This window comes from Citricoccus muralis (genome assembly GCF_029637705.1).
In the GTDB taxonomy this organism is placed as follows: domain Bacteria; phylum Actinomycetota; class Actinomycetes; order Actinomycetales; family Micrococcaceae; genus CmP2.
This window is the reverse complement of sequence record NZ_CP121252.1, coordinates 918,491-1,149,176: the sequence shown is the minus strand read 5'-3', so window position 1 is coordinate 1,149,176 and position 230,686 is coordinate 918,491. Positions and strand designations below refer to the sequence as shown.

Here is a 230,686-nt window from a genome sequence, read left to right as displayed (position 1 = left end):
GGCATTCTGCAGGTCGCCAAACAGCCAGGGGCGGCCCTGGCAGCCACGGCCGATGACTACGCCGTTGACCCCGGTGTGCTCCACCATGGCGATCGCGTGCTCGGCGGACCAGATGTCGCCATTGCCCAGCACGGGCACCTCGGCGGGGAGGCTTTCGCGCAGCCGGGCGATGGAGTCCCAGTTGGCCTGGCCGGAGTAGTGCTGCTGCATGGTGCGACCGTGCAGGGCGACGGCGGCGACCCCAAGATCGACGGCGCGCCGTCCGGCCTCGAGGTAAGTGAGGTGGTCCTCGTCGATGCCGCGGCGCATTTTCACGGTGACCGGAATGTTCTTCTTCGAGGCTTCGCGCACGGTGGCGGCGACGATGGACGCGAAGAGATCAATTTTCCAAGGCAGGGCGGAGCCGCCGCCGTTCTTGGTGACCTTCGGGACCGGGCATCCGAAGTTCAGATCGATGTGGTCGGCGTGGTCTTCTTCAACCAGCATCCGCACCGCGTCACGGGTGGTCACCGGGTCCACCGAGTAAACCTGCACTGAACGCGGGGTCTCGTCCGGGTCGTGGTGAATGATGCGCATCGATTCCGGGTTGCGCTCCACCAGCGCGCGAGCGGTGACCATCTCGGAGACGTAGAGGCCTCCCCCGTATTCGCGGCACAGGCGGCGGAAAGCGGTGTTGGTGATGCCGGCCATCGGAGCCAGCACCACGGGTACATCAATGGTGAGCGGGCCGAGCTGCAGTGGGGGCAGTGAGATGGTGGACGAGCGGGCCGGCGGATGCGGGGAGCCCTCATCAGAGGGTGCACCGATCACCCGGTTACGGGCGTGCCGGACACCGGGTGCGGGAGTCTGGGATGGCGCAGCGGGCGCCGGGTTCTGGGAAAGAGCAGTCATACTACCTTTGATTATCCCAGAAACCCGGCGCGTCTCCTACCTGCGTGGTTCTGCTTGTGGACCCAGGCTCAGCCGAAGCGGATCTCTACGCGCCGGTTCGCGGCGTAGGACCCCGGATCGTCCTCGGACTCCGTCTCTGCCGGCTGGGTGTCGCCGAATCCTTCGACCTCCAGTTCCAGGTCCGGGCGGGCTTCGGCCAGGGCATCGGCGACCGCTTGGGCGCGGTTTTCTGAGAGTCCCTGGTTGTCCACCTCGTGGCCCTCGGGCATGGGGCGAGAATCGGTGTGTCCGTGAACCTGCACGCTAGCGCCGTCGGGAACCTCCTCGGCGAGCTCCGCGATCCGCTTTTCCGCCGCATCGGAGAGGTCCCAGAGCATGGCGGAGAACAGGATGTCGGCTTCCAGCACGATCACGTCTTCTTCGTCGGATTCTGCGGAACCGAGGGAGATGACTGACTCCTCCACAGCGAATTGGGTGATGGAATCATCCACGCTGAACTCGGTGATCGATTCGGAGATGATCTTGTCGGTCACCTCCCAGTCGACGTCGGGCATGGCGGCCTCGGAGTCGTCGGTGGTGGCGGCGAGCGCGAACGGTGCCGAGGTGAGGGTCAGTCCGATCACCATGACGGCACTGGCGAGGCCCGCTGTCGCGGTGCGTGGTAGCTGGTGGTGGCGGCGCATCAGTTCTCCTCCTCCGTCGTCTCCTCTGTGGATGCCGACTCAGACGAAGATCCGGACGACTCTCCCTCGCGCTCGATCTGCACGTCCTCGAATTCTGGGGCCGCGGAGACGGCAACGTTGATCGTGTCGATGTCGTCCTGCGGCGCGGCGAAGGTGGCTTGGTAGACCTGGGTGTCTCCGGAGTTCAGCCGGGTCACGAGGTGACTCGAATTCCACACATCCCCCGATTCCCACTCCGGTCCGGCACGCAGAATGTCGTACCGCTTCAGGTTCTCGCGGTCGAACAGCGCCGGGGCGACGGCAGAGTGATCACTGCTGTGCAACTGCCACAAGTTGTAAGAATTGCCGCCCTCGAATTCCGGGGTGTAGGTCAGGGTCAGTTCCATGGTCTCGCCGCGCACCTTCAGGCTGTGGAACCCGACGGTGATGGTGCCATCGATGTCGTCGTTGGGGATGTCATAGGTGACGGTCTCGACGGCGTCATCAGCGGTGATCTGCGTGTTGGGGACGCTGTTGTTGCTGTTCTCGTTGTTCTCGCCGTCGGAGGCGTTGGCGTCAGTGCCCTCGTCTGGCGCCGCGTCATCGGTGGTCTCCTCGGTGACGGCGGCCTGTTCGGTCGCGTCGTCCCCCTCGGTGAATCCGGCGTTGGAGTCATCGGTGGAGCAGGCGCTCAGGGCCAGGGCTCCGGTGAGGAGCAGGGCCGACAGCGTGGTGCGGGTGGAGGTACGTGCGGTCATGTTGGTGTTCTCCTTCGTCTGAAACGTCTCAGTTGTCTTCGACATCGATGTCGGTCTTGGGTTCGTGATCCGCAGGCGTGACGGTGATAACGACGCGGCGATTGAGCTGACGCCCCTCATCCGTGTCGTTGGAAGCCCGTGGGTAATCTTCACCGAGTCCTTCCGCGGTGATGGCCGATTCAGGTACGTCGGTATTGCTGACCAGCCAGTCCACCACAGCTTCGGCGCGCTGTTCCGCGAGGTCCTGGTTGTCGTCGTAGACGCTGGTGGCCAGGTTATCGGTGTGGCCCTCCACCGTGATCGACACGCCTTCACCCTGCTCGGCAATTTCCTCGGCGATGGCGGACAGCTCGGTCTCGGCGCCGGAGCGCAGCTCGTGGGCATCACTGTCGAAGAGGACATCGCCTTCGGTGGTGAAGTACACCTCGCCGTCACGCTCGGCCGTATCCGTGCCATCGGTCCCCTCCAGGATCTTCCCGGAGAGGGTCTCCCCGGGCATCGAGGCGCCTGACACGGACAGACCGGCGACGCTGTAGCCGTTGAGCCCGTATCCAGGGATCCGGCCGGCATCGGTGTTGCTGGCGCTCTCGGTCAGCGTCCGGCGAGGCTCCGCCCCCTGGGACAGGGTCTTCCGGGTGATCGTTTCACGCGACACCGCGGGAACCACGCGACCGGCCACGGCGTCGTCCTCATCGAGCTGGCATTTCTCGTCGGCGCGAACACCCTCTGTTTCCACCGCCTCGACGGTCATGGGCTCCTGGACGAGCGCCTCGTGGGTGTCACCGCCGGAGAGTTCGCCAGCGGGGATCTGACGCTCGGGAACCGTGTACCCGGGAATGTAGGAGCCAGAGATCTCCACGGAGGGCAAGCACCCTCCGGGGGCGTCGTATTCGATAACGCAGCCGCCCTGCCCCACACGCTCCGGCACGACGGCGGCGGGAGCACCCGGGATCTCGATGTCGCCTTTATCGGTTTCCACGGTTTGCGGTGGGACCGCTTCGGCGGTCTCATCCTCCGGGAACACCTCGTCTTCCAACCACGTGACGGTGGCGGTGTCCGAGTGTTCGGCCTCTTCGCAGACGTCGAACTTCGTGAGGACCCCAGCCAAGCTCAGCGTGGCGGCCCGGTGTCGGGGCGAGGTGGTGGCGAACATCATCAGCTCCTCTTTCAGGTATCGGCGTGTTCTGCTGTGGCGTGCTGTGGTCTATGGTCATGTGCGTTCATTCATGAGTCGTCGTAACAGGCCAGAAAGTTGCACGGTTCCGAAGAATTTTTTCGCACGGCCGCCGCGGCTGGGTCATTCGACGACGCGCACAGGATGTCGACTCTCGAGTTCTTGACCGTCCGGACCTTGAGCGCGCAGCACCACCACGGTGGTTCCCGGTGAGGTGGCGGTGACCACCACCTCGGGCTCATTGGTGCGGTAGGTGCCGCTGGGCAAGGTCCACACCCAGCTCTCCACCCCGGTGGTGTCGGCAGTGAAGGTGGCGGTCTCCCCGACGGTCACTTCCGAGGGACCGGAAATGGAGATGGAGGCGTCATCCACCGCGGAGACTGGTTCGTCGTCGCCGAGACTCATACCGAACATCGCGCCGATCACTACCGCCACGATGGCGATGGCTGAGCCCAGCCCGAGTAACAATCCCCAACGCCGGGTCGGGGCCGGCTCGTCGGTGGGTACGGCCTGGATCACGGTGGGTTCAGGTTCGGGTTGCGGCGCCAGGGCGTCTTCGAGCTCGTTGAGCCAGGCCATGATGGTCTGCGGACGGCGCGCGGGCTTGGCCTGCATGCCGTGACGCAGGAATCGAGTAAACGCCGAGGGTAGGTGGGATCCTTCGCTGATCCAGGCCAGGAGTGCGGTGGCTGCCCAAATATCGGCGCGAGTATCCACGACGCCGGGACCGGCTTGTTCCGGGGGCCGGAAACCGGAGGTGCCGCCGGAGACGGTCAGCCCGGAGTTCAGCGCCAGGTCCTTGCACATCCCCAGATCGGCCAACAGTAGGCGTTCGTCCGGCGCCACGGTTTTCGGTGCGCGAGGCGGTAATCCAACCGAAGCATCCCCCGGACGGACGGAGGGGTTCTCGGGGGTGCTGGAGGTGAGCAGCAGATTCCACGGGCTCAAATCCCGGTGCACCAAATGCGCTCGGTGCACCCCATCCAGGCCGGCGGCCAGGGGGCGAGCCACGGCGAGCAGGTCTTCGGCCTCCGCCGTCCAGCCGGTGGCGCGCAGCTGGTCTACCCGCTCGGCGAGACTACCCCGGTCGGCATGTTCGAGCACCAGGTATGGCTGTTGACGCGGGGATTCACCAATGTCGTACACGGAGACCACATGCGGGCCGACCACTTTGCGCAAACTACGGCCTTCCCCGATGAACCGCTCACGCACCTCTGGGTTCAGCGAGTGGTTTTCGGCCAGGAGCTTCACCACGACGGTGTCTTCCAACAGCGAGTCCACCGCCCGGTGCACGGTCGCAAAAGATCCAACACCGATGACCTCTTCGAGGCGGTAGCGGTCCAGCCCCGCCGTCATGCGCTCACTCCGTCGGCTCCGTCGCCTCTTAGCCCGGCAGCCACCAGTGCGCGTCCGCGGTTGATCTGTGCCTTGACGGTACCCACAGGTCGATCCAGCTGTTTGGCGATCTCGTTGTACGGCAGGCCTTCGAGATCTCGCAGCACCACGGGCTCTCGGTACAGATCCGGCAGTGCGTCGAGGGCTTGTTGCACGGTGGCCCGGGTGGCGATCATCGAGCTCATCCGGGCGGCCGGGCCCAGGTCCTCGGTGAGCGGGGCGGTAGAGCGCTGCCGCCGCAGATGATCCACCACCCGACGACGCACGATGCTGTGCACCCAGGTGGTGACCTTGGACTGCCCGGTATAGGAGCTCAGCGAACCGGCGATCGAGATCAGTGCTTCCTGACTGACATCGTCGACCGCGCCCTGGTCCAGCAACGCGCCACTGGCGTAACGGCGCACCACCCCGGTGGCGTCGAGGGTTTCCAGGAACGTTTCGGCCGCCAGCGGCTGATCAGGATAGTCGCGGGCGTGGCGGGCGAGCACGGCAAGCGCCTCATCGACGGCACCGGCCTCACCGGATTCCAGGGCCTCGCGACTCCATCGCCGGACCGCATCGACGTCGTGGTCATACAGCGCACGATCGAGTGCCTCCAAGCGCCCCTCCACACCGGGTCGGTGGCGGATCCTCTGCGGCAGGATCCGCCGTCGTCAACTTCCAGTGGAAGTGTAGCCAGGATTCCGCGCCGACGGGATGATTCAGCCGCGGGTGACGGGCCGTCGGCCCGCGAGGCTCGCCTCGATCAGCGACATGCCCACTGATTCCGATCCCTCTTCCACCTCGGCGCCACGATCATGGCGACGACGCTGGATCACCCCGGCGGCAACCGTGACGGACAGAGCACCGAGACACCACAGCAGCAGCACGACCACGGCGTGGCCGACACCGTAGCCGCCGCCCGCAATCAACGAGCGGACTGCGTTGACCGCATGAGTCATGGGCAGCCAGGAGTGCACGGCCTGGAAGAAGGGTGCCGCCGTCTGCACCGGATAGGTGGCCCCGGCCGCGGCCAGCTGCAGCACCAGCAGGATCAGCCCGACGAATCTGCCCGGGCTGCCCAGCAGTGCGACCAGCGCCTGGTTGAAGGTGACGAAGGTGAGGCTGATCAGCAGCATCATCCCCAGTAGACCCGCTGGCTGGGCGGGGGCGATGTCGAGTCCCCAACGCAGCATCGACCAAACCAGCAGCGCCTGCAGCACCCCCATCGCCACGCCGGGCAGCAGGCTGACGGGACCGATGAGCCAGGAGCGCATGCGGGAGTAGATGGCCCGAGCCCGCAGCGCGGGGAACATCAGGTAGAAGCTCAGCCCGCCGATCCACAGGGCCAGCGGCACAAAGTACGCAGCCATGCCGTAGCCGAGCGCGGGTACCTCGTTGGCCCGGGACATCGACGCCGTCACTGGGTCCGCGGCCACCCCGGAGAGATGCGCGGCGTCGGCATCACCGTACATCGGGATCTCCTCCGCCCCGGAGACCAGCCCGTCCTCGAGCTGGTCGGCTCCGGTGGACAGCTGCCCCAGCCCGGTGTTGAGTTCCGCGGCGCCACCCTCGGCCGTGCCGAGGGACTCCGCCAGGGTAGCGCTGCCCTCGGCCAGGCGCTGGGCACCGGCATCGAGCTGACCGACGCCCTCGGAGAGATCGCCGGCCCCCTGGGCCAGGGTGGAGGTGTTGGCGGCGAGCTCGGAGGCACCGTCGGCCAGTCGGGTCGAGGCCGTATCCGCTGAGGCCGCGCCGGAGCGCAGCTCGGAGGTGCCTTGGGCGAGCGCGGATGCTCCCGAGCGCAGCTGTGCTGTGCCGTCAGCGAGCTGCGACGACCCGTCGTCGGCGGCGGCGATGGCATCGGTCAGCGTGGTCAGGCGCTGGCTGACCGGCTCGACCAGCTCGTCCAGGTTCGCCGAACCAGTGGTCAGCGACTCTATGCCGTCGCGCACCTCGTCGACGCCGGAGGAGATCGTTGCGGCGCTCTGGCGCACCTGGTCGGAGGCGTCCCGCGCCCCGGCGAGTCCGGTTCCGGAGGTCTCGGTGCCGAGCAGTTCACCGACGCCAGCATCGACGTCATTCAATCCCCCGGCCAGCTGCTGCGCGCCGGAGAGCACCTCGTCCCGTTGTGCCTCAGAGAGGGTGTCCCAGTTCTGCAGCCCGGCCACCACCTCATCGGCTGAGGCCGCCAATGTGGAGGTTTGACTCTTGACCCCCTGCGCCGCTGAGGTCGCGGCGTCGATGCGCTCTGCGGCGTCGGCACTGCTCGAGGTCACCACGTCCGCACTCTCACGGATCTGCTCATGACCGTCGACCAGCTCGCTGCCGGCGTCCGCAAACCCCTGCGCTTCCTCGACGAACGCATCGAGGGTATCGGGCAGCCCGGACACCGAGGAGTTAATCTCGCTGAGCCCAGAAGACAACTGCTGGGCGGCATCATCGGCCTCGACCATGCCACTGGCGAGGGTCTGTGCGCCGTCGTCGGCGTCCTGGACACCATCGGAGAGCGTGGAGAGTCCTCCGGAGAGCTGCTGCGCTCCACTGCTGAGGGTGTGGGCGCCCTCATCCAGTGCGGCGCTGCCGGTGGCCAGCTGCGCTGCGCCGTCGTGGGCACTGCTGGCTCCGGTGGCCAGCTCGGCAGCCCCGGAGGCCAGAGAGGACGCGCCCGAGCCGAGCTCGTTGAGGCCGACCACCAGCTCGGCCGAGCCTCCTTCGGCGTCGGAGGCGCCGTCGGCGAGCTCGGTGGCACCATCGGCGGCGTCGGACACCTGACCGTGGATCGTGGTGAATCCGACGTAGATGTTCTCCAGATACTCCTCGGAGACCTGAGAGCGCACCGTGTCAGCCACCACCCGCCCCACACTGTTGGCCATGTTGCCGGCGATGACGTTGGTGCCGTCGTTGGCGGTGATCTCCAGCTTCGATGACAGGGCATCCCGTGGGTCGTCCGCCCCGAGCGAGGCCGCCGCCGCGGAGAAGTCCTCAGGGATGGTCAGCACGACGTAGATGTCCGCCTCCTCCAGCGCCCGTGCGGCGTCGTCGGCGCTCATCTGGGTCCAGTCGAAGTTCTGCGACTCCTCGGAGTCCAGCAGCTCCTGGGTGAGGTCCTCGCCGAGCGTCAGCGTGGTGGCGTCCTGGTCCTGCCCGCTCGTCCCGGCGGCGCTCGGCTGGGTAGCGGGAGCATCCAGGTTCACGATGGCGGCCGGAATCTGGTCCAGCCGGTCCATGGGATCCTCGTTGGCCCAGGTCAGCGCGCCAGCATAGATCAGCGGAACCAGGGAGATCCCGGTAAGCACCACAACGGTCTTGATCCAGACGGACGCGGGAATGGAACGGATTCTCTCCAGCATCATCGGCTCTCCCTTACGGCTGGTTCGGCAACGTCCAGATCGACGCCGGCGGTGTCCACCAGCAAGGTGGCCAGGACTGTCATTTCCTGTTGCACGGCCTCGTCCAGCTGCTGCGGGGTCAGTTCTGCCCAGCGGCGGGACTGCAGCCAGGTACGCGCCTGCCAGACCGTTCCGGCCGCCAAAAACTCCGCACGCTGTCGTGGAGTCACCGGTCCGGGCCGGCGCTGCAGCTCCTCCGCGAGCGGCGAATGGCACAGCAGCCGGTCGGCGATCAGTCTGGTCACCTCTCTGCTCAGCAGCTCCGGTGAAGCCTCGAGCGCCGTCAGGTAGTAGGGACTGTCAGAGATCAGCTCGGTCAGCAGCCGAGAGAACGTGTGCGTCATGAACTCGGACCACGATGCGTCGCTGCGCTGCTGCACAGCCCGTTCAAGCATGGCGGTCATCCGCGTCATGGCCGAGGCGCGTAGCAGCTCCGCGACATCCGCAAACTGTTTGTAGAAGGTCGGTCGAGATACCCCGGCCCGACGCACGACGTCGGTCACGGACATCGACTCCAGACCGACCCCCTCAGCAATGAGACCGTCGACAGCACGAATCATCGCGTCCCGGGAGCGCCGCAGTCGAACGTCCACGATAGCGTCCATCGTCGTCGGACTCGTGGCCGCCTCATTCAGACCATCATGATCCGGCATCGCGCTCACACTCATCCCCGCCTTCTTTACACCTGTCAGTCATTTACAGGTGTAAACGATACACGCCGGTCGACGGTGCGCCAAATCGCCCCCACCCGCCTCGCTCGCAATGAAACGAACACATTCAGGGGTCTGACGACGGTGGTTCTCACCGCGTACGACGTCGAAACGGCGGGGTGCTAGAACACGTCGGTCTTCGGACCTCCCGCTGGATAGAGGCTCCGTGCACAACGCACCGAGGAATACGCTGATCATCATGAATGCCGTAAAGCACGTGCAGATGACCTTCGACTGCGAAGCGCCCGGCCAGGTAGCGGGGTTTGGGAAGGCCGCGCTCCAGGCTGAAGCAACCCGTCTTGAAGCACTGGGGGCACGTCGCCTTCGCTTTTGGCCAGCAGACGACGAAAACGAATCCTGTGTTGTCATGCAAGACATCGAAGGCAACGAATTCTGCCGTGAACGACAGAAACGCCTCACCGTCGCGCCCGACGGGAATACTCTTCAGTTTTGAAGGGTTGCGCTGAGTATGACTGAGACGACCAAAAAACTCGGCTTCCTGAATTTCGGACACTGGAAGCACGCGCCGGGCTCCCGCTCCCCCGACGCCGCCGCCACGCTGCACGATCAGATCGAGATGACGGTCGCCGCCGAAGAGGTCGGACTCGACGGCGCCTGGATCCGCTCCCATCATTTCCAGGACATGCTCTCTGCGCCGTTCCCCACCCTGGCGGCGATGGCGGCCCGGACCTCCACCATTCATCTAGGCACCGGCGTCATCGACCTGCGCTACGAGAATCCCCTGTACTTCGCCGAAGAAGCTGCGACGACCGATCTGATCGCCGGGGGCCGACTCGAGCTCGGCGTGTCCCGAGGCTCACCGGAGGCCGCCCGCGACGGCCAGCACCAGTTCGGTTACGACCTGGAACCCGGACAGACCTGGAACCAGGTGGCTCAGCAACGTGGTCAGCGGATTCGCGAGGCACTGTCCGGCGCCCCGGTGGCCCATGCCGACCCTTCCTCCGGCTGGGCGCCGCACGGGGCCGAGCGCCTGAACGTGCAACCGCAGGCCCCCGGGCTGCTGAATCGACTCTGGTGGGGATCCGGTTCCACCTCGTCCGGCATCGTCGCCGGTCAACAGGGCTACAATCTGCTCTCCTCCACGCTGCTGTTGCAGGATGACGGCCGCCCGTTCCACGTCCAGCAGGCCGACCAGATCGCCCGCTACCTCGAGGCATACACCGAATCCGGGCTGACGACCGGCGGCGCCACCGCGGTCACGCGCTCGATGTTCCCGATCCGCTCGGCCGAGGATGAGATGCGATTCAGTCGACGTCGTGAACTCTCCGACTCCGCCGGATACCTGGACGGCAGCCCGGCCCGTTCCGGACCTACCTACACCGGGACGGTGGAACAGCTGGCCGAGATGCTCAGCCAAGACGAGGCGGTGCAGGCCGCCGACTGGGTACTCTTCGCCAATCCGAATCAGCTCGGCGTCGAGTTTAACCGTCATCTCTTCGAGGGCTGGGTTGAAGTGTTCCGCTTGCTGGGCTGGAAGTAGAGCCCAACCACGTCGCTCACCCGAGATCTTTATCGTGTCCTATCGAACGGGAAGAATCACGGTATCCACATCTCTCGTGAACGGAAGGACACCCCATGAAGGGCGGAGGAGGCGGCAGCGGGTGCTTCGCCATCATCGTGGTGATGGTGCTACTCGGGCTCATCATTCAATACTGGTACATCATTCAATACTGGTACATCGTGCTCGGAGTGATCGTCCTCGGGTTGGCCATCTGGGGGTTCATCTCTTGGATGGCCGCGGCCCAGGCGCAACAAGTCAACCGCGAACGGTGGGCTGCGTTGGATCACCGCTTCCAAGCCCTCTGCACCCACGTCGAGCGGCACGAATCAGACCCGCAGCAAGCGCTGACCACCCCGGGCTGGCTCGATTCTTCTAGTCCACTGGTGCGCTCCTACGCCACTGCTGTCGCCCGAGCCCAGGATCGGCGTGCGGCACTGCTCTTCGGCCCCCGCAGGTCGCCCGACCCCGTCCCCAGCACGTGGACGCCATCACGGGTATCCGACGAGCAGCTCTCCTCTTTTGAGGACATCATTCAAGACCTTGCGGCCACCTTTGAGGAGATCGACCAGGCACTGCGGCTCAGTGGCTGGGCGCATCACGATCACGAGAATGCACCCCACCCGCAGTTCCTCCTGGACCACCGTTGGGGCGAACCCGCTCTCCTGCCTGCCCGGGTGGTGCTCGACGGCGAGCACAGCTCCGAGAATGTGCGCCGTTTCATCGAGGAGGTCTTCCCGATCACCCGCACCGATGCCCTGCAAGCCCTGCGGGCCCGGGGTGTCGGACCGGTCCGAGGTAAGGAACTCACCGACCTACTGATGCCCCATGTCACCGAGGATGCCGACGGTTTCCTCTGGCCACGCTGGGTCGACGTCGATTCTTGGGGCGTGCACCGCACCTTTGGACCGGAAGCAGATCTCAGCGTCTTCGACACCTCTCCGGTCGAGATCGCCAACGCCATCTGGGTGATGCTCGACGGCGAGTCCATGACGGAAAAGGACATCACCGAGCAGTTGAAGGAGCACCTCGAGCTCACCGACTATCCGAACGGCTTACCCACCAGCCGTCGCGGCGAGTCCCCCAGCCGGCGCACCGCCCACTGGGACCGGCTGGTCGCCCACGCTGTGCACACCGGAATGCTGACCGGTCGGCTACAGCGCCGCATTGACGGCACCATCGGACGGGGCCGAAGTAGCTGGCCAGGCACTTACCGGAACAACGCCACCTAACACGGCCTTGATAACCTGAGACAAACATCTGCACACCCACGGCACCGCCGTGAGAGAAGGGACGGCACAGGAGAGCATGGAACTCTGGCTCATCCCGCTTCTCATCTCCCTCGCCATACTCCTCGGATGGGGGTCGGTCACCTCGATGAACCGCAGAAAGCTCACGGATCGGCAGCAGCGCTGGCGCGCCCTCGACCAGCGTTTCGACCGGGTCACCGTGGACTCCACTCAGGTCGAAACCGACCCGCACCGGGCGCTGGCCGCCCCCGGCTGGCTGGACAGGTCCAATCCCCTGGTCCGCGGTTTCTCCAGCACCCTGAAACGCGCCCAGCAGCGTCGCGCCGAACTGGAACGAAACACCCCGGCCGCCACCGCCGGCCAGCAGAAAAAAATACAGAAAGCGCTCGAAGCTCCCGCCGACTCTGCGTCCCGGCTCGCGCCCTCAGAGACCGACCTTGAACGCTATGAGCTGGTGGTCGAGCAGCTCGAAGACGCCTACACCGAGACGGACCGCGCCGTGCGGATGACCGGGTGGACCCGCCCCGGTGACCACCGACTGCCCCACGCCCAGTTCATGCTGGACCACCGCTGGGGTCGGCCCGCCGTCTTCCCGCCGGTGCCGGCCCTGGATGACGTCTCGGGCGTTCCCGCCCTGAAGTCCTTTCTGGACGCGATCTTCCCGGTCCACCGCGACGCCGTCATACAGGCGGTCAAGCAGCGCGGCGGGTACACCGCCGGAAAACGAGCCGAAAAAGCACTCGAGCAGCTGATCGTCACCCGACGCTACCGCGCCGACCAGCACGGCATCCTCTGGCCCGCCGCCATCACGGTGGAGCACTGGGGCACCTTCCGCACCTTCGGCCGCAGCGCAGACCTTGCACTCCACGAAGCACCGGCCATCGAGGTGGCGAACGCGGCCTGGGTGATTCTCGACGACGAACGCGGGCTCACCGAAGACGAACTGCTCGAGCAACTCAAGCAGCGCATGGACATCACCTCCCGCGGCGCCGCGACCTGGACGCAGGGACTCAACGACGGTCTGAACAAGTCCATCCACCGAGGCATCGAGAGCCTGCCCGAAGGCATGCAAAAGATCCTGGGCGATTCCGTCCCGCAGAATCTCTTCGGTGGCTCGGGGCGCCGCAAAGTGGAGCACCAGCTACAGGATGGCATTCGCGAGGGTTTGGTCTCGGGGCGCCTACAGCGTCAGGCCAACGGGCGCATCGTACGGCTGCGCACCGACTGGCCCTCCACCTACCGCTGAGCCGGTCGGCGAGCAGCCGTCAGAGCCGCTCAATAATGGTGACGTTGGCCTGACCGCCGCCTTCACACATCGTCTGCAGTCCGAATCGTCCGCCGATGGACTCCAGGGTGTGCAACAGCGTGGTCATCAGCCGCGCACCGGTAGCACCGATCGGATGCCCCAACGCGATCGCTCCCCCTTGGGGGTTGACCTTCTGCGGGTCCGGCTGCAGCTCCTGCTGCCACGCCAGCACCACCGCGGCGAAGGCCTCATTGATCTCTATCGTGTCAAAGTCGTCGATCGACATCCCCGTCTTTTCTAGGGCGTACCGGGTGGCCCGGATCGGGGCGGTCAGCATGGCCACCGGGTCGTCGCCGCGTGCCGAAATATGGTGAATCCGGGCGCGAGCCCTCAACCCATGTTCCTCAACCGCCCGCTCCGACGCGATGGCGAGCACCGCGGCCCCGTCGGAAATCTGCGACGCCGAGGCCGCCGTATGCACTCCGCCGGGTCGGATCGGCTCCAGTTGCGACATCTTCTCCGGGTTCGGTTCGCGCGGACCTTCATCGTCGCGGAGCTCGCCGACCGGCACGATCTCGTCACGGAACACCCCCGCCGCCTGCGCAGCCAAGGCACGACGGTGCGATTCCATCGCGAAGGCCTCGGCTTGATCGCGGGTGATGCCCCAGCGCTCCGCAATAATCTCCACACCGCGGAACTGCGAAATCTCCTGGTCACCGTAGCGTTCGTCCCACGATGTTGACCCAGTGAAAGGGGTGGGGAATCCCTGATCTTTCATGATGACGTTGGCCGCGCCCAGGGGCACCGTGGACATGGCCTGCACGCCGCCGGCCACCACCAGATCCGCGGTCCCAGACATCACCGCCTGCGCCGCATAGTGCACCGCCTGCTGGCCGGATCCGCACTGCCGATCAATGGTGGTGCCGGGCACCCCCTCAGACCCACCCGCGGCGAGCCAGGCGTTGCGTGCGATGTCGAAGGACTGCGGGCCGATCTGATCGATGCAGCCCAGAATCACCTCGTCGTAGTCGTCGGTGTGGACGCCGAGACGCTCGATCAGCGCCCGGATCGGAGTCGCTGCCAAATCCAGCGGATGAACCTGGGAGAGGCCGCCCTTGCGGCGACCCACCGGGGTCCGCACCGCTTCGACGATGTACGCTGCCTGGCTCATAGCGACTCCTTCAGTGAAAAGAAGTGGAAAGTAGTGAAAGGTGGACTGTGATCCACACTACTCCGCGTCACTAGTTTCGCGCGATGCCTCGTCGGGCGGGGCGTTTCTCGTCATTTAGGTGCAGGATTCTCAACGTGTCATTCCGTGAGGCGATCATGGAATCAGAGTTTGCTCACCATCACTCGCTCACCTACTCACACGCCAAATTTTCGCCACGTGGAGGCATCATGTTCTGTCGTCGTGGGGCACTCGCGGCCCTCTCTATCGGCTTTATCGCACTCACCGCCTGCTCGTCTGATGCAGCGGACGAGACCACTCCAGCAAACGCCCCGTCCGTCGAGACCGTTCAGGAACCGGAAACACCTTCTCCCACCCCACCGGCCCGTAACGACCGCGGGGACCTGATCAAGGAGATTGGCGAACCCGCTGGGGTGGGAAATATCGACGCTGAGTCGCCCACGATTTCCTTCACCGTCGACAGCGTTGAAGAAACGGAATGCACCGACCCCCTCTGGACGCCCGATGATTTAGCAGCAGAAGGCAACAGGCTCATTGCCGTAGACATCACAGCCATCACGCAGCCTGCTTCGGGAGAGCATCAGGATTCGTGGGATGAGCTTTACGGTGAAATCGACCTGACCAATGAATGGATCTCGTTTGGCGCCGATGGTCAGCGGATGAACGACGCACAAAGCTTTGCCACCATGATGTGCCTGTCGTCGTCCGAACAGCTCCCCAGCCAGATCGGCCCTGGAGAATCGGTGCAGGGCGTGGTCGTGCTGGAGGTATCCGACCGGGCCGGTGAGATCGCATTCCGCCCCTGGTGGCTCGACGGTGGCTGGACCTGGAGCTATGACCTGGACGGGCCGGAAGGCCTCGGCGCCTGAATTTCGTCATCCGGTGACGGCACAGGATGCGCGTCATCCTGGGCCACGGCTTTGGCAACGACGACGGCGATGCCGGTGGTGATCGGGATCGCCAGCACCAGCCCGATCGAGCCGATCAGAATCCGCACCACCTCTTCGACCATCTCCCCCGAGGTCAAGGTCTCCAGCAGGGACCGGTCGTACAGCGAAATCACCATCAGCGCCGGCATCGCCGCCCCCGCGTAGGCGAACGCGATGGTGTACACGGTGGAGGCGATGTGGTCACGACCGATGCGCATCCCCGCGGCAAACAGCTCGCGTGAAGACGTCCTCGGGTTCGCCGCCTGGAGCTCCCACACCGCCGAAGACTGGGTGATGGTCACATCGTTGAGCACCCCGAGTCCGGCAATCAGCAGGCCGCACAGCACGATGCCCGACAGCCGAACCTCCGGCACCACGGACGCCAGAATATAGGAGTATTCCTCCCCCAGGCCCACGAGATAGGCAGCTTCGGTCCCCCACAGGGCCAGCAGCGCGGTCAACCCCAGCCCGAGCAGGGTGCCGAGCAGCGCCGTCGTCGTACGTAACGAGAAACCGTGGGCAAAGTAGAGCACCACCACCATGATCAGGCAGCAACCCACCAGGCCTACCCAAAGCGGCGGTCCACCCTCCAGCAGAGCCGGAATCATGAATCCGAAGATAACGCCGAAGGATAGCACCAGCCCGATGATCGAGCGCAGGCCCCGCCACCGAGCCACCGCCAACACGACGAGCGCGTAGAGTCCGGCCAGCAACGCCACCGGCACGGTGCGCTGGAAGTCGACGAACACCGCTTCCTCGTACCCGTCGATCTCGGAGAGCCCGTTCAGGATAATCACGCGCAGCCGGTCGCCGGGTTCCACGTCCATAGAGGCGGTGATGTCCGGAGGAATTTCGACATAGGCCTGCTCGTGGCTGTCCGCGGGCAGATCCGCGCTGTCGTCCACATCGACGACGGCGTAGATGCAGGACAGCTCCGTGCCGTCGGGCATCTGGGTGGTGGTGCCCTGGGAGGTATCCAGCACTCCGGTCTGGCCGGTGCAGTCCCGGGGCAGCGTGTCGGTGACGGTGGAGTTGACCATGCTGAATCCCTCGGCGGTGCCGTACGGATTATCCAGCGAGAGCTCCTGGTAAGACCCGGAGGGCCAGAGCACGAACATCGCCCCGATGAGCAGCACGGTCAGCGGGGCCAGAATGGCGGTGAGCGCCACGGTGACCCGACGCCGGGACGATCGACTCCCGCCGAGCAGCCAGTCGGCTGAGGGGCCGGCGGGCAACCCGTGCCCGTGGCCCTCGTGACCCTGCTGTTCCGGCGCCTCAGGCATCGGTGGCGAGGATCCTCGTGGTGAGCGTTTCCCGGGCGTGACCAGTATGAATCAGTCCGTCGATGATCGGCAGCAGCGGGACCATCGACTCATCCACTTCCAGCTCCACCGGGTGCTGCGTGGTGAGCATGGCCAGCAAACCGGCCAGGGCGAACTGCGCCTCGGTCTCGGAAAGGTCCGGGTTCCAGCCCAGCAGCACCTCAGTGATGTGTTCGTCGTCGCGCATCGCCGAGTAGGACACCGCAAAGGAGAGAATCCGCCCCCCGGCGGCCTGGGGCCTGTCACGCAGCACCACCGCACCGCCGGCACCGGTCTCGGGCGCGAGCAGGAGTTGCTGGATTCGACCCAGGCTCACCTGCGCCGGATCCCACTCGTGGGTGGCCTCGTAGAAACGCTGCACCATGCCGGTCAGCTCCACCGAACCGGTGGCCAGGTCCTGCAATTGGAGCCCGTCCTCGGTGAATTCGGGCACGGCCAGAGACCCGGGACCCACCACCACGCGCCGCGAGGTCTGGATGGGGGCGAAACCCTGAGCGGTGAGGAAGCCCTCTGTACCCGGGGACGGCTCGGCGAACCTCGTTTTCAGCGCGGACGGAACATCGACCGACGTCGCGCCGATCTCCTCGCGCAGTGCGGTCAGCAGCGTAGTGGCGATCCCACGACGGCGTTCCGACGCGGCAGTCTCCGCATAGAACCAGAGCCGCTGAGGGTGCACCGCCGAGGCCGACACGACGGCGGCAGCCACCGGCACCCCGGCGTCCTCGGCCACTAGACAGCGGGTGAAAGGGGTGTCCGATGCCGCCCGCAACAGCGCCCGGTCCTGATGCTGCTGCGGGTTCTCGGCGTCGCCGAAAATTTCCAACAAGCGCAGGTCGTCGCCGTCCTGCCACGGGCGCAGCGTGATGCTCATCGGCTCAGGCGCTCCGCCAGCCAGCTCCGCACCTGGGTCAGCCCCACGCGCTCCTGGTTCATGGTGTCGCGCTCACGAATCGTCACCGCTTGGTCTTCCAGGGTGTCGAAGTCGACGGTGATGCAGAACGGCGTGCCGATCTCGTCCTGGCGGCGGTAGCGGCGTCCGATTGCACCCGACTCGTCGTAGTCGATATTCCAGTTCTTGCGCAGTTCGGCGGCCAGGTTCTGGGCGGTCGGCGCCAGCTCTTCCTTCTTGGACAGCGGCAGCACAGCGGCCTTCACCGGAGCCAGGCGCGGATCCAGCTTCAGCACGGTACGCACGTCGACGCCGCCCTTGGTGTTGGGCGCCTCGTCCTCGGCGTAGGCATCCACCAAAAACGCCATCATGGAGCGGGTCAGACCGAAGCTGGGCTCGATGACGTACGGGGTGTAGCGTTCCCCGGAGCCCTGGTCGAAGTACTGCATCTTCGTGCCCGAGTGCTGAGTGTGCTGACCCAAGTCGTAGTCGGTGCGGTTGGCGATACCCATCAGCTCGCCCCATTCGGAGCCCTGGAACCCGAACTTATACTCCAGGTCGATGGTGCCGTCGGAGTAGTGGGCGCGCTCGTCGGCGGGGACGTCGAACTTGCGCAGGTGGTCCGGGTTGATGCCCAGGTCCACAAACCAGTTCCAGCAGTCTTCCACCCAGGTGTCGAAGTGGGTGCCGGCCTCGTCCGGGTGCACGAAGTACTCGATCTCCATCTGCTCGAATTCTCGGGTGCGGAAGATGAAGTTACCCGGGGTGATCTCGTTGCGGAACGCCTTACCAATCTGGCCGATGCCGAACGGCGGCTTCTTGCGGGCGGCGTTGACCACGTTGAGGAAGTTTACGAAGATGCCCTGGGCGGTTTCCGGGCGCATGTAGTGCAGGCCCTCTTCGTTATCCACGGGGCCCAGGTAGGTCTTGACAAGCCCGGAGAACAGCTGCGGTTCGGTCCACTGGCCTCGGGTGCCGCAGTCGGGGCAGACGACATCGTCCATGGTCTCCGGCCAGCTGCCCTTCTTCGCCTGGTAGGCCTCCTGCAGGTGGTCCTGACGGTGGCGGCGGTGGCAGGAGGTGCACTCGATCAGCGGGTCGGTGAAGGTCTCCACGTGACCGGAGGCCTTCCACACATCGCGCGGCAGAATGATGGAAGAATCCAGCCCCACCATGTCTGCGCGGGAGCGGACAAAAGTGTTCCACCACTGCTGCTTGATGTTTTCCTTCAGCTCCACACCTAAGGGCCCATAATCCCAGGCCGAGCGCGAACCGCCGTAGATTTCACCGGCCTGGAACACGAATCCCCGGCGCTTGGCCAGAGAGATCACCTGGTCGAGAGTGGACGGTGCAGCCATAGGTCTATCACTTCCGTGGGGTCGAAGGTGGGGTGACGGCGGAGTCGACGTCACCGCCCCAGTCTACGTGGCCGCACCGGTTTTGCTCATCTCGATCCGGAGGCGGCGTGCCTGCGACAATGGGACCATGAGCGATGAAACGCAACCGGTCCAGATCCGCGATGACATGATCCGCCTGGGCCAGGCCCTGAAGCTGGCGAATGTGGTGGAAGATGGCGTGCATGCCCGGCACGTGATCGAGCACGGTGAGGTCTCCGTGAACGACGAAGTGGAGACCCGCCGCGGGCGCCAGCTGCACCCCGGCGATGTGATCGTCTTCGGTGAGGAACGTCTCCTGATCACCCACGACGACGAAGACTGACCGGCCGACCACGAAACAACAGCAGCAGGGGCCGCCGGAGGATGAACTCCGGCGGCCCCTGCTGTGCTCCGGTGGAGCGGGTGCGTCAGCGAGCCGGTCTTACTCCGCTCAGTGGGCGCTGCGGCGGCGCACCAGGAACAGGGTGACGCCGGTGCCAAGGATCAGCAGCGCGCCGAGGGCCAGACCGGTGATTTCCGCACCGGTGGCGGCCAGAGCGCCGCCGCGATCCTTGCCGGCAGTCTTTGCGTCGCTGGTGTTGTCTGCACCGTCCGTGTTGTCGGCGCCACCGGCGTTGTCGGTGTTGTCGGTGTTGTCATCCGAACCAACCGAACCACCGCCGGAACCGCCCGAGCCGCCGGTGCTCGGGGTCGGGGTGGCAGTGACGTCGCCTGTCCCACTGCCACCGGTGTTGTCGGCGTCGTCGGTGGAACCCACCAGCTCGACGGTGCGGGTCACGACGGTGCCAGTGGTGGCATCGGTGAAGCGCAGCACGTGGGTGCCGGCGCTCAGCTGTGCCTCGGCCAGGTTCAGCGAAACGGCAGCCGAAGCGGAGTCGGCATCCACCGCCACAGTGCCCAACAACTGGTAGGTGTCATCCGCCAGCGGCTCGTGAGCATCGTCACCGGGGTAGGCGGCGATCTCGGCGGTCAGTTGGCCGGCGTCGGGGGCGGCGAACGACTGCACGCCCAGATCGGCCAAGGTCAGGCTCAGTTCGCCGTCGACGGAAATTTCATCAGCCAGCTCGGTCAGCTGCACGGCCTGCTTGTTGTAGCGCGGGCCGACCTCGCCGCCGAGACCGTCCTGCACGTAGTTGTGGAACGCGTCGGTGTCGATCAGTCCGGTGTCGCGGTGGTTATGACCGTTGGCCAGGGCGCGAAAGTTGTCGCCACCGGCCGCCAGGAAGGACGGCAGAGCGACGGTGAACACGTCCTCGTCGAGCACCGGAACGTCGTTGACCCAGATCTGGTCGATGTTCGATCCGCGAGTGTCGTGGCCCACGGTGTCGTCCCCGGAGGTGCGCACCTCGGTGGTGTAGGTGTAGCGCACGTTCTCCGACAGGCCCAACTGCAGGAACGGACGGCCCGGGACTTCACCGGAGGCCGAAGTCTGCCACTGCTGCTCCAAGGTCTCGCGCAGTTGCGCACCAGTGATGTCCACCAAGAACAGGGTGTTAGCAAACGGGTTCACACCCACGGCCTGAGCCACGGTGAGTGTGGCCGGAACCTGAAGCGACTGGTCGCCGCGCAGACCGCCCGGGAACTCGTCACGCAGACCACCGGGGTTGACGATGCCGAAGTCAACCTCGCCGGCGCCGGTTTCGGTCTCGTTCGCAGCGTACAGCCAGGCGTCGGCCACCAGGTGACCCATGGTGGACTCCAGGTCGCGCTGGTCGAAGTTCATCCCGCCCTCGCCCTCGCGGATGCCGGTGGTCACGTAATCCTGAATGGTGCCCATCTCGACGCTGCCCACCTCATCGGCCACAGCCTCGGCGTCGTCGATAATAGAGCTGAGCTCGGCCAGCATCGGGTTCGCGGCAATCTCCGCCTCGAACTGGGCGTACTCGTCGTCGCTCTCGGGCACCACGGAGGCAATGTTCTCGGCCGTGTAGCCGAGGACCTCGCCGTCGGCGGAGATCTCCAGGTCGACGGTGCCGAGATGGTCGGCGTACTCACCGGACTGCATCACTGGGCGGGTACGCTCCGCGTCACCGGGGACCGGGGCGTCGATGATGTACTCCTGGTGGGTGTGACCGGTGAAGATGACGTCCACGGCGGCGTGAGTGTCGGTGACGATCGGGGCGTTGAGCGGATCAGCCTGGCTCACTCCCTCGTGGTAAGCGGCGACGATGATGTCGGCTTCACCGTTGGCGTCGTCGCCATCCGAAAGGGCCTCAGCGTAGCGGTTCACATGCTCCACGGGATCCGCGAACGTCAGATCGGCAATGCCGGCGGGGCTGACCAGTGTGGTGGTCTCAGGGGTGACGGCCCCGATGACGGCGACGGTGTGACCGGATTCGGTCTCCAGCAGCGTGTAGGGCTCGTAGGCCGGTTCGCCGTCGGCTTCCAGCACGTTGGCGCCCAACTGCGGGAACGCGGAGCGCTCCACGATGCGGGTGTCCAGGTCTTCGCGGCCCTGATCGAACTCGTGGTTACCCAGGGCGGAGGCCTGAAGGCCCAGCACGTTCAGGAAGTCCAAGGTCGGGTTGTCGTCGCTGGCGGAGGAAACGAACAGGGTGCCGCCCACGTTGTCACCGGCGGAGACCAGCAGCGAGTTCGGGTTGGCCTCGCGCTCGGCCTCGATGTTCTTCGCCATCGCCAGACCGTCGTCGTTGAGTCGACCGTGGAAATCGTTGAAGTTCAGCAGGGTCAGCGTGGCGGTTTCGCCGGCTGCATCGTCAGGGGTGCCGGGCTGTTCGGTGGTATCGGCCAGCGCGGTGGCCGGAGTGACGACCAGCGCCAGCACCATCAGCGGGGCGGCAGCGCCCGCGCGGTGACGGAATGAAGACATGGGTGGGCTCCTTCACGGTGAGTCAATGACTCGCTCACCCTAGGGAGCCATCATGGCCGGAAGGTGAACCGGTGATGACGCGTCCCTGACCGCTGGACTTACTCTGCGGCGTGGGGGCTCTGCTCGAGAAACCGGGCGACGTCCTGAATTTCGTTGGGGTGGATGCCATGCCCGACGCCGGAATACTGTTCCGCGGTGAGCTCTACATGGTCGCTGAGCCAGCTGCGGGCGTAGTCCACCTGCTCGACCGGGATGATGGGATCCTGCGGGTCCCGGCCCCAGAACACCTTCGGACGGGCAACAGCGACCTCGTCGTCGTGAAACAACGAGCGCAGGGCATCATCCACGGGGTAGCGGATAGCGGGGCTGTCGGGGTCAATATTGATGACGAAACCGGAGAGTCCCACGATGCGGTCATATGCGGTGGGTTCCATGCGTAGCAGCGAGGTAGCCATCACCATGCCCATGGAGAATCCGAGGAGACTGACGGAACGGAACTGCGAGCGCTGTGCGGCCACCCATGACTGCAGGTCCACCGTGGCTTGGTGCACGAGTGCGGGGTCGGATCCCATGTCTTGAGCGAGCGGGAACCAGGTGTACCCCTGCACGACGCCGCCGAATTCCATGGCCATCGGGGCGCGCACCGAGGCGACCGTGTAGCGCTGCGGAAGGTACTGGGACAGCGGGAACAGATCGTGTTCGTTGGCGCCGTAGCCGTGGAGGAATACGAGGAGATCGGTGCCCTCGCGTTCGTGTTCGGGTCGGGACCAGCGCACGGTGGGGTTCCAGGATTCAGCCATACTCACCAGTGTAAAGGCCGGGCGCCTGCCGGCTTGGCCCGGCGCATGGCCTCTCCCACCGATTCCCCGGCCGACTCCACCGAGGCTGTCCCGAACGACCCGCCCGCAGATCAGCGTCACCATCGACCTGCACCCCATGGTCCACCAGGCATCGCTGGCCGATCGTGGGGTTACTCGAAAGTTGGCAAGACGACAGATAATGACAGAATGGAAAGATGAATGCTCTTCTCACTCCACACCCGTGGCGCCGGTACGTCGCCATCGGAGACTCTTTCACCGAGGGCATCGGCGACCCCCAACCCCTCGACGATCATCCCGAATACCACCGAGGCTGGGCCGACCGCGTGGCCGAGGAACTGGCCCGAACCGTACCCGCCGATCAGGACTTCTCGTACGCCAACCTCGCTATCCGCGGCCGGCTGCTGGGCCAGATTCGCGACGAGCAAGTGGAACCGGCACTCGCACTACAGCCCGACCTGATCTCCATCTGCGCCGGCGGAAACGACGTGCTACGCCCCTCCGGTGATCCCGATGTCATCGCCACCGAGCTGGATGCGGTGGTCGAGCGCCTGACGGGCAGTGGCGCCACCGTCGTCGTGTTCAACGGCCCCGATATCCGAGACACCCCGGTGATGGGGCGGATTCGTGGCAAAGTGGCCATCTACAATGAAAACGTGCGGGCGGTGGCGGCCCGGCACGACGCCGTCGTCGCCGATATGTGGGCACTGCGTGAGCTGACGCGACCGGAGATGTGGGCCGAGGACCGGCTGCATTTTTCGGCCACCGGTCATCACACCATCGCTTCCATGGTTCTCGACACCCTGAACGTGCCGCACCAGCTTTCCCCGTTGGAGCCGAAACCCCCGGTAGAACGAACCTGGCGTCAGGCACGTACCGCCGACGCGATCTGGGCGAAGGACCACCTGTTGCCGTGGGTGCTGCGACGATTGCGCGGCCAATCTTCCGGCGACCACACGACGGCGAAGCGCCCGACGGCGGCACCCATGTTCGGTGCCCCGATGCCTCAGGGCAGCGACCCGCACGAAGAGCCGTCCGACGATCACGGCGAGTCCGCTCGCTGACGTCCCGTGACGCTACACGAGCCGCGACAATTACAGGCTCAGGGTCTCGACCAGTTCGTCAAAAAGCTGCTCCAGGTCTGTGAGGAACCCGTCGTGACCGATCGGTGAGTCGATCATGTACACCCGAACGTCCCCGGGCAGCTGCGCGGCCAGCTGATCCGACTGTTCCGGTAGGTAGAGCCGGTCCGACGTCACCGCTGCGATGAACGGCGTCGCCGTCACCCGGCTCAACGCTGCCGCTTCTCCCCCGCGGTTGCGGCCGACGTCGTGTGACATCAGCGCTTCCGTGAGCGCAAGGTAGCTGTTCGCGTCGAACCGCTTGGCCAAGCTGATCGCCTTGTAATCCAGGTACGACTCGACCTGGTAGCGGCCGTTGCGACGGGTCGGCGAACCGAAAGGGTCCTCCCCGGGCTGGGCCGCGCGGCCGAACCGCGCCTCCAGCTCCGCTTCCGACCGGTAGGTGATATGCGCGATACGACGGGCGATCCCCAGACCACCGGAGGGAACTTGGTCGGCGTCGTAGTAGTCACCGCCGTGGAAGTTCGGATCCAACCGGATGGCCTCCACCTGCGCCTGAGCGAAAGCGATCTGTTCGGCGGTGGAGTGCGCACCGGCAGCGAACACCCCGAAACCACGCACCCGGTCCGGATAGGTGGCGGCCCATTCCAGAGCCCGGGCGCCGCCCATCGAACCGCCCAGCACGGCATGCCAGACCCGGATTCCAAGGGCATCCGCCAGTCGGGCCTCGGCGTGCACGGCGTCGCGGATGGTGACAAACGGGAAGCGCGACCCCCAGGCCCGACCGTCATCGTCGAGACTCGAAGGACCGGTGGAACCGTCGCAACCGCCGAGCATGTTCGCCGACACCACGAACCACTTTTCGGTGTCGATGGGGCGGCCCGGACCGACCAGGCCCTCCCACCAGCCGGGTTCGTCCGAGGCGTCGGAGGCGGCAACATGGGAATTACCGGTGAGCGCGTGCTCGATCAGGATGGCATTGCTACCGTCACTGTTGAGCTCGCCCCAGGTCTCATAGGCCAGCCGGATCTGCGGGAGCCGGCCGCCGGTCTCGAAATCGAAGCGGCCGAGATCGGCGTAGCGGAGTCCGCCCGGCAGGTCTAGTGCCACCACACTGTTGTCAGCGGTGTTGGTGGTGCTGCTGGTGTCACTGCCGGGCATCGGGTCCACTCCGATGGTCATGTGTTCCTGCTTCTTTCGCCGTCTGGTCTGGGATATTGGTCACTCTCGATTCGGGCCCTCAGGCCCTACCGGACGCGGTAAATCCGGCCTCGAGATCGGCCAGAATATCGTCAACATGCTCCAGCCCCACCGAGAGTCGCACCAGCCCCGGGCCCACCCCGGCGGCGCGCCGCTCATCCTCGGTGAGCTGAGAATGGGTGGTGGACGCCGGGTGAATCACCAGCGAACGGGTGTCGCCGACGTTCGCCACGTGCTGGTGGAGCTGCAGCGCCTCCACGAAAGCCTGCCCGGCTGCCACTCCGCCGTCGATCTCGAATGCCACCACGGAACCGGCACCCCGCAACAGTTGCGATGCCCGCTCGTGCCACCGGCTCGACGGCAGACCGGCGTAGGCGACCGAATGCACCTGGGGGTGAGCCTCAAGATATTCGGCAACCCGTTGGGCGTTGGCGACATGACGTTCCATACGCAGGCTGAGCGTCTCCAATCCGAGGTTGAGAATAAACGCGTTGAACGGGCTGGCCGACGTGCCCAGGTCACGCAGCAGCTGCGTGCGGATCTTCAGGATGTACGCGACGTTGGCACCCAGTGCGCCGTCGGCCCCGAAATCACGACCGAACACGATGCCGTTGTAGGACTCATCCGGTTCATTGAAACCGGGGAACCGTTCCGGATCGGCGGTCCAGTCGAAGTTGCCGGAGTCCACAATCACGCCGCCCAGGGCGGCTGCGTGCCCGCCCAGGAACTTGGTGGCCGAATGCACGACGACGTCGGCCCCGTGGTCAAAGGGTCGCACCAGGTACGGGGTGGTCAGGGTGGAGTCGACGATGAGCGGCACCCCGGCGTCGTGCGCCACCTGAGCCACCCCGGCAATGTCGAGCACATCGGCGCGCGGATTGCCCAATACCTCACCGAACAGCGCCTTCGTCGTCGGCTGAACGGCCGAACGCCACTCGTTCAAATCGTCCGGATCCTGCACGAACGTGGTGGTGATACCCAGTCGGGTCAGGGTGTGTTTGAACAGGTTCTGGGTGCCGCCGTACAGCGAAGCCGAAACCACAATATGGTCCCCGGCCCCGGCCACGTTGAGGATCGCCAGGGTAGTGGCCGACTGCCCCGAGGAGAGCAATACCGCGCCCACCCCACCCTCGAGCGCGGCGATCTTGTTCTCGACGGAGTCGGTGGTCGGGTTGGTCAGGCGCGTGTAGATGGGGCCGAGCTCCTGCAGGGCGAAACGTCCCGCGGCAGATTCGGTGGACGGGAAGCTGAACGACGTCGTCTGGTAGATCGGCAGCTGGGTGGCTCCCGTGGTGGGATCGTTGGTGATCCCGGCGTGGATCTGCTGGGTCTCGAACGACCAGTCTGCTGAAGCGGACATGATGGCGGCTCCTGTTCTGTCAGGGCCATCACCATCGCCGCTCCGAGGCCGAAGAGGCGGCCGGCGATGGCCCGCGCTTGCGGTCGAGGGGTTCCTCGATCGCCTGGTCCTCACCCGGGGCACCCCACCGCGGTTGGAGGGTTGCCGATCAGCTAGCCGGGGCTTGTCGCTGACACTCGTGACCTGGATGTCATTGTGCCAGAATGCACCGCCGGTTTCATCTCGCCGGCGGTCACGGGCGAGACGCGGCGTCATCTGCAGGGGCGGGTTCGGGGTTGATACCGTATTTCCGACAAACCCGACAAACCCGGCAAACCCGACGACGCGCGGGGCACCGGGGTCGGTGACAGTGCTGAAGGAAAGAGGGGCGGGGAACCGATCATGACGAACACACCCGCCGCGCACCAACCCGCCGATTCCTGGGAGATCCCATGGGAACGGATCGTTCAGGGGCTGCCCGCGGCCCGCCTGGTGCCGCAACTGACTGGGCTGGCCGGATGTGAGTTGGCCGAGCAGGCTGAGCTCACCGCGCCAGGAACAGACTCCGGTGCCGGAACGGCGGGCATCCGAGTCGTGATTTCCGCGCCGCCCGGTAGCGGCAAGACCACGGTGGTGCCACCGGCGCTGGCTGCAGTGTCGGCGGGCCGCGTCGTCGTCACGCAACCGCGCCGGATGGCCGCCCGAGCTGCCGCGCGTCGTCTCGTCTCACTCAGCGGTGCGCAGTTGGGCCGCGAGGTCGGCTACACGGTGCGCGGGGACCGACACGTTTCGGCTGCCACGCGGGTGGAGTTCGTGACGACCGGGGTGCTGCTGCGTCGGCTGATCGCGGACCCGGAAGCCAGCGGAATCGGCGCCATCGTGCTCGACGAGGTCCACGAGCGTCACCTTGACACCGATCTGACCTTCGCCTTGGTGGAACAGCTGGGTCAGCTGCGCCCGGACCTGCATGTGGTGGTGATGTCGGCAACCCTCGACGTCGGACACTGGGCGGAGTTGCTGGGTGCACGGGTGCTTGAGGTGGCCACCGAACCGCATCCGCTGCAGGAGATCTGGGCACCCTGGGGAACGCAGGCGCAGCGCAGTCTGGATGCCCGCGGGGTCGCACCCGGTTTTCTGGATCATGTGGCCGACGTCGTCGTCGAGTATCAGCATCTGCACCAGTTCCCGCGTACCCCCGTTGGTCCCGATCGCCCCGGTGACACCCTGGTGTTTTTGCCCGGCGCCCGTGAGATCGACCGGGTGGCGGCCCGGCTGGGTAGCGACCCGCGCCTGGCGCCCGATACCGCGGTGCTGCCTCTGCTGGGGTCGATGCCGGCCCGGGAACAGGACCGGATTCTGGCCCGCAGTACCGACACTGCCTCACAGTTTCCCCGGCGCATCGTGTTGGCCACCAATGTGGCGGAATCGGCGCTGACCGTGCCCGGGGTGCGGCTGGTGGTGGACGCCGGTCTGGATCGGGCCCTGCGGGAGGATTCCCGGCGCGGGGTATCCGGGCTGATCACCCTCGGCGCGTCCAAATCCGCCATGGTGCAGCGCGGTGGGCGTGCGGCCCGCGAGGCGCCCGGCACGGTGGTGCGCTGTCTGAGCGAGGCCGAATACGCGGCACGGCCGGCCCACACTGCGCCCGAAATCCGCACCGCAGGACGCAACGAGCTCGGCCGGGCACTACTCGACGTCGCCTGTTGGGGAGCCCCGCGCGGTGCTGGCCTGCGGCTGCCGGACCCGTTTCCGACGGCGGCCGCCGATCGAGCCGAGCAGCGCCTGCAGGAACTGGGCGCGGTCCACGACGACGGCACCCCGACGGAGCTGGGTGCGCGGATGTCCCGACTGCCGGTGGACCCCCATCTGGGCCGGGCCCTGCTCGACGGGGCAGAGCTGTGGGACGCCCGGGTGGCGGCCGAGGCAGTGGCCACCCTGGCCGCGGACACGCGTGCACCGGGGGCCGATCTGATGGCGCGCTACCGGCAGCTGCGCTCGGATCCGGGCTGGCGTCATGACGTCGATCGGCTGGCCCGGGCCGCGGTGGTGGCGGAGGACCGCGCCCCGCAGTCGCAGGGACACGACGACGCCAGAGGGCCTCTCGACCAGCATCACCTTCACCACGACGCACTCGGTCTGATCACCGCGCTGGCCTACCCGCAGCAGATCGCCCGACGCCGGGACGCCGAATACCTGCTCGCGTCCGGCACCGCGGCCCGGTTGCCGGCGTCGTCGTCGCTGATCGGGGCCGAATGGATTGCGGTGGCCGAGCTGAGCCTGCACGGCGACCATGCGGTGATTCGCGCCGCCGTCGAGCTGGATCCCGAGCACGCTGAGTTAGCAGCGGGCCCTCTGCTCGTGGACGAGACAGTGGCCCGCTTCGACGCCGCCTCCGATACTCACCGCCGGGTCACCGCCCGCCGAATCCGCCGTCTGGGCGCCATCGAACTCAGTTCCACCCCGGTGCCGCCACAGCCCGAACACGCCCGATCCGCCGTCGTCGCCGAATGGCGCGAGACCGGGGTGCTCGCCCTGATGCAGCGCGCCGGAGCATCGGTGACGACCCTGCGGAATCGGCTGGGCTTCCTGCATCGCGTGTACGGCGCCCCCTGGCCCGAGGTGACCGACGCCGCACTCACCGCCACCGTGGAGGACTGGCTCGGCCCGGAAATCGACCAGCTCGCCGCCGGTGCCGCCGAACGCTCACTGGACCTCCATTCCGCGCTGCGCCGGCTGCTCCCCTGGCCCGAGGCCGCCCGGTTCGACGAGCTCGCCCCGCTCCGGCTGACGGTGCCCTCGGGCTCGCAGATCACCCTGGACTGGCCGGCCCCCGAAGACCACCCCTCTCAGAACAATCCCGACGCCGACACGCCGGCCCCACCGGTTCTCGCGGTGAAACTGCAGGAGTGCTTCGGCTGGCGCACCGGGCCCACCGTGGCCGAGGGCCGGGTTCCCGTGCTGTTGCACCTGCTCTCCCCTGCCGGACGACCCCTGGCGGTCACCTCGGATCTGAACTCATTTTGGGAGAATGCCTATCCGGCCGTGCGAGCGGAAAACCGTGCCCGCTACGCCAAACATCCCTGGCCGGAAGACCCGTGGACCGCCGTCGCCACCTCGCGCACGAACAGTGCGATGCGGAGAATACCTCCTAGTTGACGCCCGTTAAACGCTGAGCCTGGACTCATGAGACCCGCCCCACTGGACGTGGCACGATGAGATCATGATGCGTTTAGACCATGTTTCCTACGCTGTCGGACCCGAGGGGCTGGACGCCACCGTGGAGCGCATCAGCTCCGCGCTGGGGATCGACCGCGTCAAGGGCGGGGTACATCCGCGTTTCGGCACCCGCAACGCCCTGTTCCCGATGACCAACCGGCAGTACTTGGAGATCGTTGAGGTCCTCGACCATCCCGCGGCTGATTCGGCGCCGTTCGGTCAGGCCGTGCGCGCCCGCAAGGAAATGGGCGGCGGCTGGATGGGCTGGGTCGTCGCCGTCGACGATTTGGCACCGTTTGAGGAGCGCCTGGGCCGCGGCGCCGTGCCCGCACAGCGGAAGTTCCCGGATGGTCGCGAGCTGACCTGGCGGCAGATCGGCATCAAGGGCCTCATTGCGGACCCGCAGCTGCCCTACATTCTGCGCTGGGACGACGGCACCGAGGATCTGCATCCTTCCCAGGCGGCTGCACCGGAAGGCTCCATCGAGCAGATCACCATCGGCGGTTCCCGGGATCGGGTACGCGACTGGCTGGGTCTGGATCAGCCCGAGAAGTCGGTGCAGGATGTGGACGTGGAATTCGTGGCGCCGTCGGGTACCCCGGGCATCATGGAGGTCACCTTCACCACGCCGCGCGGCAGCGTCACGCTCTAACCACTGGCCTGTTCCGGTTGGCCACCGGCCTGTTCCGGTTCCAGCGGGCTAGCCGCCGAACCAGCCCAGCCGCGCCAGCAGCGGGTACCCGGCGAATCCGGCGATGTCGAGCAGCGCGTGGGCGTACACGAACGGCATCACCCGGCCGTAGCGCAGATACACGACGGCGAACACCACCCCCATGATCAGGTTGCCGACGCCGGGACCGATCCCCTGGTACAAGTGGTACGAGGCGCGCACCAGAGCCGACACCGCCACCGCGGCCACCAGCCCCGCCGCTGGCCCGGGTCGGAAGGCGCCCGTCATCGTCGTGTGGAAGGTCTTCGGCCTCGCAGTCGGGGTGCCCCGCAGCTGTTGTAGGTATCCGATCCGGTCCAGCAACCACGCCAGCACGATCACTTCCTCGAGCAGACTGTGCCGCAGCGCCGAGAGCACCAGCACGGGCGTGGTCCACCAGTATTCGTTCATCGCTGATCCGACCAGCGCGGTGGTCAGCCCGAGCGTGCGGCCGAGCGCGTACACCCCGAGCGTGCCCGCCCCCATCACCACGAACAGGGTGACGCCCAGCCCGGCGTCCGTCCAGAACCGCCGAAAATCCAACCCAAAAGTGCGGAACGGATTGCGCCCGTAGATCCACACCAGGTGACACACCAGCAGCACCGGCACCAGCGAAAACCCGATGGAGAGCAGCTGGCGGATCAGGTCAAACAGTTCCTCGTTCGCCAGCGAAGGGTTCAGGGTGGTGGTCTGATCCCTCAGCGGGGCCGTCATCGCTTTCTGCATCAGATCGACGACGGCGTACACCCCGGAACGGCCCAGTGACAGGGCAAGCACAATGATGATCTCCCACCACACCACCGCACGCGAGGGGTAGCGGAGGGTGTCGGCCGGGTGCGGGGCGGATTCGGTGGCGGTCACGTCCCCAGTCTAGGTCTGTGCGCGATACGGTGGTGCCATGGTCAGATGCGCCACGACGGCGGAAGCCGCGCTCGCTGCCCGTGCCTCCCACTGTGCGCAGGCCCAGTTCGACCGACCCGCCCCGGGGCTCGACGTCGATTGGTCCCGCAGCCTGGTGGAGGAGGGCGGCCAACACCATCTAGTACTGATCCCCGGCACGGAGACGGAGATCAACACCGGGACGGAGACGAGAATCGGGACGAACACTGCACCCGGTACTCCCACGGTGGTGGCGCGCATGTCTCGCACCGCCGACGCCGCCGCCCAGCTGACCCGCACCACCGAACTATTGCGCGCCCTGCACGCCCTGAATCTGCCCTGGGAGCTCCCGCTCCCTCTGGCCGGACCGGTGTTCGCGGATACCGGCACAGATTTCGGCACCGACCCTTCTGATTCACACCGCGCCGCCGTCGTCGTGCAGCGTTACGTTCCCGGTCAGGCCCACCCGCCGCACTGTGGTCGCCCCGAGGATTTGCGTGAGATCTGCCGGGTTCTTGCCGCTGTCGACACCACCTCGCTTCACCCTCATGTGGCGCAGCCCTTCGCCTTTCGCGGTCCCTGGACGCCGCCCAAGATCGCCGCCTTGGTCTTGTTGCCGCAGCGCCTGGAGCAGCGTGATTCCTCGGTACCCTGGCCCGATTTCTTCCCGGCCTGTACCCGGCACACGTTCGAGGACACTGCGCGCAGGATCATCCGCACGGTGCACGAGTGGACGGAGCTCCCGGTGGTCGCACCCTCTCTGGTCCATGGGGATCTGGCCGGGCACAATATGCGCTGGCTGCCGATTCCGGGGGAAGACCGGTGGCGGCTGAATGGGATTCTCGACTGGGACTTGGCCTGCCTTTGGGATCCTGCCCTGAATCCGGCGTATCTGAGCCTGTGGCACGGTGAGGAGAAGTTGGGGCAGCTGTGTCTCGACGACGACGAACACCACCGGGCCCGGGTGTGGTTGGCCGCGATGGCGCTGGAGTCGCTCTATGACGCCGGACTCAGGCTGGAGCAGATCGCGCCGAAAAAGTGGAGGCGCCTGCTGAACCGCGCCCTGCCCCGGCTGGAGCGCGCGGCCGAACTACTCGGCTAAGCTCAACCGATGCATCACCCGGCCACCCGATGCATTGCTCGGCGCAGGGCGGACGCTTTGAGGTCGACCTCGTCGGCTTCGGTCTCCGGGTCCGAATCCAGCACGATCGCGCCGCCGGCCCCGATGGTCCACCTCCCACCCGAACGCACGGCGGTGCGGATCACAATCGAGAGTTCCACCGCGCCGTCGGCACTGAAGAACCCCAGCGCACCGGAGTACACCCCGCGCGCGGCGGCTTCGAGTTCGTGGAGAATCTGCACGCTGCGCACCTTGGGCGCCCCGGTCATCGACCCACCCGGGAACAGCGCACGCACGACGTCGACGGCGTCCACCCCGGGTTCGGCCACCGCCTCAATAGTGCTCACCAACTGGTGCACAGAGGCGTAGGTTTCCACGGCCATCAGCTCGGTGACCTCCACGGATCCCGGCACGCTCACCCGCCCCAGGTCGTTGCGCAGCAGGTCCACGATCATCAGGTTTTCCGCGAACGTCTTCGGGTCCGTGCGCAAAAATTCCATCTGAGCGGCGTCCTCGTCGGGGGTGTCCCCGCGGGGTGCGGTGCCCTTGATCGGCTTGGTCGAGTACACCGCGTTCCGCCCGCGCAGCAGCCGCTCTGGAGACGCCGAAACGACGGCGAGCTCTGCATCCGCCTCGATCAATCCCGCATACGGGGTGGGGTGATGCTCGATCAGGTCCTCGAACAAATCGGCCGGATCGATCCCCGCGCTCGCCTGCACGTCGGCGGTGAAGGTGTTGGTCAGGCACAGCTCATAGGATTCCCCGGCCACCAGCGCGTCTTGGCAGCGCCGGATCTTGTCGAGGTATTCGGGTCGGTCGTCGCGCCAGGCACCCGGAATCAACGGCGCTGTTCCTGGGTCTGTTTCCGGCTCCGTTCCGGGGGTGTGTGGCAGCTGAGGTCCAGGTTCCGTTCCCAGGACGTCCAGCACCCGGCGCTGGTACTCACCGAGTTCTTCCTGCGCCTGGGCGGGATCGGTGCTGGCCACGCACACCGTCAGCACACGGTCTCGATGGTCGACGACGACGAACCGCTCCGGCCACACCCACCACGATGCCGGCGGTGCTGGCTGCTCTGCCGGTGCTTTCGGTCCGGCTTCCGGGTCCGATCCGACTGGAGGCTGAGGTACCTCAACGCCCAGCAACCGCATGCCCAGTTCATAGCCAAACCAGCCCACCGCTCCGCCGCGGAACGGCAGATCCTCGGCCCCCACCGTATGCCGGATGGCCCGTAGACCTTCCTGTAGCCTCACCATGGGGTCAGCACTGGCGGGCAGCACAGCCATGTCGGCAATATCAGACAACTCGACCCGTTCGATCCGACCCCGCCCGGAGGCGTCGCCCAGCATCGACCACCGCGCCTGATCCGCATCGGGCAACGCGGAATCCAACCAGAACGAGCCGTGACCGCGCTCGAGCACCCCGCGGTACACCGCCCGGGATGCTTGCCGCGCGCTCAGTCCGAAGTCGTCGAGCTCCCAGCGCGCGGTGGCCACATGTAGGGTGGATCCGGACCGTTGCTCCACGGCGTCCAAGAATCGCTCCAGCACCAGTGCGCCGTGCTCACACGCCACCGATTCGGGATGGAACTGCACCCCGTACCAGGGCGCTCCCTCTATTTCGAACCCCTGAATCACACCGTCCTCACTGCGGGCGGTCACGTGCAGTCGAGGGTCCGGGTTCTTCCCCGGTTCAATGGCCAGCGAGTGGTACCGGGTCACGGTGGCGCCCTGGGGCATCCCGGCGAAAATCCCGGTGTCGGTGTGCTGGATCGGTGAGAGCCACCCGTGGCGCGGCCGCGGTGCCGCGACCACCTCGTAGCCAAACCGGCGGGCCAGCCCCTGGTGCCCCAGGCACACGCCCAGCATCGGCAGCGCGTCACATTCAGAACCACCAGAACCAGCCAGACCACCCCGCTCCAATACGGCGTCGATGAGGGCGCCAGAAGCAGCAAAATAGTCAGGGTCATCCGGGTGTCCGGGGCCGGGCGAAATCACCACCCCGGCCACCTCCCCGGAAGCCAACAGCTCCAGGGCGGTTTCGCCGTCGTCGGCGCTTACCACACGTACCTCGCGATCGGTGCGCTCGCGCAAGAGCTGCACCAGGTTAAACGTGTAGGAATCGCGGTTGTCGAGAACCAGGATCACACCGGCCGCCACCAGGTCTCGGCGATGTGCTGCCACAAGATGAGTCGGTCGTCGTCCACCCGCATCCGTGCCCCGTTGAGCTGGGTGACCGGGGTGATGCCGTGCAGGGCGTTGAGGTACCAGAGTTCCTGCACCACCGCGGTGTCGATCCCCTCGGGGCAGCGCACCACTCGGGTGAAGGGTACGCCGGGCCGACCTGATTCGGCCTCGCCCACCAACAGTCCCACGGTGGTCGAGTCCAGCACCCGCTCGGACGTGCACACATGCAGGTCGGCACCGTTCCACCCGACCACGGCACCGTTGGCCGCTTCCAGCAAGCGCCCGGCCTCGGTCACATACAGGGCGTCATCGGCCCCATGGGTCACCACGGCGTGACGGTCTTCGGCGGTGATCACGGGGTCCGCCCCTTTGAGTTGGGGGAAACGACGACGATCGGCTACCGCGCTCAGTCGGGTGTGGGCGCGCAACGGTGGGGCCGGCCGCACCTGAACGCTCAGCTCCACCCGTGCGTCCTCCGCGCGTCGGGCTTCCACCAGCGGGAACCACGATCCTTCGCGCGGCACGGTCGCGAGCAGCTCATCCCAGACGGCATCGGCCGAAGGGGGTGGTGTCATGTTGGGGAAAGCGGTCTCGACGGCGCGCTGGAATCGCCGGCGGTGGCGGTCCAGGGCGCGGGCGTGTCCGTCGCGGATCAGCAGGGAGTCGATCACCCGGTCCGCTGACGAGGCGTGGTCCTGCGGGTGAGAAGTCATACCTCCACTCTACCCACCCGGGAAACAGCGAGGCCTCCCGTGATGCAAGGGACTGAACAAGCATCAGGGGAGGCCTCACGAAGCGGAAACCGCTCCGAAATCTACGCAGCCACCGGGTTACCAGCGCGTCGCGACGTTGAAAAACCTACCAGAGCCGAGCCTCCCGATTCGAGCGTTTTCTCCGCCGCCCTTGGGCCGCCTCGCGCCCCAGTCCGTCACATTTTTCCCGCCCCGGCCTCCTCGAATCCGCAACTTCGGCATCCTGACGCAGATGAACAACACGTGAACTCATCCGGCACAAGAAGTGACTTTTGAGTAGCCGACCATTGAATATGACGAACTATGACGCGCCAGCCATCAAGGACACCCGCACCAGACATTCCACGCACTCTATATCGCGCGAATAGCACACGCACCCTCACCTGACCAGCGCATTTTTTCGAACGTATCGACCCCGAATTTGACGCTTAACAATGTTTACGCGGTACGACACACTTTTTCATCATCAACCGCGTGGAGAGCATTCGCACCCGAGACCCAGCTCGTGAACGCCGACTCGCGCTTTCCTCGTCGTTGATGTCCATTGTCTGAGCGAAAGAGGGACCGATGGCCTCGCACTCCGAGAAACCTATGAAACACTGGTCACCCCGAGAGGCCTGGCGTGGCCTGTACAAGCCGGTCTTCATTCCGGCGGTGCTCGTCATCACCGCCGCCTTGATCTGGGCTACCTGGTATGGAGCGACCTACGGCGACGACGCCGCGGAAGCGTTCGTGGCGCTACGCGACGCGATCGGTTCCTCGGTGGGCTGGTGGTACGTGCTCATCGCCACCGGGTTCGTCGTGTTCGCCATCTGGGCCGGAGTGTCCAAAGCCGGACAGATCAAACTGGGTCGCGACGACGAACAGCCCGAATTTTCACGGCTGACCTGGTTCGCGATGCTCTTCTCTGCCGGCATGGGCATCGGCCTGGTGTTTTGGGGCGTGGCCGAACCGATGAATCACATGATGAGCCCTCCTGACATGGCCGGCGTCGAGCCCGGGACCGCCGAAGCGGCAGCCACCGCCATCGGACAGACCTTCTACCACTGGGGGCTGCATGCCTGGGCGATCTACGTCGTCGTCGGGCTCGGCCTGGCCTACATGACCTTCCGCCGAGGTCGCCCACTGGCACTGCGCTGGCTGCTCGAGCCGATTTTCGGGCGCAAGCTCATCGAGTCCTGGGTGGGTCACGTCATCGACGTCGTCGCCATTGTCGGCACCCTCTTCGGTGTGGCCACGTCCCTGGGCCAGGGTGTGCTGCAGATCGAGGCGGGCCTGGAGTTCCTCGGCTGGGTCGAGTCCTCCCCCGCATTCCTGATCACCCTGGTCGCCTGCATTACCGCGCTGGCCACCCTCTCGGTCATCTCCGGGCTCTACGCCGGACTGAAGTGGCTGTCCAATATCAACATGATGTTCGCCGCGGTCCTCGCGCTCTTCGTCTTACTGGCCGGGCCCACACTTTTCTTGTTGCAGTCACTGGTCCAGAACACCGGTGAGTACGCGATGGCACTGCCCCAGCTGATGTTCGCCTCCGGCGCCGGCGCCGAAGACGGCTGGACCGTGGGCTGGACCATCTACTACTGGGGCTGGTGGATGAGCTGGGCACCATTCGTCGGGATGTTCATCGCGCGGATTTCCCGCGGCCGCACCATCCGCGAATTCGTGGCCGGGGTACTGCTGGCACCGACGATTATCGGGATGATCTGGTTTACCATTTTCGGCAGCACGGGCATGTACCGTCAGCTCAGTCAGGGCGACATGGTCGACGCCGAGGGCGCCGTGAACACCAACACGAGCCTGTTCCACTTACTCGAAACCCTGCCCTGGTCCACCATCAGCTCGGTGCTGGCGATCATCGTCATCGTGTTGTTCTTCGTCACCTCGTCGGACTCCGGATCGCTGGTGGTCGATATCCTCTCCTACGGCGGTAAGACCGAGACGCACCGGATCACCCGGCTGTTCTGGTCGCTGATGGAGGGTATCGTCGCCACGGTGTTGTTGGTGGTCGGCGGCTCCGCAGCACTGACCGTGCTTCAGGTGAGTTCGATTGCCGCCGCACTGCCCCTATCGATCGTGATGGTGCTGGCCGTGGTGGCGATGATTCGGATGTTCCGCTACGAAACGGCGACCATGCCGAAGTACATCCGCATCCGCCAGCAGCCCTCCAAGGCCGCACTGGTCGATACCGCTCGTGAGGTGGCCGGTCGTGCCGATGGGCCGGACCTGGAGCGCAGCCTCCGGGACATCCTCACCACCCAGGCGCGCTCGTTCCGACACAATTTCTCCTCCGCCTCGGCCACCCTGGGCGGACTCACCCACACCGCCGGTCGTCCTCAGGCACCAGTGCAGTACGAAACCGATGAGCTGGTGCTGGCCATGCACGAAGTACCAGCCCACGCCACCACGGTAAACCCGGAGACCGGCACGCTGAACTGGGTGGAACCGGCTACCTTCAAGGATCCGATCAGCGAGGAAGCCTTCGATACTCCGGAGTATTCCGAATCCGCGACGGGCTGGGAGCACGAGTCCGAGCAGCTCTTCGATGAGGTGCTGGGCCGCGAGCCCAAGTCAGGTCCAGCGGTGGGTGACGGCAGCTAGGGCGAGCATGCGCTGGGCCACCTCGGCGAAGCTTTCCGGCGGCAGGCTGTGGGTCGGACCGGTCACGGTCAGCGTGGCCTCCACCCGCCCGTCATGCAGTCGCAGCGGGACCGCCACCGCGGTGATGTGCTGTTCCCACTCTTCGTTCGAGGCGGCCCAGCCCTGGGCACGCACCGTCTCCAGTTCGGCACGCAGCGCCTCCGGGTCGGTGATGGTGCGCTCGGTGTGCGGCTCGAGCACATCGGACAGTGCTGCCTCGGCGGCGACCTCGTCGTGCGCCAGCAGCACCTTGCCGGAACTGGTGGCGTGACCGGGGGTGCGCAGCCCCACGTAATGCCGCGGCGCCAGCAGTCCGCCACCCACCGCCTGAGAGACATTGACGGCGAACACCTCATCGAGGATCGCCACATTGGCAGTAAGTTTCAGTGCCGCGGAGACCTCGTCACAGAGTTTCTGCGCGGTGTCGGAGAGGTCCATGCGACGGGTCACCGCCGAGGCAAACCGCACCAGCGCGAATCCCAGACTGTAGGCGCCCGAGCTCGAGCTCTTTTCCACCAGCCCATGATCGGCCAGTGAGGAAAGAATGCGCGACGCCGTGGACTTGTGCACGTCCAACCGCTCGGCGATGGCCCCCACCGTAGAGGGTCCCTGTGTGAGCGCCTCCATGATCTCGACCGCCCGGTCTACCGACTGGATTCCCATCATGCACCCCATTTTCTGCCCGAGAAACTCTTGACGTGACCTCAGTAACTCCGATTGAATAGTTGCACTATATGAATTAGTTGCACAATATGCAACACTCCGGGATCGCACTGCAGGAGGCATCATGCCGGAAACCACCCCCGCCGACCCGTCGGCTCGCATCGTCGTCATCGGCGCCGGCGTCGTTGGCGCCGCCCTGGCCGATGAGCTCATCACCCGTGGCGCCCAGAACGTCACCCTGGTGGATCAGGGACCGCTCTATCACACAGGTGGATCGTCATCGCACGCCCCCGGCTTCGTCTTCCAGACCAGCCCCTCACGCACCATGTGTCAGCTCGCGCAACGCACCATGAACAAGCTCGACGGGCTCGAGCTGGACGGCAAGCCGCTGTCCGCTCGAGTCGGCGGGCTGGAACTGGCCAGCACCCCGGGGCAGCTTCAGGAAATCAAGCGTCGCTACGGATTCGCCCGCGCCTGGGGCGTGCCCGCGGAGCTACTGACCCCCGAGCAGACCGTGGAGCTGTGGCCCGGCCTCGACGTCACCCAGATTCTCGGCGCATTGCACACCCCCACCGACGGCGTGGTCTACTCGGCCCGCGCAGTGGAGTTCCAGGCTCGCCGCGCCGAAGCCGGCGGTGCCACCGTGATGGGGCTGACCCGCGTGGTCGAGGTCGAGACCGAGGACGGCCGCGTCACCGGTGTGCTGGTCGAGGACGCCACCACGGGTGAAGATCGGCGCACGATACCGGCGGATATCGTCGTCGCCGCCGGTGGCATCTGGGGTCACCCCCTGGCCAAGCTGGGCGGGATGCGCCTGCCCATGCACCCCATGGAGCATGGCTTTGCCTGGACCGCGCCTGTGCCGGAGCTACCCGGCGCCGCCCCCGACGGCACGCCACTGGCCGACAATGAGCCGGGCCGGCCCATCATCCGGCACCAGGGCTCAGGGCTGTACTTCCGCGAGTTCGGCAACCGCATCGGCATCGGGGCCTACGAGCACCGCCCGATCCCGTTGGCCCCGGAGGATTTGACGGACACCCCCGAATTGCTGTCCACCGGACAGGAACCGGCCAAACGTGCTTTCACCCAGGAGGACTTCGAGTTCTGCCGGGCGGAAACAGCTCGCTTCTTCCCCGCTATCAAGGACCTCCCGCTGGAGGACGAGTTCAACGGTGTTTTCTCGTTCACTCCCGACGGCGGGCCCATGCTCGGCCCCTCTTCCACCGTGGAGGGGTTCTGGGCAGCCCAGGCCATCTGGGTTACCCAATCCGCCGGCTGCGCCGAGGTGGTGGCTGAGTGGATCCTCACCGGCCACCCCGGCATCGACACCCACGGTCTAGACCTCAACCGCTTCGATCCCGACCTGCTCAGCGATGAGTGGATCCGCGGCAAGGCGTCCGAGAGCTATGACGAGGTCTACGACGTCCACTTCCCACACCAAGACACCACCATCACTCGTGGCCTGAAGACCAGCCCGTTCCACACCCGCATCCAGGACGCCGGCGGCGTGTTCAGCGAGGCCAACGGCTGGGAGCGCGCCCTGTGGCATCAGCAGAACGCTTCCCTCTTCAGCGACCCGGAGTTCCTCTCCCGCGCACCCAAGGCGTTCGGTGCGTCAGCGCAGGCCCCGTCGGCGCTCGATGATGCTGCCGTCAGCAATGACATCGACGCTCCTGTGCCGGTCGCGGTTCCTCGACGTGACGCCTGGGATCAGGTGAACTGGTCCCCCATCGCCGCGGCCGAGGCCTGGGCGACCCGCAACCGCGTGGCGATGTACGACATGTCGTCGCTGACGCGCTACCGGGTGAAGGGTGCTGGCGCCACGGCCTGGCTCGAAGGCCTGACCAGCAACAAAATCGGCAAGACCGTCGGTGCGGTCACCTATGCGTTGATGCTCGACCAGCGCGGTGGCATCCTCTCCGATGTCACTGTGGCCCGTCTCGACGACGAAGAGTACTTCATCGGCGCCAACGGTCCGCTGGATTTGGACCGGCTCACCGGGCTGCTACCCGCTTCCGGCACCGTGCATATCGAGGACATCACCACCAGCACCTGCTGCATCGGACTGTGGGGCCCACACGCCCGCGACGTCCTGGAACCACTCACCGAGGGCGACGTCAGCCACGAGGGTCTGAAGTACTTTCGCTCGGCCAAGATTCGAGTGGCCGGCGTTCCGGTGCTGGCGCTGCGCGTCAGCTACGTGGGCGAACTCGGCTGGGAGCTCTACACACAGGCAGCTCACGGTCTGCGGCTCTGGGACCAGATCGCAGCCGCCGGCGCCCCCTACGGCATCATCCCCGCCGGACGAGCCGCGTTCAGCAGCCTGCGCCTGGAGAAGGGCTACCGTTCCTTCGGTACGGACATGACTCGCGAGGACACCCCGGAGGATGCCGGACTCGGATTCGCCGTCCGCATGGAGAAGGAAGGCGGCTTCATCGGCCAGGATGCCCTACGCGAGCGGTCCACGAACGGACGCCGCCTGGTCGCATTCGGGGCTCGCCTCGACGCCGGTCGCCCGGAGGCCGGAGCCGCGGTGCTGGCGGCGGACACCGATAAGGTGATCGGTTGGGTGACCAGCGCCGATTTCGGCTACGTCACCGGGCAGGTCATCGGTCTTGCCTGGGTGCCCGCGGAATATGCAGAGGTCGGCACCGCCCTCTCCATCCTGCGCTTCGGCACGGAAATCCAGGCCGAGGTGCTGGCTGAGCCGGTCTACGACTCAAGCATGGCGCGCATCCGCCGCTAAGCGAGTCGCCTGGCACCTTGCCCTGAAGGGGCTTCCCTCGTGAACACCACGAGGGAAGCCCCTTTTTCGTCCGTTCTGCGTGTTTCGTGTACTTCCTGCACGTCTTGTGTCCCCTCGGCCCTGGACGATGCTTCGATGGGCGGTGTGCCCCCGACACACAAACGCGCTCCCTTCGAAAAATGAAGGGAGCGCGTTTGGCGAATTTGATTTAGGCGTCGATCACCAGGTCCGTGGTCGCCGTCGAGCAGCAGGGCAGGAACTTGCCGGCATCGATCTCACGGGCACGAATGCCGCCCTGGTGGTTCATGTCCACTTCCCCGGAGACCTTGACTATCTTGCACGAACCGCACATGCCGTCCATGCAGTTGGAACCGATCCGGATCCCGGCCTGCTTCGCCGCGCCCAGAATCGGCTCGTTCCGGTTAATCCGCACCTTGAGCCGCGTGCGCAGAAACGACATCACCAGCTCGCCTTCGCCCACCGTCTGGAAAGCGTCGGGGTCGGTGTCCTCCGGTGCCTCGGACACCACCGGCGCGGCGGAGGCTTCCTCCGCCGTCGCCGAGAGCGTGCTGGTCTCGACACTCAAGATCTCGGTCTCTTCGATGGGCTCGCCGAGACCGCCCGAATCGTAGTCCGGACCATAAAGATCCACCGGCTCCGCGTTCGGCGCGTAATAGCCTTCCCCGGTGGCGGCGACGTCCTCGGCGATCTCACCGGCGAGCGCGACTTCCTCCACGTACTCCTGGAGCGCGTCTTTGCCGCCGGAGAAGAACTCCACGTGGATCGAGGTCTCATCGACGCCGACCTTGCGCAGCAGATCTTCTGCCACCGTCAGATACCCTTCGGGACCACAGGCATACACCTGGCGCCCGTTGGCGTCCGGGGCGACCTCATTGATCATCTCCGCGGTCAGGCGACCGACCATGCCTTCCCAGTTTCCCGGAATACTGCGATCCCCCAGCGAGTAGTAGACACGGATGCGCCAGTCCACCGAGGAGATGTATTCCAGCTCGCGGGAGAACGCGAAAGCGCCCGGTTCGGCCCCGTGATACAGCACGATGACGTCGGCGCTGCCGGGCAGCGAGTGGATCGTCCGGACCATCGACATGATGGGGGTGATCCCCGAGCCGGCCGCCAAAAACAGGTAGCGGGCGCGGCGATCGGCGTCCGGCAGGTGGAACGCGCCCACCGGTCCGAGCATGTCGAGAATCATCCCCGGGCGCACATGATCGTGCACCCAGGGTGAGACCTCGCCATCGGCTTCGCGTTTGACAGTGATGGCGAAGGTCCACGGTTCCGTCGGTGCGCTCGACAGCGAATAGCTGCGGTCCACTGGTTCGGTGTGCTCACCATGCACCGGAAACGCAATATTCAGGTACTGCCCGGAACGAAACGCCAGCGGCGCCCCGTCCAGTCGGCGGAACACCAGGGTCAGCATGTCGCCCACTTCGGCGACCGCTTCCACACATTCGGCTTGGAACTCCTGCGGGTGCCATGGACCCAAGGCCCGCGCGGCTCCGGCCGGTTCCGCCGAGGCCTGGAGCACCCGGTTCCAGGGCATCTCCAGGCCGCGGATGTGGATATTCTCAGAGATGGGTGTGTAGGTGCTCACCGTCGCTGTCATGCGAGGTGCTCCTTCATGCGCTGCACGTACCAGTTGATGAATGCCTCGACCTGGTATTCGCTCTTCATGTACGGTCCGGGCTCGTAGGCGGGGCTGGACGCGCCGCGCTGGCACAGCTCCACGAAGTCCTTGTCCTGAATATTCGTCTGCTTCCAGGTGTGGGTGAGCTCGTCCAGGTCGTAGTCGACCCCCTCGACGGCGTCATCGGCCACCAGCCAGGTGGTGCGCACCAAGGTCTGCCCCGGGCTCACCGGAAAGGCGGAGAAGGTGATGATGTGGTCCCCGAGGAAGTGGAACCAGCTGTTCGGCTGCAGGTGCATCGAGCACCGCCCCAGCCGGAAGTCACGCAGATCGCCCAACAGTTTCTTGGACAGACGACGCCCCGATGCGGAGAAGGATTCGCCGTCGCCATCGAGGGGCTCACGGGAGATGCGGAAGCCCTGAACGCGGGTGTCCAGCTCTTCGATGACCTCGTAGGGCAGACCGTAACGTTCGCAACGCCAGCGCAGGTCCGATTCGGCGGTCAGGTTCCGCTGCCAGACGTCGGCCAGGTGGGTGGGCACGGTCTCTTCGGTCAGTCCCCAGGTCGGGAACAGCGAGCAGGCCAGCTCCGGGTGCCCATCACAGTGGTAGCACTCGCGGTTGTTTTCCATGACCAGCTTCCAGTTGCCCTCTTCGATGAGTTGCTGCTGGTAGGCGACCTTGGTCTTGGAGATCTCGTGGGGGCCGAGGTAGGGCTCGAAGATCTTGGCAACTTCGTCGAAATCCTCTGGTGGTTCGGCGGCCATGCTGACGAAGATCAGGCCTGCGACGACGCGGGAGTGGGCGCGCTTGAGCGCGAAGCATCCCTTGTTGAAGTCCACTTCGCCTGGTGCGGAGGCGTGGACCAGATTGCCCTCTTGGTCGTAGGTCCAGGAGTGGTAGCCGCAGACCATGTTGCCGGTGGTGCCCGAGCTCTCGGTGAGCACCCGGGCGCCGCGGTGGCGGCAGACGTTGTGCAGCACGTTCACGCCGCCCTCGTCATTGTGGAGCACGATCAGCGAGTACGGGCCGAAGTCGACGGTGATGTAATCCCCGGGCTCGGGCACCTCGGCCAGCGAGCCGGCGAACACCCAGTGCTTCCCGAAAATGCCCTCCATATCGGCGGCGAAAATATCCCGGTCGGTATAGAAGGGCGCGTCAAGGGAGTATCCGAGACGGCGCTGCTCGAACAGCGCGAGGATCTCGTCAAGACGCTCTTCGCTCATCGACCCGGTCAGGCGACCACGGGTGGCTGGTTTATTCACGGTAGACGTCATGGGTGACTCCCATCTGAAGGGCCGGTGCAAGCGTGCCAGTCGGGCTACGAGCATCGCGGAATGGGTGCGATGATCAACCATCGTATGGATCGCCAATACGTCAGCACCAGCGCAAATTCTTCACCGTTATCGTGCGCCTTTTTTGCACGATTTCCGCGGTGTTTCAACGGTGTTGCGAGTTGATGCGGATCCAGGGGCACCCCGAGTAAAAACCAGCCGATTTCGCACGACTGTGACGCTTGACACGCGCGATGCTCGGGGAAAGACTCATCGTGCATCCACCCTTGTCGACACCACGACGAGGCACCATCGATCAGAGGAGCACACGGTGAGCAACCGCGCAGTCAGCTACATCAAGCCCGGGGTCGTCGACGTCATCGATACCCCCTATCCGGAGTTCGAGCTGAAGGACGGTCCTGGCGTCAACCCGGCTAACGTCGGTCGGCAGGTTCATCACGGCGTCATCCTGCGCACCGTTGCCACCAATATTTGTGGTTCGGATCAGCACATGGTCCGCGGTCGCACCACCGCACCGGAGGGACTGGTGCTGGGCCATGAGATCACCGGCGAGGTGGTCGAGGTGGGACGCGACGTCGAGTTCATCAAGGTCGGCGATTTAGTGTCCGTCCCGTTCAACATTGCCTGCGGCCGCTGCCGCAACTGCAAGGAGGGCCAGACCGGCATCTGCCTGAATGTGAACCCGGATCGCCCCGGATCTGCCTATGGGTACGTGGATATGGGTGGCTGGGTCGGCGGCCAGGCCGAGTACGTGTTGGTGCCCTACGCGGACTGGAACGTGCTGAAGTTCCCCGACCGCGATCAGGCCATGGAGAAGATCCTGGACCTGACGATGCTTTCGGATATTTTCCCTACCGGATTCCACGGCGCGGTCGGCGCCGGGGTCACCGTGGGTTCCACCGTCTACGTGGCCGGCGCCGGACCGGTCGGCCTGGCCGCCGCCACCTCGGCACAGCTGCTCGGTGCCTCCGTCGTGATCGTCGGTGACCTCAACAAGGACCGGTTGGCGCAGGCGCGCAGCTTCGGCTGCGAGACAGTCGATGTGTCCCTGGGCGACCCTGGCGGTCGGATCGAGCAGATTCTCGGGGTACCGGAAGTCGACTGCGGCATCGACGCCGTCGGGTTCGAAGCCCGCGGCCACGGCTCAGACGCCCAGACCGAGCAACCGGCCACCGTGCTGAACTCGCTCATGGAGATCACCCGCGCCGGCGGTAGCCTGGGTATTCCTGGACTCTATGTGACCGGTGACCCCGGTGCCGAAGATGAAGCCGCTCGCCAGGGCTCGCTGTCCATGCGGTTCGGCCTCGGCTTCGCCAAATCGCACACCTTCGTCACCGGCCAGTGCCCGGTGATGAAGTATCACCGCGGCCTCATGCACGCCATCCTCTCGGACAAGGTCAGCATCGCCAAGAACGTCAAGGCCACCCCCATCTCGCTCGACGAGGCACCACAGGGTTATGCCCAGTTCGACGAGGGCGCGGCCCGGAAGTTCGTGATCGATCCGCACGGGCTGATCCCGCGCAGCTAACCCCGACCTCATCCCGGATACATCCCGCCGGGGCACCCCTCATTCGACAGCCGAATCCTGGTAGCACGCTGCTTTAGCTTGCAGTGTCTCCAGCGCCTCGACGAACAGTGCGTGAGAGCGGGTGCCCCGGCGGAGCACTGCCAGAATGCGTCGATGCGGGGCCGACTCCGGCGCCAGGCGCACCCGCACCGCATCGGAATCCGGGCTCAACCGCATCAACCGCGGAATGAACGCCACGCCCAGCCCGTGGCCGACGAGCGCCTCCTGAGATCCCCAGTCGGAGACCTGGTGCACCACCTGCGGTATCACGCCAGTGGCGGTAAATCCGGTGACGAACAGCGCCCGGTACGGCGTACCGGGGCGATCCGTAATCCAGGACTCCCCCGCCAGCTCTTTCAGCTCAATGAAGTCGCGCCCAGCGAGACGGTGGTCGCGCGGCAGCAGCACATCCAACGGGTCATCGACCAGGGTGATCTGCTCCAGACGCTGATCATTGACCTGCGGAGTGGCCTGCATGGCCACCACGACGGCGACGTCGAGCCGATCGGCCACCAGCAGCTCCAGGCACCGTTGCGGATCCGCCTCCACGATGTGGACGTCCAACGTCGAATACTTCGCCTTCAGATCCGCCGCCGTCGGTGACAGCAGTGAACCGGTGGCGGTTGAGAATCCGCCCAGACGCAACAGGGTCGGCACGGCCTCGGCGCTGCGCTCGCGTAGTTCGGCGTGGATCCCTTCCCAGAGCGCCACCAACTCATCGGCTCGCTCCACGAGTGCCGCACCGGCTGGGGTGAGCCTCAGCCCGCGCCCGTCCTTTTCCACCAGGCGCACCCCGAGTAAGCGCTGGTATTCGCGTAGCTGCGTGGACACCGCCGAGGGCGAATAACCCAGCGCATCCGCAGTGGCGCCGAGCGTGCCGGCAACGGCGAAGGTGCGCAGCACCACGAGACGATGATCGAGCATTGGATTCCCCTCCGTGACGACCCCTCAAACGACACAACTCCATCATCGGCCCCACAGGTCAGAAAGTGCACTTGCCACGAGCGTGAGCTAGCTCATACTATATTAATTAGAGCTGATATATCAGAATGTGTCTAGTGATACATTCACAGCGTTCTCAGGAGGCCCGCACCATGTCAACCCCGCTTCGCTCCGCATCCCCGGCGTCATCGTCCACGTCCAGCAATGAGTTCGTCCTGACGTTCTCGTGCCCCCAGCGTCCAGGGATCGTCCACTCCCTCACCGGCGCCCTCGTCGAGCATGACGGCGACATCATTGAACTCAAGCAGTTCGACGACCCGCGGGCGAACCACTATTTCCTGCGTCTGCATTTCTCGGTAGCCGATGCCTCCGTGGCCGGCGCCGACGGTCCCTTGCGGGCAGAACTCGCCCAGTTGGCCGAGTCCTACGGCGCCGCATGGAGCCTCACCGCCCATGGCGCCCCGCAGCGGGTGCTCATCATGGTCTCGAAGTTCGGCCACTGCCTCAACGACCTGCTGTACCGCGCCCGGGTGGGCGAACTGCCGGTGGAGATTGGCGCCGTCGTCTCCAACCACCCAGACCACCGCGGGCTGGTTGAATGGCACGGCATCCCCTTCTTCCACGTCCCGGTGACCCCCGCAACCAAACCCGACGCCGAGGCGAAACTGCTGGAGCTGGTGGACCGGTTCGATATCGACCTGGTCATTCTCGCCCGCTACATGCAGATCCTCTCGGATGAGCTGACCACCGCCCTGACCGGCCGTGCCATCAACATCCACCACTCGTTCCTGCCCTCGTTCAAGGGCGCGAAGCCCTACCACCAGGCCTATGATCGCGGCGTGAAGACCGTGGGCGCGACCGCCCACTACGTAAACGACGAGCTGGACGAGGGGCCGATCATCGCCCAGCAGGTGCTCCAGGTGGATCACACCTACGGGCCCGAGGATCTGGTGGCAGTCGGTCGCGATACCGAGTGCAAGGCACTGGCCAACGCGGTGAAGTGGCACTGCGAGCGCCGCGTGTTCCTCAGCGGGAACCGCACGGTAGTGCTGACCTGAACGGGTCCATACTGGCTGCCTGTGATCAGGGTCTCGTCAAAGTCGAGGATCATCAGTAACGTGGACCTATGGATGCATCGAAGACTCTTGGCTCATTCGACCACATCACCCACGACGATCTGAAAGCCATGGCGGCGGCCACGGGACCGGTAGTCTCGCTCTTCGCTCCCACCGCCCCGGCACACCACCAACCCCAGGACACGGGCATCCGCCTGAAGTCTCTGACCACCTCCGCTGTGCGAGCGTTCCTTGAGCAGGGCACCGATGAGGCTACTGCCAAACGCATTGTGGCCCCGCTCGAGGCGCTCGCCACCGACGGCGCGTTTTTGCGCAGCCAATCCGAAAGCATTGCGGCGTTCGCGGCCGACGGCGTGCACTTCGTCTACCGACTGGGACTGCCGCTGGACGAGCACGTCGCCGTCAACGACCACTTCGTGTTGCGCCCGATCGCCTCGGCGCTCACACAATCGCACGCGTTCTACGTGCTGGCGCTGTCGCGCAACAAGGTGCGCCTGTTCAATGCCACCGAAGACACCATCCACCCGATCGACCTTGGTGACACAGTCCCCAGTAGTATCGACGACGTCATCGATCCCGAAGAGCGGCAGAAGCACCTGCAGCATCGTTCCACCGGCGGCGGCAAGGCGATGTTCCACGGTCACGGCTCAGGCGACGAGATCGACCAGATCGACAAGGAAAAATTCGTCAAGGCGGTCGGCGACGGCCTGGGCACACTCCTCGGCAAGGCCCGTAGCCAACCCATGGTGCTGGCCGCGGTGAGTGAGGCACATCCGTTGATGAAACGGCTCAGTGCCTACCCGGTGCTACTCGACGATTTCATCTCCGGCAATCACGACGCCACCGGGCCCGCCGAACTCCACGCTGCCGCCTGGAAGATCGCCCGCGCCTGGTTCGAGAAGAACGACGACGCTGCCTACGACCGGTTTGCGGCCGCGCACGGCACCGGCAACGGCATCGCCCAGCCCGACGAGATCAGGGAAGCCGCCCAACAGGGCCGGGTAGACACGCTGTTCATCAACCCCTCGTTGGGTGCCTCCGAGGGCAACGGCGACGTCGACCGGGCGATCCTGGACACCCTGAATAGTTCCGGCAACCTCGTCATCATCTCTGACGGCCGCATTGAGAACGTCGGGGCACTGCTGAGGTTCTAACGCGGTTCGGTGAACCGTAACCGCAGACGCGCTGCGCCGAGCTGTCCCTAGACGGCTCGGCGCAGTTGGTCTGCTCCCAGCATCTTGCGCCGCACCAGCGAGGAGAGTTGCTCAGCCAGGAAAACCACCACCAGGATCATGATGATGATCGTGAACGCGGTGTCGAACTGGCGCAGGTTGAATGCCGGCGTGAGTTCCATACCGATGCCGCCGGCCCCCACCATTCCCAGGATGGTGGCACCGCGGATGGACTTCTCCACGCAATACAGGCTCGTCGCGGTGAATGAGGCAAACGACGCTGGCAGCACAGCCGACACCACGACGGCGACGCCGCTGGCACCGGTGGAGCGCAGCGCATCAATCGGGCCACGCTCTACCTCTTCGATGCGTTCGGCGAAGAACCGCCCGGCAAAGCCCAGCACGTCCACGGCGATCGCCAGGATCCCGGCTAGCGGCCCCAGACCCACTGCCATCACGAAGATCAGCGCCCACACCAGATCGGGCACCGAGCGCAGTACAGTGAGCACGAAACGCACCGCGAATCCCAACGCCGGGAATGGGGTGGTGTTCTGTGCGGCCAGCAAGGCAGCAGGAATGCTGAGGATCACGCCGATACCGGTGCCGATGATCGCGATCTCCAGCGTCTCCAGCATGGCCTCGGCCAGGTTCGGGAACCGCTCAATATTCGGCGGGAATGCCCCGGTGATGAACCCCCAGATGTTCTCCGGCCCCTGAGCTATGCGTGACCCAGAGATATCCATCCTCCGAATTCCGTTGACAGCGAGCCCGAGCAGTAGCAATCCGATCAGTAGCGATGTCCACTTCGGCCAGCGCCAGCGAGGCGGCATCTCCGCGGTAGGATCCGCCCGGGCGCCCGCCCGCTCGGTCGCGCTCGGGGTGATCTGGACGGTCATGGTCGGACTCCTTGGGCATGGTCGGCGTCGTCGTCGCTGGTGTAAAGCCCCTCCAGCTCGGCGTCGGCCACCAGATTCATTCTCGTATCCAACTCGATGCGACCATCCCGCAGGGCCACCACACGGTCGCCATAAGCGCGAGCCAGTTCAAGCTGGTGCAGGGTACAAATCAGGGTGATGCCGTGCTCGGCGACGATCTGCCAGAGCATATCCATCACCACACGTCCGGCGCGGGGATCCAGGGCCGCCACCGGCTCATCAGCCAGCACCAGTTCAGGACGCTGCATGAGCATCCGGGCGATCGCTACGCGCTGCTGTTGGCCACCGGAGAGCTGCTCGGCGCGGCGCCCGGCCACATCAGCCAGACCCACCCGTTCCAGGGCGGCCATGGCCTCATCGCGCTCCTCGGCACGGGCAGTAGCGGCGAACCAGTTGCGTGGCGCCCGCACCCGCCCCAAAGACCCGTGAATCACGTTGGTCAGAACGGAGAGTTCACGCACCAGATTGATCTTCTGGTGCACCACCCCCACCCGGCGGCGCAGGCGGGTGATCTCCGACGTCGACGCCGTCGTCACCTCGGTGCCCAGCACCCGGGCGGTCCCGGCGGTAGGTGCCACGAGCCGGGTCAGGCATTTCTGCAAGGTGGATTTTCCGGAGCCGTTGGCACCGAGCAGCACGACGGTCTCCCCCGCGCGCACCGAAAGGTCGATGCCGTCCAGTGCGCGCATTCCGTGGGGAAACTCTTTGCTCAGCCCGGCGAGGTGGACCACGGTGGATCCCAGGTCGTCAGACTGAGGCATTACTGCTCGTCCTCGTCCGGCAGGTCGGCGTACTGGGAGAATCCTGCCGCTTCAAAAGCACGACGGGTCGGATCGTAGTCGGAGTCGGCAGCCTCCACGAACTCGGACTCGAGGTACTTGTCGTTCTCACCAGTCTGCACGATGGCCTCCAGCAGCACATCCTGGTTCTCCACGAGGGCGTCCTGCAGATACCCTGCACAGTCTTCACCCAGGCCGGTGCGAGCGATGAACAGGTCGTTCGGCAGGTCCGGGCCCTCTTCGAGCACCTCGACGGCGTCCTCCCCCATCATCTCCTGGATGGTCTCCAGATCGGAGATGCCGGTTCCCAGTGCGTCGCCGTCGCCGGTAGCGAAAGCTTCGATGTGGGTGTCGGAAAGCGGCACGACATCGACGTCACCGACGTTCGGGTCCAGTCCGGCGGTCACGAGCATCTCCAGGGGACCCAGGTGGCCGGAGGTGGAGCCGACTTCTTTGGTGATCAAGGTGCCGCCCTCCAGGTCCTCTACGGATTCCAGGTCGGAGTCGGCGCGCTTGAAGATAGCGGCCTTGTAGTTCTCGCGGGTCACCCCGGCCAGCGGCAGAGCGTCGGCTTCTTCCTTGAGCACCACGTACTCGGCGGGGCCGGTGAGCAACACGTCGAGATCGTCATACTGCAGGGCGGTGGCAGCAGCCGTACGGGACGCCATGGGCTCGAATTCGACCTCGAGACCGGTGACCTCCTCCAGAGCCACGCGGAAGTCTTCAAATTCCAGCACCAGGGTTTCCAGACCCTCGACGCCGGTGTCGGAGAAGCGCAGGGGTTCGAACTCGGAGCAGACGGCGGCGGCGCTGTCGGCACCAGCTTGATCGGTCATCCCTTCTGCGTCCTCGGAGGAGGAGGCGTCGCCTCCACAGGCGGTGAGCAGCAGGGCCGCGGCAGCGGCGGAGGAGACAGCAAGCAGTCGTCGTGACATCGGTAAGACCTCTTCAAGGTGAGTTTCAGGTGTGAGTGATGGTTCGGTGAACGCACCACCACCTCCACCCTCACGAAGCCACCTTGCCGCCAGGTAAACCCGGACTAAACGAAACTGCGTGCGGATCTCAACGCGGTATGAAATCTGCCCTAACGTACGGCAAAGCCCGGCGGAGCCGATGCTCCGCCGGGCTGTACTCGCGGCAATGAGTGCTGATCAGGAGACGCCGAGCTTCTCCATCACAATTTCGCGCACGCGTCCGGCGTCGGCCTGGCCGCGGGTCGCTTTCATTACGGGGCCGATGAGAGCGCCGATGGCCTGGACCTTGCCGGCCTTGACCTTCTCGACCACGTCCGGGTTATCCGCCATGGCGGCTTCAATCGCCTCGGTGAGGGCGCCGTCGTCGGACACGACCGCCAGGGAACGGGCTTCCACGATCTGCTGAGGAGTGCCCTCGCCGTCGGCCACGTGGCCGAGGACCTGCTTGGCGATTTTGTCGTTGATGGTCTTGGATGAGATCAGCTCTTCGATCTCGACAACATGGCCCGGGGTGACGCCGAGCTCAGCGATCTCCTTCTCGGCCAGGTTCGCCAGACGGGCGATCTCGCCCATCCACCATTTCCTGGCCGCACCGGCGGTGGTGCCGGCGTCAACCGTGGCAGCGATCTCGGTGAGTACGCCGGCATTGACGACATCGCGGAATTCCTCATCGGAGAAACCCCACTCGGCTTTGAGCCGCTTGTTGCGCACCGCCGGCAGCTCCGGCAGGTCGGCGCGGACGCGCTCGACCCACTCGCGGTCGATGTGCAGCGGCACCAGGTCTGGCTCCGGGAAGTAGCGGTAGTCGTCGGCGTCGGTCTTCGGACGACCCGAGGTGGTGGTGCGGGTGTCCTCATGCCAGTGCCGGGTCTCCTGTGTGATGGATTCACCGCTGGCCAGCAGGGCGGCCTGGCGCTGGATCTCGAAGGTCACCGCGTGAGCCACCGCGCGGGTGGAGTTGACGTTTTTCGTCTCGGTGCGGGTACCGAATTTTTCTGCGCCCTTGGGCATCAGTGAGACGTTGGCGTCGCAGCGCACGTTGCCGCGCTCCATGCGGGCATCGGAGATGTCGAGCGCCTTGACGATGTCGCGGATGGCGGTAACGTAGGCGCGCGCCAGTTCGGGCGCGCGTTCACCGGCGCCGACAATCGGCTTAGTGACGATCTCGATCAGCGGGACCCCGGCCCGGTTGTAGTCCACCAGCGAGGAGGCGGCGCCCTGGATACGACCGGTGCCGCCCTGGTGGGTCAGCTTGCCGGCGTCTTCCTCCATGTGGGCGCGCTCAATCTCCACGCGGAAGACCTCGCCGTCTTCCAGTTCCAGGTCGAGATAGCCCTCGAAGGCGATGGGCTCGTCATACTGGGAGGTCTGGAAGTTCTTCGGGGTGTCCGGGTAGAAGTAGTTCTTCCGGGCGAAACGGCAGGACTCAGCGATCTGGCAGTTCAGAGCCAGGCCGAGGCGGATGGCGTACTCCACCGCGGTGCCGTTGACGACCGGAAGCACACCGGGAAGACCCAGGTCGACCTCGGTGACGTTGGTGTTCGGCTCATCACCGAAGGCGTTGGGCGCCGAGGAGAACATCTTGGTGGCGGTGTTCAGCTCGACGTGCACTTCGAAGCCCAGAACCGGGTCGAATTGCGCCATGGCGTCGTCGTAGCTCATGATCTCGGTGGTCATCAGTGCTGGCCTCCTGCGATGGTCAGTGCGGCGGCGGGCACCTCGGGCGCCTGCGTGTGAATCGGGGAACCCAACTGGTCGGTGACCAGTGCTTCCAGGGCGCCGGCCACCCGGTACATGCGGGCGTCTTCAGTGGCGGGTGCCATGAACTGCACACCGACGGGGAGTCCGTCGACCACACCGGAGGGCACCGCGATGCCGGGCACACCGGCCAGGTTGGCGGGGATGGTGGTGACGTCGTTGAGATACAGGGTCACGGGGTCGTCAATCTGCTCGCCGAAACGGAAAGGCAGTCGCGGCGAAGCCGGGGAGACCAGCACATCGACCTGCTCGAAGGCGGCTGCAAAGTCCTGCTGTACCAGGGTGCGGACCTTCTGTGCGGAGCCGTAGTAGGCGTCGTAGTAGCCTGCGGAGAGGGCGTAGGTGCCCAGGATGATCCGCCGCTTGACCTCGTCACCGAAACCGGCGGCGCGGGTGGCGGACATGACCTGCTCGATGGTGCCCCCGCCCTCAGGAACGACGCGCTGGCCGTAGCGCACGCCGTCGAACTTGGCGAGGTTGGAGGAGACTTCCGAGGGCATGATCAGGTAGTAAGCGCCCAAGGCGTAGCGGAAATGCGGGCAGGAGACCTCGACGATCTCGGCACCGGCAGCGCGCAGGGTATCGAGGTTGTCCTTGAAGATCCGCTGCACGGATTCCTGGTAGCCCTCCCCCTGCAGTTCGGCGATGACGCCGACGCGCAGCCCGGTGAGGTCACGGCTCTCAGCAGCCTCCAGCAGCCCGGTGAGGTCCTGTGGCAGCGAGGTGGAATCTTTGGGGTCATGCCCGCCGATGAGCTCCTGGAGCGCGGCCGTATCGGCGACGGTGCGCGCGGCCGGACCGATCTGGTCCAGGGAGGAGGCCATAGCGATCAGCCCGTACCGGGAGACCGCACCGTAGGTGGGCTTCGCGCCCACGGTGCCCGTGTAGGCGCCGGGTTCGCGGATAGAGCCGCCGGTGTCGGAACCCAGAGCCAGCGGGGCCATGTAGGCAGAGACGGCGGCAGCCGAGCCACCACCGGAGCCGCCGGGCACCCGCTCGGGGTCCCAGGGGTTACGGGTGTTGCCGTAGGCGGAGTATTCGGTGGAGCCGCCCATGGCGAACTCATCGAGGTTGGTCTTGCCCAGAATCGGCAGCTTCGCAGCCCGGATCTTCTCCACTACGGTGGCGTCGTAGGGGCTCATCCAGCCCTCGAGCATTTTGGAAGCCGCGGTGGTGGGCTGCCCGGTGGTGACGATGTTGTCCTTCACCGCGATGGGCACACCGGCCAGCGGGTGCAGCGCCTCGGCTTCGGCACCTCCGGCGGTGCGGATCGCATCCACCTCGGCGGCGGTGGCCAGGGCTTCGTCCGCGGAGACGTGAAGAAACGCGTGCACCCCGGTGGGGGCGCCGTCGTCGCCGATCACGCCGTCTACTTCGGCGATGCGGTCGAGGTGAGCCTGAGTGAGCTGCACCGAGGTGATCTCACCGGAGCGCAGCTTCTCGGCCATCTGCAGGGCCGTGAGTCGAATCAGATCTGACATCTCGATCACTCTCCATCCAGGATTGCAGGAACCTTGAACTGGCCGTTTTCGGCGTCGGGCGCCATGGCCAGCGCCTGCTCCTGGGTGAGCAGCCCCCGCGGAACGTCGTCGCGGAATACATTGGTCAGCGGCATCGGGTGCGAGGTGGGCTCGACGTCGTCACCGGCTACCTGCGACACGGCAGCCACCGAGTCGAGGATGACGGCGAGCTCGCCGGAGAGCTGATCCAGCTCGGCCTCGCTCATGTCGATGCGAGCCAGCTGTGCCAAATGCACCACGTTCTCGCGAGTGATCTCAGACATACGACTCCTTCAAGTCAAACGGCAGGGAGAATTCTCATCGGCGTCCAGTCTAGTCGCGCGGCGCGAGCGGATGCACGAACGCGAGGAACGTCTCGTCGCGTTCGCCCGGTTCCAGCCAGCCGCGCTCCCCCAGCGACCAGTCACGGTCGGGCCAGCGTTCAAATCCACAGGCGCGGTAGAGCTGGTGAGCATCGGTCATCGAGGCCATGGTGGTGATGACGATGGCGGAGCAGCCCAGTGCCCGGGCGTGGTTTTCGGCAGTGGCCACCAGAGCGCGGCCAACCCCGCGGCGCTGGAACGCGGGCGCAACACCCAGCATCCGGAATTCAAACTCGCCAGGGTGTGCGACTTCGGCCATGTCCATCTCCCCGGTGAGCAACACGGTGGAACCGGCCACCGCGCCGTCAAGCTCGGCCACGACGAGGCGCCCCGGACCCTGGGCTCGGGCGGGAACGTCCAGGAGTTGGGCGACGTAGTCGTCGTCGGCGGGGATGTGCCCGGCTTCCACATAGGAGGCGTAGGTCAGGGCGGCGATGGCCTCAAAATCGCCTTCGGCGGCGTCCCTTACGGTGACGCCGCCGAAGCGCAGATCCAGTGGCTGGTGACTGGTCTGATGGTTCATTCCGCCAGGTTACTCCACCGTGGCGTCGTTCGCGGAAGCGTACTCCTCTGCGGTGAGCAGCGGGCCCACCTCGGACACCTCCACGGTGAATAGCCAACCGGAGCCGTAAGGTTCCTCGTTGATAGAGGCAGGGTTGTCGACGGCGTCATCGTTGATGGACGCGACGGTGCCGGTGACCGGGGAATACAGATCCGAGACGGACTTGGTGGACTCGATCTCGCCGCAGGTCTCGCCCGCGGTCACGGTGTCACCCACTTCGGGCAGGTCGACGTAGACAATTTCGCCGAGCTGATCGGTGGCCACCGCAGTGACGCCGACCTTCACGGTGCCTTCGGTGGCGTCCACCCACTCATGTTCGGCGGAGTAGTGCAGGGATGAAGGAACAACGGGCATAGTGATTCTCCTCACAAATGATGCTGGTGATTAACGAGTGTAGAAGGGGAGCTGAACCACGCGGAACGGGTGGGCCTTGCCCCGGATGTCCACGGTGAGCTCGGTGTCGGGCTCGACACCGGCGGCCGCCTCGGTGGAGACGTAACCGAGGGCGATCGGGTACCCCAGAGTGGGCGAGGGCAACCCGGAGGTTACCTCGCCGGCGGACTCACCGTTGATCAGGATCGCACTGCCCGGACGGGCCGCGCGCCGCTCCAGGCCTTGGAGTCCGATGAGACGCCACGCGCTGGGTTGCTCGCGTAGCGGCTCGAGCGCCGACCGACCCGGGAAGTCCTCGGTTTTCTTGAAGGACACCACGGGTCCCAGTCCGGCGTCGAAGGGGGTGCGGTCGCGGCTGAGCTCGTTGCCGTACAGCGGCATGCCGGCTTCCAGGCGCAGCGAGTCGCGCGCGGCCAGCCCACACGGGATGAGCTGATCGGCTTCACCGACGGCGAGCAGCGCATCCCACAGCTGAGACGGCACGGCCTCGGCGTCGGCGCCAGCCTCGGTAGCCCGCGGGTGGGCCGGGTCGAGGATGAGTTCGAATCCATCCTCACCGGTGTAGCCGGTGCGGGCCACCAGCACGGGGAAGGTGACGTCGGAGGGTTCGCCGGCCGCATTCACGGAGACGGCGAGGTCCAGCTCGATGGCGGCGTAATAGCGCAGCTCGGCCAGGGCCTGATGGTCCGCCTCGGAGGTGAGCAACCGGGCAACGATCTGCTCGGCGGCCGGGCCCTGCACCGCCAGCAGCGAGGTGCGGGCGGTGGCGTCGTCGAGGGTAACGTCGAAGTTCCCGGAATCCACGAGTACGCGCTGCAGCTCGGCGGTGACAGCCTCAGCGTTGCCGGCATTAGGAACCACCAGGTAGCGGTCCTCGGCCAGGCGGTAGACGATGAGGTCGTCGATGATGCCGCCGTCCTCGTCGAGCATCAGCGAATACTTGGCCTTGCCGACCTTGATGACGGCGAGGTTGCCGGCCAGCACCGAGTTCAGCCCGGTAGCGGCGTCGGGTCCGGTCACCCACACTTCACCCATGTGGGAGAGGTCGAAGAGCCCGGCTGCGGTGCGCACGGCTTCGTGCTCGGCAAGCTCGGAGGCGTAACGCAGCGGCATGTCCCAGCCACCGAAGTCGGTGAAGCGAGCGCCCGCGGCTTCGTGGGCGGCGTGCAGCGCGGTGCGGCGCAGTTCGGTCGTCATGGTCAGTTCTCCTCGTCTTCGGCGGGGACAGTCTCGAAGGCTTCCGGCGGCGGGCAGGCACACACCAGGTTGCGGTCGCCTGCAGCTTGGTTCACGCGTCCGACCGGGGCGAAGTACTTGTCCTGGCGCAGGCTGGCCACCGGGAAGGCGCCCTGCTCGCGGGTGTAAGGGCGGTCCCAGTCGCTGGTGATCACCGCGGCCGCGGTGTGCGGGGCGCGGCGCAGCGGGGACTCTTCCATGGCGTGGGCGCCGTCGATGACCTGCTGGATCTCGTCGCGGATCACGGCCATGGCCTCGATGAAGCGCTCAATCTCGGCCAGGTCCTCAGACTCGGTGGGCTCCACCATCAACGTGCCGGCCACCGGGAACGCCATGGTGGGGGCGTGGAATCCGAAGTCGATGAGGCGCTTGGCGACGTCGTCCACGGTGACGCCGGACTGCGCGGAGAGCTCCCGCAGGTCCAGGATGCACTCATGGGCGACCAGCCCGGCCGCACCGGTGTAGAGGATCGGGAAGTGCTCGGAGAGCCGGCGCGCCAGGTAGTTGGCATTCAGGATGGCGGTGCCGGTGGCCTTGGTCAGGCCTTCCCCACCCATGAGCGCAATGTAGGCCCAGGAGATCGGCAGCACGCCCGCCGAACCAAACACGGTGGCGGTCACGGGGGCACCCAGGCGGGTGGCGGCGTCGTCCTGACCGGTGGCGTCACCGGGCAGGTACGGCAACAGGTGCTCGCCTACGCCGATCGGACCCACGCCCGGGCCACCGCCGCCGTGCGGGATGCAGAAGGTCTTGTGCAGGTTCAGGTGGGACACATCACCACCGAACTCACCGGGCTGGGCCAGCCCGACCAGGGCGTTGAGGTTCGCACCGTCGATGTACACCTGGCCGCCGGCGGCATGGATCTTGTCGCACACCTGGCGCACATCACCCTCGTACACGCCGTGCGTAGAGGGGTAGGTGATCATGATCGCGGCCAACTCCGCACCGTGCTTGTCGATCTTCGCGTCGAGATCCTCAGCGTCGATGGTGCCGTCTTCGGCGGTTTTGACGACGACGACGGACATCCCGGCCAACACAGCCGAGGCAGCATTGGTGCCGTGGGCCGAAGCCGGGATCAGGCAGATGGTGCGCTGGCGGTCGCCGTTGGCGTCGTGGTAGCGGCGGATCGCCAGCAGACCGGCGTATTCGCCCTGGGAGCCGGCGTTGGGCTGCACCGAGATCCCGGCGTAACCGGTGATGGCCACCAGCTTGGCTTCCAGATCGTCGATCAGCTCGCGCCAGCCCTGCGCCTGGGATGCCGGAACGTAGGGGTGGATAGACGCGAACTCGGGCCAGGTGATGGATTCCATCTCCACGGCGGAGTTCAGCTTCATGGTGCACGAGCCCAGCGGGATCATGGTGCGGTCCAGGGCGAGGTCACGGTCCGAGAGGGTGCGCAGGTAGCGCATCATCTGGGTCTCGGAGGTGATGGAGTGGAAGATCGGGTGGGTGAGATAGTCCGAGGTGCGACGCAGCGCCTCCGGAATCGCGGAAGACTCGCCGTCGAACTCCCCTGCCGTCAGCTCCACACCGAAGACGTCGGCCAGCGTGGACAGGTGCGCCTCGGTGGTGGTTTCGTCCGCGGAGATGCCGATGCGGTCGGCGGCGAAGCGGCGCACGTTGATGCCGGCGGCTTCGGCGTCGTCGAAGACCTGCTGCGCGGAGGTCTCATCCTTCAGCTCGACGACGATCGTGTCAAAGAAGCTCTGCGAGGCCAGCGTGTATCCGCCCGTGGTCAGCGTGGCGGCCAGCCGGCTGACCTGCCGGTGGGCGTGCTGTGCGATCCGTTTCAGGCCGGAGGGGCCGTGGTACACGGCGTAGAGTCCAGCGCAGATGGCCAGCAGTGCCTGGGCGGTGCAGATGTTGGAGGTGGCCTTCTCGCGGCGGATGTGCTGCTCGCGTGTCTGCAGAGCCAGGCGATAAGCCGGACGGCCCACGTCATCGGTGGAGACACCCACCAGGCGACCGGGCATGGAGCGCTCCAGGCCCTTGGACACAGCCATGTAGGCGGCGTGCGGGCCACCATAGAACAGCGGCACACCGAAGCGCTGGGTGGAGCCCACCGCAATATCGGCGCCCTGCTCCCCCGGTGCCTGAATCAGGGTCAGGGCCAGCAGGTCGGCGATCACGGTGATCATGCCGCCGAGTTCCTTCACCTGGGCGAAGAGTGCGGTGTGGTCCACCAGGGAGCCGTCATTGGCGGGCTGCTGGACGACGATGCCGCACAGTCCCACCTCGTTGATCTCGGTCAGCAGCTCGTCGCTGAGCCCGACAGACAGATCGACCACGCGGGTCTGGGCTTCCACCGCCCGGGAGCGGGTCTCGATGACGGCGAGGTTCTGTGGGAACGTGTTGGCGTCCACCAGGATCAGCCCATCGGCCTTGCGCTTGTTGGCGCGGCGCATCATCAGCACGGCTTCGGCAGCGGCGGAGGCTTCATCGAGCAGGGAGGCGTTGGCGATGGGCAGGGCGGTCAGGTCCATCACCATGGTCTGGAAGTTCAGCAGGGCTTCGAGGCGCCCCTGGGAGATTTCGGGCTGGTACGGAGTGTACGCCGTGTACCACGCCGGGTTTTCCACCACATTGCGACGGATCACGGCGGGCGTGACGGTGTCGTAGAAGCCCTGCCCGATCATCTGGGTGCGCTGGATGTTGCGGGAGGCCATCCGGCGCAGCTCGCCGAGCACCTCGGTCTCATTCGCAGCAGGCAGGTCCAGGGGTGTGCTCTGGCGGATGGACTTCGGAATGGCGGTGTCGATGAGCGCCTCGAGGCTGTCGTAGCCAAGGGTCTGCAACATCACGGTCGCGTCATCGGGAGTGGGACCGATATGGCGGTCGGTGAACGGGGCCGAAGGCACGGTCTGAGTCATGATCGAAACTCTCCAGGGATCTGTCGGATCGGTTGCAACGGTGCGTACGACGGCGAGGCCACGCCGTCTCAGCGAGTCACTGATCCTCCCCACCCTGTTGAATAACCTGAGAGTTTGACCGGATCGCGTGTTTACGCAGGACCGGCTTGCACCGTCGGTGAGTCGTGTCCGTTTCCGAACGCAACTGCTTTTCAGAGGTGCCTCGTGATGGCGGTACGGAGACCTGAGAGTTTCCCGGGGAGGGGTTGCTCCTTCGGTGCCCGCCCCTGGTGTGGTGCGGAGCTCTCCCACCATCCGTCAGCGGCGCGGTTGTCGAATGTGACGTTCGACAACCCCTTCCAGAGTACCCGAAATCCGGATGCGTGGTCTCTCAGACGTGCGGATGACCGAGTGCGTGCGGCATCTCGGACAACGGACGACCAATGTCCCCGGCGATCATCCAATCGGGAGTCTCGCTCGATTCCGGCCACTGAGGGCGGCGTACGGGCACACCGGCTTCTTCAGCAATGAGTGCCCCGGCCGCCCAGTCATACTCCTGCGTCCCGTACTCGGCATAAGCGTCCAAGGTGCCGTCGGCCACCATGCACAGATCCAGCGCCGCCGAGCCGATCCGGCGCAAGTCTCCGAATTCTGCCAGCAACTCCGAGAGGACCCCGATCTGGAAGCGGCGCCGTTCCGCGTCGTAGCCGAATCCGCTGGCCAGCAGTCGACCGGACCGTCCCAGAATCGGCCCGCTCAAAAGCTGCGGCTTTGCCGGGTGGCTGGCAATGCCCACCATCTCGTCGGCTCCGGGGACCTCGGCCACACTGTAGGCTCCGTTTCCGCGGGAGGCGTACCAGATCCGTCCCAGGGCTGGTGCGACGACGGCGCCGGCCAGCCAGTCCCCGTCCGGTCCAGCAACGGCCACGGACGTGCAATAGTGCGGGACTCCCCGAATGAAGTTCGTGGTCCCGTCCAGGGGGTCGATCGACCATCGATAACCGGTCGGATTCTCCGGACGCGTCGAGCCGTATTCCTCGCCGTAGATTTCGTCGTTCGGCCGGTATCCGGTAATAACCCTACGCACGCTCTCTTCGGCCTGGCGGTCAAAATCCGTCACCCAGTCCGAGCCCGACGACTTGGTCTCCGCGCCCAGGTCAGATTTCTGCAGGGGCAGCACCGTACGCGGTCGGGACGCAAGCACGTCGGCCCCTGCGCGCGCCGCGGCCCGCGCCACCGTCAGCAGCGTGGACAGTGCCGGTGTGTTGGCAGTTGGGGCGTCGGAAGACGAAGTCATGGCTGAGTTCCTCCAGAACAGGGCGAAAACGGGCAGGATGTGCAATGTAGCCATCCACTTCGTGGCTCAGTCTACTGATCTCAAGGCATCCAGTTCGGAGTGACCGTTGAGCGCAGATAGCTGGTGTACCAGCGAATGCCTAGACTGAAGGTATTCTGACGTCATCAAACGCTCTGGGGAGGCTTAGCATGGACGGCGAGATGGAGTTCATAAGCGACGGCGACGGTGTCGCCGTTTTCGGAGATGCTCACGAGATTGACCTGTTCCTCAAAGCGGCTGGCGTGGAGTCGAAGGAAATCAAACTTCCCCCGTCGTCGAACGCCTACCTGAAGACAGGTTCCGGCGTGGCACAAGCTGGTTCTGAGGCTGCTGCGAATTCTGGCCGGTGGATCAAGCTCACCAAAGATTCCTCACAGAGTCTGAAACTCGGCACTGCGATGAAAGGCTCCTCAGACGGACTCAGTCGAGCCATCGTGACCGGAGACAAGGGCAAGATCACGAATATTCTCGAATACGTGAATCCCAGTTCCGCAGGATCTATCCTCACCAACCCGGCGATTCTTTCTGGGGCCGCAGGAATCATGGCGCAGTGTGCCATGCAACAAACGATGGACGAGATCACCGACTATCTACAGACCATCGACGAGAAGGTTGACGATATTCTGCGGGCTCAGAAGGACGCCCAGATTTCTCAACTGATCGGTGTCGGCTCGACCGTGGACAGTGTCATGACGCAGCGCGAACACACGAATCGTGTGTCGGATGTCATGTGGTCCAAGGTCCAAGGTGCTTCAGAGACGGTTGCATCGGTCCAGGGATATGCGTTGCGCCAACTCGATGCTTTAGCCGAGAAGCTAGAAAAGAAACAACACCGCGTCGGTGAATTAGCGGATGTCGCAAGTACAGCGACCGGTTCCGTTGAAGAATGGCTGGCCATTCTTGCTCGTTGCTTTCAGCTCTACGGTGCCCTAGCCATCTTGGAACTAGACCGAGTCATGGATGCTGAACCGGCAGAGCTTGAAAGCTACCGCAAGGGACTCAAAGCCGCACGGGATCGACGTCGCACACAGATCGCTGGCACCACCGGCAAGTTGCTCGCCCGAATCGACGCGGTTGCGAAGTCAGCGAACGACAAGACCTTATTGCGTCCGTTCAAAGCCGGTGGCGCCGTTCGTTCCAGCAACGAGGTCGCAACTGACATCATCATCTTTAACGAACGCATCGGAATCGATTCATCCCGCGACGACATCGCGGCGAAGCGATGGGTGGCAGCCGTCGCCGAGGCACGTGACAAGACCTTCGAAACAGGTAGCGAGGGCGTTGATGCCGTTCGTCGCTTCGGAGTCAGAACCGTCGGGAGTGCGAAGGCGGCAAAAGGTCGCTTGAATCGAGGCATCTCAGACCGGATCGCACAACGTCTGTCGGACAAAGAAGACGGGAAATCAACCGATCTGGATTTAGAGCCCGGGCAGTAAGCAACGCAGTTGTCGCAGTTCTTGCGACAACTCGCGAGTGCGCTTCAAAGCGTTGCAGTCGTTGAGAAACTGAACTTGTAAGAAATCCTGACAGGTTGCTTCGCTCACAACCGTCTATACCGACCCTTCGTCCACTCCACTAGGACCGTTCTTCAGCAACGCGGTGAAACCGTCTTCGTCGAGCACGGTGAGTCCCAGCGATTCTGCTTTGTCGAGTTTGGAACCGGCGTTCTCGCCAGCGACCACGAAGTCGGTCTTCTTCGACACCGACCCCGAGGCTTTACCGCCGCGGGAGATGATCGCTTCCTTCGCCGAGTCGCGGGTGTAGTTCTGCAGCGACCCCGTGACCACGACGGTCAGTCCCTCGAGCGTCTTTGCGACGGATTCATCCATCTCGTCTTCCATCCGGACCCCGGCCGCGGCCCAGCGCTCAACGGTGGTGCGATTGACCTCGTCACGGAACCATTCGGACACGGCGTCGGCGATCGTCGGTCCCACGCCGTCGACGTCGGACAGTCGCTGGCGGCCGTTCTCCTCATCCAGGGCGGTGGCTTGCAGCTGCGGCAGGGAGCCGAAGGCACCGGCGAGCGCGCGGGCGGCGGTGGGGCCCACGTGGCGAATGGACAGTGCCACCAGCACGCGCCACAGCGGTTGGGACTTGGCCTTCTCCAACTCGTCGAAGAGCTTCACCGTATTGGCGGTGGGCTTTGAAGGGGTCTTAGCGGTGGCCTTGGTGTAGAAGTACGGCACCAGCTCCCATTTTCCGGTGCCCTGGCCTTTGCTGCGCTTCTCCCGCCAGACGCGCACTTCCGCGAGGCGCTGCTTGAGCTCCTCGTCGCCGTCAGCGGCCAGGTCGAAGAGCTGCGCATCGGCGGTGATGACGCCCTCACCAGCGGGCTGGACGTGTCCATGATTCTCGGCCGGGTCCTCCCCCGGGCCGTTAGTGAGCCAGGTAGCGGCTTCCTCCCCCAGCGCCTCGATGTCGAAGGCGCCGCGGGATCCTGCGTGCTCGATGCGCCCGGTGAGCTGCGCCGGGCAGCGGTGGGCGTTGAGGCAGCGAAGGTCGACGTCGCCTTCTTTGGCTGGCGCCAACGGTTCACCACATGACGGACAGTGGGTGGGCATCACGAAGTCGCGCAGCTCGCCGTCGCGTTCATGCTGTTCGCGCAGGGGCAGCACCGGTCCCACGATTTCGGGGATGACGTCTCCGGCTTTGCGCAGCACAACGGTGTCGCCGATCTTGACGTTCTTAGCCCGCACCACGTCCTGGTTGTGCAGAGTGGCCATCGAGACCGTGGACCCGGCCACCAGCACGGGTTCCATCACGGCGTAAGGCGTCACTCGCCCGGTCCGTCCGACGTTGACCTTGATGTCGAGCAGCCGGGTGTGCACTTCTTCCGGCGGGTACTTGTAGGCGACCGCCCAGCGCGGGGTGCGGGAGGTGTGACCGAGCTGGGCCTGGAGGCCGAAATCGTCGACCTTGATGACGATGCCGTCGATCTCGTGGATCAGGTCGTGGCGCTGCTCTCCGCGCTCGGCAATGAAGTCCAAGAGCTTGGCCAGTGGCGCTGAGGATTCCGGCTCGATGTCGGTGTCGCCGGGCACCAACACGCTGTAGGGGCTGGTGGGCAGCCCCCAGGCGGCCAGCTGTTCGTACGCCTCGTGTTGAGAGCCGACACTCAGCCCCTGCTGAGCGCCAATGCCGTGGACGAACATGGTGAGCGGTCGCTGAGCGGTTTGCTCCGGGTCCTTCTGTCGCAGGGAGCCAGCCGCAGCATTGCGCGGATTGGCGAAGGGCGGCAACCCGGCTTCGGCGCGCTGGGCGTTGAAGTCGCGGAAGTCCTGGGTGCGCATGAAAATCTCGCCGCGCACTTCCACCTCGGCGGGGATGTCATCCCCGGTGAGGGTGGTGGGGATGTCTTCGATGGTGAGCACGTTGTGGGTGACGTCTTCACCGGTGACGCCGTCTCCACGGGTGGCGGCGCGCACGAGTTCACCGTCGCGGTAGAGGAGATTGATCGCGAGCCCGTCGATTTTGACTTCGGCCAACCAACTGGGCTTCACGCCAGGGCGGATCTGCTGCAGGGAACCAGCGGCACGATGGAACCAGGTGCGCAGCTCGTCCAGGGAGAAGACGTCCTCCAGCGAGTACATCCGAGCCAAGTGCTCCACGGGGGCGAACGCGGACGACACATCGCCGCCGACTTCTTGGGTGGGCGAATCGTTGGAGACGATCTCCGGGTGCAGCGCCTCGAGGTCTTCAAGACGGCGGAAGAGGTTGTCGAATTCGGCGTCGGAAATCTCCGGGGCGTCATTCTGGTAGTACGCGGTGCGATGGTGGCGGACCTCTTCCATCAGCTGCTCGTAATTTTCGCGCAACTGCTGGTCGGGAATGTCCTGCTCGCGGGGTGTGGAGATCGACTCGTTCGTGTTCTCGGTGCTCACCCGTCCCAGCTTAGCGCGGATGTCTCGACAGTGATCCGCGGCAAAGTCGCGTCATCCTCGTCGATCGTGGTCTACTGAACCACGACCTCGCACCACCACCGCCAGGAGTCCACCATGTCCTCCCCGGACCAACCCGCACAGACTGCGCAGGAGACCGCTACCGCAGCGGCGCGCTGGAACCGTTTCGACAGCGGCTGGACCATCAGCTTGTTTGGCACGGCGGTGGGGGCCGGCATCCTGTTCCTCCCGATGAACGCTGGGCTGGGAGGGTTCTGGCCGCTGTTGGTGGCGACCCTGCTGATCGGTCCGATGACGTATTTCTCCCACCGCGGGCTGTCACGGATGGTGGTGGCCTCGCCGAATCCGGATCAGGACATTACCGGGGTGGTCCGCGATTATTTCGGCGAGAATGCCGGACGTCTGGTCACCGTGTTGTACTTTTTGGCCATCTACCCGATTGTGTTGATCTACGGGGTCGGGATCACCAACACGGTGGACTCGCTGATGGTGAATCAGCTGGGGATGGAGCCGTGGCCACGCTGGCTGTTGGCGGCCGTGCTGGTGCTGGCCATGTCCGTCGTCATGCTGGCCGGGCAGCGGGTGATGCTGGTGGTCACCCAGTGGATCGTCTACCCGCTGATCGTGGTGCTCTTCGCCGTCACCCTGCTGTTGATCCCCTCCTGGAGCTTCGATGGGTTCGGGGCGTTCCCGGCGATCGGAGATTTCTCCATGGCGCTATGGCTGATGCTTCCGGTCCTGATCTTCTCGTTCAACCATTCCCCGGCCATCTCGCAATTCTCGGTGGCACTGCGGTCCCGCTACGGTCACGCCGCCGCTGACAAAGCATCCTCCATTCTGAGGGTGACCGCGGTGATGCTGGTGCTGTTCACCATGGGGTTCGTGTGGTGGTGCGTGCTGGCGCTGGGTCCAGATGGCTTGCAGGCGGCGAAAGACGCCAACATCCCGGTGCTCTCTCATCTGGCCAATGAGATGGGCATCCCGCTGATCGCGTGGTTGGGTCCTGCGGTGGCCATCACTGCTATCGCTTCCTCGTTCTTCGGTCACTGGCTAGGTGCGGCCGAAGGCGCTGCGGGCGTCGTGACCACCATGGTGGATCGCGGCGGCAGGTTCACGGAACGCGGCGTGCGCATCGGGGTGAGCGTGTTCTTGATCGTCACGACCTGGCTGGCCGGGGTGCTGAATCCCAGCATCCTCTCGCTCATCGAATCACTCGCCGGGCCGGTCATTGCAGCGGTGCTGTATCTGATGCCGATGTACGCCATTCACAAGGTGCCCGCGCTGGAGCGTTTCCGCGGTGCGGCGTCGAACGTGTTTGTGGTGGTCGCCGGAATCGTGGCGGTGGGCGGGATCCTGCTCAGCTTCTTCAGCTGAGAATCTCGACGATGATCACGGTGATGTTATCGCGGCCGCCGGCCTCGTTGGCCTGATCCACCAGGTCGTGAGCGATCGCGTCGAGGTCGTCACTGGAGGATATGGCCCAGGCGAGGTCGTCGTCGGAGACTTCGTTGGTCAGCCCATCCGAGCACAGCAGGAACCGATCACCGGGTTCGGGACGTAGCACGGCCACGTCGGCGGCGATGTGGGGGCTGGTGCCCACGGCCCGGGTGATCACGTTGCGATCGGGGTGGGTCCGGGCTTCTTCGGCGGTGATGATGCCGCGGTTGACGAGTTCCTGCACCGCAGAGTGATCCTCGGTGATCTGCACCATCTGATCCGCGGCAGCCTGGTACCAGTAGGCGCGGGAGTCACCGATATTGGCGACGGCGAGCGCGTGCTCTCCGGCGGGGTCGTCGTGCCGGATGCCCGCCAGCATGGTCAGGGTGGTCCCGGCTCGACCTTGTCCGGCTACCAGCACCGAGGTGTTGGCAGATCCGATCATCGAGCGCAGCGCCTCCAGGTCCATGTGCTGGGGTGGGTCGGCCGCGATCATGTCTTGGCGCATTTCGCGCAGCGCCTGCACGCAGCTGCTGGAGGCTACTTCCCCGGCGTCGTGTCCGCCCATGCCGTCGGCCACAGCGAAGAGGTCGTCCATGACGAGCAGGGAGTCTTCGTTGAGCTCGCGACGCAGGCCCACATCGGTGGCAGCACCGGCGCGATACCGATAATTCTGCGAGGTCATCAGTCGACCTGCAACCCTTCACCGGAGCCACGCAGCAGCATGGAGGGACGGATCTCTCCGAATCCGCGCACGCTGCGCGGGGGCTGCGGGATGAGCAGATAGCGCTCGTCTTGGCTCAGGGTGTTTGCGGTCAGCTGGTCTACTAGAACGGTGCCGGGGTCGGCGATGGAGGTCAGCCGTGCGGCAAGGTTCACGGTGGGTCCGTAAATATCGCCGAGCCGGGAGAGTACTCGCCCCCAGACCAGCGACACTCGAGCGGACGGCAGCACTGGGTCTTCGGACATGGACTTGGCCAGGGCCAGGGAGATTTCGGCGCCGGCTTCGGGGGTCTCCGCGTTGAAGAGCACTTCGTCGCCCACGGTCTTCACCAGGCGGCCGCCGCCGACCGAGATGATCTCGGCGCACTTGGACTCGAAACGCTGCACCATCTGGGCCAGGGTGCGCTCGGACATCTGGCGCGACAGGGAGGTGTAGGAGACCATATCGGCGAATCCGACGGCGCGGGCCAGGGGCAGCGGGGCGTCGTCTTCGGTACCGTCGCGCCCGGCTTCGGAGGCATCCAGGCCAGCCTGGACACGCACCGTCAGTCGCTGCAGTGCGGCATTGAGCTGGCGCCGGTAAGAGTAGGTGAGCACTTCCTCCATGGTCTCCATGACCTGGGGAATCAGCTTCACTACCTCCCGGCGGGCCTCCGGGTCGCTGAAACGCTGGGAGCTGATCTTGTCTTCGACCAGCGCCTCGATCTGCCAGACCACCATGCGGTCGGTCATCTGTCCGATGGAGCGGGCCACCGAAATGGCAGTTTCCTCATTGAGGACGTCGCGGCGCACCAGGTCGATCACGCCGGACATGGCGTCAACGTCCTGATCGGTGAACACGCGCTCGTGCTCGCCGACGTTCGGGAAGCCCAGTGCGCGCCAGAGTTTGCGGGCCGAGACCAGGGAGACGCCAAGCCGGTTGGCCAGGTCGCGGCGGGTCAGCAGGCGCGGGCCGCCGATGAGCTCCTCGTCCAGCACTCGGATGGCCTGAGTCCAGGTGGCCGGGTCCTCGGCCTGAGCCAGTTCTTCAGCGACCTTGCGAATGTCGGCGGGCTGAGGATCGACGTCGGGTGAGCTCGCCCCGGGTGGGGTGGTCGGCACCACGGGCAGCGGAGCCGTCGGATGCGGGTCGCGCGGCACGGCTACGTCGTCTGCGTCGTCGTGTGACTCGGTCATCGTCTCACCCCCGGATCAGAGCTGTGGTCGTGGAAATTTTGATACGAAGCGGGGCCGTTCGGCGCGACTCCCGGGTAACCATATCCGTAGCGGGCCCGCACGGAGTAGAGCTCAGCTTCGACCAGCTGGGTGAATCGTTGAATTTCGGGGAGGTTGCGCAGCGTCCACACGTGGCCGGAATAGGACCACAGTTGCAGGTCCCCACGGCGAGCCCACCGTTGGCGCCGGCTCTGGCGCATCTGCACGCGCTCGATCGCTTCCAGGGTCAGCCAGCGACGTTGTACCCTCAGCCATCCGATACGCTGCGACACTCGTAGCGTGGTCAGGTAAGTGACCCGGGTCAGCCAACGCCACAGCGGGCGCACGGCACCGAAGAACAGCAGCAGCCCCAGCACAACATAACCGGTGATCTGCCAGGCACCGCGGTAATCACTCACCCAAAACGGCAGGTCAGGACGGGAGAGGTACCCCTGCCAGATGCCCGCGGCCAAACAGAGCACGATTAACCAGATGGCCGGCTTCAACAGCCCGCGTGCATGCGTCCGGGTGCGCACCCGGACCTGCTCGCCCGGCTGCAGACGATGCGCCATGGTCACTCCCCTGCCCTGTGCCCTTTATTCTGGTCATACATATTGGTCTTGTGCGCGGCGCCCTCCACTCGCTCCGACACTACTGGCGGATGCTGCGGCCGGAGGTGGACCACGTCGGCAGCTGAGACCTCGTAGGTCTCACCCGTCACTATCTTTCCACGAATTCCGGCCCTTTCGTCGATGGTCGCCGAGGATTTCGACGCGTTGTCGAATTCGGGGGCACTCACCTGCTCGACCTCGATCAGCAACGTCCCCGACTCCCCCAAACCGGAAGCGGTCCCCACCAGCGTCACGCCACCGGGCAACTCGGCGCGCACGCGCTGGCCCAGCGTGTGCATCACCGGACGTACCCGTGCCACCGGGTTGGGGCTGCGAGCGAGATGATCGACGGCGTCCAGCACGGTGCCACGTAAGGTTTCAGCCAGGCGCGGCGAGTCCGGCAGCTCGCCCGGTGCCGTCCAGTCGCTGAGCGCCACAGCCAGTTCGCTAGGGCGGTGGCCCGCGCTGAAATCCCGGTTCAGTCCGATCCCCAGCACCACCCCGCTGGCATCAGGGGTGACCTGGGCGAGAATGCCTGCGAGCTTGCGCCCGGTGCCGTCATCGTCGTAAATCATCACGTCATTAGGCCATTTCACGGAGGCGGGCACACCCCAGCCGCGCACCACCTCCACCACGGCGGCGGCAACACTCAAGGTGATCCAGGGCCAGCGCTGCGCCGGCAGCGGTGGGTCTAGGCGGGAGGGACGCAGCAGGGTGGACACGGCCACCGATTGGCCGGGTTGGGCCTCCCAGATCCGCCCGTTGCGCCCTCGGCCTGCGCGCTGATCATCCGTACCGGCGGCCGCGCCATGATCCAGGTCGGTGCTGTGGTCCAGGACGACGTCCTGTGTTGAGGAGACATGGTCGATCCAGGTGAGTCCGGTGCGGGAGGGCATCATTTCTCCAGCCTAGCGAGGCTTGCTCCACGAAGCCTGACTCGACGCGAGCGGACGAAATCTGGAGGTTTCCTACAACTGCGACCCAGCAGACTGGCAGTAGACTGAGTGATCGTTAGTACGAACCGTCTAAATCCGTGCGTGCACGGAATGGAGTTGATGTGAGTAGCGACAGTAGCCGGCAGGATCTCGACGCCACCCCGGACCTGACCACCACAGCGGGCAAGCTGGAGGATCTCTACCGTCGGCGCGAGGCCGCCGAGGTTCCCGCCGGTCAGGCCGCCGTGGACCGGCAGCATGACCGCGGCAAGAACACCGCCCGCGAGCGCATCGCGATGCTCCTCGATGAGGGCTCCTTCGTGGAGTTCGACCAGTTGGCCGTGCACCGTTCCACCGCCTTCGGCATGGACGCCAAGCACCCTCTGGGCGACGGTGTGGTTTCCGGGTACGGCACCATCGACGGCCGCCTCGTCGCCATCTACTCTCAGGACTTCACCGTGTTCGGCGGCTCGCTGTCCAAGGTCAACGGCGAGAAGATCGTCAAAGTCCAGGAGTTCGCCGCCCGCAACGGCTGCCCGGTGATTGGCATCAACGACGGCGGCGGCGCCCGCATCCAGGAGGGCGTGGCCTCGTTGGCGATGTTCGCCGACATTTTCCGCAACAACGTGATGGCCTCCGGAGTCGTCCCTCAGATCTCGATCATCATGGGACCTTGTGCCGGCGGTGCTGCATATTCACCGGCTCTGACCGACTTCGTCATCATGGTGGATCAGACCTCCCACATGTTCATCACCGGGCCAGACGTGATCAAGACCGTCACCGGTGAAGATGTCGACATGGAGACCCTGGGCGGGGCAACCTCCCACAACTCCACCACCGGTACTGCTTCGTACCTGGCAGCCTCCGAAATGGACGCCTTCGAGTACGTGCGCGATCTGCTGGAGTTCCTGCCCTCCAATAACCTCTCTGACCCGCCCGTCGACGACTTTGTCGAAGAGCTCGACATCACGGTCGATGACCTGGAGCTGGACCGCATCGTGCCCGATTCGGCGAACCAGCCCTACGACATGCTCACCATCATCGAGATGATCGTCGACGACGGCCACTTCATGCAGACCCAGGAGCTCTACGCCCCCAATGCGGTGTGCGGGCTGGGCCGGGTCGAGGGCCGCACCGTGGGAGTCGTGGCGAACCAGCCCATGCAGTTTGCCGGCACCTTGGACATCGCGGCCTCAGAGAAGGCCGCGCGCTTCGTCCGGTTCTGCGACGCCTTCAATATCCCGATCCTCACCCTCGTCGATGTGCCGGGGTTCCTGCCCGGCACCGACCAGGAGTTCAACGGGATCATCCGCCGCGGCGCCAAACTCATTTATGCCTACGCCGAGGCCACTGTCCCGAAAATCACCGTCATCACCCGCAAGGCCTATGGCGGCGCCTACATCGTGATGGGCTCGAAGAAGCTCGGCGCCGACGTGAACCTGGCCTGGCCCACCGCCCAGATCGGTGTGATGGGTGCCCAGGGTGCCGTGAACATCCTTTACCGGCGCGAGCTCAAAGCAGTCGGTGAGGACGGCGGCGATGTCGAAGCCCGACGCGCCCAGATCGTCGAAGATTACGAAGCAGAGCTGCTCAACCCCTACCAGGCAGCCGAGCTGGGCTACATCGACCAGGTGATCGCCCCTTCGGAAACCCGCACCCAGGTGGTCCGGGCCCTGCGCGCCACCCGAAACAAGCGTGAATCGCGCCCGGCCCGCAAGCACGGAAACATCCCGCTGTGATGTCTGCCCCGTCCACCGAAGCCGAGTCCACCGGGATCCGCATCACCGGGTCCCGACTCACCGAAGAAGAGACCGCCGCACTCCTGTTGGTGGTGCAGTCGCTGCAGTCCGCGGCTCATACTTCGACGGAGGACGACGCCGATCCTTCAGCACAGGCCAGCCGACGCCGCCGGATGTCCACCTGGGCCGGTTCCGAGGTGCGCACCTGGCGCTCCGCTGCCGGGCTGCGCTGAGACTTACGGCGTTGCGGGTTTACCGATCGCCCCTCCGGGCGCCTCCGCGGTGGTATCACCGGCGGTGCGCGAGCTGAGCCGCCGCGACAGCTTCGTGGCCACCCATCCGAGCAGGAAGTTGAGCAGGATGAACAGGATCGCGGCCACCGTGATGGACTGCAAAATATTGCCGTAGCCGGAGCCCAGCTGACGGGCGTAGCGCAGCAGCTCGGAGAAGCCGATCAGGTATCCCAGTGCCGAGTCTTTCAGGATGATGACGAACTGAGAGATCAACGACGGCAACATCGCGATCACCGCTTGCGGCACTTCCACGGTGCGCAGCGACAGGGTATTGGTCATACCAACCGCCATCGCCGCCTCACGCTGGCCGCGCGGCAGGGACTTCACACCGGAGCGCACGAGCTCGGCAATCACCGAGCCGTTGTACAGCGTCAGGGCGGTAATCACGGAAAAGTACGGAGCATTCCGCGGATCGATGAGTCCCGTGGGGGCAATGATCTGCGAGTAAAACGATAAGAAGAACACCATCAGGATCAACACGGGCACGGCGCGGAAGAATTCCACGATCACCGTGGCGAACCCACGGATCGGTGCATACGGGGCCAGCCGCAGGAAGCCAAAGGCCAGGCCGAAAATCAGCGAGGTCACCACCGCAATAGCCGCGGCCTGCAGCGTGAACTGCAGACCCAGCAGCAAGTAGTTGGTCCAGGCGTTGCCGTTGATGGCGTTGAGCCACAGGTGCGGGCGTAGTTGACCTTGGTCCCACAGGCGCCACAGCACCAGAGCGATCAGCGCGGCGACGACGATGACCGCGACGATGTTCGTGATCAGAATCCGCCGGCGGGCTTTAGGGCCCGGGGCGTCGAAGAGAACGGTCTGCTGGCTCAATTCTGCACCGCCAATCGATTGGACAGCCAGGTGGTGAGCAACCCGATCGGGATCACGATCAGGCAGAACCCGATGGCGATCGTCAGGAAGATGTAGATCATCAGGTTCGGGTTGGATTCGATCATCGCCCGCATCACCGCCGAAATATCGGTGACGGAGGCGGCGACGGCGACCGTGGTGTTCTTGGTCAGCGCGATCAGGGTGTTTCCGATCGGGGTGATGGCCCCACGCAGCGCCTGCGGCAGGATCACCAGGCGAGCCGCGGGAAGGAAACTCAGCCCGATAGACCGGGCTGCTTCAGCTTGTCCGAGCGGGACGGTGTTCACCCCGGAACGGATCGCCTCACAGAAGAAGGGCGCGTGGTAGATCGTCAGGCTGATCGTGGCCAGGATGAAGAAGTTGAGGTTGAAATCGGAGGAGAACTGGATGCTCAGCTGCCCCCAGACCACCAGGATGCCGATCACCATAATGGCGGTCAGCGGGGTGTTGCGCACCACGTTCACGTAGGCGGTGCCGATCCACTGCAGGGAAGGAACCGGGGAGATACGGAACAGGGCCAGGATGACACCGAGGATGAACGCGGCGATTGCTGAGAAGAACGCCAGCCGAATGTTCGTCCAGAAGCCCTCCATGATGGGGTAGGTCTCAAACAGACTGAGGAACCCGTCCACGACGGTTCACCTCCTCTTCACAGGGTCTCGAGGCGCGGGCAAGGATGATGGGTGCGAGCCAGCACCCGCGGCGGCGACGATTCTTGCCGCCGCCACGGGTCACTGCAGCTCACTAGCTGAAGGCGATCAGGAGCAGGACTGCAGCTCGATGTCCGTGTTCAGCTCTTCGTTGGCTTCGTATTCAACACCCTCGGTATTCGCCGCCAGCAGGTCATTGATCGTGCCGTTGTCGAACAGGGTCTGGATCGCGGCGTTGACCTCCTCGCACACCTCCGTTGACTCCGGGGGCAGACCCACACCGTAGAGCTCTTCGGTGAAGGGGTTGCCGACCACCTTGAACTCACCGGCGTACTCATCGGTGGCGGCCAGGCCGGCCAGGATGATGTCGTCGGTGGTCACAGCGTCGACCTGACCGGACTGCAGGTAGGTGAGACACTCGGCGTAGCCGTTCTGCTCCACCAGGTTCACGTCATCGGCGTAGCGTTCCTGTACGTTCTGTGCCGGGGTCGAGCCGGTCACTGAGCAGAGATTACGACCGTTGAGGTCATCCGGGCCGTTGATTTCGGTGTCGTCGGCGCGGACCAGGATGTCCTGACCGGCCACGAAGTACGGTCCGGCGAAATCGACGCGCTCGGCACGCTCGTCGGTGATCGAGTAGGTCGCGAAGATCATGTCGACCTGGCCGTTTTCCAGCAGGTTCTCACGCTGCGGGGTCTCGGCTTCGGCCCATTCGATGTCAGATTCTTCGTAGCCCATCTCGGACAGCACGGCTTTGGCGACGTCGACGTCGAAGCCGGTGGGATCGTTGTTTCCTTCGCGGAAGCCCAGACCGGGCTGGTCGTACTTGATGCCGACAGTGATCGAGCCGGCGCCGCCGTTCTCGCCGCCTTCATCGGAATCTTCGGTCTGAGCGGGAGAACAGCCCACGAGGGCGAGTGCGGCCACGGCTGCCATGGCGAGGGTGGTCTTCAAGGGAGTGCGCATCGTATGCCTTTCGATTGCGTGGGTGATGAATGAGCGGTTGCTCGGTGTGTGAGTCAGTGAGCCAGAATCTTGCCGAGGAAGTCCTTGGCGCGATCGGTCTTCGGGTTCGTGAAGAAATCTTCCGGAGTGGTGTCTTCGAGGATTTTGCCGTCGGCCATGAAGATCAGTCGGTCGCCGGCTTTGCGCGCGAAGCCCATCTCGTGGGTGACGACGACCATGGTCATCCCGCCCTTAGCCAGGTCGACCATCACGTCAAGCACTTCTTGGACCATTTCCGGGTCCAGTGCGGAGGTCGGCTCGTCGAAGAGCAACACTTTGGGCTTCATGGCCAAGGCGCGGGCGATCGCGACGCGCTGCTGCTGACCACCGGAGAGCTGGGCTGGCATTTTCTTGGCCTGGTGGCCCACTCCGACGCGGTCGAGTAGCTCCATAGCTTCTATTTCGGCCTGCTTCTTCTTCACACCGCGGACTTTGATGGGTCCGAGGGTGACGTTCTCCAGGATCGACTTGTGCGAGAACAAGTTGAAGGACTGGAACACCATGCCCACATCGGCGCGCAGTCGGGCGAGTTCTTTGCCTTCTTCGGGTAGGGCCTTACCGTCGACTTCGATGGTGCCGCCGGGATCGATGGTCTCCAGGCGGTTGATGGTGCGGCACAGCGTGGACTTGCCGGAGCCAGAGGGGCCGATGACAATAGCAACCTGGCCTTGCGGAATGTCGAGGTTGATATCTGTCAGCGCAGCGAAGCTGCCGAAGTGCTTATTTACTTCGTGCAGACGCACCAGGGGCGACGCGTTGGGCGGTGTGTTCTGGGTGTGCTCTTGGGCGGAAGAAACACTCATCATGCCCCCAGTCCTTAACAAGGTCGATTATCTGCAGAGACGCGGCTCACGCGCCCCTGTGGTACACATCACTTTTACCCTAAACGTCACACCAGCACCATGTCCAGGTGACTCCAAGGTTCGTGGATCAGTCTGCACGACCGATGTTTCCGCGAGGCTACGTCGCCGGGTCGGTGCTGTTTCCGGTGCTGTTTCCGGTGCTGTTTCCGTTGTTGTTTCGGCTGCGGGCTCGGCTGCTGGCTCGGTCCCCGCTTCGGTGAACTACTGACATGCGACGGTCTTGGATATCGACCCGTAGGATGTGACCATGACCGAGAATCACACCGAGGCACAGCACGGATCTGCTTCCCCTCGCCCCCTGTCAGACATTGATCATCGCGCGAACCGTTACTTCGCCAACTTGCTGGAATTGGACCCCGTTGCCGCGACCGAGCTGGGCCGCCCCGGCCACGAGACCGAGTACCCGGACTACTCGCCAGCCGGAACCGAGGCTGTGGATCGGGTCAATGCGGAACTGCTGGCCGACCTGGATCTGATCACCCCGGTGGACTCGGTCGATTTGGTCACTTTGGCCGCCCTGCGTGAACGCGTTGGACTGGCCCGTGAAATTCACGCCACCGGCCGCACCGAACTCAACAACATCGCCTCCCCGGCTCAGGGGATCCGCATGGTGTTCGACATGATGCCGGATGAGACCGAAGAGCACTGGCAGCACTTGGCCGGCCGTCTAGCCAACCTCCCCAGCGCCCTGGTCGGCTACCAGGAATCGCTGCGTTCTTCGGCGAGACAAGGCCAGATCGCTGCAGTGCGCCAGGTCGACATCGTGATCGAGCAGTCCGAAGCCCACGGCGCCGACGGTGGCTTCTTCCCCACCCTGGTGCAGCGCGCCGCGGCCAACAGCAACGTCAATGAGGCTCTGTGCGCCGAGGTGGAGAAACATGCCGAGGCCGCAGCGCAGGCCTACCGCGATTTCGCCGAGTTCCTGCGCGCCGAGCTGCGCCCCGAGGCCCCCACCGAGGACGCCGTGGGCATCGAAGCGTATCGTCTCGCCTCCCGCGATTTCCTTGGCGCCACCGTGGATCTCGAGGACACCTACGCCTGGGGCATCGAGGAGCTGTCCCGCATCGTCGCCGAACAGGAGCAGGTCGCCCAGCAGATCTCCCCCGGCGCCACCATTGAGGAAGCCAAGAAGCTACTCAACGAGGACCCGGCCCGTCAGTTGCACGGCACCGAGGCGTTGCGTGAGTGGATGCAGCAGCGTTCGGACGAGGCGCTGGCCGCCATGAAGCAGTACTTTGAGATCCCGGCGGAGATCGACCGGATCGAGTGCATGATCGCACCCACGCAGGAAGGCGGCATCTACTACACCGGCCCGTCCGAGGATTTCTCGCGCCCGGGGCGGATGTGGTGGTCGGTGCCGGCCGGTGAGGATTCTTTCACCACCTGGGCCGAAACCACCACGGTGTATCACGAGGGCGTTCCGGGCCACCATCTGCAGGTGGGCACCTCGATGACCGCGGCCGACGAGCTCAACGACTGGCGCCGCAACGGCTGCTGGACTTCCGGACACGGCGAGGGCTGGGCCCTGTACGCGGAGCGGCTGATGGACGAGTTCGGTTACCTCTCCGATGCCGGCGACCGCCTGGGCATGCTGGATATGCAGCGCATGCGCGCCGCACGCGTCGTCTTCGACATCGGCGTGCACTGCGGGTTCACCCCGCCAGAGGAAGTCGGCGAGGCACACTGGACCCCGGAGAACGGCTACGCCTTCTTGAGCCGCCACCTGGACATCTCCGAAGGCCAGCGGAAATTCGAGTTCACCCGCTACCTGGGCTGGCCCGGCCAGGCGCCCTCCTACAAGGTCGGTCAGCGCATCTGGGAACAGATCCGCGCCGAGCACCAGCAGCGCGCCGCGCAGAACGGCGTCGAGTTCGATCTGAAGGCGTTCCACACCCGGGCGCTGCGCTTGGGCTCAATGGGACTCGACACCCTGCGCGAGGCCCTGGCATGAGTCGTCCGTTCCGCCTGGTGCTGGCCTCGGCGTCGTCAGCCCGGGCCGAGGTGCTGCACCGGGCCGGGATCCCGTTCATGACCATGGTCTCCGACGTCGACGAAGAGGCGGTGGCCGCAGAATTAGGCTCGCCGGATCCAGAGACACTGGCCGGCGAGCTCGCCCGGGCGAAGGCCCTCGACGTCGTCGCCACGCTCCTGACCGACGTGGATGACGCACCCGAGGATCACACCGGAGATCACGCAGGCACCGCAGCAACACCCGCGCAGAACGAGCCCGCCCTGCTGGTGCTGGGCTGCGATTCGGTGTTCGAGTTCGACGGCGAAGCCCACGGCAAACCCGGCACCGCCGACGTGGCGCTGGAACGCTGGAGGGCCCAGGCCGGCGGCACCGGCACCCTGCACACCGGGCATACCGTGATCGAGATTCCCGATGCCGAGGGCGCACTGCCGGACCCGACCCGGCAGCGCCGACGCACGGTCTCGGCCCAGGTGAGTTTCGCCGATGCCAGTGAGGCAGAGATCCAGGACTACGTGGCCACCGGGGAACCGTTGGGTTGCGCCGGTGGCTTCACCCTGGAGGCCCGCGGGGCCGCCCTGGTGCGCCGGGTGGAGGGTGATCCGAATGCGGTGCTGGGCCTGTCCGTGCTGGCCCTGCGCGAAATGCTCAACGAGCTGGGATACTCGCTTACTTCCGTCTGGGCGGACTAACCGCGCCCTGACAGCGGGTCAACTGTAGGATTCCTACAAGAGATGGACCGATTCGGGCATGTTCCGCGCGTCATCCTGTAGGAATCCCACGTCTGGTGGCATACCCTTTTCAGGGTGACCCACCGAGCCCAGCGGGGTGCCCAGCGGCTCCGGGGAGGTCACCGAAGACCCCGATGCTGCCCCGTTGGCGGCAACCGAGCACGTTCAAGGAGCCGACCTGCATGACCGCCACCACCGGTGAGCCGATGAATCTCCGCCCGTTTTCGCGGGTGCTGATCGCCAACCGAGGCGAGATCGCGGTCCGGGTCATCCGCGCCGCTCACGATGAGGGTCTGGAGGCGGTAGCGGTGTACGCCGACGCCGACCGCGATGCCCTGCATGTGCGTTTGGCCGACGATGCCTACGCCCTGGGCGGGGTGACCGCCACCGATTCGTACCTCGTGGTGGACAAGATCCTGAAGGCCGCCCGCGATTCCGGTGCCGACGCCGTGCACCCCGGCTACGGGTTCCTTTCCGAAAACGCTGATTTCGCTCAGGCGGTACTCGATGCCGGGCTGGTGTGGATCGGCCCGCCGCCATCGGCCATCTCACAGCTGGGTGACAAGGTCTCGGCCCGGCACCTGGCCCAGCAGGTCGGTGCTCCCCTGGCTCCGGGCACCCCCGATCCGGTGACCAGCGCGGATGAAGTGCTGGCTTTCGCCGACGAATTCGGACTCCCCCTGGCCATCAAAGCCGCTCATGGTGGCGGTGGTCGCGGCATTAAGGTGGCACGCGAGCGTGCCGAGATTCCGGAACTCTACGAATCGGCCGTGCGCGAGGCCACCGCGGCGTTCGGACGCGGCGAGTGCTTTGTGGAGCGCTTCCTGGATGCACCGCGCCATGTGGAAACCCAGTGCCTGGCCGACGCTGCGGGCAACGTCGTCGTCGTCTCCACCCGCGACTGCTCCCTGCAGCGGCGCAACCAAAAGCTCGTGGAGGAAGCACCTGCCCCGTTCCTGACCACCGAGCAGAACGAGCGCCTTTATTCGTCCTCCGTGGAGCTGCTGCGTGCCGCCGGTTACATCGGCGCCGGCACCTGCGAGTTCTTGGTGGGCCAGGACGGCACCATCTCCTTCCTCGAGGTCAACACGCGCCTGCAGGTAGAGCACCCGGTCTCCGAGGAAGTCACCGGGCTGGACCTGGTGCGCGAACAGTTCCGCATCGCCCGCGGTGAGACCCTGGGCTACGACCACCCCGAGGTGCGCGGACACTCCTTCGAGTTCCGCCTCAACGGCGAGGACCCGGGTCGCAACTTCATGCCCGCACCGGGCACCCTGACCAGTTTCCGCCTGCCGGGTGGCCCCGGCGTACGCGTGGACACCGGCGTCGAGGAGGGCGAGACCATTTCCGGCGCCTTCGACTCGATGGTGGCCAAGCTCATCGTCACCGGCGCTGACCGCGAGCAGGCGTTGCGTCGATCCCGGCGCGCCCTGGCCGAGATGCAGATCGCAGGCATGGCCACCGTGCTGCCATTCCACCGCGCCGTGGTCACCGATCCTGCTTTTGCGCCCGAGGTGCACGGCTCGGACGAGCCCTTCAGCGTGCACACTCGCTGGATCGAAACCGAATTCGCCACCGAGCTGGCCCCCTACGCGGGTCCTGTTGGCGGCGCCGAGGCCGCGGGTGGCGCTGAGTCCGACGACGACGAACGCCGCACTGTGACCGTGGAGGTCAACGGTAAGCGCGTCGAGGTGTCTTTGCCCGGCGGCTACGGTGCAGTACCATCAATCTCCGGTGGTGCGGCCTCAAAACCAGGGTCGCGCCGTCGCCGTTCCCGCAGTTCAGCCCGAGGCGCCACCGCGTCCGGGGCCAGCGGGGACACGCTGACCTCGCCGATGCAGGGCACCATCGTCAAGGTGGCCGCCCACGTGGGTGACACCGTGGCCGAAGGAGACCTGATTGTGGTGCTCGAGGCCATGAAGATGGAACAGCCACTGACGGCCCACAAAGCGGGCACCATCACGGAGCTCGCCGCCGACGCCGGTGCCACAGTCACCGCCGGCGCCGTCATCGCCGTCATCGCCGACTAAATTAATCACACCTGTTCAGGAGAAACCTGCATGTCCGCAGACACCACCACCGTCGAGGGCTCCCGCCCCGACGACGGCACCGCCGAACTCGGAGTGCCCCGCCGCCGCGTCGTGATCGCCTCACTGGTCGGCACCTCGATTGAGTTTTACGACTTCTACATTTACGCCACAGCCGCCGTGTCGGTCTTCCCGCTGATCTTCTTCGCGGGCGCAGCCGATGGCAACGAATCCACCGCACTGCTGGCCTCGATGGCGACGTTCGGTGCCGCCTTCGTGGCACGGCCGCTGGGATCCATCATCTTCGGTCACTTCGGCGACGTCATCGGGCGCAAGGTCACCCTGATCGGCTCGCTGCTGACCATGGGCATCGCCACCTTCCTCATTGGCTGCCTGCCCACCTACTTCCAAATCGGGCTGTGGGCGCCGGTCATGCTCACCATCCTGCGCTTCTGCCAGGGCCTGGGCTTGGGTGGCGAATGGTCCGGTGCGGCGCTGCTCGCCACCGAAACCGCGAAGGAAGGCAAGCGCGCCTGGGCCGCCATGTGGCCCCAGCTGGGTGCGCCCATCGGCTTCATGCTGGCCAACGGGTTGTTCCTGATTCTGGTGGTGGCGTTCGGTTACAACTCCGTGGAGCACGGCGCCGACCACGTGTTTATCGACTGGGTGTGGCGCCTGCCGTTCTTGCTGTCCGCCGTCATGGTGGCTGTGGGAATGTGGGTGCGCGTCCGACTCGAGGAAACCCCGGTCTTCCAGCGCGCCATCGACAATGACCAGCGGGTGAAAGCCCCCATTAGCGAGGTCTTCAAGCGCAACTGGTGGGAGCTGATTCTCGGCACCTTCATCATGTACGCCACCTACGTGCTGTTCTACCTGATGACCACTTGGATCCTCTCCTACGCCATCGGTCGCCGCGAAAGCGGTGGCCTGGGCGAGTCCTACAACGAGTTCCTGGTGCTGCAACTAATCGGCATCCTCTTCTTCGCCGCCTTCGTACCCGTCTCGGGCCTGTTGGCGGACCGCTTCGGACGACGTCCCACCCTGATCGTGATTTCCGCGCTGATCGTGGTGTTCGGCCTGACCTTCGGCTGGTGGCTCTCCCCCGAGAACATGATCACCGATGACGGTATTTCGGCCGTGCGCATGGTCGCGTTCCTCATGGTCGGCATGGCGTTGATGGGTCTGACCTTCGGGCCCATGTCTGCGGTGTTGCCGGAGCTGTTCCCGACGAACACCCGCTACACCGGATCCGGCGTCGCCTACAACGTTTCCTCGATTCTGGGTGCCGCGCTGACCCCGTTCATCGCCGCGTGGCTGGTGCAGAGCTTCGACGTGTCCTACGTGGGGTACTACCTCTCCGCTGCGGCCGTGCTGACCACGCTCGCACTGATCCTGGCCCCGGAAACCAAGACCCGTAACCTTGACGAGGTCACCATTCGCTGATCTGGACTGGTCTGATCTGGATGGATCTGACAACGACCGGGCGGTGCTGATCGCTGTCCCTTCACTGGAGGGCAGCGACCAGCACCGCCCGCAGTTGTTCCAGCTGCTGTTGCAGGCGCTCCCGGGACGTCTCACCGATGCCCAACACGACGCCGGACATGGCGGGCTGCGCCGAGGTCCCCCGGCTCCAGTAATCCCCCAGCCCCTGCACGCCGAGCCCGGCTGCCCGTGCCGCGCTGATGACGCGGGCCTCTTGGGCTGCGTCGTCGAGTGTCAACACCGCGTGCAGCCCCCCGGCCATCGGCAGCACGGTGACCGAAGACGGCATGGAGGCATCCTCGAAAACCTGGAGCACCACATCACGACGACGCCGGTACTCCCTGCGCATCCGTGCGGTGTGGCGGCGCAGTCCGCCCTGGGCCATGAACGTGCTCATCGCATCCTGCACAATTCCCGACACCGGGGTGCCCGCCTGCGCCGTCAACGACGTCACCGCCTGACGCACATCCGTCGGAACCACCACATACCCCAACCCCAGCCCGGGGGTGACCAGTTTCGCGAAGGAGCCCAGGGTGGCCACCCGTCCGGTGGTGTCGGAGGCGGCCAGGGAGGGCAGTGGGTCACCCACATAGCGCAGTTCGGAATCGTAGTCGTCCTCCACCACCAAGGCGTTGTTGTGCTGGGCCCAGCGGATCAGGTCACGACGGCGCCCGGCCGACATGGATGATCCCAGCGGATACTGGTGTGACGGGGTGACGATCACCATCGCGGGGGCGTGGGCGCCGGTGGGAAGCGCGTCCACCCGCAGTCCGTCGTCGTCCACAGGCAGGGGCAGTACGCGGTGCCCCATGGAGGCGGGGACCTGGTGCAGCGAGGGATAACCAGGGTCCTCCACGGCGACCGTCAGCGGCCCCGAGTGACGAGCGCTGGCCGCCGTGATCAGCAGGCGCAGCCCATCACGGGCACCCGCGGTCACCACCAGCGCTTCAGGATCGACCGCCATGGCCCGCACGGAACGCAGGTGCTCGGCAATCTGCCGCCGCAGCGTCATTGACCCAGAGCCCACGTATCCGAGGCTGGGCTGGGCCGCGGCGGCACGCCAGGCCGCCCGCCAGGCGGTGGAGGTCAGCACCGAAACGTCGGGGCGCCCGGGGCGCAGCGGCGCCGCACGAGTGGTCTCCATCGGTGATTCCCTGCGGACGTCCCGGTGCCACGCCCGCGCGGACTCTGTCAGCTCCGTGGTGGTCGGTTCACGCCCCGAAGCAGGTGCAGGTGCCGGCGCCAGACGCGGATGCACCACGGTGCCGCCGGGGGTGGATTGCAGATAGCCTTCCTCGCCCAGCTGCTCATAGGCCGCACTCACCGAACCGCGGGACACCCCGAGTTCCTGGGCCAGCGCCCGGGTGGAGGGCATCCGGTCCCCGGGGCGCAGCCGATCGGCGTGAATCAGGGCACGGACCTGCTCGGCCAGCTGGCGCGGCAAACCGGGTGCGGTGCGGTCGATGCTCAGCGGCAGCTCGAACGACGGGGCAAAGCGGGCCACCGGGCCTCCTCGGGCAGACAAACTGGTCCACAAAAACTATCAGAATCTGGCCCTATCTTTGGTCCACACACTCGGACCACAATGGGACCCATGACTGAAACCATCACCACTGATCAGACCGACCACACCAACCGGAACCACCAGAACACCCCGGATGATGCCGCCCAGCTGGGCCGCGGCCTCGCCGAAATGCTCAAGGGCGGCGTCATTATGGACGTCGTCACCGCAGAACAGGCTCGCATTGCTGAGGACGCCGGCGCCGTCGCCGTCATGGCATTGGAGCGCGTTCCCGCCGACATTCGCGCCGAGGGCGGAGTGGCCCGCATGTCGGACCCGGACCTCATCGAGTCCATCATCAACGCGGTGTCCATCCCGGTGATGGCCAAGGCACGCATCGGCCACTTCGTGGAGGCACAGATCCTGGAATCCCTTTCCGTCGACTTCATCGATGAGTCCGAGGTGCTCTCGCCCGCCGACTACGTGCACCACATCAACAAGACCCGGTTCCGCGTACCGTTCGTGTGCGGCGCCACCAACCTGGGTGAGGCGCTGCGCCGCATTGGCGAGGGCGCGGCCATGATCCGATCCAAGGGCGAGGCGGGCACCGGAGACGTCTCCGAGGCCACCCGTCACATCCGCACCATCACCTCCGAAATCGCCCAGCTCCAAGCCACCGCCCTGCGCGATCCCGACGCCCTCTACGTGGCGGCGAAGGAACTGGCGGCCCCGCTGCATCTGGTGCAGGAGGTGGCGCGCACCGGCAAGCTGCCCGTGGTGCTGTTCACCGCCGGCGGTGTCGCCACGCCCGCCGACGCCGCGATGATGATGCAGCTCGGCGCCGACGGCGTGTTCGTGGGCTCGGGCATCTTCAAGTCCGGTGACCCCGCCGCCCGCGCTGCTGCCATTGTGAAGGCCACGGCTCAGTTCGACGACGCCGACGCCATCACGGAAGCGTCCCGCGGTCTGGGCGAGGCCATGGTCGGGATCAATGTGGCGGATCTGCCGGCTCCGCATCGTTTGGCCGAGCGCGGTTGGTGAACCGGATCGGCGTCCTCGCCCTGCAAGGCGGAGTGATCGAGCACCGGCGCATGCTGGAGTCACTCGGTGCGACGACCGTGGCGATCCGCGGGCCGAAGGATCTGCCCGGTGGACCGGGCGCGCAGCAGCCGCAGTTGGACGGACTGGTGATCCCCGGCGGGGAGTCCACCGCCCTGTCTCGGCTGATCGACATCGTGGGGCTGCGCGCCCCGCTGCGAAGCCTGATCGCGTCCGGGCTGCCGGTGCTCGGCACGTGCGCGGGCATGGTGCTGTTGGCCGACGACGTCGAGAATCCGGCGGCGGGACTGGTGCCGCTGGGCGGACTGGCGGTCCAGGTGCGCCGCAATGCCTTCGGTCCGCAACTGGATTCGATGCGCGCCGTCGTTGAGTGGACCCCGTCCCCTACCGATGACGCACAGCAAACGGGTCCGGTGCCACAGCGGGTGACGGCGTCGTTTATTCGCGCCCCCGAGGTGGTGCAACACGCCGCACACGTGCAGGTCATCTCCCGGCTACGCGACGGCGGCCGGGTGATCGGGGTGCGCCAGGGGCACCTCACCGCTGTCGCGTTCCACCCAGAACTCACCGGCGACACGACGGTGCACCGGGATTTTCTGCACCAGGTCGCCCGCCCCTCCCAGGTCAGCCGCGAACGTGCAGGCGTCGAGCCGCCTCGGCCACCGATCCCGACAGCGACGGGTACACGGTGAAGGTGTTCGCCAGGTCATCCACGTGCAGTTTGTGGGTGACGGCGAGCGCCAGCGCGTAGATCAGCTCGGAGGCACGCGGGGCGACGATGACGCCGCCCACCACCGTGCCGGAACCCTTGCGGGCGAAGATCTTGACGAATCCCTCGGAGACGTCGGCCATCTTGGCGCGCGGGTTGGTGGTCAGATCCATCTTGATCTCATCCACCTGGTACTGGTCGCTGCGAGCCTGCGCGTCGGTCAGTCCCACGGTGGCAATCTCCGGTGAGGTGAAAATATTCGAAGCCACCAGGTGGTGCTTGATCGGCTGCACAGCGTCACCCATCAGGTGCGCCACCGCGACACGTCCCTGCATGGCGGCCACGGAGGCCAGCGCGAACACACCGGTGCAGTCGCCGGCCGCGTAGATCCCGGGCACCGAGGTCCGCGAGACGGAGTCGGTGGCAATGTGACCGGATTCGGTAAGCTGCACGCCGACTTCTTCTAGCCCGATGTTCTGCGTGTTCGGGACTCCGCCGACGGCGAGCAGGCAGTGGCTGCCCTCGAGGATCTCCCCGGTGGACAGTTCCACCTGCACCCCGTTCTCGGTGCGGGTCACCGCATTGGCGCGGGTGCGGGAGACGACGTTGACGCCGTTGCGGGTGAACACGTCCTCCAGCACGCGGGCGGCGTCGGGGTCCTCGTTCGGCAGCACCTGATCGCGCGAGGACACCAGGGAAACCTTCGCGCCCAGCAGGTTGTATGCGGAGGCGAACTCAGCACCGGTCACGCCGGAGCCGACCACGATCATGTGCTCGGGCAACTCGGTGAGGTTATAGACCTGTTTCCAGTTGAAGATCCGCTGCCCGTCGGGCATGGCGGTGGGCAGTTCACGCGGTGAGGCGCCGGTGGCCAGCAGGATCGCGTCCGAGGTGACGGTTTCGGTGCCCTCGGGTGTGGTCACGGCGACGGTCTTGTCCGACGTGAGCTTCGCCTCGCCGATGATGATCTTGACGCCGCGGCGCTCCAAGGCGGTACGAATATCCCGCGACTGGTCGGAAGCCAGCTGGAGCAGGCGCCGATCGATCGCCTGGATGTCGGTCTGGATGGCCTCGGTGTCCAGCTTGACGCCCAGCGCGGGGGCTTTCATCACGCGACGGCGAGAGTCGGCCGTGGCGATGAGGGTCTTGGAGGGCACGACGTCGGTGAGCACCGCAGCGCCACCGAGTCCGGCGCGTTCCACCACGGTGACGGTGGCACCGAGTTTGGCCGCCACCAGGGCAGCTTCGTAACCGCCCGGCCCGCCGCCGACGATGGTGAGAGAGGGACGCTGAACATTTTCGAGAGGACTCACGTCACCATTGTCCTGGCGGGGTGGCCTAAATCCAAAACCCACCGCCGGTGAGTAGGGTGGTGTGCGTGAGTGATGAACGCTTTGTGACCGGCAACCACCCCGGATTCCCCCAGGCCCGCGAGGCCGCTCAAGCCCTGCGCGACTCCACCGGCGTGGACCGCCACCGCATCGCCGTCGTGCTGGGATCGGGGTGGGGCCAGGCCGCCGACCGCCTCGGCGAGACCGTGGCCACCGTGCCCACCGCCGAGTTGCCTGGATTCAACGCTCCGTCGGTACCCGGCCACCGGCCCACCCTGCGCTCGGTGCGGTTGCCCGATGGCTCTCACGCGCTGGTATTCGGTTCACGCACCCACTACTACGAATCCCGCGACGTCGACGCCGTGGCGCACACCGTGCGCACCGCTGCTGCGGCGGGGGCCGAGACCGTGGTACTGACGAACGGCTGCGGCGGCATCAACCCGGCACTCACCCCAGGCACCCCGGTGCTGATCAGCGACCACGTCAACCTGACCGGCGACACCCCGCTGCGCGGCCCCGAGTTCGTGGACATGACGGACCTGTACTCGCCGCGGATCCGTCGGATCGCCCGCGATGTGGACCCCGAGCTGACCGAGGGCGTCTACGTGCAGTTCGCTGGCCCCCAGTATGAAACACCGGCAGAGGTGCGCTACGCCCGGACCATCGGCGGGGACCTGGTGGGCATGTCCACCGCGCTCGACGCCGTGGCCGCCCGGCACGCGGGACTGGAGGTGTTTGGGATCTCGCTGGTCACCAACCTGGCCGCCGGGGTGTCGGATCAGCCGCTCTCCCACACCGAGGTACTGCAGGCCGGCACCGAGGCGGGTCCGCGCATTGCGGCTCTGCTCGCCGAGATCATCCATCGAATCTGAGCCGATGACTCCCGATTTCGCTGCGCCGACCGACCCGGCACTGGTCCACGCTGCCCGCGCTTGGATGGACATCGACCCGAACCCCGAGCACGCGCGCATCCTGGAGGACGAGATCTCCCGCGGCGACGGCGAAGCACTGCGCGAGCGGTTCGCGGGCACTCTGAGCTTCGGCACCGCCGGGCTGCGCGCTGAGCTCGGCCCGGGTCCGCGCCGGATGAATCGCGTGGTGGTGCGCCGCACGGCCGCTGGCATCGCCGATTATCTCCTCGCCGCCCTGAACACGCCTCCGCACACATCCCCGCACGCCCGCGAGCACACTCCCCCACGGATCGTGATCGGTTACGACGCCCGCCACGGTTCGGCGGATTTTGCCGAAGACTCGGCCGCCGTCGTCACCGCCGCCGGGTGCGAAGCATTGCTGTTCCCGGGGCCGCTGCCCACCCCGGTGCTGGCCGCCGCGGTCCGCCGCTTGGACGCCGACGCGGGCATCATGGTTACCGCCAGCCACAACCCGCCGCGGGACAACGGCTACAAGGTGTATCTGGGCGCCCGGATGACCGACGAGCACGGTCGCGGCGTGCAGATCACCGCCCCCTCCGATGCCGAGATCACGGCCCATATTGCCCGCCATGCCGCGACGATGCCGGAGCTGGCCGCCTCGGGCTGGACGGTGCTCGACGACGCCGTCGTCACCGACTACCTCCACGAGGTCCTCACCGCGCTGCCCTTGAACGCGCCGACCACCGACCGCGCCGGACTGCGTCTGGTGTCCACCGCCCTGCACGGGGTCGGCGGTGCGGTGCTCGCCGAGGCCCTGCAGCGGGCCGGATTCACCGACCATCACGTCGTCGTCGAGCAACAACAGCCCGACCCGGATTTCCCCACCGTGGCCTTCCCGAACCCCGAGGAGCCCGGCGCCATGGACGCAGCCCTCGAGCTGGCCGCGCACCTGGGCGCCGATCTGATCATCGCCCATGACCCCGACGCCGACCGACTCGCCGTCGGTATCCCCGATTCCGCCACCAGCACTCCCGAGCACCGCAGATACCGGATGCTCACTGGCGACGAAGTCGGGCTACTGCTCGGCCATCGGTTGCTGCCGGAACTACAGCGCACCCACACCACCGCGGCGTCATCGATCGTTTCCTCCAGCATGCTCGAGCGGCTACTTACCGGCACCGACGTCGAACACCACCGCACCCTCACCGGGTTCAAATGGATCGCCCGCACACCGGCCCTGGGTTACGGCTACGAGGAGGCGCTCGGGTACTGCGTGGCGCCCGAGGTGGTCCGCGACAAGGACGGTATCGCCGCGGCCCTGCTCATCGCCGACACCGCCGCCGCACTCGCCGCCCGGGGCAGCACACTGGGCGAGGAACTGGACGGACTCCAAGCCCAGGTCGGCCCCACCGCCACCGGGCAGATCTCCCTGCGGGTCACCGATCTGAGCCAGCTCGGCACCCTGATGACCCGACTGCGCGCTACCGCCCCCGCCACGCTCGCCGGCGCCCCGGTGCTCGACGTCATCGATTTCCTGCCGGACACCGACGCTCTCACGTTTCAGCTCGACGGCGCCCGGGTGATGGTGCGGCCCTCGGGCACCGAGCCAAAACTGAAGTGCTACCTGGAGGCCGTGGCCGGCACCGTCCCGGACGCCCACCACCGGCTCCAGGAACTCACCGCCGCGGTGCGCGAGATGATCGACGACGCCGGTAGGCTGGAAGCATGACTGCGCCCTCCGCGAGCCTCGCCTCCGTGATCGACCACACCCTGCTCGCCCCCACTGCCCTGCGCGAAGACATCCTGCGTCTGTGTGCCGAAGCCGACCAGGTCTCCGCGGCCAGCGTCTGTGTGAACCCGATCTGGGTAGCGACCGCCTCCGCCGCACTGCAGGATTCCACGGTACCGGTCTGCGCCGTTGTCGGTTTCCCCTTCGGCTCCACCCCCTCCGAGGTCAAAGCCGCCGAAGCCTCGGCTGCCGTGGCAGACGGTGCCACCGAGATCGACATGGTCATCCACCACGCCTCCGCCGTCGCCGGTGATCAGGCCGCACTCATGGCCGATATCTCCGCCGTGGTGCAGGCCGCCGGGGAAAACGTCGTCGTGAAGGTCATTCTGGAAACCGGCGCACTCGACGACGACGCCATCGTGCTGGCCTGCCAGGCCGCCGAGGCCGCGGGCGCGCATTTCGTAAAAACCTCCACAGGTTTTGTCGGCACCGGCGCCACGGTCGAAGCCGTGGCACTGATGCGCCACACCGTCGGTGATCGCCTCGGGGTGAAAGCGTCCGGCGGTATTCGCAACCGTGCCACCGCCCTGGCCATGCTCGATGCCGGCGCCACACGTCTGGGAGCCTCCTCCACTCTTGCTATCCTGGAAGAAGACTCCGAGTCAGACTCATCTGACGCTCACTCACCGAAGGGAACGAGGTAGACCGTGATTCGTGACGGAAAGGCCATCAACCACTCCGCTGAAGGCGGCTTCTGGGGCAACATCCTGGTGACCCTGGTGCTGTTCCTGGTGTTCTGCGGATCCCTGTTCGCCATGGGTTACTGGGACCTGGGCGCGGCCTGGGGCAACGCCTGGGCACCCGGCCTGATCGCTCTGGGCCTGGCCGTGGTCACCTTTATCGTTCCGAAGAACCTGCTCGGCCGCGGTGACACCCTCGAGAAGAACGACATCCACCGCGTCCAGACCGCCCCGGCCTCCACCCACCACTGAGGTAACCGGGTCGTTCACACGATTTTCTGAACCTGCCCCATCCCTCACCGCTGAATGACACCACAGCCCCCATCGACTTCCCCGCGGACCGGATCCACCGCCCGCAATACCGGGGTCGATGTGTTGCGAATCGTCTCCATCGTGGCGGTGGTGGTGGGGCATGTTTACGCCTCCGATCTGGAGTGGCGGCGCTACCTGGAGATCTGGCGCATGCCGCTGTTCTTCTTCCTCTCCGGGTTCTTCTTCACCCGCGGGCGCACGTTCGCCTTTGAAGCCCGACAACGGTGGCGCACCCTGGCGGTACCCTACCTGGCGTGGGGCGTGCTGATGAGCCTCGCCGCCTGGCGCTGGAACTCCGATGATCCTGCCCAGTTCTGGGAGCTCATGGCGCGCGGCTGGTACGGCGGCTCCTGGCAGGACCCGCCGTGGTGGGCGTTCTGGTTCATTTCGGTGCTGTTTTTCACCACCCTGTTGCGCCGCTGGCTGGAGCGCTATCCCAGCTGGGTGGCTTGGGCCGTGTCGATGGTCGGCCTGGGTCTGGCGCAGATCACCGGCGGTGACGATTACCCGGCCGGCCCCATGGGGCTCTTGCCGTTGGGCATCGGTCTTGCCCTACCGTGCATGTTCTACATTCTGTGCGGGGAGTTCCTCCGCTACGAGGTCTTAGCCCGCTATGCATCGATTCCGGGGACCCGTCTGGAACATCACGACGGCGCCCGCCGGCTCGGCCCGCACCAGCTGGCCAGCCTCGGTATCGTGCTCGTACTTCTCGGCGGACTCGCCGTCGCCGCCGGAATCCCCTCACACAACATCAAATTCTCTGGCTTCGGACTGTTCCTGATCACCCCGATCGTGGGCGTCGTGATGGCCACCGGCATGCTGTTGATATTCGGCACCTGGGTGAACATGGCGCTCGGCTGGGCCCGCCCCGCGGTCAACGCGTTGGTGCGCACCGGCACCGTGGTCGTGTTGGCCCACGGCTACATCATCATCAAGCTGGCCCAGTTCAATGTGGATGAGAACTTCTCGCGATTCGCCCTGACCGTGCTGATTTCCTGGGCGCTGGGCCTGCTCATCAACGCCACTCCCCTGTCGCCGCTGCTCTCGGGAGTACCCGCCCCCGAATGGTGGAAACGACGTCGCGCCGCGGCCGCTTCCTCGTCCGGTGATGCCGCCTCAGGTTCTGCGCCGACGTCCTAGCCAGCCTGCAGCTGACGTCGCACTGCCGCACGCAGCGGGATCGCCGCCGCAACCCTGTACGAGTACGAGGTCGACACCCATCTGTTCATCGACGACTCCACGGAGGATTACCACCCCGACGTCGCCGACACCGTGGCCGAACGCCTCCTAGACACGCTCCGGGGTCTCTAAACGTCCTGCGGAACCTCTCAGCCGACGCGCTCAGGACGACGACGCGACCGGCTCCGGGGCGAAAATCCGTTGCAAGAGTTCCTGTGCCCAGGCGAGCAGTTCGCCGTCGACCAGGTCCTTGCCCATCACCCCGGCAGTTTTGGGCCGCGGCACCAGGATGGCTTTCAGCGCTGGCTTCACGGAGGCGCCCGGGTACATCCGGGCCAGGCGCATCTCGCGCGATTCCGGCAGTTCTGCCGGACCGAACTTCACGTTCTTTCCCAGCAGCATCACTTCGTGCACCCCGAGCGCGCGTGCCTGGTTGCGGAAGCGGGCCACGGCCACGAGGTGCTGGGCGGGTTCGGGCAGCTCTCCGTACCGGTCGGTCCATTCCTCCACCACGGCATCCACTTCGGCGTCGTCCTTGGCCTGGGCCAGGTTCCGGTAGGCTTCCAGACGCAACCGCTCCCCCGGCACGAAGTCGTGCGGCAGATGCGCGTTCACCGGTAGCTCCACCTTCACCTCGGCGGCCCCGGTCTCCTCTTCGCCCTTGAAGTCGGCCACGGCCTCACCCACCATGCGTAGGTACAGATCGAAACCCACCCCGGCAATGTGCCCGGATTGCTCTCCGCCCAGCAGGTTGCCCGCCCCGCGGATCTCCAGATCCTTCATGGCCAGCTGCATCCCGGACCCCAGCTCGTTGTGCTCGGCCACCGCTTTCAGCCGTTCCAGCGCGGTCTCCCCCAACGGCCGCTCCGGGTTGTACAGGAAGTAGGCGTACGCCCGGTCGCGGCCACGTCCCACGCGTCCACGCAGCTGATGCAACTGGGAGAGCCCGTAGTTGTTCGCGTTCTCGATGATCAGGGTGTTCGCGTTGGCGATGTCCAGCCCGGTTTCGATGATGGTGGTGGAGACCAGCACGTCAAAGCGCTTCTCCCAGAAATCCACCATGATCTGCTCCAGCCGCGACTCCGACATCTTGCCGTGCGCCACCTCGACCCGGGCCTCGGGCACCAGCTCGCGAATGCGCGCGGCCACCGAATCGATCGACGACACCCGGTTGTGCACGTAGAACACCTGGCCCTCGCGCATCAGCTCACGTCGCACCGCGGCGGTCACCTGCTGATCGGTGTACCCGCCCACATAGGTCAGCACCGGGTGCCGTTCCTCCGGCGGGGTGGCCAGGGTAGAGGTCTCACGAATCCCGGTCAGCGACATCTCCAGGGTGCGCGGAATCGGGGTGGCCGACATCGCCAGCACATCCACATTGGTGCGCATCTTCTTCAGCGCCTCTTTATGTTCGACGCCGAAACGCTGTTCCTCATCGACGACGACGAGACCGAGATCTTTGAATTCGATCTCCGAGGAGAGCAGACGGTGGGTGCCGATCACGACGTCGACTGTGCCGTCGGCCAGGCCCTGCAGGATCTCGCGGGACTCCTTGGCGTTCTGGAACCGAGAGAGGGTCTTGACCCGCACCGGGAATCCGGCGAAGCGCTCGGTGAAGGTGCTGGTGTGCTGGCGGGCCAGCAGCGTCGTCGGCACCAACACCGCCACCTGTTTGCCGTCCTGCACCGCTTTAAAGGCAGCACGAACCGCCACTTCGGTCTTGCCGAAGCCGACGTCGCCGGACACCAACCGGTCCATCGGCACCTCGGACTCCATGTCCTTCTTGACCTCATTCACCGTGGTCAGCTGGTCCGGGGTCTCGATGAACGGGAAGGACTCCTCCAGCTCGGATTGCCACGGGGTGTCAGTGCCGAAGGCATGCCCGCGGGACGCCATCCGCGCGGAATACAGCTGAATGAGCTCCCCGGCGATCTGGCGGGTGGCCTTGCGCGCCTTGGATTTCGTGGCGGCCCAGTCCGAACCACCCATTTTCGACAGGCTCGGCGCCTCTCCCCCCACGTACTGGGAGACCTGGTCAAGCTGATCTGTGGGCACGAACAGGCGGTCTTTCGGCCCACCGCGCTTCGAGGCGGCGTATTCGAGCACCAGGTACTCGCGGTAGCCTTCCCCGCCGGCCGACACCGAGCCGGCTACCTTTCGGCGCTGCAGCTCCACAAACCGGGCGATGCCGTGCTGGGCATGCACCACATAGTCGCCCTCTTGCAGAGCCAGCGGATCAACAGCATTGCGCCGCTTTCGAGCGAGGGAGCGCTTGGCCCCGCGCTCGGCGCTGACGTGGTTGCGGCCGAACAGGTCCTGCTCGGTGACGACGCCGAAGCGCCCGTCGGGATAGGTGAAGCCGCGTCCGGTGACGGCCGTGATCAGCAGCACCTGAGAGGCCGGCAATCCTGAGCCCGTCTCCAGCCGGTCCACCAGCGAGGCGGTGATCCCGGCCTCGAGCATCATCTCCGCGATGCGCCGGGCGGATCCGGTGCCGTCGGTGGCCACCACCACGCACCACTGCTGTTCCATGCGCTGACGCACCAGGTCGATCATCGGCTGCACGTCGCCGGTGAACTGTATCGGGGCCCGGAAGCCGGTGGTCAGCGAGTCGACTTCGGGCAACAGCTCCGTATCGGTCTCCAGGGAGCTCAGCTGCCACCAACCCTGATCCCGCAGATGCGCCAGGGCGCGCGCCTCCGCCAGGCTGGCGAAACCGCCGGCCTGCTGCTGGTGGTCAATCGGCACGGACCCACCACCGGCTGCCGAGGCCCAGGCCGCCTCCAGAAATTCTTCGTTGGTGCGCAGCAGATCATCAGCACGATGCCGCACTCTCTCGGGTTCGACGACGACGCTGAGCGAGCCCGCCGGTAACAGGTCCAACAACGGCACCATCTCGGCCACCAGTGGGGCCAGCGATTCCATGCCCTCCACGGCGATGCCCTCGGCCATCCGCTCCAGCATGTCCACGGATCCGGGCATCTGTGCCTGCAGCGCACGCGCTTTGTCCCGTACCTCAGGCGTCAGCAGCAGCTCCCGGCACGGCGGGGCGAACAGCCGGGTGGGGGTGGCGGACCCGTCGTCGGAGGTGTCGGTGAGCGAGCGCTGATCGGCCACCGAGAAGTACCGCATCTGCTCAATCTCATCGCCGAAGAACTCGATGCGCAGCGGGTGCGGCTCGGTGGGCGGAAAGACATCCAACAGCCCACCGCGCACGGCGAACTCTCCGCGGCGGGACACCATGTCCACGCGAGAGTACGCAGCATCGGAAAGCCGGGCGACGACGTCATCGAAGTCGTGTTCTTCCCCCACGGCCACGCTCACCGGCTGCAGGTCCCCCAGTCCGGTCACCAGCGGCTGCAGCACCGAGCGCACCGGGGCGGTGATCACCCGCAACGGGGGCTGGCCGTCGGCCTCGGGGTGCGCCAGACGTCGTAGCACGGCCAGTCGGTGACCCACCGTATCCGAGCGTGGGGACAGCCGTTCGTGGGGTAGGGTCTCCCAGGACGGGAAATGCGCGACCGCCGAGGGGTCCATCCACGCGCCCAGCGTGGTGGTGAGGTCCTCGGCTTCGCGTGCGGTGGCGGTGATGAGTAGGACCACCGGATGTTCCCCGGCAGCACTCTCCAGCGCATCAGCGAGCAGGGCAGCGACGGCGGGGCGGGCCCCATCGGGCAACGCCAGCGCCAGGTCAGCGGTACGATCCGACCGCCCGGCGCCCGCCCGGGCGGCCGACACCGCCGTATCCCGACTCAACAAGGACAACAGGGGTGCCAGGGGTGATGGGGCTGAGCTCACACAGATTCCTTTGCCTTCACGATGACGCGGCCTCCAGCATATCGACTCTGCGCCGCCTGGCAGAACCGGATTCGATGTCGCGTCCCGTAGACTCTTTCCGAGTAACCCACCGCACGGCGCGGGGCGCGCACCCGTCCCCGCGAGAACAGGAGCCCTTGCCATGGCTTTCACTGAATCCACCGAGCTTCCCTTCCCCGTGGAAGAGGTTTTCGCCGTCCTCACCGACGAGGCCTTCAACCGCTCGGTCTCCGAGTCGCTCGGCGGCGAGCTGACGGAGTTTTCGGCCACCCCTCAGGGCGGCGACGGCGCCACCCTCGTGTCGATGACCCGCACCGTTCCTGCGGCCAAGCTGCCGGAGATGGCGAAGCGGTTCGTCAAGGGCCAGATTTCAGTGCAGCAACAGGATCAGTGGTCGACGGCGTCGGCTGAAGGCGCCCGTACCGCGAGCATGACCGTCACCGTTCCGGCCGGCAAGGTCACCGCGGATGTCACCCAGGTGCTGGAGCCCACGGAGAAAGGCACCCGCATCACCGTCTCTGGTTCGGTGACCTGCGGCATTCCGTTCGCGGGGGCAAAGATCGCCCAGTTCGCGGAGCCTCAGGTAGGCCGCGTGGTGAATCGTCAGGCCCGCGAAGTCAAAGCGTGGATCCAGTCCCGCTGATCAGTGGAAGCGGTTCTGGGCCGCTGCCATACCGTCTTCGATGAGGGATTCGACGGCGTCAGCGCAGCGGTCCAGGTGCAGCGGAAGTTCCTTGCGCTCGGTCGTGCCGAAAGGCCGCAATACATAGTCGGCCACATCCATGCGTCCCGGGGGGCGGCCGATGCCGGCGCGCACACGCACATAGTCTCGGGTACCCAGGGATTGGCTGATGGATTTCAGCCCGTTATGCCCTCCTTCACCACCGCCGCGTTTCAGGCGGATAGTGTCGAAGTCGATGTCGAGTTCGTCGTGGACGACGATGAGATGCTCCGGGGTCAGGGAGAAGAAGCGCACCAGCGCGCTGACCGGTTTCCCGGAGAGGTTCATGTAGCTGGCGGGTTTGGCCAGGACGATTTTGGGCGCCCCGGGGCGCAGCCGGGTTTCGACGACGGCGGCGCCGGCCTTGTGGCGGCTCCAGCGCTCCCCGTGACGGGAGGCGAGCTCGTCAACCACCATGTGGCCGATATTGTGCCGGGTTCCCGCGTATTGATCACCGGGGTTGCCCAACCCCACCACCAGCCAGGGGCCGGTGGTGGGGTTGGACTCCGCGGTGGTGTTCACTGCTGGCTAGCCGCAGATCACTCGCTGTCGGACTCGGCCGACTCGCCGGACTCTTCGCCTTCAGCAGCCTTGCCCTCGGCAGCCTCTTCGCCTTCAGCGGCGTCCTCGGTCTCTTCACCAAGATCCTGCTCGACAACCTCGTTGACGGTGACGATGACGTGATCCTCTTCCAGGAGCACCTCGCCTTCGCCGTCGACAACGACGTCGGTGGTGTGCAGGTGCTGGCCGGGTTCGCGTCCCTCGACGGAGACGGTGACGCGCTCAGGCAGCTTCAGTGCATCGGCTTCGACCGGCACGGTGACTTCCTCAAGGTTGTGAATCGCGCCCGGCGCGACCTCGCCTTCGACCTCAACGTAGACGTCGACGGTGACCTTCTCGCCCTTGCGCACGATGAGCAGGTCGATGTGGTCGATGGTGTCCTTCAGCGGATCACGCTGGACGTCCTTCGGCAGGGCCATCGTCTCTTCGCCGCCATTGACCAGGGTCAGCAGGGCGTTGGGGTTACGCACGGCGAGGAAGGTTTCCTGGCCGGGCATCAGGATGTGCTTCGGCTCGGTGCCGTGGCCGTAGATCACGGCGGGAATCTTGCCTTCGCGACGGGCGCGGCGGGATGCACCCTTACCGAAGTCGTCGCGGGTCTCCACCTGCAGTTTGATGCGGTCGCTCATAGTTGTCCTCCTGTGGTTTTGGTTCCAGGCAGGAAAGTCAGGACAGGCCAGGATCCGCGATGCGTTTCGCTGGCAGCCTCGTCGATCACGGAGCGTGACGCTCCCTCGCCTGGGCAACAGCGACTATTTTAGCACTTCCGCTCAGGCGTTGCCGTCGAAGAGACTCGTCACGGAGCCGTCCTCGAAGACCTCCTTGATGGCACGGGCGATCAGCGGGGCGATCGACAGTACGGTGAGGTTATTGAAACGCTTGCCGGCCGGGATCGGCAGGGTGTTGGTGACGACGACCTCGCGGGCCCCGCATTCGGCCAGGCGCTGGGCGGCCGGGTCGGAGAACACCGCGTGAGTCGCGGCGATGATGACGTCCTTGGCGCCGGCTTCCTTGAGCACGCGCACGGCTCCGGCAATCGTGCCGCCGGTGTCGATCATGTCGTCGATGAGCACGCAGGTGCGGCCTTCGACCTGACCGACGACGGTCTTGGACTCGGCCTGGTTCGGAACGGTCAGGTCACGCGACTTGTGCACGAACGCCAGTGGCACGCCACCGAGACGGTCCGCCCACTGCTCGGCCACGCGCACGCGCCCGGTGTCCGGGGAGACCACGGTGACGTCGGAGTTGCCCACCCGACCGCGGATGTAGTCGGCCAGCAGCGGAATGGCGAAGAGGTGGTCCACCGGTCCGTCGAAGAAGCCCTGAATCTGGGCGGTGTGCAGGTCCACGCTCATCACGCGGTCAGCACCGGTGGCCTTGTACAGATCGGCCACCATGCGGGCAGAGATCGGCTCACGGCCGCGACCTTTCTTGTCCTGGCGGGCGTAAGGGTAGAACGGGGACACCACGGTAATCCGGCGAGCGGAGGCGCGCTTGGCGGCGTCGATGAGCAGCAACTGCTCCATCAGCCAGTTGTTCAGCGGGGCCGGGTGCGACTGCAGGATAAAGACGTCCTTGCCGCGCACGGATTCCCCGGGGCGCACGTAGATCTCACCGTTGGCGAAGTCGTAGGCGCTCAGCGGCAGTAGCTCGGTGCCCAGCGCCTCGGCGATCTCCTCCGCCAACTCGGGGTGCGCACGTCCGGAGGCGATGACCAGCTTCTTGTTGACGTGATGGCTGAGTTCGCTCATCGGGTTCTCCTCAGTGACGGTGGTTCGGTGCGGCGGTTGAGATCAGGAGGTGGGAGCGGCAGGGCCGGCAGCCTCAGCAGCAGCGGTACCGGGGCGGTTTTCGCGCACCCAGTTTTCCATGTTGCGCTGCTGGGCAACGGTCAGGGCCAGTGCCCCGGCCGGAACGTTCTTGCGGACCACGGCTCCAGCGCCGGTGTAGGCGCCGTCGCCGATTTCTACGGGTGCGGTGAACACCGTGTTGGAGCCGGTGCGCACATGGGAGCCGATCACGGTGCGGTGCTTGTTCACGCCATCGTAGTTAGCGGTGATGTTGCCGCAGCCAATGTTGGTGTACTCCCCGATTTCGGCGTCGCCGGCGTAGCCGAGGTGCGAGAGCTTGGAGCCGCGCCCGATGGTGACCTTCTTGGTCTCGTAGAACGCGCCGATCTTGCCCTCCTCGCCCAGTACGGTGCCCGGGCGCAGATACGTGAAAGGGCCGACGGTGGCGTCGTCACCAATGACCGAATCGGTGGCGTCGGTGCGCTTGACGGTGGCGCCGGCACCGACGGTCACATCGGTGAGGGTGGTGTCGGGGCCGATCACGGAGCCCACGCCCACGGTGGTGGCACCGTGTAGCTGAGTGCCGGGCTTGAGCACGACGTCGGGGCTCAGGCTGACCTGGACGTCGATCCAGGTGGAGGCCGGGTCGATGATGGTCACCCCGGCGCGCATCCAGTGATCGGTGAGGCGGTTGTTCAGTTCGCGACCCAGTTCGGCCAGCTGGCGGCGATCGTTCGCGCCCTCAACCTCCCACTGGTCGGCCGTCATCAGGGACGCGACCCGGCCGCCTTCGGCGCGGGCCAGGCCGAGCACGTCAGTGAGGTACTTCTCGCCCTGAACGTTGTCGGTGGACACCTGTGCCAGGGTGCGGCGCAGCACGCGAGCGTCAAACGCATAGATACCGGAGTTCACCTCGGTCAGCGCCAGCACGGAAGCATCGCCGGTGTCCTGCTGAATCTTCAGCGCGTCCTTATGCTCCACGATCCGTTCCACCAACCCGGCGTCGTCGCGCACAATGCGACCGTAGCCGGTGGGGTCGGGCAACGAGGCGGTGAGCACGGTGACCGCGTTGGCGTCACGCTGGTGCGTGGAGACCAGCTCGGTGAGCGTCTCGGACGTGAGCAACGGAACATCACCATAGGTGACGACGACGGTGCCATCCAGGTCCTCGGGAAGCGCGTCCAGCCCCTGCTCGACGGCGCGGCCGGTGCCCGGGATGTCATCTTGGTCGGCAATAACCAGGTCCGGAACCAGTTCGGTCAGATGGGCGGCCACCCGGTCGCGCTCGTGGCGCACCACGGCCACCAGGTGCTGAGGGTTCAAGGTCTGCGCTGCGGCCAGTGCGTGTCCAACCAGGGACCGACCCCCAATAGGATGCAACACTTTAGGGGTGGTGGATTTCATCCGGGTGCCCTGACCAGCGGCCAGAACGATGACTGCCGAGGGGGCAGAGGTCTCCGTGGGGTATACGGACTCGGTCACAGACGGTCACTTCCTTGATCCGGTACTGCATGACGTTCCGCCCATAGGATTCGAACCTATACTGCACAGCTCCAAAGGCTGGCGTGCTGCCGTTACACCAGGGCGGACCGTGCCGTCGCCTCCGACGGCACCCGCCTATTGTTCCATATCTGCGAGGTCGATTCACGCTGGGGAAGAACCGAGCTCTTCTTCCAGATCGGCGGCGATCGACATCGTCACCTGCTCGTACAGCAGTCGACCCTTGTCTGCGGTGGCACCGGTGGGCGCGGAGAGACACCCGGTAACGGGGGTACGCTCGGCCACCACGGGCAACCGGTCGAAGCGCGGCAGCTCGGCGGCCGGGTGATCCACCGCCCGGTCCAGGTCCACCAGTTCGGGCTGCAGGTGCAGCATCAGCGCGGTCTCCAGCACCCCGCCGTGCTCAATATCCCAGCCCGGGAAACCGTCGGGGTACACCTCGGCCAGCGTTTGTTCGGTGACATAGTCCCAATAGGAGAGCAACAGGACCGCGGGCGCGCCGGCCTTCGACGTCGTGAATCCTCCCTCGCGCAGGGCCAGATCAATGCCCTCGTAGAGAAACTGGTAATTCTCATAGTGCCCATTGAGCAGCACCAGTCGGGTGACCCCCTGGCGCAGATAGGAGCTCACGATGCTGCGGGTGATGCCGATCATAGTGGCGGCATCCAGCGAGATCGTGCCGGGCAGATGGTCTCCCCCGCCGGATTTCTGCTGGGACTTGTAGCCGTAGTTCATGGGGGCGGCGACCTTGGCACCCGTGCGCTCGGCCACGCCGCGGGCCATGTGGCCGGACAGAATTTCGTCGGAAGCCATCGGCAGGTGCGGCCCGTGCTGCTCGAAAGCACCCACCGGCACGATCACGGTAGCCCCGGGCTGCTGCAACCACTGCCCGTACTGGTGGGCGTCCAGGTAACGAAGGTCGACGGTGCTCATAGAGATCTCCTCACGGTTCGTGATGCTCTTCACAGCGTACTGCCTTTGCAACAGAAACAACAGTGGTGCACTGAACGCAACTATGACAACAGCGACTTAAGATACGCGTTGCCGTATCTTAAGTTATGTCTACACTGATCTCATGCGTTATGTCTTGGGACGTTCTCACTCGCCCCTCTCATCCCGTTCTTCTCGATTTTCGGCTCGGCTGACTGATCGACATCGTCGACACCGCGGCCTGCTGGCCGTTGGTGCGGGTGCAGCACTGGTGCTCACCGCCTGCTCCTCGGAGGCCTCCCCCGGCGGGTCTGGAGGCGCAGACGATGCTGCGGTCGAGGGCGCGCTGAACGTCTACGCCACCACCGGGTATCTGGCGGATGCGGTGTCCGTGATCGCCCCGGACGCCGAAGTCACGACCATGGTCGGCCCCGGCGGCGATCCGCACACCTACCAGCCCTCCACCCAGGACATCCAAACCCTTCAGAACGCGGATCTGGTGCTCTGGAACGGGCTGCACCTCGAAGCCCAGATGGAGGGCCAGCTGCGCAGCCTGGGTGATGCTCAGGTCGCCGTCGGCGAGGAGATCGACGCGGAGTTGCTGCTGCCGTGGCCGGATGCCGACGAGGAGGGCGAGCCGATGCGCGACCCGCACATCTGGAACAGCCCCGAAGCGTGGTCGCAAGCAGTGGAAGTGATCGCCGAGACCTTCAGCGAGCACGACCCGGAGCGCGCGGACGACTACCAGCAGCGCGCCGAGGGCTACCTCTCCGAGATTCAGGCGGCCGCAGACGAAGCGGCAGACGCCACCGCCTCGATCCCGGCGCCGCGGATTCTGGTGACTGGCCACGACGCGTTCAACTACTACGGCGACACCTACGACCTCGAGGTGCACGCCACCGATTTCATCTCCTCCGATGCCGCGCTCAGCGCCGGGGAGCTCTCGGAGCTGGCCGATCTGATCGCCGAGCACGAGGTGCCGGTCATCTTCTACGACAACCAGGCCAGCCCGCAGGCCATCACCTCCCTGCGTGAGGCGGTGCAGTCTCGGGGGTGGGACGTGGCCGTCTCGGAGGAGGAGCTGTTCGCAGATTCCCTCGGCGCGGGGGACAATGTCAACACCTATCTGAAGGTGTTCCGTCACAACACCGAGGCCATCGTGAACGCATTGGGAGACGAGCACAGTGCCGACTAAGCACAGTAGCAACGGCGACATCGCCTGCAGCACCCGCCACCTGAGCGTCGCCTACCGCGATGAGGCGGTGGTGCGGGCCGTTGATCTCGACATTCCCGCCGGCGTGGTGATGGGAGTGGTCGGCCCCAACGGCGCGGGCAAATCCACCCTGATCTCCGCCATGCTGGGACTCGTCCGACCGCTGACCGGTTCGGTGCGATTTTTCGGCGAACCCCTGAACCGGGTGCGCTCCCGAGTGGGCTACATGCCGCAGTCGACGTCGGTGGATTGGGATTTCCCCACCACCGTGTTCGACGTCGTGCTGATGGGCACCTATGGACAGCTGGGCTGGTTCCGCCGCCCCGGACGCACCCAGCGCGAGGCGGCGCACTCCGCCCTGGAGCAGACCGGGATCACGAACCTGGCGGACCGTCAGATCGGCCAGCTCTCCGGCGGACAGCGTCAGCGGGTGTTCCTGGCCCGCACGCTGGCCCAGAATCCGGACTTGTTCTTCATGGACGAGCCGTTCCAGGGGGTGGATGCACGCAGCCAGCAGGCCATTGTCGATGTGCTGCATACTCTGCGAGACCAGGGCAAGACCGTGGTGATGGTCCACCATGATCTAGCTACCGTGCCGGAATACTGCGATCAGGTCACCCTGCTGAATCGCTCGGTGGTGGCTTCCGGTCCCGTTGATATCGCGTTCTCCCCTGAATCGATCCGCGCCACGTATGACCCTGCCGTTCAGCTCCCTGGAGCCACCGGATGAGTCTGCTCGAATTCTGGTCCGATCACACCTACCGCGTGGTGTTCCTCGGAACCGCGGTCATTGGCGTCGTCGCCGGATGCCTCGGCGCGTTCGCGTACCTGCGCAAACAGTCGCTGATGTCGGATGTCATCTCGCACGCGGCGTTTCCCGGAACCCTGGTTGCCTTCCTCGCCGCCGTGTTGGTGCTCGGCGTCGATGGACGGAATATGGGGCTACTGGTGATGGGCGCCATGGTGGTGGGCGCGGCCGCCGTCGGGTTCGCGCACCTGATCACTGCGATCTCCCCGATCCGGGTGGACACCGCGATGGCGATCTCCCTGACTCTATTCTTCGGTGCTGGAATGCTGATGATGCGCGTCATCTCCAATTCGGGTCTGGTGGGTATCGGCGGTATCCAGGACTATCTGTTCGGCAACGCCTCGGTCATGACCCGGGCCGATCTGACCACCTCCTGGGTGGTGGGCGGTATCGCGCTGGTCGTGCTGGCGCTGTGCTGGAAGGAATTCGCGCTACGTAGCTTCGATCCCCACCACGCCGAGGTGCTCGGATTCCGCGGGAAGGTCATCGACGCGGTGATGTTCACCTCCGTGGTGGTGGCCACCGTGATCGGCGTCAAGGCGGTGGGCCTGGTGCTGATGGTCGCGTTCGTGGTCACTCCCCCGGCTGCCGCTCGCCAATGGACCCGGAAACTGGGGCCGATGGTGGTGCTGTCCGGGATCTTCGGGGGGCTGGGATCCAGCCTGGGTGCTTATCTCTCCATCGCGATCGGCGATGTGCCCACCGGACCGGTGATCGTGCTGGTGCTGTTCGCCGTCTTCGTCGTCTCCCTGCTCTGCTCCCCGCAACGCAGTGTGGTGGCTGCCGCGATGCGTCGGGTACGCGCGCGGCGTCGACTGCGCGCCGAGCTGCTGGCCGAGAACCGTGAGCAGGTGCGCGCATGAGCTTCCTGATCGGCGTGATCCTGTTGGCGGTTGGCACAGCGCTCGCCTGTGCGTTGCTCGGGGCCTTCGTGGTGCTGCGGCGGAATTCGATGCTGGTGGATGCGATCGGCCACGCAGTGTTCCCCGGCATCGTTGTCGGCTACTGGTTCACCCAGGACCTGAGCTCGCCCTGGTTGTTGCTGGCGGCAGCACTGTCGGGGTTGATCGTGGTGCTGGGTTCCGAACTCCTTGAGCGCACCGGGCTGGTGGCTGGTGATGCTCCGCAGGGGCTGATCTTCCCTGCGCTCTTCTCGATCGGCATCCTGATGGTTTCGACGCATTTCTCGAACTTGCACTTGGACACTCACACCGTGTTGGTGGGAGACCTGAACCTGGCCGCCTTCGATCAGCTGGTGATCGGCGGCACCGTGCTTGGGCCCACGCATCTGTATGTGATGCTGGGCGTGCTGGCACTGGACGTCGCCTTTATCGCGCTGTGCTATCCAGCGCTGAAACTGACGACGTTCAACCAGTCCTACGCCGCCAGCCTCGGGCTGCGCACCGTGGCACTGAACACGACCCTGATGTTCCTGGTGGCGCTGACCGTGACCGCTGCCTTCTACGCGGTGGGAGCGATTCTGGTGCTCGCCCTGATCGTGGTGCCCGCGGCTACCGCCGCGCTGCTGGCGCACCGGATGTCCACGATGATCGCCTTGACGCTCGGCTTCGCCGCGGGCGGTTCTTTCCTCGGATTCTGGCTCGCGTACGTGCTCAATGCCGCCACCAGTGCCGGTATTGCAGTCTTTTTGGGGCTCATGTTCACGGCGGTGCTACTTGTGAGGCACCTGCTCGGAGCTCAACGACGGCGCCAGGCCGGATACCAGCTGATCCGAGAGTCTGCTGCTCAGGCAGTCCAGCGTTCAGAGGTCCACACCCCATGACCTACAGCCTTCGTTTCGGCCCCAATGTGTCGCGCATCCCCCTCACGCCCAACGCCGAACTGTACACCCTGCAATCAGGCCCGTTTCGGGAGGAAAATGCGGAAAGTTGCCTCCCTCACTCACTGGTTGAGGTTCCGCGAGAGTGTGCCGTGGCCTGCAACGACATCGCCTTCAGCGACCAGCACTATGTCGACGACGAGCTCGAAGCGGTTCTGAAGCGCCTCTTTGAGAAGTCAGGACCGCTGGTCAGTGAGCACCTGCCATCCAGAATAAATCTCGACGTGGACTACGACATGTAGGGAGAGTGCCCCCGAGCCAGTTCACCACGGGGGTGGTGCAGTCCAGAGTTAGACCGGCACCGTCCAGACCGAGTCGGTGGCGGCCTGTCCCAATGGGAGGGTCACCCCGGAGTCGACGAGCAGAATCTGGCGGGACCCGGAGAACGGTTGAGCCTCGCGTGCCTCAACGACTGCGCCGATCTGGACTCCCTGGGCGGCGAAAAACTGCAGCAGCTCCGGGTCATCGTCTGAGATCCGCTCGATCCGGGCGCGCTGACCCAGCGGCAGGTCGGTGAGCACCTCGGCGGCCACGTGGTCAATGCTGCCGTCGGCGGCCGGGATCGGATCACCATGCGGGTCGCGGCTGGGATGTCCCAAGTGCTCGTCGATACGCTCGATCATCAGGTCGGAGACGGCATGTTCTAAGCTCTCGGCCTCGTCGTGCACCTCATCCCACTGGTAGCCCAGCACGGTCACGAGGAACGTCTCGATCAGGCGGTGGCGCCGCACCATGGCCAGCGCCAGCAGGTCCCCGGCCGGGGTCAGACGCAGCTGCCCGTAGCGTTCGTATTCGACGAGGCCCTGCTCGGCGAGCTTGCGCATCGCATCCGACGCCGAAGACAGGGTGACGCCGGCCCGCCCGGCGATCAGGGACGGGGTGACTGGCTCATCCGACCACTCGCACAGCGTCCAGATGGATTTCAGATAATTCTGGGTGCTGGTCGATAGCTCTGAGACCGATCGTCCTGCAAATTCTGGCATGGCTCCACCCTATCCCAGCGCCCGGGGCGGACTCAGCGACTCACGTCCACCACGGTACGACCGCGCACTCCCCCGGCAAGAATGCGTTCTGAGGCGTCGATCATCTCGCTCAGTCCGATCGTCTCCGTGAGCGAATCCAGTACGGCGACGTCGAGTTCCTCGGCCAGGCGGTCCCAGGCCCGCTGGCGTAATGCCAGGGGTGCGTCCACCGAGTTGGCACCCAGCAGCCGTACCCCGCGCAGGATGAACGGCAGCACCGTGGTGGGCAAATCCGGTCCGGCCGCCAGCCCACAGCAGGCCACTGCTCCGCCGTAGCGGGTCTGGGCCAGGGCGTTGCCCAGCGTGGTCGAGCCCACGGAATCCACGGCACCGGCCCAGCGTTGGGACTGCAGCGGTTTCTCGGTAGGCGAGGTGTCCGAGAGTTCGTCGCGGTGGATGATCTCGGTGGCGCCGAGGGAGCGCAGGAAGTCCCCTTCAGAATCCACCCGTCCAGTGGAGGCGGTCACCTGGAATCCGCGTCCGGCTAACAGAGACACCGCCACAGAACCCACACCACCGGCTGCACCGGTGACCAGGATCGGACCGTGTTCGGGCACCATGCCGGCGTCCTCAAGGGCCAGCACACACAGCATGGCGGTGAATCCAGCGGTGCCGATCGCCGCGGCGTGTTTTGCGGTGAACGCCTCCGGCACCCGCACGACTGCTTCCGCGGGCACCCGGGTTGCCTCGGCGTAGCCACCGTGACGGGACTCGCCGGCCCCGGCGCCGTTGAGCACCACGGTGTCGCCGACGGAAAGCCCGGTAGCGCCCGGATCACGCACGGTACCCACCGCGTCGATGCCGGGGACCAGAGGCCAGCTGCGCACGATGCCACGGCCGGACAACGCCATGCCGTCCTTGAAATTCAGGGAGGACCAGTCGACGTCGATCACCGCGTCGGTATCGGCGGCGCCGGGGGCCTCCGCGCCGAGGATGGTCTGGTCGTCGAGGTCGTCGGAGAGCACGGGTGCGGCACCCTTCTCCGGAATCAGCAGGGCACGCATGGTTCCCCTTTCAGTGGGTCGATTTTTCGTCACCTTCAGCCTACGGAGCGAACCCGTGCCGACACTAGGGGCGGCGGACCAGCCGAATCTCGCTCAACCCTGCCCACTCGCCGTCAAGCGACTCTCGCGCGCCGTCTGGGGTGAAACCATGGTCGCGGTAGAAGTTGAGGGTTGTCTGGTCCTGTTCGATCACCCACACCAGCGCCTCACGGCCCTGCAACACCGTTTCCAAGAGCAGCGCGCGCAGCCCCGGAGCCCCAGCCCCGGGCGCCGCGGGTGCATCGTGTTTCTGGAGCACGTAGAGCATCCCCATCTCGATGCCCACGCCAGCGTCGGCGTCCTCGGGCAGGGTCGGGGTGGCACCAGCGATGCCGATGATCTGGGGGCCGAAGGTGCCCTCCAGTTCGGCCACGTGGAACTCGGCTCCGGCGTCAATGCCGCGCTGCCACCAGGCAATGTCCTCATCAAGGCGGGCCTCGGCGCGGCGGAAAAACTCCTCGTCGCGTAGGTCCGCGTAGACCTCACGCCAGCAGGCGAGCTTCAGTTCTTGCGCGGCAGGAATGTCATCGCGGGTGGCCTTCCGAATGCGAGCGGTCGTCACGGGGTGCTCCTTCGAGAATGGTTCAGGTGCTCTATCGTGGCAGCTACAGCAGCGAGGAGAGGAACTCCTGGGTGCGCGGGTGTTGCGGGTTCTCGATCACCGTGGCGGGTTCACCGGATTCCACGACGACGCCGCCGTCCATGAACACCACCGTATCGGCAACCTCTCGTGCGAAGCCCATTTCGTGGGTGACCACCAGCATGGTCATCCCGTCTTCGGCCAGCTGCTTCATCACGCGCAGCACCTCGCCCACCAGCTCCGGATCCAGAGCGGACGTGGGCTCGTCGAAGAGCATCAGTTTCGGTTCCATCGCCACGGCCCGGGCGATTGCCACCCGCTGCTGCTGCCCGCCGGAGAGCTGGTTCGGGTAAGAGCCGGCTTTGTCGGCCAGACCGACCTGCTCGAGCAGCCGATGGGCGCGGGCCTTGGCCTCGCGCGGAGTGATGCCAGCCACGTGGATCGGGGCCTCGATGATGTTCTCCAGCACCGTGCGGTGCGGGAACAGGTTGAACTGCTGGAACACCATGCCGATCCCCGCGCGCTGCCGGGCGGCTTCCTTCTCGGAAATTTCGTACAACACGCCGTTGCGCTCCCGGTATCCGATCAGATCGCCGTCGACGTAGAGCCGTCCGGCGGTGATCTTCTCCAGGTGGTTCACGCAGCGCAGCAGGGTGGACTTGCCAGATCCAGAGGGCCCGATCAGACAGGTCACGGTGCCAGGGGCGATCTGCAGGTCAATCCCCTTCAGCACGGGAACCGCACCGTAGCTCTTGTGCAGGTCCCGGGCGTCTACCATCAGGTTCGTCATCTCAGTTCCCCTTTCGGTAGGGCTGGTTATCCGCCACGGTCATGTTCGCCGGGATCGACCCCTCGGCGTCGGCCAGCGCCGCCAGCTGGCGGCCGGTGAGTTCGCGGGTGACACCGCGGTCGTAGTGCTTCTCCAGGTAGTGCTGACCGACCATGAGCACCGAGGTGACGGCGAGGTACCAGGTGGCAGCCACCAGCAGCATGGGGACCGGGTCGAACAGCGCATTGGCGATGTCCATGGAGCGTCCGTAGAGCTCCAAGGAGTAAGGCACGGCGACGACGAGCGAGGTGGTCTTCAGCATCGAGATGACCTCATTGCCAGTGGGCGGGATGATGATCTTCATCGCCTGCGGTAGCACGGTGCGGCGCATCGTCAGCGACCAACTCATGCCGAGCGCTTTGGAGGCTTCCATCTGCCCGGTAGGCACCGCCTGAATACCGGAACGCACGATTTCTGCCATGTACGCGGCTTCATTCAGGGCCAGCCCGATGACGGCGAGGAAGAACATATTGCTCAGCAGCGCCTGCAGGTCGATTTCGGTGAAGCCAAGGTTCAGCGATTGGTACAGCGAGCCCATCAGCCCCCAAAACACCAGCTGTACGTAGACGGGAGTGCCGCGGAATACCCAGAGGTACACCCAGGCGACGGCGCGCAACACCGGGTTCGGTGACATGCGCATCACGGCCAGCACCACCCCGAGCACCACGCCGATCAGCATCGACAGCACCGTCAGCGCCAGGGTGTGTAGCGCAGCAGTGGCGATGCGGGTGTCCAGCAGGTACTGCCGGTACACATCCCAGCCGTAGTTATCGTTGTTCAGCGCACCGATGATGAACCAGGCGGCCAGTGCCAACACCACGGCGGCAGCGATCCACCGTCCGGGGTGGCGCAGCGGCTTGGCTTGGATGGGCGCAGCAGACGGGCGTGCAGTGTCGGTCGGGGTCATGATGAACTCTCCCTGGTTGCAGGGGTGCGGTCGGCGGATGAGTAGGGCTCTTCGTTGATGAGTGCCTGGTCGATCAGGCCCTCATCGATATTCCATTGGCCCAGCACCTCGGCGTAGGTGCCGGTGTCGATGAGATGCTGCATGGCGGCAGCGAGCGCCTCGGTGAGCTCGGAATCCTTCGGTACGGCGAACCCGTAGGGCGCGGCCTGGAACATCTCCCCGGTGGCCATGATCTTCCCGTCGGCGCGCTCGGCCGCCCAGGCCGTGATCGGTGAGTCGGCGGAGAAGGCATCAGCCCGGCCCAGCACTAACGCGGTGGCCGCGGTATCCGAGGTGTCGTAGGACAGAATCTCGATCCCGGGGCGGCCGGCTTCCCGGCACGCCTCGGATTTCGGACGCAGGTCATCGGTCTCGGAGACAGTGTTTCGCTGGACTGCCACGGTAAGCCCGCAGGCGTCGTCTGGATCGATCGTTCCGTGCTCGGAATCGGTGGCCTGGGCCCACTGAATACCGGCGTAGAGGGAGTTCACGAAGTCGAAGTTGGTGCGGCGCTCCTCAGTATCGGTGAAACCGGAACCACCGATGTCGATGGTGCCTGAGGACACCGCCGGCAGGATCATCGCGAAATCCTGCTCAACGGGGCGCAGTTCGAGCCCCATCGCCCCGGCGAGCGCCGTGGCCAAGTCGATTTCCAGGCCGACGATCTCGCCGTGGGAGTCCTTGAACTCGAAGGGCGCAAAGGGCGGGTTGGTGCCCATGGTCAGGTAGCCGCGCTCGGCGATATCCTCGGGAACGAGTGCCGCCACGTCGGCCGATTCCTCGACCTCCACGGGCTGCCAGCCCTCAGGATGACCCTGCTCTTCATTGGTCACGCAGCCGCTGAGCACACATGCGCCCACGAGGGCCACAGCGCTCAGCCGCACGGCGCGCGCCACGGGGCGAAGGGAAGAAAGCATGAGGAGCAGTCTACCGCTGTCGGTCTCGCCCCGAGGCGCACTGGCCGCGCGACAGGACGAATCAGCCAATTGCTTCGTTGGCCAGCGCTTCCAGCTCTTGAGCCACCCAGGGCAGGCTCAGTGGGCTTTGCATGCGTAGCGCCCAGGCCACGACGGCGAAGGTGGAACCCGCTTCGGGTTCCAATACCGCGCAGCGTCCCTCCTTCACCGCAGGCACCGCCTGGAACAGCGGGTTGTCGAGGAACCAGTCTGCACTCTCTTCCGCAGGGCTCAGGGTCACCAACAGCACATCGGCATCAATGTTCCCGATGAGCTCATCACTGACAGTGTCTTTATCCGGGGAAATTCTGCGCGCTGGCGGGTAGCTCGCAGCCGAGCTCAGTCAGCACGGCACCGCCGAGCACACGGCACCGGCCGTCCGTGATGCACTGAGACAGTCGGACATGATCCGGCATGGTGTGGTGATCCTCGTCGACCCACTGAATCTGCGCCATCCGGAACTCGCGGCAAACACCGACTTCACCGCCCTGCACCACCCAGAGTCCTTCGGGGTGGCGATCATGCAGTCTCCCTCATGCTGGTACGCCCATCGGGACCAGACAGAGGGTGATCTGGTGGGCACGAAGCCGGTTCCCGTGCTGATCCAAGAGTTTCTCGACGCCAAAGAAACCGTACTGGACCAGCTCCGGCTCTACCAAGAGTGCGGCATGTGGGAGTTCGGCCCGCCGCCGGCGCGCGTCTGGCAAGTCCTGGGCAACCGGTGGCTGAACCAGGTACTCACACTGCGTGGCGCTGACACCGTCTACCGGGAATTCGCGGGCGGTTACGACGCCGCTTGGTGGCTCGGCACCTGGGCTGACGCCCTGATCTGAGCGTTCCCTCCGGCAGAATCCTGACGCTGGTCGGTTCGGTTCAGCTATGTTCAGCGTCCAGGAACCGGAGAATTTCGGCGGTCACCTCGTCGGCCCGCTCGGAGAAGAATCCGTGCCGGGTACCCGCCCAAAGACGTAGCTGCGCTCCGGGGATCCGGCCCGCGATACGTTCGGCGTTGACCACCGGCGCCATCTCGTCGTCGGTGCCGTGCAGCACCAGGGTGGGCGCCGTGATCTCCGGTAGCACCTCCCAGGCGTCGTGCAGGTCGCTGACTTTCAGGTGTGCCGCGCGTTCCGGTCCCGTCATGCTCGCATCCCCTAGCAGCGTGCTCGACTCCGGTGTCCCGCCCCAGGCCGGGGTGTAGAACAGCTCGAAAAGCATCTGCAACCGCGTGGCAGCATCGGCGCGACCGAGCCGGGCCCGCAGCTCATTGCTGCGCTCCACCGCATGCTCGCCGCCGGGCGTGGTGCAGGCCAGAAGCAATGCGCTCACCCTCGCCGGCTCCCGGGCTGCCAAGAACTGAGCGATCCGCCCGCCCATGGACGTTCCGTAGACAACAGCCTGATCGGCACCCACATGATCGAGCACGGCCCGCGCGTCGTCGGCGAAACTGCGGGTGGTCCACGGCCCGATCTCACCACGGCTCTCGCCCGTACCGCGATAGTCGAAGGTCACGGTGCGGAACCGGTCGTGGAACCGCTCCCGCAGCCCGTTCCACCATCGGTGCGAATTCGCCTGCCCGGGAAGCAGCAGCAGCGTCGGACCATCGTCCGGGCCGTCCTGTTGCACCGCGAGAGCGAAACCATCAAGTGTGGTTAGAGTGGTGTTCAGTGTCATGAAAGCAGGGTCTCCTGTGGATCATCCAGGGGTGCTTTCGCACTGTATCGCACGACCACCGGTGAAGGAGCCTCCATCATGGAACCCGCCTCGGATCAGCAAATTCCAGCGTGGCTTGAGTCGCTGAATATGTCCCGCGTCAAGTAGTTGGCAGGATTTCCTTGGTTTTGAATGTCGGGGTGGTGGGGTCGGCCAGGCCCAGGTGCACCTCCTTGGGCCGGTTCCATGAGATGGCCTCGTGGGGCCGGAGCTCGTTGTACTCGATCCGGTAGTCCTCGGCCCGCTCGGCGAGCACGATCGCGTCGTCAATCTCGTCCAGGTAGAGCCGTTCGTACTTCAGCGTGCCGAAGCCGCGTTCACGGGACCCGTTCTGCCCCGGGGTCTTCACTCGGGTGCGCACGTGGTGTAGCTCGGGGTGGGCGGCGATGAAGGACTCGAAGCGGAAGGACCGGAACGGCCCGCCGTTGTCCGTCACGATGGTCACCACGGGCAACAGCTCACCGGTCTCGGGATCGACCGGGCAGGCCTCGACCAGCGGGTGACCGAACATGGCCTCGTAGTCGGCCAGGGCCAACTCGATCGCGTCGATCGCGTCGTGCTGGTTCCCGGTGGGCGAAACGTGGAAGGGGTGCTCGTACTTGGACCAGTAGTCCCGGCACCCGGCCAGCCGCCAGGTCCCTCCGGTGGTGGTCTCGAACTCGCTGAAGTCCAGCTGCCAGACTTGGTTCGGGCCTGAGGGCTCGGTGGCGAACGCGGCCTTGCGCCGCTCGGCCAGCTTCCGTCGCTCCCGTTGGTACTGCGCGGGCAGAATCAGCCCCTCGTCGCGCAGGATTCGCAGCACGGTCGCCTCGGAAACCACATGCCCGTCGTGGCGGACCATTGCCCAGATCTTCCGATGCCCCCACGCCGGATGGGCCAGCGCGTGCTTGACCACCAGTTCCCTGGCGGCCTGCCGTGCCGGTTGCGGCCACGGTCCCTTCACCGCCGTCCCGGTGCGGGCCTTGGCCTGCCAGCGGCGCCAGGTCCGCTCGGGCATGTCGAAGAGCTGGCAGAACCTCGCGGTCGACATGCCCGCTTCCACGCGGATCACCTCGAGGTCCTCGAAGGGCCCAGCCGGCCCTCCGCGGACTTCTTCCACACCCTGGCCTCCAGGTGTGCCTCGCCCAAGGCCTGGGTCAGCTCGGCGACCTCGGCCTCCAGCTGTTCCTCTCGGGAGGATGGTCCGGACCTGCCGGCCACCAGGGCGGTCTTGCCGGCTTCCAGGAACTCGGCCTTCCACCGTCCGATGGACTGCTCACTGACTTTCTCCTTGCGTGCCGCTTCGGCGATGGACATCTCGCCGGCCAGCACGCTCAGCACTATCCGGGTCTTCTTCTCCGCCGGAATCGAGGGTGGTCTACCCATGTCTGACTCTCCTTCAGGACCTACATAACGGCCCTGCCACTAAGTCTGACGCGCGACAAATATTCCGGGCATTGCCGACCTCCATGTTCACTTCATGCCCGACAATGTGTTGCGAAAGGTGTGGCAGTTCTTTGACGCCGTGGATCGCCCTGGAGTCCCTCCGTGGTCCATCACCTACCGCACCGACGAAGCTGAACGGGTGCGTACCCTGCGCGACATCGGGGTAAAGCACTTCGGCACCCTTAATTACGCCCACCGGAGGGGAATGGCAGCCTGGCTGAACGACTATTCCACCCGTTTCGCAGCAGAGCACCCCGAATCCATCCACTCAGCCACCTTCTTCCCGGAGCCCGAGGTCGTCGAGGTGGTGGAACAAGCGTTGGACGACGGCGCACGACTGTTCAAGGTCCATATACAGGTCGGCGGCTTCTCGCCGGTAGACCCACTGCTCGACCCTGTGTGGCAGCATCTCGAAAAGCGGGGTACCCCGGTGGTCATCCACTGCGGCCACGGGCCGAACCGCGGCCGGTTCACCGGTGTGGAACCGGTGCAGGAGCTGCTCCAACGGCATCCGGAACTAACACTGGTGATCGCCCACGCCGGACTGCCAGACTACGCATCATTTTTCGATTTGGTCCGCCAGTACCCGAACGTGCACTTGGACACCACGATGGTGGGCACCGACTACATGGAGTCGATCGCTCCGCTGCCGACCGATTTCCCGGACCACATCGCCGCCATTGCCGATCGGATCGTGCTCGGCACGGATTTCCCGAACATCCCCTACCCCTATGCGCACCAGCTCCAGGTCATCAACCGGTGGGGACTAGGGCGGGAGGCGCTCGCCGACCTTCTCTGGCACACCCCGCGCCAACTGGTCGGGCTCGGGGACTCGGAGCCCTCAGGTACCAGGACGTGAAAGTCGGGTGAAGGTCCGGTCGTGATACACCATCGGATCCGCGCTCTCACCGGACACAATCTCTAGGACCTCCGCAGCCACCAGGGTCGAGGACCCCACCGGCACCTGCTGAAGAGTGCGACAGCGCAGTGCCGCTCGCACGCCCGGCAGATACGGCTCTCCGGTATCCAGCACGGTCCATCCTTGCTCAGGGGTAAAACGCTCGCCGCCGGTGACGCTGAAGTGCTGAGCAATGTCCTGATGTCGGTGGTCCAGCAGGTGTACCAGGTAACTGTTGCTGCGGATGATGGCACCGGCGCTACCCGTCGCCCGGGTGACCGAGAACGACAGCGCGAGCGGATCCACACTCACCGAGGCCACGCTGGAGGCGGTGAGGCCGACTGGTCCATCCGGTGTGGCCGCAGTGATGAGCGCAATACCGGCCGGATGCTCACGGAAGGCGTTCTTGAAAGCGGTCAAGACGTCGACCTTCGCCTCGACAGGGCGGCTCATGCGTACTCTCCTTGTGGGGGCAGTGCGGAGATCAACGCATGATCCTTGGGAATCACGCCCATCTTCGCCGCACCACCCGGCGACCCTAAATCCGAGAAGAACTCCACATTGGCACCGTAGTAATCCTCCCACTCCTCAGGAAGATCATCCTCATAATAGATCGCCTCCACCGGGCACACCGGCTCACAGGCACCACAATCCACACACTCATCCGGGTGGATATACAGCATCCGCTCACCCTCATAAATGCAATCCACCGGGCACTCATCAATACACGCCCGATCCTTCACATCCACACACGGCAGAGCAATCACATACGTCACGAGACGGGACCTCCAGGGAGAAAGAACGACTACCCACACTGTAGAACCTCAAGTATGGTTGAGGTCAAAGCCCGGAAGGTATGCAAGGTGTCACAACAGGCAGACGACGCTACTGAACTATCAACGATCGACCACCACCCCGACGAGCTGATGACCGTCGGGGAAATGAGCAAGCGCACCGGAGTTGCCGTCTCCGCGCTGCACTACTACGAGCGCATGGGTCTCATCACTTCATTCCGCACCGCCGGAAATCAACGCCGCTTCCCGCGGCACATGCTGCGTCGCGTCGCGCTAGTCTCCGTGGCCAAGCGGCTCGGCATTCCCCTGTCGGATCTGCAGGAAGCCTTCGCCGACGTCCCGCTCACGGGGACCCCGAGCCACGAAGACTGGCAAAAAGCATCACGGCGCTGGAAACGCGTGCTGGAGCAACGTCGCCAGGGCATCGAACGTCTCGAGAAGGAACTCACCGGCTGCATCGGTTGCGGTTGCCTGTCCATGAAAGCGTGCACACTGCTCAATCCCGACGACGAGCTCGGCGATACCGGAGCGGGTGCTCGCCGCGTCCCCTTGGAGTGACGTCGCGTTTAGCAAGACGCCGCCCCACCCGTCAATTCGTGACGCCGGCACGGGCGAGAGAATCCGGCATTGATCGATGAGTGCCCGTACTTTACGCGCCCCAAGGATGTGTGACCGTCCTAGTTGCCAGGCGGGATAGGGCGGCACTTAGGCTTGCCACATTCCACCACCCACACGGTCCGACCGACGAGTCGCAGACTCCGGAATGAGGGCGACAGATCACCATGAGCCACGACTTCACACTGACCATCAGCAGGATTCCCTTCGACGAGGACTATCGTCCCGCCGAGGGCACCCGACTGACCACGAACTTCGCGAATTTGGCGCGCGGTGAACACCGTCAGCAGAACATGCGCAACACCCTGCAGATGATCAATTCCCGCTTCAACCACCTGGCGAACTGGGACAACCCCACCGGCGACAGGTACACATTGGAGATCGAGATCGTCACCATCGACATTGACGTGGATGGTCAGGGCAAGACGTTCCCGGCGATCGAGCTGCTGCAGACCACCATCGTGGATCATCACACCCAGCAACGCATCGCCGGCGTCACCGGGAACAGCCTGTCGTCCTATGTCCGCGACTACGACTTCAGCGTGCGCCTTCCCGCCTACAACATCAATACCGAACGGCGGGAGGTTCCGGAGGACTTCGGTCTCCTCCACGGAGAGTTGTTCAAGTTCGTAATCGACTCGGATACTTACCGCGAGGCGTTCGCCAAGCCACCGGTGATCTGTCTCAGCGTCTCCACCAGCAAAACCTACCGGCGCACCACCAACGTTCACCCGATTCTGGGCGTGGAGTACCTCCACGATGACGACTCGCTGACGGACCAGTATTTCAACCGCATGGGGCTCCAGGCGCGCTACTTCATGCCCACCGGCAGCGTGGCTCCCTTGGCCTTCTATGCAGGCGAAGGTTTACTCACGGACTACACCAACCTTGAGTTGATCAGCGTGGTCAGCGCCATGGAGTCGTTCCAGAAGATTTACCGCCCGGAGATCTACAACGCGAACTCGCCCGCGGGTGCGCACTTTCAACCGAGCCTGGAGAACCCGGACTGCTCGTTCACCCAGATCGAATACGACCGCCGTGAGCGCAGTCAGCTGGCTCAGCGCCAAGGACTCTTCACCCAAAAGCACTTCATCGAACCCTACAAACCCGTTCTGGAACGTTGGACCGCCGATCGCGGGCAGCGTGCCGTCGCGAGACAAGGTTGATCGCCATGAATTCTCTATTGCCCACCTCCACCGCCGGCAGCCTACCGAAGCCAAGTTGGTTGGCCGAACCAGGCCAGCTCTGGTCGGCCTGGCGATGGCAGGATGACGAACTGCTCGAAAGCAAGCGTGACGCCCTGCGCCTGTCCCTGCACGAACAAGAATCCGCGGGCATCGACCTGGTCAGCGACGGCGAACAGACCCGCCAGCATTTCGTCACCACCTTCATCGAGCACCTGGACGGCGTCGACTTTGAGACCCGGCAGACTGTGCGCATCCGCGACCGCTACGATGCCAGCGTCCCCACCGTGGTCGGTGCGGTGTCCCGCGAGAAGCCGGTGTTCGTCGAGGACGCCGCCTTCGCCCGCCAGCACACAGACCGTCAACTTAAGTGGGCGCTCCCCGGGCCCATGACGATGATCGACACGCTGTACGACAGCTACTACGGCAGCCGCGAGAAACTGGCCTGGGAGTTTGCCGGCATCCTGAATCAGGAAGCCAAAGAACTCGAAGCTGCCGGCGTCGACATCGTCCAATTCGACGAGCCGGCGTTCAATGTGTTCTTCGATGAGGTCAACGACTGGGGCGTCGCCGCTCTGGAGCGCGCCGTGGAGGGTCTGCGCTGCGAGACGGCGGTGCACATCTGTTACGGCTACGGCATCGAAGCGAATATCGAGTGGAAGAAGACCCTGGGCTCAGCATGGCTGCAGTACGAGCGGTTCTTCCCGCTCCTGCAGCGCTCAAGTCTCGACATCGTTTCGTTGGAGTGCCAACACTCCCGGGTGCCGATGGATCTAATCGAGCTGATCCGAGGCAAGAAGGTGATGGTGGGTGCGATCGACGTCGCCACCAACGAGGTCGAAACACCTGAAGAAGTCGCCGACGTGCTCAGAAATGCCCTGCGCTTCGTCGACGCCGACAAGCTCTACCCGTCGACCAACTGCGGAATGGCACCGCTCTCCCGCGAGGTCGCCCGGGGCAAGCTCAACGCCCTCAGCGCCGGCGCCGCTCTCGTCCGCGAGGAAATCCTGACCCCAGCGATCTAGGGATGGTGGGTGTCAGAACGCGAGTCCGAGCACCAGCGCGATGATGCCCAGCGCCGGTATCGCGCCCTGTTTGAGGACTGCGGAGGCCATCGTGCGGTTGGACAGCAGCAACACCAGAGCCGCCGCGACCATGGATCCGGCACCAGTGAACACCAGAGTCGCTCCGATCGCGGTCTGTCCGGCTGTCATGAAAATGGTCCCGAGGAATACGGCGATGGCCAGGAAAAGGTTATAGAAGCCCTGGTTGTACGCCAACGCCTTGGTGACTTCCACCTGGTCAGCGGTGTGGCCGAATGTGGCCTGCGCACGACGACCGCTCCAGGCCAGGGACTCCAGCACAAAAATGTAGACGTGAACGAGTGCGGCAAGTCCGGTGAGGATGAGCCCGGCAATCACCATGAGGGGTTCCTTTCAACAGGCGCCACGACGAACGCGACGCTGGTGTACTGATCTGAACAATACACACGCGGTTTCGCCGGTAGACGTCCTCGCGCAGCACCAACCCTGGTTGCGTCTTAGCCGCGCTCTTAGACTTCAGCTATGACTTTCGCGCATGTTGGCACACTCGGTGTGAAGCCCGGTCATCGCGACGACGTCGTCGCCCTCATCTCCCGTCCCCATCTCGGTAACGACGACATCGGTTGTCTGCTCTACGAAGTCGGCGTCAACGACGATGAACCCGACACCGTGTTCGTGATGGAACTGTGGGCCGACGAAAATTAGCTGGAAAAGCCGGATAAGTCGGTTTAGCCCGCCAGCTCAGACAGCTCCAGCCAGCGTTCCTCTAGCTCTTCTTGTTGCCGGTTGAGCGCGCCGAGTTCTGCGGTGAGCTTTCCCAGTCCCTCAAAGTCCGACTGGTCGTGTTCGGCCATCGAGACGTGGTGCGATTGGATCTGATCGCCGAGTTTCTCCAATTTTCGCTCGATCGCTTGGATCTCCTTCTGCGCTGCCCGAAGCTCAGCACCAGTTGGCCCGGAGGCCTTGGTGGCCGATGGTGCGGAAGCGGTCGAGGGGTTTCCTGACGGAGCCGCGGTACCACCGCTTTCCTGCGCGTCTCGCAACCGCAGATACTCATCCACACCGCCGGGCACGTGCCGGAGTCGGCCGCCAAGAATCGCGTACTGCTGGTCGGTGACGCGCTCCAGGAGGTACCGGTCGTGGGATACCACCAGCAGCGTGCCCGGCCAGGAGTCCAGGACATCCTCCATGGCGGCGAGCATATCGGCGTCGACGTCGTTGGTGGGCTCATCGAGAATCAGCACATTGGGTTCGCTCAACAGCACCATCAGCAGTTGCAGCCGCCGTTTCTGTCCGCCGGATAGGGAGGCGACGTGGCTGGAGAGGTGTTCTCGGGCGAAGCCCAGCCGTTCCAGCAGCTGCGCCGGAGTCAGCTCCTTGCCGTCCACGTTGAAGCTGGTTTTCGTGCGGGCCAATACTTCGCGCACTCGGTCGTTCTGGATGTCGTCGAGTTGAGAGAACTGCTGGTCCAGGATGCCCAACTGGACGGTCTTGCCGCGCTTGACGCGCCCGGAGGTCTGTTGCACGGTGCCGGCAATCACGCCCAACAGGGTGGATTTGCCCGCGCCGTTGGCGCCGAGGATACCGGTGCGCTCCCCCGGTGCGATGCGCCAGGTGACGTTGTTCAAAATGGTGCGATCGCCGAAGGATACGGAGACGTCCTCGAGGTCCACGACGTCTTTACCCAGCCGTGAGACGGCGAGCGCCTGCAGTGAGATCTTGTCGCGCACCGGCGGGACATCCTCGATGAGCTGGTTCGCAGCATCGATACGGAACTTCGGCTTCGAGGTACGGGCCGGGGCACCGCGACGTAGCCACGCCAGTTCCTTGCGCATCAGGTTCTGGCGCTTCTGCTCGGTGGCCGCGTTGATGCGATCGCGTTCGACCCGCTGCAACACGTAGGCCGCGTAGCCGCCTTCAAAGGGCTCCACGATCCCGTCATGGACTTCCCAGGTGTCGGTGCAGACCTCATCCAGGAACCAACGGTCGTGGGTGATCACCAGCAGTCCACCGGCGTTTTTCGGCCAGCGGTTCTTCACATGCTCGGCCAGCCAGGCAATGCCCTCGACGTCGAGGTGGTTAGTGGGTTCGTCGAGGGCCAACAGGTCCCAGTCGCCGATCAGCAGTGCGGCCAGAGCCACACGACGTCGCTGGCCGCCGGAGAGTTCGCCGATCCGAGCCTCCCAGTCCAGGTCGGCGACCAGCCCGGCGATGATGTCGCGGATGCGGGAGTCCCCCGCCCATTCGTGCTCGGCCATGTCCCCGACGATGGAGGCTCGCACGGTGGCATCGGCGTCGAGGTCATCGCGCTGGGTGAGCACCCCGAATCGCACTCCCCCGCGCTTGGTGACGCGCCCCGACTGATACTCGACGGTGCCAGCCAGCATGCCCAGCAGGCTCGACTTGCCGTCGCCGTTGCGGCCGACAATGCCGATGCGGTCGCCTTCATTGATCCCGACCGTCACCGATTCGAAGACGGTTTTCGTGGGGTAGTCCAGGTGCAGCGCCTCAGCGCCCAGTAAATGTGCCATCCCCTCCAGGATAGTGAACCTCAGCGCAGCCGCGCGCCCTGGACCGGACCGTGCATGGGAATCGCGGCAATGCCGGTGCGTTCTGCGATGCGCCCGGCCAGGTGGACCGCGTCTTCGGCGTCGCGGGTGATAAACACCGTGGCCGGGCCCGATCCCGAGACCATCCCGCACAGTGCGCCTTCATCCATCCCCAGGTCCAGCAGACTGTTGACCTCGGGCACGAGCACAAGCACCGGTGCTTGTAGGTCGTTGTGCATCATCAGGGACAGCACCTCGGCATCGCCGCGGGATAGCGACTGCATGAGTTCGGTGTCGATGCCCAGTTCCTCGCGTGCATTGACGGATTCGGTGCCGCGCAGATAGTCGAGCAGTTCGTACACTTCCTCAGAGGTTATCGTGACGGAGGCGGGCACAATGACCCCGTGCAGAGTGCAGCGGGTGAGGATCGGTGAGAGGGATTGCTCCGGGCCGACCGAGACGGCAGCACCACCCATAATGGCCAGCGGCACGTCGTCGTCGAGGCGGGCTCCCAGATCGGCGAGTTCTTGGCGCGATACCCCAGCTTCCCAGAGGGCAGCACAGGCCACCAGTACGGCGGCGGCGTTGGCGGCCTGTCCTCCGAGACCTCCCGAGAGCGGGATCTTGAGGGTGAGTTCGAGATCGACGCCGATATGTTCCGGGTCCAGTCCCAGGTGCTCGCGCAGTAGATGGGCGGCCCGCCACACGATGTTGGATTCGCCGAGTTCCAGGTCTTCATGGTCCACAGCAACGGCGGAGTCATCGTTGACGGTGACCATGATCTCGCCATCGTCACGTCGCGTGGCGGTGACGTCGTTTCCCAAGCTGATAGCCATGGCGACACCGGCGGTCTCGTGACGACCGTCTTCCTGCATCGCCCCGACCTGCAGGGTCAGGGTGACGCGGCCCGGCGCGAAAGCGGTGACGTGTCCGAAGAACCGGGCTGACCTGGTCGCCGTGCTCATCACGACGTTTCTTCTGTGATGTCCGGGGAGGGGCGGTGCTCGGCAATGGCGGCGTAGTCCTCGATCGTGAGCACTTCACCGCGGGCACGCGGGTCCACGCCGGCGGCCACCAGTGCGTGCTCGGCCGCCTGCGGTGACCCCGCCCAGGATGCCAGCGCGGCGCGCACCGTTTTGCGTCGCTGGGAGAAGGCCGCATCGATCACCGCAAACACCTCGTCACGAGTCGCTGTGGTGTGTGGTGGCTCGCGGTGGGTGAATCGCACCAGTCCAGAGCGGATTTTCGGCGCGGGCCAGAAGACGTTCATGCCCACCACGCCTGCTTTCTCGGCCTGGGCGTACCAGGCGAGTTTCACGGAGGGCACCCCGTAGATCTTGTTGCCGGGGCCGGCGCTGAGTCGATCGGCCACCTCGTCTTGGACCATCACGAGTCCACTGGTCAGGGTGGGCACCTCAGCGAGCAAGTGTAGTAGCACCGGCACCGCCACGTTGTAGGGCAGGTTCGCCACGAGTGAGGTGGGCCCGGTGGTCGCAGCTGCGGGCCGAGCCCTAGCCAGGTCGGCCTCGGTGACGTGCATGGCGTCGTCCGTGATGAGGCTGAATCGGTCTTCGGAACCGGGACGAAACTCGGAGACGGTGCGCGGCAGCCGGGCGGCCGGAGTCGGATCGATTTCGATGGCGGTCACCGCTTCCGCGGCGTCGAGCAGCCCCAGGGTGAGTGAGCCCAGTCCCGGCCCGACTTCGAGCACGTGGGATCCTCCACCTAAGCGGGCCGAGGCCACGATACGGCGGATGGTGTTGGGATCGATGACGTAGTTCTGCCCAAGTGTTTTGGTGGGGCGCAGGCCCACTTCTGCGGCAATCCGACGGATATCGGTGGCAGACAGCAGGGAATCATCGGTCTCAGTCACGGAGTCCATCCTACGTGGTTGAACTCGACCCGGCGGATGTTATCCCCCGCCCTGCTGTGAGTGTTTAACGAGCAAAGGACCCGCTTTTCAGCGGGTCCTTCGCTCTAGGGTGCTCTAGGAGGGGATCAGCGCAGTCCCAGCTGGCTCGAGCAGTGCGGCCACTGGCCCCAGCCGGCAGCGGCCTGCAGCTTGGTGGCCACGGCGATCTGCTCGGCAGGAGTTGCCTGGTGCGGCAGCGGCGCGTACTGGGTGCCGCCCATTGCGGCCCAGGTATTGGGGTTGAACTGCAGGCCGCCGTAGTAGCCGTTGCCGGTGTTGATCGACCAGTTGCCACCGGACTCACACTGAGCCAGGCGCTGCCAGACACCGGAGGTCGGAGCGGAGGCTTGCGAGGCGCTGGAGGACTCGGAGGAAGACGAAGAAGAATCAGCGGAGGAGGAGGAGGAGGAGGAGGAGGAGGAGGAGGAGGAGGAGGAGGAGGAGGAGGAGGAGGAGGAGGAGGACTGCTGCGGCTCCGGCTCCTTGGTGCCCACGGAAACAACCTCGGTGACCGGTTCGGTGGTCACCGTGGCGGAGATCTCTTCGCGCTCGGTCTCTACGCCGTCGACGGTGGTCACCTCGAAGGTCACCTCTTCTTCGCCGTCCTTGCCCTCGGTCTTGACCTTGGTCTTGCCCTTCTCCAGGCTGGAGTCGTCTTCCTCAGTGGAGTCGTGCTCCACGGTGCGGGTCTCGGTGACCTCGGACTTCTCGACGACCTTCACCGTGATCTTGGCGCCGTCGGTCAGGGCGGAATCCAGTGCTGGCTCGACGAGGTCGTTGGCTCCGACGGTCACGCCGCCCTGCTCCAGTGCTTCTTCCACCGTGGTGGCGGTGGAGACGAACTGCTCGGTGGCGTCACCGCGCTGCGCGGTCACGGCCTTCGGCAGGTCCACCTGGGTGCTACCCAAGGGGGCCACCGCCGAGGCCAGCTCAATGTCGAGTGCTTCCGCGTTCTGCGCCGAGCCGTCGGTCGGCTGCGCTTCCGCGGTGCCGGTGCCGTTGGCCTGGGTGAAGACGAAGACGGCGAGACCGCCGACGACGAGCGCCATTGCCGCTACCTGGGCGAAAATCTTCGACAGGCGGGAGTTGAGCATACGTGCCATGAATCAAGTCCAAATCGTTGCGAATGAGGGTTGTCCGAGCCTGTGCAGACCGGAACCACTCATCAGACGATAACGGAACGATAACGAAGATCTCAAATTGATTACGAATATTGTGAGCGAACACTCAGGAAGCGTCGAAGGCTCCATAGACACGCAGGGTGTTCTCCAGCACCGTCTGTGCCATGGCTTCCTCGCTGATACCACGCACGGAAGCCAACGTACGCAGGGTCAGAGGCGTCAGGTACGGGGCATTGGGACGTCCGCGATACGGATGCGGGGTGAGGAAAGGGGCATCCGTCTCCACCAGCATCAGTTCGGGACGCGCGATCCGGGCGGCTTCACGCAGCGCGTCGTTAGCCTTGAAACTCACCGGGCCGGCGAAGGACATCATCCAGCCGCGGTCATTGCAGATCCGGGCCAGGGAAGCATCCCCGGAGAAGCAATGGAAGACCACGTGGCGTGGTAGTTGGTCGGCCTGGTCCAGAATTTCGACGACGTCGTCGTGGGCATCGCGATCGTGAATCTGCAGGGCCTTGTCCAGCCGGACTGCCATATCGAGGTGACGGCGGAACGAGTATTTTTGCGCATCGATGCCGTCGGGTCCGGTACGGAAGTAATCCAGCCCGGTCTCCCCCACCGCGCGGATACGCGGATGGTTGGCCAGCGTGAAAATCTCATCCAGCGCGTCGTCCAGTTCACCGCGCTGGGCCATCCGGGCCGCGTCGTTGGGGTGAATGGCGACCGCTCCGAGTAGCCGGTGCTCAGCCTCGACTGCTTCCACGGTGAAACGCGCGGCTTCCAGGTTGCAACCCACTTGGATGGCTCCGATGACGCCCACCTGTTCGGCGGCGTCCATGGCCTGGTGCACGTTGACCTCGACCAGACCATCTCTGAAATCCAGGTGAGTGTGGTTGTCGATGATGGGACCGACCAGTGGCTGTGGCGCTGGCGGATATTCCAGACGACGACTGCGTCCGGTTTTCTCTTCCCGGCTCGAACGCTGGTGCAGTGCGGTGGGGCCTGAGGTGTTCGCGGGCTCCGGATCCTCTGTAGGACGGTACGCGGCGGGCACCTGGTCGATCGACTCGTTGGTCATGAATCCACTGTAATCAGGCTCAGAGGTTCGCGCGCAACACGTCTTCGAAGTGTCGGACGTGTTCTGCCGACAGCTCCGCTGCACGGTCCGCATCCCCAGACAGCACCGCGTCGAGCAGGTCCAGGTGTTCCTGGACATGCTGTTCCACGTCCGGCACCCGGTCTAGCACCGCACACCACATGCGTGTCACCAAATGCAGCAGGCGGAGCAGGGTCTGCTCCAGCAGCGCTTCACCGGTGGCGGCGTACAACACGCGGTGGGTGTGCAGGTCGAGATGGATCAGCTCGCGCGGGGTGAGCTTGTCGTGATCGGCGGCGCGCAATTCGAGCAGTTGGTCCCGCAGTCGCTGCAGGGCTTCGCGCTGCTCACCGCCGTGGAGTTCGGCGCCGCGCCGCGTGGCCAGGGGGTCCAACACGGCACGCATATCGGATATCACCGACAGGTCCGTCAAGGTCAGCGGCGCAGCGAAGGTGCCACGTCGCGGGTAGGTGACGATCAGCTGGTCGCGCTCCAGAATCTTCAACGCTTCCCGCAGTGGAGTTCGTCCGCATCCCAGCTCGACGGCGAGCGCCTGCTCTTTAATGACATCTCCCGGAGCGATCTCGAGGAGCACTAGACGATCAAGGAGGTTGGCATAGGCTTGTTCGGCGAGGGTACCTGCGGGGCCGTCCACACGCTGCAGGGTCATTTTCGCCCCTTTCTGCGTTGAATGCTAATGGGCTCCTTAGATGGTACCTGGTGGTATATCAGTTGCGCCGCCCAATCTGGATGACACTTCCGCCGCCGCCGCGCGGCAACGCTCCAGCAGCTCGGCACAGCGGGCTTCATCAACACGATAGGCCGGGGCGGCAATGAGCAGTCCAGCCACCGGATCCCCACGATGATCCACCACCACGGCACACACCCCAACCTCGTCGTCGAAGGTTCTGCGGAAGTTAACGGCGTAGCCGGTGGCGCGGACCTCCTCCAGCTCGGCTTCGTACTCGTCGATCAGCTCGGGCCAGATAGAGGGCTCCGGCCCATCGCCGATCAGCGCACCGCTGGTACAGAGCTTCCGCGCCAACCCGGGTTCCTGGTAGGCCAGCAGAACCATCACGCTGGCCGAGTGCATGGTGGCATAGCGGGTGCCCATGCTGGAGGTGTGCTTGACCCGTTGCGGACCCGCCACCTGCTCCACCGTCACCGCAGCTGAGCCGTCCCACACCATCAGCGCGGCCGTCTCGGCTGTCACCGCGGAAAGTTCGGTCAGGACAGGGTAGGCGAGCCGGCGCACATCCAGGGAGGCCAGTAGCGGACCGGCGATGCCGATCAGCCCGAGTCCCAGCCGGTATTTGCGTGAACTGGGAACCCTCTCGACCAGCTGCTCGCCTTCAAGGGTGGCCAGCAGCCGCGACACGGTGGATTTATGCACCCCGACCCTCTCGGCGATTTCGGTCACGCCCTGTTCCGGTGCTTCGGTGGTGAAGCACCGCAGCACATTGATCAGGTTCAGGACGGGCGAGGAGGTGCGCTCGGAGTCAGCGTCAGCGGTGGATGACATGGTGGCATTTTTCCATGAAAGTTCGATGGGTGCCGAGAGCCGCGGTGCGACCGGCTCGTCGTTCGGTCGCACCGCGGCTCCGCGCCCTCCCCAGATGGATCAGTTCATCGTCCGATCTGCGGTGATCAGGCGTCGATGATGTTGTGCTCCGGGCCGAACCCGAATCCGGTGATGTTTTCGGCACCGTCTTCGCCGACCACCAGGATGTCGTGCTCGCGGTAGCCGCCGGCACCGGGCTCCCCCTCAGCCACGGTAATCATCGGCTCCATGGAGACCACCATGCCCGGCTCCAGTACGGTGTCGATGTCCTCGCGCAGTTCCAGGCCGGCTTCGCGCCCGTAGTAGTGCGAGAGCACACCGAAGGAGTGGCCGTAACCAAAGGTACGGTTCGGCAACAGTCCGTAGCCGATGTAGATCTCGTTGAGCTCGGCGGCAATATCCTTGCAGACCGCACCGGGCTTGATGAGTTCCAGTCCCCGACGGTGCACCTCGACGTTGACGTTCCACAGCTCAAGGCTGCGCTCGTCAGGCTGACCGAGGAACAGCGTACGCTCCAGAGCCGTGTAGTAGCCCGAGGTCATCGGGAAGCAGTTCAGCGAGAGGATGTCGCCGCGCTGCAGCTTGCGGGTGGTGGCCCAGTTGTGGGCACCATCCGTGTTGATACCGGACTGGAACCACACCCAGGTGTCGCGGACCTCGCGATGTGGGAAGGTCTTAGCGATCTCGTGGGTCATGGCCTCGGTACCGATCAGAGCCACTTCGTACTCGGTGATGCCCTCGCGAATGGCCTCCTTGATGGCCTCGCCACCCAGGTCGCCGATGCGGGCACCGTGCTTGATGACCTCAATCTCTTCGGCGGATTTGATCATGCGCTGACGCATGGCTGCCTGGGAAACATCCACCAGCTCGGCGTCCGGGAACGCGTCCTGGATCCGGGCCCGGGTCATCACGGGCAGGAAGTCATCTTCGACGCCGATGCGGGATGCAGTCACGCCGTCCCGGCGCAAGGCTTCCTGCAGGCCGTAGAAGAAGTTGTCCCGCTGCCAGTCGGTGTAGACGATGTTCTCGCCATAGCTGGTGCGCCACGGCATGCCAGCGTCAATGTTCGCGGTCACGGTGGTCGAGTTCTCCGCGGTGACCACCAGCCCATAATTGCGGCCGAAGGTGGTGTACAGGAAATCAGAATAGTACTTGATGCCGTGGTAGCTGTTGAGGATCACGGCGTCGAGACCCTTCTCCTCCATGATGGCGCGCAGCCCGCTCAGGCGGCGCTCGAATTCGGCGTCAGAGAAGGTCAGCGGCTGCTTCTGCCCGTTGTGCAGGGTCTTCAGGCGCTCGAGTTCGGCAACGGAGGCGGCGTTGTTAGGGGTCATGTCAGTGCTCCTTAGTATGTGCTGGTTGGTTCGGTTGAGTCGGTTAGTGTTTTCCGTCCCGGTAGGCGTCCAGCGGAATGCCATCAGCATCCACGTTGTCGTCCTCGCTGAGCGGACGGGGGTCATTGATGGTTTTCTCCAGACGGCGGATCTCCTTGTTCCGGGCCCGCAGTCGTCGGATGAAATTGGCGATCATCAGCAGGATGATGATCGAGAACGGGAAGCCGCCGATGATGGTGCCGGTCTGCACCGTATCCACGGCATTGGTTCCGCCGATGAAGAGCAAGAGGATGGCCACGGTGGCGATACTGATCACCAGCACCACGCGGAACCAGGGCCCAGATTTCTTCGGCGCGGAAACGAAATCGGCCAGGGCGTAAGTACCGGAGTCCAGCGAGGTGATGAAGTAGGTCGCCACGAGAATGGTCGCGACTACCAGCAACAGGGTGCCGATCAGCGGGATGCGCTCCAGGGTGAGGAACAGTCCGGTGGAATTGTCTTCGCCCACGGCCGCGGCGATCATGCCGCCGGTCTCTTCGTCATAGTGGGTGGAGGCCGAGCCAATGATGCCGACCCACACCATCACGATCAGTGTGGGAACCACGGTGACACCGATGACGAACTCGCGGATGGTGCGGCCCCGGGAGATGCGGGCGATGAATCCTGCTACGAAGGGCGAGAAGGCGATCACCCAGCACCAGATGAACACGGTCCACCAACCCATCCAGGAGTCGGACCAGCTTTCCATGCCGGTTCCGGCCAGGCCGGCCTCCGTCCAGAAGCTCATCGCCGCGAAATTTTGGAAGAACGTACCGAAGGTCTGGGTCACGTTGGACAGGATGTAGACAGTGGGGCCGCAGATGAACACGCCGACGACCAGCACGATGGAGAGCACCGAGTTGGCCTCCGAGAGCCGTTTCATACCGCGGTTCACACCCACGAAGGCGGATATAGCGGTGAGCAGCCCGAAGCCGAGAATCACCATCAGCCACATCGTCGATGAGGTGCTCAGTCCGGTGAAGCTGGCGATACCCGAGGAGAACTGCATGACCGCGAAGCCGAAGGAGGTGCCGAGTCCGAGCACGGTGGCCATAATGGCGATGAGCTCGACCACCACACCGCCGGGACGCTGCAGTTTCTTGGGGAGCATGTCGACCGTGGCTTCACGGAACGTGAGCGTCTTACCCAGGTTGTGGTGGGAGTACGCCAAGCACAGCGCGACCACACAGTACATGGCCCACGCGGTGAACCCCCAGTGGAAGTAGGTCCAGACGATCCCCGGTTCACCATGAGAATCCGTGGCGGGAATCAACGGCGCTTCATTGACCAGCAGCATCGGCTCGGCCACAGACCAGAAGATCAGCCCAATGCCCTGCCCGCAAGCGAAGAGCATCGAGTACCAGGCGAAGTTGCCGTGCTCGGGTTTGGCGTCGGGGCCGCCGAGGCGGACCTTGCCGAAGCGGGAGAACCCAGCCCAGGCGCAGACGAGCACCGCAACGAGGGAATACAGCACGAACAGCCAAGCGAATCCGCTGGTGACGAAAGTGCGGCCGATCTCGATGACGCCGGACGCGCCGTCCTGGTTGGTCAGGACGAGCACGATGACGAGAATGATCAGAGTCGGCGGCGCCGTCATAATGATCACCCGATCGAGTGCGGGAATGACCCTGCCACGGAAGCGCGGAAGACTCACTTTTCGCTCGCGCGCGGGGCGACGTGTCGGATGCTCTGTGTCGAACTGGCCTTGTTGCTGAGTCATCAAGGCTCCCTTTCTTCAGTGCTCCGAATGAAGCAGCCATACGTTGCGTTGCGCGCAACCTTGTTGCAATGAATAATGGCAGTGAGTCACATCACAGTCAAGAGGTCTGCGGGCAATATTTCGGGAACGTTTCGGATACGCCCATTCACTTGACAAGAGTGATACTCGTCATAAACACTCTGATATATCAGTTTCAATCACCGTGCATATCTGGTGATTAACGTTCCGCGGTCGACCGGGCCGCACCGTTCCGAAGGGGGCCGATTTGTCCACCACCCAGCAGATCCCACACGAGCTCACCGCTCAGATCAGCTCCATTGATCCCGACGTCGCCTCGCTCATCGATTCGGAGCTCGGCCGTCAGCGAGATGGACTGGAGATGATAGCGTCTGAGAATCACACCGCCCTGGCCGTGATGCAGGCTCAAGGGTCGGTGCTGACCAACAAGTACGCCGAGGGCTACCCCGGTCGGCGCTACTACGGTGGCTGCGAGTTCGTCGATGAGATCGAGCAGCTGGCCATCGACCGCGTGAAGGCACTGTTCGGCGCTGAACATGCCAACGTCCAGCCGCACTCGGGCGCCCAGGCCAACTCCGCGGCCATGTCGGCACTGCTGAAGCCCGGCGACACCATCCTGGGTCTGAACCTGGCCCACGGCGGTCACCTCACCCACGGCATGAAGCTGAACTTCTCCGGAAAGCTCTACAACGTAGCTGCTTACGGTGTGGATGAAGAGACTCACCAGATCGATATGGACACCGTGGCCGAGGCCGCCCGAGAGCACCGACCGCAGCTGATCATCGCCGGCTGGTCCGCCTACCCGCGCCAGCTCGACTTCGCCCGCTTCCGCGAGATCGCCGACGAGGTTGGGGCTTACCTGATGGTGGACATGGCCCACTTCGCAGGCCTCGTAGCCACCGGTTTGCACCCGAGCCCGGTCCCCCACGCCCACGTGGTCACCTCCACCACACACAAGACCCTGGCGGGTCCGCGCGGCGGCATCATCCTGACCAACGACGCCGATTTGGCCAAGAAGTTCAACTCCTCAGTTTTCCCTGGTCAGCAGGGTGGCCCGCTCGAGCACGTCATTGCGGGCAAGGCCGTGGCCTTCAAGATCGCTTCCGAGGCCGGCTTCCGCGAGCGTCAGGAACGCACCCTGCGCGGGTCGGCGATCCTGGCCGAGCGGCTCAGTGCTGAGGACGTCAGCTCTCGCGGCATCTCGGTGCTGACCGGTGGCACCGATGTGCACCTGGTGCTGGTGGATCTGCGCAATTCCTCCCTGGACGGCAAGCAAGGCGAAGACCTGCTGGCCGCCGTCGACATCACCATCAACCGCAACGCCGTGCCCTTCGACCCGCGTCCGCCGATGGTGACCTCCGGCCTGCGCATCGGCACCCCGGCGCTCGCCTCCCGCGGTTTCGACGACGACGCCTTCCGCGAGGTCGCCGACATCATCGCCCAGACCCTGATCGCCGGCACCGAGTCCAACGGTGAAGACGGCGCCGCCGAGGAGTCCCTGGCCGGTCTTCGCGAGCGCGTGGCAGCCCTGGCTGAGCGTTTCCCCCTGTACCCCGACCTGACTCCGATGGGAGCCTGATCATGGCAAATCACCTGCCCGAGCACCCAGATTTCCTCTGGCGCAACCCCGACCCCAAGTCCAGCTATGACGTCGTCATCGTCGGCGGCGGCGGCCACGGCTTGGCCACCGCCTACTACCTGGCCAAGCACCACGGCATCACCAATGTGGCGGTGCTGGAGCGAGGCTGGCTGGCCGGGGGCAACATGGCCCGCAACACCACCATCATCCGCTCGAACTACCTGTGGGATGAGTCGGCCGCGATTTACGAGAAGTCGCTCAAGCTGTGGGAAGGTCTGCCCGAAGAGCTCGAGTACGACTTCCTGTTCTCCCAGCGCGGCGTGATGAACCTGGCCCACACCCTGCAGGATGTGCGCGAGGCCCAGCGCCGCGTGAACGCCAACCGGCTCAACGGCGTCGACGCTGAATTCCTGGACCCCCAGCAGGTCAAGGAGGTGTGCCCCATCATCAACATCACGGACAACATCCGTTACCCCGTAATGGGCGCCACCTACCAGCCGCGCGCCGGTATTGCCAAGCACGACCACGTGGCCTGGGCCCTGGCCCGCAAGGCCGACGAGATGGGCGTGGACCTGATCCAGAACTGCGAAGTCACCGGGTTCTACAAGGACGGCGACCGCGTGATCGGTGTCGAGACCACCCGCGGGCGTATCAACGCCGGCAAGGTCGGTCTGGCCGCGGCCGGGCACTCCTCGGTGCTGGCGGAGCTGGCCGGATTCCGGCTGCCCATCCAGTCGCACCCGCTGCAGGCACTGGTGTCCGAGCTGTTCGAGCCGGTCCACCCCACCGTGGTGATGTCAAATCACGTGCACGTCTACGTCTCGCAGGCCCACAAGGGCGAGCTGGTCATGGGCGCGGGTATCGACTCTTACAACGGCTACGGCCAGCGCGGATCGTTCCACGTCATCGAAGAGCAGATGGCTGCCGCCGTGGAGCTGTTCCCGATCTTCGCCCGTGCGCACTTGCTGCGCACCTGGGGCGGCATCGTGGACACCACCCTAGATGCGTCGCCGATCATCTCCAACACCCCCATCGATGATCTCTACGTGAACTGTGGCTGGGGTACCGGCGGATTCAAGGGCACTCCTGCCTCGGGATTCACTTTCGCCCACACCATCGCCACCGGTGAAGCGCACCCGCTGAACGCACCGTTCAGCCTGGATCGCTTCGAGACCGGCCACCTCATCGACGAGCACGGCGCCGCCGCCGTGGCCCACTGACCCGCGGATTCGCGACTTCCAAGGAGCTGCACTGCCATGATGCTGATCAATTGCCCGCACTGCGGGCCACGCGACGAAGTGGAATTCCACTACGGCGGACAGGCGCACGTCGCCTACCCCGAAGACCCGCACGCGCTGAACGACCGGGAATGGGCCGAGTACCTGTTCTACCGGGATAACCCCAAGGGACGGTTCGAGGAGCGCTGGCAGCACTCCATCGGCTGCCGGAAATGGTTCAACGCCGTCCGCGACACCCACACCTATGAGTTCCTGGCCACCTACGGTGCCAACGACACTGCCCCGGCGCCGGCACCGGCGACCGTCGAAGGGAGAATGTGATGAGCTCCTCCATCTCATCGACACGACTGAGCGACACCACCATCAGCGCGCTCGGCATCGGTCACGGGCTGTTGCGCCCTGACGTCGCCGAGTTCACCATCACCGTGGACGGCGTCGATTACCCGGCCCGAGCCGGCGACACCGTGGCCTCCGCACTGGTGGCCGGCGGACGTCTGGACTGCGGATCCTCGCACTACGAGTCCCGCTCCCGCGGCATCCTGGCCGCCGGTGTGGAAGAGTCCAACGCGCTGTTACATGTGGCCGCCCGCTCCGATGGCGGCGTGGCCGAGTCCATGTTGCCCGCCACTACCGTGGCTGCGGTGGATGGCCTGAGTGCCGAGTACCTGCCCACTCTGGGTCGCCTGGATCCGGGAGACGACACCTCGGTGTACGACCACAAGTACGTTCACACCGATGTGCTCGTGATCGGCGCCGGTCCGGCGGGGGTGTCGGCCGCTCGTGAGGCCGCCGTCGCCGGGGCCCGCACTCTGCTGCTCGACGAACAGCCGATCCCCGGTGGTTCGCTGCTGTCCTCCCGCGGTGAGACCGTGGACGGCGAACCGGCGGTGGCCTGGGCCCGATCGACGGTGGCCGGCCTCACCTCCGACGCCGAGGACTTTACCTATCTGCCGCGCACCACCGCGTTCGGGTCCTACGACTCCAACTACGTGATCGCCGTGCAGAAGCGCACCGACCACCTGGCACCGGCCGAGCGCCCCGGGGTATCGCGTCAGCGCATCTGGCACATCCGTGCCGCCCAGGTCGTACTCGCCACCGGTGCTCATGAACGCCCGATCGTCTTCGCCGACAACGACCGTCCCGGCATCATGCTGGCTTCGGCCGTGCGCAGCTATCTGAACCGTTGGGCTGCAGTGGCGGGTCAGAATCCAGTGGTGTTCACTACCAACGATTCCGCCTACGCACTCGTCGAGGACCTGGCCGCCGCCGGAGTCCAGGTCGCCGCCGTCGTGGATGCCCGCCCCGAACTCAGCGATACCGCCCGTGCGGTGCTGGAGGCCAACGGGGTCCGCGGTATCCCGGGTTCGGCCGTCATCGGCACCGAAGGCGAGGGCCCGCAGGACCGGGTCAGCGCAGTCACCGTCTCCGCCATCATCGACACCGGTGAACTGACGGGAGATACCGAGCGCATCGAGACCGACCTGCTCGCCGTCTCGGGTGGCTTCTCGCCGGTGGTGCACCTGCACTCACAGCGTCAGGGTGCGCTGCGTTGGGCCGACCATGTGGAGGCTTTCGTGCCCGGTGGTGTGGTCCGCGACCAGCAGACCGCCGGCGCGCTGAACGGCTCCTACCAGTTGGCCGAGGCCCTCGCCGAGGGCGCGACCGCCGGTCGCGGCGCCGCCCAGGCCCTGGGCCGCACCGCCTCGCTGACCATCTCCACCACGGAGCCGTCCAGCACCGGAACCTTCCGGCCGTTGTGGTTGGTGCCCGCCCCCGAGGGCCAGCCCTCCGAGTGGCACACCCACTTCGTGGATTTCCAGCGCGACCAGACCGTGGCCAGCATCGTGCGTGCCACCGGTGCAGGCATGCGCGCGGTGGAGCACGTCAAGCGTTACACCTCGATCTCCACCGCGAATGACCAGGGCAAGACCTCCGGGGTCAACGCCATGGGCATCATCGGTCACCTCATCGGCGTCACCGATCCGGCGAAGCTGGGCACCACCACCTACCGTGCGCCCTACACGCCGGTGCCGTTCGCGGCCCTGGCCGGGCGTCGTCGTGGAGACCTCTTCGATGCGGCCCGCCGCACCTCCATCCACCCTTGGCATGTGGAGCACGGTGCCTTGTTTGAGGACGTCGGACAATGGAAGCGCCCCTGGTACTACCCGCAGGACGGCGAAGACATGGACGCGGCTGTCCTGCGCGAGTGTGCAGCCACCCGCGAATCCGTGGGCTTCATGGACGCCTCCACCCTGGGCAAGATCGAGATCCGCGGCACCGACGCCGGTGAGTTCCTCAACCGGATCTACACCAACGGCTTCGCCAAGCTCAAGGTCGGCATGGGCCGCTACGGGCTGATGTGCAAGCCCGACGGCATGATCTTCGACGACGGCGTCACCCTGCGCATCGCCGATGACCGTTATCTGATGACCACCACCACCGGTGGCGCGGCGACCGTGCTGGACTGGCTCGAGGAGTGGCACCAGACCGAGTGGCCGGACCTCGACGTCGTCTTCACCTCTGTCACCGAGCAGTGGTCCACCATCGCGGTGGTGGGACCGAAGTCCCGGGCCGTACTGGAGAAGGTCGCCCCCGACCTGGATGTCTCCGCCGAGGCATTCCCGTTCATGGCGTTCCGGGAAACCACCCTGTCCAACGGAGTGCCGGCCCGCGTAGCCCGCATCTCCTTCTCCGGAGAGCTGGCGTTCGAGATCAACGTGGAGACCTTCTACGGGCTGAGCACCTGGGAGCTGGTGGCCGAGGCTGGGGAGGAGTTCAACATCACCCCCTATGGCACCGAGACCATGCACGTACTGCGCGCCGAAAAGGGCTTCATCATTGTTGGTCAGGACACCGACGGCACCGTCACCCCGCAGGATGCGGGCATGGACTGGATCGTCTCGAAGCTGAAGGACTTCGTGGGCAAGCGCTCCTACTCGCGCATCGACACCGCCCGCGAAGACCGCAAGCACCTGGTCGGCGTGCTGCCGGTGGACGGCACCACCCGACTGCCGGAAGGCGCCCAACTGGTCGCGGCCGGCTCCCCGGTCACCGCAACGGACGGGCCGGTGCCCATGCTCGGCCACGTCACCTCGTCCTACCTCTCCGCCGCCCTGGGCCGCCCCTTCGGCTTGGCCCTGGTGGAGAACGGCCGCAACCGCATCGGTGAGATCGTCATCGCCCCGCTGAGTTCCGACCCGAACGATGCGGTCGAGGTAGAGATCACCTCACCGGTTTTCTACGACCCAGAAGGAGCACGCCGAGATGGCTGAGAACACCCTGAACCACCTGCGCCGCACCCCGGCGTCCCATCTGGCTGACGAGATGTCCCAAGCCGAAGTCACCGGCGATCGTGGGGTGGCGCTCTCCGAGCTGTCCTTCCCCGTGCAGATGGTGATCCGTGCCCAGCCGGGCTCCCCGTCGGCCACCGCCGTCGAGCAGGCGCTCGGTGTGGCTTTGCCGACCGCGCACGGCCAGGTCACCGGCGACCCGCACGGCGCCCACATCATCTGGCTCTCCCCCGACGAGTTCAGTTATATGGACGTCTCCCGTGAACAGTCCCCCGGAGCCGACGCCGAAGCGGCAGCAAGCCTGGAGGGCCTGCCTGGCCAGGTCATCGACGTCTCGGCCAACCGCGCCGTCCTCGAGCTCACCGGGCCCTCGGCCCGGGCGGTACTCGAGAAGGGTTGTGCAGTTGATCTGCACGATTCCGGTTGCCCCACCGGCACCGGCGTCTCCACCCAGATCGGCACCGTCCCGGTGGTGTTGCATCGGGTCGACGCGGAACGATTCCGCATCTACCCGCGCGCCTCGTTCACGGACTACCTCGTCCGCTGGCTGATCGATGGAATGCTGGAATTCAACTACCAGGAAGTTGGCGAGGAACTGCTATGACGCTAAGCGTGCTGGACCTGTTCTCCATTGGGATCGGACCGTCGTCGTCGCACACGGTCGGACCCATGCGAGCGGCGAGACTTTTCGTTGACGAACTGCGTGACCGCGGGCTCGTAGCTCAGGTCCAGCGCGTCAAAGCAGAGCTCTACGGTTCCCTCTCGGCCACTGGTGTGGGTCACGGCTCCGACCATGCGGTGATCCTCGGTTTGCTGGGCCTACAGCCCGAATCCATCGACACCGACACCGCGCAGGGCACCGTAGAGCAGGTCATCTACTCCCGCGAGCTCAACCTTGGCGGCGAGAAGGTGCTGGCATTCCGCCGGGACAAAGACCTGATCCTGCACATGCGCAAATCGCTGCCCGGACACCCCAACGGGATGCGCATTACCGCTTACGATGAGGCGAAAGTGGAACTCCACAGCCGCGAGTACTACTCGGTGGGTGGCGGATTCGTCGTCACCGCCGAAGAGCTCGCAGCAGCAGACGGCGACGAGCGCACCACCGGAGGCTCCGGCGTCGAAGAACCCTACCCGTTTACCACGGCCGATGAGTTGCTAGAGATCTGCGAGCGCGAAAAATTGTCCATCGCGCAAGTGATGTTGGCCAATGAGCTGGCCCAACACACCGAAGATGACCTTCGTTCCCAGATCCTGGGCATTTGGTCGGTGATGCAGGAATGCGTTGAGAACGGCTGCACGCGCGAGGAGACCATTCTTCCCGGTGGTCTCAAGGTGCGCCGGCGTGCTCCCGAGTTGCGCCGACGGCTACGCGAGCAGGAGGAGCTAGGGGTCACCAAGGATGCACTGTGGGCACTGGAGTGGGTGAACCTCTATGCGCTGGCCGTCAACGAGGAGAACGCCTCCGGTGGGCGCATCGTGACCGCTCCAACTAATGGGGCGGCCGGCATCATCCCGGCCGTGCTGCACTACTACACGCGTTTCGTGCACGACGGCGAGGTGGGGTCGGCCGAGCAGGATGACGCGGTGGTCGAGTATTTCCTCACCGCCGGTGCGATCGGCAAGCTGTACAAGCTCAACGCGTCGATCTCTGGCGCCGATGTGGGCTGCCAAGGCGAGGTTGGCTCCGCCTGTTCCATGGCAGCCGGCGCGCTGTGCGCCGTGCTCGGCGGCAGCCCGCGTCAGGTCGAAAACGCAGCAGAAATCGGTCTGGAGCACAACCTGGGACTCACCTGCGACCCCGTGGGCGGGTTGGTTCAGGTGCCCTGCATCGAGCGCAACGCGATCGCCTCGGTGAAAGCCATCAACGGCGCCCGATTGTCCATGCACGGCGACGGCGAACACCGCGTCACCTTGGATCAGGCGATCAAGACCATGCGCGACACCGGCAAGGATATGAAATCCAAGTACAAGGAGACCTCACGCGGCGGACTCGCCGTCAACGTCGTGGAGTGCTGACACCCTGACTTTGGTCAGATTTCGCAGGTTCACCTAATGAATCTCGAACGGCCCCGACTCGCTGCTGCGAGTCGGGGCCTTAAATGTGGAGATACAAGCACAACTCATTGACCCCGATCAAGAAGACCCCCGAGAACATGATCAACCCAGCTTCAATGCCTCCCCCGCTGAGGAGCAGTACCACGCCGCCCAGAAACAGCGGGTAGCTCAAGGTTGTCAACAAGACGGATCGGTTTCCTCGATTCTCCTGTTTCATTGCCGCCATCAGGCGCGGCTCAGCGCATCCTTGAGAGCAGTCAAGATCAAGGCAACCGAGGCGGGGTTGGCGTTCGGTCCCATGAGGCCGATACGCCACACGGAATCAGCGAACTGGCCGACACCGGCACCGATCTCCAGGTTGTATTCCTGCAAGAGGAAGCTACGCACCGAGGCCGAATCAACACCCTCGGGGACCCTGACGGAGGTCAGCTGGGGCAGACGATGCCCCTCCGCGGCGAACAGTTCTAGCCCCATCTCCTGGAGCCCGGCCTGCAGGCTGGCGCCGGCTTGTTCGTGGCGGGACTGCACCTTCTCGAGCCCCTCGCCGAGGATCCGGTCGATACCGGCTTCCAGGGAGGCGACCATCGCCACCGGTGCGGTGTGGTGGTAGGCGCGCTTGCCGCCAGAGGCACTGGATGCATAACCACCGAGCAGACCGAGATCCAAGTACCATGACTGGGGCTTCTCGACCCGACGCTCAAAGGCACGATCCGAGAACGTGAACGGCGCCAAACCGGGAGCGACACCGATGCACTTCTGGGTGCCCGCGTAAGCCACATCGACGCCCCAGGCGTCAGCTTCGACCTTCATGCCGCCGATCGACGTCACAGCATCCATGATCAGCAGTGCCTCACCCTTGTTGGCGCCGATGGCCGACAGGTCCGAGCGCACACCGGTGGAGGTCTCGGCATGCACAGCAGCAATCACGGTGGGATTCGGGTGGGCCTCCAACACCCGCTGAGTATCCACCGGGGTGCCGTAGTCGTGATCCACCCGAACCACCTCGGCCCCGCAGCGGGCCGCCACGTCGCACATCCGCTCACCGAAGAGGCCGTTGACCGCGATCACCGCGACGTCACCGTCCTGCAGCGTGTTCACGAACGCGGCCTCCATGCCGGCAGAACCTGTGGCACTCAACGGCATGGTGCGCTCGTTCTGCGTGCCCCACAGTGTGCGCAGTCCGGCGTTGACCCGATCCATGCGCGCGATGAACTCTGGGTCCAAATGGCCCAGCAGGGGCAGACCCAGGGCGGCGGTGGCCTCTGGGTACGGGTTCGTCGGGCCAGGGCCGAACAGGTGACGATACAGAGCTGGTGCGGTCATGTGTCCTCTTTCCTCGCACGCGCTGGTGCTCATTTTCCTCAATAATGACGTCTACTCTGATGCAGAGTATCCCGTGACGTCGGCAACATCCATGGTCAACGCACAGGAGCCCCGATCTTCACGACCAGGGCTCCAGAGGAAGGCTAACGATCAGTCAGCCACTGAGTGCGTTACTGCGCAGCGTAGGGGTCGGCGATGCCGATGTACTGCACGGTGGTGTACTCTTCGATGCCCTCGGCGCCGCCTTCACGGCCCAGACCGGACTGCTTGACGCCACCGAACGGTGCGGAAGCATTCGAGATGACACCGGCGTTGAAGCCGACCAGACCGAACTCGATCTGCTCGGAAACGCGGAACAGCTTGTTGACGTCGCGGGTGTAGATGTAGGAGGCCAGACCATACTCGGAGGCGTTGGCCAGCTCGATGGCCTCTTCCTCGCTGGAGAAGGTGATGACCGGAGCCACCGGACCGAAGATCTCCTGGCCCAGGATCGGGCTGCCGCTGGACACCTTCAGCACGGTGGGCTGGTAGAAGTAGCCATCGCCTTCCACCGGGGCGCCGCCGGTGACGACATCAGCACCGGCATCCACGGCTTCTGTGACCAGGGCGTGAACGTCGTCGCGAGCGCCACCATCGATGATCGGTCCCACGGTGGACTCCGGATCGGTTCCGCGCAGCGGCTTGAGTGCCTTCATGGCATCGGCGAACTTCTGGGTGAATTCCTCGGCCACGGCCTCGTGCACCAGGAAGCGGTTGGCTGCGGTGCAGGCCTCGCCCATGTTGCGCATCTTCGCTGCCATTGCGCCCTGCACAGCAGCATCCAGGTCGGCGTCCTCGAAGACCAGGAACGGGGCGTTGCCGCCGAGCTCCATCGAGGTGCGCAGCACGTTCTCGGCGGCGTCCTTCATCAGGCGCACACCCACCGGGGTGGATCCGGTGAAGGACACCTTGCGCAGGCGACGGTCCTTCATCAGCGGGCCGGAGATCGAGGATGCAGAGGTACCCGAGACCACGTTCAGCACGCCAGCCGGCAGTCCGGCTTCCATCATAGTCTGCGCGAACAGCTGGGACGTCAGAGGAGTCAGCTTGGCCGGCTTCAGCACCATGGTGCATCCGGCAGCAACAGCCGGGGCGACCTTGCGGGTGGCCATCGCCAGCGGGAAGTTCCAGGGGGTGATCAGCAGGGAGGGACCCACGGGCTTGTGGGTGACGATCATCTTGTTCTTACCCTCGGGCGAGGTGAAGTAGCGGCCGTAGTGGCGCACGGTCTCTTCGGAGAACCAGCGCAGGAATTCGGCACCGTAGGCGACTTCGCCGCGAGCCTCGGCCAGGGGCTTGCCCATCTCGAGGGTCATCAGCAGGGCGAAGTCCTCGGCGCGCTCGGTGACCAGATCGAAAGCACGGCGCAGAATCTCGGCGCGATCACGCGGGGCCGACAGGGCCCACTCACGCTGCACGGCGTCTGCCGCGTCCAGTGCAGCGAGCGCGTCTTCGCTGGTGGCGTCCTGCAGCGACGTCAGCACCTTGCCGGTGGCCGGGTCGTGGACGTCGAAGGTCTTGCCGGAGGAGGCGTCACGCCATTCTCCGTTGATGAGCAGTCCGGTGGGAACCGAAGCCAACAGTTCCTGTTCACGCTGTGCCGTCACGGTCATCGCTACCTCTTTCATTCGTTCACGCTCGGTGTGCCCTACAGCGTAGTGCTGGGGTTGCTCCAAGCCGCGGAGACGGAGTGACGCCGAACCTGACGTCGTGCTTCCAGACTAGGGGGTCCGGGTGAGCTTGCGCACGTGTGTCTGTTTTTGTCGTTGTTGCCGTTGTTAATCATGGCGCTCATGCCGGTTAAGCATGGCGCTCATGCCTCGCGACGGGCCAACACTGCGTTGTACAGATCGCGGGTGGCCACCCCTGGGGCAGCGGCGGCGACCTCTTTGACCACGGATTTCAGTTTCTCCCCCGCAGACACCCGTTCTTCCACCACGCTGACCAGGGTCTCGAGGTCCGGGGTGGTCTGATCGGGCTGGTGTCCCTGGACCACGATGACGATCTCGCCACGCACCGTTCCGGCTCCCGCCCACTCGGCGAGGCCAGCGAGGTGGCCGCGCACGACTTCCTCGTGCAGTTTGGTCAATTCTCGGCAGACACACGCTGGACGGTCCGGACCGAAGACCTCGCTCATGGCCTGCAGGGTGGCCGCCAGCCGGTGCGGCGATTCGAAAAACACCAGGGTGCGGGAGTCTTCGGCGACCTCGCTGAGCCAACGGCGCCGCTCCCCGTCCTTGCGCGGAACGAATCCGTCGAAAGCGAAGCGGTCGCTCGGCAGCCCGGAAAGGGCCAACGCAGTGGTCACCGCAGATGGGCCTGGTGCGCAGGTGACGTCCACCCCGGCGGCCACGGCGGCTTGGACCAGCCGGAACCCCGGATCGGAGACTAACGGCATGCCGGCGTCGGAGACCATGACCACGGTGGCACCTTCGGCGGCCAGACGGACCAGCTCCGGGGCGGAGTGGGCTTCGTTGTGTTCATGGTGGGCCACCGTGCGTCCCCGGATGGGGGTGCCTAAGGCCCGGGCCAACTGGGCGAGAGTGCGCGTGTCTTCGGCCGCCACGACGTCAGCGGTGCTCAACAACTCGCGCAGTCGGGCCGATGCATCGCCGATGTTACCCAACGGCGTCGCCGCCAAAATGATGCTGCCCATGTAGTCCTCAAATCGTCACGTACGATGGTGTGCGTGCATCGCCGCCCCGCCTCCGTCGCCCCATCCTGGGTGTCGTCAGCGTCGCAAGCGTACACCGACACCGTACTGCGAGCGCGCCTGATCGGCGAACGCCTTCCGCTGGGGGCGGCGGCCTGGATCGTTCCCGCCCTCGTCACCTTCCTCGCCGCGATTCTGCGCTTCACCGCGCTGGATCATCCGCACCGGCTCATTTTCGATGAGACCTACTACGTCAAGGACGGCTGGAGTCTCTGGCAACACGGCTACGAGGTCGGTTGGGAAGAAGACTCCGACGAAGCATTCGCCAACGGGGAGATCGCCGCCAAAGACGAAGCCTCCTATGTGGTGCACCCCCCGCTAGGTAAGTGGCTGATCGGTGCCGGGGTGGCCTTGATGGGACCGGAATCTGGCACTGGGTGGCGCCTGGGATCCGCGGTGGTGGGCACGCTCTCGGTGCTGCTGGTGGCGTTGATCGCCCAGCATATGTTCCGTTCGGTGGCCCTGGGCGGGATTGCTGGACTGCTGCTCGCAGTGGACGGGCATCACCTGGTGATGTCACGCACCGGACTGCTGGACATTTTCCTCTCATTCTTCATTCTTGCGGCGTTCGGGGCCATGATTCTGGACCGGGATGCGGGCCGAAAACGCCTGGCCCGGCTCATTGCGGGTCGGGCGCAGGACTCCCCCGAGCAGCTGAGACGGTATCTGCAGTGGGGTCCGTGGCTGGGCTGGCGTCCGTGGCGGATGCTCGCAGGGGTGCTGCTGGGAGCCGCCTGCTCGGTGAAACTGTCGGGTCTGGCGTTTGTTGCTGTGTTCGGGCTGATGATCGTGTGCTGGGACATCAGCGCGCGCCGGGTGGCCGGAATCCGCCGCTGGTTCGTGGCCGGTGTGGTGCGCGACGGGCTGTATGCGTTCGTGTGTGTCGTCGTGGTGGGGGGCATCACCTACCTGATCACCTGGTCGGGCTGGATTCTCACCTCCGGTGGTTTCTACCGCAATTGGGGTGCAGAGCATCCGGCCAGCGGGCTGGAAGCGCTGGTGCCCGACTGGTTCCGGAGCCTGGTGCACTATCACTCCCAATCCACCGAGTTCCACACGGACCTGTCGTCGGGCCATAACTACGCCTCGAACCCGTGGACATGGCCGTTTATGGGCCGGCCAGTCTCGTTCCACTATGTCGGCACCGACAAGGGCGAGCTGGGGTGCGCCACCGAGGGCGGCTGTTCCGAAGCGATTCTGGACCTGGCCAATCCGCTGCTGTGGTGGTCTGGCCTGTTGGCCATGCTGGTGATGGTGTTCCTGTGGCTGGGCAAGCGCGACTGGCGGGCCGGTGCCATTCTCGGCGTTTACGTGGCCGGCCAGCTCGTGTGGACGCTGTGGCCGGAACGCACCATGTTCTTCTTCTACACCATCGCCTACACCCCGTTCCTGGTGTTAGCCGTGACCATGTGCCTGGGACTGATCCTGCGCCGGGGCGCCATCGACACCGCGGACGGACTGCGACCGCGCCGGCGCAGTCTGATCATCGTGCTCGGATTCGTACTGGCGGTAGTTCTGTTGTCGGCGTACTTCATGCCGCTGTGGACCGGCCAGCAGATCCCGTACGATTCCTGGCGGATGCGCATGTGGTTCGACTCCTGGATCTAGGCTCTCGACCTCGGCACCCGATACCATCGACCAGGTTGCTCCTGACAATTCATTTTTCTTGGGAAGGCTCTCGTGCTGGAAACCTCCACCGCGCCGACGGCGACTCTGCCAGACGATTCGAATCTGACTGACTTGGCCCTGGCTGTCGCACAGCAGACCCCCGAGGCACCCGTGTACGCGGTGCCCAACGGCACCGGCGGTTGGCTGGATGTGTCCTACCAGGCGTTCTTTGATCGGGTGCGGGCGCTGGCCAAGGGGCTGGCGCACCACGGTGTGGCCCCCGGGGATCTGGTGGCGCTGATGGCACCCACCAGTTACGAGTGGGCACTGATTGACCAGGCGATCTGGTTCGCCGGCGCCGTATCGGTGCCGATCTACGAGACCTCCTCCCCGGCTCAGGTCCGGCACATTCTCTCGGATTCCGGCGCCCGCCTGGTGTTCACCGGCGGCGAGAAGCAACACCGCTCCGTGGCGCGAGCCCTGGACGAGACCGAGGGCGTGGATGCCAGCGCGTTCACCGTGTTTTCCATGGACGACGCCGCCCTGGTGCGCTTGGCCCACGATGGAGCTCACCTGGCCGACGAGGTGATCGAGGAGGCACGCAGCACTCCGGTGCTCGATGACACCGCCACCCTGGTGTACACCTCGGGCACCACCGGTCAGCCCAAGGGCGCGAAAATCACCCACCGCAATCTGGCCGAAGGTGCGGTGAACATCCTGACCTTCGCCCAGGACATCATCGGCGGCGGCGAACAGCGCACCGTGATGTTCCTGCCGCTGGCCCACGTGCTCGCCCACGCGGTGCAGTACATCTGCCTGGTGGGGCGGATCCAGATCGCCCATACCTCGGACCTGTCTCGGCTCACCGAGCACATGGCCAGCTTCCACCCCACCTGGCTGCTGCTGGTGCCCCGCCTGCTGGAAAAAGTCGAGGCCGGCATTCTCGCCAACGCCCGCGACTCCGGCAAGGAACGCATCGTCACCGTGGCCCGCGACACCGCCATCGCCTATTCACGTGCCATCGAAGCCGAGCAGCGCGGCGAAGGCAAGGGCCCCGGAGCCGCACTGAAGGCCAAGCACGCACTGTTCAACCGCCTCGTGTACCCGAAGGTACGGGCCCTGATGGGTGGGCAGGCACGCTTCGCCGTCTCCGGGGCTTCCCCGTTGAACCCGGATTTGGCGCATTTCTTCCGCGGCATGGGGATCAATATCCAGGAGGGCTACGGGCTGACCGAATCCACCGCCCCGGCCACTCTGAATATCCCCGGGCACACCCGCTTGGGGTCGGTGGGTTTGCCGGTGCCGGGCACCACGGTCAAGATCGCCGAGGACGGCGAAATCTGGCTGCGCGGCATCGTCATCTGCGATGGCTACCTCAACCGTCCCGAAGCCAGCGCCGAGGCGTTCAGCGCGGACGGTTTCTTCAAGACCGGTGACCTGGGCCGCCTGGATGATGACGGCTACCTGTACGTGACCGGGCGGAAGAAGGAGCTCATCGTCACCGCGGGCGGCAAGAACGTGGTGCCCACTCCCCTGGAGGAATCCATCCGCACCGCGCCACTGGTCTCTCAAGTGGTAGTGGTCGGTGACGATCGTCCCTTCATCGGCGCGCTCGTCGCCCTCGACCCCGAAGCCGTGGATCGGTGGGCCGCCGAGCACTCACGCTCCCCCATGAGCCTGGCAGAAGCCGCCGAGGATGAGGGCATCATCGCGGAAGTGCAGCGGTTCGTGGACCTGGCCAACGAGCAGGTGTCCCGGGCCGAGTCCGTGCGGAAATTCCTGATTCTGGACCGCGAGCTCACCGAGGCTTCGGGTCACGTAACCCCGTCACAGAAGCTCCAGCGCCACCGGGTGATCGAGGACCATCCGGAGGAGATCGAGCGGCTCTACCAGCGCTGACTCAGCGGGCTGATTCGCTCGACCAGTAGTTTTTGCGGGTGATCAGCTGGATTTGGTCCTGTTTGGAGTCCTCGCGACGACGGCGCGTGGGCCAGGTGAAGACCAGGGTCACGATCGCGGTGATCAGGGTCAGTGCTGCCACGGCGATTCCTGCGTCGATCCAGAATTGGTTCGGGTAGAGCCGGATCAGGGTGTCAGAAGCGTAGAACGTCCAGGTGCCATCGGCGAAGAACAGCGAGTGGAACCCGGCAAAGAATGCTTCCCAACCCAGGACGGCTACCACGGCGAGGCCGATCGTGGCCACGATGAGCCAGACGGCGCCTGCGAACAGGCCGCGGCGGATGCCACCCTTGCGGGTGCGGGCCAGGATGATCATGAAGGCCAGGCAGGCCAGCCCCAGCACGATCCCGGCGAGCATAGTGATCAGCATGACGATCTTGACGTCGTGCATGTGCGAGACCTCTTCGGCCGTGAACAGGCTCTGGCCCTCACCGGAGGTCAGCTCCGAGAGATAACGGGAGTTCGACAGGTTGAACAGGTAGTCCAGCCCGTAGGAGCCGTAGACGGTGCGGTCCTCGGTGCTGAAGCCGAAATCGTCCGAGGGGAACCCAGGGCGGCGGTATTCCAGCCACAGGAACATCGGTGAGGCCACCAGGCGGATCGCGGCGATCAGCAGCACGATGGGCGCGAAAATCGCCAACAGCACCTGCAAAACCCGAGAAACAGTGCGCGGCGATTCCAACGCCTCGTCCCGGGCCATGGCGCGGGCCTCGGCCTCGCGGCGGGTGCGTCGATCCGTCTCGGCGTGGCCCATTCCGGCCGAGGCTGGCACGGCTGCCACCCCGGTGAACGGGTCGACCGGTTCAGCCTCGGTGGCGGTCTTGTGGAGGACCCGGGTGTCCCCGGTGTCTCCAGCACCTGTGGGGTCTCCGGTTTTCTGGTCCGCGCTGAGGTCGGGCAGCGGCACCGTGTAGTTGTGCTCGGCCGCAGGGGAATCCGCCGTCGGCTCCTGATCCGAGATCACCTCGGTGTGCTGGTGGTCATCGGCCTCGCCGATCACCTCGGTGTGCTGGGGCTCCTCCGACGTGAGGTCGGTGGTCTCAGCATCGCCGATGACCTCCGTGTGCTGGGCGTCGTCCGGCTGGGCATCGTCCGGCTGGGCGTCGTGCTCGTGGTCCAGCTCGGTTTGACGGGCGATCGGGGTGGTTTCGGCGTCGGCATCGGAGTCCTGCAGGAATCGCGGGGTCTCCGTGGTGGGCGCCTCGGTGGTGGATTCGGCATCGGCGTCGGCGGTGTTCTCCGGCTCGTCGTCGATGAACGCGCTGTAATCCAGACCGGATTCGAAATCCTCGGATGTGGCTTTCGGGTCCTGCTGTTCAGGGTCCTGAGTCGTCATCTCTACCTCGTTTCCGAGCCGTACAAGCCCGCCTCATGGTGGTTCTCCTCCGAGCGTACTGCCCCGGAGGAGTTCTGTGAGGAGTGACCCACCGATGTGCGGCGCATCGGCGACCGCGGATCAGGCGGTAAGCTGATGGGCTCCAGAGTCGGTGCGGGAGAGGTCTCCGGTGACGCCGTCGCGCACCGCACGGCGCCCGAGCAGCAGGGTGTACACCCAGTACCCGGCCAGCACGGCGGCACCGATACCCAGGCGCACCGGATCGGGCCAGTCGGCGGGAGTGACGAAAGCCTCCACCAGGGCGGAGACGAACAGTACGCCCACGAGACCGATGGCGACGGTGATCAGCGAGCGCCCGGCGGAACCCACCGAGGCCATGCGCGTTTGGCGGCCGGGAGCCACCAGGGCCCAGAAAATCTGCAGTCCAGCGGCACCGGCGATGAAAATGGCGGTGAGCTCCATGAACCCGTGCGGCAGGATGAACAAGAAGAAAGTGTCCAGCTCATCATGGGCCGCCATCACCCCGGCGGACATGCCGATGCTTTGGGCATTGGTGTAGAGCACGTAGGGCACGAAGAACCCGGTGATCCCGAACGCTACTTCCTGGGCGGCGATCCAGGCGTTGTTGGTCCACACCAGGGAGGCGAAGGAGCCGGCCGGATTTTCCGAGTAGTACTGAACGAAGTCCTCTTGGACGAAGGCTTCTTGTTCTTCGGGGGTCATCAGCGAGGCCAGCACCTCCGGGGAGGTGGCTACCCAGGTGGCGTAGGCGGTACCCACCGCGCAGAACAGCACCCCGAGGATCACCGTCATCCAGCGGATCCGATAGAACGCAGCCGGGAGCTGCCGCGAGACGAATTCTCGCACCACCGAGCCGGGATTTTCGGTGGCGGAGGTGAGCCGGGTGCGGGCCGCGGCGACCACCAGGGAGAGGCCACTGGCGTGGGGGCCGTCGGGGTCTTGGGCCTGGACCACGGAGAGGTGGGTGGAAGCCCGGCCGTAGAGCTCCACCAGCTCATCAATCTCCGCTGAGCTGAGGCGCCGGCGCTTGGACAGGGTGCGCAGACGGTCCCAGTCTTGCTGGTTCACGGCGGTGAAGGCGTCAAGATCCACCCTGACAGGCTACCGGGTAAGGTGGTGCCCGGACAGTACCGAAGCGTCAGGGGTGCCCCATATGAGTTCAGCCACCGTTATCACTGGTGAGGCGGTCGTCCTGCAGCTGCGCCCGGCCACGATCATTCAGCGCGCGGCCGCCACCCTCATCGACGGCGTGGCGCTGGCGCTCCTGACCGTGGGGCTGATCTGGGCTTTGGCGCAGTTCGATGTGACGCTAGACCAGGCCGCGGGACAAGCGGCGGTGATCGTCGCGATGGTCTTTCTGCTGGTGCTGGTGCCCTTCACCGTGGAGACGCTCACCCGGGGCCGCTCCCTGGGCAAGTGGGCATTGGGATTACGTGCGGTACGGGATGACGGCGGCGGGGTGCGCGCCCGCCACGTGCTGGCCCGGGTGCTCACCGGGGTCTTTGAGGTGTGGATGACCGCGGGCTCGGTTGCGGTGATCGCTTCGATGATGAACGAGCGCGGCAAGCGCCTCGGCGACATGGTGGCCGGGACCTACCTGATCACCCAGCGGCTACCGAAGCCGCCTCCCCCACTGCCGGACGTCCCGGCCCCGCTGCGCCAGTGGGCTTCTACGGCCGACGTCGGCCGGTTGCCGGATTCCTTGGCGGTGGCTATTACTCGGTTCTTGCGGCAGGCCGAGAGGATGCTGCCCGAGGCCCGCCAGCGCACCGCCTGGAACCTCACCCAGCAGGTGGCACCCTATGTGGCGCCGGGTCCCGGTGCCCAGGTTCCGCCCGAGGCGTTTCTGCACGCGGTGGTCGCCGAACGCAGAAACCGGGACTACGCGATCCTGCAGGCCCGTCGTGAGGCCATGCAAGAACGCGCGTCCCGGTTGGTGCGCAGTCGCTCCTTTTAGTAGCGGTAGTGGTCCGGCTTGTACGGTCCGGCCACGTCCACACCCAGGTATTCGGCCTGGGACTTCGACAGCTCGGTGAGTCCCACACCCAGGGCGTCCAGGTGCAGGCGGGCCACCTTTTCGTCGAGCACCTTGGGCAGGGTGTACACCTGGTTCTCGTAGGTGCGCCCGGTCAGTGCACCGGCGGCGTTGTGCTGGTTGAACAGCTCAATCTGGCCCATCACCTGGTTGGTGAACGATGCGGACATCACGAACGAGGGGTGCCCGGTGGCGTTGCCCAGGTTCAGCAGCCGACCTTCGGAGAGCACGATGATCGAGCGCTCGGCCTCGGTTCCGGCGTCGAGCGTCCACTCGTGCACCTGCGGCTTGATCTCGGTCTTCACCACGCCCGGGATCCTGCCCAGTCCTGCCATGTCGATCTCGTTGTCGAAGTGGCCGACGTTGCCGATGATGGCCTTGTTTTTCATCTTGACCATGTCCTCGGCCATGATGATGTCTTTGCCGCCGGTGGTAGTGATGAAGAGATCACCGGTGCCGATCACCTCATCGAGACGGGCCACCTGGTAGCCGTCCATCGCGGCCTGCAGCGCACAGATGGGGTCAATTTCGGTGACGACGACGCGGGCACCCTGGCCACGCAGCGCCTCGGCCGCACCCTTGCCCACGTCACCGTAGCCACACACGACAGCAACCTTGCCGCCGATCAAGACATCGGTACCGCGGTTGATGCCATCGGGCAGGGAATGGCGGATGCCGTACTTGTTGTCGAATTTCGACTTGGTGACGGCGTCGTTGACATTGATCGCGGGGAACAGCAGCCCACCGGTCTGGGCCAGCTGGTAGAGGCGCAGCACACCGGTGGTGGTTTCCTCGGTGACGCCGCGGATCTGCTCAGCAATGCGGGTGAACTTCTGGCCATCGGCCTGCAGGGAAGCGCGCAGGCGGGCCAGGATGATCCGGAACTCCTCCGGGTCCTCGTCGGTGGCCGACGGCACGGCCCCGGCGCCCTCGAATTCCACGCCCTTGTGTAGCAGCAGGGTGGCGTCGCCGCCGTCGTCGAGAATCATGTTGGGGCCCAGCTCGGGGTCCTCATCGGCGCCGGGCCAGCTCAGGATCTGTTCGGCGGTCCACCAGTATTCCGGCAGTGACTCGTTCTTCCAGGCGAACACCGGAACACCCTGCGGGTTCTCGGGGGTGCCCTCGCCCACGACAATCGCGGCAGCGGCCTCGTCCTGGGTGGAGAAGATGTTGCAGGACGCCCAGCGCACGGTGGCGCCCAGGGCGGTGAGGGTCTCAATGAGCACCGCGGTCTGCACGGTCATGTGCAGAGAACCGGCGATGCGCGCCCCGGCCAGCGGCTGAGATTCGGCGTACTCTTCGCGCAGGGCCATCAGCCCGGGCATCTCGTGCTCGGCCAGGCGGATCTGGTGGCGTCCGGCCTCGGCGAGGGTGATGTCGCGGATGGTGAAGTCGAACTCGGCGCCGGGCACGGTGGTCCGGTTCGAGAAGGCAGGGTCGGTACCGGGGCCGGCGGTGGTGGGCACGGCGAGGTCAGGGGTTTCTGCGGGATTCTGCGTCATGCTCTCCAGCCTAGACCGTCACGCGGCCGCGCGCAGAGGCTCGAGTCATGATTCGACTCAGCGCAGGATCCTCAAACTGGGCCGGGTCTCACCGCTGACGGGGCGCGGATCGACGACGTCGGAATCCGCCACGGGCTGAACGCTGCGATCCACCCGGTGGGCCGAGGTATCGGGGGTGACGTCGTCCAGCGGGTCGGACGTCGAGACCTGTTCTTCCGGAGTTTCTTTGACCGCATCGGCTAGGGCCAGCAGGTCATCCGGATCTGCAGCGGGAGGGGCCTGCAGGTCCTCGAGGGAGACCAGGCGCAGCAGCTCCCAGCCCACCGGGGCCGTCATGGTGCGGCAGTGCCGCTGACACAGGTCGTAGGCGTGGGGTTCGGCCCGTTGCGACATGGGCCCGAGCACCACCGCCGAGTCGGCATAGTTGTACGTCAACGTGGCCACGGCGGCACCGCGGCAGCCGGTCTTGGTGCAATAACGATTCGTTCCCACAGCACGTCACTCTACCGGCTGTGCTGGCACGTACCGGAGAGCACACGCGGTCCCGGCGTCTCTTCCGAGGTGCCGCGATTCCGGCCTAGACTGGAGTGCATGTTCACCTCCGTCACCATCACCGCCGCCGAGGGCGCGGAAACCCCGGTGACGGGAGGTTCGCGACGTCGCCGGAACCGGCACGGGCGCGGACTGCGCGGGCCGTTGCATCCGCAGTCGCTGCCCCGGTACAGCAGCCGCCACTTACGGTTTGGGGAGACCCTGGCCAACGCCATTGACCGGCTGGCGGAGGTGGTGGGCGAGGACGTGCATCAGGTGAGCTTCCGATACACGATGATCCCGTTGCATTTGGAGCGCCGGTTGCAGGTGTTTCAGGGCGGCGGCGCCGAGGCGGTGGGCGATCTGCTCTCCGACGTCGAACACGGCGCAACGGACATTCCGACGATCACGGTGCACCGGATGGCTATTGAGTCCAGGGTGTCGACCCGGGGCGCGGATCCGCACGCCGATCACGATGAGCTGGCCACCGCCATGATCGAAGAACTGACGTACCGGGCGCTGGTGCGGGCCTGGTCGCGGTGGACCGGGATTCCGGTGGAGGAGATTGACCCTTCCGCGGCTCAGTAGCCCACACGGACCGGAACGCCGGTGCCGTTGGCGGCGGCCGGGGTGACCGGGTAGCCGGAGAGGCCGGTGGCGCCGTCGGACACGATCACACCGGCGAACAGCCCGGTGTCGGTGGTGGAGATGCGCACCCCGGCCGGGGCATCGACGTCGTCGAGATCCAGGGTAACGCTGTCACCTTCGGCGACTTCTTGTTGTTGGGTCTCCCCCAGGCTCCCGGATTCATCGACGAGCTGATACTCGATGGTGCCGGCGGCCGAGCCGTACACCACTAACTGCGAGGTGCCGTGGGAGGGCAGGGATACCAACTGGTCGAAGGCGAGCTCGGAGGTCGAGGGGGTCAGGGCCATGTCCACGGATTCTTCCGCGGCACCGCTGACCGAACGGGCGGTCGCGATCACCGGAGCGTCCGCCTCCACGACGATCGTGTATTCGCCGGCGGGCAGGTTGGAGAGGTCAACGCTGCCGGTGCCATTGGCAGCGAGTTCCACCACGGAGCCGCTACCCAGGGAGGCTGGACCGTCCGGTCCGAGGGCGGTGACTTCGGCGGTGGTGGCCGAGCCGGTGGCGGCGATCTGCACGGCCGGGGCGACGTCGACGTCGTCTTGACTGTTCAATTCCTCCAGGGCGTCCGCACCCGGCGAGCTCACCCCGGGGACGACCTGGCGCTGGGAGGCATCGGCGTTGGGGGTGATGATGTCGACCCCGCCGGGCATGACGCCGAAGAGCCGGTGCTGCTGGATGCTGGCGGAGACCGCACCGCCGGAGGAGCGGACTTCCACGGCCAGGTTTTCTTCGTTGGGGGCGAGCCCGCCCAGCACGAAGGAGCGGGTCTGGTCGGGGCCGAGGACGAGCCCGGAAGTGCCCGGGGAGTCGATGATCCCCTCGGCCCCGAAGAGGCGCAGGTCCACGGTGGCGGCAGAGGCCGAGGGATTGGTGAGCACCAGGATGGCGGTGGAACCCAAGGTGGTGGTGGCGCCGGTGAGGCGCTGCTGGTGGCTGGGAACGGTGCAGGCGGAGACGTCGAGACCAGTGAGGTCACCGTCACTTGCCGAATAGGCGGCAATGGCGGAGCCGAGCCCGGCTTGACCGCCGAGGGGTTCGACGGTGACCACGCTGGGCAGCCCTTGTTCGCCGCCGGGGGCGCCGACCCGGTGGGCCCCGGCGTCACGCACGGCCACGCCGTCGGCACCCGAGGTGGCGGGAGCGCCCTGCTGGATGTCATCAGGTTGGGAGGTGGTGAGTTCCTCACCGGAGGCGGCGGCCGCTTCGGGCCCGCCGTGGGCATCGCCTGCCGTGGTGGCCGGGCGCAGTGTGGAGCCGGGCAATCGGCCGGCCAGGTCGGAGAACAGGCTGACGGTGGCCTCGGTGGAGGCATCGGAGGACAGCGGGGAGAAGTCGACGTCGGTGGCCTCGTCCGCGCCCGAGGGCAGCCGAGGTGCGGCCGGGCACACGTACTGGGCGGTGGCGGCGGACAGTGCCGCGGGGGCAGCGCCGGTGTTGAGCGCGGCCGGCGTGGCGGGCAGCACGGTGGTGCCGTAGGCCACACCGCCCACCAGCAGCAGGGCGCCCACGCCGCCCAGGGTGGGCAGGGCCCAGCCGCGGCGCCGTTCGGAGCGGCCGTAGGCTTCCAGCACGGCGTCGCGGCGCACGGCCCGTTTGCGCGCGCCGCGGCCCAGCTGGGCCTGTTCGTCACTGCCGGGGGTCATCGCTGTGCCGTCCAATCCGCGTCGTCGTCGGTGCTGTCTTCCAGGGGGTCCACGGCGGAGTCGCCGGCGTCCAGCGGCCGGTCCTGGGTGCGGGAGGCGGTGCGGCGGGTCGGCGAGGGGATCGCCAGCAGCAGGGCGATCAGCAGCAGCACCCCGGGCACCACCCAGTACCAGCGCGGCACGGGGGCGTCGTAGTGAATCTCCAGCTCGCCGGTCTCGGCGGGTAGCACGAACGCCTGGTTCCAGCCTTCGGGGGCTTCCGTGGCTTCCAGCGCCTGGCCGTTGTAGGTCGCGCTCCACCGGTCGTGGGCGCGTTCGGCAAGCACCACGCGGCGCTCGGTGGACTCCTCTTCGGCGGCGGGCACTTCGGCGTGGAAGCGGCCGTGTTCGCTGGGGATCAGGGCCAGGGTGGTTCCGCCGTCGTCTTGCACTGCGGCGCGGGCCACGGCGAATCCGCGGGCTTCGGTGTCGGATTCCGAGCCGGTGTCGTCGCTGAGGACCGGTGCGCCATTGTCGCTGGCGGGTTCCACGCGCCACAGCCAGCCGTGCTCGGTCAGGCCGACGGGGGTGAGCCCGGGGACAGCGTCAAGATTAGCGGCGGTGGTCTGGTCCACGCCGTCGGGGTCGCGCAGCACCACGAAGGCCGCGCCGATGCTGGTCAGCTGGCTGCGAGGGTCATTGGTGGTACCGGCCACGAGCTCGGCGGCCAGGGTGCGCAGCGCTTCATCGGCTGGATCAGTTTCCGCGCTCTCAGGGGTGAAAATCCCACCGGTCAGCGTGCGGGTCACCACGCCACCGGACGAACGGTTCAAAGCCTCGCCGGCACCGGCTACCGCGGCCGCGGTCACCCCTTCTCCGGAGCGGGAAATGATCAGGGTGCGGGTGGAGAGCTCGCTCAGCGCTTGGTCGGCCGCGGTGGCGGGGACCTGCCGGATCGAGGTCGGGTAAATGAGGCTGGAGGCGGTCAACGCGGAGAGCTCCGGATCGGATTCCCCGGTGGTGGCACGGGCTTCGAGGGCCGCGCGCTGGCGGTCCTGGGATTCTGCCCCGGTCAAGCGCGGCACCAGCCACACGGTGGCCGATACGGCCACCGCACCCACCATGGCGAGGGCGACGGCGGGCACGGCTACCCGCTGCAATCGGTGCACCAGGTCGAATCCAGCGACGGCAGCGATCATCAGCCCCAGCCACACCACGGAGACGGCGGGGCCGGTGAACAGGGTGACGGGGGCGCCGAGGGAGTCAACGGAGACCGTGATCTGGGTGGCAACCCAGGCCGTGGCCAAGCCCACCGCGGTGACAATCAGCCCGACCCGGGCGGTCGTACCAGCGGGGCGTAGCGAGAAGACACCGAGCACGGCGAGGATCAGCAGCGGGCCGGCGATCACCAGGGCGATCACCAGCGCCCAGGGGAATCCGGGCACCAGTGAGTCGAGGCCGGGCACGGCAAGTAGTCCGGCGTCGGCGGTGAATTCCGTGGGGAAGCCGAGCAGCTGTTGCCAACCGGGAGCGGCGGTGAAGCTCAGCGGCACGCCGGGGTCGGCCAGCACGGCGCGCAGGTTGTTCCAGTGGGTGACCACCGCGGGGGCAAACAGAGCCAGGGTGAGCGCTGGGGTCCACCACAAGGCGCGGCCCCGGGAGCGCATTACCGCGGCGAGAATCAGCACACTCAGCACCGCGGGCACCAGCAGCGATGGCGCAGCAGCGGTGATCAGGGCGAGCAACAGTGCGGTCCAGCCAGAGCCGGTCCAGGAGATGACCCCTCGGGTTCCGGGCCCGGTGGGGGCGTCGCTGTGCAGCGAACCTGGGTCACGACGGCGCGGCGCGGCCGAACCGGTGGCGCGCATGAGGGACAGCACCAGCCACGGCAGCAGCAAGTGCACCAGAATCGCGCCGATCCGGCCCTGCCCGATGCTAATGAGCAGGGTGGGAGCCAGGCCCCAGGCCAGGGCGACCGCGAAGCGGGCGGCACGGGACCGGGCGATCGCTCCGGCAGCGGTCCAGGCACCTGCGGCGGCCAGCGGCAGCGTCAGAATCATCAGCACCACCACGGAAACCGAGGCGGAGCCGGTCAGTCCCAGCAGCACCAGCACCAGTCCGAAGGGTCCGGGCTGAGCGGCAAAGCCAACCCCGGATTCGGACCAGCCGGACACCGCGGTCTCCCACAGGTCGCGTAGCGAACCGTCCAGAGGAGCCAGGCTTCCGCCGGCCACGGCTTCGGCGCCGAGCAGGTTGCGCAGGCCCAGCACGGCCACCGCACCGAGCAGCAGCAGGGCGGTGACCAGGCCGATGCCCACCCAGTTGCGTTCCGGGGTGGCCAGGGCGGTGAAATCATCGTGACCGCCGGTGGGTTCTGAATCCAGGTGGGTGGAGCCGGTGCCGGCGCCGATCACCTCATCGGGTTCGGACACGTCAATCACGGAACGGCGGTAGGCCCGCACCTGAGCCCGGCGCGGGCGTAGGTCACGGATGCTGGCGGCGCGTACTGCCGACAGCGTCTGCGTGGACCGCGCCCGACGGCGGGATCCCAACAGCGCGAAGGGTCGGGTGGCGCCCTGCAGGGTGCCACCGAGCCGGGCCATCCCGGCCCCGGGCTCCTTAATCAGTAGCGACCAGGCCAGCGAACCCACCGCGGACAGCATCATCCACAGCCACAACAGCGGCAGGGTCATCCGGGCGCGAGAGTGTTTCAGCCGCATCCAAGCGGCGGCCTCATGACGTTCGCGGCGGGAGGCTTGTAGCCCTTCACCGTGGCCGCCGTGGCGGACCACCGCCCGGGGTACCACCACCACACGGTGACCAGCCAGTCGGGTGCGCAGGCACAAATCCAGGGCTGCCGCCGGGCCGGGGGTGGCCGGGTCCACGCCGTCGAGCTCGCGCCACACGTCCTCGCGCACCAACATGCCCGGAGCGGACACGGAGAGCACGTCGGTGCGGTCGTCATACTGACCCTGGTCCAGCTCGCCGGGTTCGATCATGCTCACTGCGTGGCCGGTGTGGGTCATGGTCACCCCGACGTCGAGCAGGTGACGAGGGCGGGCGCGTTCGACCTGCTTGGCGCCGGCCAGCGCCACTGAGGGAGAGACCTCCACGGCGCGCAACACCGCCTGCAGGGCGTGCGGTTCGGCGACGGCGTCGTCGTGCAGGAACCAGATCCACCGGTCGTCCGAGGTGGAGCTCCCCCCTGACTTCTCTGAGGACTCCCCCGGTTCAGCGGGCTCCATGACGGCGGAGAGCTCGTCCGCCAAGGACCGCCCCGGGGTGCGGGGACGTTCCACATGGTGCCAGTCCAGATCGGCGTCGGTCAGCTCACGGGTCGACTCAGCTACGACAGCTGGATCAATCGTCCCGGAGGTGGTCACGATGATCACGCGGTCCGGAACCCGGTGCTGTTGCGTGATGGAACGGACGGCGTCGATCAGCGTTTCCGGTCGACGATCGACCGTCACCACGGCGGTGACGTGCTGGACGGCCGAGCGGGTCACAGTACTCAGGATGACTTCTTGCGCAGGCGGCGGCGCTCACGCTCGGAGAGCCCACCCCAGATGCCGAAGCGTTCGTCGTTGGCCAGGGCGTATTCGAGGCATTCGGAGCGTACAGTGCACGCCGAGCAGACCTTCTTGGCGTCGCGGGTGGAGCCTCCCTTTTCGGGGAAGAACGCCTCGGGGTCGGTCTGGGCGCAGAGCGCATCGGCCTGCCAGGCCAGTTCGCCCTCGTCTTCGGGGTGACCAAAACCGGGAATGCCCAGCCAGGTACCGGCATCCGGTGCCGACTGCGGGGCCGGGGCGTCGCCGGGGTGCAAGGCGGTCACGGTGGCCAGGTCCGCGCCAGTGGAACCGGTCTCGGCGAGAGCATCGGTGCTCTCCAGAGCCTCGTGAGCCGCCAGGAAGGCGGTGGCCTGGTCGTCTAGGGTGACGTCGGCATGATCCGCCGCCTGGGGGTCGGCGGGGTCAATGAACCAGTCAGAGGGTACGCCACGTGTCGGACGCTGCGTGGTGGGCTCGACATCGCGTCGAGATGAGTCCAGCCGTTGTGCGTTCTCCATCAGTTCCTCTCTACGGTTCGCAGGCTCTCAGGAGAGCCGTCTCGCCACCTTCGTGCGGCGGCGAGCTAGTCCGTGCGTCAGCCCTGGGTTCAGCCCAGCACGAGGCAGGCGGTCCGACTGGATTTCCGTCGGTCGCACACGTCATGCTGATGAAGTACACCTGGGAAGCGCAACGGCCCAATACGGACCATTACTTCATCATTGATCACGTCTAATTACACCGTTGTAACTCCTCTGGGTCAAGCTCAGTTCGACGCTGCAACCGACCGCTGGCATCACGCAGCCGGGCGTGTCGAACCCTCAGCTGCCCACGTGCTATCTGCCCGCCAACTCACCGCTATCAAGCCGAGGTCACCATGGTTTCCCTCTCGTCGTCCGGCCCGTCGATCGCCCGCCCGGGCGCGGACCTGATCGCCCACGTCGGGGGCTCGGCCCGTCCCGCACTGATTCAGTACCACCAGGACGGGTCGCGCACCGAACTCTCGGGACGAGTGTTAGTGAATTGGGCAGCGAAAACGGCGAACCTGTTAGAGCATCATGGCATCGATACCGCCGGGCTGGCGGTGCTCGATCTACCCGTGCACTGGCTCACCCTGGCCGCCTCCCTAGGAATCTCCTGGGATTTTGATGAGATTCGGTGTTTTGGTGACGGCGACGACGCTGTTCAGGACGCCGCGTTGATCGTCACCACCGCACCCGAACGGTGGGCAGAGCACTCCGGTGAGCTGATCGTGGTGACCTCACTGACCGGAGCGTCCGGGTCGTCTGGGGCGCAGTTGCCCAGCCATGCCATTGATTTCGACGACGAGGTGGCCTCCCAGGCGGACCAGCATGTGGGAATAGCGCCGGATCTGATCACCGGCACCGAAGGTGCCTCGCTCCGGCTAGCAGCAGCCTCGCCGGCGAGCGCCTGGGCTTTTGAGGGTGGGCTGATTCTTGCGGAGCGCGGCACCCACCTCACCGAGGATCTCCTCGCTGCGGTGCATGAGCAGTGGTCGCGACGGTGCCCGGTCATCATGGTAGAGGTGACCGACGCTGCAGAAGATACCGGGGGCGCCGGGGGTGAGACGCTCGCCCCGGAACGGGTGGAGCATCTGCGCGAGGTCGAGCGGCTCGGCGACTCAGCGGGCTGAGTCGAACCCTTCCGACGGCGCCGAACGCTGGTCGGTGTTTGGCTCAGAATTTTCATCGGCGGCGGGCACGGCCGGAAACTGGCCGGTAAGGAACCCGCGATCGTGGGCGAATGCCGGGTCGGACTCCATGGTCTCGGAGAACACCCAGAACCGATAAGCGAAAAAGCGGAACACGGTGCCGAAGAACAGGCCCACCACGTTGCCGGCAATGAACAGCCCCGAGGTGGAGGTCACCCCGAGCAGATACTGAGCAATGAACACGCAGCCGGCCTGAATCCCCAGGCCAATGGCGTTCATGACCAAGAACAGCACCAGCTCGCGACCGACATTGGACTGACGACGGTGCCGGAAGGTCCAGAAACGGTTGGCGATCCACGAGAAGATCGTCGCCACCACACCGGCCACAATCTTGGCCTTCACGTTGGAGCCTTCCATCGGCCCGTGCATGAGCCACACGAACACCGCGGAATCGATCACGAACGCGACCGCGCCGACCGTGCCGAATTTGGCGACTTCTCGCCACAGCATACGAATCAGCCCGAGAAGGCGCTGCCAAAGGTCACTGAACATAGGGGGTGTGAGCTCCTGGTCTGGACAAAGTTCCCGGCCACTCTAATGCGGACTCCTGCTGAAAACCTGAAAGCCCCTGCCCGTGGCGCCGCGTCGGTGCCCCCTGGGAAGAAGCACGTTCGAAGGGACAGACACGTCAGCCTCTCCTTGAGTATGTACCCTAAGAGGGTGACTTTTCCTCTCGTAGGCGTCGTCGGCGGCGGCCAATTGGCCCGCATGCTGGCCCCCGCCGCCATTGAACTCGGTATCCATCTCCACGTCCTCGCAGAGTCCGAGGACGTGTCTGCGACCAGTGCCGCCCGCTACACGGTGGGCGATTATCGCGACCTGGACACGCTGATGCGCTTCGCCGCGACTGTGGATGTCCTCACATTCGATCACGAGCACGTTCCCACCGAGCACCTGCGCACCCTCGAGGACTCTGGTGTCGCGGTCCGCCCGGGACCCGAGGCCCTACAGTACGCCCAGGATAAGCTCAAAATGCGAAGCATTGCCGATGAGCTCGGATTGCCGAACCCTGTTTGGGCAGCAGTGGATTCCGTGGAAGCTCTGGTGAGCTTCGGCGAGGAGCACGGCTGGCCCGTGGTGCTCAAGACTCCCCGCGGCGGCTACGACGGCAAGGGCGTGCGCGTGGTGCGCACCCCAGAGGAGGCAGCCGAAACCACCGAGTGGTTCGAGCTCGATTTCCCGGCCCTCCTCGTGGAGCAGCTGGTCCCGTTCTCGCGCGAACTCTCCGCCCAGGTGGCTCGCCGCCCCTCGGGTGAGGTCGCGATCTACCCGATCGTGGAGTCACTGCAGACCGACAGCGTCTGTGATGTCGTCACCGCCCCGGCCCCCGGCCTAGATCCCGAGGTGGCCGCAGCAGCGGCGGAGGCAGCCTCCACCCTGGCCGAGCGTCTCGGCGTGGTGGGCATGCTCGCCGTCGAACTCTTCGAGACCCCGGGAACCGGCCCAGGCTTCCTGATCAACGAGCTGGCGATGCGCCCGCACAATTCCGGACATTGGTCCATGGATGGCGCAGTGACCGGACAGTTTGAGCAGCATTTGCGCGCCGTACTGGATCTCCCCCTGGGCTCCACTCAGCCCCTGGGCGCCTACACGGTCATGAAGAACTACCTGGGCGGGGCCAATCAAGACCTCTATTCGGCATTCGACCGGGCCATGAGCGAATATCCGAGCGCCAAGATCCACGCCTACGGAAAGTCCGTGCGACCCGGACGCAAGGTAGGTCACATCAATGTGATCGCCGCCACGGAACAGGATCTGAACCAGGCTCGCGCAATCGCCGAGGGGGCAGCCTCGGTGATTCGTGACGGAGTCCCGAGCGCCGACAGCGCCCGCTGACCCCCTCCCCGTTCCGGACTTCCCTCCTTTCCCTCTTTCCTTCGACCCGGTACCAGCTAGCCAGGAGACTGCCAGACGATGACCCAACAGAGCACCAGCCTCGATTCCGCTGCAGCAGAATCCACCACCGCACCGCAGGTGGGGATTGTGATGGGGTCCGATTCTGATTGGCCCGTCATGCAGGCTGCCGCCGAGGCGCTCGAGGAATTCGGTATCACCTACGAAGCCGATGTGGTCTCCGCGCACCGGATGCCCCACGAGATGATCGCCTACGGAACCCGCGCCCATGAACGCGGCCTGCAGGTCATCATCGCCGGGGCCGGGGGTGCAGCCCATCTTCCGGGCATGCTAGCCTCCACCACGCCGTTGCCGGTGATCGGCGTCCCGGTTCCGCTGAAAACGTTGGACGGCATGGACTCGCTGCTCTCCATCGTCCAGATGCCCGCCGGGGTTCCCGTGGCCACTGTTTCCATCGGCGGGGCGCGCAACGCCGGACTGCTCGCAGCACGCATCCTCGGTTCGGGTTCTGGCCCAGAAGCCGAGCGCATCCGCGCCCACATGATCAGCTTCGCCGCCGAGCTCAAAGACATGGCTTCCGCGAAAGGAACCCGACTGCGTGAGACACTGCAGGGTAACCCTGGATACCGTCCCACCGAGGCCTGATCTCCCAATACTCCATGGCTAAAACTCTTTCGCGCCGAGACCTCGCCGCCTTCCGTCAACGCCGGTTCGACCGGTTCCGCCCCGACGGCGCCTCCGTCGATCCTTTGAAAAATCCGCAGGGGGCCACCGCACCGGAGCGCAGCAAGCGCTCCTTCTTGTTGCTGGCACTGACCCTGCTCATTCCAGGAAGTGCGCAGGCCCTGGCCGGAGACCGTTCCCTGGGGCGCTTTGCCATGGGCGTGACCGTCTCCCTCTGGACGCTGCTCATCCTGGTGATTCTCGGGGCCTTGTTCGCCCGCGACATGATGGTGGTCCTGGCTAGCTACCCCACCGCACAGTTCCTGGCCGTGATCTTACTGGCCGTTCTCGCGGTGGGCTGGGCCATCCTGTGGATCGACACGTTTCGGCTCATCCGCTTCCGACTGCTGGCTCCCGGGCTGAAACCGATCGTCGCCTTCACCACGGTCATCCTGATGGTGCTGACCTCCGGGTCACTGGCCTACGGGTCGGTCATGCTGAATTCCTCGCGGACCTCCCTGTCCACCATTTTCGCCGATAGCCCGCCCATTGACCCGGTCAACGGCCGTTACAACTTCTTGGTGATGGGCGGCGATGCGGGTGAGGGGCGCCAAGGCCTGCGGCCCGACTCGATTTCCGTGGCCTCGGTGAACGCCGACACCGGCAAGATCATCCTGTTCTCGATTCCTCGCAACTTCCAGAACACCCAGTTCTCCGATGACTCCCCTCTGTGGTCGGTCTACCCCAACGGTTACGACTGCGGGGATCAGTGCATCATCAACTCGCTCTACGTCGACGTCGTCAATGACCACAGCGATCTCTATCCCGGTGCTGAGGATCCCGGAGCGGAAGCGATGATGGACGCCGCCAGCGGGATCCTCGGGATCGACGTGCAGGCGTACGTGTTGCTCGATATGGAGGGCTTCGCTCAGCTGATCGACTCCATGGGTGGCGTCACCGTGACCACCGGCGGTTGGACTACCCACCGCGGCAACCGTCCCGACGGCGAATGGGGCAACGCCTGGTGGGGACCGGGCACCTACGAATTCGACGGCAAAGACGCCCTGGCCTTCGCCCGATCGCGACACTGGTCGTCCGACTACTCCCGCATCCGCCGACAGCAGTGCATCCAGCAGGCCATGCTCTCCCAGTTCAACCTGCCCACCCTATTGACCCGATTCGAAGGAATTCTCGACGCCGGTGAGCAGATTGTGGAAACCGACCTGCCGCAGCAGCAGCTGGGCACTTTCCTGTCTCTGGGAGCCAAGTCGCAGCAGGTTCCCATGGACCGATTGACCATCGGCGCCCCGGACTTCGGGGACCAGGGCGAACGCTTCTCCACCTACCCCGATTTCGATGAGATCCACTCCCGCGTCTCAGACATGCTCGCTGCCGATGACACCCCGTTGGGTGGCAGCACCCCCGCCGGTGTGAACATCGCGCCGTTGCTCACCCATTTTGCTCAGGTGCGCATGGACGTCGAGGGCGATGAGGCCACCGGCTCCGAACGTGGCTCGGCCGCCTCGCAGGATCCCGCCGATTGGCCGGAGCCTCCAACGCAGGCCGACGGCACCGAGATCACCGAGGAATACCTGATGTGGGCCGAGGACACGTATCAAGAAGCCCTGCTCGAGGACGCTTCCTCGACCAACCAGTATTGCCACCCCGGATAGGTCGTGCAGCACAGATGACCTCTCTCACTCCCCCGTCCGTTCACGGTGAGGCACTCGCCGAGCTATACCTGCTCGACGGGCCAGTGCGTGACTACGCCTGGGGCTCCGCCGAGCTACTGGCCGAATTGCAGGGCCGTGACGCTTCCGGTGAGCCCGAGGCTGAACTCTGGCTGGGTTCCCACCCCGGTGCTCCCTCCGTGGTGCATCACCTGGGTGCCTCCGTCCCGTTGAATACCCTGCTGGCCGCCGCACCGGCGGAGGCCCTGGGCGGCTGCTTAGCCGCCGGAATCGACGCCTCCGGTGACCCGCATTCCCCGCAGCTCCCCTTCCTGGTGAAGCTGCTGGCTGCGGCCGCTCCCCTGTCGATTCAGGCTCACCCCACCGTTACCCAGGCCCAACAGGGCTGGGACGCGGAGAACGCTCGTGGCACCGCCCTGGATTCACCCGAGCGCTGCTACAAGGACCGCAACCATAAGCCCGAGATGCTGATCGCGATCACCGAGTTCTCTGCGCTGTGTGGGTTCCGGGACCCGCGCGATACAGCGGGCACCTTCCGCCGCCTGGGCAAGCTCCAGGAACTCTCGGCGGACGTGCTGACGGCGGTCACCGAATTTTCTCAACGGCTGGAGGCTGGGGATCTCTCCGGGGTCTTCACCGCCCTACTGGACCCCGAGGGCCCCTGGGCCGACGACACCGACAACCGCACCTTTGCCACCCGACTGCTGACCGCACTGTGTCACCCGGACAATACAGACCTGGTGGCCACCGATGCCTCGCTGAGCACCGCCGTAGAGATCGCCGCACATCATCCCGATGACCCCGGCGTGTTGGTGTCCATGCTGATGAACAGGGTGAATCTGTCCCCGGGCGAAGCCATCTTCCTCGGTGCCGGAGTGGTCCACGCTTATCTCTCCGGGCTCGGCCTGGAAACCATGGCCTCCTCCGATAACGTGCTACGCGGCGGGCTCACCCCGAAGCACATCAACGTCACCGAGCTGCAGCGGGTGGTCGATTTCACGCCGACCACGGATCCGCGCGTGCACCCAGCATCCCGCGGGGAATCCGAGGACGGTGCCCGCGTCGAAACATTCCCGGTCCCGGTGAACGACTTCATCGTCACCGGTATCCACCTTGCGTCTCAGTCCACGTTTCACCTGCACGACGCCGGACCGCGGATCCTGGTGTGCACCGCCGGTGAGGTCCGTCTGGAGGCCAGCGAGCAGTCTCTCGATCTGACCCCCGGTCAGGCCGCCTTCGCGCCCGCGAGCACCAGAGCGCTCGCCCTGGCAGACCGCAGCGCCGGCAGCGCGGGCAGCACTCAAAAGCCCCACAACGCAGAACACCCGACGACGGCGTTCGTCATCGGGTGTCCCAGCGCGTCTCGCTGACGCGACTCAGTCCTGAGTCTGGATCAGCGCTCCGGCAGCCACTCCGGCCACTTCTCGGTGCGGTGCTCGGCTTCCACCGTGCGCACGGTGCCCGACTTGGAGCGCATCACGATCGACTGGGTGACAATCCGGTCGTTGTAGTAGCGCACACCACGCAACAGGTCGCCGTCGGTGATGCCGGTGGCGGCAAAGTAGCAGTTGTCGGAACGCACGAGGTCATTCGTCGTCAGTACCTGGTCCAGGTCCAGCCCGGCGTCAATAGCCTTCTGCTTCTCGTCGTCGTCCGTGGGCGCCAATCGACCCTGGATCATGCCGCCGGTGGCCTTCAGTGCACAGGCGGTCACGACACCCTCGGGAGTGCCACCGGTGCCCAGCAGCATGTCAACGTCGGTGTTGTGGCGAGCTGCGGCGATGCCTCCAGCCACGTCGCCGTCCATGATGAACTTCACGCGGGCGCCGGCCTCGCGGATCTCACGCACCAGGCCCTCGTGACGCGGGCGGTCCAGCACGCAGATGTTCAGCTGGGAAACCGGCTTGTTCAGCGCCTTACCCAGCAAATGAATGTTCTGTTTGACCGGCAGGCGCAGGTCCACCATTTCGGCGGCCTCCGGGCCCACGACCATCTTTTCCATGTAGAACACCGATGAGGCATCAAACATGGTGCCGCGCTCGGCCACTGCGAACACGGACAGCGCGTTGTTGTAGCCCAGGGCAGTCAGGCGGGTTCCATCGATGGGATCCACCGCGACGTCCACCTCAGCTCCGGTGCCGTCGCCCACGTTCTCACCGTTGAACAGCATGGGGGCTTCGTCCTTCTCGCCCTCGCCGATCACAACCACACCGTTCATCCGCACGGTGTCCATGAACTTACGCATCGCATCCACGGCGGCACCATCGGCGCGGTTCTTATCGCCGTAACCTACCCAGTGGCCTCCAGCGATGGCCGCCGCCTCTGTCACACGCACCAGCTCCATTGCCAGGTTCCGGTCGGGCTTCAAGGAGTCGTTGAGGTCGTTCTGCGGCTGTCCATCGGCTTTCGCCATGATCTGTACTCCGTATCGTTGGTGAGCGGCACTGCTACTCTTCACATCCTACTGGGAGCCAGAGCGGCCGCGACGAAGTGGCAGAATAGAGTCCGTGACTCAACCCGTCGATGCCGCCCCGAAGCCTCAGTACACGCGCAAACAAGGTGAGCGCATGTACCAGAACGTCAAGGCCATGGCGTTCTCGGTGCTCGCCACGGTCGCCATTGTCGCCCTCGTGGTCATGCTCAACCCGCTTCGCGATCGCGACGCCGACCCCGGCATCGACGTTCCGGCCATCGCCGCCGAAGCCAGCAGCGTCGCCGACTTCACCGCTCTGGCCCCGGAGATTCCCGAAGATTGGTACGCCAGCTATGCCCGCTGGAACGGGTCGCCCTCCGACGGCGTACCCAACTGGCAGGTCGGCTATGTCACCCCCGATGAAGAATTCGTTGGCTTCGTCCAGTCCTCAGATGCCAACAGCACCTGGGTGGGGCAGCAGGTTCACGGCGCCGCGGAATCCGGCCTCATCGAGCTGAGCGGACACGACTTCAGCGTGCACCGGGCCGACAACGGACACACCTATTTGGTCACCGAACTGGCCCATGAGGAGGCTGCTGGTTCCGAGGCATCCGACATCGATTCCGTGACCCTGGTGGTCTCGGGATCCGGCTCCGATGAGCAGATCACCACCCTCACCAAAGCGGTGTTGGAGAACGACAACGAAAGCAGGTCCTGATGCCCGCAACCCCCACCCGTGCCTGGCAGATCCTGGCCCAAGGCAATGAGCGCTTCGTCTCGGGCACCACGCTGCACCCGAACCAGAATGCCGCCCGCCGCGCCTCGTTGACCGGTGAACAGAACCCGTTGGCCGTGATTTTCGGTTGTTCCGACTCCCGGCTGGCCGCCGAGATCATTTTCGACGTCGGCTTGGGTGATGTCTTCGTGGTCCGCACCGCCGGGCAGGTCATCGACGACGCCGTGCTCGGTTCCCTGGAATACTCGGTCGACATCCTCAACATCCCGCTGATCATCGTGCTCGGCCATGACTCCTGCGGAGCGGTCACCGCCGCCGTGGATTCCTATGCTTCCGGTGCCATGCCGCCCGGTTTCATCCGCTCCCTGGTCGAGCGGATCACCCCCTCGGTGCTCGCGGCACGCCAGCAAGGCGTGACCGACGTCGACGGCACCGTGGCCGAACACACCGACCAAACCGTGCACCGGCTCGTGGAGACCTCCCGTTCCCTGGCCGACGCCGTCGAAGACGGACGCACCGCTGTTCTCGGACTGACCTACTCCCTGGCCAACGGCACCGTCGAAGTGGGCGCGGCCGTCGGCGACATCGACACGCGACGATAGATACACCCTGACCCCGACAATTAGGATGAGCACTATGACTGAATCGCAACCGCAGTACCGTATCGAGCACGACACCATGGGCGAAGTTCAGGTCCCGATCGACGCCCTGTACCGGGCCCAGACCCAGCGCGCCGTCGAGAACTTCCCGATCTCCGGCAAGACCCTGGAGCCGGCACACATCCACGCCCTGGCCGAGGTGAAGAAGGCCGCCGCTCGGGCCAACGCCGAACTCGAGGTGATTACCCAGGAGCGCGCCGACGCCATCGTCGCTGCCGCTGATGAGGTCATCTCCGGCGCTCACGACGACCACTACCCGATCGACGTGTTCCAGACCGGATCCGGCACCTCCTCCAACATGAACACCAACGAGGTGCTCGCCACCCTGGCCACCCGCGCACTCAAGGAGGCCGGCTCCGAGAACGAGGTCCACCCCAACGACCACGTCAACGCCTCTCAGTCTTCCAACGACGTGTTCCCCACCTCCGTGCACCTGGCCGTCACCGGCGCACTGATCAACGACCTGAAGCCCGCTCTGGACTACCTGGCCGTCTCCCTCGAAAAGAAGGCCGAAGAATTCGCCGGTGTGGTGAAGTCCGGCCGTACCCACCTGATGGACGCCACCCCGGTCACCCTGGGCCAGGAGTTCGGCGGCTACGCCGCGCAGGTCCGCTACGGCATCGAGCGCATTGACTCGTCACTGCCGCGCGTCGCCGAGGTTCCGCTGGGCGGCACCGCCGTGGGCACCGGCATCAACACCCCGAAGGGCTTCTCCGCCCGCGTGATCGAGCTGCTCGCCGAGCAGACCGGGCTACCCATCACCGAGGCCCGCGACCACTTCGAGGCCCAGGCCAACCGCGACGGTCTCGTCGAGGCCTCCGGCCAGCTGCGCAACATCGCCTACTCGATCATGAAGATCAATAACGACCTGCGTTGGATGGGCTCCGGCCCGAATACCGGCCTCGGCGAAATCGCGATCCCCGACCTGCAGCCCGGCTCCTCCATCATGCCCGGTAAGGTGAACCCGGTGATCTGCGAAGCCGCAATCATGGTCTGCGCCCAGGTCATCGGCAACGACACCACCGTGGCCTTGTCCTCCACCAACGGCGCCTTCGAGCTCAACGTCGGCATCCCGGTCATGGCCGCCAACCTCCTCGAGTCCATTCGCCTGCTCGCCAACACCTCCCGGGTGATGGCCGACAAGATGATCGACGGCATCACCGCCAATGAGGAGCGCTGCTCCTTCCTGGCTGGCGCATCGCCCTCGATCGTGACCCCGCTGAACAAGGTCATCGGCTACGAGGCCGCCGCCAAGATCGCCAAGCACTCGGTCAACAACAAGATGACCGTGCGCGAAGCTGTTATCGATCTCGGCTACGTGGAGCGCGGTGAGGTCACCGAGGCTCAGCTTGACGCCGCCCTGGACACCATGTCCATGACCCGTCCAGCCGAGTAAGCTCGCGCCACACGACGACGCGTATCGGCCCGCCGCTGGTCCCCTCCCGGGGAGTCAGCGGCGGGCCGTTCGCATCCCCGGGGGCACGACGAGTTCTCTAGCCGGCATCCATGAGCATCAGCGGCACCAACGCCCCGACCATCATCGAGGGCCCGAAGGCAATCTGCGTGGATCGCGTCGCCCGGCGCACCGCCACCAACATCAGGGCCACCAGTCCCCCGATCAGGAAACCAAAGACGACCGCAGCCAGCAGGCCATCCCAACTCAGCCAGCCCGTGTACACGCCCAGCCCGGCGGCAAGCTTCACATCCCCCATGCCCATCCCGCCGCGGGTGGCCAGATGCAACACGAACAGCACCGCGGCGTAGACCAGTCCGGCCAGCACCATTCGCAGCGCTCGCCCCGCCAGCTCTGAGCCATCGGTGGCCAGCAACGTGGCCGTACCGAGGGTCACCACACCGCCGACCACCAGCAGCAGGGTCCACCGGTTGGGCAGCCGGTGCTCGCGAACATCACTGACCCACAGCGGCACCGCGCACACAGCAAACCACACCAGACCGACGGCGGCGCACAGGCTCGCGATCACGTCAGCGGGGTGCCCGGAGTCGATGGCGTCGCCGAACGCACGCCAAACAAGCAGAAGCATGCTCCCATGCTAGGCGGTACCGCACCACGGTGGGCCGTGCCGTCGCTAGGCTGTGGATGACGACGTGACACCCTTGACGGAGGATCCCCGATGAACGCTCGCACCGATGCCGACGCCGGAACCGTGGCGCCGCGTCCCTGGCCGGAACGACTACTGCGCAGCGTCATCCCGGTAGCGTTGCCCGTGGCGCTGATGTGGCTGATTCACCTGGTCAGCGCCCTGCTCGGCGCCACTGTGTACGATGTCGGACTGCGCCCGCGCAGCACGGAAGGTCTGATCGGCATTCTCACCATGCCGCTGCTGCACCTGGATTTCGCTCACCTGATCAGCAACTCGGGAACCTGGCTGGTCCTGGGCACCGCCATCGCCTGGCTCACCCGCCGTTACGCAATCATCACCGCGGGTATCTGGCTGCTCTCGGGCACCCTGACCTGGTTGCTGGCCCGCGATGCGGTACACATCGGTGCCTCGGGCGTGACGTACGGTTATGCCGCGTTTCTGGTGGTCTACGGGCTGCAAGCACGCCGGTTCTGGGCCATCGTCGTGGCGTTCGTCGTCGTCGCCAATTACGTCTCGATGCTCACCGGGTTCCTGCCCCAGCCCGGACTGTCGTGGGATGGGCACCTTGCCGGAGCCACCGCCGGAGTGATCATGGCTTTGATCTGGACTAACCGGGCACGCCGTGATCGACGGGCACGCCGCGAACTGAGTTATCCACCGCCGTCAGATGACCCTGGAACACCATTCCGATGATCAGTAGACTGAATCGCGGAGGTTGAGACTCCATGGTTCCCTCCCCCAATAGCGGAACTGTGGCCGGAGTGATCGTGGCTCGTGCTCATCCCCCTCCAGTGCGAGCGGATATCACTCAGTGGGGGCCGCCACCACGCCGTGACGGTCCCCACTCTTTCCCTCCCCCGGTGGTCAGTGGGTGCGGTCCTCGAGCAGGTCCGTCACCAGCGCGGCGATCGGCGAGCGCTCCGAACGGGTCAGGGTGATGTGCCCGAACAGCGGATGCCCCTTCAGCTTCTCCACCACCGCGGCCACACCATCATGACGTCCCACCCGCAGGTTGTCTCGCTGAGCGACGTCGTGGGTGAGCACCACCTTGGAGTTCTGGCCGATGCGGGAGAGCACCGTGAGCAGCACGTTCTTTTCCAGTGACTGAGCCTCATCCACCACGACCCAGGCGTCGTGGAGGGAGCGACCCCGAATATGGGTCAGCGGCAGCACCTCAAGCAGGTCTCGATCAACGATCTCCTCCATCACGGCGGTGGAGACCAGAGCAGTGAGCGTGTCATACACCGCCTGCCCCCAGGGGCCCATCTTCTCCGACTCGGTGCCCGGCAGATAGCCCAGATCCTGCCCACCGACGGCGTAGAGCGGACGGAACACGATGATCTTCCGATGTTCCTGGCGCTCCAGGACGGCCTCCAGGCCGGCGGCCAGCGCGAGTGCCGATTTACCGGTGCCAGCACGACCGCCCAGGGAAACAATCCCCACGGTGGGGTCCAGCAGCAGTTCCATGGCCAGGCGCTGTTCGGCCGAGCGGCCGTGCACACCGAAAGCGTCCTGGTCGCCGCGCACCAGCTGCACTTTGTCCTCGCCCACCACGCGGCCCAGAGCGGAGGAGCCAGCGCTGGACAGCACCAGTCCGGTGTTCACCGGGGCCGGCTCGTTCGGGTCGGCATCGGCGTCCGTGCCCGCGCCCGTGTTGGGAACGAGTTCGTTCCAGGGCAACTCCTGGCCTTGGTAGAGCTGGTCGATCGCTTCATCGGCGACGTCGATGCGCCGGATGCCGGTCCAGCCGGTGTCTTTGACGAATTCATTGCGGTATTCATCCGCGGCTAAGCCCAGGGCAGAGGCTTTCACCCGCATGGGCAGGTCCTTGGAGACCACGGTGACGTCTTCGCCTTCATCGGAGAGAGACTTCGCGACCGCGAGGATGCGAGTGTCGTTGTCCGCATTGCGGAACCCGTGCGGCAGCACCTCCACCGAAATGTGGTTCAGTTCCACGCGCAGCGCCCCGCCCTCATCACCGATCGGCACCGGTTCGGACAATGATCCGTGGGTGATGCGCAGATCATCGAGCAGGCGCAGCGCGGTGCGTGCGAAGAATCCCAGCTCCGGGTCGTGCCGTTTGTGTTCCAGCTCCATGATCACCACCAGGGGCAGCACCACACGGTGCTCCGCGAACCGGGTCATGGCTCGGGGATCGGACAGCAGGACCGAAGTATCCAGCACGTAGGTTCGCACTCATCGTCTCCTTCGACAGGAATCGGAAGAGGACCAGCCCTGACGGCCAGGGTGGACGCTGCGGCTGTGTCCTTCTGACAATCCTCACGCTAGAAGGTGTGGACGTCCAGAGCTGCGGAGCGGGGTAAAAAATGAGGTGAACTTCGATGAACGCTTGGTTACGAGCCGAAGCGCCGGTGCCGGGAGGCGAAATCTCGTAGCGCCCGCATGAAGTCCACGCGCCGGAAATCGGGCCAGAGGGCCTCGCAGAAGTAGAACTCTGAATAGGCGGACTGCCACATCAGGAATCCGGAGAGTCGCTGTTCACCGGATGTACGAATCACCAGGTCTGGGTCGGGCTGTCCGCGGGTATACAGCTTGTCGGAGATCGCCTCCACCGACAACATTGCGGCCACCTCGGACAGGCTCTTTCCCGCTTGCTCGGCGTCGTCGAGGAGCTCACCGACGGCGTCCACGATTTCCTGACGGCCCCCGTAGCCGACAGCCACATTGACGTGGAGCCCTTCGACTTGCGCGGTCTCCTCCCCCAGTCGACTGACCTGTTCGGCCAGTTCGGAGGGTAGCAGCGACGGTGAACCGACCGGGTGGATCCGGAGCCGGTGACCGTTATCCAGGCCGCGCTCGAGACGATCGAGGGTGTCGGAGATGATCCCAATCAGCTGGGTCAATTCCGCGGCGGGCCGGTTCAGGTTCTCGGTGGAGAGCAGGTAGAGGGTGACCATGCGGATCCCCATCTCGTCGCACCAGCCCAGGAACTCCAGGATCTTGTCGGCCCCGGCCTGGTGGCCGCGCGCCGTCGTCTCGCCGGCAGCTTTGGCCCAACGCCGGTTGCCGTCCAACACGACCCCGATGTGCTGTGGCAGATCCGCGCCGTCCAGCTCTGCCTGGAGCCGTCGCTCGTAGAACCGATACAGCAACTGGGTGAGCACGATCCAGGTCTCCTTCTGCTCCGGTGCGACCGCCGACGATGTGGTCGTGTGGCCTTCCAGGACTACGGTAGCGGATACACAGTGGCCCGAAAGCAACGCCACGTAGAATGGGCACATGACGATGACTCAGCCCCGTCCTCCACGCGTCCCTCGTCCGCGACGCTGGCGCATCGATCGGATTACCGACGTCACGCATCCCGAGTTCAAGCCTAAGATGCGTGGCTTCATCCATCTCGCGACCGCCCCCCTGGCTTTGGCTGCGGGGATCGTCCTCGTTGCCTTAGCCCCGACGGCAACGCTGTCCTGGGCATCGGCGGTGTATGCGGTGACCGGGCTGCTGCTCTTCTCCGTCTCTGCGACCTATCACCTGGTGCAGTGGACGCCGAAGGTGGCACGCACGCTGAAGCGGCTGGACCACACCAACATCATGCTCGTGATCGCCGGCACCTACACCCCGTTGTCGCTAGCGCTACTGGAAACCCGCGAGGCGACGATCCTGCTCACCTTGGTGTGGATCGGCGCGGTAGCCGGGGTGATCTTCCGGCTGGTCTGGACCGATGCCCCTCGCTGGCTGTACACGCCGATTTACGTGGCACTCGGCCTGGCGGCAGTGCTGTATCTGGGCGAGTTCTTCCAGGCGAATCTGGTGGCCGCGATCATGACCTGCGCGGGCGGCGCCTGCTACATCGTCGGCGCGGTGTTTTACGCGTTGAAACGGCCGAACATCAGCCTCGAATGGTTCGGCTTTCACGAACTCTTCCATGCCTTTACGGTGGGCGGGTTCGTCTGTCACTACATCGCGATCATGTTCGCGGTGCTGTCCTAGCCCGTACGGCGCTAGATACTCCTTTTAGAAGTCGCGTCCGGAATCCGGTGACTTCGGTTCAGGGGTAGGGCTGTCCAGGTAGCCCGGGTACTTCTTCCGGTACAGCTCGGTTTTGTCGGGAGAGAGCTCGCCGTCGTCCTCGGGGCGCTGGCGCTTTTCCTCGCTGAGGTAGCCCTGGTAGCGCTCGACGAGCATGTCTTCGGCCGTTTCCGAACGCAACTTCACCTTGCGGATCGAGCGGATCATCAGATTCAGTACCAGAATCGCAAACGTGACCATCAGTGCGGTCAGCAGGAACCCTTCAATGCCCGGGGAAATCTCGCTTTCGTCGAGTCCGGGACGCAGGGTCGGCTCTTCAACGCCGGGGCTCGGCTCAACGGCTGCTTCGAAAAAGAACATGATGCTCCAGTCTACGCCGACGCTAGCTACCGTGACGCTCGTCTGACCGAAGTCCGGCGAACAAGTCCGTTTCGGGCAACTTCGTCTCCACCCGGGAGTCGATCAGCACGTAATCCTCCCACGGCCAGGTGGTGCGGATTAGGTCATTGGGCGCCATGAAGAAGTGCCCTTCGGGATCAATCTGGGTGCGGTGAGCACGCAACGCGGCGTCGCGGTTTTCCAAGAAATCTGCAACATGAATCTGGGTGGTCACCTCATGCTTGGTCAACCGGAAACCACCGGAGGAATCGTCATCGTTCTCGAGCATGCGCTGGTACCAGGCAATACGGTCGGCGTAGGGAGAATCTTCGCCGCTCTCGATAAACGCCTGGTGCAGTGCCCGGTACTTGTCGGGGTTGAAAGCCCGATCGTAGTAGAGCTTCGAAATCTCCCAGGGCTCACCAATGCCTGGGTACTTTTCCGGGTCTCCAGCATCTTGGTAGGCCGCCACCGTGATCTCGTGAGAGCGGATGTGGTCGGGGTGCGGGTAACCGCCGATCTCGTCGTACGAGATGATCACATGCGGCCGGAAAGAGCGAATCAACCGAACCAGAGGTGCCGCCGTCTGCTCCAGGGGCAGGGTGGCGAAGGTTCCGAACGGCAGCTCGGGCAACGGGTCGCCTTCAGGTAGCCCGGAATCCACGAAGCCCAGCCACCGGTGCTCGATGCCCAGGGCAGCTCCGGCCTCCTCCATCTCTGCGCGGCGCACGGAGGTCAAGTCACGGTGCAGGCGGATGTCGTCGCCGTAGTGCGGGTTCAGCAGGCTTCCGGCTTCACCACCGGTGCAGGTCGCCACCATGACCTCGGCCCCGGCGGCCGAATAAGCCGCCATCATCGCCGCCCCCTTGGACGATTCGTCATCGGGGTGGGCGTGCACGGCGAGCAGGCGCAACCCGGACGATTCCGGAACTTTGGAGGCCTCGTCCACGGCATGGGACTGCGCCGGCGGCAGGGTGCCGTAGTTCCGCTGCCCCACAGGAACGCCGAATTCCTGGTGGTCCGAGGCGTCGTTGAGGCCCGGCTGATCAGGGTTCTGATTCTCCACAGCTGTGTCCGTACTCCTGTCATGGACGAATAAGCGGCGCCGCACTCGGGCTAGTATGGAGGCCTATGGATCAGCAGCCTCAGCCCGCAGGTCATGTCACCGAAGACAGCTTAGCGAATCGATATGGTCGTGCCCAAAGCACCTCCAACCCCCGCGCCCGCCGCCGGGGCATCATTATTGCTGTCGTGGCGCTGATCGCGGCCGTACTCGTCACCGTGTGGATCGCCTATTCGGCCACCGCGGATCGGCTCTCCTGGAAAGACGTCGGCTACAGCATCGCCTCCGATCAAGAGGCTTCCGTGACCTTCCAGTTGACCAAGGAGCCCGAAGCCACCGTCACCTGTTCGGTGCAGATTCTGGCCGAAAACTACGCAGTGGTGGGCTTCGACACCGTCACCATCGGACCTGAGCCCGAGGACGAGTCGCGACTGCCATCCGATATGACCCGCTACTACGAGGCACCGCTGCGCACCGACGGGCTCGGCGTCAGCGGCGTCGTGGACACCTGCTGGTACGCCGGCGAGGGCCCCAGCAATATCCAGTACATCAACACCGGGGACTGAGCCCCCACCTGGGCGATTTCGCTGACAGCGCAGGTCCTCGCCTACCCCGACTCCTCGGCCCTCACGGGGCTCGACTGTTAGACTGTGGGTCAACAGTTCCCTGCCCCGCCATGGGTTTCGCGCCGGTGATCATCATTCTCACCCTGCGCTCGCCCGACGGCGGGGCTCGTTCTATGACGTGAAAGATGACCGTTACGAAGGAGGCCGCATGGCCATGAGCAACAACGATTCGACCCCCTGGTTGACCCAAGAAGCCTATGACCGACTGAGCAAGGAGCTGGAGTACGCCTCCGGTCCCGGACGCCAGGAAATCATCGATCGTATAGAACAGGCTCGCGATGAAGGCGATCTGAAGGAGAACGGCGGCTACCACGCTGCACGCGAGGAGCAGTCCAAGAACGAGGGCCGCATCCTCGAGCTCAAGCACCTTCTCGAGCATGCCCGCGTCGGCGACGCCCCGGCAGACGACGGCATCGTTGAGCCCGGCATGGTGGTCACCGCCGTAGTGGCTGGCAACGAAATGACGTTCCTGTTCGGCAATCGCGAGATCGCCGCCGATGGCGAAAAGCTCGAGGTCTACTCGGAGCGCTCACCGCTGGGCGAGGCAATCCACGGTTCCAAGGCTGGCGACACCGTCTCCTACACCGCGCCGAACGGCAAGGAAATCAAGGTCGAGCTGAAGAACGTCACGCCGTACAAGGCCTGATTTTCGTCCGATCCGTCACGGCGGGGACCTCACCACAAGGTGAGGTCCCCGCCGTTTTGCATTGGGGGTGCTCAGCACTGCTCACTAGCGCCTCGCGCTTGCTAGGCTGAACGATGTGTTGACTGTAGAAAAGCTCTTCCTGGCCACCCTGAAGCATCGCGACGCCCTCAGCCCGGTGTCCGGACTGCTCGATCAGGCACTCGTCGCCGCCGCGATCACCGATCTACATGAGACTGGTGCGGTGAAGTTCGGCCCATGGGACCGCGCTGAGCCCGGACAGCAGGATGACCCGAAGGTATCCGTCGTTCTGGCCGACCATTCGGATCTCGGCCCGCTCCAACCCACCCTGGATGCGCTGGATCCCTACACCGACCAGCAGTTGTCGTCCTTGGTTGGTCGTTCCAAGCTCAACCCGGTGCCTGCCGTCGGCAGGGACCTGGCAGACCGCGACGCGGTACTGGAGCACACGAAGAAGATCGGTGCCTCCACGTTCGAAGAGCAGGGAGATGCCGCCGACGAGGTCCGCTCGCGTCTCGCCACCATTCTGTCGGGCGGGGGTTCAGCCGAGGCCTCGGACCGTTTCGTGCTCGGCGTCTTGGAAGCGCTCAACGCCGCCGCCGTCGTGCTCGGCAACGAGCCCGGCCTGGAAGCCTGGACCACCGCCGAATTCTCGTCCCGAATCAACGACACGGTGGGACATCTGCCCGGTGTCTACGTGATTCGTAAGAAGGCCGATTCGATTCCGAACCTGTTCAGCAAGTCTCGTCTCGCCTGAACGAGAAGATCGCAAGATCACGACGCGCTGAGTCAGCCTCACCGAGCCGATCGAGTGCACCCTCCGTGCCACGAGAGATGGGCAGTTCGCTCGCCTCAGTCTTGCCGTCGGCTCCCGTCAGCTCCTGATCGAGCATAGCGCTGACAGCTGGTTGGGCGACGGCGCCGACATCGTCACGGCCTATGTTGACCTCTCCGCGGGCACGGTGACGACCGATCCGCAACGCTAAACGCGTCTAGCTGAGCTGGAGTACCTGGCGCGCGCAGGTACGGTCCGGTCAGACTAGTTCTGTTTGATCGGTTGGTATCCGGCCGCACGCAACCGACCGAGCACTTCCTCGGAGTGATCGCGACCGCGGGTCTCCATGTCGATCGTGATGTGCACGTCCCCCAGGCCCAGGGTGTCGCCGATACGGGAGTGATCCACACGAGTGACGTTGGCTTCGGTCTCCGCGATGATGCGCGAAATCGTCATCAGCTCTCCGGGACGGTCACGCAGTGCGATTCGTACGGTCAGGAAACGCCCTGCAGCCGCCAGACCGGACTGGATGACTTTGAGCATCAGCATCGGGTCGATATTGCCGCCCGAGAGCACGGCCACGGTGGAAGTCGAGGAGATACCCAGTTCGTCCAGCTTGCCGGCCAACAACGCGGCCACGCCAACAGCTCCTGCGGGTTCCACCACCATCTTGGAGCGCTCCAGCAGGAACACCAGAGCGTTGGCGATCTCCTCTTCGGTGACCGTCACCACGCCGTCGACAAGTTCCTTGATGATCTGGAAGGGGATCTGCCCCGGCCGACCCACGGCGATGCCGTCGGCAATCGTGGAGACATTGGATAATGGAACGACGGCATCGGCGGCTAGGGAGGGCGGGTACGCTGCCGCGTTAGCCGCCTGAACGCCGATGATGTTGATGGTGCGGCCCTGTCGGCGCGCCATTTCCTTCACGGCCACAGCCACACCGGCCAGGAGACCACCGCCGCCAATGCCCATCACGATGGTGTCGACGTCGGGCTGCTGCTCGAGGATCTCCAAGCCGATGGTGCCCTGACCGGCCACCACGTGCGGGTTGTCGAAAGGGTGGATGAACACCGCCCCCGAGTCCTCGGCATAGCGCTGGGCCTCAGCCAGCGCCTCATCGACGTTGTTGCCGTGGAGCCTCACGACGGCCCCGTGGTCCTGGGTAGCCTGCAGTTTGGGCAGGGCTACGCCCTGGGGCATGAAGATGGTGGCCTTGATGCCGAGGCGTTTGGCGGCCAGGGCCACACCCTGAGCGTGGTTACCAGCGGAGGCAGCCACCACGCCGCGTGCCCGCTCTTCTTCCGTGAGCGAGGCCATATGCACGTAGGCGCCACGGACCTTGAAGGAACCGGCACGCTGCAGGTTCTCGCATTTCAGGTGCACGGTGGCGCCGACAGAGCGACCGAGGGCTCGTGAGTGATCCATGGGCGTGGATAACACCACACCCTCCAGCGCCGCTCGAGCGGCTTCAATCTGCTCGAACTGCACGGGCAGATGGCTGATCACGGAATCTTCGGTCACGAGCGCTCCTTGGAGGATGGATGGGATGACGTGTCGCCGGTGACGTCGGTACCGGCGTCGTCGGTGTTCGTCTCAGCGTCTGTGGTTGAGTCCGAGCGCTGACCGCGCTTACGGACTTGGCGTAGTTGCGGCAACAGCCGGTCTTCCAGGGCCGCGGCTCGTTCTTTGAACGTGGTCTCTGTGCTGTTCTCACCCGTGTCGTTTCTTTCCCAGGGACGAGACGACACGTAACGGACCGCGGAGTTGGCGAAAGCCAACACGGGTACCGCGAAGACGGCTCCGACGAGGCCCAGCACGGAGGTACCGGCGGCCACGGCGAGGAAGACGGCGAGCGGGTGCAGGCTGACGGCTTTGCCCATCACCAGCGGCTGCAGCACGTTGGATTCCAGCTGTTGCACGGCCAGCACGACCAACAGCATCAGCAGCGCGTTGACGAGCCCATTGGCCACCAGAGCGAGCAGGACGGCGACCGCACCGGTGAGCACGGCACCGACGATCGGGATGAAGGAACCCAGGAAGACCAACACACCCAGCGGCATCGCCAGCGGCACCCCGAGGAGGTATGCACCGAAACCGATACCGACCGCATCGACGAAGGCGACGAAAATTTGGATGCGCACGTACGAGCCGAGCGAGGTCCAACCGGCGCGACCGGCACCGTCGATGGCCCGGCGGTGCCGGCGTGGGACGAAATTCAGGAGGAACAGCCAGATCCGGTTGCCGTCGAGCAGGAAGAACACGAGGGCGAACAGGGCCATCACCATTCCGGCGGCGATGTTGCCCGCCGTCGTACCAAAACCGAGGGCCCCTGAGAGGATCGCCTGGGAGTTGTTCCGTGCCGCGTTGAAGAGGTCGTCGAGGACCGAGGTCCACTGGTCGGTGGTGATTCCGAGGGTCTGCACCCAGGCGATCAGCCCGTTGACGCCTTCCACCACACGTCCGCTCATGTCGGAGAAAACGACGACCAGTTGCTGGCCGGCCAGGGTGATCAGTCCGACCACGATGCCGATCAGCATCAGGATGCACAGCAGCGCGGACACCACCGCAGGGATCTTGCATCGGATCAAGAACATGTGGATGGGGTGCAACAGAGTGGCCAAGAGAGCGGCAATGAGCAGCGGGATCACCAGGATCGACACGTGGGAGAACAGCCAGACCGCGGCTCCCGCCATGATCAGCACGAGCAACACCCGCCACGACCAGGCGGCCGCTACGGTGAGCCCGTAGGGCACATCAGCGGCGACCCTTGATTTCACCTCGTCGTCGGTGAGAGGCGCCTCGTCATCAACGTAGACACGACCGCCATCGGCGGCTGGCTCTCCCGCAGTGTTCATCTCAGACTCTTCTCTCGTGCCGTATCGTCACGGCGTCCGTGGATCCTCACTAAGGTTATTCCCTTACGGGAAGAGAACGAAACACCACCGGGCGGCACCGTCATACAGTGCCGCCCGGTGGAGATGCCCCGAAGGGCTTCTGCAAAGGTCAGTCGTTTCCGCGCAGAATCGCGATCAGACGCAGGATCTCAATGTAAAGCCAGATCAGGGTGACTGTCAGACCGAATGCTGCCGACCAAGAGTACTTGCGCGGTGCACCGTTCTTGACGCCCTCGTCCACGGCGGTGAAGTCGATCACCAGCGAGTAAGCAGCCAGTCCGATGGCCAGCAGGCCGATGGCAACGCCCAGGAAGCCGGAGCGCAGACCGAAGGGCTCATCCAGCACACCGAACATGCTCAGGCCCAGGTTTACCAGCGAGAACAGACCGTAACCGATGATCAGGACCATGAAGATCTTCATGCCCTTCGGGGTGGCGCGCACCTTGCCGGACATGAACAGTGCCAGGGTCACGGCGAACACGCACAGGGTGCCCAGCAGCGCCTGCGTGGCCACACCCGGCCACTGCATCTCGAAGACCCGGGACAGTCCTCCCAGGAACAGACCCTGCGCGACGGCGTAAGCCAAGATCAGAGCGGGCGAAGGTTCGCGCTTGAAGGCGTTGACCAAACCGAGGATGAGTCCGACGATGGCGCCGCCGAACATGAGGATCGGGTTGGCGGTGATCCAACCAACAGCAGCGCCGGCGATGACCAGCAGCAGGGTGCCGGTGGTGCGGAGGATGACGTCATTGTAGGTCATCCGGCCGGTGTCGGCGGCGGTGGCAGCAGGTTCGTTGTACATCTGCTGCAGCTGATCTGCGGTCAGGGTAGGTCCGCCACGCGAGGTGTCCACGGCATGACCGCCGCGCATCTGAGACTGGAAGTTGTTCGAATTGAACACGGGGTTGGCCATGCGCCATCTCCTCTAGGTCGGTGCACGATCGTACTGATCATGAGTATACCGGCTTGTCGGCCTGGGGCGCGCGAGATCACATCTGCCTCGTTCAGAGCTTAACCACCATCACTCTGAGCCTGACGGAGTCGTGTCGCTCAAACTGTATCCACGGTTTGTAAACTGGGGCGGTGACTTCAGAGAAGCCGACCACTGATGAGACAGAGCAGCAGGCCACCGCGCTCCCACTCCGGATGTTGCACGACAGGATCTTGGTGCACCAAGACAAGGAATCGGCCGAACGCCGCTCCTCCGCCGGAATCCTGATTCCTGCCACGGCCCAGATGGGACACCGCCTGAGTTGGGCCACGGTTGTTGCTGTGGGTCCGGCAGTGCGTCACGTCGAGCTGGGTGATCGCGTGCTCTTCGACCCAGAAGAGCGGCATGAGGTGGAACTTAACGCTCGCGCCTACGTCTTGCTCCGCGAACGCGACCTGCATGCGGTCGCCGAGCCGGAAGACAGTTCCGACGCCTCAGGCATGTATCTCTAGCTATTCGGTTGTAGTATCCCCTTCGTCATCGAGGTCGAAACCGCAGCGCCAGCACGCCCGATGAGCGCTAGGTTGAGCCGAATTCTCCTCGTTGAAAGCCCCGCATTCTGGGCAAACGTGCGAGAGCCAGCAGACCGGGTCTCCCATGTATCCTCCTCCCCTGCCGACTTTCATTGATGACGATCATCACCTATCGCGCGGAGCGGATCAATCGGCTGGATAAGATGACGCCATGGTTCTGCGTCGTGTCGTCCAGCTGCTGGTCGGCTTGTTTTTCTATGGGGTCGGTCTGGCCATGCTGGTTCGCAGCATGCTGGGCGCCGCGCCGTGGGATGTCCTCACTCTCGGGGTGAGCAACCATGTTCCACTAAGTTTTGGGATGGTCATCATCCTCGTCAGCGTGGTGGTGTTGCTGTGCTGGATTCCGTTGCGGGAGCGGCCCGGCCTGGGCACGGTACTCAACGCGCTGCTCGTGGGACCGGCTGCGGATTTCGCACTGCTGATGATTCCAGAGGTGTCCGCACTCTGGGTGCGAGTGCTGTTGATGATCGCCGGGGTGACGATGGTCGGATTGGCCACCGGACTCTACATCGGCGCGCGGTTTGGTCCAGGTCCTCGGGACGGGCTCATGACCGGCCTGCACCGCGTCACCGGAAAGCCCATCTGGGTGGTCCGCACGGGATTAGAAATCATCGTGGTCACCTTGGGCTGGCTGCTCGGCGGCGTCTTCGGGATCGGAACCGTCGTCTTCGCATTGGCCATCGGCCCGCTCTGCCAGTTTTTCATCCCACTCTTCGATGTCGAACCACGTCACCGGCCCGATCCCGAACCCGCGGAAGCCTCCGCTGTGAATGTGCGTGGTCGGGCGCGATGACGCCTGAGATGACGCGCGCCTTGACCGGCGTCGTCGTTCTGCTCGCCGTCACGGTGCTGGTGCTCCACGTCGTCGACGTCGCACACCGTTGCTGCCGTGCTGCGGGGTACTTTGCAACTGGCCGCGATCAGCGTGGTGTTGTCCGGTGTGATCAGCCATGCTGGCTGGGTGGTGGTCGCTTTGACAGTGATGTTCTTGGTCGCGGTCATCACGAGCACACGAAGTCTTGGATCACTGGGATGAAGTTGAGGGGTGGCTGTCCCTGGGCGCCACGCCCCGACAAGCCACGCTCGATATCGCTCAAGGTGCCATCCGTGAGGGGCTGATTCCGTCCACGGATCAAACCAAGACCACGGGCTTGGTGACGTTGCCGGGGGGCGTTCGTTGGTGCGATTTTCGGCGGTGCCTCCCCGTTGAGGTCGGACTATTTCAGATCGTCGAGCTCGCTGGCATTATGGCGGCGGAGAAATTCCTGAAGCACCACCGCGTGGTTGACTTGTTCGTCTTTCGCCCCAAATAACAGGGTCACCCGATCATGGGTGTGGACCAGTTCGATCAGCCGTTGCAGCTCTTCTTGATGTACATCGTCGCTGAGCTCGTGCTCGTACTTCTGCGAAAATTCGTCAAAACGCTCGGGGTCGTGATTCCACCAGGCACGTAGCTCCGGGCTGGGCGCGACCTGCTTCATCCACGAATCTAGTTCTGCGCGCTCTTTGCTCACACCTCGCGGCCAGAGCCGATCCACCAAGACGCGGATTCCGTCGGTGGGATCAGCGTCGTCGTAGATCCGCTTGACCACGATTTTCGGAGCGCTCATGCTGGCAGGCTACGTCTGAAGCACCATCACTGGCAATTAATCGGCTGGGCACCAAGCCCGCACCGACATTGTTGAGTGCCCCCGGTGGGACTCGAACCCACAACACGGCGATTTTAAGTCGCCTGCCTCTGCCAATTGGGCTACGGGGGCGGGAATGCCTCCGGTCCGGCACCCGCAACGGGTGCCGGACCGGAGCGAACGAACCTTACTTGCTGGTGAGCTGCTTCGCTTGCTTGGCGAAACGGCCCAGTGCCGGCTCGCCGCCAGCGGCCTCCAGGAAGGCGTTGCGCGGGGTCTCCAGGTTTTTGACCTGGGTGGTGTCCACGCCCCAGATCAGTTCTTGGATCCAGCCAGACACCACGCGGGACTTGCGCTCAAGCATCGGCAGCGCCATAGCGTGGTAACCACGGTGCGCCAGCCAGGCCGGGATGCCCTTGAGCTGCACGCCCAGCGGGTTACCCACCCCCTTGCCGACCCCCATGCCAGCAACGGTGCCCAAGGACTTGTGGTAGTACTCTTCCACGGCGCCCTCGCCGAACCGGACGGCCAGCAGGTTGGCCACGAGTTGCTTAGCCTGACGGCCAGCGTGCTGGGCGTTGGGGACGCACATGCCGCCGGGGCCGTCACCGGTGAGGTCGGGCACGGCACAGACGTCGCCACAGCCCCAGGCGCCTTCGAGGACGCCCCCGGCGCCGTCGGCAATCTGTAGAGTCGGGGTGACCTCGATGCGGCCGCGCTCTTCCACCGGGAAGTCGGTCTGACGGGCCAGACCGGAAGCTGCCACACCGGCAGTCCAGACGAGGGTGTCGGCGAAAAAGGTGCCGGCGTCGGACTTGTCGGTCATGTTGATCAGCTTCAGCTCGTTGTCCACGGCAGAGCTCAGCGAGGTGTTCAGCAGCACCTCGATACCGCGGGATTCCAGGTGAGCCACGACCTCGGTGGCCTGCTCGGCGCTAACCTCGGGCATGATGCGGCCCATGGCCTCGACCAGCACGATGCGGGCATCGGACTGGGCCAGGCGGGTGTTCTTGGAGATGGCGGTGCGGATGAGCTCCTCCATCTCGGCGATGGTCTCCACGCCGGCGAAGCCGCCGCCGACGAGCACGAAGGTCAGGGCGCGGGCGCGCTGGGCAGGATCGGTCATCAGGGCTGCGGTTTCGATGCGCTCCAGGATCTGGTTGCGCAGGGCAAGGGCTTCCTCGATGGTCTTGAGACCGATGCCAGCTTCGGCCAGGCCCTCGATCGGGAAGGTGCGGGTGTTCGCACCGGCGGTCATCACGACGTCCTGGTACGGAATCTCGAACTCGGCGCCGTCTTCACCTTCAACGGTGGCAGTGCGGTTCTCGTGGGAAACGCGGGTGACCTTGCCTTGCACGACTTCGGCGTGCTTGAGGTGGGTGCGCAGGTCAACCACAGCGTGGCGGGCCTCGATGTGACCGCCAACGACCTCCGGAAGGAAGGGCTGGTAGGTCATGTAGGGACGTGGGTCGACGACGGTGACGACACCGCCGCGATCCTTGACGAGCTTCTGGAGCTTGCGGGCCACGGTCAGGCCGGCGTAACCGCCGCCGACAATAAGGACGCGAGGCTTGGGAGACAAGTGCGGAGTGTTAGCCATGACTCCCATCGTAGGCGCTCAACGCGGGCTTGTGAATTTTTTCACGAAGTCACGAAGTTGTCCGCCGCGAGCGCAGCAACAAGACGAGCGCAACGACCGCCAGAACCAGGGCGAGTCCCCCGGCGCTGAAGAGCACGGCGGGCTGGATGCCGGCGCGCGGATCGGTGACGTCAGCGGCCACAGGTACCTCGGTGGGCACCGAGGTGTCGGGGCTGGCCGAGGGCGGCACTGGGGAGTTGCTGGTTTCGGGCGGTTCGACTTCGGCTCGGCGGTGAACCCGGATCCATTCGGAGATGGAGTCCATCGGGTTGCGATCCACGGTGGCCACATCAGCGTTGACTGCGGCGGCGGCATCGATGATGCCGTGACCGTAGACGGGGTCGATGCCGGCGTCTCCGGCGTCGTGTGCCGTTTCCAGAATCCGGTGGATGACCTGGTGCGCGGGCATGTCCGGATACTCGGAGCGGATCAGCGCGGCCAGGCCCGCTACGATGGGGGCCGCACCCGAGGTGCCGGCCCAGCGGCGGTACCCGCCGTCAGGCAGGGCGCCCACGAGCGGGTCGGCCGGCGCGGCCACGCCGATGGTAATGCCTTCGGTCGAGGAGTCCCAGCTGGCCGCGCCGTTTTGATCGAGCCCGGCCACGGTGAGCACGCCCGGGATGGTGGCGGGAGCACCCACGGTCATGGTGCCGGAGCCGCGGTTACCGGCGGCCGCGACCACGACGACGTCGTTCTCTTCGGCGTAGAGGAATGCTTCGTCCCAGCTCAGCGGCCAGTCCTGAGCCGAGGAGGACAGGGAGATGTTGATGACATCGGCGCCGTTATCAACCGCCCACTTCACGGCCTGCGGGATCTGTTCTTCCGGGGTGGGTGCGGCCGGGTCATCACCGAGGTAGACGGAGACAGAGAGCAGCTGCGCGGCCGGGGCCACACCAAGGATGCCATGGTCGCCGGGGCCGGGATCGGGCACGTCGCGCGGGGTCGGGCTGGGCGAGGGTGACTCATCGGCGTCGTCGTCCGAGTCTTCGTCCTCGTCTTCGGCTTCTTCTTCGGCGCGGGCGAGCTCTTCGTTGAATTCTTCGGCCTTGGCGATCTCTTCGAGGTTGTTGCCGTGCCCGGCGATCAGTGAGGCCACCATGGTGCCGTGATCGGGATCAACGCCCAGGGGCTGAGTGCCGTCGGAGGCGCCGAGCGTGGAGACATCGGTGCCGCCGGCAAATTGTTCGGTGAGGTCCGGGTGGGAGGAATCGACGCCGGTGTCGATGACGGCAATGGTGATGCCCTCGCCCTCGGTGGTCTCCCACGCCTCGGTAAATCCATACTCCTCCAGCCAGTACTGGTCATCGCGCCACTGATCCGCGTGGGCGGTGGCCGCAAGTCCACCAGCCAGGAGCAGGCCGGTGAGCGCGACGGCGCCGGTACGGACGACGAGTCGGGGGCGGGGCGGAGTACGAGTGGGTTTAACGGTCATGAGCGCTCCCCCAGCAGGCTCAGGGCGGTGCCGTCGAGAATGTCGTGTTCGGAGGCCACAGCCACGCCGATGCGGCCCTCGGTGACCTGTTGCATCCGGTGCAGGATGCGGGTCCAGATCAGTGATCCGGCGCCGATCACGTCGACACGGCCCGGGTGCATGAAGGGCAGGGCGGCGCGTTGGTCGCGGGTGGAGGTGAGCAGGGTGCCGGCGGCGGCGTCGATGGTGGGCAGGTCCACCACAGCACCGTGCAGGGCGTCGGGGTCGTAGGTGTTCAGACCGAGGGCGGCTGCGGTGACGGTGGTGACGGTGCCGGCGACACCCACCACGGCGTCGACGCTGCTGAGATCCAGGTGGGCGGCAACCTCGTCCAGTACGGTGTCGATATCGTGCTGGGCGGCGTCGATTTCGGCCACACTCGGCGGATCGCTGTGCAGGTGGCGCTCGGTGAAGCGTACGCACCCCATATCCTTGGAGACGGCGGCGAGCACGTCGGACCGCCCCAGTTCGGTGAGGCTCAAGGTACCGAGCACGAACTCGGTGGAGCCGCCGCCGAGATCCACCACGAGCACCCGCACTGTGTCGTGGCCGCGGCCGAGCCGCTGGCGCAGTTCTACGGGCAGCGCTCCGGCGGCGCCGGCGAAACTGAGCCCGGCTTCTTCCAGTCCGTCGACCACATCGGGGTCCACACCCAGGCGTGCCCGGACGCCAGCGGCGAAGGCGTCCCGGTTGCTGACGTCGCGGGAGGCGGAGGTGGCTACGAAGCGCACGCGTTCGGGGCTCAGCGTGTCGGTGCCGAGCAGGCGACGGATCACCACGGCGTAGTCATCGAGCGCGTCAAAGGTGCGCTGCAGGGCAGCCTCGGAGAATTCACCGGCGGCGTCCACGCCCTCGCCGAGACGGACCACGCGCATTTCGCGGTGCAGCTGAACCAGCCCGGTGCCGTCGGGGGCGGGCCGGGCGATGAGCAGGCGGATGGAATTGGTGCCGCAGTCGATGGCGGCGACTTCTTCGCCCGTGGGCCGGTGCTCGTCAGTCATCGTTGCCCTCCGACTGCTGGATGGGGTTGCTGATTCCTTGGGCTTCCAACCGGCGCACGTGCCGGGACAGGTCGCGGGTGGGCACGTCGGCGTCCGCATCCCAGGCGCCAGCACACTGGCAGCGCTGCGGGGAGAATTCGGCGTCGATCAGAGCCAGGGCTTCATCACCGAGCCGGTTCACGCCTGGTCCCGCGGCCAGGGCGTGCCCGACCAGCACGTGAAGGCATTTCACCCGCTCGGGCATGCCGCCGGCAGAAATTCCGTCAATTTCGGGCACCGGGCCAGTTCCGGCACGCTCCCCCACGTCGCGGCGAGCCTCAAGGTAGGCCTCGTGAGCGGCGCGGTGGGCACTCGCCAACTCTTCATCGCCTTCCAACCGCTGGCTGAACTCGGCCATTACCCCGGCCGCCTCGAGCCGGGACACGGCGGCGGTGGCCAGGGGGTGGGTGAGGTAAAAAGTGGTGGGGAACGGGATGCCGTTGGACAGCCGCGGTGCGGTGGTGGCCACGAGCGGGTTTCCGCACACGCAGCGCGCGCCAATCTCGACGACGTCGCGCACGGGGCGACCCAGCTGCAACGAGAGGGTGTCGAGGTCGGTCTGAGTGGGGATACGTTCGGTGGTGCTCACGAAAGAACACTCTAACGGTGTGCCGAGACGATCAGCGATTCCCAGAGGTCATACGCCCAGGCCGGTTCTTCGGGTTCGGCTGTCACTTCGACGATGTCCTCGTTCTGTTCGGCTTCCGTCTGGCCGCCGACAACCATGTATTTCTTCTCCCCTGGCATCACCATATTGAACCGTTCGCGCGCCTGCTGCTGGACGTAGGCGGAGTCCTCCCAGCGCTCCAGCTGGCGGGTGAGCTCGCGCTGTTGCTCCGACTGTAACTCCAGGTCGGCGCGGATTTCGCTGATCTCAGCTTGTTGCGTGAGGAACACGCGCAAAGTGGGGGCCACCACGATGGCGGAAATGAACAGCACCAGCACCAGCACGACGGCGTGGCCGGAGAAACTGCGGGCCGGCTTCACCACGCGGGGGCCGGAGTCTCGGGAATTCTTGTGACCGGTGGGGCGCGGACGGGCGGTGGCGGCGGCCCGGGCGCGGTTCAGCACCTGCTTGCGCTCCTGAGTGCGCTTGGCAGCGACCTTCTCGGCGGTGGAGTTCCAGGCTTCAGAAGCGCGCTTGGAGGCTCCGCTCGCGACCCGGCTGAGGCGATCCGTGACGTGGGAGGCCACGGGTGTCTGCGAGTGGTTTTTCGCGGCGTCGTCGGTGTCTTGCACCGTTTCGGCTGGTAATTCCGGTGCTTCTGCGGTGCTTGACGTCTCGGGGGTGTCCGGTTTCGGGTGCGCGCGCTCGGCTGAACGGGGCACGCGGGGTCGACGCGGTGGCATGGCACCTCCTCACCGGGGAAGCAGTATTCGCGGTCGGTCGCGGATACCAGAGGGGACACTGTGGTTCCCAGGGTAGCGAGGCAGGGTGCCCTGACGGGGTCACCGCGCCGTCGTGTCTCGAACTCTCAGCCTCTCGGCTCCTGTATCGAAGAGCACACGGGGTGCCGGACAACGTATCGTCCGGCACCCCGCGCGTGACTGGCCCGAATCATCATTCAGGACCAGCGCAGCTCATCAGCCCTGGTAGCGGGGGAAGGCGGAACGGCCGGCGTACACAGCAGCGTCAGCGAGCTCCTCCTCGATACGCAGCAGCTGATTGTACTTGGCTACGCGGTCGGAGCGGGCCGGGGCACCGGTCTTGATCTGGCCCGCGTTGGTGGCGACGGCCAGGTCGGCGATGAAGGTGTCCTCGGTCTCGCCGGAGCGGTGGGAGATCATGCAGTGGAACATGTGGCGCTGGGCCAAGGAGATCGAGTCGAAGGTTTCGGTCAGCGAACCGATCTGGTTGACCTTCACCAGCAGTGCGTTGCCAGAGGCCTCGTCGATACCGCGCTGCAGTCGCTCACGGTTGGTCACGAACAGGTCGTCACCCACCAGCTGCACCTTGTCGCCCAGGGCGGCGGTGAGCTTGGCCCAGCCGTCCCAGTCGTTCTCATCCAGCGGATCCTCGATGGACACCAGCGGGTAGTTCTCCACCAGCTCGGTGTAGTAGGCGATCATGTCCTCGGCGGTGCGCTTCTCGCCCTCGAAGGTGTACTTGCCCTTTTCACAGAACTCGGAGGAGGCGACGTCGAGAGCCAGCGCCACGTCCTTGCCCGGGGTGTAGCCGGCTTTCTTGATGGCGGTGGTGATCAGGTCCAGAGCGTCGCGGTTCGACGGCAGGGACGGGGCGAAGCCGCCCTCATCGCCCAGGCCGGTGCCGAGTTCCTTCTCCTGGAGCACCTTCTTCAGGGTGTGGTAGATTTCCGCGCCCCAGCGCAGTGCCTCGGAGAACGAGGGGGCGCCGATGGGAGCGATCATGAATTCCTGGATGTCGACGTTGGAGTCGGCGTGGGCGCCACCGTTGAGGATGTTCATCATCGGCACAGGCAACACGTGGGCGTTCGGGCCACCCAGGTACTTGAACAGCGGCAGGTCTGAGGCGGCGGCGGCGGCGTTGGCCACGGCCAGGGACACACCCAGGATGGCGTTGGCGCCCAGCTTGCCCTTGTTCTCAGAACCGTCGAGATCCAGCATCAGCTGGTCGATTTCGCGCTGGTCGGTGGCGTCGACACCGTAGAGCTCATCGGCGATCTCGTCATTCACGGACTGCACAGCCTTCAGCACCCCCTTGCCCAGGTAGCGCTTCTTGTCGCCATCGCGGCGCTCAACGGCTTCAAACTCGCCGGTGGAGGCGCCGGAGGGGACGGCGGCGCGGCCCACGGAGCCATCAGCCAGCAGCACCTCGACCTCAACGGTCGGGTTGCCGCGGGAATCCAGGATCTCTCGGCCGATGATCGCTTCGATCACGGGGGGAAATGTCATGATTCAGTCTCCTTGAAGGACGACGACGTGGAAGAGGCGATGCATGCCTCGGCCACCAGCTTACCGAGTCCAGCGGCGTGCGACGTAGCGTGAAAGCACGAGCCCACCCACCAGTCCACCGGCCAGTGGACCAGGAAGCCAGGGGAATGATCCCAGCCAATCCATGGGTTGGTCACCGGTGAGCATGAGGTTTAGGCCCACCCAGCCCGTCCCAGACAACAGCAAGCACACGACAACGATGGAAATTCTTGTCATCGCGCGAGTGGCCCAGCGATGCATCCACCGCGCAAGAACACACACAATAACTGACGCGCCAGCCCCCACCACGAGGCCAAAAGGTAAGGCGAACATTAAGACCAGCGCAGACCAGCTGACGGTGTCCACGACCTCGTAGTCAACGAAAATGTTGGCGAACACCAGATGGCCAAGTGCGAAGAGCACCGCCATGACAGCGCCGACACCGACCCCGAGGACGAGTAAGCTCCACCCAGAGAAGGCTGACTCCTCTCCATAGCGGCCAGCAAGATCGGGGACCGAGCTTCCTGCCGTTGTCATCGTCAGAAGCTGCTTTCGCGTCGGCCCCGCAGGTGCGCGCGCAGGGCGCGCTCCGGGTCGAGACCGCGAGCGCGCGCCGCCTGAACGAGGGCAAACAGGTCTTCACCGAGCTGTTCTTCATCGGTCAGGTCCACGGACAGTGGACCGACGTGTGGAGCAGGTAACGGATTAACGGGCTGGCGCCCGGCCCGGTCCACGGCCTTGGCCGCAGCGGCGAGCGCAGGCAGCGCGGCCGGTAGGTCGAAGACGGAGGTGACAGCACGGTCGCCTTCACGGCCCTCCGGGTGGTCCGCCCGTTCGGATTTTTTGATCCGCTCCCAGTTCTTCTCGACGTCGTCGATGGTGACCGCGCCGAGCTCGGATGCATCCAGCAGCTCACCTTCGGGGGTGAAGACGTGGGGGTTACGGCGGATCATTTTCTCGGTGATCGCCTCGGCCACGGTGTCCAGGGTGAACCCGCTGGCTTCGGTCCCGGATAGTTCTTCGGCGACCGCGGAGTGCAGCACCACTTGGAACAGCACGTCACCGAACTCCTTGCGGAGCGTGTCGTAGCCTGTGCGCTGAACCTCCGGTGCCGCATCCACTGCGGGCAGGGCCTCGATGGCCTCGACCGTTTCGTGGGCCTCCTCGATGAGGTACTCGGCCAGCTGGGCGTGGGTGAGTTCCCGGGTCCAGGGGCACCACCGCCGCAACTGCCGGGTCACCCACATCAGGTGGTCAACGGCACCGGGGGTCTCGCTCATGCTCGTTCGTCGGCTTCCTCGGCCTCGTCGAAATCCATGTCGACCAGGCGCAGTCCGGTGGATCCGGGTTGGTTGGCCTCGGCCTCGGCGACCGAGGACCAGGTATCCAGCAGGTACTCCAGCAACTCGTAGCGGGAGTCGTGATCCAGGAATGCCCCCTTGGCTGCATTGATCTGAAACTGCAGCAGGTCGGACAGCGAGTAGTCGTAGGTTTCGGCGAGCAGGTACAGCTCATCGGTCAGTGACACCCCGGAGACCAGGCGGTTGTCCGGGTTCACGGTGACGGTGAAACCCAACTGCACCAGCATGTCGATGGGGTGATGCTCCAGCACCGGGGTGGAGTCGTCTTCCGGGGCCGCCACCGCGCCGGTCTGCAGGTTCGAGGATGGGCAGATTTCCAAGGGGATCTCCCGGTCCAGCACCCAGGTGGCCAGGTGGCCGAGGTCGACGACGAGATCAGAGGCGTCACCGGTCTCGTCGTCGGCGGCGGTGACGGTGAGGTCGTCGGCGATGCGCACCCCATGGCCCAGGCGCAGAGCGCGCCCGTTCACCAGCGCGTCACGGATGGAGTCCAGGCCCTCGGATTCCCCGGCGTGCACGGTCACCGGGAAGCCCTGTTCGGCCAGCCAAGTGAAGGCCTCGGCGAAGCGCGAGGGCGGGAACCCGGATTCCGGTCCGGCGATGTCGAAGCCGACCACGCCTCGGTCGCGATGCCGCACAGCCAGTTCGGCGATTTCCTGCGAGCGGTCGTTCTGCCGCATGGCGGTGACCAGCTGGCCGACCTGGATACGGTGACCGCGCTCTGCGGCCTCTTCCACGCCGGCGTCGAGTCCGGCCTGCACCGCTTCCACGGCCTCGTCTAGGCTGAGCCCGGCTTCGGTGTGCTGTTCGGGAGCCCAGCGGATTTCGGCGTAGACGACTCCGTCTTCCACCAGGTCTTCGACGAATTCGCGGGCGACACGGGTGAGCGCCGACGCGGTCTGCATCACGGCGGTGGTGTGGGCGAACGTCTCGAGGTACTGCTCCAGGGTGCCGGCGTTGGCCGCTTCGGCGAACCACTCGGCGAGGGATTCGGTTGCGGGATCCACCGGCAGCGCGTGGCCGATCTCAGCGGCCAACTCGGCCACCGTATCGGGGCGCAGCCCGCCGTCGAGGTGGTCGTGCAGACTCACTTTCGGCAGGGCTGCGAGGTCTAGTTCCAGAGGGGTTGGCGGTTCGGGAGCGAAGGCAGTTTCAGTGCTGTTCTGAGTCACTCTTGGAGTCTACGGGAGCGGACTCCTCGCGGGCCACGGCTCGCGCCAGCACACGCTTGATCACGAAGTCGAGCCCGAAGCCGATGATGACGGCGATCACCAGGGCCAGGGCGATCTGCAGCAGGGTGTTTTCGAACCAGCCGGCGGTGAACCGACCGATGAGAATCGAATATGCGGCCCAGATCGCCGCGGAGACGACGTCGAGGGCTGTGAAACGCCACCAGGGGTACCGGCTGGCTCCAGCGGTGAAGTTTACGGCGACGCGGCCACCCGGAATGTGACGCGCCGTCGTAATGACCAGGGCCCCGCGGGTGGCCAGCGACTTTCGGGCCGCACCCACCGCACGGCGCACGGAGCGGGTGCGCATCCAGCGGAAGCGGCTCACTCCCACGCTGCGTCCGATCCAATACGCCACCTGGTCGCCACCGACCGCGCCCACCCAGCCGAGCAGGAAGAGCACGCCCAGATTCACGTCGATGTGGCCGGCCGACAGCGAGGCCAGGGCGACGATCACGGATTCCGAGGGCACCACGGGGAAGAACCCGTCGATGAAGCAGAGCAAGAAGACGGCCCAGGGCATCCACCAGGCGGTGGCCGCAGCGAGCACGGCGTCTTCAATGAACTGGAACACGGCGACAGTGTATCGGTTGAGGCGTTGGTCGCGCGCCTACAGGGCGGCCAGGATCAGGGGTCGGGATGCGGCGGAGTCCTCCGCACCGATGCTGACCGCCGAGCGCAGCGCCTCTTCGGCGCGGTCGAATCGCTCCGGGGTGTCCGTGCACAGGGTGAACAGCGGGTCCCCGGCGCACACCGTCTCCCCCGGTTTGGCGTGCAGGCGTACCCCGGCGGCTGCTTGTACCGGGTCTTCTTTGCGGGCGCGTCCCGCACCGAGGCGCCAGGCGGCCACGCCGACGTCGAGGGCGTCCAGCCGGGTCAGCATGCCGGAGGTGTCGGCGCGCACGGTGTGGGTGTGTTTCGGTGCCGGCAGGGCGGCGTCCGGGTCCCCACCCTGGGCACGCACCATGGCCCGCCAGGTGTCCATCGCGGTGCCATCGGCCAGCGCCCGGGCCGGGTCGGCGTCGGGTCGGCCGGCGGCGTCCAGCATGCGACGGGCCAGGGCCACGGTGAGTTCGATGACGTCGTCGGGTCCTCCCCCGGCGAGCACCTCCACCGATTCTTCGACCTCCATGGCGTTGCCCACGGTCAGCCCCAGCGGGGTGGACATGTCGGTAATCAAGGCAGACGTCGCCACCCCGGCATCCGTGCCCAGGCGCACCATGGTTTCGGCGAGCGCCCGGGCGTCGTCGAACGTCTTCATGAAGGCGCCGGTCCCACATTTCACATCCAGCACGAGCGAGTCCGTGCCCTCGGCGATCTTTTTGGACATGATCGACGAAGCGATCAGCGGGATGGATTCCACGGTTCCGGTGACATCACGCAGGGCATAGAGCCTCCGGTCAGCCGGGGCCAGCTGCGTGCTCGGGGCACAGATCACCGCGCCGACCTCGCGCAACTGTTGCACAATCTCCTCGGTGGTCAGCTCCACCCGAAAGCCGGGGATGGATTCGAGCTTGTCCAGGGTGCCGCCCGTATGGCCCAGCCCGCGCCCGGAGAGCTGCGGCACCGCTACCCCGAAGGAAGCGACCACCGCGGCCAGGGGCAGGGTGATCTTGTCGCCCACGCCGCCGGTGGAGTGTTTATCGGCGGTGGGCGCCGACACCGCGGAGAAGTCCATGCGGGTGCCCGAGTCGATCATGGCTTGCGTCCAGGCGGAGAGTTCCTCCGGGTTCAGCCCACGGAACACGATGGCCATGGCCAGCGCCGACATCTGCTCCTCGGCCACCACGCCGCGCAGGTAGGCCTCGAAGAGCCAGGTGACCCGATCGGCAGAAAGCGCTCCGCCGTCACGTTTGGTGGTGATCAGTTCGACGGCGTCAAAGGGCTCGGTTCCGCTCATCGGGGCGGCTCCTCTCGGGCTCAGGTCTGCAGGGTTCAGGTGCTCAGATGCTGGGGTCCGAAGGCGTACGGTAGCAGGGCCTCGATGCTCAGCGGCCCCTCGTTGGTGAGCACCAGCAACGCGGCGCCAGGCTCGGACGGGCGGAATTCGTAGAGTAACTGACGGCACCGCCCGCAGGGGGTAATCAGCTGCTGATCGGCGTCCAGACACACGACTGCGTGCAGTTCCGGGCGTATTCCCGAGGCGCGGCCGGGCACAAGAGTCAACTGGGATACCAGGGAGCATTCGGCGCACAGGGTGAGGCCATAGGAGGCGTTCTCCACATTCACCCCGGTGAGCACTTCGCCGGTGCCCGTGAGCCCGGCGGCAGCCACCGGATACCCGGAGTAGGGAGCATACGCCCGGTCCAGCACCCGGGCCGCCGCGTCCTGCAGCGCGCCCCAGTCCACGGTGCTGTCCGCCGTGCCTTCCGTCGCAAGGTCAGGCACTACTGCACTCCGGCCAGGGCTCGCAGCGCGGCCGCGGTGAAGATCCGCATGCCCACGCCAATCGCGCGCTCATCGGGAACATAGTCGCCCTGGTGCAGGTCGTAAATGCGCCCGCCGGGAGTGCGGGTACCCAGGCGCAGCATGGAGCCGGGCACCTGCTGGGTCATCCAGGCGAAATCTTCCCCGCCCATCGACTGCGGGGTCAGGGTAATGGCACGCGAGCCAATCTCGAATCGGGTGGCGTCCTCAATGAGGTCCGTCTCCGCCTCGGTGTTGACCACTGGCGGCACGCCGCGCACGTGGTCCAGTTCGACGTCCACACCATAGGGCGCGGCCACCTGTTTGACGACGTCGTCGAGCATCCGTCCGGCTGTTTCCCAAGCCTCGGCATCCAAGCAGCGCAGGGTGCCCGCCAGGTATCCGGTATTCGGGATCGCGTTCGGAGCGTGTCCGGCGTTAATCTCGCCCCACACCACCTGAGCGGCCGAGCGCACATCAATCAACCGGCCGAGTACGGCCGGCACCTGGGCGGCGATCTGGGCCAGGGCGTACACCAGGTCCTCGGTGAGCTGGGGTCGCGATGTATGGCCACCGCGGCCGTGCAACCGAATCCGGATCGTGTCCGCGGCAGAGGTAATAGCACCGATACGGGTACCAATGGTCCCGACGTCAAAGCGCGGCTCGCAGTGCGCGGCCAAAATCCGGGGTACTCCCTCGAGCACGCCCTGCTTAATCACCGACAGTGATCCGCCGGGCAGCTGTTCCTCGGCAGGCTGGAAGATGATCCGCACCCGCCCGGCCAGGCTCACCCGGCTCACATCCACCCCGGCCTCGCCCGCGGTGCCGGTCACCAGTCGGTGCAGCGCCAGCGAGGTGCCGAGCATGACGGCGGTGTGCATGTCGTGACCGCAGGCGTGAGCCACCCCCGGATTCACCGAGGCGTAGTCGAGTCCGGTGAGTTCCTGCAGCGGCAGCGCATCAATATCGGCGCGCAGCGCCAGCACGATCGGCCCGGAGCCGATGTCCACAAACAGTCCGGTGTCCTCGAGCTTCTCCGGTTGCAACCCGGCCGCGCGCAGCACGGTGAGCAGGCGTTCGGTGGTGCGGTACTCGTGATAGGAGAGCTCCGGGTGCTGATGGAGGTCACGGCGAACGGTGATGACGTCGTCCACCAGCTGCTCAATCAGCGGTGTCACCCGCGGCAGTCCAGGGTCATCTAAGACCGGACGCGGTGCCGTGGTGGGCTCGGTGTCGGAATCCATTCCCTTACCTTATCCACTGTGCGCGCCCCACCGTGTCACCAGCACGCCTCGTACGACTCAAGGCGTCACAGCACGTCGTTGTCGCCGTGCGCCTTCAGTGACTCCACGGCTTTCTTCACGGACTGTGCATGTTCGGTAGTGGTCACGAGCAGCGCGTCCCCGGTATCGACCACCACCACGTTTTCGACGCCGATCAGCGCGATCACCCGCGAGGTATCGGTGACGACGACGCCGGAGGCCTGGTCCGAGTACACGCGCGGGGTCTCCCCGATCACGGTGATCCCTGAACTGTCAGTAGCCGGGTTCAGCCGAGCAATCGCCGCGAAGTCGCCCACATCGTCCCAGGTGAAATCCCCCGGAATGACCGCCACATCGCCAGCATCGGCGGCCGGTTCCGCCACCGCATAATCAATAGCCGTCTTCGGCAGGTCGGGCCACACCCGAGCTATGACCGCGTCTCGTTCCTCGGTGTCCCAGACCTCAGCAATCTCGGTCACCCCGGCGTAGAGCTCCGGCTCGGTGGCCTTCAGGTGCTTGAGCATCAGGGCGACCGGCGCCACGAACATGCCAGCGTTCCAGAGGTACTCGCCACTGTCTACATAACTGCGGGCGCGCTTCTCGTCGGGCTTCTCCACGAAGGAATCCACCTCGTGCGCGCTCGGGGCACCCTCGACCTCCAGGGCCCGCCCCTGGTGGATGTAGCCAAACCCGGTGGCCGGGTAGGTGGGCTTGATACCGATGGTGACGATCTTGCCGTCGCCGCCACTGGCAGCGGTGGCCACCGCCTCGCGAACGGCCTGCTGGAATACCGGCACCGGGCCGATCACCTGGTCTGCGGCGAACGATCCCATAATGGTCTCCGGGTCGCGCTGGTACAGGATCGCCGCGGCAAGACCAATGGCAGCGGCCGAGTCCTTGGGTTCGGGTTCCAAAACCAGGTCCCTGGAATCCAGATCGGGTAATTGTTCCTGCACCGCATCCCGGTGAGCCTGCCCTGTGACAACCATCACTTGCGATCCGGCCAAATCTTCCAACCGATCAAAGGTCGCACGGATCAGCGTCTGCCCCGAACCGGTGAGGTCATGGAGGAACTTCGGAGCGGCTGCACGAGAGAGGGGCCACAACCGTGTTCCCACTCCTCCGGCCGGAATCACGGCGTAAAACCGGTCGAGTCCGGGGGTGGCGGACACGGGTACTGACATGGCCTCGGATGCCTCTGATCTGTTCACGTCCACCAGCTTAGGCGAGCACGCCGGAGCATTCGGGTCAACACGTTGACGTAATTTCCGCAACACCCTCTCGAGGGACTACCCTTGATCAGAAGGAGTGCAATTCGCACCGGCGTTCCTCTTGCAGATTCTCCACCTGTCTGCAGACGCCATTGCATCCTTTTTGGGGAGGTACAAAAGTGTCAACTGCGACAACCGCGCAGTCCCCCGCCTCGACGTCGAAGTCAGGCCGCGGGACACTTTATCGCGGCAAACAGGGAATGTGGTCCTGGGTGGCCCATCGCATCACCGGCGTGGTGATTTTCCTGTTCCTATTGGTCCACGTTCTCGATACCGCTTTGGTGCGCGTGTCGCCCGAGGCCTATGACGCTGTCATCGGCGTCTACAAGAACCCGCTGATGGCTGTCGGCGAGACCGGACTCGTGGGTGCGATCATCTTCCACGCGTTCAACGGCCTGCGCATCATCCTGGTCGACTTCTGGAAGGGCGGCACGAAACACCACAAGGGACTGCTGTGGGGCGTCCTTGTTCTGTGGATCGTCGTCTTTGCCGGATTCACTATCCGTCACCTGATGCTTGCCTTTGGAGGTCACTGAGCCATGAGCGCCACTGCAGAAGCAACCAATATCGCAGCACCGCGTTCGGGTCGGATCGACCCGAAGTACACGCGTAGCAAAGGCAAGTCCGGCAACTTTGAGATGCTGGCTTGGCTGTTCATGCGCCTGTCCGGCGTACTCCTCGTCGTGCTGATTTTCGTGCACCTCTTCTCGAACCTGATGGTCGGCGAGGGCATCAACGGCATCGACTTCGGTCTCGTGGCCGGCAAGTGGGCCTCCCCCATCTGGCAGATCTGGGACCTGGCCATGCTGTGGCTGGCGATGCTGCACGGCACCAACGGCGTACGCACCATCATCGACGACTACACCGAGTCGGACAAGGTCCGTTTCTGGCTGAAGATCGTCCTGTACGCCGCGTCCACCGCCATCATCATGCTGGGCACCCTGGTGATCTTCACCTTCGAGCCGTGCATGGTCGACTCCACCGGTCAGCTCCTGGATCGTAGCCCGTCATTCTGCTTCGACCAGGCCGCTTTCAACTAAGCGCTGACTGAGACCACAGACCCGAACCGACGCACACGCGCTTGAGTATTCGACTCATCACCGCACCGATCAGCTCTCACCGCTGAAGCGCATACGTCAGAAAGAAAGAATCGCACCAGATGCAAGTACATAAGTACGATGTCGTGATCATCGGGGCCGGTGGCGCCGGTATGCGCGCAGCCATCGAAGCGGGCCAGCGTGCTCGCACCGCCGTGCTCACCAAGCTCTACCCGACCCGTTCACACACCGGTGCCGCTCAGGGTGGCATGTGTGCCGCCCTGGCCAATGTCGAAGAAGACAACTGGGAATGGCACACCTTCGACACCGTCAAGGGCGGCGACTACCTCGTCGACCAGGACGCAGCCGAGGTCATGGCCAAGGAAGCCATCGACGCCGTGCTGGACCTGGAAAAGATGGGCCTGCCGTTCAACCGCACCCCCGAGGGCAAGATCGACCAGCGCCGCTTCGGCGGTCACACCCGCGATCACGGTAAGGCGCCGGTCCGCCGCGCTTGCTACGCCGCTGACCGCACCGGGCACATGATCCTGCAGACGCTCTACCAGAACTGCGTGAAGCACAACGTCGAGTTCTACAACGAGTTCTACGCTCTCGACCTGCTCATGGTCGACGAGGAAGCAACCCGCGAGGACGGCACCACCTACACGCAGAAGCGCGTGGCCGGTGTGGTCTCCTACGAGCTGGCCACCGGCGAGATTCACATCTTCCAGGCTAAGTCGGTTGTTTTCGCCACCGGCGGTGCCGGCAAGGTGTACAAAACCACCTCCAACGCCCACACCCTCACCGGTGACGGCATGGCCATCGCCTACCGTGCGGGCCTGCCGCTGGAGGACATGGAGTTCGTGCAGTTCCACCCGACCGGCCTGGCCGGACTGGGCATCCTCCTTTCCGAGGCCGCCCGTGGTGAAGGTGGCATTCTACGTAACTCCGAGGGTGAGCGTTTCATGGAACGTTACGCCCCCACCATTAAGGACTTGGCACCGCGTGACATCGTGGCCCGTTCCATGGCGGAGGAAGTCCGACAGGGCCGTGGTTGTGGCCCGAACAAGGACTACGTGCTGCTCGACCTGACGCACCTGGAGCCGGCGCACATCGACGCCAAGCTCCCGGACATCACCGAGTTCGCCCGCACCTACCTGGGCGTGGAGCCGTACACGGAGCCGGTGCCGGTCTTCCCGACCTGCCACTACTTCATGGGCGGTATCCCCACCAATATCAAGGGTGAAGTCCTCCAGGACAACGACACCGTCGTCCCCGGCCTGTACGCCGCGGGCGAGGTGGCCTGCGTGTCCGTGCACGGTTCCAACCGTCTCGGTACCAACTCTCTGCTCGACATCAACGTGTTCGGCCGGCGCGCCGGCATCTACTCGGCGGAATACGCCAAGGATGCTGACTTCGTGGAGCTGCCGGAGAACGGTGAGAACTTCATCGTCTCGGAGATCGAGAACCTGCGCGACGCCAGCGGCAACGAGAAGATCGCCGACCTGCGCGCCCGCCTGCAAGAAGTCATGGACGCCGACATGCAGGTGTTCCGCACCGAGGAGTCCATCCGCCGCGCTCTCGAAGAGATCGAGTCCCTGCGCGAGCGGTACAAGAATGTCGCCGTCCAGGATAAGGGCAAGCGCTTCAACCTCGACCTGCTCGAGGGCCTGGAGTTGGGCTACCTGCTCGACATCGCCGAGGCGATGACGCTGGCCGCCCTGGGCCGCAAGGAATCCCGCGGTGGTCACTACCGCGAGGACTACCCGGACCGCGATGACGAAAACTTCATGAAGCACACCATGATCTACCGCGATGAGAACGCGGAGATGGAAGGTGTCAAGGGAATCCGATTCGATACCAAGCCTGTCATCATGACCCGCTACGAGCCGATGGAGCGTAAGTACTAATGACTGCAACCTATGCCGAACCAGCCGAGCCGGCGTCCAAGATCGACCTGGGCAACGAGGCCGGCGGCGCCGGTGAAGTTCCTAGCTTCACCGTCACCGTTCAGGTACGCCGTTACCTGCCCGAGTCCTCCGAGGAGTCCTACTGGGACACTTGGGAGCTCACCATGTACGGCACCGACCGTGTGCTGGACGCCCTGCACAAGATCAAGTGGGAGCACGACGGCACCCTGTCGTTCCGCCGTTCCTGCGCCCACGGTATCTGCGGCTCCGACGCCATGCGTATTAACGGTCGTAACCGCCTGGCCTGCAAGACGCTGCTGAAGGACCTGGACCTGTCCAAGCCCATCACCGTCGAGCCGATCAAGGGTCTGCCCGTGGAGAAGGACCTGATCGTGGACATGGAGCCCTTCTTCCAGTCCTACCGCGAGATCATGCCCTTCCTGGTGTCCAACGGCCACGAGCCGACCCGTGAGCGCTACCAGTCCGCTGAGGACCGTGAGCGCTACGACGACACCACCAAGTGCATCCTGTGCGCCGCCTGCACCTCCTCGTGCCCGGTGTTCTGGACCGACGGCCAGTACTTCGGTCCGGCCGCCATCGTCAACGCTCACCGTTTCATCTTCGATTCGCGTGACGACGCGGGCGACCTGCGCCTGGAGATCCTCAACGACAAGGAAGGCGTGTGGCGCTGCCGCACCACCTTCAACTGCACCGAGGCATGCCCCCGTGGCATCCAGGTGACCAAGGCCATCGCCGAGGTCAAGCAGGCCGTGCTCGCCCGTTCCTTCTGATCGGCGTACCAGGCATCACGCAACAGGGGCCGTGGTCCGGATTCGTTCCGGACCACGGCCCCTGTCGTTTGTCGACGACTGGTGGTCGACGATATCTGGCTCTTCGCATTTAAGGGGGTAGCAGGGGTCTGAATCCACCGGCTTCGAGAAGACTTCTGGCGATGTAGTTCCTCAGATTCCTGAATCCTAGGGCTGTTCCACGTAAGTGCTCGAGTCGACCATTGATCGCCTCAGTAGGTCCATTGCTGGTGCCAGGACGATCAAAATACGCCAGAACATCAACCGCACGTCTTTTCAAAGTACGCCCCAGCTTCCGGATCTCTGTCAACGGCGCTGGTACACCGGCACTGATGTCGGCGATGAGTTTCTTCATCAACTCCCCACGCTGGCCCGGCTCGGGGTGGCGGTAGGCGGCGATCATGCGTTGATAGACACCCCAAGTGGCTTCCACCTGGACATGACGCTCATCAGCGAACACCGCATCAAGCCGGTCACGTTGCTTCTCCGTGAGCAGGACTTCTCCAGTGTGCAGAACCCGGCGAACACCATAAAGCGGATCCCCGGAACGACCACGCCGGCCCATGATGACACGCTGGACCCTGCGCCGGCACTCATCCAAGGCATGCCCGGCGAGTTGCACAACATGGAACGGGTCCATCACCGCACTCGCGTGGGGTACTTCCTCCGCAGCGGCGGTCTTGAACCCTGAGAACCCATCCATCGCGATCGCCTCAACGCGCTTCCGCCAGGCCTCGGGGCGGCCGGCCAGCCAGGACTTGAAGACTTGTTTCGAGCGTCCCTCGATCATGTCTAGCAACCGGGCTGGTCCGGTACCAGAACGGATCGGTGTCAGATCAATGATCACGGTGACGTACTTGTCTCCGTACCGGGTATGGCGCCAGACGTGTTCATCGACCCCGATAGTGCTCACATCCTGGAACCGGGCCGGATCATCAATCAATAGTCGTTTGCCTTCTGCCAGGATCGCGTTGTTCGCGGTATGCCAGGACACGCCCAGCCCTGCAGCAGCTCGAGAGATGGAGAGGTGATCGATCACGATCGCTTCCAATGCCCACCGGGTCCCTCGGTGGGAGAGTTTTGATCGTGGGATCGCTGCCTGGCTCAGATCTTCACGCCACTGATGCCCGCAATGCAGGCACTGCCAGCGACGGACCCGGACCAACAGTGTCGTGGGTCGGTGCCCGAAGGGCTCATGAGCCAGACGCCGAGAGATCGTTCCACGAGAGATCGCTTCAGCCCCGCACTGTTGGCACCACGGGTCAGGATCAACCCGTCGACATTCCAGCACGGCCCTGCCTCGGGTCAGGTGCTGGCCGGTGGCTTCGAGGCCGAGTTCGTTGAGTCGGCAAAATTTCGTCAGGTCAGGGGTTGAGAACTTATGCTGGGACATGTCGAGGTCTTTCGGATGGACGGTGTAGGAACTTCCATCATCGGAAGGCCTCGACCTTTATCCACGGACCGCCACGCCCAACCTCGAGCTCAACGCTGATCTACCCCCTCAAATGCGAAGAGCCCGATATCTCGTCGACGACCGCCTAGAAGACCCGGCGTGCCTGCTGCAGGTCCTTAGCGGACACGTAAGCGGGGGCGCCGGCGAACACCTGGGCACGGTCCTCAGACTCCTCCCAGGCCTTCTCGGCGGCCGCGAACTCTTCCGGGGTGCCCGCGTAGCTGACGAACCAGGTCAGCTGGGTGCCCTCTGGGTTGACCCAGCCCTGTTCGACGATGAAGCCGCGAGCCTCACGGGCCGGGATGACCTGACGAGTGAGGAACTCGATGAACTGGTCGATCAGGCCGGGATCCGTAGTGTAACGGCGCATCCAGGTGGTTTTGGTGGTGGTCTCGCTCAACGCGGTGCTCCCTTAGTTTGTGCGCGCCGGAGTCCCCGGTCGCGTCTTTGCTGATGTTCTCACCACGATAGCAACGAGCCCCGCCCGGGCAGTCGTCAGAGCCGGGCGGGGCTCGCAGTTCACGTGGTCAGCGCGGGACTGACCGGGGGCACGCGATCAGGCGCGTGCCTGTGGTGGGGTGGCGAAGTACTCGCGTACCGGTGCGCTGAAGGCCTTCACCAGCCAGAGGATGCTCACGAGCATCCAGATCACCGACACTACGGTGGAGGCGATCATCAGCGGCGACGAGACGGCGTAGTCGAGCCCGCCGCTAATCACCCCGAAGACGGTGTAGAGCAGACCGATGATTGCGAAGACGATACCGAGAATCCGCCCCCAGTTCTTGGCCAGGCTGACTCCGATGATGACCACGGTGTACATGATCAGCCCGACGACGCTGATCCCGATCACCGTGATCACGCCGATCATCATCGAAGCGTCCAGGAACTCCTCGATCTGGGCCTCCGTCAGCCCACCGGCGTCGCGCAGCTGCTGGGCGATGAGCTCCTCGTCCATCCCGGCGATGACGCCGATGATCGACGAGATGACATAGAGCACGGCGGAGATGATGGTCAGATTGCGGAGCGTCGCCAACGCCTTCGGCCGTTGCAGGGGCGCACCGTACTGACCCGCGGGCTGATACGCGGCGGTGTTGTACTTGTTACCCGGCTGCTGGCCACCATACTGGCTCTGCGGGTCCTGCTGCGGGGGCTGGGGGAATTCATTCGACATCTGAGTGTCTCCTCTGTTTTATCGGACGGTGGTGAGTGTCTTCCGGTGCCTTATTCGTAGCGCAAGGCTTCGATGGGGTCTTTCTTCGAGGCCCGTCGCGCCGGCAGGGTCCCGGCGAGGAACGCGATGGCGATAATCAGCGCCACGATGAGCAGCAGCTGCACGGGTTCGATGGCGAAGAGCGTCAACCCAGCGACCCCGGATAGCGGCCCGTTGACCAGGACGGCATTGCCGACCACCCCGATCAGCACGCCGAACCCGACACCGATCAGCGACCCCATCACACCAATCAGCACGGCTTCCATCGAGAACAGTCCGAAGACCTTCCCGTTGGACATGCCCAGCGCCTTCATCAGGCCGATTTCGCGGGTACGTTCCTGCACCGACATCAGCAGGGTGTTGACGATGCCAAACGACGCTGCCACCAGCGCGATGAGCGCGAAACCGTTGAGCACCCAGGTCACCGTGTTGATGATGCCCTGGATCATGCCCAGCTGGTCCTCCACCGTCATGCCGATGTACTCAGCTTCGAGCAGATCGGCTTTGACCTGGTCTTCGTTGGTTTCGATGTCATCGACGACGGCGATCGCTTGGATGTAGCTCTCGGGGACGTCGACGTCGAGCCCGGAGTTCTGCACCTCGTACAGCTCATCGTTGAGTGCCTGAGACGGCGTGGGGTTCGCACCGACACCGGAGAGCATTTGCTCGGAGACCCCGGAAATCTCAGCTTCCACCGTCTGCGGCTGCTGGGCCATGTCGGTCAGCCCGATCTGCACGGTCTCTCCGATCACGTCCTCGGCGTTGGCCTCATCGTCCACGCCGAGGGCGGAGAGCCAGGTGTCGGGCACGATGATCTGCAGCTCATCGGAGTCTGGGGCGGAGCCGGCGAGCAGCTCCATGCCGTTAGTGTCCGAGGGGTAGCCCAGCTGGTCCAGAGCGTACTTGGTGCCATCCGGGACCTCGATGAAGTCCGCGGAGACGAAGACCAGCGGGTTGACCTCGACGATATTGTCGATTTCGGAGATCGCCTCGATGTCGTCATCATTCAACGACGTCATCCCCCATTGATCCCCGGAGGACGCTGCAGACTCCTCGTATTCCACGGGCTCTCCAGATCCGGCCATCGGATTGGATTGCTGCTGGCCGGACATCACGTAAATCTGGTTGGTGTCACCCACGCCTTCGACGATCTGGTCGACATATTTGTTGATGCCAGCGCCGAGCCCCGAGGTCAGGGTGAGGGTGAAAGCGCCTACCACGATGGCGACGACCGTGAGGAAGGTGCGCAGCTTCGAGCGCATCGTGTTCCCCAGTGCGGAGGTGATGACGTCGGTGGTTTTCACTGTTGCCCCTCCTCGATGATCGCGTGGCGGCCGGTGGCGGGTCCGGTGGAGACTGGGGTGACACGCTCTTCGACGATTTCGCCGTCCTGCATGATCAGCTGGCGCTGGCATTTAGCGGCGAGGTCGTCGTCGTGGGTCACCACCACGAGGGTGATGCCCTGGTCGCGGTGCAGGCCGAAAAGAATGTTTTCCACGATCTCCGAGGTGGCGGAGTCGAGGTTGCCAGTGGGCTCGTCGGCGAACAGTACGGAGGGGTTGTTGACCAGGGCTCGTGCAATGCACACGCGCTGCTTTTGGCCACCGGAAAGGTCCGTGGCTTTGTTCTTGGCCTTGTCGGCCATGTCCAGCTTCTCGAGCACTTCCATGCCACGGCGCTTGCGCTCGGCGGAGGACACCCCGGCGATCTTCAGCGGCAGGATCACGTTCTCCAGCACCGTCTGGTTGGAGTTGAGGAAGAACTGCTGGAAGACGAATCCGAAGTCGGCGTTGCGGACCTGGGAGACCTCTTTGGGCTTCAGGTTCGATACGGGGCGGCCGTTCATGGCCACCACGCCGTCGGTGGGCCGGTCCAGCAGCGCCAACAAGTGCATCAGCGTGGATTTACCGGAGCCGGATTTACCGACGATCGCCACGGATTCGCCGCGCTGGATCTGGAAGGTCAGGCCTTTGAGCGCGTCGAAACGCGACTGGCCGGTTCCGTAGATCTTGATGAGATTCTCGGTCTCCACCAAGGGTTCGGTCGACGGCGCGGGGCCATCAACCGGAGTGGGCGCCACATGAGACATGTTGGTTGCTCTCTCCTGGAAAGTGTGAAAAAACTACTTCTTCAGCATGCCATTCCAGCGGCGGAGGCACATCCACCCACAGGCGGAGATCATGTCATGAGCGAACAATGACGATGTGCACGCCCGCCCATGACACCTTGTCACATGGCTTGGATTGAGGCCGCGGGAGCCGGCGGCAGGAAACCAACCTTGGCGAAGACATCCGCCAGCACCGGAGCCGCCACCGAGCGGGCCTTGGCGGCGCCGCGGGCGAGCAGACGGTCCAGCTCGGCCGGGTCGTCCAGCAGCTCCAGGGCGCGAGTGCGCACTGGCTCCAGCGCGGCCGTGGCAGCCTCGGCTAGGTCCACCTTGAGATGGCCATACATCTTGCCTTGGTAGTCCTGTTCCAGCTGCTCAATCGAGGTGCCGGTCAGAGCGGAGAAAATGGTCAGCAGGTTGGAGACTCCCGGTTTGTTCTCCTTGTCGAAGACAATCTCGGTGCCGGTATCGGTGACCGCGGACTTGATGCGTTTGGCAATGACCTTCGGCTCGTCCAAGATGTTGATCAGCCCGTTGGGCGACTCGGCTGATTTGGACATTTTCGACGTCGGGTTCTGCAGGTCGTAGATGCGCGCACCGGTCTCGGGGTAGAACCCGGTGGGGACCACGAAGGTCTCGCCATAACGGGAGTTGAACCGCTGGGCGAGGTTGCGGGTGAGCTCCACGTGCTGACGCTGGTCATCACCCACCGGAACGCCCTGCGGCTGGTACAGCAGAATATCGGCGGCCATCAGCATCGGGTAGGCCAGCAACCCCACACCGGCGGCGTCGGCTCCCTGCTTGGCGGATTTGTCCTTGAACTGGGTCATCCGCATGGCCTCGCCCATGCCAGTCATGCAGGTCAGCACCCAGGCCAACTGGGCGTGTTCGGGAACATGGGACTGTACGAACAGCACGGAGCGCTCGGCGTCAATCCCCCCGGCGATGAACTGTGCCGCGGCCACCCGTGTGCGCTGCGCGACCGAGGCGGGATCCTGGGGGGTGGTGATCGCGTGCAGGTCCGGGATGAAGTAGAACGCGTCGAAGTCGTCCTGCACCTTCGTCCAGTTCACTAGCGCGCCCAGGTAGTTTCCCAGGTGCAGCGAGTCGGCGGAGGGCTGCATGCCGGAGAGCACCCGGTGCCGGTCGGAGACACCCGTCAGGTGGGCGGTGGCGGAGAGATCCGTGGCCAGCACATCGGCGGGGCTGAGGCGCTGCAGGGACGAGGAAGTATCGGTCATGATGTCTTTCGCGAAGGATGAGCGGAGGCGGGTCAGAATTGGAAGTCGACGACGAGCGGGGCGTGATCGGAGAACCGGGTGCCCCAGCTGGGCGCACGGTCGACCACGGATTTGGTGGCCAGCGCGGCCAGCTCTGGGGTGGCCATCTGGTAGTCGATGCGCCATCCGGTGTCGTTATCGAAAGCCTGACCACGCATGGACCACCAGGTATAGGGCCCGGGCACGTCTCCGGCCAGCGAGCGCGCGACATCGACGTAGCCCAATTCCTCGCCGAAGAACAGGTCAAAGTAGGCGCGCTCCTCGGGCAGAAATCCCGACTTCTTGACGTTGCCCTTCCAGTTCTTGATGTCGTTCTGGGTGTGCCCAACGTTCAGGTCGCCGGTGACCAGTACGTGGTTTCCCGTCGCGCGCAGTTCACCCAGGCGCCGGATCATTTCGTCCAGGAACCGGTACTTGTCGATCTGTTTCGGGGTGTCGGCCTCACCGGAGTGCACGTAGGCGGAGACGACCGTCAGCACCTTGCCGTCGGGAGCGTTCACATCGGCTTCGACCCAGCGGCCGGCCTCGCTGAAGTAAGAGTCAGCATCATTCAGGTGGGCCCGGGTATCGATCAAGGGGAAACGGGAGGCGATAGCCACTCCGGCGCGGCCCTTGGCCGCAGCAACGGCGTCGTGCACGTGCGCTTCGTCCCACTCTTTTGCGGTGATCTCGTCGATGAGAGTGCGGGTAATGTCGGCGGGTGCGCGGACTTCCTGCAGGGTCATCAGATCCACGCCACGGCCGGCAAACCAGTCGGTCATGCCTTTGCGGTGTGAGGCACGGATGCCGTTGACGTTGATCGTGGCGATACGCAGCGCACCATCGGCTTTGGGATCGTGGGCGTTCGCGTGGATCACGGGTTCTGCGGGGGTTTCAGTCTGCGTCGATTCACTCACCCTGACAGCATACGTGGTCTGCCATCCCCGCTCCGTGGTGTGTCCGCCACACCCGAGGTGCCTTAGTTGATGACGTCGCCGGAGATCGGCGGTTCGCTGTCGTTGTTCCGTTGCTGCGCACGATCGGGGTTGATCATGTCGCGCGCATTGGAGGAGGTCATGGCGATGGTTTCCAGGGCGCGTTCGATCATCTGTTGGTCGGCCTCGGCACCCTTGCGGAGTTCCTCATTGACGACGCGGGTCTGTACCTCGACGATCTTGAAGGAGTGGTCCAGCTTGGAGTCGCGCATCGGATCACCTGCGGGCTGTGCTGAGGCGGTGTCGGCGCGCTGGGCGTTCTGTTGGGCTGCGAAGGTGGCTTGGGCGTTCTTGACCTGATTGTTCACCGCGCGGGCACCGCGGCGCACGAAGAGCACGACGGCGGTGGCGAGGATCAACCAGCCGGCGGAGATGGCGACGACCAGCCAGCCGATGATGTGGTTCTGATTGGCGGCAAAAACGATCGCCACCAACAGCACTGTGATCATCACGGCGAAGGTGATTTTCGAGCCCAGGCCGGCGGCGGCGCGGGAAGCGGGCGAGGAGGACGAAGCGGATTCCACGGACTGCATGGTGTCCAGTATCGCCCATCAGCGGGGTCGGGAACGAATTCTGAGCCTCCGCTCCGCCCAGGGCTGATCAAGGATCGGAGGGATGCAGCACGTGGGCGGGTAGCGCCTGGGCGATCTCCATCATCACCGCGGCCGGGCGAGACAGCCGGGCGCGGGCATTGCAGACCATCACCACATCCAGACTGCGCACCCGCGGGTGTAGCCGGCGCACTTCCAGCGGTTGCCCGGTATAGGTGCGGTCCCCCGCCGGACGCTGAGTCAGAATGGCGTATCCCAGCCCCGCCCCCACCATGGACCGGCTCACTTCGAAGTCGGTGGTGCGGTAGGCGATGGTGGGGGTGATGCCTTCAGCGGTGAACAACAAGAAGGTATTCTCCCGGCTCGGCGAAATATCCAGCATGATCATGGGCTCAGAGGCCAACTGGCGCAGGGATACGGTCGCTTGCTCGGTCAACGGGTGATTCTGCGGTAGCACCGCGTGCGGAGTGAATCTTCCTAGCGGCACCGTCCGAAGCCCCGCCGGAAGGTTCAAATCGTACGCCACCGCCAGGTCCAGATCCCCGGAAAGCACCCGCTGGCACATCTGCTCTTGGGATCCCGTGGAAAATTCGACTTCAACGCCGGGATGCTTCCCAGCTACTTCGGCCAGCAGGGGCGTCAGCACCGTGGGGCCGAGCGAAACATAAGATCCGATGGACAGTCGCCCGTGAACATCCCCCTGGGAACCGCGCGTGGACTGCTCGATCTCCTCCGACAGTGACATCAGCGTGCGCGCTTCCTCGGCCACATGCACTCCGGTCGGCGTCAGGGTCACCCCATGCGCTTTGCGCCGAATCGTGAGCGTGGAATCCAGCGCCCGCTCCAGCTCATTCAAGGCGCCGGTCACCGCCGACGCCGAGAGCCCCAGCTGACGGGCAGCCTGTGCAATGGACCCGGTTTCCGCCACCGAGAGCAGCGCCTCCATCTGCCGCAGCGTGAATCGTGGCATGCGCACCTTCCTCTGCTCACACGGCGAACACCTCAGGAAAACCGTGGTTGGTGTTATCTAAATACCAGTTTACGTGCGGTGTGAGTCGGAACACAATGGAAGACAGTCCTGACCACAGCGCCGACAAGAGCGCGTCACCCCCAAGGAATCTGTATGTCTGTCGAGACTCCGCAATACAGCCGCTCCTCCAATCAAAAAAGAGTCGCTGCCGCCACGCTGATCGGCACCACCATCGAGTGGTACGACTTCTTCATTTACGCAACGATGGCCGGTCTGGTCTTTGCGCAGCTGTTCTTCGAACCGGCCGGACCGTCGATCGGCCTACTCATCTCCTTTGCCTCCGTGGGTATCTCCTTCTTGTTCCGCCCACTCGGCGCTTTCCTCGCAGGCCACTACGGCGACAAACTGGGACGCCGCTTCATTCTGATGGTTACCCTGATCGGCATGGGTGTGGCCACCACGCTCATCGGCCTGCTTCCCACCTACGAGACGCTGGGCATCGTCGCGCCGATCCTGCTACTGGTGTTGCGCATCGTGCAGGGCATCTCCGCCGGCGGCGAATGGGGCGGAGCGGTCCTGATGGCAGTCGAGCACGCACCGGCCAAGCGCCGTGGCTTGGCCGGCTGCGTGCCGCAGCTCGGCGTGCCGCTGGGCATGCTGATGGCCACCGGCATCACTGCCCTGATGACCGGCGTCATCGCTCCCGGTGATGCGTTCCTGGAGTGGGGCTGGCGCGTTCCGTTCCTGCTGTCGATCGTGCTGATCGTGGTGGGTTATGTGGTGCGTATTGCCGTCGATGAGTCCCCCGTGTTCCAGGAGATGGCGGAAAAGAAGGAGCAGGCGAAGGTCCCGATCGTGGAGCTGTTCCGACGCTACTGGTACCTCGTCATCATTGCCGCACTCATCTTCTCGGGCAACAATGCCGTGGGCTACATGTCCACCGGCGGATTCCTGCCGGCCTACGCCACCACCGACACCATCGGCTTCGATCGCACCGAGATCCTGGTGGCCATGAGCTTCGCTTCGGCGGTGTGGTTCCTCTCCACCCTAGCGTCGGGTCCACTGTCGGACAAGATCGGTCGACGTCGCACCTACATCATCGGTTACATCTGGCTGATCCCCTCGGTGTTCCTGCTCTTCATCCTGATCAACACCGGGTCCCTGGCCATGGTGTACCTGGCGATGCTGCTGGTCTGCATCGGTACGGGCCTGACCTACGGGCCGCAGGCGGCTTTGTATTCGGAACTGTTCCCGGCCTCGGTGCGGTTCTCCGGAGTGTCCATCTCCTACGCCCTCGGCGCGGTCATCGGCGGTGCCTTCGCACCGACCATCGCCCAGGCGCTGCTGGACGCCACCGGCACTTCCATGGCGATCTCGATCTACCTGTGCGTGATGGTGGTGCTCGGTTTGGTGGCTGTCACCCTGGTCCGCGATCGCAAGGGTATTGACCTGTCGATCAACAATGAGCAGGAGCAATCCACCGGGATGACGGTGTTCGAGCCAGCGCAGACCTTCACGGTCCCGGCCCAGCATGGCTCCGCCGCGACGGACTCGTCACGACAGCACATCGGGGCCTGACCTCCGCCTCCCTGATCCCCTATACCTGTACCAGGGCGCCCTCACCGCTACGGTGAGGGCGCCCTGGTCGTCAGCGCAGGAACAGCGCACGCAATCGGTGCGTGGTGAACCAGATGCCCACGGTGATCATCACCGCGAAATAGCCCAGGTGGATGAACGTCACACCGCTGAAGGCACCGACGGAGAGCTGACGCATCAGCTCGACGGCGTGCCAGAGTGGCAGTGCCTGAATAAAGCCCTGAATCACGGCCGGATAGACGCTCAGTGGAAAAAACGTGGCCGAGAACAGGAACATCGGCATCATGACGATCCAGATCCAGTCCATCTGTTGGAAGGTACGCATATAACTGGTGATGGCCATACCCAGCGAGGCGAACGCGAAGGCCACCAACAGTGCGGCTGGCACGAGCAACAACGACCACCAGCTCGTGAGGTAGCCCAATACGGCCATCACCATCATGAAGGCCGTGGAATAGATCCCTCCGCGCAGCAGCGCCATACCGATCTCCCCCATCGCCACGTCGAGCGGGCCCACCGAAGTTGTCAGCATCGTACGGTAGAGCTTGGCGTGACGCAGCTTGAAGAACACGTTCCAGGTCGAATCGTAAATGGCACCGTTCATTGCCGAGACCGCCAACAGTGCCGGTGCGATAAACGCACCGTATTCCATCGGTCCAGCGGGTCCTTGCACCACACCAACGAGTGCCCCGAGGCCCAGCCCCAGGGAGAGCAGATAGAGCACCGGCTCAAAGAACCCGGAGATAAAAATGCCCCAATTACTCGTCTTCAGCGCCCGGAATCCACGTTCCATCACGGCCCGGATGTTGCCGGCATACATCGCAGAAAAGGCGCCCTGACGTACTTCAATGGCGGGCATGTCAGGGACCGTGCCGATGTAGGCATCTTGGGCGGCACGGGCAGCTTTCGCGGAGCGCTTCGTCAACTCACGCGACGAAATGGAGAATCGGTCACTGCCTCCGAGCCGGCTCTCGAAGACGCGCGCCACAGCCATCCAGCCCAGCGCGCACAACACGAGCAGATACCCCACGTGCACGGCGGTGAGCCAGCCCGGGTTGTCCATCCCGTAGGTGAGGATGCGCCCCAATTGCGCGGCGTGCCACTGCGGTGAAATCCACCCGATCCACTGCAGCGCCAGCGGAAGCGTGTTCAGCGCATAGAACGTCCCCGAAAACAAGAACATCGGCATGATGATGAACCGCTGGACCATGGCGAATTGCCCGGTGTCGCGGCGCAGACTGGCCGCGTAGGCCATCAGTGGCAGCCCGATCGCCAACCCGCCGGCCGTTGCGGTGAAAATTTGCACCCATGCCCAGGGTGAGCTGACGACACCGAAAGGCAACATCATCAGCAGGAACAGGGTGGCCTGGATCAGGAAGCGGATGGTCACACCCACCACGTGCCCGGCGGCGATATGCCAGGGTCGCAGCACCGTTGCTTGGGCGGCGTAAAAGGTTTTGTTCCAGGAGAACCCACCCATGATCGGGTAGGTGAATTCCGGGCTTCCCGAGGTCAGGATGCTTGCGGCCAGTAGCGCCGGAGCAAGAAACGCGACGTAGTCCACTCCCCCGATGCTGGCTTCGCCACCGCCGATCAGCGATCCGAGGCCTAAGCCCATGGCCATCAGATAGATCAACGGCTCGCCCACAGCCTCCACCAGCACGACGGTGCCGTAACGACGCAGATTCCTCAGAAAATGCTCGGCATACGACCACACGGACTTCCAAGCCGAGGGCACCTGGTGCTCCTGGGCCGGGGCCAAGGTGGATGGCGCCATCGTCTCTGGGACGCGCACGGAACCCTGGTCAGTCAACGAGCGACCGTCCCGTCAGATGCAGGAACACGTCCTCCAGCGAGGAACGCCGCACGAGCGACGACCGCGGCGTCCAGCCCGCGCCAGCCACCGCGCCTAAGGCGTGCTCGCCGTCGTCGGTGTAGAGCAGGAGCCGATCCGGGAGTACCTCGACCCGTTCGGCCACCGCCATCACGTCGGCGTTACCCGCCAGCTCATCAGCCACCGCCACATTGCGGTCCGAGCCGTAGCGCAGCTCCAGCACTTCGCGGGTGGAATGCTCTCGAATCAGCTGCGCGGGCGAGCCCTCTGCCATGATCTTCCCCTGATCGACCACGATGAGCCGGTCGCAGAGCTGTTCCGCCTCGTCCATGTAGTGCGTGGTGAGCACCAGGGTGGTGCCAGCTTCCTTGAGTCGGAACAGCCGGTCCCACAGCACATGCCGGGCCTGTGGGTCGAGCCCGGTGGTGGGCTCGTCGAGCATGAAAATCTGTGGCTGGTTGATCAGCCCGCGCGCGATCACGAGTCGGCGCTTCATCCCGCCGGATAGGTCTTCGACGCGGGCGTTGGCCTTCTCGGTGAGCTGGGCGAAATCCAGCAGTTCCTGCGATTTTGGGCGCAGGTAGGAGAACGGCAACCCGAAATACCGGCCGTAGACGATGAGGTTGTCGCGCACCGTGAGTTCGAGGTCGAGGTTATCTTCCTGGGGAACAACGCCAAGTTGCGCGCGCACCTTCGGGCCGTGCTGTTCCGGGTCCAGCCCCAGAATCTCTAGGCTGCCGGAGGTGCGCTGGGAGACGCCACCGATCATCCGCATGGTGGTGGATTTACCGGCGCCGTTGGGGCCCAACAATCCGAAGGCTTCACCGGGTTCCACATGGAAGTCGATACCGTCGACGGCGGCGAAGTCGCCGTAGCATTTGGTGAGTTGTCGGGCGGAGATGACCGCGTTGGTGAGGGGGCGCACCAACTCATCGTAGCGAGACGGACTTCACATCAACAATTGAACAGCACCGACGACGATGCCCCGAACCCTCAGCGAGAGGATCCGGGGCATGTCAGAACAGCTTCGCAGGTCAGCGGGCAGATGCCGCCTGGCGCTCCGCGGCTTCCACCACGTTGGCCACCAGCATTACGCGGGTCATTGGGCCCACGCCGCCGGGGTTCGGCGCCATCCACGAAGCCTTGTCTGCAACGGCTGGGTCGACATCGCCGACGATCTTGGCCTTGCCTGTTTCCGGGTCTTCGCGACGAGAGACGCCCACGTCCAGGATGATTACACCGTCCTTGACGTCCTCGGCCTTCACCATGTGAGCCACCCCGGCGGCGGCAATGATGACGTCGGCACGACCAATGTGCTCCTGCACGTCCACGGTGCCAGTATGTGCCAGAGTGACCGTGGCATTGACGTCCTTGCGGGTCAGTACCAGTCCGGCCGGGCGGCCGATGGTCACACCGCGGCCAATCACCAGCACGTTCTTACCGGCCAGCTCGATGCCGTAGTGGCGCAGCAGCTCCACACAGCCCTTAGGAGTGCAGGGCAGCGGCGAATCCAGGTCACCGGAGGTCGAAGCGACCAAGCGACCCAGATTCATGGGGTGTAGCCCGTCGGCGTCCTTGTCCGGGTCAATGGCTTCCAGAATGACATCGGTGTCGATGTGCTTCGGCAGCGGCAGCTGCACAATGTATCCGGTGCAGGCCGGGTCCTGGTTGAGCTCGTCGAGCACCGCCAGCAGCTCCTCCTGCGTGGTGGACTCGGGCAGCTCGCGCTGAATGGACTCGATACCCACTTCAGCGCAGTCCCGGTGCTTACCGGCCACGTACGACTGCGAACCGGGGTCCTCGCCGACGAGTACCGTGCCCAAACCAGGAGTCACCCCCTGCTCACGCAGTGCGGCGACGCGAGTCGCAAGGTCCTCCTTGATGGCGGCCGCAGTTGCGCGCCCGTCTAGTTTTTGTGCCGTCATCTCGTTCGCCATGTCCTTTGCGCTCTGATATATCAGGTCAGTATTGAACCACTCTATTGACGATGATCACATCTGTCACCAGGTTTCGAGGCCTTCGTACAACGGGAAATCGTCAGCCAGCTTGGCCACACGTGCGCTCAGTACCTCCACATCAGGGGACGGCTTGAGCGCGGTGGCAATGATGTCGGCCACTTCGGTGAACTCAGCATCGCCGAAGCCACGGGTGGCCAGCGCCGGAGTGCCGATACGCAGACCAGAGGTGGTCATCGGCGGACGCGGGTCCCACGGCACAGCATTGCGGTTCACGGTGATGCCCACCTGGTGCAGCAGGTCTTCAGCCTGACGCCCATCCAGCTCGGAATGGCGCAAGTCCACGAGCACCAGGTGCACGTCGGTGCCACCGGTCAGCACGGAGACGCCATGCTCTGCCACATCGGCACCCGTCAGGCGCTCAGCAAGAATCTGCGCACCAGCCAAGGTGTTGCGCTGGCGCTGCGCGAATTCCTCGCTGCCGGCGATCTTGAATGCGACCGCCTTACCAGCAATAGCCTGCATCAGCGGTCCGCCCTGCTGGCCCGGGAACACCGCCGAGTCGATCTTCTTCTTCAGATTCTCGGTGGTCAGAATGAAACCGGAACGCGGCCCGGCCAGCGTCTTGTGCACCGTCGAGGAGACGACGTCGGCGTACGGCACCGGATTCGGATGCAGCCCTGCGGCTACCAATCCGGCGAAGTGCGCCATATCGACCCAGAGCTTCGCGCCCACTTCGTCAGCAATAGAGCGGAACGCCTCGAAATCGAGCTGACGCGGGTAGGCAGACCAGCCGGCCACGATGACGTCGGGGCGCTCGGCGACGGCCTGCTCGCGCACCTTGTCCATGTCAATGCGGTACGACTCCGAGTCCACTTCATAGGCAGCGATGCGGAAATTCTTGCCCGAGTAGTTCAGCTTCATGCCGTGGGTCAGGTGGCCACCATGGGCCAGGGACAGCCCCATCAGGGTATCGCCGTGCTCCATGAGCGCCTGCATCACGGCCACGTTGGCCTGGGCTCCCGCATGGGGCTGAACATTGGCGTGTTCGGCGCCGAAGAGATCCTTGGCGCGCTGGATCGCCAGATTTTCGGCGACGTCAACGAATTCGCAGCCGCCATAGTAGCGGCGACCGGGGTAACCCTCAGCGTACTTGTTGGTGAGCACCGAGCCCTGGGTTTCCAGGATGGCGCGAGGCACGAAGTTCTCGGAGGCGATCATTTCCAAGGTGCCGCGCTGGCGGCCCACCTCGTCGGCGATCGCCTGGGCGATCTCGGGATCAACCTCGGACAAGGGGGCAGTGTTGATGGATGTCTGGATGGTGGCGGTCTGGTCCGTCATGAGAGTCTCCTGCTGGCGGTATTGATCGAAGGGCGACGCATACGAACCCAGGCGGACGGCTCGTACACCAGCATGCGCGCCACACCTGAAAATCGTCAGTGCGACACGAGAAGCCGCTTCCCGGTGGTAGCCCACCTGCGCCAGTCGCGGCTTCCTCGCTCATCTTAGCCGCACCACCGGCGCCTTGCACTACCCTTACGGCCCCGCCCAAAACATGCCGTGCGCCACAAGCTCAGGCTAGCCTAACCTTGCTTTTTTGAGTGATTCAAAATTGGGAGACTAGTGTCATGCGCCACGACGCCAGCCACACGACCGAGGGATCCCAGGCCCCCTCCCTGACCTGGGCCGCGCGACTGCGCCAGACGGGTCTGCGCGTCACCAAACAGCGCCTGGCTGTGCTGAACGCGCTCGAGACCCTGCCGCATTCCACCGCGGACGACATTCTCCAGTCTGTGCGCGCCACCCTGCCCGATATGACGGTGCAGTCGATCTACATCGTGTTGCACTCCTTGGTTGATGTGGGACTGGCCCGCAAGCTGGACCTTCCGGATTCGGCCGCCCGCTATGAAACCCGCGTTGATGACAACCACCACCACGCCGTCTGCGTGCACTGCGGTCGCATCGAAGATGTGGCCTGCGCCGTCGGCCATGCCCCCTGTCTTACGCCGTCGCACGACCACGGCATGAGCATCCAGATTGCCGATGTGGTCTACCACGGCGTCTGTAGCAATTGCCGAGACGCCACCGCGGTCAAGGAAACCACCGCACCGTAGATCCGACCACAGACTGCTCCACTAGCCGGCAGTCCCACAATTTCCATCTGTCCCACCCGTCCACTCGTACAACCAAGGAGAATGAGATGACCGAGAACACCACTCGTCACGCCACGGGTTCGACCACCCAGGCCGGTATCCCCGCCGTCAGCGACCGCAACTCGCTGACCGTGGGACCTAACGGCCCGATCGTGCTGCACGATCACCACTTGGTCGAGACCCTGGCTCACTTCAACCGAATGAACGTTCCTGAGCGCCGTCCGCACGCCAAGGGTTCCGGCGCCTTCGGCACCCTGAAGGTCACTGAGGACGTCTCCCAATACACCAAGGCTGACTTCCTGCAGCCCGGCAAGGAGACCGACCTGCTGCTGCGCTTCTCCACCGTCGCCGGCGAGCTGGGCTCTCCCGACACCTGGCGTGACGTGCGCGGCTTCGCCCTGAAGTTCTACACCGAAGAGGGCAACTTCGACCTCGTCGGCAACAACACCCCCATCTTCTTCCTGCGCGACCCCATGAAGTTCCCGCACTTCATCCGCTCACAGAAGCGCCTGCCCGATTCCGGCCTGCGCGACGGCACCATGCAGTGGGACTTCTGGACGCAGAACCCCGAGTCCGCACACCAGGTGACCTACCTGATGGGCGAGCGCGGCCTGCCCAAGACCTGGCGCGAGATGAACGGCTACGGCTCCCACACCTACATGTGGGTCAACGAGTCCGGCGAGAAGTTCTGGGTCAAGTGGCACTTCCTCTCCCAGCAGGGTGTGGAGGTGCTTTCCAACGAAGAGGCCGAGCGCCTGGCCGGTGCAGACGCCGAGTACCACCGCCGCGACCTGTTCGACACCATCAACGCCGGAGACTTCCCGAAGTGGGACCTCTACGTTCAGGTCATGCCGTACGAGGAAGCCAAGACCTACCGCTACAACCCCTTCGACCTCACCAAGACCTGGTCGAAGAAGGACTACCCGCGCATCAAGGTCGGCACCATGGAGCTGAACCGTAACCCGGAGAACCACTTCGCTCAGATCGAGCAGGCTGCCTTCTCCCCCGGCAACATGGTTCCCGGCATCGGCATGTCCCCCGACAAGATGCTGCTCGGCCGCAACTTCGCATACGCGGACGCTCAGCGCTACCGCATCGGCACCAACTTCCAGCAGCTGCCCGTCAACCGCCCGAAGAACGAGGTGCACACCTACAGCTTCGAGGGCAACATGTGGTACGACCACAGCGGCGCCCGTAGCGTCTACGCACCGAACTCCTTCGGCGATTCCTGGTCGGACGAGACCGGCGCAGTGGACGTCTCCTGGGAATCCGACGGCGAGATGGTCCGCGAGGCATACACGCTGCGCGAAGAAGACGGAGATTTCGTGCAGCCAGGCATCCTGATCCGCGAAGTGTTCACCGACGCTCAGCGCGATCAGTTCGTGGAGACCGTCTCCGGCGCTCTCGACGGCGTGCAGGAGCCCGTGCTCTCCAACGCCTTCCAGTACTGGAAGAACGTTGACGCCACCATCGGTCAGCGCATCGAGGATGCCGTCAAGGCCAACCTCGGCGATGACACCCCGGGTGTCTGATAGCACCATCACTCGGAGTTGATCTGAGCAGCACGAAGCCCCCACGGAAAATTTTCGTGGGGGCTTCGTCGTCGGCTGGAGCAGGTGTGCTCACCGGACCTTACTGGTCTTCTTCGGTATCGCCTTCCAGTCCACCGGTATCATCGCCGGTGTCCTCCAAGCCGCCGGCGTCGTCGCCGGTCTCAGCACCGGTATCGGATTCGACGCCACCGTCTTCCGTGCCGCCGAGCTCGTCGCTGGTGCCGGACTCTTCAGCGCCGTCCTCGAGGGTGCCCTCGTCCATGCCGCCCTCCTCAGCGGGGGCCTCAACGCCATCTTCGGCAGGCGCGGTGTCTTCGGTGTTGTCGCATGCAGCCGTTCCCATCACGAGCAGGGAACCCACACCCAGTGCGGCAGCAAGCTTACGAAGTTTCTTCGGATCGGTCGTCGCCATGACTTCCACCTCCGTTGTCGTTGGGATTCGTCAAAAGATGCGGTGTCTCCGCATCGTGGCGAGTCGTCCAAGTTCGTCAGAACCGGATAACTGCCACCCATCATGACCACACCGCCGGGTGACTATGAAACCCCTGAGCCGCAATTTCGGCACAATCACCGCGAGCTTTCACGGGGTGCCAAGGTTCCCTTGAGCTTTGTGGCGTGAATCACTATGCTCTTAGTTATTGTGATTCACGTACCGGCATTCCGCCTCCCTGAGCATGTCGAAAGGTAGTCTCGACGCTATGACTGACACCGCGAACTCCTCCGCCACCGAGAAAACTCTGATCCTGACCCTGTCGTGCACGAACCGTCCCGGAATCGTGCACGCCGTCTCCGGCGCATTGCTCGAGGTCGGGGCGGACATCACCGAATCTCAGCAGTATGACTCCCCCGACACCGGCAGTTTCTTCATGCGCGTGCAGTTCACCACCTCCGCTACCGCGGAGGCCACCGAGGAAGTGCTCGCCTCGGTGCGCGAGAAGTTCGACATGAATCTGACCGTCAATGACTCGCTGCGCAAAACCCGCACCCTGATCATGTGCTCCAAGGACGGACGCACCCTGAACGATCTGCTCTTCCAGCAGCGGGCCGGCACCCTGCCCATCGAGATCCCGGTGATCGTCTCCAACCACCTGGACCTGCAGCCGATGGCATTCTTCTACGGCATCCCCTTCGTGCACATTCCGATCAAGAAGAACGCCGACGGCACCGACAATAAAGCCGCCGCCGAGGCCCAGCTCATGGACTTGGTCAACACCTACGACGTCGAACTCGTGGTCCTGGCCCGCTATATGCAGGTGCTCTCCGACGACCTGTGCTCGAAGCTGGCCGGTCGTGCGATCAACATTCACCACTCGTTCCTGCCTTCCTTCAAGGGCGCCAAGCCGTACCACCAGGCCCACGCCCGCGGCGTGAAGCTCATCGGCGCCACCGCCCACTATGTGACCGGCGACCTGGACGAGGGCCCGATCATCGAGCAACGCGTGCAGCGGGTGACCCACGGTCTCACCGCCAAGCAGTTCGTGGTGCGCGGTCGCGAGGTGGAGGGCTCCACCCTGTGCCAGGCTGTGCAGTGGCATGCCGAGCACCGTGTGCTGCTCGACGGTCACCGCACCGTGGTGTTCTCCTAGTTCAAGACTCTCGACGGGACGCCACTTCGTCACCGTAGACTGGTGAGATGGCACACATCATCACCCTGTCCGGTTCCACTCCCCAGCTCCACGAGACCGTTTTCGCGGCCCCAACCGCCACGCTGAGCGGCGACGTCGCCCTGGGCCAGCAGTCCTCTGCGTTCTATGGGGTCTCCGTGCGCGGCGATTCCGCGCCGATCCGCGTGGGCGAGCGCACGAATCTGCAGGACAATGTGGTGGTCCACGCCGATCCGGGTTTCCCCTGCACCATCGGCGACGACGTCTCGGTGGGCCACGCCGCTGTGGTGCACGGCGCCACCGTGGGGAACGGATGCCTGATCGGCATGTCGGCCACCGTGATGAACGGCGCTGTCGTGGGCGCGCAGTCGCTGGTAGCCGCGGGCGCGCTGGTGACCGAGGGGGCCGTCATTCCACCGCGTAGCCTGGTGGCCGGGGTGCCCGCCAAGGTCCGCCGCGAGCTCACCGAGGACGAACTCGCCGCGCTCAAGAACAACGCGGAGACCTACGTGGAGAAGGCCGAACTACACCGCGAGGCGCTACGCGACGACTCCTGAAGGGCGCGTCAGCGTGGGCCAGTGCGCATCAGCGTTGCTGCGCCATCTCGATCTCGCGTTGCCGGTCTTCGGCGGCGAGCCGAGTCAACTCCGCACCACGCTCCGGGTCACGGGTCAGGTTATCCCCGGTCTCCGGGTCGAAAATATGCATCCGTGAGGTGTCCACCCACAGATCCAACGGCTGTCCGGGGCGTGCCAGCGACTCGGCCGAAAGGGTGGCTACCACCTGCGGGCGTAGCTCATCGGCGTCGAGCTCTTGAGCCAGCGCGGTGAGCCGGTCAGCCACCCGCTCGTCCTGCTCGTAGTCGATGTAGCCGTACTGCTCGTGGCCCAGCCACTCCACATGGCTGATGGTGGAGGGGAACACCGAGCCCTGTGCACGCTTGGCGTCGTCGAGCATCGAGGCATCCTCGAAGAACTCAGGGCGCAGGCCGATCAGCACAATCTCGCGGCCCAGGGCAGCGGCGGCCTTGTCTTGCGGGATCGGAATGTCACCGATCGGCGAGGAGAGCACGTGCCCCTCGGCGGTTTCCTTGTGGGTGGCAGGCAGGAAGTTCATCGACGGCGAGCCGATGAATCCGGCCACGAACAGGTTCGCCGGCTGTTCGTAGAGCTCCCGTGGTGAGGCGACCTGTTGCAGAACGCCCTTTTTCAGCACGGCCACCCGGTCGCCCAGTGTCATCGCCTCAGTCTGATCGTGGGTGACGTACACCGAGGTGACGCCCAGACGGCGCTGCAGCTGCGAGATTTCGGCACGCATCTGCCCGCGCAGCTTGGCATCCAGGTTCGACAGGGGCTCATCGAAGAGGAATGCATCGGCTTCACGCACGATGGCTCGGCCCATGGCCACACGCTGACGCTGACCGCCGGAGAGGTTGGCCGGTTTACGGTCGAGGTGATCGTCCAATTCCAACAGCGCCGAGGCCTCGCGGACCTTCTGGTCCACCTCGGAGTTGCTCAGCTTCGCCAGCCGCAGCGGGAACGCGATGTTCTCGAACACGGTCAGGTGCGGGTACAGCGCATAGTTCTGGAACACCATGGCCAGATTGCGCTCCTTGGGGTCCGCCTCGTTGACCCGCCGGCCATCGATCATCATGTCACCCGAGGTGATGTCCTCCAGGCCCACGATCATCCGCAGTAGCGTGGACTTGCCGCAACCGGAGGGTCCGACCAGAATCACGAACTCGCCGTCGGCAATGTCCAAGGAGACATCGTTGACCGCCGGGAAGCCGTCGTCGTACTTCTTGACGATGTTGTTCAGGGTGATGGATGCCATCAGTGCTCCTACTTTCTTCTAGCCCTTGACCGCGCCCGAGGTCAGACCGGCAACGATCTGGCGCTGGAACAGGACCACGAGAATGACGATGGGGATCGTGACGATGATAGCGGCAGCCGAGATGGCTCCCGTGGGTGATTCGAACTGGGAGGCGCCCGAGAAGAACGCGAGCGCGGCGGGCACGGTTCTCGCCGCCTCCGAAGAGGTCAGCGACATCCCGTAGACAAAGTCATTCCACGCGATGAAAAACGCAATGATCGCGGTGGTGAACACGCCGGGCAGTGCCAGCGGCACGATCACCTTGCGGAACGCCTGCAGCGGGGTGGCGCCGTCGACCTGGGCCGCTTGTTCCAGCTCCCAGGGGATCTGCTGGAAGAACGCGGCCAGGGTCCAGATGGCGATCGGAAGCGTCAGTGACAGGTACGGGATGATCAACCCGAGCCAGGTGTCGTAGAGCCCGATGGTGCGCCACATATTGAACAGCGGGGTGACCAGGGAGATCACCGGGAACATCGAGACCATCAGCGAGACGGTGAGCACTACGCGCTTGCCCGGGAAGTTCAGCCGGGCGATGGCGTAGGCACACAGGGTGGCCAACACGACGGCAATGAAGGTGGCAATCACCGAGATCCCGATCGAGTTCCACAGCGCGGTGAGGAACAGCTCACGGGAGGCGCCGGTGATGATCTCCTCGTAGTTCATGGTCGACCAGCTGGTCGGAAGGAACTGGTTGTTGGACAGATCCCCCGGCGTCTTGAAGCTGGTGGTGAGGATCGAGGCGACCGGGAACAGGCACCACACGGTGATGAAGGCGGTGAGGATCCACCAGCCGGCCACCATTCTGCCGCGACCGGACCGCTTCGGCTTGCCGCCCTGCTGTGCGGTGCCAGACGTCGTCGTCACTTCTGCGCTCATGATTTCCCTCCCTGACCTCGGGCCAGGTCGACTTTGAAGACCTTGACTGCGATGAACGCCAACAACGCCACGCACAGGAACAGCAGCACAGAGACCGCGGAGCCGAGCCCGATCTCCAAACGGACGATCGAGGTGCGGTAGGCCAACAGCGAGAGCACCTCGGTACCGTAATCACCGTTGGTCATGATGAACACGGCGTCGAAGATGCGGAAGGCGTCCAGGGCGCGGAACAGCACCGCCACCATGATGGCCGCCTTCATGTTCGGCAGGATCACCTTCCACAGGCGCTGACGCCAGGTCGCGCCGTCAACGGCTGCGGCCTCGCTGAGCTCCTCGGGCACCTGGGCCAGACCCGCCAACAACAGCAACGAGATGAACGGGGTGGTCTTCCAGATCTCGGAGAGCATGATCACGGTCAACGCGGATCCGGCCTGGGCGAACCAGTTCAGATCGGAATCCACGCCGGGCACCCACCCCATCCAGTTATTCATGTACCCCGAGTCGATGGAGAACATGTAATACCAGGCGTAGGCGGAGACGACGGTGACGATACCGTACGGCACCAGAATCACGGTGCGCACGAACCCGCGGGTGGAGGTGATCGCCTTGTGCATCACCAGGGCAAGGGCGAAGCCGAGCACCAGCTCGACCGCCACGGTGACCACGGTGATCAGCACGGTGACGGCGAAGCCGGACCACCACACCGAATCGGTGAGGATGGTGAGGTAGTTGCTCAGCCCCACGAACTCGCGGTCATCAGGGGCGGTGAGCCGGTAGGAGAACAGGGAGTCCCACAGCGCCTGCATGAGCGGATAGAAGATGACAGCGATCATGATGAAGAACGCCGGTCCGGCCAGCCACCAGCCCAGTCGGGCCTCGGCCTTGGTCCGCTTGGATTTGACCGGTCGCACTGATTTCTTCCGTGATGCTGCCGGCTGCGCGGTCGATTCGGTCGTCACAGCAGGGCCTCCCCTCTGAGCACCTTCTCGATGAAGTTCCCCGTCTCCACGGCCGTGCCTTCGGCAACCTGGCTGGGCGGGGTGAACGAGTCCTGGATCGCCGTCGAGACCTCGTTGTAGTACGGGGTCTGCGGGCGCGGCACCGCCTGGTCCAGGGACTCCCGAATGGTGTCCGCCATCGGGAACATCTCCTCGATCTCCGGATCGTCATACGCTGACGCCGAGGCGGGCGGGTTGCCGTTGGAGATGAAGTAGTAGGACTGGTTTTCCGGTTCCACGATGCACTGGATCGCGTCCCACGCCAGGTCTTGGTTTTGTGATTCGGACCCGACGCCGAGGTTGATTCCGCCCAGCGGAGGCGCCGATTCCTGGCCTTCGCTCATCTGAGGGTAGACGGCCCAGCCGATGTCGTCGATCAGGTCTTCGGGCACCGCGCCCTCCTCGGCGGCCGCGTTCGTGGCGGGCCAGACGAACGGCCAGTTCACCATGAACGAGCCGTTGTCGCCGCGGAACAGCAGCATCGATTCGTTCTCCGCCTGGGTGGGCAAGCCGGGGCCACCGAGACCTTCCGAGCCGATGGTGCCCACAACATCCGCAGCGGCGCGCCCGGCGTCGGAGTCCAGGTCGGTGACGAGTTCATCAGCGCCGGCCTCCGGGTTCTGCAGGATCTGCCCGCCAGCCGAGGCCACCAGCGCGTTGACCCACACGGTCATCGATTCGGCGTTCGCGCCCTGCACGCCCAGGTACTTCTCTTGGTCGCGGGCGGCGTCGATCAGCTGCTCCCAGGTGACCGGCTGATCCATGTCCAGGCCGGCAGTTTCGGCCACCGACTTGCGGTACCAGAGCAGCTGGGTGTTGGCCCAGAACGGCACCGAGACGATCTCGTCTTTCCACATGGCACCAGCCAGCGCGCCGTCGAGCGTGTCCTCGGTGGTCGCTGCAGCCACATCGTCGGGCACCGGCGCCAGGAATCCGGGTTCGGAGAGTTCCGGGATGAACGGCGGGTCCAGGCTCATGATGTCCATGGTGGTGTCGCCGGCGGCCAAGCGGCGGGTGAGCTGCTCGCGCTGAGAGGCTGCATCGTTCGGGAGCACCGAGGTTTCGATGCGATAGCGGCCCTCGGCAGCATCGGTGCAGCGGGCGGCAATTTCCGCCTGTCCGCCGTCGTCGGGATTGGTGTACCAGGTGAGCACCGGGGTGCCGTCGTCGCCGGAGCACCCGGCAAGCAGCAGCGTTGACGTGGTTAGCACGGCCGAGACCGTGAGCCACCGACGTCGTGTCGAAGCGGGGTTCTTCACAGGCAACACTTCCCCTGTTGGCGGTTTAACGACGATGTGACCACCATCATCATGGATTGAGCATATTCTCAGGTTCGTTCATTTGTAACCCCCTAGACGTCGGAGGTCAACGACCCGCTTCCCCGAGTCCTCCAACCGGAGACGGCGAAGGCTGATGTGGTTCAGAATGTGGACATGGGAGCAGAAGTGGAAGCACAAACCTATTCGCGCTCGGCCCGCAGCCGGTACCGAGAGCTGCTAGCGGACTCCGCGGAGCAGCTACGTGCCTACCTGGCCCAGGACGGGTTTTCCGAACGCGGGATGATCGGCCTGGAACTGGAGCTGAACCTGGTGGATGAGGCCAACCGTCCAGCCATGGTGAACGCCGATGTGCTCCAGACTCTCGGCGAGCACGGTTTCGACCCAGAGCTGGGACGGTTCACCATCGAACTGAACCATCCCACCGTGGAGATCGCCGGGACGGGGCTACGCGAACTGGAAGATTCCCTGCGCGAGAAGTTACTGGTGGCCCACGAACACGCCGCGCGCCATGGAGCCTTCGTGGTGCCGGTCGGGATTCTGCCGTCGGTGCTCGGCGACGACATTGTGGGAGACGCATGGATCAGCCCCGGCAACCGTTTCGCCGCGCTGAATGATGCGATTCTCACCGCCCGGGGCGAGGACATTCTGATCGACATTCACGGCGCCGATGAGCACCTCTCCTACTACGCCCAGGACATTGCGGCGGAGGCCACCTGCACCTCGATGCAGATCCACCTCGAGGTCACCCGCGAGCGGTTCGGGGCGGTGTGGAATGCGGCGCAGTGCATTGCCGGAGCGCAGATCGCCCTGGCCGCGAACTCGCCACTGTTTCTCGGATCCCGGCTGTGGCACGAGACTCGGATTCCGGTGTTTCAGCAGGCGATTGATGACCGTGCCCCGGAGTATGCCCGCCAGGGAGTGCGGCCGCGGGTGTGGTTCGGGGAACGCTGGATCTCCGGGATCGAGGAGCTGTTCGCGGAGAACGTGGACTACTTCCCTGCCCTGTTGCCGGAGCAATCGGAGGGGGCGACGACGACGGGGCGCGGGGCGCCGTTGCTGCCGGAGCTGAACCTGCACAACGGGACCGTCTACCGGTGGAACCGGCCCATTTATGATCCGGGTAACGATCAGCGCGAGGCACACCTGCGCGTGGAGAACCGGCTGCTGCCGGCCGGACCGACGGTGCTGGACATGACGGCTAACACAGCGTTCTTTTTCGGGGCGGTGCGCTACCTGGTGGACTCGGAGGAGAACCCCTGGGAGCGCATGAGTTTCAGGGCGGCGGCCGACGGGTTCTACCGGTGTGCGCGGCAGGGCCTGGAAGCCAGTGTGTATTGGCCCGGGTTCGGGGACGTGCCCGTGGCCGAGCTGTTGGACCGACACCTCCTGCCGGCCGCGGAACAGGGACTCAGCAGCCTGGGTGTGGACCAACACTGCATCGACCGGTATCTGGGGGTGCTCACCGGGCGCACCCGCAACGGCCAGAACGGTGCCACCTGGATGACCCGCACGCTGGCCCGACTCGAAGAGGGAGGATTGGCGCGTCCGGATGCGCTGGGCCAATTGGTCGGACTGTACCGCGAGCACGCCGTCTCCTCGGCCGCCGTGCACACGTGGCCGTTGCCCCAGTGATATGACACGATGAAGCGCATGACCACCCCCATTGAGCGCCTGATCTCCCTGCCCGGCTCGGACGAGGTTGCCGGCACCGTGTACGAGGACGCGCACCGGCTGTTAGTGCAGGCCGTGGCCGAACACGACGCCGAACTGGTGGCACCTGAGAGCGGACAGGCCACCGGTGTCGTCGTCATTGAACATCTCGACCCGCAGCGCATCGACGAGGTGTTGGCCGCGAATCCGCAGGTGAGCTGGGTGCAGCTGCCCTCCGCCGGGATCGAGACCTACCTGCCGGTGATCCGCCGCCACCGCGCTGTGACGTTTACGTCCGCCAAGGGCAGCTATGCCGGCCCGGTGGCCGAACACGCGCTGGCGCTCACCCTGGCACTGCTGCGGCGGCTGCCCGAGCGGATCCGCGCCACCCGGTGGGGTGGCAAAGCCGGGTTTTCGCTCAATGATGCCCGCGCCGTCGTCGTCGGTGGTGGTGGCATCGGCACCGAGATCGTTCGGCTGCTGGGCGCCTGGACCACCCACATCACGGTGGTGCGGCGCCGGGATGAGCCGGTGGAGGGTGCGCACCGCACCGTCACCACGCAGCGACTGGATGAGGTGCTGGCCGACGCCGACGTCGTCGTGCTCGCCGCTGCCGCTACCGATGAGACGCGCGCGATGATCGGTGCCACCCAGTTCGAACGCATGAAAGAGACCGCGGTGCTGGTCAACATTGCCCGGGGGTCCCTGGTGGACACCGACGCCTTGGTGACCGCGCTGCAGCAGGGGAAGATTCGCGCCGTCGGTACCGACGTGACCGACCCGGAACCGCTGCCCGAGGGGCACCCGCTGTGGGCGGAGCCGAACGCGCTGATCACCCCGCACTCCGCCGACACCCCGCAGATGTGCATCCCGCTCTTACAGGACAGGATCACCGCGAACCTGGTGCGCCGTGCCGAGGCGCGACTGGCCGGGCCCAGGGTGGATGCGGCTGAGCTTGTCGGCGTCGTCGACCCCGACGCCGGATACTGACGCAACCGACTAGGCTGGAATCTACGCCCCGGTTGTCTCACCAACCGACCATCCGCCCGCCCCGGACCATGGAGACGCCACCCAATGGAATCACCGCTGCAGGAGTACCTCGACGAACTGATCGACCGGCTGCGTCCTCTGGACGACGGAGAGGTCAACCAGGCGACGTTGAGCGCCGCCGAACCGCACCGCGACCACGTCGGCATCACCCTCACCACGGTCAACGGCAACCAGTACTCGGCCGGGGACTGCCAGGTACCCTTCGCCATCCAGTCCATCTCCAAGGCGTTCACCTACGGGCTAGCCCTGGACGATCTCGGTGCCGAGCGCGTGGTGGAAAAGGTCGACGTCGAACCCTCCGGTGACCCGTTCAACGAGATCTCCCTGCAGCCCGACGGCCGGCCCGACAACCCGATGATCAACGCCGGGGCCATTGCCACCGTGGGGCTGATCAAGGGCCGCGGCGGGCGCGACCGCATGGGCCGGCTGCTGAACACCTACAACGAGGCCGCGGCCGGGTCGGCCAGCACCGGGGAGCTGAAAGTTTCCGACCAGATCTACAAGGCGGAGGATCGTACCGGGCACCGCAACCGGGCGCTGGCCTGGTTGCTGCGCTCCTTCGACATCATCGAGTCCGACCCCGAGCCCGTGGTGCAGGACTACTTCCGGGCTTGTTCTGTGATGCTCACGGTGGAGCAGCTGTCCATGATGGCGGCGACCCTGGCCAATCGCGGCGTGAATCCGGCCACGGGGCATCGGGTGTTTTCGCCGTCGACCACGAGCCGCCTCCTCGCGGTGATGTCCACCTGCGGAATGTACGACGACGCCGGAAACTGGGCGATCGAGGTCGGCCTGCCCGCCAAATCCGGGGTGGGCGGTGGTCTACTCGTGGTGATCCCCGGTCAGGTCGGCATCGCCGTCTATTCCCCACCGCTGGATGAGCACGGCACCTCGGTGCGCGGATCCGCCGCGGTCAAGCAACTCACCGCTGACCTCGGCCTCCACTACGGCGATGCACCGCCAGTGGGCCGCTCGACCTTGCGCGCCTCCTACGCGCTGTCGGAATCGACGTCGGGGGTGCCCCGGCCGCACCGCATGTCCGAGGCCCTGGAACGGCTGGGGAAGCACGGCCACGTCATCGAGATTTCCGGCGACCTGGGCTTCGCCGAGACCGAGATCCTCGCGCATACGGTGGCCGAGATCGACCCGGACATCACCACCGTGCTGTTGGATCTGCGCGCGGTCGACGAATTCGGTCGCTCCGCCATTCACCTCCTCGTGCGCCTGGTGCGGCAGTTCCTGGCCGAGAACCGCGATCTGGCGCTGATCGACCAGGACGATCGACTCACCGGCCTGATGGTGGAGGCAGCCGAACGCGCCGGCGATCCCCTGCCCGATCCGCGCGAAGAATCCGCCGAGTCCACCCGTGGTGCCCAACTGGTGCGCTCAGGCAAGGTCACCGGGGAGTTCCGGCTGTTCCAGACCCGGCCCCGCGCGCTGGAGTGGGCCGAGCTGCGCGTGCTGCAGCGGTTCGAGCCCAAGCTGCTGCCGAATCGGCGTCAGCGCCCCGACCAGTCGCAACTCTTCGCCTTTTTGGGCGACGACGACGTCCAGCTGCTCACCGCGTTCATGGACCGCCGCGCCTTCAAGGCCGGCCAGGTCATTCGCCGAGCCGGCCAGCCCTTCGCCGGGATCTACTTCATCGAGTCCGGGCAGGTGGAGCTCACCTCGCAGGGCTCCGGTGGGCGTCGGTACCGACCGGTGTTCCTCTCCCCTGGCATGACCTTCGGCGAGATCGCGCTGGGTCGCTCCGGTCGCCAGCTCACCACGGTTCGTGCCGTCGACTCCGTGGTGTGCCGGGTGCTGACTGCCCAGATCATCGCCTCCCTCGAGGAGACCGCTCCCCAGCTGGCGATCAAGCTCTGGACGGCGATCTCCCGCGAGGCCTACACCCTGTTGGAGCAGTCCAGCCGCGAGGCCGGCGCCCGCCACGACTGACGAGCATGGTGTTTGCTCTGAGTAGGCCACAGGCCCAGCGCGGATGCGATGATCCCCTGGACAGGCGGCACTACTTAAGCACGTGCTGGCGCTCCCAATGGCCTACGAGATTTCCCGAAGCCTGCCCGTTGGGGACCCCTAATGCCGAGTAGTCTCAACCTTGAGTAAGCATCGGTCAGAATTCCTTAGAGGATCAGTGCTGCGTAGAGGTGACTCTTCGTCGGTCTCCATCGCCCTTTGACCAGCTCAGGAAAGATCTGGACTTCCGAATGGCCTCGATCGATCAGTGCTTCAAAGGATCCGTCTCTCGAGATGCACACCTCGGCCTGGTCATAGTCAAGCCAGACGTTTTCCACCGGACTCCATGCTTTGTAGATTGCTTCCTTGATGCAGAAAAGGAGCCTGCCTGCCGGCACGCTACCAAGTTCTTGCTGAACATGCCTGAGACGAGATACTTCACTCGGTATAGCAATTTGCTCCAGAACGCCGTCCGGAAGTGCTTGGGCTGGCTCGGCGTCGATTCCGATTGACATGAATTCGCCAACAGTACCGACCGCAGCCGCTCGGTAACCGCGACAATGCGTGATACTGCCAACGACGTTCGCCGGCCATAGAGGTGCGCCCGAAGCACCCTTCAGAATCGGCACAGGCTGAACCCCTAGCTTCTGAAGTGCACGCCGCGCGCAAATTCGTCCCGTCGCGAATTCCGACCTTCGCTTCTTGAGCATACCTTGCGCGTATTCGAGCTCGTCGTCAAACCTGAGTCGTGCCATGTTTGGTGAGGATCAGTGGTTGAGGGGTCTGGATCGTTGATTTTCCGCGGTTCAGGTTCCGGAATCTACGCACTAATCGCGTGCCGACTAGACTGTGCGGGTGGGCTTGTTCGTGCGGAAGGTGAAGACCGCTTCAGGAGCGACCGCGGTCCAGATTGCTCATACCAAACGCGGTATCCAGAAGATCGTGGAACACATCGGCTCCGGTCATACAGAGGCCGAGATTGCGGCCCTCGTTCATATCGCGAAAACCAAGATCGCCGGTGATCAACAAGAACTCGATCTCGAACTCCCCAGCGCCCAGGCCCAACCGGGTTCTCAGCCCAGCATCGCACCCGTCGGGCCCAGGGTGACTGGGTCCGCTGCTCAACTGCTTTGGAGCGTGCTGGAAGACGCCTATGAGCATCTCGGGTTCACCGAGGTAGGCAACGCGGTGTTCCAGAAACTCGTGCTAGCCCGACTAGTAGAGCCGACCTCGAAAACGGACACGATCCGTGTCCTCGAAGAACTCGGCGTCCAGGCTCCGTCATTGCGCACGATCTGGCGGACCCTAGCCGAGTCCATCAGCCAAGACTGGCGGGACGGATTCAGCAAGGCAGCCTACGCACACGCGCTGAAAACCGCAGGCCATGCTGGCCTGTCTGTGGTGCTCTATGACGTCACGACGCTGTATTTTGAGGCTACTGATGAGGACGAGCTACGCAAAGTCGGGATGAGCAAAGAACGCAGAGTCGATCCACAGATCGTCGTCGGGCTACTGGTGGATCGGGATGGGTTCCCATTGGAGATTCACTGCTTCGAAGGCAACAAGGCAGAGACCTTGACCCTGGTCCCGGTGTTGCGGTCTTTCCAAGAACGGCATCAGGTTCAGGATCTGGTGGTCGTCGCTGATGCTGGGATGCTCTCAGCGGCGAACCTCAACGCTTTGGAGGATGCGGGGTTCTCGTTCATTGTCGGCTCGAGGATCACCAAGGCCCCGTATGACCTGGCAGAGCATTTCGACCGTCATGGCACCTACTTCACCGACGGACAGATCCTAGAATCCACCCGCACCATGGGGGCCGGTGCTCAGGTCAGGCAGCGCCGGGTGGTGTATCAGTACTCGTTCAAGCGCGAGAAGCGCGATAACTACACTTTGAACAAGCAGATCGAGAAAGCCGAGAAAGTCGCGTCCGGGGCTCGGCCAGTGCGTAGAGACCGGTTCGTGAATCTCACCGGCAAGAAACCCGGGGTGGACTGGGCGCTGGTCGAGCGAGCCAGACAATTGTTGGGTTTGAAGGGGTACGTGACGAATATCAGCCCACACGTCTTGGATGGTGAAGCTGTCGTCGCCGCCTATCACGATCTCTGGCAGGTCGAGAAGTCGTTCCGGATGGCCAAGAGTGATATCCGGGCCCGGCCGATGTTCCATCATCAGCGTGATTCGATCGAGGCGCACTTGACGATCGTGTTCTGCGCGCTGGCCGTAGCTCGTCATCTGCAACACGTGACTGGGGTCAGTATCAAGAAGCTTGTTCAAGTACTACGAC

General features: G+C 65.1%; 209 protein-coding genes, 2 tRNA genes and 3 riboswitches (2 of these 214 cut by a window edge). Of the genes, 82 read left to right on the top strand and 129 right to left on the bottom strand.

All coding sequences use genetic code 11. The features are described 5' to 3' along the window. The 8 genes from dusB to P8192_RS05215 all read right to left on the bottom strand — a co-directional run. Positions 1-891, bottom strand: partial view of a tRNA dihydrouridine synthase DusB gene (gene dusB / locus P8192_RS05250; RefSeq protein WP_278159089.1) — the 5' portion only. The gene continues 399 nt to the left of window position 1, outside the view; the window shows 891 of its 1,290 coding nt (coding positions 1-891); its start codon is at positions 889-891; the stop codon falls past the left edge of the window. A 68-nt stretch (positions 892-959) separates the two neighbouring features. Next, positions 960-1,574 (bottom strand): OmpA family protein, encoded by a 615-nt coding sequence (locus tag P8192_RS05245; protein WP_278159087.1) that lies wholly within the window; start codon positions 1,572-1,574, stop codon positions 960-962. After that, positions 1,574-2,311, bottom strand: coding sequence for a hypothetical protein (locus tag P8192_RS05240; RefSeq protein ID WP_278159085.1), 738 nt, complete (start codon positions 2,309-2,311; stop codon positions 1,574-1,576). Before P8192_RS05240 ends, P8192_RS05245 begins: the two co-directional genes overlap by 1 nt. Before the next feature lie 28 nt (positions 2,312-2,339). Next, positions 2,340-3,467, bottom strand: a complete 1,128-nt coding sequence (locus P8192_RS05235) for an OmpA family protein (protein WP_278159084.1) — start codon at positions 3,465-3,467, stop codon at positions 2,340-2,342. 141 nt (positions 3,468-3,608) lie between these two features. Continuing rightward, positions 3,609-4,841: a protein kinase domain-containing protein gene (locus P8192_RS05230; RefSeq protein ID WP_278159082.1), complete on the bottom strand. Its 1,233-nt coding sequence runs from the start codon at positions 4,839-4,841 to the stop codon at positions 3,609-3,611. Continuing rightward, positions 4,838-5,479: an RNA polymerase sigma factor gene (locus P8192_RS05225; RefSeq protein WP_278159079.1), complete on the bottom strand. Its 642-nt coding sequence runs from the start codon at positions 5,477-5,479 to the stop codon at positions 4,838-4,840. The genes P8192_RS05230 and P8192_RS05225 overlap by 4 nt, the downstream gene beginning before the upstream one ends. 102 nt (positions 5,480-5,581) lie before the next feature. Next, a complete protein-coding gene (locus tag P8192_RS05220; protein WP_278159077.1) occupies positions 5,582-8,215 on the bottom strand; it encodes a YhgE/Pip domain-containing protein in 2,634 nt (877 codons plus the stop codon). Beyond that, positions 8,212-8,919 (bottom strand): TetR/AcrR family transcriptional regulator, encoded by a 708-nt coding sequence (locus P8192_RS05215; RefSeq protein ID WP_278159076.1) that lies wholly within the window; start codon positions 8,917-8,919, stop codon positions 8,212-8,214. Before P8192_RS05215 ends, P8192_RS05220 begins: the two co-directional genes overlap by 4 nt. Positions 8,920-9,127: 208 nt before the next feature. On the opposite strand from P8192_RS05215, the gene P8192_RS05210 reads away from it, so the two are divergent. From P8192_RS05210 to P8192_RS05195, 4 genes are all read left to right on the top strand, one after another. Continuing rightward, positions 9,128-9,415 (top strand): VOC family protein, encoded by a 288-nt coding sequence (locus P8192_RS05210; RefSeq protein WP_278159074.1) that lies wholly within the window; start codon positions 9,128-9,130, stop codon positions 9,413-9,415. Positions 9,416-9,430: 15 nt separating this feature from the next. Continuing rightward, positions 9,431-10,462, top strand: coding sequence for an LLM class flavin-dependent oxidoreductase (locus P8192_RS05205; protein WP_278159072.1), 1,032 nt, complete (start codon positions 9,431-9,433; stop codon positions 10,460-10,462). A 95-nt stretch (positions 10,463-10,557) separates the two neighbouring features. Continuing rightward, positions 10,558-11,712: a hypothetical protein gene (locus P8192_RS05200; RefSeq protein WP_278159070.1), complete on the top strand. Its 1,155-nt coding sequence runs from the start codon at positions 10,558-10,560 to the stop codon at positions 11,710-11,712. Positions 11,713-11,788: 76 nt separating this feature from the next. Then, positions 11,789-12,976 (top strand): hypothetical protein, encoded by a 1,188-nt coding sequence (locus P8192_RS05195; protein WP_278159068.1) that lies wholly within the window; start codon positions 11,789-11,791, stop codon positions 12,974-12,976. A gap of 19 nt (positions 12,977-12,995) precedes the next feature. On the opposite strand, the gene P8192_RS05190 is transcribed toward P8192_RS05195, so the two are convergent. Further along, a complete protein-coding gene (locus P8192_RS05190) occupies positions 12,996-14,147 on the bottom strand; it encodes an acetyl-CoA C-acetyltransferase (protein WP_278159066.1) in 1,152 nt (383 codons plus the stop codon). An 83-nt stretch (positions 14,148-14,230) separates the two neighbouring features. On the opposite strand from P8192_RS05190, the gene P8192_RS05185 reads away from it, so the two are divergent. Then, positions 14,231-15,034, top strand: coding sequence for a hypothetical protein (locus P8192_RS05185; protein ID WP_278159064.1), 804 nt, complete (start codon positions 14,231-14,233; stop codon positions 15,032-15,034). On the opposite strand, the gene P8192_RS05180 is transcribed toward P8192_RS05185, so the two are convergent. The 3 genes from P8192_RS05180 to P8192_RS05170 are packed head-to-tail and all read right to left on the bottom strand — an operon-like array spanning position 14,998 to position 18,663. Next, entirely contained in the window at positions 14,998-16,377 is a 1,380-nt protein-coding gene (locus P8192_RS05180) for a YibE/F family protein (RefSeq protein ID WP_278159061.1), read from the bottom strand. The two genes, P8192_RS05185 and P8192_RS05180, sit on opposite strands and share 37 nt — an antisense overlap. After that, a complete protein-coding gene (locus P8192_RS05175; protein ID WP_278159059.1) occupies positions 16,370-17,287 on the bottom strand; it encodes a GNAT family N-acetyltransferase in 918 nt (305 codons plus the stop codon). The genes P8192_RS05180 and P8192_RS05175 overlap by 8 nt, the downstream gene beginning before the upstream one ends. Beyond that, positions 17,284-18,663 carry a glycine--tRNA ligase gene (locus tag P8192_RS05170; RefSeq protein WP_278159057.1) on the bottom strand — a complete coding sequence of 460 codons (1,380 nt, stop codon included), beginning with the start codon at positions 18,661-18,663 and terminating at the stop codon, positions 17,284-17,286. Before P8192_RS05170 ends, P8192_RS05175 begins: the two co-directional genes overlap by 4 nt. Before the next feature lie 127 nt (positions 18,664-18,790). On the opposite strand from P8192_RS05170, the gene P8192_RS05165 reads away from it, so the two are divergent. Then, complete coding sequence (locus P8192_RS05165; RefSeq protein WP_278159055.1) at positions 18,791-19,024, top strand: RNA-binding S4 domain-containing protein; 234 nt, start codon at positions 18,791-18,793, stop codon at positions 19,022-19,024. 108 nt (positions 19,025-19,132) lie between these two features. Here the strand turns inward: P8192_RS05165 and P8192_RS05160 are convergent, their stop codons facing one another. Next, positions 19,133-21,532, bottom strand: a complete 2,400-nt coding sequence (locus P8192_RS05160; protein ID WP_278159053.1) for a bifunctional metallophosphatase/5'-nucleotidase — start codon at positions 21,530-21,532, stop codon at positions 19,133-19,135. A 98-nt stretch (positions 21,533-21,630) separates the two neighbouring features. Continuing rightward, positions 21,631-22,332 carry an alpha/beta hydrolase gene (locus tag P8192_RS05155; RefSeq protein WP_278159051.1) on the bottom strand — a complete coding sequence of 234 codons (702 nt, stop codon included), beginning with the start codon at positions 22,330-22,332 and terminating at the stop codon, positions 21,631-21,633. Positions 22,333-22,547: 215 nt separating this feature from the next. On the opposite strand from P8192_RS05155, the gene P8192_RS05150 reads away from it, so the two are divergent. Continuing rightward, positions 22,548-23,414: an SGNH/GDSL hydrolase family protein gene (locus tag P8192_RS05150; protein WP_278159049.1), complete on the top strand. Its 867-nt coding sequence runs from the start codon at positions 22,548-22,550 to the stop codon at positions 23,412-23,414. 30 nt (positions 23,415-23,444) lie between these two features. Here the strand turns inward: P8192_RS05150 and metX are convergent, their stop codons facing one another. Together metX and P8192_RS05140 are read right to left on the bottom strand one after the other, a co-directional pair. Then, a complete protein-coding gene (gene metX, locus P8192_RS05145) occupies positions 23,445-24,614 on the bottom strand; it encodes a homoserine O-acetyltransferase MetX (protein ID WP_278159047.1) in 1,170 nt (389 codons plus the stop codon). A gap of 58 nt (positions 24,615-24,672) precedes the next feature. After that, on the bottom strand, positions 24,673-25,992 hold the full coding sequence (locus tag P8192_RS05140) for an O-acetylhomoserine aminocarboxypropyltransferase/cysteine synthase family protein (RefSeq protein WP_278159045.1): 1,320 nt from the start codon (positions 25,990-25,992) through the stop codon (positions 24,673-24,675). Between the two features lie 68 nt (positions 25,993-26,060). Then, a riboswitch (SAM riboswitch) is annotated at positions 26,061-26,176 on the bottom strand. A 197-nt stretch (positions 26,177-26,373) separates the two neighbouring features. On the opposite strand from P8192_RS05140, the gene hrpB reads away from it, so the two are divergent. Together hrpB and P8192_RS05130 are read left to right on the top strand one after the other, a co-directional pair. After that, on the top strand, positions 26,374-29,127 hold the full coding sequence (gene hrpB / locus P8192_RS05135) for an ATP-dependent helicase HrpB (RefSeq protein ID WP_278159043.1): 2,754 nt from the start codon (positions 26,374-26,376) through the stop codon (positions 29,125-29,127). Positions 29,128-29,191: 64 nt separating this feature from the next. Further along, entirely contained in the window at positions 29,192-29,839 is a 648-nt protein-coding gene (locus P8192_RS05130) for a VOC family protein (protein WP_270105810.1), read from the top strand. Between the two features lie 48 nt (positions 29,840-29,887). Here P8192_RS05130 and P8192_RS05125 read toward each other — a convergent pair whose 3' ends face one another. Further along, entirely contained in the window at positions 29,888-30,757 is an 870-nt protein-coding gene (locus tag P8192_RS05125) for a CPBP family intramembrane glutamic endopeptidase (protein WP_278159040.1), read from the bottom strand. A gap of 37 nt (positions 30,758-30,794) precedes the next feature. Between P8192_RS05125 and P8192_RS05120 the strand changes: the two genes are divergently transcribed. Beyond that, a complete protein-coding gene (locus P8192_RS05120; RefSeq protein WP_278159038.1) occupies positions 30,795-31,877 on the top strand; it encodes a phosphotransferase family protein in 1,083 nt (360 codons plus the stop codon). Between the two features lie 14 nt (positions 31,878-31,891). Here P8192_RS05120 and P8192_RS05115 read toward each other — a convergent pair whose 3' ends face one another. Further along, on the bottom strand, positions 31,892-34,075 hold the full coding sequence (locus tag P8192_RS05115) for a chorismate-binding protein (RefSeq protein WP_278159036.1): 2,184 nt from the start codon (positions 34,073-34,075) through the stop codon (positions 31,892-31,894). Continuing rightward, positions 34,036-34,791 (bottom strand): aminotransferase class IV, encoded by a 756-nt coding sequence (locus P8192_RS05110; RefSeq protein WP_278159034.1) that lies wholly within the window; start codon positions 34,789-34,791, stop codon positions 34,036-34,038. The genes P8192_RS05115 and P8192_RS05110 overlap by 40 nt, the downstream gene beginning before the upstream one ends. Positions 34,792-35,421: 630 nt before the next feature. On the opposite strand from P8192_RS05110, the gene P8192_RS05105 reads away from it, so the two are divergent. Beyond that, complete coding sequence (locus tag P8192_RS05105) at positions 35,422-37,428, top strand: BCCT family transporter (protein ID WP_278159032.1); 2,007 nt, start codon at positions 35,422-35,424, stop codon at positions 37,426-37,428. Here P8192_RS05105 and P8192_RS05100 read toward each other — a convergent pair. After that, positions 37,399-38,133, bottom strand: coding sequence for an IclR family transcriptional regulator (locus tag P8192_RS05100; RefSeq protein WP_278159030.1), 735 nt, complete (start codon positions 38,131-38,133; stop codon positions 37,399-37,401). The genes P8192_RS05105 and P8192_RS05100 overlap by 30 nt on opposite strands. Positions 38,134-38,254: 121 nt before the next feature. On the opposite strand from P8192_RS05100, the gene P8192_RS05095 reads away from it, so the two are divergent. Further along, entirely contained in the window at positions 38,255-40,876 is a 2,622-nt protein-coding gene (locus P8192_RS05095) for a GcvT family protein (RefSeq protein WP_278159028.1), read from the top strand. Between the two features lie 208 nt (positions 40,877-41,084). Here P8192_RS05095 and P8192_RS05090 read toward each other — a convergent pair whose 3' ends face one another. Then, a complete protein-coding gene (locus tag P8192_RS05090; protein WP_278159026.1) occupies positions 41,085-42,500 on the bottom strand; it encodes a flavin reductase family protein in 1,416 nt (471 codons plus the stop codon). Further along, entirely contained in the window at positions 42,497-43,798 is a 1,302-nt protein-coding gene (locus tag P8192_RS05085; RefSeq protein ID WP_278159024.1) for an aromatic ring-hydroxylating oxygenase subunit alpha, read from the bottom strand. Before P8192_RS05085 ends, P8192_RS05090 begins: the two co-directional genes overlap by 4 nt. Positions 43,799-44,126: 328 nt before the next feature. Between P8192_RS05085 and fdhA the strand changes: the two genes are divergently transcribed. After that, positions 44,127-45,344 (top strand): formaldehyde dehydrogenase, glutathione-independent, encoded by a 1,218-nt coding sequence (gene fdhA, locus P8192_RS05080; protein WP_278159022.1) that lies wholly within the window; start codon positions 44,127-44,129, stop codon positions 45,342-45,344. A gap of 39 nt (positions 45,345-45,383) precedes the next feature. Here fdhA and P8192_RS05075 read toward each other — a convergent pair whose 3' ends face one another. Beyond that, positions 45,384-46,307 carry a LysR family transcriptional regulator gene (locus P8192_RS05075; protein WP_278159020.1) on the bottom strand — a complete coding sequence of 308 codons (924 nt, stop codon included), beginning with the start codon at positions 46,305-46,307 and terminating at the stop codon, positions 45,384-45,386. A 170-nt stretch (positions 46,308-46,477) separates the two neighbouring features. Between P8192_RS05075 and purU the strand changes: the two genes are divergently transcribed. After that, positions 46,478-47,383, top strand: a complete 906-nt coding sequence (gene purU, locus P8192_RS05070) for a formyltetrahydrofolate deformylase (RefSeq protein ID WP_278159017.1) — start codon at positions 46,478-46,480, stop codon at positions 47,381-47,383. A 68-nt stretch (positions 47,384-47,451) separates the two neighbouring features. Continuing rightward, on the top strand, positions 47,452-48,555 hold the full coding sequence (locus P8192_RS05065) for a hypothetical protein (RefSeq protein WP_278159015.1): 1,104 nt from the start codon (positions 47,452-47,454) through the stop codon (positions 48,553-48,555). Between the two features lie 47 nt (positions 48,556-48,602). Here the strand turns inward: P8192_RS05065 and phnE are convergent, their stop codons facing one another. The 11 genes from phnE to P8192_RS05010 form a co-directional block, all read right to left on the bottom strand. After that, positions 48,603-49,469 carry a phosphonate ABC transporter, permease protein PhnE gene (gene phnE / locus P8192_RS05060; RefSeq protein ID WP_278159013.1) on the bottom strand — a complete coding sequence of 289 codons (867 nt, stop codon included), beginning with the start codon at positions 49,467-49,469 and terminating at the stop codon, positions 48,603-48,605. Beyond that, positions 49,466-50,269 (bottom strand): phosphonate ABC transporter ATP-binding protein, encoded by an 804-nt coding sequence (locus tag P8192_RS05055; protein WP_278159011.1) that lies wholly within the window; start codon positions 50,267-50,269, stop codon positions 49,466-49,468. Before P8192_RS05055 ends, phnE begins: the two co-directional genes overlap by 4 nt. After that, positions 50,269-51,222, bottom strand: a complete 954-nt coding sequence (locus P8192_RS05050) for a PhnD/SsuA/transferrin family substrate-binding protein (RefSeq protein ID WP_278159009.1) — start codon at positions 51,220-51,222, stop codon at positions 50,269-50,271. The genes P8192_RS05055 and P8192_RS05050 overlap by 1 nt, the downstream gene beginning before the upstream one ends. Positions 51,223-51,438: 216 nt before the next feature. Further along, positions 51,439-52,938, bottom strand: coding sequence for an Asp-tRNA(Asn)/Glu-tRNA(Gln) amidotransferase subunit GatB (gene gatB, locus P8192_RS05045; protein WP_278159007.1), 1,500 nt, complete (start codon positions 52,936-52,938; stop codon positions 51,439-51,441). After that, entirely contained in the window at positions 52,938-54,500 is a 1,563-nt protein-coding gene (gene gatA, locus P8192_RS05040) for an Asp-tRNA(Asn)/Glu-tRNA(Gln) amidotransferase subunit GatA (RefSeq protein WP_278159005.1), read from the bottom strand. Before gatA ends, gatB begins: the two co-directional genes overlap by 1 nt. Positions 54,501-54,505: 5 nt before the next feature. Beyond that, positions 54,506-54,802, bottom strand: a complete 297-nt coding sequence (gatC, locus tag P8192_RS05035) for an Asp-tRNA(Asn)/Glu-tRNA(Gln) amidotransferase subunit GatC (protein ID WP_270105829.1) — start codon at positions 54,800-54,802, stop codon at positions 54,506-54,508. A gap of 49 nt (positions 54,803-54,851) precedes the next feature. Beyond that, entirely contained in the window at positions 54,852-55,424 is a 573-nt protein-coding gene (locus P8192_RS05030) for a GNAT family N-acetyltransferase (protein WP_278159002.1), read from the bottom strand. Positions 55,425-55,433: 9 nt separating this feature from the next. Then, a complete protein-coding gene (gcvH, locus tag P8192_RS05025; RefSeq protein WP_278159000.1) occupies positions 55,434-55,817 on the bottom strand; it encodes a glycine cleavage system protein GcvH in 384 nt (127 codons plus the stop codon). A gap of 30 nt (positions 55,818-55,847) precedes the next feature. Beyond that, a complete protein-coding gene (gcvT, locus tag P8192_RS05020) occupies positions 55,848-57,053 on the bottom strand; it encodes a glycine cleavage system aminomethyltransferase GcvT (RefSeq protein ID WP_278158998.1) in 1,206 nt (401 codons plus the stop codon). Positions 57,054-57,055: 2 nt separating this feature from the next. Beyond that, entirely contained in the window at positions 57,056-59,962 is a 2,907-nt protein-coding gene (gene gcvP / locus P8192_RS05015) for an aminomethyl-transferring glycine dehydrogenase (protein ID WP_278158996.1), read from the bottom strand. Positions 59,963-60,163: 201 nt separating this feature from the next. Further along, positions 60,164-60,262, bottom strand: a riboswitch (glycine riboswitch). Between the two features lie 70 nt (positions 60,263-60,332). Next, the gene (locus P8192_RS05010; protein ID WP_278158994.1) at positions 60,333-61,238 is read right to left on the bottom strand and encodes an inositol monophosphatase family protein; all 906 of its coding nucleotides are present in this window, start codon (positions 61,236-61,238) and stop codon (positions 60,333-60,335) included. A gap of 188 nt (positions 61,239-61,426) precedes the next feature. Between P8192_RS05010 and P8192_RS05005 the strand changes: the two genes are divergently transcribed. Next, positions 61,427-62,713, top strand: coding sequence for a hypothetical protein (locus P8192_RS05005; RefSeq protein WP_278158992.1), 1,287 nt, complete (start codon positions 61,427-61,429; stop codon positions 62,711-62,713). 114 nt (positions 62,714-62,827) lie between these two features. On the opposite strand, the gene ligA is transcribed toward P8192_RS05005, so the two are convergent. Beyond that, entirely contained in the window at positions 62,828-65,158 is a 2,331-nt protein-coding gene (gene ligA, locus P8192_RS05000; RefSeq protein WP_278158990.1) for an NAD-dependent DNA ligase LigA, read from the bottom strand. 114 nt (positions 65,159-65,272) lie between these two features. Here ligA and P8192_RS04995 point away from each other — a divergent pair, with 114 nt between their 5' ends. Then, positions 65,273-66,550, top strand: coding sequence for an amino acid permease (locus P8192_RS04995; RefSeq protein WP_278158988.1), 1,278 nt, complete (start codon positions 65,273-65,275; stop codon positions 66,548-66,550). Here P8192_RS04995 and P8192_RS04990 read toward each other — a convergent pair. Genes P8192_RS04990 through P8192_RS04975 form a run of 4 tightly spaced genes read right to left on the bottom strand, consistent with a single transcriptional unit; the run spans position 66,543 to position 70,040 of the window. Next, on the bottom strand, positions 66,543-67,298 hold the full coding sequence (locus P8192_RS04990) for a protein phosphatase 2C domain-containing protein (protein ID WP_278158986.1): 756 nt from the start codon (positions 67,296-67,298) through the stop codon (positions 66,543-66,545). The genes P8192_RS04995 and P8192_RS04990 overlap by 8 nt on opposite strands. Then, a complete protein-coding gene (locus P8192_RS04985; RefSeq protein ID WP_270105839.1) occupies positions 67,298-68,512 on the bottom strand; it encodes an adenylate/guanylate cyclase domain-containing protein in 1,215 nt (404 codons plus the stop codon). Before P8192_RS04985 ends, P8192_RS04990 begins: the two co-directional genes overlap by 1 nt. Further along, positions 68,509-69,102, bottom strand: a complete 594-nt coding sequence (locus tag P8192_RS04980; protein WP_278158983.1) for a PH domain-containing protein — start codon at positions 69,100-69,102, stop codon at positions 68,509-68,511. Before P8192_RS04980 ends, P8192_RS04985 begins: the two co-directional genes overlap by 4 nt. A 2-nt stretch (positions 69,103-69,104) precedes the next feature. Continuing rightward, positions 69,105-70,040, bottom strand: a complete 936-nt coding sequence (locus tag P8192_RS04975; RefSeq protein WP_278158981.1) for a biotin--[acetyl-CoA-carboxylase] ligase — start codon at positions 70,038-70,040, stop codon at positions 69,105-69,107. 158 nt (positions 70,041-70,198) lie between these two features. Between P8192_RS04975 and P8192_RS04970 the strand changes: the two genes are divergently transcribed. Together P8192_RS04970 and P8192_RS04965 are read left to right on the top strand one after the other, a co-directional pair. Continuing rightward, positions 70,199-71,815 carry an acyl-CoA carboxylase subunit beta gene (locus tag P8192_RS04970; protein WP_278158979.1) on the top strand — a complete coding sequence of 539 codons (1,617 nt, stop codon included), beginning with the start codon at positions 70,199-70,201 and terminating at the stop codon, positions 71,813-71,815. Continuing rightward, a complete protein-coding gene (locus P8192_RS04965; RefSeq protein ID WP_278158977.1) occupies positions 71,815-72,048 on the top strand; it encodes a hypothetical protein in 234 nt (77 codons plus the stop codon). Before P8192_RS04970 ends, P8192_RS04965 begins: the two co-directional genes overlap by 1 nt. Positions 72,049-72,051: 3 nt before the next feature. Here P8192_RS04965 and P8192_RS04960 read toward each other — a convergent pair whose 3' ends face one another. The 4 genes from P8192_RS04960 to P8192_RS04945 form a co-directional block, all read right to left on the bottom strand. Further along, positions 72,052-72,936, bottom strand: a complete 885-nt coding sequence (locus tag P8192_RS04960; RefSeq protein ID WP_278158975.1) for an amino acid ABC transporter permease — start codon at positions 72,934-72,936, stop codon at positions 72,052-72,054. After that, entirely contained in the window at positions 72,933-73,607 is a 675-nt protein-coding gene (locus P8192_RS04955) for an amino acid ABC transporter permease (RefSeq protein WP_431521145.1), read from the bottom strand. The genes P8192_RS04960 and P8192_RS04955 overlap by 4 nt, the downstream gene beginning before the upstream one ends. 126 nt (positions 73,608-73,733) lie before the next feature. Beyond that, entirely contained in the window at positions 73,734-74,591 is an 858-nt protein-coding gene (locus P8192_RS04950) for a glutamate ABC transporter substrate-binding protein (protein WP_278158974.1), read from the bottom strand. 53 nt (positions 74,592-74,644) lie between these two features. Further along, positions 74,645-75,433, bottom strand: a complete 789-nt coding sequence (locus P8192_RS04945) for an amino acid ABC transporter ATP-binding protein (RefSeq protein ID WP_431521160.1) — start codon at positions 75,431-75,433, stop codon at positions 74,645-74,647. Positions 75,434-75,740: 307 nt separating this feature from the next. On the opposite strand from P8192_RS04945, the gene P8192_RS04940 reads away from it, so the two are divergent. From P8192_RS04940 to P8192_RS04925, 4 genes are all read left to right on the top strand, one after another. Further along, the gene (locus P8192_RS04940) at positions 75,741-77,444 is read left to right on the top strand and encodes a DUF885 domain-containing protein (RefSeq protein WP_278158972.1); all 1,704 of its coding nucleotides are present in this window, start codon (positions 75,741-75,743) and stop codon (positions 77,442-77,444) included. Then, positions 77,441-78,154 (top strand): Maf family protein, encoded by a 714-nt coding sequence (locus P8192_RS04935; RefSeq protein ID WP_278158970.1) that lies wholly within the window; start codon positions 77,441-77,443, stop codon positions 78,152-78,154. Before P8192_RS04940 ends, P8192_RS04935 begins: the two co-directional genes overlap by 4 nt. Positions 78,155-78,375: 221 nt before the next feature. After that, complete coding sequence (locus tag P8192_RS04930) at positions 78,376-80,223, top strand: acetyl/propionyl/methylcrotonyl-CoA carboxylase subunit alpha (RefSeq protein ID WP_278158968.1); 1,848 nt, start codon at positions 78,376-78,378, stop codon at positions 80,221-80,223. Between the two features lie 30 nt (positions 80,224-80,253). Further along, positions 80,254-81,663 carry an MFS transporter gene (locus P8192_RS04925; RefSeq protein WP_278158966.1) on the top strand — a complete coding sequence of 470 codons (1,410 nt, stop codon included), beginning with the start codon at positions 80,254-80,256 and terminating at the stop codon, positions 81,661-81,663. 61 nt (positions 81,664-81,724) lie between these two features. On the opposite strand, the gene P8192_RS04920 is transcribed toward P8192_RS04925, so the two are convergent. Beyond that, entirely contained in the window at positions 81,725-83,206 is a 1,482-nt protein-coding gene (locus tag P8192_RS04920; RefSeq protein WP_278158964.1) for a PLP-dependent aminotransferase family protein, read from the bottom strand. Positions 83,207-83,296: 90 nt separating this feature from the next. Here P8192_RS04920 and pdxS point away from each other — a divergent pair, with 90 nt between their 5' ends. Next, complete coding sequence (gene pdxS, locus P8192_RS04915; RefSeq protein ID WP_278158962.1) at positions 83,297-84,244, top strand: pyridoxal 5'-phosphate synthase lyase subunit PdxS; 948 nt, start codon at positions 83,297-83,299, stop codon at positions 84,242-84,244. After that, positions 84,241-84,954 (top strand): pyridoxal 5'-phosphate synthase glutaminase subunit PdxT, encoded by a 714-nt coding sequence (gene pdxT, locus P8192_RS04910; protein WP_278159742.1) that lies wholly within the window; start codon positions 84,241-84,243, stop codon positions 84,952-84,954. The genes pdxS and pdxT overlap by 4 nt, the downstream gene beginning before the upstream one ends. Here the strand turns inward: pdxT and P8192_RS04905 are convergent. Next, entirely contained in the window at positions 84,887-86,284 is a 1,398-nt protein-coding gene (locus P8192_RS04905) for an NAD(P)H-quinone dehydrogenase (RefSeq protein ID WP_278158960.1), read from the bottom strand. The two genes, pdxT and P8192_RS04905, sit on opposite strands and share 68 nt — an antisense overlap. 65 nt (positions 86,285-86,349) lie before the next feature. Between P8192_RS04905 and P8192_RS04900 the strand changes: the two genes are divergently transcribed. The 5 genes from P8192_RS04900 to P8192_RS04880 are packed head-to-tail and all read left to right on the top strand — an operon-like array spanning position 86,350 to position 91,095. Next, complete coding sequence (locus P8192_RS04900; protein WP_278158957.1) at positions 86,350-87,174, top strand: purine-nucleoside phosphorylase; 825 nt, start codon at positions 86,350-86,352, stop codon at positions 87,172-87,174. 4 nt (positions 87,175-87,178) lie between these two features. Continuing rightward, positions 87,179-88,903, top strand: a complete 1,725-nt coding sequence (locus tag P8192_RS04895; protein WP_278158955.1) for a phospho-sugar mutase — start codon at positions 87,179-87,181, stop codon at positions 88,901-88,903. Further along, positions 88,900-89,607 carry a deoxyribose-phosphate aldolase gene (gene deoC, locus P8192_RS04890; RefSeq protein ID WP_278158953.1) on the top strand — a complete coding sequence of 236 codons (708 nt, stop codon included), beginning with the start codon at positions 88,900-88,902 and terminating at the stop codon, positions 89,605-89,607. Before P8192_RS04895 ends, deoC begins: the two co-directional genes overlap by 4 nt. Before the next feature lie 3 nt (positions 89,608-89,610). Next, a complete protein-coding gene (locus tag P8192_RS04885; RefSeq protein ID WP_270105855.1) occupies positions 89,611-89,895 on the top strand; it encodes a hypothetical protein in 285 nt (94 codons plus the stop codon). 54 nt (positions 89,896-89,949) lie between these two features. Continuing rightward, positions 89,950-91,095 (top strand): acyltransferase family protein, encoded by a 1,146-nt coding sequence (locus P8192_RS04880; RefSeq protein WP_278158950.1) that lies wholly within the window; start codon positions 89,950-89,952, stop codon positions 91,093-91,095. Between the two features lie 201 nt (positions 91,096-91,296). Here P8192_RS04880 and mfd read toward each other — a convergent pair whose 3' ends face one another. Next, positions 91,297-94,938 carry a transcription-repair coupling factor gene (gene mfd / locus P8192_RS04875; protein ID WP_431521159.1) on the bottom strand — a complete coding sequence of 1,214 codons (3,642 nt, stop codon included), beginning with the start codon at positions 94,936-94,938 and terminating at the stop codon, positions 91,297-91,299. 154 nt (positions 94,939-95,092) lie between these two features. Between mfd and P8192_RS04870 the strand changes: the two genes are divergently transcribed. After that, positions 95,093-95,593, top strand: a complete 501-nt coding sequence (locus tag P8192_RS04870) for a DUF2505 domain-containing protein (RefSeq protein ID WP_278158948.1) — start codon at positions 95,093-95,095, stop codon at positions 95,591-95,593. On the opposite strand, the gene pth is transcribed toward P8192_RS04870, so the two are convergent. From pth to P8192_RS04840, 6 genes are all read right to left on the bottom strand, one after another. Beyond that, positions 95,594-96,193, bottom strand: coding sequence for an aminoacyl-tRNA hydrolase (pth, locus tag P8192_RS04865; protein WP_278158946.1), 600 nt, complete (start codon positions 96,191-96,193; stop codon positions 95,594-95,596). A 17-nt stretch (positions 96,194-96,210) separates the two neighbouring features. Then, positions 96,211-96,861 (bottom strand): 50S ribosomal protein L25/general stress protein Ctc, encoded by a 651-nt coding sequence (locus tag P8192_RS04860; RefSeq protein WP_278158943.1) that lies wholly within the window; start codon positions 96,859-96,861, stop codon positions 96,211-96,213. 141 nt (positions 96,862-97,002) lie between these two features. Next, on the bottom strand, positions 97,003-97,983 hold the full coding sequence (locus P8192_RS04855) for a ribose-phosphate diphosphokinase (protein WP_278158941.1): 981 nt from the start codon (positions 97,981-97,983) through the stop codon (positions 97,003-97,005). Positions 97,984-98,025: 42 nt separating this feature from the next. Continuing rightward, positions 98,026-99,504, bottom strand: coding sequence for a bifunctional UDP-N-acetylglucosamine diphosphorylase/glucosamine-1-phosphate N-acetyltransferase GlmU (gene glmU / locus P8192_RS04850; RefSeq protein WP_278158939.1), 1,479 nt, complete (start codon positions 99,502-99,504; stop codon positions 98,026-98,028). A gap of 35 nt (positions 99,505-99,539) precedes the next feature. After that, positions 99,540-99,611: transfer RNA gene (locus tag P8192_RS04845), tRNA-Gln, on the bottom strand. Positions 99,612-99,666: 55 nt separating this feature from the next. Continuing rightward, on the bottom strand, positions 99,667-100,455 hold the full coding sequence (locus P8192_RS04840; protein ID WP_278158937.1) for a creatininase: 789 nt from the start codon (positions 100,453-100,455) through the stop codon (positions 99,667-99,669). A 142-nt stretch (positions 100,456-100,597) separates the two neighbouring features. Here P8192_RS04840 and P8192_RS04835 point away from each other — a divergent pair, with 142 nt between their 5' ends. The 5 genes from P8192_RS04835 to P8192_RS04815 are packed head-to-tail and all read left to right on the top strand — an operon-like array spanning position 100,598 to position 104,555. Then, positions 100,598-101,647 (top strand): metal ABC transporter substrate-binding protein, encoded by a 1,050-nt coding sequence (locus tag P8192_RS04835; RefSeq protein ID WP_278158935.1) that lies wholly within the window; start codon positions 100,598-100,600, stop codon positions 101,645-101,647. Continuing rightward, a complete protein-coding gene (locus tag P8192_RS04830; protein ID WP_270105864.1) occupies positions 101,637-102,395 on the top strand; it encodes a metal ABC transporter ATP-binding protein in 759 nt (252 codons plus the stop codon). The genes P8192_RS04835 and P8192_RS04830 overlap by 11 nt, the downstream gene beginning before the upstream one ends. Next, positions 102,392-103,336, top strand: a complete 945-nt coding sequence (locus P8192_RS04825) for a metal ABC transporter permease (RefSeq protein ID WP_278158933.1) — start codon at positions 102,392-102,394, stop codon at positions 103,334-103,336. Before P8192_RS04830 ends, P8192_RS04825 begins: the two co-directional genes overlap by 4 nt. Then, on the top strand, positions 103,333-104,256 hold the full coding sequence (locus P8192_RS04820; RefSeq protein ID WP_278158931.1) for a metal ABC transporter permease: 924 nt from the start codon (positions 103,333-103,335) through the stop codon (positions 104,254-104,256). Before P8192_RS04825 ends, P8192_RS04820 begins: the two co-directional genes overlap by 4 nt. Then, complete coding sequence (locus tag P8192_RS04815) at positions 104,253-104,555, top strand: hypothetical protein (protein WP_278158929.1); 303 nt, start codon at positions 104,253-104,255, stop codon at positions 104,553-104,555. Before P8192_RS04820 ends, P8192_RS04815 begins: the two co-directional genes overlap by 4 nt. 48 nt (positions 104,556-104,603) lie before the next feature. Here P8192_RS04815 and P8192_RS04810 read toward each other — a convergent pair whose 3' ends face one another. The 7 genes from P8192_RS04810 to P8192_RS04780 all read right to left on the bottom strand — a co-directional run bounded on the left by P8192_RS04810 (position 104,604) and on the right by P8192_RS04780 (position 109,930). Beyond that, entirely contained in the window at positions 104,604-105,296 is a 693-nt protein-coding gene (locus P8192_RS04810; RefSeq protein WP_278158927.1) for a metal-dependent transcriptional regulator, read from the bottom strand. 32 nt (positions 105,297-105,328) lie between these two features. Continuing rightward, positions 105,329-106,339: an MDR family oxidoreductase gene (locus P8192_RS04805; protein ID WP_278158925.1), complete on the bottom strand. Its 1,011-nt coding sequence runs from the start codon at positions 106,337-106,339 to the stop codon at positions 105,329-105,331. 64 nt (positions 106,340-106,403) lie between these two features. Next, on the bottom strand, positions 106,404-106,940 hold the full coding sequence (locus tag P8192_RS04800; protein ID WP_278158923.1) for a GNAT family N-acetyltransferase: 537 nt from the start codon (positions 106,938-106,940) through the stop codon (positions 106,404-106,406). A 43-nt stretch (positions 106,941-106,983) separates the two neighbouring features. After that, positions 106,984-107,748, bottom strand: a complete 765-nt coding sequence (locus P8192_RS04795) for an amino acid ABC transporter ATP-binding protein (protein ID WP_278158920.1) — start codon at positions 107,746-107,748, stop codon at positions 106,984-106,986. Position 107,749: 1 nt separating this feature from the next. Further along, positions 107,750-108,694: an amino acid ABC transporter permease gene (locus P8192_RS04790; protein WP_278158918.1), complete on the bottom strand. Its 945-nt coding sequence runs from the start codon at positions 108,692-108,694 to the stop codon at positions 107,750-107,752. Further along, positions 108,691-109,650 carry an ABC transporter substrate-binding protein gene (locus P8192_RS04785; RefSeq protein WP_270105872.1) on the bottom strand — a complete coding sequence of 320 codons (960 nt, stop codon included), beginning with the start codon at positions 109,648-109,650 and terminating at the stop codon, positions 108,691-108,693. The genes P8192_RS04790 and P8192_RS04785 overlap by 4 nt, the downstream gene beginning before the upstream one ends. Positions 109,651-109,711: 61 nt before the next feature. Next, positions 109,712-109,930, bottom strand: coding sequence for a hypothetical protein (locus tag P8192_RS04780; protein ID WP_278158915.1), 219 nt, complete (start codon positions 109,928-109,930; stop codon positions 109,712-109,714). 163 nt (positions 109,931-110,093) lie between these two features. Here P8192_RS04780 and P8192_RS04775 point away from each other — a divergent pair, with 163 nt between their 5' ends. Continuing rightward, on the top strand, positions 110,094-110,522 hold the full coding sequence (locus P8192_RS04775) for a hypothetical protein (protein ID WP_278158913.1): 429 nt from the start codon (positions 110,094-110,096) through the stop codon (positions 110,520-110,522). Positions 110,523-110,562: 40 nt separating this feature from the next. Here the strand turns inward: P8192_RS04775 and P8192_RS04770 are convergent, their stop codons facing one another. The 3 genes from P8192_RS04770 to P8192_RS04760 all read right to left on the bottom strand — a co-directional run bounded on the left by P8192_RS04770 (position 110,563) and on the right by P8192_RS04760 (position 112,764). Continuing rightward, positions 110,563-111,360 carry an alpha/beta fold hydrolase gene (locus P8192_RS04770; RefSeq protein WP_278158911.1) on the bottom strand — a complete coding sequence of 266 codons (798 nt, stop codon included), beginning with the start codon at positions 111,358-111,360 and terminating at the stop codon, positions 110,563-110,565. Between the two features lie 139 nt (positions 111,361-111,499). Further along, positions 111,500-112,429: an IS3 family transposase gene (locus P8192_RS04765; RefSeq protein ID WP_102162537.1), complete on the bottom strand. Its 930-nt coding sequence runs from the start codon at positions 112,427-112,429 to the stop codon at positions 111,500-111,502. Positions 112,430-112,446: 17 nt separating this feature from the next. Beyond that, positions 112,447-112,764, bottom strand: a complete 318-nt coding sequence (locus P8192_RS04760; RefSeq protein ID WP_010080477.1) for a helix-turn-helix domain-containing protein — start codon at positions 112,762-112,764, stop codon at positions 112,447-112,449. A 61-nt stretch (positions 112,765-112,825) separates the two neighbouring features. Here P8192_RS04760 and P8192_RS04755 point away from each other — a divergent pair, with 61 nt between their 5' ends. Continuing rightward, positions 112,826-113,683, top strand: coding sequence for an amidohydrolase family protein (locus P8192_RS04755; protein WP_278159738.1), 858 nt, complete (start codon positions 112,826-112,828; stop codon positions 113,681-113,683). On the opposite strand, the gene P8192_RS04750 is transcribed toward P8192_RS04755, so the two are convergent. Then, positions 113,666-114,175, bottom strand: coding sequence for a flavin reductase family protein (locus P8192_RS04750; protein WP_278158901.1), 510 nt, complete (start codon positions 114,173-114,175; stop codon positions 113,666-113,668). The two genes, P8192_RS04755 and P8192_RS04750, sit on opposite strands and share 18 nt — an antisense overlap. Continuing rightward, on the bottom strand, positions 114,172-114,498 hold the full coding sequence (gene fdxA, locus P8192_RS04745) for a ferredoxin (RefSeq protein WP_278158899.1): 327 nt from the start codon (positions 114,496-114,498) through the stop codon (positions 114,172-114,174). The genes P8192_RS04750 and fdxA overlap by 4 nt, the downstream gene beginning before the upstream one ends. Before the next feature lie 150 nt (positions 114,499-114,648). On the opposite strand from fdxA, the gene soxR reads away from it, so the two are divergent. From soxR to P8192_RS04730, 3 genes are all read left to right on the top strand, one after another. Continuing rightward, on the top strand, positions 114,649-115,074 hold the full coding sequence (gene soxR, locus P8192_RS04740) for a redox-sensitive transcriptional activator SoxR (protein ID WP_278159736.1): 426 nt from the start codon (positions 114,649-114,651) through the stop codon (positions 115,072-115,074). Between the two features lie 224 nt (positions 115,075-115,298). Continuing rightward, positions 115,299-116,297 carry a putative oxygenase MesX gene (locus P8192_RS04735; protein WP_270105879.1) on the top strand — a complete coding sequence of 333 codons (999 nt, stop codon included), beginning with the start codon at positions 115,299-115,301 and terminating at the stop codon, positions 116,295-116,297. Positions 116,298-116,302: 5 nt separating this feature from the next. Beyond that, positions 116,303-117,340, top strand: coding sequence for a methionine synthase (locus P8192_RS04730; RefSeq protein WP_278158896.1), 1,038 nt, complete (start codon positions 116,303-116,305; stop codon positions 117,338-117,340). Between the two features lie 12 nt (positions 117,341-117,352). On the opposite strand, the gene P8192_RS04725 is transcribed toward P8192_RS04730, so the two are convergent. After that, positions 117,353-117,739 carry a DUF1304 domain-containing protein gene (locus P8192_RS04725; RefSeq protein WP_278158894.1) on the bottom strand — a complete coding sequence of 129 codons (387 nt, stop codon included), beginning with the start codon at positions 117,737-117,739 and terminating at the stop codon, positions 117,353-117,355. A 141-nt stretch (positions 117,740-117,880) separates the two neighbouring features. Here P8192_RS04725 and P8192_RS04720 point away from each other — a divergent pair, with 141 nt between their 5' ends. Beyond that, entirely contained in the window at positions 117,881-118,063 is a 183-nt protein-coding gene (locus P8192_RS04720; protein ID WP_347403429.1) for a putative quinol monooxygenase, read from the top strand. 23 nt (positions 118,064-118,086) lie between these two features. Here P8192_RS04720 and P8192_RS04715 read toward each other — a convergent pair whose 3' ends face one another. The 9 genes from P8192_RS04715 to P8192_RS04675 form a co-directional block, all read right to left on the bottom strand. Beyond that, positions 118,087-119,889 (bottom strand): ABC-F family ATP-binding cassette domain-containing protein, encoded by a 1,803-nt coding sequence (locus P8192_RS04715; RefSeq protein ID WP_278158892.1) that lies wholly within the window; start codon positions 119,887-119,889, stop codon positions 118,087-118,089. 20 nt (positions 119,890-119,909) lie between these two features. Next, complete coding sequence (locus tag P8192_RS04710) at positions 119,910-120,872, bottom strand: 4-(cytidine 5'-diphospho)-2-C-methyl-D-erythritol kinase (protein ID WP_278158890.1); 963 nt, start codon at positions 120,870-120,872, stop codon at positions 119,910-119,912. After that, a complete protein-coding gene (gene rsmA / locus P8192_RS04705; RefSeq protein ID WP_278158888.1) occupies positions 120,872-121,780 on the bottom strand; it encodes a 16S rRNA (adenine(1518)-N(6)/adenine(1519)-N(6))-dimethyltransferase RsmA in 909 nt (302 codons plus the stop codon). The genes P8192_RS04710 and rsmA overlap by 1 nt, the downstream gene beginning before the upstream one ends. A gap of 125 nt (positions 121,781-121,905) precedes the next feature. Next, the gene (locus P8192_RS04700) at positions 121,906-122,922 is read right to left on the bottom strand and encodes a resuscitation-promoting factor (RefSeq protein ID WP_278158887.1); all 1,017 of its coding nucleotides are present in this window, start codon (positions 122,920-122,922) and stop codon (positions 121,906-121,908) included. A 124-nt stretch (positions 122,923-123,046) separates the two neighbouring features. Then, complete coding sequence (locus tag P8192_RS04695) at positions 123,047-124,018, bottom strand: TatD family hydrolase (protein ID WP_278158885.1); 972 nt, start codon at positions 124,016-124,018, stop codon at positions 123,047-123,049. A 19-nt stretch (positions 124,019-124,037) separates the two neighbouring features. Further along, positions 124,038-124,706: a GntR family transcriptional regulator gene (locus tag P8192_RS04690; protein ID WP_278158883.1), complete on the bottom strand. Its 669-nt coding sequence runs from the start codon at positions 124,704-124,706 to the stop codon at positions 124,038-124,040. A 36-nt stretch (positions 124,707-124,742) separates the two neighbouring features. Next, complete coding sequence (locus tag P8192_RS04685; protein WP_278158881.1) at positions 124,743-125,558, bottom strand: IclR family transcriptional regulator; 816 nt, start codon at positions 125,556-125,558, stop codon at positions 124,743-124,745. A gap of 125 nt (positions 125,559-125,683) precedes the next feature. Beyond that, complete coding sequence (locus tag P8192_RS04680) at positions 125,684-126,931, bottom strand: M24 family metallopeptidase (RefSeq protein WP_278158879.1); 1,248 nt, start codon at positions 126,929-126,931, stop codon at positions 125,684-125,686. Positions 126,932-126,974: 43 nt separating this feature from the next. Continuing rightward, entirely contained in the window at positions 126,975-128,690 is a 1,716-nt protein-coding gene (locus P8192_RS04675; RefSeq protein ID WP_278158876.1) for a BCCT family transporter, read from the bottom strand. 265 nt (positions 128,691-128,955) lie between these two features. Between P8192_RS04675 and glyA (P8192_RS04670) the strand changes: the two genes are divergently transcribed. From glyA (P8192_RS04670) to P8192_RS04645, 6 genes are read left to right on the top strand one after another with little or no spacing between them, the layout of a single operon-like run. Beyond that, positions 128,956-130,287: a serine hydroxymethyltransferase gene (gene glyA, locus P8192_RS04670; RefSeq protein WP_278158874.1), complete on the top strand. Its 1,332-nt coding sequence runs from the start codon at positions 128,956-128,958 to the stop codon at positions 130,285-130,287. A gap of 2 nt (positions 130,288-130,289) precedes the next feature. Then, positions 130,290-131,507, top strand: coding sequence for a sarcosine oxidase subunit beta family protein (locus P8192_RS04665; protein WP_270105904.1), 1,218 nt, complete (start codon positions 130,290-130,292; stop codon positions 131,505-131,507). A gap of 36 nt (positions 131,508-131,543) precedes the next feature. Continuing rightward, positions 131,544-131,846 (top strand): sarcosine oxidase subunit delta, encoded by a 303-nt coding sequence (locus P8192_RS04660; protein ID WP_278158871.1) that lies wholly within the window; start codon positions 131,544-131,546, stop codon positions 131,844-131,846. After that, the gene (locus P8192_RS04655; RefSeq protein WP_278158869.1) at positions 131,846-134,797 is read left to right on the top strand and encodes a 2Fe-2S iron-sulfur cluster-binding protein; all 2,952 of its coding nucleotides are present in this window, start codon (positions 131,846-131,848) and stop codon (positions 134,795-134,797) included. The genes P8192_RS04660 and P8192_RS04655 overlap by 1 nt, the downstream gene beginning before the upstream one ends. Further along, positions 134,790-135,419: a sarcosine oxidase subunit gamma gene (locus tag P8192_RS04650; RefSeq protein ID WP_278158867.1), complete on the top strand. Its 630-nt coding sequence runs from the start codon at positions 134,790-134,792 to the stop codon at positions 135,417-135,419. The genes P8192_RS04655 and P8192_RS04650 overlap by 8 nt, the downstream gene beginning before the upstream one ends. After that, positions 135,416-136,834, top strand: coding sequence for an L-serine ammonia-lyase (locus P8192_RS04645; protein WP_278158865.1), 1,419 nt, complete (start codon positions 135,416-135,418; stop codon positions 136,832-136,834). Before P8192_RS04650 ends, P8192_RS04645 begins: the two co-directional genes overlap by 4 nt. Positions 136,835-137,098: 264 nt before the next feature. On the opposite strand, the gene P8192_RS04640 is transcribed toward P8192_RS04645, so the two are convergent. The 3 genes from P8192_RS04640 to rsmI form a co-directional block, all read right to left on the bottom strand. Further along, positions 137,099-138,196, bottom strand: coding sequence for a pyridoxal-phosphate-dependent aminotransferase family protein (locus tag P8192_RS04640; RefSeq protein ID WP_278158863.1), 1,098 nt, complete (start codon positions 138,194-138,196; stop codon positions 137,099-137,101). A 170-nt stretch (positions 138,197-138,366) separates the two neighbouring features. Continuing rightward, positions 138,367-139,848, bottom strand: coding sequence for an NAD-dependent succinate-semialdehyde dehydrogenase (locus P8192_RS04635; protein WP_278158861.1), 1,482 nt, complete (start codon positions 139,846-139,848; stop codon positions 138,367-138,369). A 200-nt stretch (positions 139,849-140,048) separates the two neighbouring features. Next, positions 140,049-140,891, bottom strand: coding sequence for a 16S rRNA (cytidine(1402)-2'-O)-methyltransferase (rsmI, locus tag P8192_RS04630; protein WP_278158859.1), 843 nt, complete (start codon positions 140,889-140,891; stop codon positions 140,049-140,051). 33 nt (positions 140,892-140,924) lie between these two features. Between rsmI and P8192_RS04625 the strand changes: the two genes are divergently transcribed. Then, positions 140,925-142,556 carry a dolichyl-phosphate-mannose--protein mannosyltransferase gene (locus P8192_RS04625; RefSeq protein WP_278158857.1) on the top strand — a complete coding sequence of 544 codons (1,632 nt, stop codon included), beginning with the start codon at positions 140,925-140,927 and terminating at the stop codon, positions 142,554-142,556. A gap of 72 nt (positions 142,557-142,628) precedes the next feature. Continuing rightward, positions 142,629-144,455: an AMP-dependent synthetase/ligase gene (locus tag P8192_RS04620; RefSeq protein ID WP_278158855.1), complete on the top strand. Its 1,827-nt coding sequence runs from the start codon at positions 142,629-142,631 to the stop codon at positions 144,453-144,455. Between the two features lies 1 nt (position 144,456). Here P8192_RS04620 and P8192_RS04615 read toward each other — a convergent pair whose 3' ends face one another. Further along, positions 144,457-145,851 (bottom strand): TIGR01906 family membrane protein, encoded by a 1,395-nt coding sequence (locus P8192_RS04615; RefSeq protein WP_278158853.1) that lies wholly within the window; start codon positions 145,849-145,851, stop codon positions 144,457-144,459. A 120-nt stretch (positions 145,852-145,971) separates the two neighbouring features. After that, positions 145,972-146,964, bottom strand: coding sequence for a stage II sporulation protein M (locus P8192_RS04610; RefSeq protein WP_278158851.1), 993 nt, complete (start codon positions 146,962-146,964; stop codon positions 145,972-145,974). A 61-nt stretch (positions 146,965-147,025) separates the two neighbouring features. Here P8192_RS04610 and P8192_RS04605 point away from each other — a divergent pair, with 61 nt between their 5' ends. After that, the gene (locus P8192_RS04605; RefSeq protein WP_278158849.1) at positions 147,026-147,829 is read left to right on the top strand and encodes an RDD family protein; all 804 of its coding nucleotides are present in this window, start codon (positions 147,026-147,028) and stop codon (positions 147,827-147,829) included. Here the strand turns inward: P8192_RS04605 and ahcY are convergent. After that, positions 147,826-149,409, bottom strand: a complete 1,584-nt coding sequence (ahcY, locus tag P8192_RS04600) for an adenosylhomocysteinase (RefSeq protein WP_278158847.1) — start codon at positions 149,407-149,409, stop codon at positions 147,826-147,828. The two genes, P8192_RS04605 and ahcY, sit on opposite strands and share 4 nt — an antisense overlap. Before the next feature lie 57 nt (positions 149,410-149,466). Next, positions 149,467-149,901 carry a DUF3499 domain-containing protein gene (locus P8192_RS04595; protein WP_278158845.1) on the bottom strand — a complete coding sequence of 145 codons (435 nt, stop codon included), beginning with the start codon at positions 149,899-149,901 and terminating at the stop codon, positions 149,467-149,469. 99 nt (positions 149,902-150,000) lie between these two features. On the opposite strand from P8192_RS04595, the gene P8192_RS04590 reads away from it, so the two are divergent. Beyond that, positions 150,001-150,528 carry a hypothetical protein gene (locus P8192_RS04590; protein ID WP_270105919.1) on the top strand — a complete coding sequence of 176 codons (528 nt, stop codon included), beginning with the start codon at positions 150,001-150,003 and terminating at the stop codon, positions 150,526-150,528. On the opposite strand, the gene P8192_RS04585 is transcribed toward P8192_RS04590, so the two are convergent. The 3 genes from P8192_RS04585 to P8192_RS04575 are packed head-to-tail and all read right to left on the bottom strand — an operon-like array spanning position 150,522 to position 156,279. After that, on the bottom strand, positions 150,522-152,234 hold the full coding sequence (locus P8192_RS04585; RefSeq protein ID WP_278158842.1) for a DUF5719 family protein: 1,713 nt from the start codon (positions 152,232-152,234) through the stop codon (positions 150,522-150,524). The two genes, P8192_RS04590 and P8192_RS04585, sit on opposite strands and share 7 nt — an antisense overlap. After that, complete coding sequence (locus tag P8192_RS04580; RefSeq protein WP_278158840.1) at positions 152,231-155,719, bottom strand: glycosyltransferase; 3,489 nt, start codon at positions 155,717-155,719, stop codon at positions 152,231-152,233. Before P8192_RS04580 ends, P8192_RS04585 begins: the two co-directional genes overlap by 4 nt. 5 nt (positions 155,720-155,724) lie before the next feature. Further along, the gene (locus P8192_RS04575) at positions 155,725-156,279 is read right to left on the bottom strand and encodes a WhiB family transcriptional regulator (RefSeq protein ID WP_278158837.1); all 555 of its coding nucleotides are present in this window, start codon (positions 156,277-156,279) and stop codon (positions 155,725-155,727) included. Between the two features lie 356 nt (positions 156,280-156,635). On the opposite strand from P8192_RS04575, the gene P8192_RS04570 reads away from it, so the two are divergent. Beyond that, positions 156,636-157,412: a TIGR03089 family protein gene (locus tag P8192_RS04570; protein WP_278158835.1), complete on the top strand. Its 777-nt coding sequence runs from the start codon at positions 156,636-156,638 to the stop codon at positions 157,410-157,412. On the opposite strand, the gene P8192_RS04565 is transcribed toward P8192_RS04570, so the two are convergent. Then, positions 157,401-157,982 carry a GtrA family protein gene (locus tag P8192_RS04565; protein ID WP_278158833.1) on the bottom strand — a complete coding sequence of 194 codons (582 nt, stop codon included), beginning with the start codon at positions 157,980-157,982 and terminating at the stop codon, positions 157,401-157,403. The two genes, P8192_RS04570 and P8192_RS04565, sit on opposite strands and share 12 nt — an antisense overlap. A 168-nt stretch (positions 157,983-158,150) precedes the next feature. Here P8192_RS04565 and P8192_RS04560 point away from each other — a divergent pair, with 168 nt between their 5' ends. From P8192_RS04560 to manA, 4 genes are all read left to right on the top strand, one after another. Beyond that, the gene (locus tag P8192_RS04560; RefSeq protein ID WP_278158831.1) at positions 158,151-159,326 is read left to right on the top strand and encodes a 5-(carboxyamino)imidazole ribonucleotide synthase; all 1,176 of its coding nucleotides are present in this window, start codon (positions 158,151-158,153) and stop codon (positions 159,324-159,326) included. Positions 159,327-159,404: 78 nt separating this feature from the next. Next, positions 159,405-159,989 carry a 5-(carboxyamino)imidazole ribonucleotide mutase gene (purE, locus tag P8192_RS04555; RefSeq protein ID WP_278158829.1) on the top strand — a complete coding sequence of 195 codons (585 nt, stop codon included), beginning with the start codon at positions 159,405-159,407 and terminating at the stop codon, positions 159,987-159,989. Positions 159,990-160,003: 14 nt separating this feature from the next. Continuing rightward, positions 160,004-161,680 (top strand): LCP family protein, encoded by a 1,677-nt coding sequence (locus P8192_RS04550; RefSeq protein ID WP_278158827.1) that lies wholly within the window; start codon positions 160,004-160,006, stop codon positions 161,678-161,680. A 14-nt stretch (positions 161,681-161,694) separates the two neighbouring features. After that, positions 161,695-163,068 (top strand): mannose-6-phosphate isomerase, class I, encoded by a 1,374-nt coding sequence (manA, locus tag P8192_RS04545; protein ID WP_278158825.1) that lies wholly within the window; start codon positions 161,695-161,697, stop codon positions 163,066-163,068. Between the two features lie 23 nt (positions 163,069-163,091). On the opposite strand, the gene glpX is transcribed toward manA, so the two are convergent. Continuing rightward, positions 163,092-164,111: a class II fructose-bisphosphatase gene (glpX, locus tag P8192_RS04540; protein ID WP_278158823.1), complete on the bottom strand. Its 1,020-nt coding sequence runs from the start codon at positions 164,109-164,111 to the stop codon at positions 163,092-163,094. Positions 164,112-164,205: 94 nt separating this feature from the next. On the opposite strand from glpX, the gene P8192_RS04535 reads away from it, so the two are divergent. Genes P8192_RS04535 through P8192_RS04525 form a run of 3 tightly spaced genes read left to right on the top strand, consistent with a single transcriptional unit; the run spans position 164,206 to position 166,902 of the window. Then, entirely contained in the window at positions 164,206-164,829 is a 624-nt protein-coding gene (locus P8192_RS04535; RefSeq protein WP_278158821.1) for a DUF4245 domain-containing protein, read from the top strand. After that, positions 164,829-165,449, top strand: a complete 621-nt coding sequence (locus P8192_RS04530) for a carbonic anhydrase (protein WP_278158819.1) — start codon at positions 164,829-164,831, stop codon at positions 165,447-165,449. Before P8192_RS04535 ends, P8192_RS04530 begins: the two co-directional genes overlap by 1 nt. Positions 165,450-165,483: 34 nt before the next feature. Continuing rightward, the gene (locus P8192_RS04525) at positions 165,484-166,902 is read left to right on the top strand and encodes a class II fumarate hydratase (RefSeq protein WP_270105932.1); all 1,419 of its coding nucleotides are present in this window, start codon (positions 165,484-165,486) and stop codon (positions 166,900-166,902) included. Between the two features lie 97 nt (positions 166,903-166,999). Here P8192_RS04525 and P8192_RS04520 read toward each other — a convergent pair whose 3' ends face one another. After that, the gene (locus P8192_RS04520) at positions 167,000-167,548 is read right to left on the bottom strand and encodes a prepilin peptidase (protein WP_278158816.1); all 549 of its coding nucleotides are present in this window, start codon (positions 167,546-167,548) and stop codon (positions 167,000-167,002) included. A gap of 90 nt (positions 167,549-167,638) precedes the next feature. Here P8192_RS04520 and P8192_RS04515 point away from each other — a divergent pair, with 90 nt between their 5' ends. Next, positions 167,639-168,301, top strand: a complete 663-nt coding sequence (locus P8192_RS04515; RefSeq protein ID WP_278158814.1) for a rhomboid family intramembrane serine protease — start codon at positions 167,639-167,641, stop codon at positions 168,299-168,301. Positions 168,302-168,472: 171 nt separating this feature from the next. Here the strand turns inward: P8192_RS04515 and P8192_RS04510 are convergent, their stop codons facing one another. After that, on the bottom strand, positions 168,473-169,753 hold the full coding sequence (locus P8192_RS04510; RefSeq protein ID WP_270107607.1) for a PhoH family protein: 1,281 nt from the start codon (positions 169,751-169,753) through the stop codon (positions 168,473-168,475). A gap of 209 nt (positions 169,754-169,962) precedes the next feature. Beyond that, positions 169,963-170,736, bottom strand: coding sequence for an isoprenyl transferase (locus tag P8192_RS04505; protein ID WP_270107608.1), 774 nt, complete (start codon positions 170,734-170,736; stop codon positions 169,963-169,965). Between the two features lie 112 nt (positions 170,737-170,848). On the opposite strand from P8192_RS04505, the gene trhA reads away from it, so the two are divergent. Beyond that, positions 170,849-171,559 (top strand): PAQR family membrane homeostasis protein TrhA, encoded by a 711-nt coding sequence (gene trhA / locus P8192_RS04500; RefSeq protein WP_278158810.1) that lies wholly within the window; start codon positions 170,849-170,851, stop codon positions 171,557-171,559. Positions 171,560-171,583: 24 nt separating this feature from the next. On the opposite strand, the gene P8192_RS04495 is transcribed toward trhA, so the two are convergent. Together P8192_RS04495 and mca are read right to left on the bottom strand one after the other, a co-directional pair. After that, positions 171,584-171,958, bottom strand: coding sequence for a hypothetical protein (locus tag P8192_RS04495; protein ID WP_278158808.1), 375 nt, complete (start codon positions 171,956-171,958; stop codon positions 171,584-171,586). Positions 171,959-171,980: 22 nt separating this feature from the next. Then, entirely contained in the window at positions 171,981-172,949 is a 969-nt protein-coding gene (gene mca / locus P8192_RS04490; RefSeq protein WP_278159734.1) for a mycothiol conjugate amidase Mca, read from the bottom strand. Between the two features lie 158 nt (positions 172,950-173,107). Here mca and P8192_RS04485 point away from each other — a divergent pair, with 158 nt between their 5' ends. The 3 genes from P8192_RS04485 to P8192_RS04475 all read left to right on the top strand — a co-directional run bounded on the left by P8192_RS04485 (position 173,108) and on the right by P8192_RS04475 (position 175,086). Continuing rightward, entirely contained in the window at positions 173,108-173,605 is a 498-nt protein-coding gene (locus P8192_RS04485) for a DUF4307 domain-containing protein (RefSeq protein WP_278158806.1), read from the top strand. A 214-nt stretch (positions 173,606-173,819) separates the two neighbouring features. Then, positions 173,820-174,311: a transcription elongation factor GreA gene (gene greA / locus P8192_RS04480; protein ID WP_431521144.1), complete on the top strand. Its 492-nt coding sequence runs from the start codon at positions 173,820-173,822 to the stop codon at positions 174,309-174,311. 115 nt (positions 174,312-174,426) lie between these two features. Next, positions 174,427-175,086: a GPP34 family phosphoprotein gene (locus tag P8192_RS04475; protein WP_278158803.1), complete on the top strand. Its 660-nt coding sequence runs from the start codon at positions 174,427-174,429 to the stop codon at positions 175,084-175,086. A 282-nt stretch (positions 175,087-175,368) separates the two neighbouring features. Here P8192_RS04475 and ilvA read toward each other — a convergent pair whose 3' ends face one another. From ilvA to P8192_RS04460, 3 genes are all read right to left on the bottom strand, one after another. After that, positions 175,369-176,628, bottom strand: coding sequence for a threonine ammonia-lyase (gene ilvA, locus P8192_RS04470; protein ID WP_278158802.1), 1,260 nt, complete (start codon positions 176,626-176,628; stop codon positions 175,369-175,371). Continuing rightward, positions 176,625-177,962, bottom strand: coding sequence for an AI-2E family transporter (locus P8192_RS04465; RefSeq protein ID WP_278158799.1), 1,338 nt, complete (start codon positions 177,960-177,962; stop codon positions 176,625-176,627). Before P8192_RS04465 ends, ilvA begins: the two co-directional genes overlap by 4 nt. A 148-nt stretch (positions 177,963-178,110) precedes the next feature. Beyond that, on the bottom strand, positions 178,111-178,914 hold the full coding sequence (locus P8192_RS04460; protein ID WP_270105942.1) for a Bax inhibitor-1/YccA family protein: 804 nt from the start codon (positions 178,912-178,914) through the stop codon (positions 178,111-178,113). Positions 178,915-179,147: 233 nt separating this feature from the next. On the opposite strand from P8192_RS04460, the gene P8192_RS04455 reads away from it, so the two are divergent. From P8192_RS04455 to P8192_RS04440, 4 genes are all read left to right on the top strand, one after another. Beyond that, a complete protein-coding gene (locus tag P8192_RS04455) occupies positions 179,148-179,444 on the top strand; it encodes a GroES family chaperonin (RefSeq protein ID WP_278159732.1) in 297 nt (98 codons plus the stop codon). Positions 179,445-179,676: 232 nt separating this feature from the next. Further along, complete coding sequence (locus P8192_RS04450; RefSeq protein ID WP_278158797.1) at positions 179,677-180,318, top strand: YczE/YyaS/YitT family protein; 642 nt, start codon at positions 179,677-179,679, stop codon at positions 180,316-180,318. A gap of 96 nt (positions 180,319-180,414) precedes the next feature. After that, complete coding sequence (locus P8192_RS04445) at positions 180,415-180,561, top strand: hypothetical protein (RefSeq protein WP_278158795.1); 147 nt, start codon at positions 180,415-180,417, stop codon at positions 180,559-180,561. Continuing rightward, on the top strand, positions 180,545-180,838 hold the full coding sequence (locus P8192_RS04440; RefSeq protein WP_278158793.1) for an ABC transporter permease: 294 nt from the start codon (positions 180,545-180,547) through the stop codon (positions 180,836-180,838). Before P8192_RS04445 ends, P8192_RS04440 begins: the two co-directional genes overlap by 17 nt. Here the strand turns inward: P8192_RS04440 and P8192_RS04435 are convergent. From P8192_RS04435 to P8192_RS04360, 16 genes are all read right to left on the bottom strand, one after another. Continuing rightward, a complete protein-coding gene (locus tag P8192_RS04435) occupies positions 180,743-181,135 on the bottom strand; it encodes a DUF488 domain-containing protein (protein WP_278158791.1) in 393 nt (130 codons plus the stop codon). The two genes, P8192_RS04440 and P8192_RS04435, sit on opposite strands and share 96 nt — an antisense overlap. Before the next feature lie 76 nt (positions 181,136-181,211). Further along, positions 181,212-181,285 (bottom strand) — tRNA-Leu (locus P8192_RS04430). A 55-nt stretch (positions 181,286-181,340) separates the two neighbouring features. Beyond that, positions 181,341-182,753 carry an NAD(P)/FAD-dependent oxidoreductase gene (locus P8192_RS04425; RefSeq protein WP_278158789.1) on the bottom strand — a complete coding sequence of 471 codons (1,413 nt, stop codon included), beginning with the start codon at positions 182,751-182,753 and terminating at the stop codon, positions 181,341-181,343. A gap of 49 nt (positions 182,754-182,802) precedes the next feature. Next, entirely contained in the window at positions 182,803-184,224 is a 1,422-nt protein-coding gene (locus P8192_RS04420) for a S8 family peptidase (protein ID WP_278158787.1), read from the bottom strand. Further along, positions 184,221-185,264 carry an exopolyphosphatase gene (locus P8192_RS04415; protein WP_278158785.1) on the bottom strand — a complete coding sequence of 348 codons (1,044 nt, stop codon included), beginning with the start codon at positions 185,262-185,264 and terminating at the stop codon, positions 184,221-184,223. The genes P8192_RS04420 and P8192_RS04415 overlap by 4 nt, the downstream gene beginning before the upstream one ends. After that, entirely contained in the window at positions 185,257-185,892 is a 636-nt protein-coding gene (locus P8192_RS04410; protein WP_278158783.1) for a DUF501 domain-containing protein, read from the bottom strand. Before P8192_RS04410 ends, P8192_RS04415 begins: the two co-directional genes overlap by 8 nt. A gap of 11 nt (positions 185,893-185,903) precedes the next feature. Beyond that, positions 185,904-186,653 (bottom strand): FtsB family cell division protein, encoded by a 750-nt coding sequence (locus P8192_RS04405; RefSeq protein WP_278158781.1) that lies wholly within the window; start codon positions 186,651-186,653, stop codon positions 185,904-185,906. Positions 186,654-186,887: 234 nt separating this feature from the next. Continuing rightward, entirely contained in the window at positions 186,888-188,177 is a 1,290-nt protein-coding gene (eno, locus tag P8192_RS04400) for a phosphopyruvate hydratase (RefSeq protein ID WP_270105952.1), read from the bottom strand. A 60-nt stretch (positions 188,178-188,237) separates the two neighbouring features. Then, a complete protein-coding gene (locus P8192_RS04395) occupies positions 188,238-188,732 on the bottom strand; it encodes a hypothetical protein (RefSeq protein WP_278158779.1) in 495 nt (164 codons plus the stop codon). 2 nt (positions 188,733-188,734) lie between these two features. After that, positions 188,735-189,475 carry a MazG nucleotide pyrophosphohydrolase domain-containing protein gene (locus P8192_RS04390; RefSeq protein ID WP_278158777.1) on the bottom strand — a complete coding sequence of 247 codons (741 nt, stop codon included), beginning with the start codon at positions 189,473-189,475 and terminating at the stop codon, positions 188,735-188,737. Beyond that, a complete protein-coding gene (locus P8192_RS04385; RefSeq protein ID WP_270105955.1) occupies positions 189,472-190,728 on the bottom strand; it encodes an adenosine deaminase in 1,257 nt (418 codons plus the stop codon). The genes P8192_RS04390 and P8192_RS04385 overlap by 4 nt, the downstream gene beginning before the upstream one ends. Beyond that, positions 190,709-191,359 carry a DedA family protein gene (locus tag P8192_RS04380; protein ID WP_278158774.1) on the bottom strand — a complete coding sequence of 217 codons (651 nt, stop codon included), beginning with the start codon at positions 191,357-191,359 and terminating at the stop codon, positions 190,709-190,711. Before P8192_RS04380 ends, P8192_RS04385 begins: the two co-directional genes overlap by 20 nt. A 36-nt stretch (positions 191,360-191,395) precedes the next feature. Beyond that, the gene (locus P8192_RS04375; RefSeq protein WP_278158771.1) at positions 191,396-192,685 is read right to left on the bottom strand and encodes a thymidine phosphorylase; all 1,290 of its coding nucleotides are present in this window, start codon (positions 192,683-192,685) and stop codon (positions 191,396-191,398) included. 35 nt (positions 192,686-192,720) lie between these two features. Beyond that, positions 192,721-193,173, bottom strand: coding sequence for a cytidine deaminase (locus P8192_RS04370; protein ID WP_278158769.1), 453 nt, complete (start codon positions 193,171-193,173; stop codon positions 192,721-192,723). Further along, on the bottom strand, positions 193,173-194,435 hold the full coding sequence (locus P8192_RS04365) for an amidohydrolase (protein WP_278158767.1): 1,263 nt from the start codon (positions 194,433-194,435) through the stop codon (positions 193,173-193,175). Before P8192_RS04365 ends, P8192_RS04370 begins: the two co-directional genes overlap by 1 nt. A 65-nt stretch (positions 194,436-194,500) precedes the next feature. Continuing rightward, entirely contained in the window at positions 194,501-195,637 is a 1,137-nt protein-coding gene (locus P8192_RS04360; RefSeq protein WP_278159730.1) for a mannose-1-phosphate guanylyltransferase, read from the bottom strand. A gap of 206 nt (positions 195,638-195,843) precedes the next feature. Between P8192_RS04360 and sdhC the strand changes: the two genes are divergently transcribed. The 4 genes from sdhC (at position 195,844) to P8192_RS04340 (ending at position 199,462) form a co-directional block, all read left to right on the top strand. Further along, complete coding sequence (gene sdhC, locus P8192_RS04355) at positions 195,844-196,260, top strand: succinate dehydrogenase, cytochrome b556 subunit (protein ID WP_278158765.1); 417 nt, start codon at positions 195,844-195,846, stop codon at positions 196,258-196,260. Positions 196,261-196,263: 3 nt separating this feature from the next. After that, the gene (locus tag P8192_RS04350) at positions 196,264-196,764 is read left to right on the top strand and encodes a succinate dehydrogenase hydrophobic membrane anchor subunit (protein WP_278158764.1); all 501 of its coding nucleotides are present in this window, start codon (positions 196,264-196,266) and stop codon (positions 196,762-196,764) included. 119 nt (positions 196,765-196,883) lie between these two features. After that, on the top strand, positions 196,884-198,671 hold the full coding sequence (gene sdhA, locus P8192_RS04345) for a succinate dehydrogenase flavoprotein subunit (RefSeq protein WP_278158762.1): 1,788 nt from the start codon (positions 196,884-196,886) through the stop codon (positions 198,669-198,671). After that, positions 198,671-199,462 carry a succinate dehydrogenase iron-sulfur subunit gene (locus tag P8192_RS04340; protein WP_278158760.1) on the top strand — a complete coding sequence of 264 codons (792 nt, stop codon included), beginning with the start codon at positions 198,671-198,673 and terminating at the stop codon, positions 199,460-199,462. The genes sdhA and P8192_RS04340 overlap by 1 nt, the downstream gene beginning before the upstream one ends. A gap of 109 nt (positions 199,463-199,571) precedes the next feature. Here P8192_RS04340 and P8192_RS04335 read toward each other — a convergent pair whose 3' ends face one another. The 9 genes from P8192_RS04335 to P8192_RS04295 form a co-directional block, all read right to left on the bottom strand. Continuing rightward, positions 199,572-200,873 carry an ISL3 family transposase gene (locus P8192_RS04335; protein ID WP_278158124.1) on the bottom strand — a complete coding sequence of 434 codons (1,302 nt, stop codon included), beginning with the start codon at positions 200,871-200,873 and terminating at the stop codon, positions 199,572-199,574. Positions 200,874-201,018: 145 nt separating this feature from the next. Next, a complete protein-coding gene (locus P8192_RS04330) occupies positions 201,019-201,333 on the bottom strand; it encodes a hypothetical protein (protein WP_278158758.1) in 315 nt (104 codons plus the stop codon). A gap of 156 nt (positions 201,334-201,489) precedes the next feature. Next, the gene (locus P8192_RS04325; RefSeq protein ID WP_278158756.1) at positions 201,490-202,104 is read right to left on the bottom strand and encodes a hypothetical protein; all 615 of its coding nucleotides are present in this window, start codon (positions 202,102-202,104) and stop codon (positions 201,490-201,492) included. Positions 202,105-202,154: 50 nt separating this feature from the next. After that, complete coding sequence (locus P8192_RS04320) at positions 202,155-203,447, bottom strand: ABC transporter permease (RefSeq protein WP_278158754.1); 1,293 nt, start codon at positions 203,445-203,447, stop codon at positions 202,155-202,157. Further along, entirely contained in the window at positions 203,444-204,232 is a 789-nt protein-coding gene (locus P8192_RS04315; RefSeq protein WP_278158752.1) for an ABC transporter ATP-binding protein, read from the bottom strand. The genes P8192_RS04320 and P8192_RS04315 overlap by 4 nt, the downstream gene beginning before the upstream one ends. Positions 204,233-204,372: 140 nt before the next feature. Further along, entirely contained in the window at positions 204,373-205,491 is a 1,119-nt protein-coding gene (gene trpS, locus P8192_RS04310) for a tryptophan--tRNA ligase (protein WP_278158750.1), read from the bottom strand. A 32-nt stretch (positions 205,492-205,523) separates the two neighbouring features. Next, positions 205,524-206,387, bottom strand: coding sequence for an exodeoxyribonuclease III (locus tag P8192_RS04305; RefSeq protein WP_278159728.1), 864 nt, complete (start codon positions 206,385-206,387; stop codon positions 205,524-205,526). Positions 206,388-206,488: 101 nt separating this feature from the next. Beyond that, the gene (locus P8192_RS04300; protein WP_278158749.1) at positions 206,489-207,037 is read right to left on the bottom strand and encodes a hypothetical protein; all 549 of its coding nucleotides are present in this window, start codon (positions 207,035-207,037) and stop codon (positions 206,489-206,491) included. A 67-nt stretch (positions 207,038-207,104) separates the two neighbouring features. Beyond that, a complete protein-coding gene (locus P8192_RS04295; protein ID WP_278158748.1) occupies positions 207,105-208,025 on the bottom strand; it encodes a LysR family transcriptional regulator in 921 nt (306 codons plus the stop codon). Between the two features lie 153 nt (positions 208,026-208,178). Between P8192_RS04295 and P8192_RS04290 the strand changes: the two genes are divergently transcribed. Then, complete coding sequence (locus P8192_RS04290) at positions 208,179-209,603, top strand: MFS transporter (RefSeq protein ID WP_278158747.1); 1,425 nt, start codon at positions 208,179-208,181, stop codon at positions 209,601-209,603. A 70-nt stretch (positions 209,604-209,673) separates the two neighbouring features. Here P8192_RS04290 and P8192_RS04285 read toward each other — a convergent pair whose 3' ends face one another. From P8192_RS04285 to glyA (P8192_RS04270), 4 genes are all read right to left on the bottom strand, one after another. Next, positions 209,674-211,434 carry an ABC transporter permease gene (locus P8192_RS04285; RefSeq protein WP_278158746.1) on the bottom strand — a complete coding sequence of 587 codons (1,761 nt, stop codon included), beginning with the start codon at positions 211,432-211,434 and terminating at the stop codon, positions 209,674-209,676. Then, the gene (locus P8192_RS04280) at positions 211,427-212,380 is read right to left on the bottom strand and encodes an ABC transporter ATP-binding protein (RefSeq protein WP_431521139.1); all 954 of its coding nucleotides are present in this window, start codon (positions 212,378-212,380) and stop codon (positions 211,427-211,429) included. Before P8192_RS04280 ends, P8192_RS04285 begins: the two co-directional genes overlap by 8 nt. Before the next feature lie 109 nt (positions 212,381-212,489). Then, on the bottom strand, positions 212,490-213,380 hold the full coding sequence (locus tag P8192_RS04275; protein WP_278158744.1) for a bifunctional methylenetetrahydrofolate dehydrogenase/methenyltetrahydrofolate cyclohydrolase: 891 nt from the start codon (positions 213,378-213,380) through the stop codon (positions 212,490-212,492). A 75-nt stretch (positions 213,381-213,455) separates the two neighbouring features. Beyond that, a complete protein-coding gene (glyA, locus tag P8192_RS04270; RefSeq protein WP_278158743.1) occupies positions 213,456-214,751 on the bottom strand; it encodes a serine hydroxymethyltransferase in 1,296 nt (431 codons plus the stop codon). 38 nt (positions 214,752-214,789) lie between these two features. Continuing rightward, positions 214,790-214,909: riboswitch (ZMP/ZTP riboswitch) on the bottom strand. A gap of 129 nt (positions 214,910-215,038) precedes the next feature. On the opposite strand from glyA (P8192_RS04270), the gene P8192_RS04265 reads away from it, so the two are divergent. Continuing rightward, positions 215,039-215,524, top strand: a complete 486-nt coding sequence (locus P8192_RS04265) for a Fur family transcriptional regulator (RefSeq protein ID WP_270105976.1) — start codon at positions 215,039-215,041, stop codon at positions 215,522-215,524. A gap of 86 nt (positions 215,525-215,610) precedes the next feature. After that, complete coding sequence (locus tag P8192_RS04260) at positions 215,611-217,095, top strand: catalase (RefSeq protein WP_270105977.1); 1,485 nt, start codon at positions 215,611-215,613, stop codon at positions 217,093-217,095. A 100-nt stretch (positions 217,096-217,195) separates the two neighbouring features. On the opposite strand, the gene P8192_RS04255 is transcribed toward P8192_RS04260, so the two are convergent. Continuing rightward, positions 217,196-217,528 carry a hypothetical protein gene (locus P8192_RS04255; RefSeq protein ID WP_278158742.1) on the bottom strand — a complete coding sequence of 111 codons (333 nt, stop codon included), beginning with the start codon at positions 217,526-217,528 and terminating at the stop codon, positions 217,196-217,198. A gap of 286 nt (positions 217,529-217,814) precedes the next feature. Between P8192_RS04255 and P8192_RS04250 the strand changes: the two genes are divergently transcribed. Together P8192_RS04250 and P8192_RS04245 are read left to right on the top strand one after the other, a co-directional pair. Beyond that, on the top strand, positions 217,815-218,702 hold the full coding sequence (locus P8192_RS04250; protein WP_270105979.1) for a formyltetrahydrofolate deformylase: 888 nt from the start codon (positions 217,815-217,817) through the stop codon (positions 218,700-218,702). 47 nt (positions 218,703-218,749) lie between these two features. Then, entirely contained in the window at positions 218,750-219,277 is a 528-nt protein-coding gene (locus P8192_RS04245) for a gamma carbonic anhydrase family protein (RefSeq protein WP_278158741.1), read from the top strand. Positions 219,278-219,305: 28 nt separating this feature from the next. On the opposite strand, the gene P8192_RS04240 is transcribed toward P8192_RS04245, so the two are convergent. The 4 genes from P8192_RS04240 to P8192_RS04225 form a co-directional block, all read right to left on the bottom strand. After that, positions 219,306-220,553 (bottom strand): ABC transporter ATP-binding protein, encoded by a 1,248-nt coding sequence (locus P8192_RS04240; protein WP_278158740.1) that lies wholly within the window; start codon positions 220,551-220,553, stop codon positions 219,306-219,308. A gap of 18 nt (positions 220,554-220,571) precedes the next feature. After that, the gene (locus P8192_RS04235) at positions 220,572-221,393 is read right to left on the bottom strand and encodes a carbohydrate ABC transporter permease (protein ID WP_270107615.1); all 822 of its coding nucleotides are present in this window, start codon (positions 221,391-221,393) and stop codon (positions 220,572-220,574) included. A 71-nt stretch (positions 221,394-221,464) separates the two neighbouring features. Next, positions 221,465-222,427: a carbohydrate ABC transporter permease gene (locus tag P8192_RS04230; RefSeq protein WP_278158738.1), complete on the bottom strand. Its 963-nt coding sequence runs from the start codon at positions 222,425-222,427 to the stop codon at positions 221,465-221,467. Next, positions 222,424-223,677, bottom strand: a complete 1,254-nt coding sequence (locus P8192_RS04225) for an extracellular solute-binding protein (protein WP_270105983.1) — start codon at positions 223,675-223,677, stop codon at positions 222,424-222,426. The genes P8192_RS04230 and P8192_RS04225 overlap by 4 nt, the downstream gene beginning before the upstream one ends. Before the next feature lie 222 nt (positions 223,678-223,899). On the opposite strand from P8192_RS04225, the gene P8192_RS04220 reads away from it, so the two are divergent. From P8192_RS04220 to glsA, 3 genes are all read left to right on the top strand, one after another. Further along, positions 223,900-225,378 carry a glutamate-cysteine ligase family protein gene (locus tag P8192_RS04220; protein ID WP_278158734.1) on the top strand — a complete coding sequence of 493 codons (1,479 nt, stop codon included), beginning with the start codon at positions 223,900-223,902 and terminating at the stop codon, positions 225,376-225,378. A gap of 18 nt (positions 225,379-225,396) precedes the next feature. Beyond that, positions 225,397-226,386 (top strand): NAD(P)-dependent oxidoreductase, encoded by a 990-nt coding sequence (locus tag P8192_RS04215; RefSeq protein ID WP_278158732.1) that lies wholly within the window; start codon positions 225,397-225,399, stop codon positions 226,384-226,386. An 84-nt stretch (positions 226,387-226,470) separates the two neighbouring features. Further along, positions 226,471-228,384 (top strand): glutaminase A, encoded by a 1,914-nt coding sequence (glsA, locus tag P8192_RS04210; protein WP_278158730.1) that lies wholly within the window; start codon positions 226,471-226,473, stop codon positions 228,382-228,384. Positions 228,385-228,569: 185 nt separating this feature from the next. Here the strand turns inward: glsA and P8192_RS04205 are convergent, their stop codons facing one another. Next, positions 228,570-229,157, bottom strand: coding sequence for a 4'-phosphopantetheinyl transferase family protein (locus tag P8192_RS04205; protein ID WP_278158729.1), 588 nt, complete (start codon positions 229,155-229,157; stop codon positions 228,570-228,572). Positions 229,158-229,257: 100 nt separating this feature from the next. Here P8192_RS04205 and P8192_RS04200 point away from each other — a divergent pair, with 100 nt between their 5' ends. After that, on the top strand, positions 229,258-230,686 hold the 5' portion of the coding sequence (locus P8192_RS04200) for an IS1634 family transposase (RefSeq protein WP_431521138.1). It continues 101 nt past the right edge of the window; only the first 1,429 of its 1,530 coding nucleotides appear in the window; it begins with the start codon at positions 229,258-229,260; the stop codon falls past the right edge of the window.

Bases quoted from the DNA above. Each gene is read 5' to 3' on its own strand.
- P8192_RS05245 (WP_278159087.1), bottom strand. From the start codon at position 1,574: ATGCGCCGCCACCACCAGCTACCACGCACCGCGACAGCGGGCCTCGCC.
- P8192_RS05240 (WP_278159085.1), bottom strand. From the start codon at position 2,311: ATGACCGCACGTACCTCCACCCGCACCACGCTGTCGGCCCTGCTCCTC.
- P8192_RS05235 (WP_278159084.1), bottom strand. From the start codon at position 3,467: ATGATGTTCGCCACCACCTCGCCCCGACACCGGGCCGCCACGCTGAGC.
- P8192_RS05230 (WP_278159082.1), bottom strand. From the start codon at position 4,841: ATGACGGCGGGGCTGGACCGCTACCGCCTCGAAGAGGTCATCGGTGTT.
- P8192_RS05220 (WP_278159077.1), bottom strand. From the start codon at position 8,215: ATGATGCTGGAGAGAATCCGTTCCATTCCCGCGTCCGTCTGGATCAAG.
- P8192_RS05215 (WP_278159076.1), bottom strand. From the start codon at position 8,919: ATGAGTGTGAGCGCGATGCCGGATCATGATGGTCTGAATGAGGCGGCC.
- P8192_RS05205 (WP_278159072.1), top strand. From the start codon at position 9,431: ATGACTGAGACGACCAAAAAACTCGGCTTCCTGAATTTCGGACACTGG.
- P8192_RS05200 (WP_278159070.1), top strand. From the start codon at position 10,558: ATGAAGGGCGGAGGAGGCGGCAGCGGGTGCTTCGCCATCATCGTGGTG.
- P8192_RS05195 (WP_278159068.1), top strand. From the start codon at position 11,789: ATGGAACTCTGGCTCATCCCGCTTCTCATCTCCCTCGCCATACTCCTC.
- P8192_RS05190 (WP_278159066.1), bottom strand. From the start codon at position 14,147: ATGAGCCAGGCAGCGTACATCGTCGAAGCGGTGCGGACCCCGGTGGGT.
- P8192_RS05185 (WP_278159064.1), top strand. From the start codon at position 14,231: ATGCCTCGTCGGGCGGGGCGTTTCTCGTCATTTAGGTGCAGGATTCTC.
- P8192_RS05180 (WP_278159061.1), bottom strand. From the start codon at position 16,377: ATGCCTGAGGCGCCGGAACAGCAGGGTCACGAGGGCCACGGGCACGGG.
- P8192_RS05175 (WP_278159059.1), bottom strand. From the start codon at position 17,287: ATGAGCATCACGCTGCGCCCGTGGCAGGACGGCGACGACCTGCGCTTG.
- P8192_RS05170 (WP_278159057.1), bottom strand. From the start codon at position 18,663: ATGGCTGCACCGTCCACTCTCGACCAGGTGATCTCTCTGGCCAAGCGC.
- P8192_RS05165 (WP_278159055.1), top strand. From the start codon at position 18,791: ATGAGCGATGAAACGCAACCGGTCCAGATCCGCGATGACATGATCCGC.
- P8192_RS05160 (WP_278159053.1), bottom strand. From the start codon at position 21,532: ATGTCTTCATTCCGTCACCGCGCGGGCGCTGCCGCCCCGCTGATGGTG.
- P8192_RS05155 (WP_278159051.1), bottom strand. From the start codon at position 22,332: ATGGCTGAATCCTGGAACCCCACCGTGCGCTGGTCCCGACCCGAACAC.
- P8192_RS05150 (WP_278159049.1), top strand. From the start codon at position 22,548: ATGAATGCTCTTCTCACTCCACACCCGTGGCGCCGGTACGTCGCCATC.
- metX (WP_278159047.1), bottom strand. From the start codon at position 24,614: ATGACCATCGGAGTGGACCCGATGCCCGGCAGTGACACCAGCAGCACC.
- P8192_RS05140 (WP_278159045.1), bottom strand. From the start codon at position 25,992: ATGTCCGCTTCAGCAGACTGGTCGTTCGAGACCCAGCAGATCCACGCC.
- hrpB (WP_278159043.1), top strand. From the start codon at position 26,374: ATGACGAACACACCCGCCGCGCACCAACCCGCCGATTCCTGGGAGATC.
- P8192_RS05130 (WP_270105810.1), top strand. From the start codon at position 29,192: ATGATGCGTTTAGACCATGTTTCCTACGCTGTCGGACCCGAGGGGCTG.
- P8192_RS05120 (WP_278159038.1), top strand. From the start codon at position 30,795: ATGGTCAGATGCGCCACGACGGCGGAAGCCGCGCTCGCTGCCCGTGCC.
- P8192_RS05110 (WP_278159034.1), bottom strand. From the start codon at position 34,791: ATGACTTCTCACCCGCAGGACCACGCCTCGTCAGCGGACCGGGTGATC.
- P8192_RS05105 (WP_278159032.1), top strand. From the start codon at position 35,422: ATGAAACACTGGTCACCCCGAGAGGCCTGGCGTGGCCTGTACAAGCCG.
- P8192_RS05100 (WP_278159030.1), bottom strand. From the start codon at position 38,133: ATGATGGGAATCCAGTCGGTAGACCGGGCGGTCGAGATCATGGAGGCG.
- P8192_RS05095 (WP_278159028.1), top strand. From the start codon at position 38,255: ATGCCGGAAACCACCCCCGCCGACCCGTCGGCTCGCATCGTCGTCATC.
- P8192_RS05090 (WP_278159026.1), bottom strand. From the start codon at position 42,500: ATGACAGCGACGGTGAGCACCTACACACCCATCTCTGAGAATATCCAC.
- P8192_RS05085 (WP_278159024.1), bottom strand. From the start codon at position 43,798: ATGACGTCTACCGTGAATAAACCAGCCACCCGTGGTCGCCTGACCGGG.
- P8192_RS05075 (WP_278159020.1), bottom strand. From the start codon at position 46,307: ATGCTCGATCATCGTCTCGTGGTGCTGCGCACCTTCGCCGTTGCCGGC.
- purU (WP_278159017.1), top strand. From the start codon at position 46,478: ATGTCAACCCCGCTTCGCTCCGCATCCCCGGCGTCATCGTCCACGTCC.
- P8192_RS05065 (WP_278159015.1), top strand. From the start codon at position 47,452: ATGGATGCATCGAAGACTCTTGGCTCATTCGACCACATCACCCACGAC.
- phnE (WP_278159013.1), bottom strand. From the start codon at position 49,469: ATGACCGTCCAGATCACCCCGAGCGCGACCGAGCGGGCGGGCGCCCGG.
- P8192_RS05055 (WP_278159011.1), bottom strand. From the start codon at position 50,269: ATGCCTCAGTCTGACGACCTGGGATCCACCGTGGTCCACCTCGCCGGG.
- P8192_RS05050 (WP_278159009.1), bottom strand. From the start codon at position 51,222: ATGTCACGACGACTGCTTGCTGTCTCCTCCGCCGCTGCCGCGGCCCTG.
- gatB (WP_278159007.1), bottom strand. From the start codon at position 52,938: ATGACCACCGAGATCATGAGCTACGACGACGCCATGGCGCAATTCGAC.
- gatA (WP_278159005.1), bottom strand. From the start codon at position 54,500: ATGTCAGATCTGATTCGACTCACGGCCCTGCAGATGGCCGAGAAGCTG.
- gatC (WP_270105829.1), bottom strand. From the start codon at position 54,802: ATGTCTGAGATCACTCGCGAGAACGTGGTGCATTTGGCACAGCTGGCT.
- P8192_RS05030 (WP_278159002.1), bottom strand. From the start codon at position 55,424: ATGAACCATCAGACCAGTCACCAGCCACTGGATCTGCGCTTCGGCGGC.
- gcvH (WP_278159000.1), bottom strand. From the start codon at position 55,817: ATGCCCGTTGTTCCTTCATCCCTGCACTACTCCGCCGAACATGAGTGG.
- gcvT (WP_278158998.1), bottom strand. From the start codon at position 57,053: ATGACGACCGAACTGCGCCGCACCGCGCTGCACGCCGCCCACGAAGCC.
- gcvP (WP_278158996.1), bottom strand. From the start codon at position 59,962: ATGACTCAGACCGTGCCTTCGGCCCCGTTCACCGACCGCCATATCGGT.
- P8192_RS05010 (WP_278158994.1), bottom strand. From the start codon at position 61,238: ATGACTTCGTCTTCCGACGCCCCAACTGCCAACACACCGGCACTGTCC.
- P8192_RS05005 (WP_278158992.1), top strand. From the start codon at position 61,427: ATGGACGGCGAGATGGAGTTCATAAGCGACGGCGACGGTGTCGCCGTT.
- P8192_RS04995 (WP_278158988.1), top strand. From the start codon at position 65,273: ATGTCCTCCCCGGACCAACCCGCACAGACTGCGCAGGAGACCGCTACC.
- P8192_RS04990 (WP_278158986.1), bottom strand. From the start codon at position 67,298: ATGACCTCGCAGAATTATCGGTATCGCGCCGGTGCTGCCACCGATGTG.
- P8192_RS04985 (WP_270105839.1), bottom strand. From the start codon at position 68,512: ATGACCGAGTCACACGACGACGCAGACGACGTAGCCGTGCCGCGCGAC.
- P8192_RS04980 (WP_278158983.1), bottom strand. From the start codon at position 69,102: ATGGCGCATCGTCTGCAGCCGGGCGAGCAGGTCCGGGTGCGCACCCGG.
- P8192_RS04975 (WP_278158981.1), bottom strand. From the start codon at position 70,040: ATGATGCCCTCCCGCACCGGACTCACCTGGATCGACCATGTCTCCTCA.
- P8192_RS04965 (WP_278158977.1), top strand. From the start codon at position 71,815: ATGTCTGCCCCGTCCACCGAAGCCGAGTCCACCGGGATCCGCATCACC.
- P8192_RS04950 (WP_278158974.1), bottom strand. From the start codon at position 74,591: ATGCGCACTCCCTTGAAGACCACCCTCGCCATGGCAGCCGTGGCCGCA.
- P8192_RS04945 (WP_431521160.1), bottom strand. From the start codon at position 75,433: ATGAGTGTTTCTTCCGCCCAAGAGCACACCCAGAACACACCGCCCAAC.
- P8192_RS04940 (WP_278158972.1), top strand. From the start codon at position 75,741: ATGACCGAGAATCACACCGAGGCACAGCACGGATCTGCTTCCCCTCGC.
- P8192_RS04935 (WP_278158970.1), top strand. From the start codon at position 77,441: ATGAGTCGTCCGTTCCGCCTGGTGCTGGCCTCGGCGTCGTCAGCCCGG.
- P8192_RS04930 (WP_278158968.1), top strand. From the start codon at position 78,376: ATGACCGCCACCACCGGTGAGCCGATGAATCTCCGCCCGTTTTCGCGG.
- P8192_RS04925 (WP_278158966.1), top strand. From the start codon at position 80,254: ATGTCCGCAGACACCACCACCGTCGAGGGCTCCCGCCCCGACGACGGC.
- pdxS (WP_278158962.1), top strand. From the start codon at position 83,297: ATGACTGAAACCATCACCACTGATCAGACCGACCACACCAACCGGAAC.
- P8192_RS04895 (WP_278158955.1), top strand. From the start codon at position 87,179: ATGACTCCCGATTTCGCTGCGCCGACCGACCCGGCACTGGTCCACGCT.
- deoC (WP_278158953.1), top strand. From the start codon at position 88,900: ATGACTGCGCCCTCCGCGAGCCTCGCCTCCGTGATCGACCACACCCTG.
- P8192_RS04880 (WP_278158950.1), top strand. From the start codon at position 89,950: ATGACACCACAGCCCCCATCGACTTCCCCGCGGACCGGATCCACCGCC.
- P8192_RS04870 (WP_278158948.1), top strand. From the start codon at position 95,093: ATGGCTTTCACTGAATCCACCGAGCTTCCCTTCCCCGTGGAAGAGGTT.
- P8192_RS04860 (WP_278158943.1), bottom strand. From the start codon at position 96,861: ATGAGCGACCGCATCAAACTGCAGGTGGAGACCCGCGACGACTTCGGT.
- P8192_RS04855 (WP_278158941.1), bottom strand. From the start codon at position 97,983: ATGAGCGAACTCAGCCATCACGTCAACAAGAAGCTGGTCATCGCCTCC.
- P8192_RS04840 (WP_278158937.1), bottom strand. From the start codon at position 100,455: ATGAGCACCGTCGACCTTCGTTACCTGGACGCCCACCAGTACGGGCAG.
- P8192_RS04835 (WP_278158935.1), top strand. From the start codon at position 100,598: ATGCGTTATGTCTTGGGACGTTCTCACTCGCCCCTCTCATCCCGTTCT.
- P8192_RS04825 (WP_278158933.1), top strand. From the start codon at position 102,392: ATGAGTCTGCTCGAATTCTGGTCCGATCACACCTACCGCGTGGTGTTC.
- P8192_RS04820 (WP_278158931.1), top strand. From the start codon at position 103,333: ATGAGCTTCCTGATCGGCGTGATCCTGTTGGCGGTTGGCACAGCGCTC.
- P8192_RS04815 (WP_278158929.1), top strand. From the start codon at position 104,253: ATGACCTACAGCCTTCGTTTCGGCCCCAATGTGTCGCGCATCCCCCTC.
- P8192_RS04810 (WP_278158927.1), bottom strand. From the start codon at position 105,296: ATGCCAGAATTTGCAGGACGATCGGTCTCAGAGCTATCGACCAGCACC.
- P8192_RS04805 (WP_278158925.1), bottom strand. From the start codon at position 106,339: ATGCGTGCCCTGCTGATTCCGGAGAAGGGTGCCGCACCCGTGCTCTCC.
- P8192_RS04795 (WP_278158920.1), bottom strand. From the start codon at position 107,748: ATGACGAACCTGATGGTAGACGCCCGGGACCTGCACAAGAGCTACGGT.
- P8192_RS04790 (WP_278158918.1), bottom strand. From the start codon at position 108,694: ATGACCCCGACCGACACTGCACGCCCGTCTGCTGCGCCCATCCAAGCC.
- P8192_RS04785 (WP_270105872.1), bottom strand. From the start codon at position 109,650: ATGCTTTCTTCCCTTCGCCCCGTGGCGCGCGCCGTGCGGCTGAGCGCT.
- P8192_RS04775 (WP_278158913.1), top strand. From the start codon at position 110,094: ATGATCCGGCATGGTGTGGTGATCCTCGTCGACCCACTGAATCTGCGC.
- P8192_RS04770 (WP_278158911.1), bottom strand. From the start codon at position 111,360: ATGACACTGAACACCACTCTAACCACACTTGATGGTTTCGCTCTCGCG.
- P8192_RS04765 (WP_102162537.1), bottom strand. From the start codon at position 112,429: ATGTCGACCGCGAGGTTCTGCCAGCTCTTCGACATGCCCGAGCGGACC.
- P8192_RS04760 (WP_010080477.1), bottom strand. From the start codon at position 112,764: ATGGGTAGACCACCCTCGATTCCGGCGGAGAAGAAGACCCGGATAGTG.
- P8192_RS04750 (WP_278158901.1), bottom strand. From the start codon at position 114,175: ATGAGCCGCCCTGTCGAGGCGAAGGTCGACGTCTTGACCGCTTTCAAG.
- soxR (WP_278159736.1), top strand. From the start codon at position 114,649: ATGACCGTCGGGGAAATGAGCAAGCGCACCGGAGTTGCCGTCTCCGCG.
- P8192_RS04735 (WP_270105879.1), top strand. From the start codon at position 115,299: ATGAGCCACGACTTCACACTGACCATCAGCAGGATTCCCTTCGACGAG.
- P8192_RS04730 (WP_278158896.1), top strand. From the start codon at position 116,303: ATGAATTCTCTATTGCCCACCTCCACCGCCGGCAGCCTACCGAAGCCA.
- P8192_RS04725 (WP_278158894.1), bottom strand. From the start codon at position 117,739: ATGGTGATTGCCGGGCTCATCCTCACCGGACTTGCCGCACTCGTTCAC.
- P8192_RS04720 (WP_347403429.1), top strand. From the start codon at position 117,881: ATGACTTTCGCGCATGTTGGCACACTCGGTGTGAAGCCCGGTCATCGC.
- P8192_RS04715 (WP_278158892.1), bottom strand. From the start codon at position 119,889: ATGGCACATTTACTGGGCGCTGAGGCGCTGCACCTGGACTACCCCACG.
- P8192_RS04710 (WP_278158890.1), bottom strand. From the start codon at position 120,872: ATGAGCACGGCGACCAGGTCAGCCCGGTTCTTCGGACACGTCACCGCT.
- P8192_RS04700 (WP_278158887.1), bottom strand. From the start codon at position 122,922: ATGGCACGTATGCTCAACTCCCGCCTGTCGAAGATTTTCGCCCAGGTA.
- P8192_RS04695 (WP_278158885.1), bottom strand. From the start codon at position 124,018: ATGACCAACGAGTCGATCGACCAGGTGCCCGCCGCGTACCGTCCTACA.
- P8192_RS04690 (WP_278158883.1), bottom strand. From the start codon at position 124,706: ATGACCCTGCAGCGTGTGGACGGCCCCGCAGGTACCCTCGCCGAACAA.
- P8192_RS04685 (WP_278158881.1), bottom strand. From the start codon at position 125,558: ATGTCATCCACCGCTGACGCTGACTCCGAGCGCACCTCCTCGCCCGTC.
- P8192_RS04680 (WP_278158879.1), bottom strand. From the start codon at position 126,931: ATGACCCCTAACAACGCCGCCTCCGTTGCCGAACTCGAGCGCCTGAAG.
- P8192_RS04675 (WP_278158876.1), bottom strand. From the start codon at position 128,690: ATGACTCAGCAACAAGGCCAGTTCGACACAGAGCATCCGACACGTCGC.
- P8192_RS04665 (WP_270105904.1), top strand. From the start codon at position 130,290: ATGGCAAATCACCTGCCCGAGCACCCAGATTTCCTCTGGCGCAACCCC.
- P8192_RS04660 (WP_278158871.1), top strand. From the start codon at position 131,544: ATGATGCTGATCAATTGCCCGCACTGCGGGCCACGCGACGAAGTGGAA.
- P8192_RS04655 (WP_278158869.1), top strand. From the start codon at position 131,846: ATGAGCTCCTCCATCTCATCGACACGACTGAGCGACACCACCATCAGC.
- P8192_RS04650 (WP_278158867.1), top strand. From the start codon at position 134,790: ATGGCTGAGAACACCCTGAACCACCTGCGCCGCACCCCGGCGTCCCAT.
- P8192_RS04645 (WP_278158865.1), top strand. From the start codon at position 135,416: ATGACGCTAAGCGTGCTGGACCTGTTCTCCATTGGGATCGGACCGTCG.
- P8192_RS04640 (WP_278158863.1), bottom strand. From the start codon at position 138,196: ATGACCGCACCAGCTCTGTATCGTCACCTGTTCGGCCCTGGCCCGACG.
- P8192_RS04635 (WP_278158861.1), bottom strand. From the start codon at position 139,848: ATGACCGTGACGGCACAGCGTGAACAGGAACTGTTGGCTTCGGTTCCC.
- rsmI (WP_278158859.1), bottom strand. From the start codon at position 140,891: ATGGGCAGCATCATTTTGGCGGCGACGCCGTTGGGTAACATCGGCGAT.
- P8192_RS04615 (WP_278158853.1), bottom strand. From the start codon at position 145,851: ATGACGACTCAGGACCCTGAACAGCAGGACCCGAAAGCCACATCCGAG.
- P8192_RS04605 (WP_278158849.1), top strand. From the start codon at position 147,026: ATGAGTTCAGCCACCGTTATCACTGGTGAGGCGGTCGTCCTGCAGCTG.
- ahcY (WP_278158847.1), bottom strand. From the start codon at position 149,409: ATGACGCAGAATCCCGCAGAAACCCCTGACCTCGCCGTGCCCACCACC.
- P8192_RS04590 (WP_270105919.1), top strand. From the start codon at position 150,001: ATGTTCACCTCCGTCACCATCACCGCCGCCGAGGGCGCGGAAACCCCG.
- P8192_RS04585 (WP_278158842.1), bottom strand. From the start codon at position 152,234: ATGACCCCCGGCAGTGACGAACAGGCCCAGCTGGGCCGCGGCGCGCGC.
- P8192_RS04575 (WP_278158837.1), bottom strand. From the start codon at position 156,279: ATGGAGAACGCACAACGGCTGGACTCATCTCGACGCGATGTCGAGCCC.
- P8192_RS04570 (WP_278158835.1), top strand. From the start codon at position 156,636: ATGGTTTCCCTCTCGTCGTCCGGCCCGTCGATCGCCCGCCCGGGCGCG.
- P8192_RS04565 (WP_278158833.1), bottom strand. From the start codon at position 157,982: ATGTTCAGTGACCTTTGGCAGCGCCTTCTCGGGCTGATTCGTATGCTG.
- purE (WP_278158829.1), top strand. From the start codon at position 159,405: ATGACCCAACAGAGCACCAGCCTCGATTCCGCTGCAGCAGAATCCACC.
- P8192_RS04550 (WP_278158827.1), top strand. From the start codon at position 160,004: ATGGCTAAAACTCTTTCGCGCCGAGACCTCGCCGCCTTCCGTCAACGC.
- manA (WP_278158825.1), top strand. From the start codon at position 161,695: ATGACCTCTCTCACTCCCCCGTCCGTTCACGGTGAGGCACTCGCCGAG.
- glpX (WP_278158823.1), bottom strand. From the start codon at position 164,111: ATGGCGAAAGCCGATGGACAGCCGCAGAACGACCTCAACGACTCCTTG.
- P8192_RS04530 (WP_278158819.1), top strand. From the start codon at position 164,829: ATGCCCGCAACCCCCACCCGTGCCTGGCAGATCCTGGCCCAAGGCAAT.
- P8192_RS04525 (WP_270105932.1), top strand. From the start codon at position 165,484: ATGACTGAATCGCAACCGCAGTACCGTATCGAGCACGACACCATGGGC.
- P8192_RS04520 (WP_278158816.1), bottom strand. From the start codon at position 167,548: ATGCTTCTGCTTGTTTGGCGTGCGTTCGGCGACGCCATCGACTCCGGG.
- P8192_RS04515 (WP_278158814.1), top strand. From the start codon at position 167,639: ATGAACGCTCGCACCGATGCCGACGCCGGAACCGTGGCGCCGCGTCCC.
- P8192_RS04510 (WP_270107607.1), bottom strand. From the start codon at position 169,753: ATGACCCGGTTCGCGGAGCACCGTGTGGTGCTGCCCCTGGTGGTGATC.
- trhA (WP_278158810.1), top strand. From the start codon at position 170,849: ATGACGATGACTCAGCCCCGTCCTCCACGCGTCCCTCGTCCGCGACGC.
- P8192_RS04495 (WP_278158808.1), bottom strand. From the start codon at position 171,958: ATGTTCTTTTTCGAAGCAGCCGTTGAGCCGAGCCCCGGCGTTGAAGAG.
- P8192_RS04485 (WP_278158806.1), top strand. From the start codon at position 173,108: ATGGATCAGCAGCCTCAGCCCGCAGGTCATGTCACCGAAGACAGCTTA.
- greA (WP_431521144.1), top strand. From the start codon at position 173,820: ATGAGCAACAACGATTCGACCCCCTGGTTGACCCAAGAAGCCTATGAC.
- P8192_RS04465 (WP_278158799.1), bottom strand. From the start codon at position 177,962: ATGAACACTGCGGGAGAGCCAGCCGCCGATGGCGGTCGTGTCTACGTT.
- P8192_RS04460 (WP_270105942.1), bottom strand. From the start codon at position 178,914: ATGGCCAACCCCGTGTTCAATTCGAACAACTTCCAGTCTCAGATGCGC.
- P8192_RS04455 (WP_278159732.1), top strand. From the start codon at position 179,148: ATGTTGCACGACAGGATCTTGGTGCACCAAGACAAGGAATCGGCCGAA.
- P8192_RS04450 (WP_278158797.1), top strand. From the start codon at position 179,677: ATGGTTCTGCGTCGTGTCGTCCAGCTGCTGGTCGGCTTGTTTTTCTAT.
- P8192_RS04435 (WP_278158791.1), bottom strand. From the start codon at position 181,135: ATGAGCGCTCCGAAAATCGTGGTCAAGCGGATCTACGACGACGCTGAT.
- P8192_RS04425 (WP_278158789.1), bottom strand. From the start codon at position 182,753: ATGGCTAACACTCCGCACTTGTCTCCCAAGCCTCGCGTCCTTATTGTC.
- P8192_RS04420 (WP_278158787.1), bottom strand. From the start codon at position 184,224: ATGACCGTTAAACCCACTCGTACTCCGCCCCGCCCCCGACTCGTCGTC.
- P8192_RS04415 (WP_278158785.1), bottom strand. From the start codon at position 185,264: ATGACTGACGAGCACCGGCCCACGGGCGAAGAAGTCGCCGCCATCGAC.
- P8192_RS04405 (WP_278158781.1), bottom strand. From the start codon at position 186,653: ATGCCACCGCGTCGACCCCGCGTGCCCCGTTCAGCCGAGCGCGCGCAC.
- eno (WP_270105952.1), bottom strand. From the start codon at position 188,177: ATGACATTTCCCCCCGTGATCGAAGCGATCATCGGCCGAGAGATCCTG.
- P8192_RS04395 (WP_278158779.1), bottom strand. From the start codon at position 188,732: ATGACAACGGCAGGAAGCTCGGTCCCCGATCTTGCTGGCCGCTATGGA.
- P8192_RS04390 (WP_278158777.1), bottom strand. From the start codon at position 189,475: ATGAGCGAGACCCCCGGTGCCGTTGACCACCTGATGTGGGTGACCCGG.
- P8192_RS04375 (WP_278158771.1), bottom strand. From the start codon at position 192,685: ATGAGCGGAACCGAGCCCTTTGACGCCGTCGAACTGATCACCACCAAA.
- P8192_RS04365 (WP_278158767.1), bottom strand. From the start codon at position 194,435: ATGGATTCCGACACCGAGCCCACCACGGCACCGCGTCCGGTCTTAGAT.
- P8192_RS04360 (WP_278159730.1), bottom strand. From the start codon at position 195,637: ATGTCAGTACCCGTGTCCGCCACCCCCGGACTCGACCGGTTTTACGCC.
- P8192_RS04350 (WP_278158764.1), top strand. From the start codon at position 196,264: ATGAGCGCCACTGCAGAAGCAACCAATATCGCAGCACCGCGTTCGGGT.
- sdhA (WP_278158762.1), top strand. From the start codon at position 196,884: ATGCAAGTACATAAGTACGATGTCGTGATCATCGGGGCCGGTGGCGCC.
- P8192_RS04340 (WP_278158760.1), top strand. From the start codon at position 198,671: ATGACTGCAACCTATGCCGAACCAGCCGAGCCGGCGTCCAAGATCGAC.
- P8192_RS04335 (WP_278158124.1), bottom strand. From the start codon at position 200,873: ATGTCCCAGCATAAGTTCTCAACCCCTGACCTGACGAAATTTTGCCGA.
- P8192_RS04325 (WP_278158756.1), bottom strand. From the start codon at position 202,104: ATGTCGAATGAATTCCCCCAGCCCCCGCAGCAGGACCCGCAGAGCCAG.
- P8192_RS04315 (WP_278158752.1), bottom strand. From the start codon at position 204,232: ATGTCTCATGTGGCGCCCACTCCGGTTGATGGCCCCGCGCCGTCGACC.
- trpS (WP_278158750.1), bottom strand. From the start codon at position 205,491: ATGACCGATACTTCCTCGTCCCTGCAGCGCCTCAGCCCCGCCGATGTG.
- P8192_RS04300 (WP_278158749.1), bottom strand. From the start codon at position 207,037: ATGCAGTCCGTGGAATCCGCTTCGTCCTCCTCGCCCGCTTCCCGCGCC.
- P8192_RS04295 (WP_278158748.1), bottom strand. From the start codon at position 208,025: ATGCCACGATTCACGCTGCGGCAGATGGAGGCGCTGCTCTCGGTGGCG.
- P8192_RS04290 (WP_278158747.1), top strand. From the start codon at position 208,179: ATGTCTGTCGAGACTCCGCAATACAGCCGCTCCTCCAATCAAAAAAGA.
- P8192_RS04275 (WP_278158744.1), bottom strand. From the start codon at position 213,380: ATGACGGCACAAAAACTAGACGGGCGCGCAACTGCGGCCGCCATCAAG.
- glyA (WP_278158743.1), bottom strand. From the start codon at position 214,751: ATGACGGACCAGACCGCCACCATCCAGACATCCATCAACACTGCCCCC.
- P8192_RS04265 (WP_270105976.1), top strand. From the start codon at position 215,039: ATGCGCCACGACGCCAGCCACACGACCGAGGGATCCCAGGCCCCCTCC.
- P8192_RS04260 (WP_270105977.1), top strand. From the start codon at position 215,611: ATGACCGAGAACACCACTCGTCACGCCACGGGTTCGACCACCCAGGCC.
- P8192_RS04255 (WP_278158742.1), bottom strand. From the start codon at position 217,528: ATGGCGACGACCGATCCGAAGAAACTTCGTAAGCTTGCTGCCGCACTG.
- P8192_RS04250 (WP_270105979.1), top strand. From the start codon at position 217,815: ATGACTGACACCGCGAACTCCTCCGCCACCGAGAAAACTCTGATCCTG.
- P8192_RS04245 (WP_278158741.1), top strand. From the start codon at position 218,750: ATGGCACACATCATCACCCTGTCCGGTTCCACTCCCCAGCTCCACGAG.
- P8192_RS04240 (WP_278158740.1), bottom strand. From the start codon at position 220,553: ATGGCATCCATCACCCTGAACAACATCGTCAAGAAGTACGACGACGGC.
- P8192_RS04235 (WP_270107615.1), bottom strand. From the start codon at position 221,393: ATGGTGGCCGGCTGGTGGATCCTCACCGCCTTCATCACCGTGTGGTGC.
- P8192_RS04220 (WP_278158734.1), top strand. From the start codon at position 223,900: ATGGGAGCAGAAGTGGAAGCACAAACCTATTCGCGCTCGGCCCGCAGC.
- P8192_RS04215 (WP_278158732.1), top strand. From the start codon at position 225,397: ATGACCACCCCCATTGAGCGCCTGATCTCCCTGCCCGGCTCGGACGAG.
- glsA (WP_278158730.1), top strand. From the start codon at position 226,471: ATGGAATCACCGCTGCAGGAGTACCTCGACGAACTGATCGACCGGCTG.
- P8192_RS04205 (WP_278158729.1), bottom strand. From the start codon at position 229,157: ATGGCACGACTCAGGTTTGACGACGAGCTCGAATACGCGCAAGGTATG.